Here is a 224,978-nt window from a genome sequence, read left to right on the forward strand (position 1 = left end):
TGGCGACATTCATGCGGTCTGACCGTGGGTGAGGGAAGGAGGGGACGGCGGCGTGAGCAGATCGCTGCCGCGTTCGTGCACGCGTTCGCCACTGAAGTGGATGGTGAAGGTACTGCCGTGGCCTACTTCGCTTTCAATCTCCAGCCGCGCCTGGTGCAGGTTGAGGACGTGCTTGACGATCGACAGGCCCAGGCCGGTGCCGCCGCTCTCGCGCGAGCGGCTGGTGGAGACGCGATAGAAACGTTCGGTGATGCGCGGCAGGTGGCTGGCGGGAATGCCATAGCCGCTGTCGGTGACACTGAGCAGGGCGCCGTCGCCTTCGCGCGCAAAGCGCACGCGGATGCTGCCGCCGGCCGGGGTGTAGCGCACCGCGTTGCTGACCAGGTTGGAGAAGGCGCTGTGCAGCTCCTTGTTGGAGCCCCACAGATCCACGCCGGCCTCGTCTTCCACCACCACGGTATGGCGCTTGTGGCTGAGCGCTTCGGCCTCGCGGCGCAGGGTGGCCAGCATCGGCGCCATCGCCACGCTTTCGTCGGGCAGGCTGTCCTGGGCTTCCAGTCGCGACAGGGTCAGCAGGTCTTCCACCAACTGCGTCATGCGCTGGGATTGCTTCTGCATCTCCGCCAGCATCGGCGCCCACTCGGGGAATTCCTGCGGCTCGAGCATGTCCAGGTAACCGTGCACCACGGTCAGCGGGGTGCGCAATTCATGCGAGACGTTGGCGACGAAGTCGCGGCGCATCTGTTCCAGCCGCAACATCTTGCTGACGTCGCGCGCGACCAGCAGCCAGTGCTGATCGGAGTAGGGGATCAGACGCAGGTTCAGGCGCAGCGCCGGATCCACCGGCGAACCGGCATCGAGCATGGGCTCGGCATTGCGGCCGGCGGCCAGCCAGTGCGACATCGGCAACGGCTGCAGGCGATCGCCGATGCTGGCGCCGATGTCGTTGGGATACTGCAGGCCCAGCAGACTGGTGGCGGCCTTGTTGAACCACTGCACGCGCTGGCTGTTGCGTTCGACCACCACCACCGCATCGGGCAGCGCGGCGGCGGCGGCGCGATAAGCGCGCAGCATGGCCAGCAGGCGGCGCTTGCGCGTGCGCATTTCGGCCTGGCCGCGATAGAGCAGGCGATCCAACTCGTTCCACACGCCCTGGCCGCGCGCCGGGGTGAGCCGCTGGCGGGCGGTCAGGCGCAGCAACACTTCCCGCAGTTTCCAGTAGTGCCAGGCCACCACGCCCAGCGCGGCCAGCGTGAGCACCGGCCAGGGATAGCCGATCAGCAGGCCGAGCAGGGCGGCCGCGATCAGGATTCCAGCCAGTTGACCCAGCGTCTTGAACCAGGCGGAGCGGATGTGATCAGGCATGGGGCGATTGTAGGCGCGGGGTTGTGACAGATGCAGCGTGCCCGGGCCTCACATCGCCGCCGAGAAGCGATAGCCCGAACCGCGCACGGTCTGCACCATGTTCTCGATGCCATGCGGCTCCAGGGTCTTGCGCAGGCGACGGATATGCACGTCCACCGTGCGCTCTTCCACGTAGACGCTGCCGCCCCAGACGTGATCCAGCAACTGCGTGCGCGAGTAGACGCGCTCGGGATGGGTCATGAAGAAGTGCAGCAGGCGGTACTCGGTGGGGCCAATCGGCACCGGGGTGTCGCCGGCGAAAACGCGGTGGGCGGCGCCATCGATGCGCAATGGACCGACGCTGACGCTGCCGTCCTCGTCGTCTTCGCGCGAGCGGCGCATCACCGCGCGGATCCGGGCCAGCAGTTCGCGCGCCGAGAATGGCTTGACCACGTAGTCGTCCACGCCGGCTTCCAGACCGCCGACCCGATCATTCTCTTCGCCGCGGGCGGTGAGCATGATGATCGGGATGTCGCGGGTCATGGCGTCCTTGCGCCAGCGGCGGGCCAGTTCCAGGCCGCTGGTGCCGGGCAGCATCCAGTCCAGCAGGATCAGATCCGGCACCCGGTCGGCAATGGCGTTCTGCGCCTCGCGGGCGTCACCGGCATGGATGGGCTCGTAGTCGCCCTTGCGCAGGGCAAAGGCGACCATGTCGCGGATGGCCGGTTCATCGTCAACGATCAGGATGTGCTTCTGCACGTAGCGTCCGTCGGCAGGGGGGGCGCTGCCAGTAGACGACAATTTTATGACCGAAACATGACAGCGCGTTCCGCTGTCATGTGGCGGGTCCCGCGCAGGATCTCAGCGCCGCTCGATATCCGGGTCGTTGATGCCCTGGCGGCGCAGTTCCAGCACCTGCGGGGTGATGGCGGCGATGCGCGCGTCGATGCGGGCACGGGCGTAGTAATCCAGGTCGCCGCGCTGCTTGAGGTTCTGCAACTGGATCAGCGCCTGCTCCGGCCGGCCATTGAGGAAGGCCGCCTCGGCAAAGGCCTCGCCGGCGCGGGCCGAATCGCCGGCCAGTTCGTTGGCGCGGCCAAACTCCTGCTGGAAGACCGGGTCGCTGCCGGCCCGGCCCAGCAGCGGACGCAGCACCGTCTGGGCATGCCGGCCGGCTTCCGCGCCGCCCTGCTCATTGAGGATGCGGGCGAAGGTCAGCGCCACCGGACGGCTGTTGGGCATCTGTTGCTGCAGCCGGGTCAGGCGCTGGTTGGCGGCGGCGACGCGGCCACCGCGCGACTCGGCTTCGGCCAGGCCCAGGTCCAGCCACAGGTTGCCGGGGTTGTCTTCCAGCAAGGGGGTGAGCTGGTCCACGGCCAGCGGCGCGCGACCGGCGTACAGGTTGGCCAGCGCCAGGCCATAGCGCTGCGCCGGCGTCAGCGGCTTGCCGGACTCGCGCTGGATGCGTTCGTAATCGCGGGCGGCGCCATCGGCGGTGTTGGCGCTGAGCACGCGCAGGCGCTCGCGCGCCCAGTCGAACTGGCCGGTCGGCCCGCCGTTGATCAACTCGCTGGGCAGGCGCACCGTGACCGGCAGCAAGGGGTTGTCGCTGTTCTTTTCCGGCGCGCTGACGATCTTGGGATTGAAGGTTTCGACCCGCTGGCCGCCACCCAGCACGCGGGTGGTGGTGGTGACGTAGTCCTTGCGCATCTGCTCGGCGCGCTGCTTGGCCTCGCTGATGCGGGTGGTGGTCACCGGGTGGGTCATCAGATAGTCGGGATAGGCGTCGCGACCGCCGCTGCGGCTGGCGCGGGTGGCCTGGGCCATGCGCGAGAAGAAGCCCGCCATCGCATCCACGTCGTAACCGGAGCGGGCCAGGGTGCGGATGCCCAGGCGATCGGCCTCGGACTCGTTGGAGCGGGTGTAGTCGATCTGGCGCTGCTGCATCAGGCCCATGCCGCTGGCCACCGCCGCCATCGAGGCATCGCCGCCGGAACTGCCGCCGGCGCTTTGCGCCAGCACGATCGCGCCGAGCATGCCGAGCAGGATGGGAATCTGATCGCGCTGCGCGCGTTCGACCCCGCGCAGCACATGCTGCTGGGTGACGTGGGCGATTTCGTGCGAGAGCACGGCCGCCACTTCGTCTTCCTGCTCTGCGGTCAGGATCAGGCCGGCGTTGGTGCCGATGAAACCGCCCAGCGTCGCAAACGCATTGATCTGCCGATCCTTGAGCAGGAAGAAGGTGAAGCTCTGGCTGGGCAGATCGCTCTGGGTGCCCAGCCGGCTGCCCATGCGCTGCAACCAGTCATCCAGCAGCGGGTCTTCCAGCAGGTAACCGTAGTTGCGCAGCTCGCGCAGCATCATCCCGCCGTACTCGGCCTGGCGCGCCGGCGACAGGACTTCACCGGCCGAGGAGCCCATGTCGGGCAGGCGCGCGTCCTGCGCCGATGCCAGCGGCACGGCCAGGGAAAGGGTCACAGCAGCGGCGAGCAGCAGGGGACGCAAATGAAGCTCCAGTGTCGGACAATACCGGGCGGACCGCAGGATGACGCCAAGCTGTCCGTTACGAGTGAACATGTAGTTAATTGACGGCCCGCAGTGTTCCATGGGGTTAGGGTGGAAACCGGCACCACCCGGCCCATATTGGCACCGAGCACCACTTTGACCTGCAACAGCCCGGAGAATTCCCTTGAGTGACACCCCCACCGGCGGTCCCACCATCACGATGTATACCACCGCCATCTGCCCGTACTGCGTGGCCGCCAAGAACTTCCTGAAGAGCAAGGGCCAGAGCTGGCAGGAAGTGCGCATCGATCTGGACCCGGCCGAGCGCGAGAAGATGATCAGCAAGGCGCGCCGTACCAGCGTGCCGCAGATTTTCGTCGGCGACACCCATGTGGGCGGCTACGACGACATGATCGCCCTGCACCGCGCCGGCAAGTTCGAGCCGCTGCTGGCCGGAGCCGGCGCATGAGCGGCGGCGATGACAGCACGAAGGATCGTCTGCGCGAGTTCACCGAATTCCGCCAGCGCATGAATGACCGCATCCTGGCCGAACCCAACCAGGTGGTGCGGCGCTTCTTCGCCCTGGATACGCAGACCTACCAGCCCGGCGCGCTGGATTTGAAGACCAAGGAATTGATGGGCCTGGTGGCCTCGATGGTGCTGCGTTGCGATGACTGCATCAGCTACCACGTGGCCCAGTGCAAGGACGCCGGGGTGAATCGCGACGAGTTCTTCGAAGCCTTTTCGGTGGGCCTGGTGGTGGGCGGCTCGATTGTCATCCCGCATCTGCGCCGGGCGGTGGATTTCCTGGACCAGTTGGAAGCCGGGCAGGCGGGCCAGCCGGCCGCGCACGAGCACTGAAGGCCACGGCCGGCAGCCAGGCCGGCTGGCTGAAGCAGCGGGTCCGCACGACGGGCGGGCCCGCGCCAAGGCCCATCCAGGGCGGGATACGGGCTCATCCGACCAAGGTCCATTTGGGGGCTACCGGCCCCTTCGGGCATAATTGCGCCACTCACCTCCCTCTGCGCCCCGCGTCCGGCTCCGGACCCACGGCGCCATCAGTTCGGAATTTCCAGCAATGACCCAGACGATTACGGTCATCCGCGGCGACGGTATCGGCCCGGAGATCATGGATGCGACCCTGTACGTGCTCGACGCCCTCAAAACGGGCCTGAGCTACGAAGACGCCGACGCCGGCATGGTGGCGCTCGAGAAGCATGGCGATCTGCTGCCGCAGGCCACGCTGGATTCGATCCGCAAGAACGGCGTGGCGCTCAAGAGCCCGCTGACCACGCCGGTGGGCGAGGGCTTCAGCTCGATCAACGTCGCCCTGCGTCGTCATTTCGATCTGTACGCCAACGTGCGTCCGGCCAAGTCCTTCCCCAACACCAAGTCGCGCTTCCCGGACGGCGTGGATCTGATCACCGTGCGCGAGAACACCGAAGGCGCCTACATCGGTGAAGGTCAGTCGATTTCCGACGATGGCGAGACCGCGCTGCTGACCCAGAAGATCACCCGCAAGGGTTCCGAGCGCATCGTGCGCTACGCCTTCGAGCTGGCCCGCAAGACCGGCCGCAAGAAGGTCACGGTGGTGCACAAGGCCAACATCCTGAAGTCCACCTCGGGTCTGTTCCTGAAGGTCGCGCGCGAAGTGGCCGCGCTGTATCCGGACATCCAGTGCAACGAAATGATCGTTGACAACACCTGCATGCAGTTGGTGATGCGTCCGGAGCAGTTCGACATCATCGTCACCACCAACCTGTTCGGCGACATCATCTCCGACCTCTGCGCCGGCCTGGTCGGCGGCCTGGGCCTGGCCCCGGGTGCCAACATCGGCGTGGACGCGGCGATCTTCGAAGCCGTGCATGGCTCGGCGCCGGACATCGCCGGCAAGGGCGTGGCCAATCCTTGCGCACTGCTGCTGGGCGCGGCGCAGATGCTGGATCACCTGGGCCAGCCGGACAAGGCCGAGCGCCTGCGTGCGGCGATCATCGCAACCCTGGAAGCCAAGGATTCGCTGACCCCGGACCTGGGCGGTAGCGGCAACACCATGAGCTTTGCCAAGGCCATTGCCAGCCGCGTCTGAGCCCATCGCCCAGCCGCGCACACAAGGACGGGACGCTCAGCGTCCCGTTTTTGTTGGGGTGCATCCCATGGATGAGCTTGGCCTGCGGGCCCGGGACGGCGAAAATCACGCCCGTTCTCCCTCCGCACGGCCCCCACGATGTCCGCCCGTCCCAGCGCGATTGCGCTGACTCCCTTGTTGCTGTTCCTGGCGATCTTCTTTGGCGCCGGCCTGTACTACACCGCCCAGGGCGACGCCATGGGCTTCTACCAGCTGCATGCACCGGTGGCGATCCTGCCCGCGCTGGCGCTGGGCCTGTGGATCGCCCACCGCCGCGGCGCGCGCGCGATGGACACGCTGCTGCACGGTATGGGCGACGCCAACATCATCCTGATGTGTTTGATCTTCCTGCTGGCCGGCGCGTTCGCCACGGTGACCAAGCAGATCGGCGCGGTGGATGCGGTGGTGGCGCTGGGTGTGGGCGCGTTGCCGCCGGCGTTGATCCTGCCGGGGTTGTTCCTGGTGGCGGGATTCCTGTCGCTGGCGGTGGGCACTTCGATGGGTACGATTGCCGCGGTGACGCCAATTGCGTTGGGCGTGTCCGATGCCGCCGGCATCGATCGCGCGCTGGTGGTGGGTGCGGTGATCGGCGGCGCCACCTTTGGCGACAACCTGTCGGTGATCTCCGACACCGCGATTGCCGCCGCACGCACGCAGGGTTGCAGCGTGCGCGAGAAATTCCGCGAGAACGTCAAGATTGCCTTGCCCGCCGCCTTGCTGACGCTGGTGGTGCTGGGCGTAGTGGGTGATGCCTCACCGGTGACGGCCAGCGAAGGCGCCTCGCCCTGGCTGGTGCTGCCCTATCTGTTGGTGCTGGTGTTGGCGGTGATGGGCCTGGATGTGCTGGTGGTGTTGAGCATCGGGCTGGTGGTGGCGGGGCTGTTCGGCTTTTTCCTCGGCGATCAGGACTACTCGCTGTCAGTCTTCACCAACGATGTGTACGCCGGTTTCGAGAGCGTGGTCGAAATTACCCTGCTGGCTTTGTTCATCGGCGGCCTGGGCGCGCTGATCAAGGCCAGCGGCGGCTTGAACTGGCTGGCCGCGCAGATTTCGCGCATCGCCCGTGGCAACACCGGCCGGCGCACCGGCGAGTGGAGCGTCGCGGCGCTCGCCGCCGTCACCGATGTGTTCACCGCCAACAACACCGTGGCGATCCTGATCAGCGGCAGCGTGGCGCGCGATATCGCCGAGCGCCATGACGTGCCGCCGGCACGTGCGGCGAGCCTGCTGGATATCTTCGTGTGCAGCGTGCAGAGCCTGTTGCCGTATGGCGCGCAGATTCTGCTGGCGGCCTCGCTGGCCGGTCTGTCGCCGCTGGCGCTGATTGGCAAGGCGCACTACTGCTGGCTGCTGGTGGCGGTGACGATCCTGTTCATGCTGTGGCCGTCGCGGCGGCGCGTCGCGCAAGTCGCAGCACGATAAAAAAAGGGGCGCCAGTGGCGCCCCTTTTTTGTTTTCGGTCCGAGCAGCGCTCAGTTGCGCGATTGCAACTTGGCCAGCAGGCGCAGGAACTCCAGGTACAGCCACACCAGCGTGACCATCAGGCCAAAGGCGCCGTACCACTCCATGTACTTGGGCGCGCCCTGTTCGACGCCGGACTCGATGAAGTCGAAATCCAGCACCAGGTTCAGCGCCGCAATCACCACCACGAACAGGCTGAAGCCGATGCCGATCAGGCCCGACTCGTGGATGTACGGGATGTTGATGTTGAAGAAGCCCAGCACGATCGTGGCCAGGTAGATCAGCGCGATGCCGCCGGTGGCTGCGGCCACGCCCAGCTTGAAGTTCTCGGTCGCCTTGATCCAGCCGCTGCGATAGGCCATCAGCAACGCGAACAGCGTGCCGAAGGTCAGCAGCACCGCCTGCATCACGATGCCCGGGAAGCGCGCGTTGAACATCGCCGAGATGCCGCCCAGGAACAGGCCTTCAGCCAGCGCGTACATCGGCGCCGTCACCGGCGACCAGGCCGGCTTGAAGGCCGTGACCATCGCCAGGATGAAGCCGACAATCAGGCCACCCCACAGGAAAATGGCGCCGCCGGGAGCCAGCGTGCCGTCCGCGGCCAACGCCGCGTTCCAGCTGTAGGTGGCGGTCATCACGCAGAGCAACAACAGGATGCCGGTCTTGTTGACCGTGCCGTTCAAGGTCATCGCACCCGCGTCGCGGGTGACGACCGAGCCGCTGCCCAAGTCGAGGAAAGTGGATTCTTTCAGTACCGGATTGCCGCTGCGCATGGGTCCCCCATAGTGAATGGACGTAATGTCCCGTCCGTCGAGCATAGCGGAAGCCGGGCCGCTACACGCGCCGCCGAAGCCGGCGATGCACGCGGCGTTTGACAGAAAGGCCGCAGATTCCGACAATACGCGGCCTTGTCGACGTGCAGTCAGGCGGCGACGCCGGGCCCTCGTCGGGGTATAGCGCAGTCTGGTAGCGCATCTGCTTTGGGAGCAGAGGGTCGGGGGTTCGAATCCCTCTACCCCGACCAGTCTGGTGAATCCCGACGAGCGGGATGCGAGAATCCGGTCCTGGGCGCCCGTAGCTCAACCGGATAGAGCACCGGCCTTCTAAGCCGGCGGTTACAGGTTCGAGTCCTGTCGGGCGCGCCAATCCCAACGGCGCACGCGTCAGGCAACAGGTTTCAGTGGTGGCTGTAGCTCAGCTGGTTAGAGTACTGGATTGTGATTCCAGATGTCGGGGGTTCGAGTCCCCTCAGCCACCCCACTGATTCAGACGTCGCGCCAGCGACCGTTTGTCAGAGCAAGAAGATGCGGGTACACTACGCATCCTGTTTTTCAGGGCCGTTAGCTCAGTTGGTAGAGCAGTTGACTCTTAATCAATAGGTCCAAGGTTCGAATCCTTGACGGCCCACCAAATCGAAAACACCCGGACTTGTCCGGGTGTTTTTTTTTGCGTCCGCTTGCAGGGCTCCCTCTGCGGCGTTGCTGCGTTGACGGTGTCGCCGACGTGCGCCCAGTATGGGCCCGGATCAGGGCGATGGGTTCGAGTGCACGGACCCGCCCACACCGTAGGAGGTACGATCATGGAACTCGGCGCTTTCTCCGTCAGCCTGGCCGTCAAGGACATCGCGGTGTCCCGCGCGTTCTATGAAAAGCTCGGCTTCATCGAGTTTGGAGGCAACCAGGCGCAGGGCTGGTTGATCCTCAAGAACGGATCCACGGTCATCGGCCTGTTCCAGGGCATGTTCGACAAGAACATCCTGACCTTCAATCCGGGCTGGGATCAGTCCGCCAGTCCGCTGGCTTCTTTCACCGATGTGCGTGACATCCAGCAGGCGTTGGAAGAGCAGGGCGTGGCGATTACCACCCGCGCCGATACGCAGACCTCGGGACCGGCGCATCTGATCCTGGCGGATCCGGATGGCAACGTGATCATGCTGGATCAGCACATCTGAGTTCAGCGGCAGGCCCGACAGGCAAAGTCTGCTGGGTCCCTCTCATCGTTCGGCGACGACAGCCGCTGGCCGCACCCGAGTCTCCAATACTTCCAACTGCGTCTTGACCATGATCGGATTGGGATCATGGCCGGTGCGCGGCATGCGGAAGAATTCCTTCTGCGGTGCGCTGATGCTGTCGAAGTAGGCCTGGGAAACATCCAGCGTGGTCACCGTGTCCTGCTCACCCTGCAGCAGATACACCGGCATGGCGAAGCGGGTGCCGAGGCGACGGATGTCCAGCTTCGGGCCCATGCCGTCGCCGGCCATGCCGACAAACTGCACGAACGAGAAATCCTCGCCGGCTTCGTAGTCCGCTTCGTATTGCGGCGTGTCGTAACCGGGCAGCGGCGACCACCACGATTTCGGCGCGGGTTCGATCAGCGTGGCTTCGAACTTGCGGCCAGCGCGGCGCAGGATGCCGAAGGCGCGGGGATTGGTCCACGGCGGCGGGCCGATCTTCTGCACACTCTCCACCGTTTCCGCATCGCCAGCCTGCTGCGCAAGACCGAGCACACGCTGGTAGCTGGTGGCCACGTTGTCGGCGTAGCTGACCAGCTGCGCGGTGCCGACGTAGGCATGGAACAGCTCCGGCTCGGTCTGTGCCATCTGCACGGCCAGCGCCGAACCCCAGGAGCCCCCCATCAGAATCAGCTTGTGCTTGCCCAGGTGCTGCTGGATATGGCGCGCGACTTCAATGCCATCGCTGGCCAGCAGCTCCAGGCTCAACGGCTGCTCACGAGTCTCCGGATTGGCGCCCCAGGTCTTGCCGCTGCCACGCTGATCCCATTGCACCAGGGTGAAATCTTTCGTCCAGTCGGCGTACACCGTGTGCGCGAACGGCGTATTCGGATTGCCCGGGCCGCCATGAACCATCAGCACCACCGGGTTGCGGCAATCCTGGCCTTCAATCGTCACCCACTGCCGGATGCCGCCGATGCTGACGAAGCCGGATTCGTCCACGGCGGCGCCGCTGTCCGGACACGCAAGGGGCGTTGCACCCCTGTCAGTGACGGTGGCGGCGTGCACCGCACCAGGCATAACGGCCAGCGACAACAGCGTGGCGAAGGCGAGCAGGCTTTTCTTCATGGTCATCCTGATGGCGGTGCAGGGCGTCGGTTCAGAGCGACGCGAATCCGCGCAGCGTAGGGTCTTTGCCGAACGGAGGATAGATGCAAGCCACCGTGACGCCACTGCGCGCGCAACGAGCGCTGGCCGCTTTCATGACGCAGGCGGCGCGCACACGCTCTTCACTGCTGTCGCACTGCCTTCACTACGGTGTGTGTCTTATCGACGCATGCCCATTCGCGAGAGGAGCTTGCCATGGCGCAAGTGCAACCACCGATCATCTATCGACCCGAGTACGAGCAAACGGAACTCGACGAGCAGCACGCCATTGACCAACTGATCGAGGTGTTCTCCGGGATGGCGCGCACCGTGGCCGATCACGAAGGCCACGCGCATCGCGCCGTGCATGCCAAGGGACAGGCGTTGCTGCGTGGCTGGCTGGAGGTGGAAGCGAACTTGCCGGAAGAACTGGCGCAGGGTTTGTTTGCGCAGGCGGGCGGTTACGAGACCCTGATTCGATTGTGGTCGCCGCCAGCCGAGCAATTGCCTGATAACGTCTCCACGCCGCGCGCCATCGCCCTGAAAGTCATCGGCGTACAGGGGGAGCGCGTGGCCGGCGATGACGAAGCGCACACGCAGGATTTCCTGATGGTCAACGGACCGGCGTTCTCCGCGCCAGGCCCCGCCGGATTCGTCCGCTCGGCCAAGTTGCTGGCTGCCACCACCGAGAAGATGCCGCGCACAAAACGCGTCATCTCGGCCACGCTGCGCGGCACCGAAGCGGCGCTGGAAGCACTGGGCGGCGAGAGCGGCAAACTCAAGGGCCTGGGCGGTGAGCCGCAGCATCATCCGCTGGGCGAGACGTTCTTCACCCAGGTACCGTTTCTCTACGGTCCCTATATGGCCAAGTTTTCCCTGGCGCCCCTGTCGCCCGCGCTGCTGGCGCTGCGCGATCAGCACCTGGCTTCCACGCCCGAAGCGCAGCGCGAAGCGATCACCGAATTTTTCTCGACCCTCGATGCGCCAGCCGAGTGGGAGCTGCGCGTGCAACTGTGCCGCAACCTGGAACGCATGCCGATTGAAGACGCCTCGGTGCCGTGGCCGGAACAGGACAGTCCGTGGCAGACGGTGGCGCGACTGTCGATTCCCACCCAGACCGGCTGGGACGGTCACGCCAGCGAAGTGCAGGAAGACAGCCTGGCCTTCGCCCCGTGGCATGCGCTGGCGGCGCATCGCCCGTTGGGTGCGGTCAATCGTGCACGTCGCCAGGTGATGGCCGCCTCGCGCGAATTCCGATCCGGCTTCAATGGCTGTCCGATTCGCGAGCCGGGACGCTGAGGCGTGCGTTGCCCGTCGCCTCAGTTCGTCGCTGAGGTATGCCGGTTGCGTCGCCCCAGGTAGGGCAGGGCGAACAGATACAGACCCGTCACCAGCAACAGGCCCAGTGGCAGCAGGGTGAACAGGCCCACGTACAGGGCGATCGACTCCCTGCCCATCACCACGAAGTTGGCGATCACGCAGACGGTGAAGGTGATCGACATCCAGCGGTGGAACTGGCGGATGGCCGACGGCGCGCTCATGCGCCGGCTCCGCCGCGGCGCGACTCGATCATCTTCCAGCCATTGCCCGACGGGTCGCGGAAATTGGCATCGACATTGCCGTAGCGCTCTTCCGGCGGTTGGGTGAACTCCACGCCGGCGGCCTGCATGCGCGCGTAGCTGGCGCGGCAGTCGTCCACGTTGAGGATCAGCGGCGGCATCGCGCCCTTGGCGACAATTTCGCGGACCGTCTGTGCGGTGGCTTCATCCAGCACCGGCGCCTGCGGCTTGAACAGGCCCAACTGGAACGAAGGTTGATCCGGATGCTGCACGGTCAGCCAGCGGTAGTCGCCGCCGCCGCTCACGTCGGTGTGCACGCGGAAGCCCAGCTTGTCCACGTAAAACGCCAGCGCTTCATCCTGATCGCGCACGTACAGACCCACTACGCCTACGCCCTGACTCATGTGATGTCCTCCGGTTCGAATGTGGGCGACTTTGTAGCATCGGCCTGGCGGCGCCGCTTCTCCGAAACTGCGATGGTCAGATCCGGGCGATGCGCGGCCTTGGCGAAACACGGCGGCATGCCGCGTTGCTGGCGGGCGATCTGTTCGCGCGCGCGCAGCTCGCCCGGGCTTTCTCCGGTGATATCGCGGAAGGTGCGGCCGAAGGTGCCCAGGCTGTTCCAGCCCGTTTGCAGGGCGATGTCCAGGATGGGCTGCTCGCTGTCGCGCAGCAGGGTCTTGGCCCGCTCGATCCGTCGGGTCAGCAGGTAGCGGTGGGGCGGCAGGCCGAAGGCGTCCTTGAACGAGCGCGCGAAGTGGGCCGCGGACACATGGCTGACCTGGGCCAGCCGTTGCACGGGCCAGTCCTCGTGGGAGGCGGCGTCCATCCGATCCTTGGCGCGCAGCAGGCGGCGCAGCAGCTCCGGGTCTTGCCGGGGGCCGGGCGTGCGCGCTGGCTTGCCGTCGTTGGCTGGCATCGGGGGAACGTGGATTCGGGGATCGGCCGCACGATACCGCAGGCGTCGGCCAATGCGCCCCCGCTGCGCCCGGGAGGCGCCGTCGGCGGGTTTGCCGCGTTAGAATGCGCGCGCCTTGCGAAAGTGGCGGAATTGGTAGACGCACTGGATTTAGGTTCCAGCGGGTAACCCCCGTGCGGGTTCGAGTCCCGCCTTTCGCACCAGCCGTTCCGGCGCCCGGGGAACGTCCCAAGCCCTATGGCTGGCGGGGCGGGGCGGAATCGGCGACACTATCGCGTTCAGCCGGTCGGCAGCCATTTTGGCCGCTCCGGCCTCGCGAATTCATCAACGTCATGCCGTGGCAGGTACCAAGGCAGCAGGAGCAGTGAGTATGCAAGTTTCGGTCGAATCGGTAGGTAATCTCGAACGCCGCATGACCTTCAGCCTGCCGGCTGAACGTCTGGACACCCACATCGGCGGCCGCCTGCGCGAGATCGCGCGGACCGCACGCATCAAGGGTTTCCGCCCTGGCAAGGTACCGACCAAGGTGATCGAGCAGCGCTTTGGCCCGCAGGTGCGCGCCGAGGCCCTGGACGGCCTGCTGCGCGAAACCTTCAACAACGCCGTGCGCGAGAACGAGCTGCAGATTGCCGGCAATCCGCGCATCGAGAAAAACGGCGAGAGCGAGCTGGATTTCATCGCCACCTTTGAAGTGGTGCCGGAATTCGGTGACGTGGACGTGGCCAAGCTCAATGTCATCCGCCATGTCGCGGAAGTGGCCGACGCCGACATCGACCAGATGGTCGACAACCTGCGCATGCAGCGCCGCACCTTCAATGTGGTCGAGCGCGGCGCCAAGGACGGGGATCGCGTCGAACTGGAGACCTGGTCGCAGGCCGGTGACGAGCGTTTGCCCGCCGAGGGCTTCGAGAAGGGCGCCACCCTGATCGGCTCGGGCGTGATGTACCCGGATATCGAAAAGGGCCTGGTGGGCGTGGCCCCCGGCGAGGAAAAGGTCATCGCCGTCGAGTTCCCGGCCGATTGGCGCGTGCCGCAGCTGGCCGGCAAGAAGGTCGACGTGCACGTCAAGGTCACCGAAGTGTCCGAATCGGTGCTGCCGGAAGTCGACCGCGAGTTCATCCGCAGCTTCGGCGTCAAGAGCGGCGACGTGGAGCAGTTCCGCAAGGACATCCGCAGCAACCTGGAACGCGAGCTCAAGGGCGCGCTGATGGGCCGCCTGCGCCGGGAAGTGGGCGAGCAGCTGATTGCCGCCTACTCGCACCTGGAAATGCCGCCGCGCCTGGTCGAGATGGAAGCCCGTTCGATGGTCCAGCAGACCGCCGAGCAGGCCAGCCGCAACGGCCAGCAGGTGCAGATCCCGCCCAACGCCCATGAAAACTTCCTCGATGCCGCGCGCAAGCGCGTGCTGGTGGGCCTGCTGGTGGGCGAAGTGGCCCGTCGCAACGAGCTGCGTCTGGACCCTAAGCGTCTGAACGAAACCATGCGCCTGATTGCCTCGACCTACGAGGAGCCGGAGCAGGTCATTGAGTTGTACCGCAATGATCCCCAGTTGATGGGTGGACTGCAGTCCCGCGTGATGGAAGAGCAGGTGATCGACTGGATCGCCGAGCGCGCCCAGCACACGGAGCAGTCGTTGAGCTTCCAGGAAGCCATCCGGAACTAACGGCGGTTCGCCGGGGTCAATGCTGGCCCCAGCCCGTCCCGGTCCGGCTATCCTTGGCCGGACCATCCACGAATCTAGGGCGCGAATAGCCGATGAGCATTGAAACCAAAGCCTTGAACCTGGTGCCCATGGTGGTCGAGCAGACCAGCCGTGGCGAGCGCGCGTACGACATCTACTCGCGCCTGCTCAAGGAACGCATGATTTTCCTGGTCGGCGGCGTGGACGACCAGGTGGCCAACGTGATCGTCGCGCAGATGCTGTTCCTCGAGGCGGAAAACCCCGAGAAGGACATCAGCCTGTACATCAATTCGCCCGGTGGCGTGGTCACCGCCGGCATGGCGATCTACGACACGATGCAGTACATCAAGCCGGACGTGAGCACGGTCTGCATTGGCCAGGCGGCCAGCATGGGCGCCTTGCTACTGGCGGCCGGCGCCAAGGGCAAGCGGTATGCGCTGCCCAACTCGCGCGTGATGATTCACCAGCCGCTGGGTGGCTTCCAGGGCCAGGCGACCGACATCGACATCCATGCACGCGAGATCCTGACCCTGCGTTCGCGCCTGAACGAGATTCTGGCCAAGCACACGGGACAGTCGCTGGAGACCATCGCGCGCGACACCGAGCGCGACAACTTCAAGAGCGCGCTGGATGCCCAGGCCTACGGTCTGGTTGACCAGGTGCTGGAGCGCCGCCCGGACGAGACCATCCAGGCTGGCTGAGAAACTTCAGACGCAGCAAGGGTTTGCTGCGTTTTTCCCCCCTTGCACGGGCCCGGCTGACAAGCCGGGGCCGTGTGCTATTCTCCGACCCAAACCCGCCTGGCGGGCGGGGTGACCGAGTAATCGAAGCATGAGCGAAGACCGTCAGGGCCGTACCAGCGACAGCAACAAGATTCTGTACTGCTCGTTTTGCGGCAAGAGTCAGCACGAAGTCCGCAAGCTGATCGCGGGACCGAGCGTGTTCATCTGTGATGAATGCGTGGAGCTTTGCAACGACATCATTCGCGAAGAGCTCGAAGAAAAGGCCCAGTCGGCCCGCAGCCACCTGCCCAAGCCGCGCGAGATCCTGGAAGTGCTGGATCAGTACGTGATCGGCCAGCAGCGCGCCAAGCGCACGCTCGCGGTGGCGGTGTACAACCATTACAAGCGCATCGAGAGCCGGCAGAAGAACGACGACGTCGAGCTGTCCAAGTCCAACATCCTGCTGGCCGGCCCGACTGGTTCGGGCAAGACCCTGCTGGCCGAGACGCTGGCGCGCCTGCTCAACGTGCCGTTCACCATTGCCGACGCCACCACGCTGACCGAAGCCGGTTATGTGGGCGAGGACGTGGAGAACATCATCCAGAAGCTGCTGCAGAAATGCGACTACGACGTCGAGAAGGCGCAGCAGGGCATCGTCTACATCGATGAAATCGACAAGATTTCGCGCAAGAGCGAAAACCCGTCGATTACCCGCGACGTGTCCGGCGAAGGCGTGCAGCAGGCGCTGCTGAAGCTGATCGAAGGCACCGTGGCCAGCGTGCCGCCGCAGGGCGGTCGCAAGCATCCGCAGCAGGAATTCCTGCAGGTGGACACCAAGAACATCCTGTTTGTCTGTGGCGGCGCGTTTGCCGGCCTGGACAAGATCATTCAGCAACGTTCGACCGAAGCCAGCGGCATCGGCTTTGGCGCCAAGGTCAAGAGCGCCGAGCGCAAGACCGAGATCGGCAAATTGCTGACCGAAGTCGAGCCGGAAGATTTGATCAAGTTCGGCCTGATTCCGGAATTCGTCGGTCGCCTGCCGGTGGTCGCGACCCTGGAAGAACTGGACGAGACCGCGCTGGTCAAGATCCTGACCGAGCCCAAGAACGCCATCACCAAGCAGTTCAAGAAGCTGTTTGACATGGAAGGCGTGGAACTGGAATTCCGCCCGGATGCGCTGGCGGCGATCGCCCGCAAGGCGCTCAAGCGCAAGACCGGTGCGCGCGGCCTGCGTACCATCGTGGAGTCGGTGCTGCTGGACACCATGTACGACCTGCCGTCGCTGGAAAATGTCAGCAAGGTGGTGGTGGATGAGTCCGTGATCGAGCACAAATCCGAGCCCTACCTGATCTACCAGAATCCCCCGGCTCCCAAGGTCGCCTCCGGCGACTGACAGCCCCGGCCGGCAGCGTTCAAGTCACTGATTAAGAACGCCTTTAACCGCCGCACTTGCAAGCTATCGGCAATGGCCCCATAACGGGGCCATTGGCATTTCATGCCTCCCGAATTCCGCTTTACCGCTGGAGCCCCCATGCCCCGTCGTACCCCCACTGAAACCCTGAACCTGCCGGTTCTGCCACTGCGCGATGTCGTGGTGTTCCCGCATATGGTCATTCCGCTGTTCGTCGGCCGCGACAAGTCTATGCGCGCGCTGGAGCAGGCCATGGAATCGGACAAGCGCATCCTGCTGCTGGCCCAGCGCTCGGCCGAGACGGATGATCCGGTGGCCGCGGATCTCTATCCGATTGGCACGCTGGCGCAGGTGCTCCAGTTGCTCAAGCTGCCCGACGGCACCATCAAGGTGCTGGTCGAAGGCGTGTCGCGCGTCAACGTCGGCAATGTCACCGAACGCGACGGGTCGCTGTATGGCGAAGGCGAAGAGCTGGAGTCCACCGACGGCCGCGAGTCGCGCGAGATCGAGGCCGTGGCGCGTTCGCTGATGAGCCTGTTCGAGCAGTACGTGAAGACCAACCGCAAGCTGCCGCCGGAGCTGCTGCAGACCCTGGCCGGCATCGACGAACCTGGTCGCCTGGCCGACACCATCGCCGCCCACCTGGGCGTGCGCCTGAGCGACAAGCAGCGGCTGCTGGAAACCATCGAGATCGGCGAGCGGCTGGAACTGCTGGTCGGTTTCGTCGATGGCGAAATCGATGTGCAGCAGCTGGAGAAGCGCATTCGCGGCCGGGTCAAGTCGCAGATGGAAAAGAGCCAGCGCGAGTACTACCTCAACGAGCAGATGAAGGCCATCCAGAAAGAACTGGGTGAGCTCGATGACGCGCCGAACGAGCAGGAAGAACTGGCGCGCAAGATTGCCGAAGCCGGCATGCCCAAGGCCGTGGAAACCAAGGCCAAGAACGAGCTCAACAAGCTCAAGCAGATGTCGCCGATGTCGGCTGAAGCCGCGGTGGTGCGAAACTACCTGGACTGGCTGCTGGGCGTGCCGTGGAAGAAGCGCAGCAAGGTCCGCAAGGATCTGAAGGCCGCGCAGGAAACCCTGGACGCCGATCACTACGGCCTGGACAAGGTGAAAGACCGCATCCTGGAATATCTGGCCGTGCAGTCGCGCGTGCAGAAGATGCGTGGACCGATTCTGTGCCTGGTCGGCCCGCCGGGCGTGGGCAAGACCTCGCTGGGGCAGAGCATCGCCAAGGCGACCAATCGCAAGTTCGTGCGCATGTCGCTGGGCGGCGTGCGCGACGAGGCCGAGATTCGTGGCCATCGCCGCACCTACGTGGGTTCCATGCCCGGTCGCATCGTGCAGAACCTCAACAAGGCCGGCAGCAAGAACCCGCTGTTCGTGCTGGATGAAATCGACAAGATGTCGATGGACTTCCGCGGCGATCCTTCTTCGGCGCTGCTGGAAGTGCTGGATCCGGAGCAGAACAACGCCTTCAACGATCACTACCTGGAAGTCGATCTGGACTTGTCGGAAGTGATGTTCGTGGCCACGTCCAATTCCCTGAACATTCCCGGTCCGCTGCTGGACCGCATGGAAGTGATCCGAATCCCCGGCTATACCGAGGACGAGAAACTCAACATCGCCCTGCGCTACCTGGTGCCCAAGCAACTCAAGGCCAACGGCCTGAAGCCCGAAGAGCTGAAGATTGCCGACACCGCCGTGCGCGATCTGGTGCGCTACTACACGCGCGAATCCGGCGTGCGCAACCTGGAGCGCGAAATCGCCAAGATCTGCCGCAAGGTGGTCAAGGAAATCGCGCTGGCCGGTCCCAGGCCGGTCAAGGCGAAGAAGTCGGCCAAGGGCGCACTGGTGCAGGTCACCTCGAAGAACCTCGACACCTATTCAGGCGTGCGTCGCTACGACTTCGGCCGCGCCGAAGAGCAGAACGAAATTGGCCTGGTCACCGGCCTGGCCTGGACCGAAGTGGGCGGCGATCTGCTGCAGATCGAAGTGGCGCTGGTGCCTGGCAAGGGCCTGATGACCCTGACTGGCCAACTGGGTGACGTGATGAAGGAATCGGCGGCTGCGGCCTTGTCGGTGGTGCGCGCGCGCGCCGTCGCCCTGGGCATCGATCCCGAGTACCTGCAGAAGCACGACGTGCATCTGCATGTGCCCGATGGCGCCACGCCGAAGGACGGCCCCAGCGCCGGCATCGCCATGGTCACCGCGCTGGTGTCCACGCTGACCCGTACTCCCGTGCGCGCGGATGTGGCGATGACCGGCGAGATCACCTTGCGTGGTCGCGTCTCGGCCATCGGTGGACTGAAGGAAAAACTGCTCGCCGCGCTGCGCGGTGGCATCACCACCGTGATCATTCCCGAAGAAAACCGCAAGGATTTGGCCGACATTCCAGCCAACGTCACTGCCGGCATGAAGATAGTGCCGGTCAAGTGGATCGACGAAGTGCTGGATCTGGCCCTTGAGCGTCCGCTGGCGCCCGCCAGTGCGCCGCCGACCGGTGGAAAGACTCGCCGCGTCCCGACGCGCGGCAAGACGCCCGTGCAGCCCGACGTCAAGCACTGATCGAAACTTGCAGATCGCCGGAAACCCGCGCCAGCATTAGGTTTCAGCTTGCGTGGGTGTATACCCGCTGGTATAACGGCGTCACCCGCGACGCTCGCGTGAACCATGCGAGCGGCTCGTGGAAATCGATCGGATGCCGGCAGGCACACCTGCTCGAAGCATCCGGTTACACATTCCGCGGTTGTTCCGCACAAGGAGTTTTTACATGAACAAAACCGAATTGATCGATGCCGTTGCCGACGAAGCCGAAATGTCCAAGGCTGAAGCTGGCCGCGCGGTCGACGCCGTGATCTCCAGCGTCACCAAGGCGCTCAAGAAGGGCGACACGGTTACTCTCGTCGGCTTTGGCACCTTCCAGGTCCGCAAGCGCGCTGCTCGCACCGGTCGCAACCCGAAGACCGGCGACACGATCAAGATCAAGGCTTCCAAGAACCCGGCCTTCAAGGCTGGCAAAGCCCTGAAGGATGCCGTAAACTAATCGACTCGCTGCCGACGCCCAGCGTCGGGAAACGGGTGCTTAGCTCAGCGGTAGAGCGTCGCCCTTACAAGGCGAGGGTCGGGGGTTCGAAACCCTCAGCACCCACCACCTCACAGGTGGCGATGCAAAGTTAAAAAAATTGTTCGGCAACTCTAGCGGAAACGCTCACAGTCACCGTACAATAGCTGTCTCAGCGCGGAGTGGTAGTTCAGTCGGTTAGAATGCTGGCCTGTCACGCCGGAGGTCGCGGGTTCGAGTCCCGTCCACTCCGCCATTTACAAGAAAAAGCCCGCGAAAGCGGGCTTTTTTCTTTTCCGTCCCGGCCTGCCCGGGAGTCGGACGTCGGTGCCGGCGAGCCCTGCGGCAAACCTGAGCGAAGCGCGGTAAACTTCGCGGCTAACGAAATCGGGCCGTGCATCGATGCTGCAGAAACTTCGCGACAAGACCTCTGGCTGGATTGCCACGCTGATCCTGGGCCTGTTGATTATTCCATTCGCCTTTTTCGGCGTGGAAGAGTACATGGGCGGCGGCTCGCGCAATGACGTGGCGACCGTGGAAGCACCGCCGAGCTGGTGGCAGTCCGCCCCGCATTGGTGGCCGGTGTCCAAGTTCTGGCAGGTCAAGGAAGTGACCATCGACGAGTTCCGCACCGCGTTCGAGAACGCACGCCAGGAAGCGCGCCAGCAGCAGGGCGAGAATTTCGACGCGCGTGGTTTCGAAACCGTCGAGAACAAACGCCGCGTGCTTGAGCGCCTGATCAACGAGCGCGTGTTGGCGCTGGCCTCCAATCGCGCCGGCGTGACCGTGGGCGCCGCCTCGGTGCGGCAGGCCATCGCCGGTGAGCAGGCGTTCCAGGTGGACGGCAAGTTCAACAACGAGCGTTACCTGCTGATGCTGCAGAGCCTGAATCCGCGCGTGACGCCAGCCCAGTTCGAGCAGCAGCAGCGTGATCGCCTGCAGATGATCGTGCTGCCGGAAGGCATCGCCAGCTCGGACTTCGTCACCACCGGTGAAATGGATCGCCTGCTCAAGCTGCTCGCGCAGACGCGCGATGTCGGCATCACCCTGTTGCCGCCGCCCGCCGCAGACACCACGCCGGTCAGCGATGCCGACATCCAGAAGTGGTACGACAGCCACAAGGCCGACTACCAGCAGCCGGAAAGCGTGTCGGTCGAATACGTCGACATCGACAGCGCCAACCTGCCGGCCAGCACGCCGGCCGATGAAGCCACGCTGCGCAAGCGCTACGAAGACGAGAAGAGCCGTTTCGTCACCGCCGAGCAGCGCGTGGTCTCGCACATCCTGATTGCCGCGCCGGCCGATGCCGACGCCGCCACCTTGAAGAAGGCCGAAGCCAAGGCGACCGCACTGACCGCGCAGGCCAAGCAGGGCGGCGACTTCGCCGCGCTGGCGCGTGCGAACTCCGAAGATCCGGGTTCCAAGGATGCCGGTGGCCAGCTGCCGGCGTTCGCCAAGGACGGATCGATGGTCAAGCCGTTTGAAGATGCCGCCTTCGCCATGCAGGCCGGCGAGGTGCGTGGTCCGGTCAAGTCCGACTTCGGCTATCACGTGTTGAAGCTGGACCAGATCCAGGCCGGTGGTGGCAAGTCGTTCGAGGAAGTGCGCGACGAACTGGCACGCGAGCAGGCCACCGCCGACGGTGAGCGCGCGTTTAACGACATTGCCGGTCGCCTGGTCAACGAAGTGGTCAAGAACCCGACCGAATTGGCGCCCGCCGCCAAGGCCGTGGGCCTGCCCGTGCAGCAGGCTGGCCCGTTCTCGCGCGAGCAAGCCGCTGGCGTGCTGGCCAATCCGGCAGTGTTGCGCGCGGCATTCTCCGAGTCGCTGGTTGAAGACGGTACGGCCAGTGACCCCATCGAGATTTCGCCGGGCCGCAGCGTGGTGATTCGGGTGACCGACCACAACCCGGCCGCACCGCGTCCGCTGGCGCAGGTGCGCGATGCCGTGATTGCCGCCGTGCGCGCGGATCGTCAGAACAAGGCGGCCGAAGTCGCGGCCGACGCCCTGGTGGCGCGCGTGGCCAAGGGCGAGTCGCTCAAGGACATCGCCACCGCTGCGCAACAGCCGTACAACGAGATGCCGGAAATGCAGCGTGGCATGCCGGGCCTGCCCCCCGCCGCCAACGAAGCCATCTTTGCCGTGCCGCGTCCGGTCGGTGACAAGCCGTCCGCCGGTCGCATCGCCCTGGGCAATGGCGCCTATGCGGTGTTTGCGGTGAGCAAGGTCAGCGACGGCGACTTGAGCAAGGTCACGCCGGAGCAGCGCGAAGGCTTGAAACAGCAGCTCAACCAGCTGGGCGGCGGCGTGGCCAGCGAGGCTTATATCGAAGCGGTGCGCAAGCAGTTCAAGGTCACGGTGTTCGAAGACCGCCTGTAAGCGGAGCGCTTCATCGAACGAAAAAGCCCGGCATCGCCGGGCTTTTTTTTGCGGAGCAATCCGGTCGCCTATCCATGCATCACTACAGGGACATCCGCGTTTGCCGCCTCAGCGTGCGTCGTCCAGCGCCAGCACCATGCCGGGCTTGAGCACGGCATTGGTCTTCAGGCCGTTGAGCGAGAGCAGCGCCTGCGGCTTGATGCCGTAGCGGCGGGCAATGGTCCAGGCGGATTCGCCGCTGCGCACCGTATGCGAGCGGCTGTTGCGCTTGGACTTGCCGGACTTCTTGTTGCTGGTCTGGGCCACAGGTGTCGGCTCGGTGGCCGCTTCGATCGCACTCTCGGTCTGGGCATCCACCGATGCCAGCAGTTCGCTGTCATCCATCGGTGCGGAGTCGGGCGTCAACGGCGCGAGCACGCGCACGGGTCTGTCCAGCTTCGGTACGTTGGCGGCCAGCGCCGGGTTGAGGCGTTTGACCAGGGCTTCATCATGGCCCTGGCTGCGCGCCCATTGCGCCAGTGAACCGGCCTTGGCAGGGATCGCCTGCGCGGCCAGGCGCGGCACCTGCCGATCCATCTTCTGCTGCCATTCGCCGCGGTCATCGGCCTGCTGGAAGATGCAGGCCAGCGCATGCAGTTTTTCCACGTAGGCGTAGGTGACCTTGGACAGGCCGGGCAGTTCGGCCGGGCGAGCGTTCTGCGCGTTCATGCCGGCGCGGCGCATCGACTGCAGCACGCGGTATTCGCCGGCGTTGTAAGCCATTACCGCCAGCCGCCAGTCGCCGCCAAACATGCCGTGCAGGGTCTTGAGATAGCGCACCGCCGCCTGGGTGGAATCCACCGGCGACAGGCGGCCGTCGTAGCCGCTGCGCATCGGTACGCCGTGGTTGCGCGCAGTCACGCCAATGAACTGCCACAAGCCGGCCGGTCCACGCGCATTGCGACTGCCGGGCTGGTAGCCGCTTTCCACAAACGGAATCAATGCGAACTCGGTCGGCAGGTCGGCTTCGCGCAGCGCTTCCACCACGTAACCGAACAACGGCAGCACGTCGGCATTGGAACGCGCCAGCTGTCCCGGTGCATGGGCGAACTGCTGTTTCCAGCGGCCACCTGTGGCGTCGGCATCGCAATCGGGTTCGGCCAGGCCTTCGCGGAAATCCTTGTAGATATCCAGGCCGTTGTAGACAGGCGGAACCGCGGGCTCGCCGGCGTCGCCCGTGGTCGCGGTTGGCGCCGGTTCGGCCTGCTGCGCCAACACAGGCAGGGCCAGGCCCAGCAGGCTGGCGAGCACGGCCGCACGCAGGCGGCCGCGGCCCCGGACACGCCGCGCGCTCATGCGCGGAAGCCGTCCTTCCAGCGCCGCAATTCGGCGAAGGCTTCCACCTGATTCGTGACCGGCCGGCCCAGGCGATGGGCGAGCGCGGCGCGCACGCCCTCGCTGTCCACGCGCAGGAAGGGATTGGCCTGGCATTCCTGCGCCAGCGTGCTGGGCAGGGTGGGACGTCCGGCTTGGCGCATGGCGTTGGCTTCCTCGTGACGTCGGCGCAGGGCCGGGTTGGTCGGGTCCACCGCCAGGGCAAAAGCCGCATTGGCGAGGGTGTATTCGTGCCCGCAGCAGACCAGGGTCTGGCCGGGGAGGGCCGCAAGGCGGTCCAGCGAGCCCAGCATCTGGACGGGCGTACCTTCGAACATCCGGCCACAGCCCAGGCTGAACAAGGTATCCCCGCAGAACAGCAGGGGCGGCCCGGGCTCCTGGCCGCCGCCATGGTAGGCGATATGGCTGCGGGTATGGCCGGGAACGGCCAGCACCTGGAAGCGCCATTGCTTGACCGTGACCGTGTCGCCGTCGCCCACTTGATGGGCGTCAAAGCCAATGCGCTCGTCCTGCGGGGCGTACACCGGCAGGGTCGGCCAGCGCTCGCGCAGGGCGGCCACGCCGCCGATATGGTCGTTGTGGTGGTGGGTCAGTAACACCGCCGCCGGCCACAGGCCCTGCTGGCTGGCGGCCAGCACCGGCGCGCCATCTCCCGGGTCCACGATCAAGGCGTCGCCCTCGTCATCGACCAGGGCCCAGATGTAGTTGTCTTCGAAGGCGGGCAGGGCGATCAGGCGCATATGACGGTCCAGGCCGGGACGGCCCAGGGCCGCCTCCACTACAATCCCGACCATGCCTGCCTTCGCATTCGATCGTCAACCCGATGCCCTGGCATGGTTTGGAAGTGAGCGCGGGCGGCACCTGCTGGCCCTGGAAGCCCTGGCCACCCAGCAGTGGCTGGAACGTCGTCCGGCCCAGCCCGCCCTCTGGCTGACCGTCGCCGCCGAACCGCCGCCGCCGCCCGCCGGCAATACGTTCAGTCGTCGCCTGTGGCTGTATCGCCAGGGCACGCAGCTGCGCGGTGACGTGCAGTGCGCGCTGCCACTGCCGCTGCCCAGCGAGACCTTCGGCAGCGTGGTGGTGCAGCACGCCTGCGACGATGGCAGCCAGGATTTGTTGTCCGAATGCGCGCGGATCCTGGCGCCAGGGGGGCGCCTCTGGCTGCTGACCCTGAATCCGATGAGCCCGTACCGCCTGCGTTGGCGCGGCAGCGATCTGCGCGTGCGTGACGGCGGCGCCTGGCACGAGCGTCTGCGCCAGGTGGGCCTGCACCCGCAGGACGACGAAGAAACCTATTTGGGGCCGCGCTGGCGTGGCCTTCGCCATACCGATGCCACCACGCGTTTGACCCACCAGCGACTGCGCGCCGTGCGCGTGCTGGAAGCGGAAAAACGCGTGGTCGCTCTGATTCCCCCCGCCAACGCCCGCCGCGCCTGGAACGCCGGCGCGGCGCCGGCCTGACCTTTGGACGCCCCTCTTGGCATGAAGCAAATCAGTATCCACACCGACGGTTCCTGCCTCGGCAATCCCGGCCCGGGCGGCTGGGCCGCGCTGCTGCGCTACCAGGATAAAGAGCGCGAGCTTTCCGGCGGTGAAGCCCAGACCACCAACAACCGCATGGAATTGATGGCCGCCATCGTGGCCCTGGAAACGCTCACCGAGCCGTGCCAGATCGATCTCTACATCGACTCGCAGTACGTCCGCCAGGGCATCACCGAATGGATGCCCAACTGGGTGCGTCGCAACTGGAAAACCGCCGGCGGCGATCCGGTCAAGAACCGCGACCTGTGGGAGCGGCTGCATGCCGCCGTGGGCCGGCACCGCATCGTCTGGCATTGGGTCAAGGGCCACAGCGGTGACCGCGACAACGAACGCGTGGACGTGCTCGCGCGCGACCAGGCGGTCCGCTTTCGCCACACGGCAGCGTAAAGTAGCGGCATGGATTCCACCTTCGTGCTCGAAACCGAGCGCCTGAGCCTGCACCGGCTCGACGACACCTCCGACGCGGATCGCGCCTTCGTCTATCGCCTGTTGAACGATGAGGCCTTTCTACGCTTCATCGGCGATCGCGGCGTGCATGAACCCGAACAGGCCGGCCCCTACCTGCGCAACGGACCCATGGCCAGCTATGCGGCCAACGGCTTCGGTTTGTATCGCGTGGATCGCAAGCGTGACGGCGTGCCGGTGGGCATGTGCGGCCTGGTCAAACGCGACGCCTTGCCGGGACCTGACCTGGGCTATGCGCTGCTGCCCGAGCATCGCAACCTGGGCTACGTGGCCGAAGCCGGCGCCGCCGTGTTGGCCGACGCGCACGCGCGGCTGGGCCTGGACACCGTGCTGGCGGTGGTGGACACCAGCAACGCCGCTTCCATCCGCACCCTGCGCGCGCTGGGCTATCGTTGGCGCGAGGATTTCCGCCTGCCCGGCGAAGACACCCTGCTGCATCTGTTCGCCTGGACTTCCGAGTCGAGCGAACCGGACCACGAGACCCCATGAGACAGATCATCCTCGATACCGAAACCACCGGCCTGGAATGGAAGAAGGGCAATCGCGTGGTGGAAATCGGCTGCGTGGAGCTGCTGGAGCGCCGCCCGACCGGACGCACCTACCACCAGTACATCCATCCGCAGCGCGAGTTCGAACAAGGCGCGGCGGAAGTCACCGGCCTGAGCCTGGACTTCCTCTCCGACAAGCCACTGTTCGCGCAGATTGCCGATGAGTTCCTGGCCTTCATCGACGGCGCCGAACTGATCATCCACAACGCCGCGTTCGACGTCGGCTTTCTCGACTACGAACTGTCGCTGCTGGGCGAGCGCTATGGTCGCCTGCAGGATCGGGTGACCGTGGAAGATTCACTGCTGATGGCGCGCCAGCGTTTTCCCGGTCAACGCAATTCACTGGATGCGCTGTGCAAACGCCTGGGCGTGGACAACACCCATCGGCAGTTGCATGGCGCGCTGCTCGATGCCCAACTGCTGTGTGATGTCTACTTGGCGCTGACTTCGGGCCAGAGCGAGATTGGCTTCGGCTCGCTGGACGAGCAGGGCACGGCCGCTGCCGCGGCGGCGTCGGTCAACCATTTCAGCCAGAGCCTGCCGACCGGGCCGCGCGTGCGCGTGCAGCCCAGCGATGAAGAACTGGCTGCGCATGCAGGGCGGCTGGAGAAGCTGCGCAAGAAGGCGGGTGGCAGCACGCTGTGGGATCAGATGGAGGCCGAGGCGCAGTTGGAATCGGCGGTGGCCTGAGAGCTGGGCACTTAAATGGCTCGGAGGCGAGAACAGAAAAAAGGCCCGCAATGCGCGGGCCTTTTTTTCGGGGCTGGCTTTCAACAGACGAATGTCTGGTCAACCCCTCCTACAAAGCCATCAAAGCTCAATGGCACCGCACCAGAATCGCGGTGACATTGTCCGAACCGCCGCCATCCAGCGCGGCCGCCACCAGGCAGTCCACACATTCCTGCGCACTGCATTCGGCCAGGCGCAGGGTGTCGGCGATGCTGCGGTCATCCACTTCCTCGGTCAGCCCGTCGCTGCACAACAGCAACTGCATGCCCGGGCGCAGTTCGCCGGTCAGGGTCTCGACGTTCAGATGGGTCGGATCGGTCACGCCCAAGGCCTGGGTGACCACATTGCGGTGCGGATGGCTGCGCGCCTGCTCGCTGGTCAGCGTGCCCTGGGCAATCAGCTCCTGCACATAGCTGTGGTCCTGGCTCAGCTGGGTCATGTTGCCATCGCGCCACAGATAGGCCCGGCTGTCGCCTACCCAGGCCACTTCGAAACGATTGCCCTGCACCCGCGCGGCCACCACGGTGGTGCCCATGGGCAGGGTGTCGTTGCGGCGCTTGGAGGTGCGGATGATTTCCTCATCGGCAATGCGGATGGCCTGGTGGAGCGGGGTGCCGTCGCGGATTTCGCGCACGATGGTTTCCCGCGCCAGCGCGCTGGCCACCTCGCCGCAGGCGTGTCCGCCCATGCCGTCAGCCACCAGCCACAGGCCCAGCTCGCTGTCGCCGTAGTAGGTGTCCTCGTTCAGTTCCCTGCGGAGGCCAACGTGGGTGATGTGCCCGAATTCGATCATGATGTCCTGTCTGCGGGAGCAGGAAGATTCCCCTGCCCGTTGATACGCAATGATCCGGTCGAAGCGGACATCCGGCAAGCAAACTTGTCCAAATCCGGCCCGCCCCGTATCATTCGCACCCCCGGCTCCGCGCCGGGGACCACCGGAGAGGTGGCAGAGTGGTTGAATGTACCTGACTCGAAATCAGGCATACGTTAATAGCGTATCGGGGGTTCGAATCCCCCCCTCTCCGCCAGATACGCAAAGGCCCCCGCAAGGGGGCTTTTGCGTATCTGGCGGAGAGGGAGGACGTGATTCGAACTCCCCCGGTTCGACAATCGGCGCAGCCGATTGCACGGCGAAGCCGCCCCGAAGGGGTGAGGAGCGCAGCGACGAATGACCAACCGCGCAGCGGTTTGCACGGCGAAGCCGCCCCGAAGGGGTGAGGAGCGCAGCGACGAATGAATCCCCCCGTCAACCAACAGGCACGCAACCGTCTCCGAAAGCTGCCGTCAAAGCGCTCACCCGAAACACACCGCCCCTGCCATAACGTCACCCACAACAGGAGACCACCATGGCCCGCACCCGCAAAGCCAGCCGCGCATTGACCCGCCAGATCACCGACCTGGCCTTCATCGCGCCGCGCGTCATCACCCGCCGCGTGGCCCAGGTCGCGGCATCGGGCGGTCAGTTGTCCGCGCGCGATCAACGCGAGCTTTCCCGTATGTCCTCGGAAAAGGTGATGGCCGCATGGGAATCGTGGGCCGCGATGGCCAGCTACTCGTTCTCGCTGGGCACCGACATTGCGCTGGCTGCGTCCACGATGTGGTTACCGGGTATCTCGTCCAAACGCCTGCCTTCGCCCGAGGATGCGGTGGCCCGGCTTGCCAGTGCGGGCGTGCGTCCCTACCGGCGCATCGCGGCCGCCAATGATCGGCGGCTGGGCAAGGCGAAGCGCTAGCGATCAGGCAAGGCACGAGCGGACTCGCGCCTTCGCTTACACCCGACCCGTCACCGGAATCAGCGCGCCCGTGATCGCCGCCGCCGGTTCCGACAGCAGGAACTGCACCACGCCGGCCAGCTGCGCCGGCGTCACCCAACGCGAGGCGTCGGCGTCGGGCATGTCCTTGCGGTTGGCCGGGGTGTCGATGATGCTCGGCAGCAATGCGTTGACGGTGATGCCGCGATCCTTGAACTCGTCGGCCAGCGCTTCGGTCAGGCGCGCCACGCCGGCCTTGGAAGCAGCGTAGGCACCCATGCCGGTCGCCGCCTTGCCCGCAGCGGCCGCGCCGATATTGACGATGCGTCCGCCACCGGCAGCGAGCAGATGGGGCAATGCGGCCTGGCTGGCCGCCAGCGCGGTGCGCAGGTTGAGCCGATACAGGCGGTCCCAGGTGTCCAGACTGCCGTCGGCAATGGTTTCCCAGCTGAAGCCGCCGGCGATGTTGACCAGGGCATCCAGTCCACCCAATGCCTGCGCGGCCTGTTCGATGGCCTGGCGCGCGGCGCCTTCGTCGGCCAGATCCACGCCGCCGAAGGCAGGCGCCGCCACATCGGCCGGCGCCGGCGCGTGATCCAGCACGGCCACGCGTGCGCCATTGGCGCGCAACTGCTCTACCACCTTGCGCCCGAGTGCGCCAAAGCCGCCGGTAACCACCACGCGCGGAGAAGAAAAGTCCATGCCTGCATCCCGTGTATGTGTGAATGAAGGCCATGTTACGGGATGCCGCGTCCGCGGGCCGGCCCTCACGAGCCCCAGCCGGCTTGGACTACACTGGCCGCCCCTGTATTACGCGGTAGCTGCCCATGTCCGAAATCCTCGTGCCCGTGTCCTTCGGCGAACTGCTCGACAAGATCGCCATCCTGCAGATCAAGTCCGAGCGCATGAGCGATGCGGCCAAACTGGCCAACGTGCGCAACGAATTGAGCGCGCTGGAAACCACCTGGATGGCGCATCCGGCCGCCGGCAACAACATCGCCGAACTGCGCGCCCAGCTCAAAGCCGTCAACGAGCGTCTGTGGGTGATCGAAGACGACATCCGCATCAAGGAAAAGGCGCAGGCCTTCGACGAGGAATTCGTGCGCCTGGCCCGCAGCGTCTACTTCGAGAACGACGAACGCGCGCGCATCAAGAAGGACATCAACCTGGCGCTGGGTTCGGCCTACGTGGAAGAAAAGTCCTACCAGGACTACAAGACCGGCGCCGCGCCCTGAGTCAGACCAGGCAGGGCGGCTCCTGCGAGCCCAGCCCCTGCGCCAGGGCCCAGGTCAGTTCCGCCGCGGAAGTCTCGCGGCAGCCGCTGGTGTTCTGCCCGGCCCAGAGCGGTGAGTAGTCGCTGCTGCCCTGCGCCTCGGCGGCCTTGCGCAGCGGCGCCACGAACTGCGCCGCCAACGGAAACGCCGGTGCATCCGGATTGATCGGGCCCCACGCGCGCATCGCGTGGTTGACGATGCCGCGTGCCGGTCGGCCGGTGAAGACATTGGTCACCGCGGTCTCGGCCGCCTGCGCGCCCTGCAGCGCCCCCCGATGCACCGCGCTGGTATCGGCTTCCGGGCAGAGCAGGTACGCCGTGCCGACCTGCACGCCGGCCGCGCCCAGGCGCATGGCCGCCGCCACGCCATCGGCATCGGCAATGCCGCCCGCCGCGATCACCGGTACGCGCAAGGCGTGGACCAGCTGCGGCAGCAGCGCAAACGTGCCCATCTGCGTGCCCAGGTCATCGCCCAGGAACATGCCGCGATGGCCCCCGGCCTCCCACCCTTGGGCGATCACCGCATCCACGCCCTGCTGTTGCAGCCAGCGACCTTCTTCCAGCGTGGTGGCCGAGGCCAGCACGCGGATGCCCAGCGCACGCAGCGGCTGCCACAGATCCGCTTCCGGCAGGCCGAAGTGGAAACTCACCACCGCCGGGCGCAACTCGCCGACCAGCGCCAGCATCTGCGCATCGAAGGGTCGCCGCGACGTCGCGCTCGATGCCGCGTCGAGTGAAACGCCCAGTCGCGCGTAATCCGGCGCCAGCCGCTGCCGCCACGCGGCTTCCCGCGCGGCATCTTCGGCCGGCGGCTGATGACAGAAGAAGTTGAGATTGAACGGATGCGCGGTCTGCGCGCGGATTGCTGTCACTTCCTCACGTATCCGCTCCACCCCGAGCATCGCGCAGGGCAGGGCGCCGAGCGCGCCGGCTTTGCTCACCGCCGCCGCCAGCCGCGAACCCTGCACGCCGGCCATCGGCGCCTGCAGCAACGGCAGTTCGGTTCCCAGCAGCTGGCTCAACGACATGATCAGGCTCCGACGGAAAACGCGTGCAGGCGACGGCTAGCGCGGATGATCGGCGCGGTAGCGTTCAAACGCGGCGATGGCGTCTTCAACGGTGATCAGGTGCATCACCTCGTCGAATTCGATCTTGGTGCCCCATTTGACCTCGGCCCCCGACTTGCCCAGGTACTTGCGCGCCGCATCGCCATAGCGATCCACGCAGTAGCGCAGATCCGAATAAGGTCCGCTGCGGCGCGGATTGCTGGCCGCGTGCAGGCCCAGCACCTTGGCGCCCACCGCGTTGCCGATATGCATGGGGCCGGAGTCGGGCGTGACCAGCAGGTCGGCACGCTCGAGCAGGGCGGGCAATTGCTTGAGCGTGTCCTTGCCGACCAGATCCAGCGCCGGCGCCTGCATCGCCGCCAGGATCGCATCGGTGGTGCTGCGTTCCAGATCGCTGCGGCCGCCGCACAGCACGATGCGCCAGCCTTGCGCGGCAGCGTGATCGGCCAGCGCGGCGTAACGGTCGGCCAGCCAGTTGCGCCGCACGTGGCTGGAGCAGGGCGAGATCATCAGCACCGGCTGGCCATCGTCCGGCCACTGTGAGGCGGCCCAGTCACGCGCGGCCTGCGGGTAGGGCAGATCCCAGACCACCTGTTCCTGGCGCAGGCCCAGCGGTTCGACAAAACTGCCCATCGCGTCGAGCACATGGATGCCCGGCCGATCCGGGATGCGCTCGTTGACGAACAGTCCATGCAGATCCTTGGAACGCGCGCGGTCATACCCCACGCGCCGCCGCGCCGGGATGAAGGCCGACAGCACGTTGGCCCGCAGCGCCACCTGCAGCTGCAGCAAAACGTCAAAGCCTTCGGCCGGGAGTTCGCGGCGCAGGGCGCGCATGCCGGCCAGGCCGGTGCTCTTGTCGTAGGTATGGAACTGCACGCCTTCCAGGCCATCGAGCAGCTTGAAGCCGGCCTTGTCGATCACCCAGTGCAGGCGCGCCTGCGGCAGATGCCGCTGCAATGTGCGGACCAGGGGCACCACATGGGTCACATCGCCGAGGGCGGAAAGACGCAGCAGGCAAATCGAAGTGGGTTGTGCGGACACGAGCCATCCAGTGGGAAAGATGTGACGCAGGCCGCGCTGCGGCCCGGATGGCGCCAGTGTAGTGGCTGCGCCGCCGCGCGCGCTTCGTGGCTTGCCCTACCACCCCGGAGAAACAGGCCCTAAACTCGCTGAATGGTCGGTTTCGATGCCAGCGAATCCCTAACGCCCTTCCGCGTCGGCAGCGGTTACGGGGCGATCCTGTTCGATCGCCAGCACATGCGCCAGGCCAATCCGGACTGGTTCGATCCGCAGGTCTGGGGCGAGCGCGCCCAGCCGGTGGATGAAGGGGGGCGCGGCGGCGCCTGGTTCATCGAAGCACCTTCCAGCCGCTGCGTGTTGCGGCGCTACCTGCGTGGCGGCATGGCCGCCCGCGTCAGCCGCGACCGCTACCTGTGGCATGGCCCCAACCGCACGCGCAGTTTCGTCGAGTTCCGCCTGATGCGCGCGCTGATCGCGCGTGGCCTGCCAGTGCCCCGGCCGGTGGCCGCGCAGTACATCCACGAGGGCATGTTCTATCGCGCCGCCATCCTGATGGAACGCCTGGAAAAGGTGACCTCGCTGGCCGGTCTGGCCGGCACCGGCGACGCGCCGTGGGAAGCCAGCGGGCGACTGATTGCGCGCTTTCATCGCGCCGGCCTGGACCACGCCGACCTCAATGCGCACAACATCCTGTTCGACGACACCGGGCGCGGCTGGTTGATTGATTTCGATCGCGGCAAGCTGCGCATCCCCGCCACCGCCTGGCGCGAGGAAAACCTGGCCCGGCTCAAGCGCTCGCTGCTCAAGCTGCGCGGCCAGCGCAGCGCCGACGACGTGCGCCACGATTTTGCCCAACTGCGCCGCGCCTACGATCAGGCGTGGGCGCGCGGAGTCTAGATGAGTCAGTGGGCGCTTCGCTTCCAGGGCGTCGGCAGCGCCAGTGCGGTCGCACTGGGCTCGGCCATGGCCACGCTGGAGCGTGACGGCCTGCCGTGGTTGAGCATTGACTGCGGCGGCGAAGGCCTCACCGCGTATCTCGAGCAGTACCAGGGCTGGCCTGACGCGCTGTTCCTGACCCATGTGCATCTGGATCATGTGGCCGGCTTCGAGCGCTGGTTTGTCGGCGAATACTTCAACGAGGCCCGGCGTGGCCGCGCACGCCTGTACGTGCCGGCACCGCTGGTGCCGCTGCTGCACCAGCGCGTGGGCGAATACCCGAACGTGCTGGCCGAGGGCGGCGCCAACTTCTGGGACGCCTTCCAGCTGATTCCGGTGGGCGGCGCGTTCTGGCATGACGGCCAGCGGCTGGAAGTCTTTCCCGTGCGCCACCACTGGCCGGACTCCGCCTTTGGCCTGCGCCTGCCCGGCAGCGTGGTCTGGACCGGGGATACCCGGCCCATTCCGGAAATGCTGGCGCGCTATGCCAACGACGATGAACTGATTGCCCATGACTGCGCCCTGCATGGCAATCCCTCACATAGCGGCATCGAGGATCTGGAACGGGAGTATCCTGCCGGCCTGCTGCAACGCTGCCTGCTGTACCACTACGCCAGCACCGCCGATGGTCAGGCCCTGCGGGCGCGTGGACACCGTGTTGCCGAGCCTGGTGACAAGATGGACCTGCGGCCACCCCGGCCACCCGCCCTCGATGTGTCATGAACGCCCCGCACCAGCCCGCTCCCGTCACTGATCGCCTGGACCGCCCGCTGCGGGATCTGCGGCTGTCGGTGATTGAAGCCTGCAATTTCCGCTGCGGCTACTGCATGCCGGCCGATCGGGTGCCGGATGACTACGGCCTGGATGCCAGCCAGCGGCTGGATTTCGATCAGATCGAGACCCTCGTGCGCGGCGTGGTGCGGCTGGGTGTGAGCAAGTTGCGCCTGACCGGCGGCGAACCGCTGCTGCGCAAGCGGCTGCCGGATTTGATCGCGCGGCTGGCGGCCATCGACGGCATCGACGACATGGCCTTGACCACCAATGGCTCGCTGCTGCGTGGCCAGGCCCGCGCGCTGCGCCAGGCCGGCCTGGGCCGACTCACCGTCAGCCTGGATGCGTTGGACCCGGCGGTGTTCTCCGCCATGTCCGGAGGCCGCGGCCAGGCGGCCGAGGTATTGGCCGGCATCGATGCGGCCAGCGACGCCGGCTTCGAACAGATCAAGATCAACTGCGTGGTCCAGCGTGGCAGCAACGAGCAGGAAGTGCTGCCGCTGCTCGCGCACTTCCGCGGCAGCGGCCACGTGGTGCGTTTCATCGAGTACATGGACGTGGGCAACAGCAACGACTGGCGGCGCGAACAGATGCTGCCCTCGGCCGAGCTGCGCGATCGCATCCACGCGCGCTGGCCACTGCGGCCGCTGCAGGCGCACTACCGTGGCGAAGTGGCCGAACGCTATGGCTTCGTCGACGGGCAGGGCGAAGTCGGCTTTGTCAGTTCGGTCAGCGCGCCGTTCTGCGGCGACTGCCATCGCGCGCGCGTCTCCGCCGATGGCCATCTCTACACCTGTCTGTTCGCCAGCGATGGCATTGATTTGAAGCCGGCGCTTGCGCAAGGCGAGCAGGCCCTGGCTGCCCACGTGGCGCAACTCTGGCAACGCCGGGCGGATCGCTACAGCGAGTTGCGCGGCCAGCCGGCGGTGAGCGCGCGCAAGCATGTCGAAATGTATTTGATTGGTGGCTGAAACCGATGACCTCACCTTCCACGCCCACGCTGACCCATCTGGATGAAGCAGGCCGCCCGGCCATGGTCGATGTATCGGCCAAGGTCGTGACCGCGCGCGAAGCCAGCGCCAGTTGCCGCGTGCAGTTTCCCGCCGACGTGGCGGCGCAGCTGCATGCCAATGGCCTGCGCAGCGCCAAGGGCGGCATCGTCGATACCGCCATCATCGCCGGCACCATGGCGGTCAAGCGCACCCACGAACTGATCCCGTTCTGCCATCCGCTGCCGATTGACGGCTGTCGTCTGGCCATGGCCTGGGAGGGCGATGACGCGTTGAACATCGAGTGCACCGTCAAGACCACCCACCGCACCGGCGTGGAGATGGAAGCGCTGACCGGCGCCACCGTCGCCGCTCTGACCGTCTACGACATGTGCAAGGCCTTGTCGCATGACATCGTGCTGGGTCCCGCGCGCCTGCTGGGCAAGCGCGGCGGCAAGCGCGATGTGGGAGCGCCGGCGTGACCGAACTGACCGTGCGCTACTTCGCCAGCCTGCGCGATGCCGCCGGCATCGAATCCGAGATCGTCGGCACCCAGGCCCGCGGCCTGCGCGAGCTGTACGAAGAACTGCGCGCCCGTCACGGGTTTGTCTGGACGCCGGCGCATCTGCGCGTGGCGGTGGACGGCGACTTCGCCGGCTGGGATGACGTCCCGCGCGCCGGCAGCGACGTGGCCTTCATTCCGCCGGTGAGCGGAGGCTGAGCATGGCGCGCTTTTCCATCAGCGACCGCGCCATCGAGATCGCGCCGTTGCGCGCGGCACTCATTGATCCGCGTGCCGGCGCCTTCGCCAGCTTTGAAGGCTGGGTACGTGACAACAACGACGGTCAGTCGGTCAACGGCCTGCGTTACGAAGCCTATGTCGCGCTCGCGGAAAAGGAAGGCGAACGCATTCTGGAAGAAGCACTCGAGCGCTTCCAGGCAATCGACGCGCGCTGCGTGCATCGGGTCGGCGACCTGGCGATTGGCGAGATGGCGGTGTGGGTGGGCGTGAGCGCCGGCCATCGCGATGGCGCCTTCGCCGCCTGCCGCTGGATCATCGACGAGGTCAAGGCGCGCGTGCCGATCTGGAAGCACGAGCACTACGCCAGCGGCGACGCCGGCTGGCTGCATCCCACACCACCACCTGCCTGAGGCATCCGCATGGGGACCGTCCGCCGACTGGGGAGTCTGCTGACATTGCTGGCCACGTTCGGCACGGCCTCGGCCGCCGATCTGCTGGTCAGCAACCAGGCCGGCGACAGCGTCTGGCGTTTGTCGGCACAGCACGGACGCCAACTCGGCGAGTTCCGCACCGGCGACTCACCGCACGAAATCGCCGTGTCGCCGGATGGCAAGCGCGCCGTGGTCAGCAACTACGGCGGTGTGCGCAGCGGCAATACGCTGTCGGTGCTGGACCTGCACGGCGGCAAGGCGACCACCACCATCGACCTGGGCTTGAACAGCGCGCCGCATGGGGTGCAGTTCATCGGCGACCACGAGGTGGCCGTCACCACCGAAGGCAGCGGCAACCTGGTGGTGGTCAACGTGGACGAAGGCCGGGTCGAGCGCGTCATCCCCATCGGCAACGGGGTCGGCCACATGCTCGTGCTGTCGGCCGATGATCGCTACGCCTACGTCACCAAGATCGCCAAGGGCACCGTCAGCCGCGTCGACCTCAAGCTGGGCACGGTGCTGCAGGAGCGCGTGGCGGGGAAGGGCGCCGAAGGCCTGGCGCTGCGTCCGGATGCGGCGGAACTGTGGGTGGCCAATCGCGACGAAGGCACGATCACCGTGCATGACCCGAACACCCTGGCGGTCAAGCGGCGCATGTCCAGTCGCGGGTTTCCGCTGCGCATCGCCTTTTCCGACGACGGCAAACTGGCCTTCGTGATCAACTCCGGTGTGTCCGAACTGCTGGTGCTCGATACCGGCACCCGCTTGCCGATCGCCCGCGTGCCGCTGGCGCGGGCGGGGCTGCCGATCCTGGATACCGCATTGGGCCGTGGCCCGCTGCCGATCGGCATTGCCATCGATCCGCGCCAACCGCGTGCCTACATCGCCGTCAGTGGGGTGGACCGCATCGCCGTGGTCGACACCGAAAAATGGCAAGTCATCGACTACTGGGTCACCGGCCGCGAGCCGGGTGGCGTGGTGCTGGTTCGCTAGCGCGCGCCTCGCGGTAACCACGCGCTCATGGCACGGATGCCGTCGCAACGGCAGGACCGAATGAATCGTGGGCTGTTTAGCGAACCCCAAAAAAGGTGATGACCCCGCCGGTTGACCTCGGCGCCTGCATCAGTCAATACCGTTGCTGCCTTCCGGCCCTGGCGGGATTTTCGACCTAGCATCGCGAGGGACCGACGGGGTCACCATAGACGCGGGCCGCAAACTGCGCGGCCCGGGTGCGCGCATTGTACCGCCTCCAGGCCGCCATCGCCTAGCGCCCGGCAAGCGGCCTGCGCCGTACAGGCTTCATGCCACCGCTAACCCGGATTGCGCGCCACCCAGCCGCGGAAGGTGAACCCGGCATAGAACAGCGCCACGTCCTCGAAGCCGGCCTCGTGCAGCAGGGCCTCGTCGTGCTCCGGCGAGAGCGCGGGCAATTTGCTGCCGATGGCGGCAATGGCGTTGGCGGCATTGGCAAACGGCACGCCCGAGGCGGCTGCGAAGGCCGCATAGCGTTGCAGCCAGCGGGTCTTTTCCGGCTCCGATTGCGGAAAGCTGTGGTGCGCCACCACCAGCGGCGCGCCCGGCCGCAACCGTCGGCGAATCTCGCGCAAGGTATGCAGCCGCTCCGGCGCCGGCAGGAAGTGCAGCGTAAGCAGACAGGTCGCCGCATCGAAGGGACCTTCCGGTGCGGTGTCCACATAGCCTTCGTGCAGATCGACGCGCGCCGCCAATTCGCCCAGGGTCGAACGCGCCAACGCCAACATCTCCGCCGACGGGTCGACGCCCACGAAGCGCCAGCCTGCGTGGCCCTCCGCGAATACTTTCAGCTCCAAGCCGCCACCCGCGCCGACCACCAGCACATTGCCATCGGCGGGAGCGTGTTCTGCCAGCAGCACGGTGGTCATCTGCTGCAGGCCGTGGAAGCCGGGCACCTGGCGCACGGGGCCTTCGGCGTAACGGGCGACCGCTTGTGGATCGGTGAAACCGGTCATGGCGTCGCCGCCGCGAAAATCGGGTTCGGGCCAAAGCGATTCATCCACGTCGTGTTGGCGTCCAACCTGGCTCCAGAGATGAGAGGAAACATCCGGCGATCAAATTTTCTGCTGGAGAGCAGGCAAAAGCCAGAGGCCCCGGTACGGGTGCTGCCACCATCCGTTCGGCGCCGACGTGCTGGAAGCTTACTGGTATGTGCAAGCCGGCAAGATGACGCCACCCGCACCGAAGTAACGGCGGTCAACGGCACTACTCCCAGTCCAGCGGCGGCTCCATCGACGACACGCACTACAACGCGCTGATGCGCAAGGTGAAGTGCGACCCGGCCACCTGCAGCGAACGCCCGCGTTTCGCGCGTGGCCGCACGCCGCACTATCCACGCAAGGCTTTCAAGAAGGGACGGTCCGGTGTGGTCAGGGTCCTGTGCGATGTCGCCACCAATGGAAGGGTCGTCAACCTGCGCATTCTCGAGTCGACGTCCGAAGATTTCACCGAGTCGGTCGAGAAAGCCCTGTCCGACTGGCAGTTCGTACCCGCCAAGTTCAATGGCCGGGCACCATCAAGCCCGGAACGGTCTACAACGCCCCGATTTCGTTGATCGACATGTTCCCCACCACGCTCAACGGCAAGAAGTTCAAGGTCAAACTGGACGGATACAACTTCGCGCCGTATTTCCAGGGCAAGGAAAAGAAGGGCCCGCGCGAGTCCGTGTTCTACTTCGACCAGGGCGGCAACCTCAACGCGGTGCGCTTCCAGGATTGGAAGCTGAGCTTTGCCGTGCAGGCGCACGGCAACATCGCCACCGGCTCGCGTACGGTGACCAACTGGGCACTGATTGCCAACCTGCGCATGGACCCCTACGAGCGCGGCATGGAAGACGGCGGCGGCGCGGTGGACTTCCTGGCCCGGCAGATGTGGCTGATCGTGCCGGTGATGGGCGCCATCAAATCGTTCTTCTCCGATTTCATGGACTACCCGTACCAGGCGGGCAGCTCGTTGAATGCAGGCAGCATCAACTACAGCCTGATTCGGCAGACCGATGCGTTGAAACGGCTCAAGGAGTTGGAGTCGTTGCATCCGAGCAGCTGAGTCGGTGCGGCACGAAGAGAACCCCGGCCTGGCCGGGGTTTTCTTTTTTCAAGGCACATGGCCAATCGGTGCACCCGCGGGAGTGAGCGGCTCGCGCTTGACGCTCTCCGCAAACTCGGCCATCAAGCGATTGAAGTGGCTGGCCGTCCAGGAGTGCAGATGCGGCAGGGCGAACGCCTCGCGCTCGTGCGGATCGGTCAGCAGATTGATGACGCGCGGGGTCGCCAGCCGTTGCGGCGGATCGGACAGGTGCAATTGCTGGACGAGCACGAGTTTGAAATCGCGCCACTTCACTCCGTAGAGTTCCGCACCCATCCAGTAGAGATAGCCCTCGCGTTGGGAATGCGCGGCTTCGCCGGTCAACCATGCCCGCTGATCGACTCCATCAATCACCCGGTCCGTGGGCACGTGGACGCCCGCGGCACCCAGTAAGGTGGTGAACCAATCGGTGATATGCATGATGTCGTTGCTGACCTGGCCCGACGGGATCTGTCCGGGCCACTGCACGATGCAGGGCGTGCGCAGGTTGCCTTCGCCTCCTGCGAAGTAGGAGCCGCGCCACGCACCGGGTGAACCCCGCCATGCGGTGACTTCCTCCGGACCGTTGTCGCCGGCAAAGACGACGATGGTGTTGTCGCGCACGCCAGTGGCCTCCAGCAACGCCAGCAGCTGGGCAAAATCCGCGTCCAGCTCGGCCAGGCTGTCAGCCCATGGACCGTTGCCGGTGCGGCCTTCGAACTCCTTGCGCGGCAACACCGGCATGTGCATGAGTGAGTGATTGAAGTAGACGAAGAAGGGCGCACCGTTGTCGACGCAGCGGGTAATGAAGTCGTTCGTCCTTTTGAGGTACTCGGCATCGCAGTCGCGCCTGACATCGAGGGTCAGTTGTTCGCGTTCGTCGGGAGCGGCCTGTCCCTTGCGTATTTCCAGCATGCGCGACACCGGATCGCGGGCAGGGTCGTACCAGGGATCGGCGGGCCAGAGTGCTTCGTCGTATGTGCGTGGCGGTCCATACCACTCGTCAAATCCCTTGTCGGTGGGCCAGCGTCCGGGGCCTTCGCCCACATGCCACTTGCCGTAGGCCGCGCAGGCGTAGCCTGCTTCGGACAAGGCGTCGGCCAAGGTGCGCTCCCAGCGCACCAATCCCCAGCCGGCCTCCGCTCCGATGGGTACGCTATGAGTGCCAGAACGGATGGCGTGCCGGCCGGTGAGCAGCGCCGAACGACTGGGCGTGCATTGCGCTTCGGGCGCGAAGTTGGTCAGCCGCGTGCCGCCCCGTGCGAATTCGTCGATGTGTGGCGTCCATGTGCCGCGAAACGGGCCGCCGGTGTAGCAGCTCAACTCGCCGCAGCCCAGGTTGTCGACCTGGAAATAGAGGATGTTGGGTTGGCTGGCCATGCGCGCACCTCCGGAGCTCCAGTCTGGACGGTGCGCGCGGCGGCGTTCCAGCGTGGTCCTGCTTAGCAGATGCCAGTAGAACTACTGATCTCAGCCGTTATAGTGGGCTTTGGATACCTGAGCCGGACCGAGGCATGAAACAAGCACTCGCCCTGCGTCATGTCGACTTCGAAGACCTCGGCACCCTGGCCGGAGTACTGGAGCAGCGCGGCTACCACATACGCCATGCCGACCCCGCGCGCGACGATCTGTCCGCGCTGCGCCGCGAGGAACCCGACCTGCTGATCGTGCTGGGCGGCCCCATGCGCGCCACCGACGTGGCGGGGTATCCGTTTCTTGGCGAGGAAGCACAGTGGCTGCGCGATCGCCGCGCGGCCGCGCGGCCCTCCATTGGCGTCTGCCTGGGCGCGCAGGTGATGGCCGTGGCGGCCGGCGGCGACGTGGCGCCGATGGGGCTGAATGAAATCGGCATGGGCACCGTCAGCATCACGCCGGCCGGGCAGGGGACCTTGCTGCGGCTGCTGGCCGATGCGCCGGTGCTGCATTGGCATGGGGATGGGATCGCGCTGCCGGCCGGTGAGGTGTCGCTGGCTTCGACCGGGCCATGCGCTGTGCAGGCGTTCGAGTTGTCGGGGCATCAGCTGGGGCTGCAGTTCCACCTGGAAGCGGATCTGGATCGGATCACCGAGTGGACGACGGGTCATGCAGAAGAGGTGGCGCAGGCGGGGCTGGATGGCAAAGTGATTGCGGCGGCTGCGAAGGCCCAGGCCCAGGCCATGAAGGCAGCGTCGGAGGCTTTCTTCGCCACCTGGCTGGATGGGTTGCCGGCATGAATATCTGGGTGATTCTCTGGCTGGCCGTGGGCTACGTTGCCAGCTTCTTCTTCCTGCCTGGTCTGCTGCGGGGCAGCGAGCGTGGCTGGGAGAAGTGGGGACTGGCGGTGATGTTGTTCGTGCCCTTCCTGGGGCTGCTGATCTACCTGTTCCTGCGCGAGGATGTGCCGCCGCAGGATCCGAACATGCGGGCCCCGGGATCGCGTGGGGTGTACACGGATCGGATGATTGCGATGCGGTCTTTCTACGAAGACGCGTTCAAGGAACTGGAGGAGAAGGTTGCCAGTAAGGCCGTTGCTGAAGAGACGACGGTGGATGACGATGAGCATGCAGCGGAAGGGGATGATTCGTCGCCGAAGCGGTAAAGGACAATGGCAGACATGGGAGTCTCAGCATGAGGAATTTCCTGTTTCTGATCGTCGTGGCTGTGATGGCGTGGTACGGCTGTTGAGCTTCGAGAAGGCGTAAGTGATGTATTACCGGCATGTGCAGTACACGTACTTCGCGCCGTGGCTATTCGCGGATGACTGCACGCAAGGGATTGGCGTCTGGTTTCTCCCCGACGGATCGCGCAGGCGGTGTATGCCGAAGCGGTGCAGTGTCCGAAGTGGAGGCGGTGAGCCTGGCGGGGATTTCTTGAACTGAGAGTGGGGGATTCATTCTTCGCTCCGCTCCTCACCCCTTCGGGGCGGCTTCGCCGTGCAATCGGCTGCGCCGATTGTCGAACCGAGGGGGTTCTCATCAAACTCCCCTCTCTCCGCCAGATACGAAAAAGGCCCCCTTTCGGGGGCCTTCGCTTTTCGTATCTGGCGGAGAGAGGGGGATTCGAACCCCCGAAGCGCGGTTTAGACGCTTACACACTTTCCAGGCGTGCTCCTTCAACCGCTCGGACACCTCTCCGGATCCTGCAGAGGGCCGTGTGGCCTTCTGCAGGGCCGCAGATTCTAGCCTCCGGCGCGCCGGCCCACAAGCAGAACCGCCGCGAACGCCTGCTGGCGCGGCCGGGCGCGGTGGGCTTGACCGGCCATGGCACAATGTCGGCATGTCCTATCTCGTCCTCGCCCGCAAGTGGCGTCCCAAGCGCTTCGCCGAGCTGGTGGGGCAGGAACACGTGGTCCGCGCGCTCACCAATGCGCTGGATACCGGCCGCGTCCACCATGCCTTCCTGTTCACCGGTACCCGCGGGGTCGGCAAGACCACCATCGCGCGCATCTTTGCCAAATCGCTGAACTGCGAGAAGGGCACCAGCGCCGATCCCTGTGGTGAATGCGGGGCCTGCCGCGATATCGACGCCGGCCGCTACATCGACCTGCTGGAAATCGACGCCGCCTCCAATACCGGCGTGGACGATGTCCGCGAGGTCATCGAGAACGCGCAGTACATGCCCTCGCGCGGCAAGTTCAAGGTCTACCTGATCGACGAAGTGCACATGCTGTCCAAGGCGGCGTTCAACGCGCTGCTGAAGACGCTGGAAGAGCCGCCGGAACACGTCAAGTTCCTGCTGGCCACCACTGATCCGCAGAAGCTGCCGGTGACCGTGCTCTCGCGCTGCCTGCAGTTCAACCTCAAGCGCCTGGACGAGCCGCAGATTGGCGGTCAGATCACCAGAATCCTCGCCGCCGAAGGCATCGAGGCCGACGAAGGCGCCGTGCGCCAGATCGCCCACGCCGCCGATGGCAGCCTGCGCGACGGCCTGTCGCTGCTGGACCAGGCCATTGCCTATGCCGGCGGCGCGCTGCGCGATGACGGCGTGCGCACCATGCTGGGCACGGTCGACCGCACCCAGGTCGGCGCCATGCTCGATGCGCTGGCCGAAGGCGATGGCGATCGCCTGTTGAAGGTCATCGCGGCGCTGGCCGACTTCTCGCCCGACTGGGACGGCGTACTCGATGCGCTGGCCGAAGCCCTGCACCGCGTGCAGGTGCGGCAGCTGGTGCCCGGTGCGGCCACCGAGCTGGAAGGCATTGATGCCGACAACTTCGCCGAGCGCCTGCGCCCGGAAGTGGTGCAGCTCTGGTACCAGATGGCCCTGGGTGGCCGTCGTGACTTGCCGCTGGCGCCGAGTGCGCGCGCCGGCTTTGAAATGACTGTGCTGCGCATGCTGGCCTTCCGTCCCGCCGCAGGCGGCGAGGGCAAGCGTGAGGCGGCGCCGGCGAATGCTGGCAGTGGTCGCGCAACTGCTTCAACGAGCACGGCGTCTGCCGCGCCGACTGCCAGCGCCAACACCGCATCGGCTCCAAAACCTGCAAGCCCGGCCACCGTCGCGCCCGCCAACGGCCATGACAGCCCGCCCTGGCCGGAACCGGAAGCCACGCACCAGCGCCAACCGATTGCGCCGTCGCAGGCCACTGCGCCGCCGCCGGTCGAACGCGCCGCGCCGGTTGCGCCGCGTCCTGCGCCCGTCGCGACGCCGGCGGCTACGGCCCCCACCAACGAACCCGCCGCGGTCGAAGCCAGCTTCTCCTCCGACATCGGCATCACCAACGCCGAAGTCTGGCTGCACTTCGCCAGCAGCAACGAGCTCAAGGGCGCGACCCGCCAGCTGGTGGAAAACGCGGCCTTCGCCGGCTACTCCCACGGCGTGCTGCAACTGTCGCTGGACGCGGGCTTCGACTACCTGCGTTCGGATCGCGCGGTGCGCGACCTGGGCGAAGCCATCGCGCAGCGTTACGGCGTAGCGCCGAAAATCAGCTTCCTGGGCGCGGCCCAGGGCAGCGAGACCTTGCGCCAGCGCAGCGACCGCGAGCGCGGCGAGCAGCAGGTCTCGGCCGAACAGGATTTCCTGCAACACCCGGACGTGCAGCGCCTGATGCAACAGCACGGCGCCAAGGTCGTCCCGGATTCCATCCGTCCTTACGAAGAGTAGAAAGTCATGCGTGGAAACATCGCTCAGCTCATGCAGCAGGCCCAGAAGATGCAGGAGAACCTGCAGCGTGCGCAGGAAGAACTGGCCAAGCTGGAAATCACCGGCAACGCCGGCGGCGGCATGGTCAGCGTGACCCTCACCGGCGCCAAGGAATGCCGCAAGGTGCGCATCGATCCGTCCGTGCTCGGTGACCAGGAAATGCTGGAAGATCTGGTGGCCGCTGCGTTCAATGATGCCAGCAACAAGATCGACGCCGAATCCAAGTCGCGCATGGGCGCCGCCACCGCCGGCATGCCGATGCCGCCGGGCATGAAGCTGCCGTTCTAAGGCGCGCATGAGCGCTTCGCTGCTGGAACAACTGATCGAGTCGTTACGCGTGCTGCCTGGCGTGGGCCAGAAGACCGCGCAGCGCATGGCCTACCATTTGCTGGAGCGAGAACGCGAGGGTGGCAGGCACTTGTCGGCGATCCTGGCCGAGTCGATCGAGAAGATCGGTCACTGCGCGCAATGCCGCGATTTTACCGAGGGCGAGCTCTGCGCCATCTGCGCCAGCGGCAGCCGCGATCGGCATCTGCTGTGCTGCGTGGAGTCGCCGGCCGATCGGCTGGCGATCGAGCAGGCCACCGGCTACCGCGGGGTGTATTACATCCTGCAAGGGCGGCTGTCGCCGCTCGATGGCATCGGCCCGCGCGAGCTCGGCCTGGACAAGCTGGGCGAGCGCTTGCAGCAGGGCGAGGTCAGCGAGCTCATCATCGCCACCAATCCCACCGTGGAAGGCGAGGCCACCGCGCACTACCTGGCGCAGCTGGCCCGCCAGCATGGCGTCACCCCGAGCCGGCTGGCACATGGCGTGCCGCTGGGCGGCGAACTGGAATACGTGGATCGCGGCACGCTCTCGCATGCCTTCGGTTCGCGCAGCGAAATGGTCTGATCACCCAGGACACCGACGATGGCTGACAACAACACCCTGTTCGGCAAGATCATCCGCCGCGAAATTCCAGCCACCATCGTCTACGAAGACGACGACGTGCTGGCCTTCAAGGACATCGCCCCGCAGGCGCCGGTGCACGTGCTGTTCGTGCCGAAGAACGAGCTGATCCCGACCATGGATGATCTGCAGCCCGCGCAGGCCGCGCTGGTCGGCAAGCTGGTCCTGGCCGCCGCCGAATACGCGCGCCGCGAAGGCTTTGCCCAGGACGGCTATCGCGTGGTGATCAATTGCCGCGAGCATGCCGGGCAGACGGTGTTCCACCTGCACCTGCATCTGCTGGCAGGCGGCCATCTGGGCCGCTTCGGTACCCCGCACTAGCAAAAAAAAGCCGCCCGAAGGCGGCTTTTTTCAATGCAGCTGGGCGATCACCACCAGCCCCAGTAACCCCAGCGCGGGCCCCAGTACGGGCCATACCACGGGTCATAGAAGGGCGAACCGATCACTTCCACTTCGCGCACTTCCGGCCACAGGTACACCACGTCGGCGTTCAACTTGGGCAGGCGGGCGTCGTACTCACCGATGCGGGTGACTTCGTAGCCATCCACGCGTCCAACGAAGGTCACGTCACGGCCTGGCGCGAACACCGCCGGATCGTAGAAGCCGGCGCGGCAGGCGAGGAAGCGGCCCTGGGTGGCGTCGGGCGAATCCGATGACGGCCGGCCGGTGCCGGTGAGCGGACGCGAGACCAACTGGAAGCAGGTGGCATCGGCGCGCGGCGTGGTCTCGATGATGCGACCGCCCCAGCGCACCTGCGCGCCGACCTGGGCATTGGCCACGGCATCCTGCGGCGTGACCTCGGTAAACGTCCCCTGCAACGGCTTGGGGGCAGTGGCACAGGCACCCAGCAGGGCGACGGTACCGGCAAGGCAGAGCAGTCGAAGCTTCATGGCGTAACTCCCGGGTCAGGGTCGGTGGCGGCGCAAGTCGCGCAGCAACACCGACATGTCGCTATGAGCCGCAGCGTAACGTGAATCGGCGAAACGTTGGCTGAGTGAAACCAGGTCTCCGGCCTCTTTTCCGCGCGTGCTCGCCACCCGCTGCGCCCAGGTCAGCGCGGGCTCATGCGCCAGCGGTGCCAGACCCAGCCGGGTGTAGCGACGGCCGAGTCGATGCCAGGCGCGCAGCAGCGGGTCGGGCTCGCGTTCGCCGCGCGCCAGCAGCCAGCCCATGCCGGCCAGTACCAGCGTGGTGACCACGGCGAACATCACCGCCAGCCGGCGCGTGTCCAGTTCGCGCAGGCCCCAGTCCTGCAACATCCGCGACTGCCGGCGCGCGTCAAAGCCCAGCACCATGTCGTTCCAGCCGCGGCGCATCCAGTCGCTCAGCTGCGCCCAGGTGCGGCCGTTGGCGAAGCCCTGGCCAGCGGCGCCCTGGCGGTCATCCACGGTGTCGTAGATGCGTTCGGGCGCCACCGCCGCAGTCGGGTCCACCCGTACCCAGCCGCGACCGGCCAGCCACACTTCGGTCCAGGCATGGGCGTCCTGGTTGCGCACCACCCAGTAGTCGCCAAAGGGATTGCGCACGCCGCCGGCGTAACCCACCACCACCCGTGCCGGCACCCCGGCCGAGCGCATCAATACAGTGAAGGCCGAGCTGAAGTGTTCGCAGTAGCCGGCCTGCTGGTCGAACAGGAATTCGTCGGCGCCGTCGCGGCCGGGCAGGGGCGTGTCGAGGGTGTAGGCGAAGTCGCGGCGTATCCACGCCAGTGCGCGGTTGACGATGGCCGTATCGGCGGCGACGCCGTTGCCGGCCTGCTGCCGCCACTGTTCGCCCAATGCGCGGGTGCGCGGGTTCAGTCCCACCGGCAGCAACAGGGCACGGGTATACAGCTCGCGCGGCAACCGGCTTTCAAACACCAGCGGCGGCGAGGACTGCACCCGCCACTGGGTCAGCGCGGTCATCGGCCGTGCGGCGATCAGCGCGTTGTCGTGATCCAGGCGTGCGCCCGGCGGCGCGGACGCGGGCAGATCCAGTGCCACCAGCCAGGGCTGCTCGTTGCCTTCCACCGCCATGCTGTAGTCCCAGCGCAGCGCGGCCGAACGCACCTCGGCCGGTTCGCGCGCCGCCACCGACGGCGCCCGCGTCCACTCGCGTCCGTCGAAATCCCAGAACACCATCCCGCGCCAGTACATCTGCTGCTGGCTCGGCGCAGGCCCGAAGAACTGCACGCGCAAGGCCGGCGTGTCATCCGACATCAGGTCCAGCCAACCGCCGGGCGACATGCGATCCGACAGCCCCGGCGTGGCCAGGGCTTTGCCGGGCACGCCCCAGAGCGGTTCGGCGAAGCGCGGGAACAACCAGAACGCGGCCAGCACCAGCGGCATGCCGATCAGGATCAAGCGCGCCACCGACCACAGCCGCTGCCGCAGCGCCACCTGCAGGCGTTGCCCGCGTGCTTCGAACTCGGCCAGCCGGCCCAGCGCCACCAGCGCACCCAGCACGCCCAGCGCCGAGAGCAGCAAGGTGGTCGGGCCCTGGTCCAGCAGGAAGGCGGCGAACGGGGCGAACAAGGCGAAGGCCAGCAAGCTGCGTGCATCACGCAGGCTGCCGGTCTCACTGGGTTTGATCGCCAGCATCGCCGCCAGCAGCGCGCAGCCGGTATCGCGACCAAACTTCCAGCCCATCGCGCTGGAAACGGTCAGCAGAATCGCGATGGCCAGGACGAAGCGCAGCAGTGCCGGCATCGGTCGCCGCCAGGACAAGGCGGCCGTAATCACGGCCAATGCAGCGCTGCCCAGCGCCACGCTCAGCGGCAGCTGCAACAGCAACGGCAACAGGCAGGCTGCGGCAGCGGCCAGCGTCCATGCGCGGCTGCCGGCGTCCAGCGAAGGGCGGGCGTCAGCGCTGGTGTTCATGCGGCATCAGCGCCAACGCGCGCAGGCAGAGGTGACGATGGCCCACCCCCTGGCCGGGTCCCAGAGGAGGCTGCCCGGGCAGGTGCAGCCGATAGCGGCGACCTTCGCGCTCGGCCTGCATCACCCAATGGGTCAGACGTGCGATGCGCTGCTCGTAGCCCAGTCCGGCGAGGTCGGCAAAACGCAGATCGACTTCGCGACCCACCGCCTGTTCGAACTCGCGCACCAGCAGTTGATCGCGGCGTGCCGATGCCTTCCAGGCAATCGCGCGCAGCGAGTCGCCGGGACGATAGCTGCGCAGATGGTGGACGTCATCGCCGCTGGCGCGCAGCCGCGCGCGCGCGCCGCCGCCTTCGCTGTCGGGCAGCGCCGGGCCCTGCACTTCGGCGGCCGGGTACACCAGCAGCTGCAGTTCCGGCCAGAACCAGGCCCAGGCGCGTGCCAGTCCCAACGGTTGCGTGGTGGCCACGCCGATGCGCCCCAGACTCAGCCAGCCACGCCGCTCGGTGGCGATGGCCAACACCGCCACGCCGGGTTCGGTGGCCGCGAGATCAAAGTGCGCGTGTGCGTCCAGCGCCTGCAGCTGCAGGCCCGGGCGGGCGCGGCGATCACGCGAAGAGAACGCCAGGCTCACCGGCAAGGGTTGGCCGGCCGCGACCGGCTCGGCCGCCACGGCGTCCAACTGCAGCCCGGATAGCTGCAGGTGCGCGGCAATCAGGCTGGCCAGGCCGGTGGCGCCCAGCAACAACGCCAGCAGCAGCGCCGGATTGTTGTTGTAGTTCAGCGCGCCCATCAGCATGGCCATCACCAGCACGGCGAAGAACAGGCCGAAGCGGGTGGGCAGTACATAGACGCGGCGCCGATCCAGGCGCACAGGCAAGGTTTCGCTCTGGCGCGGACGCGCCAACAGCTGCATGCGCTCCCGCCAGCGGCGGCGCGGCACCGGTTTCAATCAGTCCACCGACACCGCATGCAGGATCGCCTTGGCCAGCACCGCGGTGGAATCGGCCTCGGCTTCGGCCACCAGCCGATGCGCGGCCACCGCGGTAAACAAGGCCTGGATGTCTTCCGGCAGCACATGGCTGCGACCCAGCAGCAGGGCGTAGGCACGCGCGGCGCGCAGCAGGGCGATGCCGGCGCGCGGCGACAGCCCCACGCGCACGCCGGGATGCTGGCGGCTGCGATGCATCAGCGCCTGCACGTAGGTGATCAACGCATCGCTGGTGTGGATCTGATCCACCGCCGCGCGCAAGGCCAGCACGTCATCGGAGGAGAGCAATGGCATGGTCTGCGCAATCAGCGCACGCCGATCCGCACCGGCCAGCAGGGCGCGCTCGGCTTCGGCGCCCGGATAACCCAGGGCCAGCCGCAGCAGGAAGCGATCCAGCTGCGAATCCGGCAGCGGGTAGGTGCCGGACAGATCCACCGGGTTCTGCGTGGCGATGACGAAGAACGGTTCCGGCAGGCTGTGGGTGATGCCGTCCAGGGTCACCTGGTGTTCGGCCATGGCTTCGAGCAAGGCGCTTTGCGTACGCGGCGGCGCGCGATTGATTTCGTCGGCCAGCAGCACCTGGGTGAACACCGGCCCCGGATGGAACTGGAACTGCCGCGACGGACCGTCGTACACCGACACGCCCAGCACGTCGGCCGGTAGCAAATCCGAAGTGAACTGCACGCGCTGGAAACTCAATCCGAGGCTTGCGGCCAGCGCATGCGCCAAGGTGGTCTTGCCCAGCCCCGGCAGATCCTCGATCAGCAGATGCCCGCCCGAGAGCAGCGCGACAAAGGCCAGCCGCACTTCATAGGCCTTGCCCAACACCAGCGCATTGACTTGTTCCTGTGCGCGCTTCAGGGCGGCGCGCAGTTCATCGGATAGCATGGGCAGCGGTGGCGGCGTGGCGGACATCGATGAGCCTGGCGATGAGTTCAATGGAGTGTAGCGGGATGCAGGACGCAGAGCGTCACAAGCGATGGTTCCTGGCGATCTGGATCGCGGCAACCGTGATCAAGGTCGTGATCGCCGCGCGCCTGCCGTTGTTCGTCGACGAAGCCTTCTACTGGCAGGAAGGCCAACACCTGGCCTGGGCCTACTCGGATCTGCCCGGACTCAACGCCTGGCTGGCGCGCCTGGGCAGCGACATCGGTGGCACCCACGTGCTGGCGTTGCGCGCGCCGTTCCTGCTGCTGGCGGCCGGCCTGCCATGGCTGGTCATCGCTGCGGCCCGCGACGTCGGCCAGCGTGCGCTGGCCTGGCAGGCGGGAATGTTGACCGTGCTGATGCCGTTGTCGGGCATGTTGGGTCTGCTGGCGCTGCCGGATGTGCCGATGGCGGTGGCCAGCGCGTTGTGCCTGTGGGGCGGTGCGCGCCTGCTGGCGCGGGTGGATGCAGCCGGCCTTGCCTTGCTTGCAATGGGTCTGGTGATCGGCGCCCTGAGCCACTACCGCTTCGTCGGCGTCATCGGCGTCGGCCTGCTGGCGTTGCTGTGGTTGCCGCAGGGGCGGCGCCTGCTGCTCGACTGGCGCGTGTGGTGCGTGCTGGCGATAGGCGCGGCGGCGTGGTGGCCGTTGCTGTCGTGGAATCTGGCACATGCCGACGCCGGCCTGCGCTTCCAACTGGTGGATCGCCATCCCTGGTCATTCCAATGGACCGGCGCGTGGTTCGTGATCGTGCAGGCGCTGCTGGTCACGCCGCTGCTGTTCGCCGCGTTGCTGGCGCTGTCGGCACACGCGCTGCGCGGCGTTCCCGCGATGCCGCTGCAGCAACGCTATTTGGGTTTGCTGGGTGCGTTGTCGACGCTGGGGTTCTTCCTGCTCGGTTTTTTTGCCGACGTGGAGCGGGTGAGTTTCCATTGGCCGCTGCCCGGCTATCTGGCCCTGCTGGTGATCGCGCCGGCCTGGCTGCAACAGCGCAGCGCCGGCTGGCGACGGCTGTGCTGGGGCCTGGCTGCGCTGGGACTGGCGCTGGTGTTTGCCGGCTACGCGATCGCCGCCACCTCGTCGTTGCGTGAGCGTTTCGCCGCCGAGAAGTGGTATCCGTACAACTTCGCCGGCTGGTCGCAGCTGGCCGATGCCGTGCGCGAAGAACAGGCGCGTTTGCCCGCCGGCACGCCGCTGCTGGCCGGCAGCTTCAAGATCGGCGCGGAGTTGGGCTTCGCCCTGGATGATCCGCGCATCCGCGTGCTCGATCATCCGCTCAACCACAAGCATGGCCGCGCGCCACAACTGGCCTTGTGGGGTTTGCAGCAGGACGCAAGGTCAGCCGGGCCTGCGCTGCTGATCCTCGGCAGTGGCGAGGTGCAGTACAAACATCTGCTGGCCTACTACCACCAGGTCTGCGAACAGGTCGGGCCATTGCCGCCGCCGCGGGTAATCAACATCGATCACGGTGCGCAGCGCTTCCTGTTGTTCAAGCTGCCGGCGCAACGTGCACAGGGCGAGTGTGTGGCGCCGGCGATGGCGTATCTCGATCAGCCGCGCAGCCATGCGCAGGTGGGCGCGCAGTTCGAGGTGCGCGGCTGGGCCTTCAAGGAAGGCGTGGGCTTGCGCGCGGTGGAGGTGTTGCTGGATGGCAAGCCGGTGGCCAGCGCGCAGTACGGCCGCGAGGAACCGGGTGTGGCGGGCTATTGGAAGATATCCAATGATCCGCAGCACCCGCGCGTGGGGTTTTCGGCGCGGGTGGATGCATCAGCGCTGCCCGCTGGCCGGCATTGGCTGGGCCTGCGATTGCATGGCAACGATGGCAGCGTCGAAGAGTGGGAAGAGCTGCCCGTCGACCTCGACTAGGGCAACGCGAAGCCGGCTTCGCGCAGCAGGCGGGCCAGTTCGATCAGCGGCAGGCCGACCAGCGCGGTCGGGTCGCGCGATTCGATCGCTTCGAACAGGCTTATGCCCAGGCCCTCGCTCTTGAAGCTGCCGGCGCAGTCGAACGGCTGCTCCAGATCCACGTAGCGGGCGATTTCCTCCACGCCCAGAGCGCGGAAGCGCACCGTGGTCACGTCCTCGGCCAGCAGGATCGGGCCCTGCTCGCGCTGCAGGCAGATGCTGGTATGGAAGCGGATGGCCTGGCCGGACATCGCCGTCAGCTGCGCCAGGGCGGCATCGCGGTTGCCCGGCTTGCCGACGGGCTGGCCTGCCACTTCGGCTACCTGGTCGGCGCCAATCACCCAGGCTTCGGGATGCTGGGCGGCAATGGCGGCGGCCTTGGCCTGGGCCAGCCGACGCGCCAGCCCGGCCGGGTTTTCCCCGGGCAGCGGGGTTTCGTCCACTTCCGGGCGGGCCACCCGGAAAGGCACCCGCAGCCGGTCCAGCAGTTCGCGTCTGTACCGGGACGTGGAGGCAAGCAGGAGTGGCATCATGGCGGCGGCCCTGGGGGGCGGGCAGGGGAACCGACTCGGGTTCCGGGCCTCCAGTCTGACCAGCCGGACGGCCCGGCGGCAATCCCCATGTCCGCTCCGTGAAGGCGGCGTTTGACAGTGCCCGGCCGAGTCCTTAACATTCAGCGGCTTATGTCCGCGAATACGCCCGAGATGTTGGATGCTTGGCGCATGGTCGCGGCACGGCGCAGTTTCGAAGGTCGCCTGCCGCTGTCATCCATGACGCGCTTGCAGAGCCTGCTGAACGATACCGAAGGTGATGCACGCTACACGATCGAATTCGATCGCGACGCGCTGCAGGTGCCCTACGTGGAAGTGAGGATCGAAGCGCAGCTTCCGCTGGTTTGCCAGCGCAGCCTGCAGCGGTTCCTGCTTCCCGTCAGTGTCGTGCAGCGGTTGGGCCTGGTGCGCGACGAAGCCGATGAGGCCGGGTTGCCACCTGATTACGAAGCGCTGCTGGTGCCGGACGACGGCATGCTGCACCCCAGGGATCTGGTGGAGGACGAACTGGTCCTCGCCGTTCCCGCGGTCCCGCTGGAACCGGGATCCGAAGCGGTGGAGCGTGACTGGTCGCCGCAGCAGGAAGAACTCGCCAAGGTCAATCCGTTCGCCGGATTGGCCAAGTTGAAGAAAGACTGATCGCAGCCGCGGTCAGATGTCCAATCAGATCATCAGAGTTAGAGCTGGAGCAATCCCATGGCAGTGCAGAAATCCCGAGTCACCCCGTCCCGTCGTGGTCAGCGCCGTTCGCACGACGCCCTGACCGCCAAGCAGCTGTCGACCGACCCGACCAGCGGCGAGATCCACCTGCGCCACCACGTGACCGCCGACGGCTACTACCGTGGCAAGAAGGTCATCGCCACCAAGACCGCCTCGGCTGTCGAAGAAGATTGATGTCCGCCGGACGCGCCTGCCTGACGGCCGGCGCGTCTTTCGCCATCGTCGTGGTCACCAGGGCCCCGTTGCGGGCCAGCAACGGGAGCGGGCATGAGCCAGCCGCAGTCTAACGGGCGTATTTTTTCGCGCATCGCCGGTACCGGCAGCTACCTGCCCGAGAAATTGCTCACCAACGACGACCTGGCCAAGCTGGTCGATACCAGCGACGAATGGATCCAGAGCCGCACCGGCATCCGCGAGCGCCATATCGCCGCGCCGGGCCAGACCGCAGGCGATCTGGGTTACGAAGCCGCCCTGCGCGCGATTGAAGCCGCCGGCATCCAGGCTACCGACATCGACATGATCGTCGTGGGCACCACCACGCCGGATCTGATTTTCCCGTCCACCGCCTGCCTCATCCAGGCCCGCCTGGGCGCTGATGGCTGCGCCGCGATGGACGTCAATGCCGCCTGCTCGGGCTTTCTCTACGCCCTGAGCGTGGCTGACAAGTTCATCCGCTGCGGCGACGTCAAGACCGTGCTGGTCATCGGCACCGAAACCCTCAGCCGCATCGTCGACTGGACCGAGCGCACCACCTGCGTGCTGTTCGGCGATGGCGCCGGCGCCGCCGTGCTCAAGGCCGACAGCGAGACGGGCATCCTCAGCACCCACCTGCATGCCGATGGCAGCAAGAAGGAACTGCTGTGGAATCCGGTCGGCGTGTCCGCCGGTTTCAATCCGGATGCACCGCAGCAGGGCATGCGCATCAACATGAAGGGCAACGACGTGTTCAAGTACGCCGTCAAGGCGCTGGACTCGGTCGTGGACGAAGCGCTGGAAGCCAACGGCCTGGACAAGCACGAGCTGAACTGGCTGATTCCGCACCAGGCCAACCTGCGCATCATCGAAGCCACCGCCAAGCGTCTGGACATGTCGATGGACAACGTCATCGTCACCGTCGACAAGCATGGCAACACCTCGTCGGCTTCGGTGCCGCTGGCGCTGGATGCGGCGGTGCGTTCGGGTCGCATCGAGCGTGGCCAGCTGGTGCTGCTCGAGGCCTTTGGCGGCGGTTTCACCTGGGGCTCGGCGCTGCTGCGCTACTGAGCCAACGGTTACGCCGGCAACAAGAAAACGCACGCTGCCAAGCGTGCGTTTTTCGTTATGCGGGCCGCTTCTACACAGCCCGCATACGCCTGAGTACAGACAATCCGGCAGGTTCGCCCGTATCATCGCCGCTCGATTTTTCGACCAGGTACCTTCGTGGCTTCCAACGCACTGTCTTTCGTGTTCCCCGGCCAGGGCTCGCAGTCGCTCGGCATGCTGGCCGAACTGTCCGAACAGCATGCCCTGGTGCGCGAATCCTTTGCCGAAGCCTCCGATGGCGCCGGCGTGGATCTGTGGGCGCTCTCGCAGGGTGGCCCGGAAGAAATGCTCAACCGCACTGAGTACACCCAGCCGGCCCTGCTGGCCGCAGGCGTGTCGGTGTGGCGCGTGTGGCAGCAGCAGGGCGGCACAACGCCGGCCGTGCTGGCCGGCCACAGCCTGGGCGAGTACACCGCGCTGGTCGCCGCGGGCGCGCTGACGTTGCGTGACGGCGCCCACCTGGTGCGCCTGCGCGGCCAGCTGATGCAAGCCGCCGCGCCGGAAGGCGTGGGTGCGATGGCGGCCGTGCTCGGCGCCGAAGACGACATGGTCGCCGAAGTCTGCCAGCAGGCTTCCGACAGCCACACCGTGGTGCCGGCCAACTACAACTCGCCGGGCCAGATCGTGATCGGCGGCGACACCATCGCGGTCGATCGCGCCATTGCCTTGCTCGGCGAACGTGGCGTGCGCAAGGTGGTGAAGCTGGCCGTCAGCGTGCCCTCGCACACGCCGCTGATGCGCGAAGCCGCCAACCAGCTGGCCGAAGTAATGGCCGGCCTGGACTGGCGCGCGCCGTCGCTGCCGGTGGTGCAGAACGTCGATGCGCAGGTGCATGAAAGTGTCGACGCCATCCGCGATGCGCTGGTGCGCCAGTTGTACTTGCCGGTGCGCTGGACCCAATGCGTGCAGGCGCTGGCCGCGCGCGGCGTCACCCAGGTCGGCGAATGCGGTCCGGGCAAGGTGCTGAGTGGATTGATCAAGCGCATCGACAAGAGCCTGGATGCGCGCACACTGGGCAACGTGGGTGAGCTGCAGGCGGCACTGGCCGAATGGGCCTGATCGCCGCCCGCGCACACGCCGCATCCTTCTGACGCAACGCCCCACATTTTTCGAGGTCGCATCATGAGCAAACCCCTGCAAGGCGAAATCGCCCTGGTCACCGGCGCCAGCCGTGGCATTGGCGCGGCCATCGCCGATGAACTCGCCGCACAGGGCGCCATCGTGATCGGCACGGCCACCTCGGCCGGCGGCGCGCAGGCCATTGGCGAACGCCTGTCCGAACGCGGCGGCCATGGTCGCGAACTCAACGTCACCGATGCCGCTGCGCTGGAAGCGCTGATCGATGACATCAGCAAGCAGATCGGTCCGATCTCGATCCTGGTCAACAACGCCGGCATCACCCGCGACAATCTGCTGATGCGCATGAAGGACGAGGAATGGAATGACATCCTCGACACCAACCTCACCAGCGTCTACCGCACTTCCAAGGCAGTGATGCGCGGCATGATGAAGGCGCGCAAGGGCCGCATCATCAACATCGCCTCGGTGGTGGGCGTGACCGGTAATCCCGGCCAGACCAACTACGCCGCGGCCAAGGCCGGCATCATTGCCTTCAGCAAATCCTTGGCCAAGGAAATCGGCAGCCGCGGCGTCACCGTCAATGTGGTTGCGCCCGGTTTCATCGACACCGACATGACCAAGGCCCTGCCGGACGACGCCAAGAGCGCACTCATCGGACAGATCGCCCTGGGTCGCCTGGGCGAACCGGCCGACATCGCCCGCGCGGTGTCGTTCCTGGCTGGCCCGGCCGGCGCCTACATCACCGGCGAAACCCTGCACGTCAACGGCGGCATGTACATGCCCTGAGGTAAAAAATAGCGTTAAGTGGTTGATTCGGTGACAGTTGCCAAACCCTGCCAGCCGCCATCGGTTTCCACTACACTATCCCCCGGTTTGCCGCGCCCGCGTGGCAAAATCCAACTAGTCACCCAATCTCCGTCTGGAGCGATATCCAATGAGCAGCATCGAAGAACGCGTCAAGAAAATCGTCGTCGAACAACTCGGCGTTAAGGAAGAAGAAGTCACCAACAGCGCATCGTTCGTCGATGATCTGGGCGCCGACTCGCTGGACACCGTTGAACTGGTGATGGCGCTGGAAGAAGAATTCGAGTGCGAGATTCCGGACGAAGACGCCGAGAAGATCACTTCGGTGCAGCAGGCCATTGACTACGTCAAGGCGCACGTCAAGGCGTAATGATTTGCCCGCAAGGGAACGTGCCGGGGCCGCGAATGCGGCCCTGCGCATGTGTGGGGTAAGCAACACCGAACACCTTCAACCGCATCGAGGAAATTTCCATGAGCCAACGTCGCCGAGTCGTCATCACCGGTATGGGCCTGGTCTCGCCGCTGGGCAATGACATGGCCAGCAGCTGGGACGGCATCGTCAATGGCCGCTCCGGCATCGGGCATGTCACGTCCTTCGATGCATCGCAGTTCACCACCCAGATTGCCGGCGAGATCCGCAACTTCGATCCCACCACCTTCGTCTCGCCCAAAGACGCCAAGAAGATGGATCCGTTCATCCACTACGGCATCGCCGCGTCGTTCATGGCGCTGGATGATTCGGGCCTGGAGATCACCGAAGCCAATGCCGAGCGCATCGGCGCGATTGTCGGTTCCGGCATCGGCGGCATCCACGGCATCGAAGAGCAGACCATCAAGCTTCACGAAGGCGGCCCGCGCAAGGTCTCGCCGTTCTACGTGCCCAGCACCATCATCAACATGCTGCCCGGCCAGCTGTCGATCCTCAAAGGCCTGAAGGGTCCGAGCTTCTCGGTCGTCTCGGCCTGCGCCACCTCCAACCACTCCATTGGCGTGGCCATGCGCACCATCCAGTACGGCGATGCCGACGTGATGGTGGCCGGCGGTGCCGAACTCGGCTCCTCGCCGACCTCCATGGCCGGCTTCTGCACCATGAAGGCCATGTCCACCCGCAACGACGAGCCCACCAAGGCTTCTCGTCCCTGGGACAAGGACCGCGACGGCTTCGTGCTGGGCGACGGCGCCGGCGTGCTGATCCTGGAAGAGTACGAACACGCCAAGGCGCGCGGTGCGCGCATCTATGCCGAACTGGTCGGCTTCGGCTCCAGCTCCGACGCCCACCACATGACCGCACCCAGCGAAAACGGCGAAGGCCCGGCCCGCTGCCTGGTGGCCGCGCTCAAGGACTCGGGCCTCAATCCGGAGCAGGTGGAATACCTCAACGCGCACGGCACCTCCACGCCGCTGGGCGATCTGGCCGAAACCCTGGCCATCAAGCGCGCGCTGGGCGACCACGCCTACAAGATGATGGTCAGCTCGACCAAGTCGATGACCGGCCACCTCCTGGGCGCGGCGGGCGGTGCGGAAGCGATCTTCTCGGTGCTGGCGATCCACCACGGCATCATCCCGCCGACCATCAACCTGGACGAAGCCAGCGAAGGCTGCGATCTGGATTACGTGCCGCACACCGCGCGCGAGAAGAAGATCGACGTGGCCGTGTCCAATGGCTTTGGTTTTGGTGGCACCAACGGCACGTTGGTGTTCAAGCGCATCTAAAAAGCGGGCCCTCACCCCAGCCCTCTCCCGCACGCGGGAGAGGGGGCACGAAGCCGGCCCTCACCCTGGTCCTCTCCTGCAAGCGGGAGAGGGGGCACATGATGTTTCGGCTTTCCCCTTCTCCCGCTTGCGGGAGAAGGTGCCCGCAGGGCGGATGAGGGCAAGCCGCTCGCGCGATGAGGGCAAGCCACCCGCGCCACCCATCCGAAAGTCCCAAGCGCAAATGCGACAATCACCGCCATGATCCTGTCCCAAGCGCTCCCCCCCGACACCGACCTGCTCGCGCTGCATCGCCGCGATCCCCAGCGCTATCCCGTGCTGCTGGAATCGGTCGCCTCCGGCACCGTGCAAGGCCGCTGGGATCTGCTGCTGATGGCCGCACCCGGTGACGGCTTCGTCCTGCACCACGACGGCCTGCGCGACCTTGCCGGCAACACAATCGAACACGGCTTCCTCGACGAACTCGATGCCCGCTGGCAATCCCGGCGCATCGATCGCGAAGAACCGCGCTGGCCATTCCGCGGCGGCTGGGCGCTGCTGCTGAGCTACGAACTGGCGGGCGAAGTGGAACCCGTCCTGCAGCTGCCACCACGCACCGACCCCGATGCCATGCCCGTGGCCGTGGCGCTGCGTTGCCCCGCTGCGATCCTGCGCGACCGTGGCACCGGCGATTGCGTGGCCGTGGCCGAACCCGGCAACGAAGCGCTGCTGGAACAACTGCACGCCGATCTCGCCGCGCCCGCCATCGCGCCGCTACCGGCATGGCGCGCCCCCGATGCCATCGACGAAGACCCACCGCAGCGCTTCACCGATGGCGTCACCCGCATCCTCGACTACCTTGCCGCGGGCGACGTCTTCCAGGTCAACCTGTCGCGCGCCTGGAGCGCGAAGTACGCCGCACCGCTGGCACCGGCCGCGTTGTATGACCGCCTGCGCAGCGCCAATCCCGCACCGTTCGCCGGCCTGTTCGCCGGCGACAACTGGGCCGTGGTCAGCTCCTCACCCGAGCGTCTGGTCTCGGTGCGCGGCGAGGTGGTCGAGACGCGCCCGATCGCCGGCACCCGCCCGCGCTTCCCCGGCGATGACGATGCCGCGCGCATCCGCGAACTGGTCGGCCATCCCAAGGAACGCGCCGAACACGTGATGCTGATCGATCTGGAGCGCAACGACCTGGGCCGGGTCTGCACGCCCGGCAGCGTGCAGGTCGATGAGTTGATGACGGTCGAGAGCTACGCCCACGTCCACCACATCGTCAGCAACGTACGCGGCCACCTTCGCAGCGACGCCACTCCGGGCGATGTCATCCGCGCCACCTTTCCCGGCGGCACCATCACCGGCTGCCCCAAGGTCCGCTGCATGCAGATCATCGGCGAACTGGAACAGGTCGCCCGCGGCGCCTACACGGGTGCGTTCGGCTGGCTCAACCGCGACGGCGACCTCGACCTCAACATCCTGATCCGCAGCGCCGAAGTGTTGCCGGCCGGGCAGGGCAGCGAAGTGCGCTTCCGCACCGGCGCCGGCATCGTCGCCGACTCCGATCCGGACAAGGAGCTGGACGAAACCCGCGCCAAGGCCCGCGGCCTGTTGAAGGCGCTGGAACCCTGATCGAGCCACGACGAACCGAGAAGGGACTTCGCGCTGTCCCCTGAACGACGGGCTTCGCGCGATCCCCTTTGGGAGGGGCTTCAGCCCCGAACCACGCAGCAACCCAGCCCCCGATCAATCCGCTACCTGCAGCGGCATCCAAACAAGGGATGGCGTTTCCCATGCAGATGAAGCCCAACCTCTGAGAGCTTCGGGGCTGAAGCACCTCCTACAGAGGTGAAGCCCCTTCTACAGGGCTTTCGCTTCGTCCTGGCCTGTCAAGAATCGCGGCTGCCACCTCCAGCAGGTATCCTGCCCCCTTCTCCCTGATTACGAGACGCCCGTGGCTTCAGGCTGCAAGCGCGGTTGCCGCACCATCGCCCTCACCCTGTTGTTGCTGATCCTGGCCGGCGCTGCCGCAGGCGCGTGGTTCTGGCAGCGCTACAGCAGCTTCGCCGACCAGCCCCTGCAGCAGATCACCCAGCCCACCTCGGTGGAAGTGGCCAGCGGCGATTCTTTCGCCCGCGTGCTGCGCAAGATCCGCGCGCAGGGCGTCACCGCCGGCAATGATCTGGAATGGCAGGCGTTGGCGCGCCAGCTCGACGCCGCCGGCAAGCTCAAGGTCGGCGAATACGCCCTGGCTCCCGGCACCACCCCGCGCGATCTGCTGGTGCGCATGCGCGACGGCAAGACCCTGCAATTCCGCTTCACCATCGTCGAAGGCTGGAACATCCGCCAACTGCGCAACGCGCTCAAGGCCGCCACCCCGCTCAAGCAGCAGACCGCGGATCTGGACGACGCCGCGCTGATGAGCAAGCTCGGCTTCGCCGGCCAGCATCCGGAAGGCCGCTTCCTGCCCGAGACCTACGTCTACACCAGCAGCGAATCCGACTTCGACGTGCTCAAGCGCGCCCACGAGGCGATGGACAAGGCGCTGGCCGAGGCCTGGAAAGATCGCGACCCGCAAGCGCCGCTGTCCTCGCCGGAAGAAGCGCTGATCCTCGCTTCCATCGTCGAAAAGGAAACCGGCATCGCCGAAGAACGCCCGGCCATTGCCGGCGTGTTCGCACGCCGCCTGAAAATCGGCATGCGCCTGCAGACCGATCCCACCGTGATCTACGGCATTGGCTCGCGCTACGACGGCAACATCCGCAAGGCCGACCTGCTCACCGACACCCCGTACAACACCTACACCCGTGCCGGCCTGCCACCCACGCCGATCGCCATGCCCGGCGTGGACGCGCTGCAGGCGGCGGTGCAACCCCAGCCCGGCAACGCCCTGTATTTCGTGGCCGTGGGCGATGGTAGTGGCCGGCATGTATTCACCGGCTCGCTGCAGGAACACAATGCCGCCGTGGCGCGCTACCTGGTGACGCGCCGGCAGACTCTGGACAAGGCGAAGCAGCAATGAGCCCCGGCATCCTCCGCCACCCGCATTTCATCAGCCTGGAAGGCGGCGAGGGCGCGGGCAAGACCAGCGCCATCACCGCCCTGCGCGAACAACTGCAGGCACGCGGCCACGAGGTGGTGCTGACCCGCGAACCCGGCGGCACCCCGCTGGCCGAACGCATCCGCGAGCTCATCCTGCAACCGCAGGGCGAAGCGCTGGTGCCCGACACCGAACTGCTGCTGGTGTTCGCCGCGCGCGCCCAGCACGTGCAGCAGGTGATCCGCCCGGCGCTGCAGCGCGGCGCGTTCGTGGTGAGCGATCGCTTCACCGATTCCAGCTATGCCTACCAGGGCGAAGGCCGCGGCCTGGACCCGGCCTGGATTGCCGAACTGGAAAAGCGCGTGGTGGGCCTGCAACCCAGCCTGACCCTGCTGCTGGATCTGGACGTACGCGAAGGTCGCGCCCGCACCGCCGGCCGCGACCTGTGGCCGGACCGCATCGAGAGCGAGCAGGACGATTTCTTCGAACGCGTGCGCCAGGGTTACCGCAACCGCGCCGCCGCCGATCCGCAACGCTTCCGCCTGATTGACGCCAGCCAATCGCCGCAGCAGGTGGGCGAGTCCGTGCGCAACGCCATCTGGCAATGGCTGGAAACCCTGGACACGCTGGTATGAGCGAGACCAACAGCCACGACACCGAGTTCTCGCCCTGGCAACAGCGCGCCTACGATCACGCCGTGGCCGCGCTCGACGCCGGTCGCCTCGGCCATGGCCTGCTGATCTGCGGCCCGTCCGGACTGGGCAAGCGCGCGGTCGCCGAACGCCTCGCCCTGCACGTGCTTTCCGGCGGCGATCACAAGGTGGCCGTGCGCACCCGCCAGCTGATGACCGCCGGCACCCATCCGGATCTGCAGATCGTCAGCTTCATTCCCAACAAGGAAGGCACGCGCCTGCGCACCGAGATCGTGATCGATCAGGTCCGCGATCTCTCGCGCAAGCTTTCACTGACGCCGCAATACGGCGTGGCGCAGGTGGCGATCATGGATCCCGCCGACGCCATCAACCGCTCCGCCTACAACGCACTGCTCAAGACCCTGGAAGAACCGGCTCCTGGCCGCTACCTGTGGCTGATCAGTGCGCAACCCGCGCGCCTGCCGGCCACCATCCGCAGCCGTTGCCAGCGCCTGGAATTCCGCCTGCCGCCGCGCGCCGAATCACTGGCCTGGCTGCAAGCCCAGGGCCATGTGGCCGCCGCCGCCGAAGAAGCGCTCGACGCCGCCCGCGGCCATCCCGGCCTGGCCGATGAATGGCTGCGCGGCGACGGCCTGGCCCTGCGCCGCAAGGTCATGGCGGACCTGGAAGCACTGGCGCGCGGCAAGGCCGGCGTGGTCGAGACCGCCCAACGCTGGGCCGGCGACGAGCTCGCCGACGATCGCCTGCGCCATGCCGCCGACCTCGTGCTGGCCCAGGCCAGCGGCTTGACCGAACCGGCGCGATTGAACAAGCTGGCGGCGTGGTTTGACCTGGCGAACCGGACCCGGGATCTGCTCCGCACCACCGTGCGTGCCGACCTGGCCATCGCCGAACTGCTGCTGGCGTGGACGCGCCAGGCCAGCGAAGGGGCCGCTCGCCCGGCCCGCAACGGATAAAGGAAGGGAGCACGATGAGTACAGCAGCCAGTGGTCGTCAGGGCATCCTGTCGTTGGCGGTCAAGGACAAGGCGGCGCTGTACAACGCCTACATGCCGTACATGAAGAATGGCGGCATCTTCGTGCCCACGCCCAAGCGTTACTTCCTGGGCGATGAAGTCTTCCTGCTGCTCACCCTGCCCGAATCCAGCGAACGCCTGCCGGTCGCCGGCAAGGTGGTGTGGGTCACCCCCGTCGGCGCCCAGGGCGCGCGCGCGGCGGGCATCGGCGTGCAGTTTCCGGAGAGCAGCGATGGCGAAGCCATCAAAAATCGCATCGAGACCTTGTTGGCCGGCACGCTGAGTGCGGATAAGCCGACGCATACGATGTAAGCGCAAGACCCGCGTCTGGGGGGACGCAAGCGCTGTTGATCGCTAAGGAGGGGCGATGGCAGTGGGGAAGGGGAGCTACGAACTTACGAGGATTCTTGCCGCACTGGGGCTGATGGCTCTGGTGCCTTTGGTGTGGGCGACTGACTCTGCAAACGTCCCCTGCGCTTTTACGCACTTTCAGTGCCGATGCCGCATGTAAGGTGCGGCCGCCCTCAAGGATGAACGTCGAGCTCTCCGCTATTTATTCGAGCTAGATAGGCTGTCGGTTTGCGAAGTTGGGTCGCAGTACAAATCTCATCAAGCGAGGAGGCGGTATGTCAGCAGAAGAATCTCTCAAGAAGCATGCCGATTTATCGTCTCGCAAGGCGCTTGCATCCGCTCGTCTTGAAACTGTGAAACACGCTTTTCAATCCGATGAACTCCTGCGATCGTCTGATGTCATGACCTTCTGCGCAGGGTCGCTCAGCCGGTTGGAATCCGGAAAGAACTCAGATCTGGATATCTTCATTGTGTCGAACGGTTCGGATGTCCCTCCCCTGAAAACCGCGAGAATCCTTACCAGGGTGGCCGACCTCAATGAGAAGCTAGGATTTCCGCCATTCTCCGACGAACTGCGCTACATGAAGATTTATAGCAGAAAGGATATTGTGGAAGACACTGGGAAGCCCAGAGACGATTCCGAAAACTCATTCACGACTCGGATGTTGCTACTCCTTGAGGGATCCTCCCTATGCAATCAGGTGCTTCACGACGAAGTTGTGACCGAAATCTGCACAAATTATTTCAGGGATAACAAGGGGAAGGCTGACTTCAAGCCTTTGTTCTTGATCAATGACCTACTGAGATACTGGCGAACACTCTGCTTGAACTACGAACAATGCAGAGAAGACCCCGACAAGCCGTGGCGGAAAAAGAACGTCAATTTGAAATTCAGTCGCATGACAACCGTCTATTCGAGCGTAGCAGTTCTAATGGTTGATCGCCCTGTCAGTGCGCAAGACTTCATTCCGAAGATTTCTATGACACCATTGGAGCGCCTAGCATATGTTGTAGATCGAATTGGAGATCCGGAACTCGCATGCGGATTCGACGAATTCTTGAATCATTATTCAGCATTCCTAAGAATAAAAGATAGCGCCAATCCAGAGCGGTTCTTGAAAGTAAAAAACACGAAGGAAAACGTCAGAACGTCAGCAGTCTATGTTTCCGACTACTTTCAGAAAATTCTTCTCCACAAGTCGCTTGGCGAATACTCTCGCTACCTGCTGATATGAGCATTCAAAGACATTTTGTGTTCGTAGTTTTCAATGACCCAACAGTTGTGGGAGTCCTTGATTTCCTGCACTCGACGATGATGCATACGCGTTTGCCGTCTAAGCCGCACATCACTATTCAGGGACCCTTTGATGAGAAGGTTGGAGCCGATAGGATTCATAAAATATCCGAAGCTCTGAGCGGAGACAGCTTCTTCATCGGAAACTGTGGCTACTTTGAGAGCAATGGGCGTTGCTCCCTCTTTCTACGTGCCGCAAGTGAGAACTTGGAGAGAGTGTGGGTCAAGCCTGATTTCCCAAAGGAGAAATTTGGATTCAATCCGCACATTACTTTCTACGAAGGAGGGGATGTGGAGAGGGTCAAACGTGCTCACAAATTTCTGTCTAAGAACAGGGTTGAGCTCATGTGCAGTCAATTTGAGGTCGTTCAGTACGTTCCGCGCCAAATGGACATGTTTCCGAATGAGGGAGTTGCGGGCGACACGCACGCCATCTCAAGATTGATCGCACAAGGACGAATAGCCCCAACATTCCGAACCGGCTTCTTGTCTGCAACATCATGACAAAGCATGAATTGAAGGTCGCTTTCGCTCCTCGTGAATACCGACGATAGGTCGCTAAGCCAAGACCATGATTGTGCGTCCAGGATACTTGGTCTTGCACGCTGGACATTGACCCTCTTCGGACGAATGGCTTGGCCTAGCCACATGACGTAGCAAGTGGTCTACCTCGTAACAACGCATGCAATACGGTTCGCCATGGGGCTCGCCATTCTCGTCCACTTCGTAGTAGGCATTTCGCTCCTTCTTAACGGTCGCCTTGATCTCAAGAGCAGCCTTTAATCGTGCAATTTCCGAAAGCATCTCACGCAACTCCCGCTGCGCATCGTTTAGGCCAAACTCTGCGGCTGTTAATGACCGCACGACGGTGGCAAGTTGCAAATGCAGGTCAGTGTTCTCGGAAAGTTGCTTGACTGCATACAAGCCCTTTGCTGCCTCAATTCCTCCAGCAACAACGGCCATCGTGCCGGCGATATCCATAGCTTCCGTTCCTTAGTTGGAGCACGCACGCTACCCCCAGTGCGACTTCGTCGCAATAGTTCGGATTCGAGAGGAGGCGCATAGTGCTCTTCAACTGTGTTTTGTTTTCGACGCCTGCACCATTTCCTACCGGCTTAGACTTTGACGGCGCCTGCGCACCATCCAGGGTCGTGACGGTGCCGCCACGACCCTGGATGGCTGTGAGTTCGCACTCCTGTATTCGGACCCTCTGCGACGGCGACGAACGCCTTCGATTTTTGCTCAGGCCAGCGCCTTCTCCAAAAACACACTATTGGGATCCGGCTGGTACTGCCCAAACGGTCCCATCGAGCGGAAGCCTGCCTTCGTATACAAGGCAATCGCTTCGTGCTGGTGTACGCCGGTCTCCAGGCGCAGCAGGGCGGCGCCTTCTCCGACGGCATGCAAGGTCAGTCGCTCCAGTAGCGCACGCGCCACGCCGCGGCCGCGGAACTCGGGGCGCACGTACATGCGCTTGAGTTCTCCATAGCCATCGGCGTAGTGCTGCACGCCGCCGCAGCCCACGGGTTCGCCTTCCCAGCGTGCGACAAAGAAGGCCACGCCTTCGCGTATCAATTTCTCCACGCTGTAGCCGTGTCGGCTGGTGGCCGGGTACAAGGCGGCCAGGTGCGACTCCAGCTCATCGACCAGGCGGATGGCGTCGGGGGAGGAGGGGGATTCCAGTCGAATCAGCAGCGACATGTCCGTGATTCCGCGGGTGGGCGGTGCAGTCTAAGCGCACGACATTAGCGTTGCGTTAGCGCGCGAAAGCAGAATTTTCCTACAGCTGGTCAGACGCGCCTGACACGTTGACGCGGCGTTTCCTGATATTTCCGCCGTGTGGCGAAGCGCAGCATATGTCCATGCTTCGATTTCTCCACAACGGCGACAAGGTCGCCACTTCCACCAGCGTTTCCTGGTCCCTGGTGGGGACGTCGTCCGGGCGTGGGCCGGTTCCAGCCCGCGCCCGGACGGCACTTCTCCACCCAGCTCCCAGGTGTCGCCTTTGTTCAAGGCCCCCAGTTCCGCTCCTCCTCCCGCTTGCGGGCGGAGGCTGGGATGGGGGCAACCCTTTCACGCCCAGTCGCGTTAGTCTTGCCGCGAATCCGCACAGGAGCAGACGATGCGAATGGGATCGCGTGGGCGCCGTGGCGCCGCAACCGCTGCCTGGATTGCCGGCATGGCGCTGGCATGTCTGGCCACGTTCGCCAGTGCGTCCGTCCCGTTCTGGGGCGCGCGTCAATCCAGTTCCGTCGACACGGCGCCTGACCAACTCAAACCGGGCGAGTGGATCTGGGGAGGGGACATCAAGACGATGGGCCCGATGACCGTCATCGTCAGCCTGACCGAACAACGTGGCTATGTGTATCGCAACGGCGTGCTGATTGCGGTCACCACGGTCAGCACCGGCAAGAAGGGCCATGAGACACCCACGGGTGTGTTCACCATCCTGCAGAAGGACAAGGATCACCGCTCCAGCAAATACAACAGCGCGCCCATGCCGTATCAGGAGCGTCTGACCTGGGATGGCATCGCCTTGCATGCGGGTGGCTTGCCCGGTTATCCGGAATCGCATGGTTGCGTGCACATGCCCAGCGAGTTCGCGCGGCTGCTGTTCGACGCCACCACCATGGGCATGACCGTGGTGATTGCCGAAGACGGAGCCTCACCGATGGCGATGGTGCATCCTTCGCCGTTGTCACCCATCCGCGCCGACGGTGGCGCTGATGCGGTAGTGCCGCCGCTGGAAAATGGCGTGAGCTATCGCTGGCATCCCGAGCTCGCGCCCGAGGGTCCGCTGTCGCTGGTGCTGAGTCGCAGCGATCAGCGCTTGGTGGTGATGCGCAACGGCATCGAGATTGGCCGCAGCCGGGTGTTGGTGCGTGAGCCCGAAGCCATAACCGGCACGCATGCCTACGTGATGGGCAGCGGGTTCATGGAAGGCAGCTTCCCGCAGTTCCCTGGCGGCCACGCGCCGCAATGGCAAGCCATCGCCGTGCCCGGTCACGAAGCCGATGCCGGCAGCGCGGTCAAACGCGAAACCGTCGAAGGCCTGACCATCCCACCGGAGTTCATCGCCCTGGTGTACCCGCTGCTCGCGCCGGGCACCGTGTTGGTGGCCACCGATGCGCACATCATTTCGCAGACCAACTCCGGCAAGCAGCTGCAAATCCTCAATGCCGATCCGCCGGATGAAACGCGCTGACCGGCCCGCAAGCTGAACTGATGGCCCGCGCGGATTTGCCCACGCTTGCCCGTCGCTCTAGAATCCGCGTCCACCCCCCCTCACCGGAGTTTCGTGCAATGCGCCACTGATGCCGCCGTCTGACTGACGGCCACACTCCGCCCACCCTTCGCCTGAAGGGAGGAGTTATTGGCATCTCTAGAATACCGCATGACGAATCCGTCTCTCACGCTGCAAGGCGTGTCCTATGTTCTGCCCGATGGCAGGACGCTTTTCTCCGAACTCAACGAGTCATTCGACAGCACGCCCACGGCCTTGGTCGGACGCAATGGTGTGGGCAAGACGGTGCTCGCGCGATTGCTGGCCGGGCAATTGCAGCCGAGCGGCGGGCGTTGCCTGTCCTCTGGCAGCGTCCACTATCTGGCGCAACAGACTTTCCTCCCGCAGGGCGGCACGGTGGCCCATTTGGCCGGCGTCGAATCCGTCTTCGCGGCGCTCGCGCGAATCGAAGCCGGCAGCACGGCGCAGGAGGACTTCGGCGCCGTCGGTGATCGCTGGGATATCCACGCGCGCCTGCACTTGGAACTGCAGCGCGGCGGCCTGGCCCATTTGGATGCCGCCACACCTGCCGCCACCCTGAGCGGCGGCGAGGCCATGCGCGTGGCCTTGCTGGGGGCGATGTTGTCCGACGCAGACTTCCTGATCCTGGACGAACCCAGCAACCATCTGGACCGACCCAACCGTCTTGCGCTGTACGAACAATTGCGACGCTGGCCGCGCGGCCTGTTGGTGGTCAGCCATGATCGTCTGCTGCTGGAGCAGATGCAGCGCACGGTGGAGTTGTCCTCGCTCGGCCTGCGCAGCTATGGCGGCAACTACAGCTTCTATGCGCAGGCCAAAGCCAGCGAGCGTGCGAAGGCGGAGCAGGATCTGGAGCAAGCCAAGCTCGAACGCCAACGCGAAGAGCGCAGCATGCAGCAGCAACGCGAACGCCAGGAGCGACGCCAGTCGCGCGGCGACAAGCATGGCAAGGAAGGCAATCAGGCCAAGATCATCCTGGACCGGCAGAAGGAGTGGAGTGAGGCGGCCGGCGGCAAGTTGCGCCGGCAACACTACGCGACGCGTGAAGCCTTGTCCGATGCGGTGCGCGAAGCCGCGCGCGTGGTAGAGGAGCAGACGCCGGTCAGCCTGCTGGCACTGCCGGTGACGGCGGCCGCGCAGAAGCGCGTGGTCGATATCGACTTGGCGCTGCCCCACGTCACCGGCGCGACGCGGCAAGTGACGCTGATGCTCACGGGTCAGCAGCGTGTCGGTGTGGTCGGGCCCAATGGTTGCGGCAAGTCGACCTTGCTGAAGGTCTTGGCCGGGCAGCTGCAACCGCACTCCGGCCAATGCAAGGTGCTGGTGGAAGCGGTGTATCTGGATCAGCAACTGGGCAATCTGGATGCCTCCCGCAGCGTGCTGGAGCAACTGCTGGACGCAAACCCCGGCGGCAATGAAGCCGACCTGCGCATGCGCCTGGCCCAGTTGGGGTTGGACGCGCAGAAGATCGCCGCGCCCAGCGGGGTACTCAGCGGCGGCGAGCGATTGAAAGCCGCACTGGCCTGCGTGCTCTACGCCGAACCGCCACCGCAGCTCTTGCTGCTGGACGAGCCCAGCAATCACCTCGACCTGGCTTCAACGCAGGCGCTGGAAGCCATGCTGTCCAGCTATCGCGGCGCGCTGGTGGTGGTGTCGCATGACGATGCGTTCCTGCAGGCGCTGGGATTGACGCATCGCTTGGAGGCGACCCAAACAGGTTGGCGACTGGAGCCCTGTTGATCGGATTCTGTAGGAGGGGCTTCAGCCCCGAAGCTCTCGATGCATGCGCGCATGCATATCTTGATTGCATGGATCTGCGACGTCTGAAAACTCGATGGCTTCGGGGCTGAAGCCCCTCCTACAGAAGCCTGTCCCACAAATGTCTCAATCTTCTTCGCAACATTGAAAAAGGGACTGCTTTCGCAGTCCCTTCGTCTTCCCGCATGTTGGCGACGCGTTCGGCTTTACGCCACGGGCTCGCGCAACACCTGCGCATCCCAGCCCGGTCGCGGCGCGAAGCGGTCGCCATGCCGCGCCTGCAGGCTCTTCAACTTCTCCACCAGCACATCCGGACCCACCGTACGCACGTACTGGATCGGGCCGCCGCGGAACGGTGCGAATCCGGTGCCGAAGATCACGCCGGCATCCAGCAGGTCGGCATCGCTGACCACGCCATCGTGCAGACAGGCCACGGCTTCGTTGAGCAGCGGCAGGATCAAACGGTCTTCCAGATCGTCCGGCGCGCGATAGTCCTTCGGCACGTCCGGCTTCACCGCGCGGCCGTTCTCCCACTTGTACAGGCCCTGGCCATCCTTCTTGCCGCGCTTGCCCTGCTCGACATTGCCCAGCGCGGCCGGCACGGTCAGGCCCAGGAACGGCGCCAGTTCCTGGCCCACGCCCGCGGCCACGTCCAGGCCGACGGTGTCGATCAATTCGATCGGCCCCATCGGCATGCCGAACTTCACCGCCGCCTTGTCAATCACCGCACCCGGCACGCCTTCGGCATGGATCGTCGCGGCTTCCAGCATGTAGGGGAACAGCACGCGGTTGACCAGGAAGCCCGGCGTACCCGCCACCGGCACCGGGAACTTGTCCAGCGCCTTGCAGAACGCGGCCAGACGTTGCTGCGTTTCGGGCGCCATGCCGTCGTGGTGGATGATTTCCACCAGCGGCATCAGCGCTACCGGATTGAAGTAGTGCAGGCCGGCGAACTGCGCCGGGCGATCGATGTGCTCGCGCAGTTCCACCAGCGGAATCGAAGAGGTGTTGGTGGTCAGCAGGGCGGTCGGCTTCAATCGCGGTTCGATGGTTTCGTACAACTCGCGCTTGGCCTGCGGGTTCTCGATGATGGCTTCAATCACCAGGTCCGCTTCGGCCACGCCGGCGCCGGCCAGGTCGCCCTTCAGGCGCGCGGCCACGCCGGCGCGCTTGGCTTCGTCCTTCACCTTCTTGGCGAACAGATCCTGCGAACGGGTCAGCGCGCCATCGATGAAGCGCTGCTCGCGATCCTGCAGGGTCACCTGGAAGCCCTTGTAGGCCGACCATGCGGCAATGTCGCCACCCATCACGCCGGCGCCCACCACGTGCACGTGCTGGATGCCGTGGTCTTTGCCACCCAGACCCTTGAGCCGTTCGGTCAGGAAGAAAATCCGCACCAGGTTGCGCGCGGTCGGGGTGGAGGCCAGCTTGACCACCGCCCGGCGCTCGGCCTCCAGGCGGCCCTGGATGCCCTTGCCGCCAAAGCGTTCCCACGTATCTATGAGCGCATGCGGCGCGGGATAGTGCGCCTTGGGCGCCTTGCGCGCGACCTGCTTGCGGATCTGCGGCGCCAGCAGCTGGCGCGCGATCCAGGTGTTGCTGATCCAGCCCAGGAAGCGCTGTGAAAACGGACGCTGCACGCCGTTCTGCAGCAGGCTCACGGCGGTATCCACCAGCACCGCCGGCTCCACTACCTTGTCGACCAGGCCCATGGCCCGCGCGGCGCTGGCCGAGAGAGTGCGGCCGGTCAGCATCATGTCCATCGCCTTGGGCGCGCCGACCAGGCGCGGCAGGCGGGCGCTGCCGCCCCAGCCCGGGAAGATGCCCAGCTTCACCTCAGGCAAACCTATGCGAGTGGACGGATCGCTACTGGCAACCCGATAGCGGCATGCCAATGAAATCTCGGTGCCGCCGCCCATGCAGAAGCCATGGATGGCGCTGACCGTGGGGCAGGGCAGCTCGGCCAGTTTCTGGAATACGGTCTGGCCGCGGCGGATGGCGTCGTTGACGGTGCCGCGGCGGTCGAACTCCTGGAATTCCTTGAGATCGGCGCCGGCAATGAAGCCCGAGGCCTTGGCCGAGCGCAGCACCAGCCCCTTGGGCGGGTCGATGGCCAGGCGTTCGAGCAGGTCGCTCAGCTCGATCAAGGCGTCCTGGGAGAACGCGTTGACGCTGGCGCCCTGGCGATCGAAGCTCAGGACGACAATGCCGTCGCCCCGCAGCTCGGTCTGCCAATGACTGAATCGCAGGCCATCAAAGTTTGCGGCCATCTGGGACCATCCGTTTACGTATGGACAAGACCGCTATCATCCCGAGGTTGTTTCGCCCGCGTCAAATCCGCATATCAGGGGCAGGGTATGACCAGCGGCCGATGAGATCATCGTCGGCCCCCAGTTAAATTCTTGATAGGCCATTGAACTTTCCTCCGCGGATGCGGTCACAGAGCCCGGCTGCCCAGCCGCGCTGACAGGAGTGCGGCCCGGCATGGCCGGTATTGAATCGACACAGGAGTTGGACCTTGAGCTGGTCAAGCGCGTGCAGCGCGGAGACAGTGCGGCATTCGATCTGCTGGTACGCAAGTACCAGCACCGGATCGTCGCCCTCATCGGGCGCTACATCCACGACTGGAGCGAGTGCCAGGACGTGGCGCAGGAGACCTTCCTGCGCGCCTACCGGGCGCTCGGGAACTTTCGCGGCGATGCCCAGTTCTATACATGGCTTCACCGGATTGCAGTGAACACCGCCAAGAACCATCTCGTCGCCAACAACCGCCGGCCGCCGACCGATGACGTCGACGCCGCCGATGCCGAGCAGTACGACGCCGGCACCCGCCTGCGCGACACGGACACGCCCGAGCGTGAGCTGATGCGCCAGGAGTTGGAACGCAGCGTGATGAAGGCCGTGGACGCCCTGCCGGAAGAATTACGGACCGCCATCACCCTGCGCGAGGTGGAAGGCCTGAGTTACGAGGAAATCGCGCAGAAGATGGATTGCCCCATCGGCACCGTGCGATCGCGCATCTTCAGGGCGCGCGAAGCGATTGATGCCGAGCTGCGACCCTTGCTCGATACCGATAGCGCCACCCGGGAGCGGACCCGCCCATGACTGTAGAACTCGACAAACTGGACATCCACAATCGCCAACAGCTGTCGGCGTTGATGGACGGTGAGTTGGCCCCGGACGAAGCACGCTTTTTGCTGCGCCGTCTGCAACACGATGACGAACTGGGTTCGGCCTGGGAACGCTGGCAGCTGTGCGGCGACGTGCTGCGTGGCCAGGCCCGGGCGCCGGCTCCGGCGGGCTTTGCCCAACGCGTTGCGCTGGCCGTGGCCGCCGAGCCGCATCGCCATGCCACCAATGAAAATGCCGCAGCCACCCCACGCGGTCGGCTGATGCGCTGGGGCGGCGGTGCACTGGCGGCATCGGTGGCCTTGATGGCCTTCCTGATCGCACGCCCGCAGTTGCCCGAAGACACCTCCACCAGCAGCGCGCCGGCGATTGCCGCGACCACGCCGGCCCCGGCCGTTGACGAAGACGCCACGCTGGCCGATGCCGGCGGCACCTTGGCCGATGCCGGCAGTGCCGAAGTGCTGGCCTCGGCCGCAGCCACCGTGGCGGTGGCCAGCGTGCCGCGTCGTGATGCCACTACCCGCCGCAGCGCCACCCGTACCCAGCAGGCCGCACGCAGTTCGATGGCCCGCGCCGCGCGCGAGCCGCAGCGGGCCGTGGCCAGCGCCGCCCCGGTGGCTCCGCCGGTGAATGCAGTGGCGGGCCCCGGCACGACGGCCGTGGCGGCCGCTCGGGTCAACAACCCGTTCTCCTCGTCCACGCCTGTCAGCGCGCCACAGGCGCGTCCGTGGCCGCGTTCGACTCTGCCTTATGCCAGCAACGCTGCGGGTAGCCTGAGCACCGGCTATTCGTCGGATTCGGGTGCGCGCACGTTCTATCCGTTTGATCCGGCGCAGTCCACGCCTGCCGCGCAGCCGTAACCGGCCACCTGCATTTGCCGGCGCGGAGCGTCCGCGCCGGCGCCATTCCCACTTTCGCAACGACCAATCGAGGCCTGCATTCGATGAGCTTGAGTGCCCGCAACAGCGTCCTTTCCCTGCTGATCCTCACCGCGCCGCTGGCCGCATGCGCGCGTCCGGCTGATCCGGCGCCTGCCGCCGCGTCGTCGGCGGCCGCCGCACCCGTCATCGCCCAATCCACGGCGCCGCAGCTGGTCAGCGGCCTGCCGGACTTCACCCAGCTGGTCGATCAAGTCGGCCCGGGCGTGGTCAACATCGAGGCGCGCATCAGCGGCCGCCAGAGCACCGATCAAGAGGAATACAGCGAAGACGACATCCCGGAAATCTTCCGCCGGATGTTGCCGCCCGGCTTCCAGATGCCCGGCCCCGGCGATCGCGGCGGTGATCGCGGTCCGTCACGTCGCGGCATCTCGATGGGTTCGGGTTTCATCATTTCGCAGGACGGTTACGTGCTGACCAACCACCACGTGGTGGACGGCGCCGACGAAGTGAAGGTCAAGCTGCCGGATCGTCGCGAGCTCACCGCCAAGGTGGTCGGCAGCGATCAGCAGTACGACGTGGCCTTGTTGAAAATCGACGCCAAGGGCCTGCCGACCGCGCGCCTGGGCGACTCGCGTTCGCTCAAGCCGGGCCAGTGGGTGGTGGCGATTGGTTCGCCGTTCGGGCTGGATCATTCGGTCACCGCCGGCATCGTCAGCGCGGTGGGCCGCAGTGCCTCGGCCGAGCAGCGCTACGTGCCCTTCATCCAGACCGACGTGGCGATCAACCAGGGCAACTCCGGTGGCCCGCTGCTCAATACGCGCGGTGAAGTGGTCGGCATCAATTCGCAGATCTTCTCCGCCTCCGGCGGCTACATGGGCATCAGCTTTGCCATCCCGATCGACCTGGCAATGAGCGCGGTGGATCAGCTCAAGGCCACCGGCAAGGTCAGCCGCGGCCAGCTGGGCGTGGTGGTGCAGCCGATCAACACCGACGAGGCCAAGGGCTTCGGCCTGGCCGACACCCGCGGCGCGCTGGTCAACCAGGTGCTGGAAGGCAGCCCGGCGCAGAAGGCCGGGGTGGTGCCGGGCGACATCATCAAGGCGTTCAACGGCACGCCAATCAACGACTCCAGCGATCTGCCGCCGCTGGTGGGCGCGCTGGTGCCGGGCACCAAGGCGACCATCTCGGTCATCCGCGACGGCAAGCCGCGTGATCTGTCGGTGACCCTGACCGAACTGGACGAGAGCGCCGCCGTCGGCGGACGCGCCCCGGTGACGCCGGGCAAGCCGGCCCCGGCAGCCGGTACCAATCCGCTCGGCCTGGTCGGCCAGGATCTGGGCGCCGATGCGCGCAAGCAGATGGGCCTGAAGGCAGGCGAGGGCGTGCTGGTCAGCCGGGTCAATGGCGCCGCCGCACGTGAAGCCGGGCTGGCCCCGGGCATGGTGGTGATGCAGGTCGGGCGCAGCCCGGTGGGCAGCCCCGCCGAGCTCAACGACCAGCTCAAGGACGTGAAGCCCGGCCAGACGGTGATGCTGCTGGTCCGTACCCAGAATGGTGCAACCCGTTTCGTGGCCATCACCGCGGAAGCCAGCAAGGGCTGATCGGGCGGGTCGAAACGGCCTTTCACCCGTCAGCGCACGCTGCCGCAACGCCCGCCCTCCCGGCGGGCGTTTGCGTTGGGGCGGTCGGGCATGGCCCGGCCATGCGATAATTCCGCGTTACCCTGACGACGGCCGTAGCCGCCGCCCACCTCATGTCTTCTGATTCCATGCGGAATATCCGCAACTTCTCCATCATCGCGCACGTCGACCACGGCAAGTCGACGCTGGCCGATCGCATCATCCAACTCTGCGGCGGCCTGGAGGCGCGGGAGATGGAAGCGCAGGTGCTCGATTCCAATCCGATCGAGCGCGAGCGCGGCATCACCATCAAGGCCCAGTCCGTGTCCCTGCCTTACAAGGCCAAGGACGGGCAGGTCTACCAGCTCAACTTCATCGATACCCCCGGCCACGTGGACTTCAGCTACGAAGTCTCGCGCTCGCTGGCCGCCTGCGAAGGCGCGCTGCTGGTGGTGGACGCGGCGCAAGGTGTGGAAGCCCAGTCCGTGGCCAACTGCTACACCGCGGTGGAGCAGGGCCTGGAAGTGGTGCCGGTGCTCAACAAGATCGACCTGCCCACCGCCGACATCGAGCGCGCCAAGACCGAGATTGAAGCGGTCATCGGCATCGACGCCGAGGACGCGGTGCCGGTCAGCGCCAAGACCGGCCTGAACGTGGATCTGGTGCTGGAAGCGATCGTCCAGCGCATTCCGCCGCCCAAGCCGCGCGATACCGACAAGCTGCAGGCGCTGATCATCGACTCCTGGTTCGACAATTACCTGGGCGTGGTCTCGCTGGTGCGGGTGATGCAGGGCGAGATTGGTCCCAAGAGCAAGATCCTGGTGATGTCCACCGGCCGCACCCACGAAGTGGACAAGGTCGGCGTGTTCACCCCCAAGCGCAAGGAGCTCAAGAAGCTCGGCGCCGGCGAGGTAGGCTGGATTACCGCCTCGATCAAGGACGTGCATGGCGCGCCCGTGGGCGACACCCTGACCCTGGCCAGCGACCCGGCGTCCAAGCCGCTGCCCGGTTTCCAGGAAATGCAGCCGCGCGTGTTCGCCGGCCTGTTTCCGGTCAATGCCGAGGATTACCCGGCGCTGCGCGAGGCGCTGGAAAAGCTGCGCCTGAACGACGCGGCGCTGCGTTTCGAGCCGGAAAGCTCCGAGGCCATGGGCTTTGGTTTCCGCTGCGGCTTCCTGGGCATGCTGCACATGGAGATCGTGCAGGAGCGGCTGGAGCGCGAATACGACCTGGACCTGATCAGCACCGCGCCGACGGTGGTGTATGAAGTCCTCAAGACCGATGGCACGGTCATGGCGCTGGACAATCCAGCCAAACTGCCGCAGTCCAACCTGATCGAAGAGGTGCGCGAACCCATCATCCGCGCCAACATCCTCACCCCCGAGGAATACATCGGCAACATCATCAAGCTGTGCGAGGAAAAGCGCGGCTCGCAGATCGGCATCCAGTACCTGGCCAGCCAGGTGCAGATCAGCTACGAACTGCCGATGGCCGAGGTGGTGCTGGATTTCTTCGACAAGCTCAAGTCGGTCAGCCGTGGCTACGCTTCGCTCGACTACTCGTTCCTGCGTTTCCAGGCCGGCCCGTTCGTGCGCCTGGACACGCTGATCAACGGCGACAAGGTCGACGCCCTGAGCCTGATCGTGCACCGCAGTCACGCCGATCGACGCGGCCGCGAACTGTGCGAAAAGATGAAGGACCTGATTCCGCGGCAGATGTTCGACGTCGCCATCCAGGCCGCCGTGGGCGCGCAGATCATTGCCCGCAGCACGGTCAAGGCGATGCGCAAGAACGTCTTGGCCAAATGTTATGGTGGCGACATCAGCCGCAAGAAGAAGCTCCTCGAGAAGCAGAAAGAGGGCAAGAAGCGGATGAAGCAGGTGGGCCGGGTGGAAATTCCACAAGAGGCGTTCCTGGCCGTCCTGCAGGTGGACAGCAAGTAATAGGCTTCACCCGGGCCACCGCGAGGAGGGCCCCCCTGGTTCACCGTTACCCTTCACCCTTTCACCCGTTCCAAAGGCATATCCATGGTCTGGTTTGAAACCATCCTCGTCGTGCTGACGCTGTTCACGGGCGCCGTCTGGCTGCTGGACAAGCTCTTCCTGGCCAAGCGCCGCGCCGCCCGCAGCGGTCTGCTCGATGAAGAGCCGGTGGTGGTGGATTACTCGCGCGCCTTCTTCCCGGTGCTGGCGATCGTCTTGATCCTGCGCAGCTTCGTCGGCGAGCCGTTCAAGATTCCGTCCAGCTCGATGATGCCCAACCTGCTGATTGGCGATTTCATCCTGGTCAACAAGTTCGCCTACGGTCTGCGCCTGCCCATCACCAACCAGAAGTTCGTCGACATCGGCGAGCCCAAGCGCGGCGACGTGGTGGTGTTCAAGCCGCCGCACGATCCGGAGAACAACTGGATCAAGCGGGTCATCGGCCTGCCGGGCGACCGCATTTCCTTCGAGGGCAATACGGTCTCGATCAATGGCCAGCCGCTGGCCTACCAGACCCTGGGCACCTACACCGGCCGCGGCCTGCCGATGGGCGTGGACAGCGCGGCGCTGCTGGAAGAGCAGCTGCCGGGCCGCCCGCACAAGGTGCTGGAAGTGCTGGACCGGGTCACCGGTGAGGGCGACTGGGTGGTGCCGCAGGGCCACTATTTCGTCATGGGCGACAATCGTGATAATAGCGAGGACGGCCGGCTGTGGACGCAGACCCACTTCCTGCCGGAGCAAAACCTGCGCGGCAAGGCCTTCCTGATCTGGCTGAACTGCGAGGACTGGTTCTGCAAGGGGAGTTTCCAGCCGTCCCGGATTGGCGACAGCATCCAGTGACGGATTGGGTCCAGACAACGTGATGTTCGCAAACGGGGGAGTGGCAATGAATCGCAAGCATCAAAGTGGCCTCACCTTGATCAGTTTCCTGGTGGTGCTGGGCGTGGTGGGTTTTGCCGCCTTCATCGGCATGAAGCTGTTCCCGATGTACCAGGAGTACTACTCGGTCCGCTCGTCGATGAAGGGTCTGGAAAGCGAGCCCGGCGTGGCCGACATGGATCCCTCGCGCATCCAGGATCTGTTCTTCCGCCGCCTGTACATCAACTACTCCGAAAACGTGAAGCCCAAGAACGTCAAGTTCGAGCGCACCGACGGTGGTTGGCTGATGAGCGTCAAGTACGAAGTGCGCCGTCCGCTGGTGGGCAACCTGGACGTGGTGGGCAATTTCGACACCAGCCAGAAGCTCACGCGCCACGGCACCCCGGACTGAGGTTTGACCGCGCTCCGGCTCACGCACACGTTCAATCATCAGGGTTTGCTGGGGCAGGCCCTGACCCATCGCAGTGCAGGCTCGCCGCATAACGAGCGGCTGGAATTCCTCGGCGACGGCATCGTCAACCTGCTGATCGCCGAGGCGCTGTTCAACCGCTGGCCCAAGGCCGACGAAGGCGCAATGACCCGCGCCCGCGCCGAACTGGTGCGCGAAGGTTCGCTGGCCGCCATCGCCCGCCGCCTGGATCTGGGCGCGCAGCTGACCATGGGGCCGGGCGAAATGAAGTCCGGTGGCCATCGCCGCGATTCGATTCTGGCCGATGCATTGGAAGCGGTGGTGGCGGCGATCTACCTGGATGCCGGCTTCGAGACCTGCCGCGCGGTGGTGCTGCCGTGGTTCGAGGATTTGCTGGCCGCATTGCCCGAAGGCAAGGCGGAAAAGGATGCCAAGACCCGCCTGCAGGAATGGTTGCAGGCACGCCAGCGGCCGCTGCCGCTGTACGAACTCGTCTCCGAAAGCGGCGACGATCACGCCAAGATGTTCCTGGCCCGTTGCAGCCTGCAGGAGCCGTCGGTGGCGGCCGAAGGCGAAGGCACCTCGCGGCGCATCGCCGAGCAGGCCGCCGCCGCCGCGGTGCTGGAACAGCTGGCCGAACCCAAACGCAGTCACGCACGATGAATACAAATTCCCCCCACCGCAGCGGCAGCGTTGCGGTCATCGGCCGACCCAATGTCGGCAAGTCCACGCTGACCAACGCCCTGGTGGGCGCCAAGATCAGCATCACTTCCAACCGGCCGCAGACCACCCGTCATCGGCTGCTCGGCATCGCCACGTTTCCGGCCGGGCAGATCGTGCTGGTGGACACGCCCGGCTTGCACAAGCAGCAGGGCAAGTTTTCCGCCTCGGCGATGAGCCGGGTGATGAACCGCGCCGCACGCGGCGCGCTGGAGGGCGTGGATGCGGGCCTGCTGGTGATCGAGGCCGGGCGCTGGGATGAAGAGGACACGCTGGCTTACAACGTGTTGAGCGACGCCGGCATTCCGGTGGTGCTGGTGATCAACAAGGTGGATCGTCTGCGCGACAAGAGCGCGCTGCTGCCGTTCCTGGCGCAGGTGAGTGATGGCCGCGAGTTTGCGGCGATCCATCCGGTGTCCGCGCTGAAGAAAAATGGCCTGGAGTCGCTGACCAAGGACGTGCTGGCGCTGTTGCCGGAAGCACCGCCGATGTTTGGCGAGGACGAGATTACCGATCGCAGCGAGCGGTTCCTGGCCGGCGAGTTGATTCGCGAGCAGCTGATGCGCCAGCTGGGCGCGGAGTTGCCGTATGCCACCACCACCGAGATTGAGCGCTTCACCGAAGACGGCGAGATGCTGCGCATCGGTGCGGTGATCTGGGTCGAGCGCGAGAGCCAGAAGGCGATCGTGATCGGCAAGGGCGGCACGCGGCTGAAGGAAATCGGCAGCAAGGCGCGGATGCAGATGGAGCATCTGTTTGGCCGCAAGGTCTTCCTGGAAACCTGGGTGCGGGTGCGCGAGGGCTGGTCGGATGACGAGACCGCGCTCAAGGCCTTCGGGTACGAATAAGCACTTCCTGATTCGTGGCGGGCGAGCTTCTGCTCCTTCCCCCGCTTGCGGGGGAAGGCTGGGATGGGGGCACGCCGAAGTCATTTACTTTGGCCGCTGAGCACCGCCTCCGATGCGCATTGCCCAAGAACCCGCCTACGTGCTCCACGCCCGCCCATGGCGGGAAACCAGCCTGCTGCTGGAAGTCCTGACCGAGCAGCACGGCCGCCTGGGCCTGGTCGCACGCGGCGTCACCGGCCCGAAGAAGCACGTCCAGCGCGCTGCGCTGCAGCCGCTCCAGTTCATTCGCCTCGAAGCCGACTTGCGCGGTGAGTTGGCGCGTCTGGTTTCTGCGGAAGCGGTGGACACCGCGCCACGCTTGCAGGGCGATGCGATGTTGGCCGCGTTCTATCTCAACGAAGTGGTGCTGCGGTTGGCGCCACGGCATGACCCGTTGCCAGAACTGTTCGCCGCGTATGGCGATGCGCGTGCGCGTTTGGCTTCGACCGAGTCGTTGGCGTGGACGTTGCGGCGGTTCGAGCGGGATTTGTTGGAGGCGCTGGGGTTTGGCTTCGCACTGGATGTGGATGCCGATGGTCAGCCGATCGATGCGGCTGCGCGCTATGTGCTGGAGCCGGAGCAGGGGCCGCGGCGCTTGTTTCTGGATCGTGGCCGCAGTGAGCGTGCCAGTGCCGCGACCGGGCGTGCGCTGTTGTGCCTGGCCGAGGACGCGCAGCCTCCTGCGGAAGATCTGGCCAGCCTGCGCTTGGCGCTGCGCCAGCTGCTGGTGCACTACCTTGGCGCACGCGGTTTGAAGTCGTGGGACATGCTCGGCGATTTGCGGCAGTTGCGCGCTGACACTTAGCGCAAGAGAACAACGGTTCACCGAAAGCCGCCTCGTTGGCCGACTGAGCGGCTCCCACCTCATGAGAGGAAGCGTGAGCCACAATCAATTCCGTGCTCCTCGTCGCGAAGAACGTCACCAGTGCCCTGCCGGTCTGGACAATGGGCGAACGCCAGGCCAATGATGCCCGCGACGGACCCCCACCGCTGACACGCCTGAAAGCAGGCAAGCGGTCGTACGACTCTTCTCGTACTTGCATGGAGCAATCAATGCGCAGTTACCTGACGTCGATCCTGCTCGTCCTCAGCCTCTGCGCGCCGCGCGGAGCGTTCGCCCAGGTCTGGTCGTTCGAGACTTACGGCAAGGAGATTGAACGAGGCTCTTCGATCCCTGCGATACCCGATGGCTTTGGCCAGTTCGGCGAAATCATCGACCTCAACTCCGGATCGGTGGTTTTCAAGAAGACCGTGGTTGAACTTCGCGGCAGCAATTCCCTGCGCGTGGCGGCGGACTTCGAGTTCAAGATGTGGGACAGGCTCGGCTATCCACCTGCTTACCAGTGGCAGTTGGCCACGCCCTATATCGCAGGCATCCATTCCGCTGAGCATGGCTGGGTGGTGGGACAACTCAACAGTCTCAACAACCAGCGATGCTCCGACCCATTGGGATTGGGCGTGGCCTACACCGTCCGGTCGAGCAAGCCGCCCAAAGACAACTACATGTCGGACGAGTATTGGGATGGAAACTCCTTGGTGGGCATCGAGGGCGGCGGTACCGTTCGACGCTTGAACCCCACCGAGCCAACTTTGTCGGGCGCGAACATCAAGTGGTCTACCAGCCGCGGGTGGCGTTTCAGCTGCTACACCCTTGCCGACGGTAGCGAGGGCTTCATCGGACATCGACCCAATGGGGAAAAATACTACTTTGGGATTCCTGAAGCCGGTGATGAGATTCTGCCCATCACCAGTAGCCACTTTCCGAATGCCAATACATGGCTCGAGGTTTCGCTGTACAAGATGCACCTCAAGCGGGTCGAGGACCGCTTCGGCAACTGGGTCACCTATGAGCCCAACCGAATTACCAGCAGCGATGGTCGCGTCATTGATTTTCAATGGTCAACAACAGGAACGGCCATCATCAAAGTGACCGCCGATGGCCGCGAATGGAATCTTAGTGCTCAATCGAGTGGCTTTACTTCCGGCACCACAGTGACTAATCCGGATGGATCGCAATGGTCCATTTCCAAGTCGGGAGCAATCAACCAAAGCTACTACAGTGGTAGTCAGTGCACTGAGCAGCAGAACATCCCCCTCGGCTATTCCGGCCAACTTGCGGTAACCGTGAAACTGGAGTCTGGTGTATCGGGTACGTTTACCATGAAGCCGCGACGCCAGGGGTATTCCTACGTGACCTACGATTGTCGAAACATTGGCCCGGGCGCGCCGTCCTTTGTGGAGAATCCCGGTTTTTTCGATGTGATCTCCATCTTCGACCGGTCAGTCCAAGGTCCAGGCATCTTGCCGCTCCAACATACGTTCAATTACGGGCCGTATGCTGGCTGCTACTCGCCCATGACCGGGCAAACGGCACCACCCAATGCGTGCACCAGCAGTTCGCCTACATCCCGCACTGTCACGGTGACTGCATCCACTGGTGACGTCGAAACTCATACGTTTGGCAACAGGGTTTACCAGAATGCAGGTCTGCTTCTCGCCGAGACCGTTGGGAATCTGCAGACCACCACGTTTGAATATGATGTGTCCTACATCAATAGCGGGGGGACCGGGAAGAGAAAGGTCTACGACATGGACGAAACCCGTGTCCCCGTCGTGAAGCGCCGTGCGACCACGTTGGGGGGTAGAACCTTCGTCTGGGCAATTGCCAGCACCTGTGGAACGGGGGGAACCCAACTCTGTATCGACGAGTTCTTCAGGCCAACCAAAGTAACGCGATCCAGCGGGCCGTAAACGTAGTGCTGCGTCTACTTCATTCCAATGGCTCACGAGGTTCGTGGGTTCATGGGTCAATGCCTTGAACAGGGAAGTCCGACGATGACAAAAAAATGCCAGCTCTCCGTCCTGTGCGCCGTTGCGTTAGCGTTGCCGCTGAATGCATATGCTCAGACCTACACCAAGACCGAGACCATCGAGTACCACGATGACACGGCGCTGTGGGTGCTGGGCCAGGTCAAGCGCACCACCACCGACGGCACCGAGACCTCGCGTACCGAGTACGCCTGGAAGGCCATGCCGACCAAGGTTTACGGCTTTGCCGACCAGGTGCAGCAGACCCTCGACTACGACCGCACCTCGGCGGTGAGCAGCGGCCAGCTCGGCACGCTCAAGACCGTGGCCGACGGCCGCAACAACACCACGACACTGAGCAACTGGAAGCGTGGCATCCCGCAGAACATTGCCTTTGCCGATGGCAAGAGCGTGCAGGCCGAAGTCGACAACCGCGGCTGGATTACCTGGGTGGAAGACGAGCTCGATGCACGCACCTGCTACACGTATGACGCGATGGGCCGATTGGCCAGCACAACGTACCCGTCTGAAGCCGCCAGCACCCCGGGTGGCCCACACGTGTGCAACACCGACAAGTGGACCGCCACCACCTACAGCTGGGAGTGGATCACCATTGCCGAGCACGGTCTGCCGGCTGGCCATTGGCTGCGTCGCGTGCACACCGGCAACCACCGCCGCAATACGTTCTACGATGTGCTGTACCGGCCGGTGCTGGTGCACTACTACGATGGCGCCAACGTGGATGCCACGTTGCAGACCACCGGCACCACCTATGATGCTCAAGGCCGGCCGACCTTTGCGTCCTACCCGGTGGGCACCCGCGAGAAGGGCACAACCGGTATCTGGACTGAGTACGACGCGCTGGGCCGGGTGACCTCCACCACCCAGGACAGCGAGTTGGGACCATTGACCACGCTGACCCAGTACCTCACCGGCTTCAAGACCCAAGTGACCAGTCCTAAGCTGCTGGTCACCACCACTAGCTACCAGACCTTCGACGAGCCCAGCACCAACGCCCCGGTGCTCATCGAGCATCCGCTGACCACCTATACCCACATCACCCGTGACAAGTACGGCAAGCCCACCAAAATCCGCCGCAGCAACAGCGCCAGCCCCACTGGCGGTACGCTGGCGGTGGACCGCGACTACAGCTACAACGCCAAGCAGGAACTGTGTGCCTCGCGCGAACCGGAGACTGGCGCCACCCTGATGGGTTATGACGCGGCCGGCAACCTGAGCTGGTCGGCGGCGGGTCTGCCCATTGCCACGGCCTGCGATGACGCCGGCACTTCCAGTGCCGTGGTGGCGCGCAAAGTCGCGCGGACCTATGACACTCGCAATCGTTTGAGCACCTTAAGTTTCCCCGACGGTCGTGGCAACCAGGCTTGGACCTACACCAACACCGGCAAGCCCAACACCATCACCACCTACAACGGCGTCAGTAACACGGAACCGGTGGTCAACGTCTATGGCTACAACCGCCGTGGCCTGATGACTACCGAGACCTCCGGCCAGACCGGCTGGTACACCTGGGGCCTCGGTTATGGCTATGACCCTTACGCCAACCTGTTCAACGTCAACTACGCCGATGGCCTGAGCATCATCTACGCGCCCAATGCCATCGGCCAACCCAGCCAGGCAGGTACGTACGCCACCAACATCAGCTATCACCGCAATGGGGCGCTGAAGCAGTTCACCTACGGCAATGGCATCGTCCACACCATGACCCAGAACGCGCGCCAACTGCCGGCGCGCAGCACCGACACCGGCGGTACTCTGGACCTGGGCTACACGTATGACAAGCATGCCAATGTGGCCAGCATCACCGACTACACGGCCGGTGCCAAACAAAGCCGCACCCTGAGCTACGACAATCTGGACCGCCTCACGCAGGCAGTGGGCAGCAGCTTCGGCACAGCCACCTACGGCTACAACGTGCTCGATGACATCACCACACTCAAGGTCACCGGTGGCAATAAACCCCGCGACCACGTCTATCACTACGACACCAACAGCCAGCGATTGCTGGGCGTGTCCAATGCTGCCGACCCGAGTCCCACGCCGCCCATGGTCATCGGCTTCGGCTTTGACGACCAAGGCAATCTCAACAACAAGAACGGCCAGGCCTACAACTTCGACTACGGCAACCGCCTGCGCAGCGTACCGGGCAAGGAAAGCTACCGCTACGATGGTCATGGCCGCCGCGTGTACAGCGTCACCAACGCCAACACCCACGCGGTTTGGCAGTACAGCAACGCCGGCCAGTTGATGTACACGCACGACTTCCGCAACAGCCGCGTCGGCCACTACATGTATCTGCAAGGCAGCTTGCTGGCCACGCGGGAGTACCCGACAGGTGGCAGTAGCACCGTTACGGTCAAGTACCAGCACACAGACGCCCTCGGCACTCCCATCAAGGTCACAGACGCAGCGGGCGTGACGGTGGAGACAAGCGAGTACGAACCCTATGGCCACCTTGCCAATCGGGCATTGACCGATGGCCCGGGGTTCACCGGGCATGTGCAGGATGCCAGTACCGGTATGACCTATATGCAGCAGCGCTATTACGATCCGCAGGTTGGACGGTTCTTGTCACGCGATCCCGTGACGGCGAACGCGAACACTGGTGCGAACTTCAACGCATATTGGTACGCTGCAAACAACCCGTATAGCTTCACCGACCCGGATGGACGCTATGCAAGAGGTTCGGGATGGACCGATGACCAATGGAATGCATTTGATTCAGCTCAACAAGCTGCTGCAAACCAAGTTGATCAGGCAGCTGTTCAGCTCGCAGCTGCACTTGCGGACAATAACCTTCAATCTCTGTCCCCCGAATGGCAAGCTGTGTTCGGCGATTCACTGACAAGCGAGAACGTAAGCACCATGCATTCGCAACTTTCAGGAATATCGGACGCCCTCCGCGCGACTGATGCTTCAACAGGTTTTGTTGCGAACGCAATGACTACAGAACAAGCGGTTGCGCAGTATGGAAGTTCTGCAAGCGGCGGCTTTTTTATGTTTACACCGAACGAATCTGCATTTCCTGGGCAAGGCAGCAGCCTGGTGGTGAATGCAACATCCAACGCGATGGGGAACAGCTCCGTCCTCAGGTGGGCGGTCACGCATGACGCAGGACACGGCGGCGCTGGGTTGGCTGATATGGGTATCAACAACGTGACTGGCTACACGATGGGAAATCGTGCCAGTCAAGAGGTTTATCAACGCATGCTTGGGAACCCCGCGACGATAAGGAATGCTGAAAGTGTGACTGACTTCGTCAATAGGATCTCACCGCCATGAAGAGGACATTCGTCTCTTTCTTTGCGACGGCACTTCTTGTAAGTTGCGCCGGCCGCCAGACGCCTACGAATATAGAAGATCTTTTTGCTTTAGAAATCGAAGACCGCGCAAGCGACTCCTCTTTTTCAATCTCGCTTGATTCACATGTTGGAGTTCCACTCTGTATTTCCAGAGAAGGGTGGCCGGACGACAGGGGGCGTGTTTCTGAAGTGTTTGATGTAACGCTATCTCACGATGATGGCGTGCTTAGAGCGGATGGTTACCATCCGCCGCAATGTGTTGGGGGTTGTGAGCCTATTGTTGTCGCGCCATTTGGTCGTATAGACGCCATGATTTCCTACAGTAATTTTGGCGAGCCTTCAGCGATTGCCAAGTTGCATGGGCGAAAGCTAAACGCTGCTGTCTTTGCGGACACGTGTGAGATTGCCAAATAGCGTCAATCGAGTAGCGGCAATTAACGGGATCATGTTCACTTCCTGATTGCCCGTGACGCACAAGGCCCACAGTTGCGGACCTTGTCACTTCTGGTGCTTCGCTGGCGGCGCGAAGAACGCCCGCTCGCGGATGGCAATATGCGTCCAACACGAACTCTGGTTGGTGAGTTCGCACAGTTTGCGGATCGCCGGCCCGAAGCAGCGTTCGGTCTTGGCCAGGTTGTCCATGGTGTACTACGCGGCCGGTGCGCGGTAACCGCCGCTATGGAGTCGGCTAAATTCAGGCGTTGGTCGATGTCCGCTTCTGTCCGATAGCGGTCCTTTGCCCTATCGGTTCGCAATCACCTGGCCGGCTCTCTTCGCCAGCCTGGGCTTGGCATTGCGCAACCTGTTGTTGCATTACCTCGGCGTACGCGGCTTGAAGTCTTGCGACATGCTCGGTAATTTGCGGCAGTTGCTCACTGAGACTTAGCGCAAGAGCACGAGATTGGCCTGCGGGGACCTGCACTCGGCGATCTGAGGGAAAAGGTCGGCTCAAGTTACTCATCCGGAATGCAGGAAGACTACAACGATCACAACGCCGCGAGAGCTGCTGTCGGTGCTGACAATGCGGGCGCGGCAGCTGCTAAGTACATTCAAACCCTTGGGCCGCTCAGTGAGCGTGAGGCCTTGAAAGGAATGCAACCATGAAGTCATCGAAAATCTTCGGCCTGCTCGGCCTGATTCTTCTCATGGGATGTGTCCACGAAGAAGAAGGCGAGGTGGCGACAAACATCTCGAAATCCTTGACGTCGTCGAAAGGTGTTGTCAAGTTCGATATCAGCAAGCCTTATCTGGACGCTCGAACAAAGCACAAATTTCAGATAGTGGCGCTCGTAGTAGCCCGAGATGATTTGGGTGCACTATCTTGCACCATTCCTCAATCATCCCAAGAGCAGGCGAAAGTCTGGGTTGATCTATCGGGCTACAAGTGGGTGAAATTGAAGGATGCGACCGAGATATCGTATACGCGTGACGAAGAGAAGATTGCCATTCGAGTCAACGGCTTGAGTACATCCTTATGTGAAACGCGCGGCAAGAGGCAAGTGAATCTCGGCGTCATTTTTGATGCCAAACCAAGGCCGAATGGCTGGAGTGGCGAAGGCATGCATGGCTTCAATTTTGCTATACCGCCACTAGTGGTCGAAGAGAAGTGAAACGTTTGCGCACAGGCCTTGTTAGGCTGTTGGAGCTTCTTGATCCAATGATCCTGTACCACTCGGTGTCCACGTTTTACTGCCTGCGGCTACGACTGCCGCACCTGTCTGCTCGAGAAGGGGCAACAGCCAGCCACGCAGCCGGGATGCCACTACAGAAAAAAACCCGGGACTAGGCTGCTTCTACCCCTGCATGACCCAGGTTGTCGCTTGCCGCCAGGAATTCCGCCATCGCGCTGCCAGACTCAGGTTCCCGTTGCAGGCGGGAAACGGCCTGCGCCAGTTGGTGTGCGCCGACGAATCCGCAACTGGCGCGCAGGCGATGCAGGGTGCCGCGCAATTTCTCGCTGTCGCCTTTGCTTTGTGCCTGGCGCACGCTGTCGACGGCAACTGGTAGTTCGTCAAGGAACAAGGCGCGCAGGCGCGCAACATGTTCGGCATTGCCATTGAGCGCACGCAAGGCACCGGCTTCGTCCCACACTGGATTCTTCGTCAGCGGCAGCTGGGCGTGGGCCACTTCCTGCAGTTCGACCGCACTCAGGGGTTTCACCACGACACGGGCAAATCCAGCGGCAAGCAAGGCGTCCCGTTTGCTGGCGGAGGCGTCGGCGGTATGGGCAAGGGCGGGGACGCCGGGATGGCGACGGCGCAGTTCGGCGAGCAGGTCAGCACCGCTGCCATCCGGCAGGTGGGCATCAATCAACCACAGGTCGTACGGGCCGGGCAGCGCCAGCGCCTGGGCCGCGGTTTCCACCGCATCCACCTGGGCGGGCAGGGCCTCGAGCGCCGCCTGCATGAACTGGCGGCTGATGGCGTCGTCCTCGATCAGCAGGAGGCGGGGCGGGCTTCCGATGTCGGTGGTCATGAGGGTTCCTCCCTGTTCCGGCGGATGGTAACGCCTGGATCGTGCAGGCGTTGACAAGACCGGACAGGACGCGCGGGCCGGCGCCGGGGCGGGCCATGCGACAATGCCGCCCCCCGTTTTCACGCAGCTTCCGCCACGTGGCCCGTTCCCGTTCCCCCCGTATCGATAAAACCCCGTTTGAAGCCGAGATCCTGGATCTGACCCACGATGGTCGCGGCGTGGCCCGCCGTGATGGCAAGGCCGTGTTCGTGTCCGGCGCGCTGCCGGGTGAGAAGGTCATGGCGGAGCAGACCGCCAAGAATCGCCATTTCGACGAGGCGCGCACCGTGGAGGTGCTGCAGGCGTCGGCGCATCGGGTGACGCCGCGCTGCCCGCATTTCGGTGTCTGTGGCGGCTGCGTGTTGCAGCATCTGGACGAGGAGCAGCAGATCCTGGCCAAGCAGCGGGTGCTGGCCGAGAACCTGGAGCGGATCGGCCATGTCACGCCCAAGGCGTGGCTGCCGCCGTTGACCGGCGCCAACTGGGGCTATCGGCGCAAGGGCCGGTTCTCGGTGCGGCGGGTCAACAAGAAGGACAAGACGCTGGTCGGTTTCCGCGAGCAGGACCCGCGCTTCGTCGCCGACCTGTCCGAGTGCCATACGGTGTTGCCGGCCATTGGCGCGGCCATTCCCGGACTGGCGGCATTGGTCGAGAGCCTGCAGGCCAAGGCCGACATCCCGCAGATCGAATTCATTGCCGGTGATGCCACCGCGGAGTTCGACGGCATCGCGCTGGTGTTCCGCCATCTGCAGCCGTTGAGCGAGTCCGATCGGGCGGCGCTGTCCGCGTTCGGCCAGGCGCAGCGGATGGCGATTTACCTGCAGCCGGGTGGCATCGATACCGTGGCGCCGTTGTGGCCCGAGGCGCCGTCGCTGTCGTTCCATCTGCAGTCGTGGGACATCTCGCTGGCGTTCCGGCCGCTGGACTTCATCCAGGTCAACGCGCCGCTCAACGAGAAGATGATCGCCAGCGCGTTTGCGCTGCTGGATCCGCAGCCGGGCGAGCGCATCCTGGATCTGTTTTGCGGGCTGGGAAATTTCACCCTGCCGCTGGCGCGGCTGGTGGGCGAGGTGGTGGGCGTGGAAGGTGAGGCCGGGCTGGTGGCGCGGGCGCGCGAGAACGCCGAACGCAATGGCCTGGGCAATGCGCATTTCCATGCCGCCGACCTGACCCAGGATCAGCGCGGCACGCCGTGGATGCGCCAAGGCTTCGACAAACTGCTGCTGGATCCGCCGCGTTCCGGCGCCATTGACGTGTTGCAGCAGCTGCCTCTGAAACAATTCAAGCGCATCGTCTACGTCAGCTGCCATCCGGCCTCGCTGGCGCGCGATGCGGGTTACCTGGTCAATGAGCAGGGCTTTACGCTGGTGTCGGCGGGGGTGATGGACATGTTCCCGCAGACCGCGCACGTGGAGTCGATTGCGTTGTTCGAGAATCGATAAGGGTGGGTGATGGGCACCGAGATTGAACGCAAATTCCTGATCACCGGCAACGATTGGCGCGATGCCGCGCACGAGGTCGTGCCGATGGCGCAGGGTTACATCAACGACATGGCCGCGCTCGACGAGGGCCGGCAGAAGGCGTCGGTGCGGGTGCGCATCGAGGGCGATTCGGCTTATCTCAACCTGAAGTCGCTGCGGCTGGGGCATACCCGCCAGGAGTTCGACTATCCGATCCCGGTCGAGGACGCGCGCGCGCTGTTGGCGCTGTGCGTGGGCGGGCTGATCGACAAGCGCCGGCACTACATCCGCCACGCGGGGCATCTGTGGGAAGTGGATGAGTTCCTCGGCGAGAACGCCGGTCTGGTGGTGGCCGAAATCGAGCTGGAGCATGCCGATGAGGTGTTCCAGGCGCCGTCGTGGCTGGCCAAACAGGTCACAGACAGCAGCCGCTATTACAATCTGGCTTTGGCCTCGCGCCCGTATTCGCAATGGACGGATGGCGAGCGCGAAGGCCGCGATATTCCCTGAGGATTCTCCATGCTTGTCATCGGCATCGCCGGTACCGAACTTTCCGCGCAGGAGCGCGACTGGCTGCAGCACGACGCTGTGGCTGGCGTGATCCTGTTCACCCGCAACTTCGCCTCGCGCGCGCAGGTGACCGAGTTGTCGGCCGCCATCCGCGCCGCCGCGCCGCGTCCGCAGTTGATCTGCGTGGACCAGGAAGGCGGCCGCGTGCAGCGCTTCCGTGAGGGCTACAGTGCGCTGCCGCCGCTGGAAGGCTTCGGCAAGCGTTACGCACAGGCACCCGAAGCCGCGCTGGAACTGGCGCGCGAACACGCCTGGCTGATGGCCAGCGAGATCAAGGCCAGTGGCATCGACCTGAGCTTCGCGCCGGTGGTGGATCTGGCGCGCGGCAACCGCGCCATCGGCGATCGCGCGTTCCACGCCGATCCGCAGGTGGTGGCGGCGTTCACCCGCGCCTATGTGGCCGGCATGCACAGCGTGGGCATGCCTGCCACGCTCAAGCACTTCCCCGGCCATGGCACGGTGCTGGAAGACACCCATTTCGATGACGCGGTGGATCCGCGCACGCTGGAAGAACTGCAGCAGCACGATCTGCTGCCGTTCGTGGCCGGCATCGATGCCGGCGCCGATGCGGTGATGATGGCGCACGTGGCCTATCCGGCGGTCGCGCCGGAACCGGCCGGCTATTCGCCGCGCTGGATCCAGCAGATCCTGCGCCAGGCCATGGGCTTCAAGGGTGTGGTGTTTTCCGATGACATCGGCATGGCCGCGGCGTTCTCCGCCGGCGGGGTCAAGGCGCGCATCGATCTGCATCTGGATGCCGGTTGTGACGTGGTGCTGGTGTGCTCGCCCAAGCTGGTCGAGGAATCGCTGAAGGCGGTGCAAGGGCGTCCGCTCAATACCGCGGCGCTGCTGGGCCTGATTGGCCGCGGTGCGCTGGGCTGGGACGGCCTGTTGGCCGATGGACGCTACGGGCAGGCGCAGACGCGCGTGCTCGGTAACGGTGCGGAGGTGGCGTGATGACTGTACAGAGCCAACGTCCTTCACTGGCCGATGCGCTGGCCAATTCGGATCTGCTGGTGGATCGCGCCACCCTGGATCGCGCCATCGCGCAGATGGCCGAGCCCATCGCCCGCGACTATGCCGGCGAGGTGCCGGTCTACCTGACCATCATGCACGGCGCGCTGCCCTTCGCCGGCCAGCTGTCGCTCGAACTGGGCGCGCGCGGGCTGGATCTGGAATTCGATTATTTGCACGCCACCCGTTATCGCGGCGCCACCTCTGGTGGCGAGCTGGTGTGGAAGCATCGCCCGGCCACCTCGTTGTATGGCCGTCGCGTGCTGCTGGTCGATGACATCCTCGACGAGGGCCACACGCTGTTGGCGGTCAAGCAGTGGTGCCTGGAGCAGGGCGCAACCGACGTGCGCATCGCGGCGATGACGGTCAAGCAGCACGACCGCTGCGTGGCCGGCATCTGCGCCGAGTACGTGGGCCTGGAAGTGGCGGATCGCTACGTGTTCGGCTTCGGCATGGACTACCACGAGCAGGGCCGCAACCTGCCGGGCATCTACGCTTTGAAGGAAATCCCATGAGCCATATCGCGCTGGGCGTGATCGGCGGCACCGGCGTGTACAAGCTGGCGCAGCTGGCCGACGTGGAGACCCGCGAGGTCGACACGCGCTATGGCAAGCCTTCGGGCCCGGTGCGCATCGGCCATCTGCTGGGACAGCGGGTGGCATTCCTGGCGCGGCATGGTGAAGGTCACTCGGTGCCGCCGCATCAAGTGAACTACCGCGCCAACCTGGCCGCCTTGCAGGCGGTGGGCGTGCAGCGCGTATTGGCGCTCAATACGGTGGGCGGCATAACCGAACGGTTTGGTCCGCGCGTGCTGGCCTGCCCGGATCAGATCATCGACTACACCTGGGGCCGTATCTCGACGATCTGCGAAGAGCCGGGCACCGATGTGCTGCATGTGGACTTCGGTGATCCCTACACGCCGCTGCTGCGACACAAGATCCTGGCGGCTGCGCGCGTGACCGGCGTCAAGCTTGTCGATGGCGGCTGCTATGGCGCCACCCAGGGCCCGCGCCTGGAAACCAAGGCGGAAATCGCGCGCATGCGCCGTGATGGCTGCGATCTGGTGGGCATGACCGGCATGCCCGAAGCCGCGCTCGCGCGCGAGCTGGGGCTGGACTACGCCTGCCTGGCGATCATCGCCAACTGGGCCGCTGGCTGCGGCACGGGCGAGGAGATCACCATGGCCGAAGTGCTGGCCAACGTCGATGCCGCCTCGAGCGGCTTGCCGGAATTGATAGGCGAACTGGCAAGAGGGTGATTGTCAACGGGCCTCAGGCTTTGCATACTCCGCGGGTGCGGCAACGTTCAGATATAGCCGCACGCCTCCACCCGCTCTCAATAAGGAAGTGCAAGCGTCATGCCGAACGGTACCGTCAAATGGTTCAACGATGCCAAGGGCTTCGGATTCATCGCGCCGGAAGATGGCAGCGCCGATGTCTTTGTCCATCACACCGCGATCAACTCCAATGGTTTTCGCAGCCTCAAGGAAGGCCAGGCCGTCACCTATGAAGTGACCCAGGGCCCCAAGGGCGCGCAGGCGGGCAACGTCACGCCTTCCGCCTGATTCGATACCCACGAATTTTGCGACCCCGCTTCGGCGGGGTTTTTTATGCGCGCAAGGGGAGCGCTACCAGTGAAGGACAAGCGCAAGGACGTTGCCGTCATCGGCTATGGCACGGCGGGACAGGCGTTGGCGTTGCTGCTCGCGCGCGATGGGCATCGCGTGCAGGTGTTCGAACAGGCTGCGCAACTGGGTCCGGTGGGAGCCGGGTTCCTGCTGCAGCCCACCGGCCTGCAGGTGCTGTGGGAACTGGGCCTGCTGGAGCCTGCCCTCAAGCACGGCCGGCGCATCCAGCGCCTGTATGGCGAAACCCCGCACGGACGCGCGGTGATGGACATGCGCTATGCCGGACTCGGCGGTGGTCTGTTCGGCCTGGGCATGCAGCGTGGCGCACTGTTCCAGTTGCTGGCGCAGGCGCGCCCGGCGCAGGTGACGGTGCATGAGGGACGACGCATCGTCCAGGTCGACAGCGAACAAGGCCGCCTGCGCGATGCGCAGGGGCGCGAAGAGGGGCCGTTTGATCTGGTGATCGCTGCCGACGGTGCGGCCTCGCAGCTGCGCGGCGGCCTGGGCTCGGTGCGGCGCGACCAACCGTATCCCTGGGGCGCGCTATGGTGCCTGGTGGCGCAGGGGGAATGGGCGTGGCCGGATGAGTTGCGCCAGCGCTACGTGGCCGCGCGCAAGATGATTGGCATGCTGCCGGTGGGCACGCGACCGGATGATCCGGTGCCGCGGCTGAGTTTCTTCTGGAGCCTGCCCGCCGACGGCTACGAGCGCTTCCGCAGCGGCGGTATGGGTGCATGGCAAGCCGAAGTGGCGCAGATCTGGCCGGCCGCTTCGGAGCGGGTCGCCCATCTGGACGATGCTCATGCGCTGGCGCGAGCGGCCTATCGCGATGCCACCGTGCAGCGTTGGGCATGCGGAAAGCTCGTGCTGGCCGGCGATGCCGCGCATGCGATGAGCCCGCAGCTGGGGCAGGGCGTGAACATGGCGCTGATGGATGCGCTGGCCCTGCGCGATGCCCTGCGTCTGCACCTGCCGCTGGAGGCTGCCTTGGATCAGTACCAGCGCGGACGCGCCGCGCACGTGGCCATCTACCAGTTCTGGAGCCGCTGGTTGACTCCGGTGTTCCAGTCCGAACGGGATCTGCTGGCGCGCGTCCGCGACCTGGCCTTTCTTCCGTTGGGCCAGTTACCGGGTGGGCGGGGCCATATGCTGCGCGTGCTCAGTGGAACCCAGCATGGCGCGCTCGGCAGGCTGGCGTTGGCGCCGCGTTTCCTGCAGGCGCTGCGCTCGGCGGCACCCTGACCACGGCGATTCGCGCCAGAATCACCGACGCGCCACCGGGAGTTCGCGATGACACCCACACCGCCCTACGAAACGCACGAGGTCGACAACCAGCCGCCGCCGTTCGAGCCGCGCGACCTGTGGGCCGACGATGTGGTGCTGCGCGAGTCGGTGGCGCACGAGGGCGGCGCCGGTTTCGTCGACCGGCTGGCGGTGTACGGCGCGATGGCCGGCGATGAGTTGTATCGACTCGGCTTTGACGCGAACCGCGATCGCCCGCGCCTGCGCACCCACGATCGCTTTGGCCATCGCATCGACAGCGTGGAATTCCATCCCGCCTATCACCGGCTGATGGAAGCGGCCAAGACCCATGGCGTGGCCGGCCTGTCCTGGCACGAACCGCACGCGGGCGCGCATGTCGCCCGTGCGGCCTTGAGTTATCTGCATCACCAGGCCGATGCAGGTACCAGTTGCCCGCTGACGATGACGCACGCGGCGGTGCCGGTGCTGCGGCAGGAGCCGGCATTGCGGCACTGGGCCGAGCGCGCGTTTGCCCCGCATTACGACCCGCGTGATCTGCCGATGGAGCAGAAAGCCGGCGTGACCCTGGGCATGGGCATGACCGAGAAGCAGGGCGGTTCGGACGTGCGCAGCAATCGCACGGCGGCCAGTTCCAACGATGACGGCACCTACAGCGTGGTCGGGCACAAGTGGTTCTTCTCCGCGCCGATGTGCGATGCGTTCCTGGTGCTGGCGCAGGCCGCCGGTGGCCTGACCTGTTTCCTGTTGCCGCGCCATCTGCCGGATGGGCGCAAGAACGATTTCCGCCTGATCCGCCTGAAGGACAAGCTGGGCGACTGGTCCAACGCCTCCAGCGAAGTGGAGTTCTGCGAGGCGCGCGCCTGGAGCGTGGGCCAGGAAGGTCGCGGCATAGCGACCATCATCGAGATGGTGATGCTGACCCGGCTGGATTGCATGATTGGCTCGGCCGCGGAAATGCGCATGGCGCTGGCGCAGGCGCTGCACCATTGCCGGCATCGCCAGGCCTTCGGTCATCGGCTGGTCGAGCACGCGCTGATGGCCAACGTGCTGGCCGACCTGGCGCTTGAGTCCGAAGCCGCGACCGCATTCGCCATGCGGGTGGCGCGTGCGGTCGATCACGCGCCGCACAGCGCGAACGAAGCTGCCTTCGCGCGCATCGCCACCGCCCTGGGCAAGTACTGGATCTGCAAGCGCGCGCCGGCCTTCGTCAACGAAGCGCAGGAATGCCTGGGCGGCGCCGGCTATGTGGAAGAGTCGATTCTGCCGCGCCTGTATCGGCAGGCGCCACTCAATTCGATCTGGGAAGGCAGCGGCAACATCCAGTGCCTGGATGTGCTGCGCTCACTCTCGCGCGAATCGCAATGCGATGTGGCCTTGCTGGCGGAACTGGACAGCGCGGGCGGGCGCGATGCGCGCTATGACACTTACGTGGAGCGCCTGCTGACCGATCTGCCCAATGGCAACGAAGCCAGCGCTCGCCATCTGGTCGAACGCCTGGCGTTGGCGCTGCAGGCTTCGGTATTGCTGCGCGCGCACAGTCCGGCGGCGGACGCGTTCATCGCCAGCCGCCTGCTCGGCCAGCATGGCTTGGCCTTCGGCACCCTGGCGCGGGACGTGGACTTCAGCGGCTTGATGGCCCGCGCGTTACCGTAAGACGGCGTTACTTTTCGGCGGGATAGCGACCAGCGGCAATCGCCCGTGAGCCGGTGATGATCATCCGCACCATCTGCGAGAGTTGATTGATCAACTCGGCATCTTTTTCCGGTGGCAGATCCAGGCCGGTGGCGCCCACCGCAAACACCAGGCGGGTGATCGCCTTGGACACCAGCGCCGGTTCGTGCAGGGGCGCGTTGTCGCGGGTGGCCAGGCGGATCAGGTCGATGCGCAGTTCTTCTTCGAAGAAATACAGTTCACGATCCACCGCCTGCTTGAACGCATCCGAGCCTACGGTGCCTTCGCGCAACAGCACGTGCAGCAGTTTGTCGTCGGCGCGCAGCTGTTCGATGAAGGCTTCCACCGAACTGCGCACCACGCTGCGCTCGCCGCCGGTAGCGCGCTGGCGCGCTTCACCGATTATCTTGCGCAGCGAACGGCCGGCCACGTCGATCAGGGCCACGGCCAGTTCGTCCATGTCGCGGAACTGGCGGTAAAAACTGTTGGGTGCGATACCGGCTTCGCGTGCGACTTCGCGCAGGCTCAACGTCGACAGGCTGCGGTGCGGACCAATCAGGCTCAGCGCCGCCGCGAGCAGATCCTCGCGGGAAATGCTCGCCTTGCGGCCAGGACCGTGTTCTTCGGCGGTGGGCAGGGCGGTTTGCGACATGGCGTCCGTACGGGCAGGGATGGCGGGCAGGCTGGACGGCATCATAGCCCCATCCGTTAATGTACAAGTGTATACACACCTGTGAGGACGACGGTATAGTGCCCCCCATGAAATCTCAGCTTCGTCCGTCACCCCGCCCCGGTCACCTGCGCCGTCTGGTCAGCCCGTTCGTGGCCCCGGATGTTTTCGACTTCTGGGCGGGCCGCGTCAACCGCAGCTGGACCTGGGAACGGCCGCGCGCACGGCTGCTGTCGCGCGAAACCGCCGCCCGCGATGCCGTGACCCTGGTGCTCAAGCCCAACCGCCATTGGCAGGGCTATCGGGCCGGCCAGCACATCACCCTGGGCGTGGACATCGAGGGCGTCCGCTATCAGCGCAGCTACAGCCTGGTGGAGAGTCCGCGTGCGGATCGCCGCCTCGTCATCACCGTCAAGGCAGTCGATGGCGGCAAGGTCAGCCGCTATCTGCTCGAGCAGGCGCGTGCCGGCGAAGTCTTTGAATTGAGCCAGGCCTATGGCGATCTCGCTGCCGCACCTGCGCAGGCGGCCAGCCTGCTGCTGGCCGCCGGTAGCGGCATCACGCCCTTGATCGCGCTTTTGCGTGAACAGGCTGCCGAGGGCTTACAGGCGCCGATGGATCTGATCTATTGGGTGCGCGAACGCGAGCAGGCCTGTTTCCTCGACGAGCTGCGCGCCCTGGCCGCACGCCAGCCGCTGTTCCGCCTGCATCTGGCGCTGACCGGCGATGCCGCCGTGGCTTCCGATGAAGTGGCCGGTCGCATCGGCACGTTCGACGTGAATGCGTACGTGGCCGGCTTCGAACAACGCCATGTGATCGCCTGCGGTCCGGGTGGCTTCGTCGAGACGGCGCGCGCGCTGGCTGCACACGTCGCGTCGTTCCAGGCCGAAGCCTTCAGCCCGGCGCCGGCCGCCGTCACCGACGAAGGCGAAGTTGACGTCATCCTGCAACGCAGCGGCCGTAGCCTGCGCGTAGCGCGCGGAACCTCCTTGCTGGTGGCGCTGGAAGCGGCCGGCCTCAAGCCCAGGCACGGCTGCCGCATGGGCATCTGCAATACCTGCTCCTGCGGCAAGTCCGCCGGCAGCACCCGTCACCTGCCCAGCGGAGACCTGGCGCACGAACCCACCCAGGCCCTGAAGCTGTGCATCCACAGCGCCGCCACCGATCTCGAACTGGATCTCTGATGACCGCTCCCCGCAACCGCGCCCTCACGCCTGCCGAACTCAACGCCTTCGGCGAAGAACTCGACGCGCTGCGTGCCCGCACCGTCGCCAGCCTGGGTGAGCGCGATGCGCGCTACATCCGCACCATCATCAAGACCGTGCGCTACAGCCAGGTCGCCGGGCGGGTGCTGCTGATGGCCGCAGCGCTGCTGGGCGGTCTGCTGGTCGCCGGCCAGCCGTGGGCGTGGCTGTTCTGGCCCGTGTGGATTGTCGGCACGCTGACCCTGGCCTTCGCCAAGATCCTGGAGAACATGGAGCTGGGCCACAACGTGATCCACGGCCAGTACGACTGGCTGGGCGATCCGCAGATCAACGGACAGACCTACGATTGGGACATCGTCGGCACCGCCGACAACTGGCGGCATACGCACAACTTCCGCCACCACACCTACACCAACATCCGCGGTCTGGATGACGACGTCGGCTATGGCCTGCTGCGGATCTTTCCGGAGCAGAAGTGGCGGCCGTTCTACCTGCTGCAGCCGCCGATCGCGGTGATCTTCGCACTGCTGTTCCAGTGGGGCATCGCCATCCAGGATCTCAAGCTGGGCCGCTGGTGGGCCGGCAAGATGACCAGCGCGCAGCTGCGCCGCAAGTCCGCGCCGGTGCTGCGCAAGGTGGGTCGCCAGCTGGCCAAGGATTACCTGATCTTCCCGGCGCTGGCTGGTCCGTTCTTCCTGAGCGTGCTGCTCGGCAACCTGGTCGCCAATGGCATCCGCAATGTGTGGACCTACGTGATCATCTTCTGCGGCCACTTCACCGCCAATGCCGAAACCTTTTCCAAGGACTGCCTGAAGAACGAGTCACGCGGCCACTGGTACCTGCGCCAGCTGCGCGGATCGTCCAACCTCACTGGCGGCGGCTGGATGAATCTGCTCTCGGGCAACCTGAGCCACCAGATCGAACATCACTTCTATCCGGACATCCCGGCCAACCGCTACGCCGCGATTGCCGTGGAAGTGCGCGAGATCTGCGTGCGCTACGGCCAGCACTACAACACCGGCTCGCTGCCGCGCCAGTTCGGCCAGGTGATGTGGCGCATCCTGCGCCATGCCTTCCCCAGCCGCGTGCGCAAGACCGTGCCATTGATCGCCGAAGCCGAACCGGCACCGGAAGCAGCGTAAGCCAAAGGTTCCTTCCCCCGCTTGCGGGGGAAGCGCCCCGAAGGGGCGATGGGGGCAAAGCTAACAGTGCTTCAGCGGAGTCAGCCCCGCGGCACTCCTTCCTCCACAACACTCGCGCGCCGGACTTCCACACGCCGCAATCGCGACTCGACAAAGAACGAGCCCGCAATCAATCCCGTGCCCAGCAGGCTCAGCCACTGGAACCACGGATTCTCGAACACCTCATCGGCCAGCGCGTCCTGCTCCACGTGCAGGTGCAAGCGCTGCAGTTGTTCCAGCAGAACTTCGCGTTCGGCCGGCGCCATCGCCGCCAACGCCACCTGCACATCCCCCCGCATGTCCTGGCGCTCGTACCACACCGTCAGCGCCGCAGAGAGCAGGATCAGGCTGGTGCCGAGCCCGCGCAGCAGCGGGGGCAGGGAAGGGCTGGGCATGATCGACCTCGCACGCGGGTGGATGGCCGGAGTATGCCGCAGCCCGCGCGGCTTCAGCCCAGGAACTGCAACCGCGCCAGCTCCGCATACAGGCCGCCCTGCGCGAGCAACTGCTCATGCGTGCCCTGGGCGACGATGCGGCCGCGGTCCATCACCACGATGCGGTCGGCCTTGAGCACAGTGGCCAGGCGATGCGCGATGACCAGGGTGGTGCGGCCCTGCATCAGCCGTTCCAGTGCGTGCTGTACGGCGCGTTCGCTGTGCGCATCGAGCGCGCTGGTGGCTTCATCCAGCAGCAGCAGCGGCGCGTCCTTGAGCAGGGCGCGGGCAATGGCGATGCGTTGCTGCTGGCCGCCGGACAGGCGCGCTCCGCGCTCGCCCACCTGGCTGTCGTAGCCTTCGGGCAAGTCGCGCAGGAAGTCATCGGCCTCGGCCGCTTCGGCCGCGGCCTGCACCTGCGCGTCGCTGGCTTCGAGCTTGCCGTAGCGGATGTTGTCGCGCGCGCTGGCGGCAAACAGGGTGGGCTGCTGCGGCACCAGCGCGATGTGTTCGCGCAGCGCGGCCGGATCCAGCTGGCGCAGATCCACGCCGTCCACGGTGATCCGGCCCGACTGCGGATCATGAAAGCGCAGCAGCATCGAAAAGACCGTGCTCTTGCCGGCACCGGACGGGCCCACCAGCGCCACCGTCTCGCCCGGCTTGACCTGCAGGTCGAAGCCGTCGAGCGCCGGAAGATCCGGGCGTCCCGGGTAGTGGAAGACCACGTTGTCGAAACGCACGTCGCCGCGCAGCGGCAGCGGCAACGCCTGTGCCTGCGCCGGGGCAGTGATCACCTGCGCCTCGTCGAACAGTTCACTGATGCGACCCATGCCGCCGGCCGCGCGCTGGATTTCATTCCAGGTTTCAGCCAGCGCACCGACCGAGCCGCCGCCAATCACCGCGTACAGCAGGAACTGCACGAGCGTGCCGGCGCTCATTTCGCCACCGGCCACGTCACGCGCGCCGGTCCACAGCACCAGCACGATGGCGCCGAAGATCAGCGCAATCGCCACGGCCGTCACCGCTGCTTGCGCACGCACGCGCTTGCGCGAGGTTTCGACCGCCACGGCCAGCGCGGCATCGAAGCGCTTGCGCTCGTAAGGTTCGCGCGCGTGCGCCTGCACGGTGCGCACCGCGCCCAGCACCTCGGCAGCCAGCGTGTTGGCGTCCGCCACGCGGTCCTGGCTGGCGCGCGAGGCTTTGCCCAGTCGGCGCGAGCCGATGATGATCGGCAAAACCGCCAAAGGAATGCCCAGCACCGCAAACGCCGCCAGGCGCGGACTGGTCACGAACATCATCACCAGGCTGCCGATCACGGTGACACTGCTGCGCAAGGCCACCGACATGCTGGTGGCCACCACGCCGCGCAGCAGTTCGCTGTCGGCGGTCAGGCGCGAGATCAGTTCGCCGCTGCGGGTGCGGTCATGGAACTCGGCGTCCAGTCCAATCAGATGCGCGTACAGCCGCTGGCGCAGATCGGCCACCACCTTCTCGCCGAGCAGCGACACGAAGTAGAAACGCGCCGCGCTGGCCACGGCCAGCACGATCACCACCACGAACATGCCGCCAAACGCCTGGTTGATGCCGGCACCACCGCTCTGGAAGCCATCGTCGATGACATGGCGCAAGGCGGCCGGCAGGCTCAGGGTGGCGGCCGAAGCCACGGCCAGGGCCAGCATCCAGGCGAAGAACAAGCCGCGATGGCGGCGGATGAAGGGCCACAGGCCGCGCAGGGAACCCAGCCTGGCGCGCGCGGGCTTGCTGGTCTGGGCGTCCTGATCGGCGCCTTCGGATTCGTTGCTCATGCTCGGGGGGGTCCTCATCGTGCCAGCGCACCCGATCACGGGTGGCGTCCCGCAGGTGGGTTTTCAAGGCGGCGACGCGATCCAGAGGCAGCCGCAGGCGCAGCAGGGCGCCGGTTTCCAGGAAGCTCTCTTCCAGCTTCTCCGCGCCATGCATGGCCAGGGCTGCATGCAGCGCGCCCAGATCGTCAAAGCCCACCTGCGCCTGCAGCTCCGCATGGGCCACCAGTTCCCGGCGTTCGGCCAGGCGCAGGCATTCGGCCGCGGCGCCGCCATAGGCACGCACCAGCCCGCCGGCGCCCAGCTTGATGCCGCCGTACCAGCGGGTCACCACCACCATCACCCGGTCATAGCCCTGACCATCGATGGCGGCCAGGATCGGCCGACCTGCGGTGCCGGCGGGTTCGCCGTCGTCGCTGGAGCGGTACTCCGCGCCCACCCGATAGGCCCAGCAGTTGTGGGTGGCGGCGGCATCGCCGACCTGGGCCAGGTACGCCAGCGCCTGGCTGGCGCTCTCGATGGGTGCGGCCTGCGCCAGGAAACGGCTGTGCTTGACCTCGATGACATGCGAGGCCAGCGCGGTCAGCGTGTGGCTCATTCGGCCAGCAGTTCCTGCAGGTCTTCGGGAGTTTTCTGGAACGGATGGGCCTGGCGGAAACGCAGCAGGCTCTCCACCGCGCTGGCGCGATCACCCAGGTCACGACGCAGGCGGATCCGCTCCAACCAGTCATCGGCATCGAGTTTGGTGTCTTCGGCCACCGGCAATTGCAGATCGGTGCGCTTGAGGCTGTTGCGGGTGACGCCGGGAGAGAACAGGCCCGCGCCGCCATTGACGGCCTTGGCCGCAGTGCCACCCGTGTTGCGTCCGTATTCCGGGCCGTACGCGTTGCCAGGCGCGTCAGCGGCCGATGCGTCGGCGGGCGTTGCCGCAATGGCGCGCTGCATCTGGCTGGACGCCTCGCTGGCGCGACGCGCGCGCGCGTCCACCCGCTCGGCGCTGGCGGCGGCGTTGCGCGCATGTTCGGCGCGCGCCTGCTCGCGCTGGGCGGCGATTTCGGCGTAAGTCTCGGGGTCAGCCACCACGCCGCCCAACGTGCGCGCATTGCGATCCGCGCTGGCGACCGAGGCGGCGGGCGCAGGGGGCGGCGGCGGCGGCGCGGACGCTGGCGCGGCATAGCGCAATGATGGCGCGCTGACGGTGTCCAGCGTGCTGGCATCCGACTCCGCCGCACTCGCCAGCGGCGGCGCCTCGGCGATGCGGGCGTCGGCAGCCGCGGCCGTGCTCCGCCGGGACACGGCCGGCGACCGCCGCTGCAGTTCCTGGGCGGGCTGGCGCAGCGCCGGCTTGGCCAGGGGCGGGTTGTAGACGGCCGACGGCGCGGCGTTAGCGGGCAACTCCGGCTCCTGCAACACCATCGACGCCGGCGCCGGCGGCGCCACGGCGACCGCGGCGGTGTCGGCGGCTTCAGCACTGGCGTTGGCGGCGGCCGCGTCTGAATCAGCGGCAGCTGCGCCGGACGCAGCCACGTCAGCCGCGGCAAATTCGCGATCCAGCGGAGATTCGTGCACGGGCCGCAGTTGCCAGGCGATACCCACCGCCAGCAGCGCGCTCGCGGCCACGCCCAGGCCCAGAGGCCAGCGCGAGCGGCGGCGCGGGCGCGCCTGCTCGCTGACCGCGTCGTGCGCCGCCGCCAGGATGCGTGCGTCCAGCCGCGGCGACGGCTCGCCATGCGGACCCAGCCGCGCCAACTGCTCGGCCAGCGCGGCTTCTTCGGCATCCAGCGGTTGCAGGGGACGGCGGTTCATTCGGTCAGTCTCGCGCGCAACTTGTCCATCGCGTAGCGCAGCCGCGATTTGACGGTTTCCCGGCCCACGCCGGTGATGTCGCCGATTTCCTCAAGACTCAGTTCCTGCTCCAGGCGCAGTTGCACCACCTGGCGCTGCTCCTCGGGGAGCTCGGCCAGCGCCAGCTGCAGGCGTCGGCGTTGCTCGAATTCGCTGAGTTGGCGATCCGGCGTGTCCGGGTCGGGCACCCGCGCGGCGCGTTCATCGGCGTCCGCAGGCGCGGGTGGCCGGTGCTTGAGGGCGCGCCAGTGGTCGTTGAGGCGATTGTGGGCGATCCGGTAGAGCCAGGTGGTGAAGGCGGCATCCGGCTTCCAGGCTGTGCGCGCGGAGATCACCCGCTGCCAGGTGTCCTGGAAGACCTCGTCGGCCAGCGCACCGTCACGCAGATTACGCAACAGAAAGCGGTACAAAGGGGTGCGGTGACGCGCATACAGACGCTCGAACGCCGACGCATCGCCCGCCGCATAGGCAAGCATCAGCGTTTCGTCGGCGGGTTCGGCGGCGTCGTTCACTGCGATCAGCGTAAGGTCTCCTTGCGTCGCCGGGAAGCGGGCAAAGCCACGATTGCTGAACGGATGCGTGCGCCGCGCAGTCGCGACACACGGTAAGTGGGGGGTCAAAAGCAATTGCATACTGCCGATAACGTCCGGGAGCGGGTGACGGGGTCGGCGGGCCTGTCGCCGACGCCACATCGCGCTATGCTCGCTCCGGGGAATTTCTTGACTTACACCCAATGCTCTCTGGAACCGGGATGTCCAGCCAATCCGCGAGCGCCGGCATGATGCCCGGCGACCCTGCCACCACGCCCACCGAACGGGTGCTCCAGGTATTGCTGGAGATGCTGCCGGCCGGCAGCGCGCTGGCGGTGAGCTGGCGCGACTGGGCCCTGGGTACCGGCGGGCTGGCCACGGACCAGGCGAGTACGGCCCTGCGCCGACGCGCCGAACAGATCCTGGCCGATGGCGACGCGGTGCTGCGGCCGATGCCCGGCGAAATCGCCCTGACCTGGGAAAACAACGACGGCAACGCCCGCATGGCGCTGGCCGCGGTTCCCGGCGAGCCGCTGGATGCCGCGGCCAGCGCCTCGTTCTCGCTGCTGGCGCGGACCCTGGTGGGCGCCACCCTCGACACCGCGCGTGCGCATGCACGCATCGTCTCGCTGGAAAAATCCAAGCGCCTGCAGCAGGCGCTGTACGAAATCGCCGACCTGGCCGGTACCGATCTGGAAATGAGCGAAATGCTCCGCCGCATCCATGCGGTGGTGAACTCGCTGATGTACGCCGAGAACTGCTACATCGTGCTGTACGACGATCAGCGCCGCAGCGTGCGCTTCCTGTACTTCGCCGACCAGAAGGATCCGTACATCGCCGAGCCGGACCGGGACTTCTCCGAAGAGGAGATGGCCAACAGCATGACCTTCGCCCTGCTCCGGCATGGCCAACCGCTGCGCGGGCCTTCCACGGTCATCCGGCAGAAGCTGGGCGTGATCCGCGATCCCAGCCACGGCCCGGACAGCCAGGACTGGCTGGGCGTACCGATGCGCCGCGATGACCGGGTCTGCGGTGCGATCGTGGTGCAGAGCTACGACACCCCCGCCAGCTACGCCGATGAAGACCGCGCTCTGCTCGGTTACGTGGCCCAGCACATCCTGACCGCGCTGGACCGCAAGCACGCGCATGTGGACCTGGAACGGCGGGTCGAGGACCGCACCCACGAACTGCAGCGCGCCAACCGCGAACTGCAGGCCGAAATCATCGAACGCAAGCGCGCCGAGAAATTACAGAGCGCGCTGTTCCGCATCACCGACCTGGCCATCACCTCCGAGTCGCTGGAGCGCTTCTACGCCGATGTGCATGCGGTGGTGGACGAACTGATTGACGCGCGCAATTTCTACATCGCGCTGCTTGGTGAGAACAAGCAGACCCTGCAATTTCCCTACACCATCGACGAGCGCGATCCGATGCGCAAGTCGCGCCGGATCGGCAACGGCCTGACCGAGTTCGTGATCGAAACCGGCAAGGCGCTGCTGGCCGACCGCACGGTCATCAGTGGCTTGGCCGAAGGCGGCAAGGTCATCCAGCACGGACCGCCGGCCTACAGCTGGCTGGGCGTGCCCTTGTTCCAGGGCGATGAAGTGCTGGGCGCGGTGGTGGTGCAGAGCTACTCACCGGAAGTGAAGTTCACCGCGCACGATCAGAGCCTGCTGAACTTCGTCGCCCACAACATCGGCAACGGCCTGGCCCGCCAGCGCGCCCAGGAAAGCCTGCGCGTGGCCCATGCCGAACTGGAACGACGGGTCGATGAACGCACGCGCGAACTGGCCGAAGCCAATACCCAGCTGCGTGCGCAGATCAGCGAGCGCCTGCGCGCCGAGCAACGCCTGACCCACCAGGCCACGCACGATGCGCTGACCGGCCTGCCGAATCGTCCGCACCTGCTGGACCGGCTGTCGGCGGCCATCGAGCGCGCCCGCCATGGCGATGGCCAGGCCTTTGCCGTGCTGTTCCTGGATCTGGATCGCTTCAAGCTGGTCAATGACAGCATCGGCCACGCCGCGGGTGATGAGCTGCTGATCGAAGTCGCGCGCCGCATCACCATGACGGTGCGCGGCAACGACGTGGTCTCGCGTCTGGGCGGCGATGAATTCGCCGTGCTGATGGAATACGCCGACGACGAAGAGAACATCCGCGAACTCTGCCAGCGCCTGCTCAGCGTGCTGGCGCGACCGATGTGGGTGGCCGGGCGCGAACTGTATCCTTCGGCCAGCCTGGGCATTGCGGTCTGGCATCCGCGCTATCGCAACGGCGAAGAACTGCTGCGCGACGCCGACGCCGCCATGTACCGCGCCAAGGAGCAGGGCCGCGATCGCTGCGCCATGTTCGACGAGGCCATGCGCGAAGCCGCCATGCACAGCCTGGACCTGCAGGCGGATCTGCGTCGGGCCATCAACAACCGCGACTTCCTGCCGTTCTACCAACCCATCCTGCGGCTGGATGACGGCGAGGTGGTGGGCTACGAAGCGCTGCTGCGCTGGCAGCACGAGCGCCGCGGCCTGCTGACCCCGCCGGACTTCATCGATCTGGGCGAAGACAGCGGTTTGATCGAACAGGTCGACTGGCTGATCTACGAACAGGTGGTCAGGCAGATTGCCCGCGGCGGCGATGGCTATGTGTCGGTGAACGTGTCACCGCGACACTTCCGATCGCCCGACTTCGCGGATCGTCTGCTGGCCATGTTCGAGGCCCAGGGAGCGGATCCCTCGCGTCTGCGGGTGGAAATCACCGAGGTGGCGCTGCTCGATGACGCGCCGCGCACCTTGCGCACGCTGAGCACCTTGCGCGAGCACGGCATCCTGGCGCAGCTGGACGACTTCGGCACCGGCTTCTCGGCCTTGTCGTACCTGCACCGGTTCCCGATTTCGGTGCTCAAGATTGATCGCAGCTTCATCGCCGGCATCGGCGATGAAGGGCGACCCGAAAGCCTGGGCCTGGTCCGCGCCATTCTGGCCCTGGCCCGCACCCTGGGCATCGACACCATCGCCGAAGGCATTGAAACCGACGAGCAGCGCCAGGCGCTGCTGGAGCTGGGTTGCAGTTTCGGCCAGGGCTATCTGCTGGGCAGGCCGACGGCGGAAATGGGTGGCGTGGCGTTGGTGTGATGGCGGCGCCTGCCTGAAAGTCTGCTGAGGGCGCTGGAACCGGGTGATTGAGTCCGGCCGCCGGCTGTATGTACACTGTGCACACAGGGCCCGCCCGCAGCTACCCGCGCACGGCCCACCCACTCAGGAGGACGCCATGTGTCCTGTCGCCAGCAAAGTCATCAATCTGCGCGTGCCCGAGGCCAAACAGGTGCTGATCGATCGCGCCGTGGCGGTCACCGGCAAGAACCGCACAGAGTTTATTCTCGATGCCGTTACCGAGAAGGCGCGCGAAGTCTTGGCCGATCAAACCCAATTTGCCCTGGGCAAGCAGGCGATGCAGCGATTCAATGCGCTGATCGAAGCCCCGCTTGAAAATCCGGACGCACTCAAGCGCCTGCTGGCCAAACCGTCGCCCTGGGAGCGTTGATTGTTGCAACTGGATGCACCCAGCCCGCTCACGGACGCGCACTGGCTGGAAGACTTTGAATGTTCCGTACCCGATTTGACCTATTGGCTGCAGGAGCGGGCACGCCAAAACCAGGCAGGTGGCGCTTGCCGGTGCTTCGTGGTGTGCGGCAAGGACAACAAGGTCATTGCTTACTACGCCCTGGCGGCAGGCGCGGTCAGCCACGAGATTGCACCGGGCCGGCTGCGTCGGAACATGCCCGATCCCATTCCGGTAGTCGTGCTGGCGCGCCTGGCGGTTCATCGTGACTGGGTGCGCAAGGGGATTGGGCAGGCCTTGTTGAAAGATGCCGTGTTGCGCTCACTGCGCGCCGCCGAACACCTGGGTGTCCGCGCGATGCTCTGCCATGCGGTGGACGAGCGGGCCAAGGCCTTCTATCTCCAGCATGGCTTTGTTTCGTCGAACATCCATCCGATGACCGTCATGTTGAGCATGGATCGGGTCAAGGCGTTGCTGGTCGCTTGAATCCATGTGGGCGTGCACCCTCTCCCGTGCGGAAGAGGGTGGCCCGATGCGTAGTCGCCATCTGGCACGGCGGGCAGGAGTCTCAGCGGACTTCCGCGATCTGGGGATCCGATGATGCTGCCGCGGTGATCTGCCGGGCGCTATCCACCAACTGCACGAACTCGCGACGCAGGCCGAAACGATCCTCGCCCATGCTGCCTTCGGCGGCGCGACGCACGTCGTCCCATTGCCAGCTGTCAATGTTCTTTCCGCCACGCAACAGGTCGGCGTACGCGGCTACGGCGCTGGCAAACCGGAAGCGCGCACTGGGATGGCGGGCGATGTCAGCGGCGGCGATCGGCGCTTCGATCAACTGGCTGCGATCCTGAGCCGGCAGCTTGTAGCGCAAGCGCAGATGGGCCAGTTCGTTGCGGTCGACACCTGCCTTGTTGGAAATAGCTGCGGGCTCCCCGTAACGCAGGGCTGGCAAACGGGGGGCGTGGCTGCCCACGGGCGTGATCTCGTACAGCGCGGTCACTTCATGTCCGGCGCCGATATCGCCTGCATCCACCTTGTCGTTGGCGAAGTCCTGGTCCTTCAGCACGCGGTTCTCGTAGCCGATCAAGCGATACTCGGCCACCATCGCCGGATTGAACTCGATCTGGATTTTCACATCGCGGGCAATGGTGAGCAGAGTGGACTGCATTTCGTCCACCAGCACCTTGCGTGCTTCCTGCAGCGTATCGATATAGGCGTGATTGCCATCGCCGACATCGGCCAGCTCTTCGGCCATCGCATCGTTGTAGTTACCCGCGCCAAAGCCCAGCGTGCTCAGGGCGATACCGCTCTTGCGCTGATCCGCCACCAGCGTCTTGAGCGCTTCGCGATCGATGATGCCGACATTGAAGTCGCCATCGGTGGCCAGGATGACGCGATTGACGCCCTCCTTGGCGAACGCTTGCCTGGCCATCGAATAGGCCAGGCGGATGCCATCGCCGCCGTTGGTGCTGCCGCCGGCCTGCAGGCGATCCAGTGCGGCGAGAATCGTGTCCTGGCGATCCCCCGGCGTGGGCGGCAAGACCAGACCCGCCGAGCCGGCATAGACCACGATGGACACGCGATCCTGTGCGCGCAGTTGCCGGGTCAGTTGGGCGAAGGCCTGCTTGAGCAGGGGCAGCTTGTCTTCGGACTCCATCGAGCCGGAGGTGTCGATCAGGAACACCAGGTTGGCCGGTGGCAGCGTCGCTTTCGGCACGTCATAGCCCTTGATGCCGATCATCAGCAATTGGCGTTGCGCATTCCACGGCGCTGGCGCGAGTTCCGTGCTCACCCGGAATGGCTGCTCGCGGTTGCCCGGGCCGGGATGGCCGTAGTCGAAGTAGTTGATCAGTTCCTCGGCGCGCACCGAGTCCGCCGGCGGACGAACGCCTTGGCGCAGCATGCGCCGCACATTGCTGTAGCTGCCGGTGTCCACGTCCACCGAGAACGTGGACACGGCTTGTTCGCGGGTGCGGTGGACCGGGTTGTCGTCATGGCCGGCGTAGTTCTCGGTATTGGCGATGCCGGGCGCGGGCGGTGCGGGTGGCGGCGGCGCATAGGCCAACAGGGTGCGGCTCTCGTTCTGGCTGCGCGCACGCCTGGCGGCCATGTCGGCGCTGGAGCGGGCGTAAGCCTCTGCGCGGGCATCGACGGATTCCAGCGTGGTCGCAGCTTGGCTGGCGGCGGCGGCGGCGTCGGCGGATGGTGCATCGGCCGGCCGCGGTTGCGACTGGCAAGCGACCAGCAAGGCGCAGGCAAGCAGGGCAAGGCAGGGTTGAGTCAGGCGCATGGCGGTTCTCCCGTTGGGTCGGGAGGATGAACGTGCCTGCGGTCGGGGTGGGGTTAAGCGATGCCGCGCGGCTTGCTCAACGCTCCACGCGCAACTTCAAATGGCCGTCGCTGAGCTGCGCGCTGACGGCATCGCCGGCCTGTACCTGCTCGACCGACCGCACCAGCTGGCCATTTTCGCGGGTGACGATGGCATAACCACGCGCCACCGTGGCCAGCGGGCTGACCGCGGTCAGCGAACGCGCCAGGCCGCGCAGTTTGAGTGAGTCGCGCTGGAGCTGGCGGGCGATGCTGGCCTGCGGTCGCAAACTCAGCGCCTGCAGGCGATCGCGCAGCTGCGCCAGGCGACGGCTGGGCTGGGTGGCACGCAGCACGGCGTCGGCATGGCGCAGGCGGGCCTGTCGCGATTGCAACTGCTCCCGCCACAGCGCCTGCAATCGGCGCAGGGCTTCGTCCTGGCGCCGCCGGATAAACTCGAGGCGCGCTTGTGGACGCAGCGCATTCAAACGCAGGGCGGCGCGATCACTGCGTTGTATCGCATCGCGCAGGTGCCGGCGCTGGATCTCGGTGGCGTGGCGTTGCAGCGCGCGCAGGTGGCTGGCCAGGTCGCGATGATCCGGCACCAGCAGCTCGGCGGCCACGGACGGCGTGGGCGCGCGCAGATCCGCGGCAAAGTCGGCCAGAGTGAAGTCGGTTTCGTGGCCGACGGCCGATACCACCGGCACCGGCGAAGCGGCAATCGTGCGCGCCAGTTGTTCGTCGTTGAAGGCCCACAGGTCCTCCAGCGAACCGCCGCCGCGGGTGAGCAGCAGCACGTCGTAGCGCTCGCTCCGTGCCGCGCGTTGCAGCATCGAGACGATCTGGGCGGGGGCGGCTTCGCCCTGCACCTGCACGGGCAGCACATCCACTTCCAGCAAGGGGTAGCGTCGCGCCAGCACGCTGAGCACATCACGCACCGCCGCGCCGCTGGGCGAGGTGATCACGCCCAGTCGCTGCACGTGCGCGGGCAGGGCGCGCTTGCGGCCTTCATCGAACAGGCCCTCGGCAGCCAGCTTGGCGCGCAGTTGTTCGAACGCGCGGCGCAACGCGCCTTCACCGGCTTCTTCCATGTGGTCGATGACCAGCTGGTAGTCGCCGCGCGCTTCATACAGCGTGAGCCGGCCGCGCACCAGCACGCGCAGGCCTTCGCGCGGGACGAATTTCAGCCACTGGCTCTTGGGCTTGAACATCGCGCTGCGTATCTGCGCGCGCGCGTCCTTGAGGGTGAAGTACAGATGGCCCGAGGCGGGGCGGGTCACGTTGCCCAGTTCGCCTTCCACCCAGATCAATGGGAACGCGCCTTCCAGCAGATCGCGCGCCAGCGTGTTGAGCTGGGTGGGAGTGAGGATGTCGCGGGCCGGAGATTCCATCCGACTAAGTTAACCGATCCGCGCGCCCGGCCTGGTGGTTCAGTCGATGTTCCTGCGCTCGGGCCCCGGCCGCTTGAGCAACTTGCGTTGCAGCGAGCGCCGGTGCATGCCCAGCAGGCGCGCTGCCGCGGAAATGTTGCCGTCGGTTTCGGCCAATGCCTGCTGGATGTGTTCCCACTCCAGGCGATGCAGCGGCGTCATGGTGTCTTCGGGCTCGGCCGCTTCGGATTTCTCCACGCCCAGTGCACGCAGGATCGAGGTCAGCGAGGCCGGTTTGGGCAGGTAGTCGTCGGCGCCACGCTTGATCGACTCCACCGCGGTGGCCACGCTGGCGTAACCGGTGACCAGCAGGATGCGCATGTCCTCGCGCAGCTCGCGCAGCGGTTCAATCAGCTGCAGGCCGGAGGATTCGCCCAGCTTCAGATCCACCAGTGCGAAATCCGGCGGCTGCTGGCGCGCCAGCTCCAGCGCCTCGCTGGCGTTCAAGGCGATGCGGGTGTCGATGCCGCGCCGCGCCAGGCTGCGCTGGAGGGTGCGGGCGTACAGCTCATCGTCGTCAATCAACAGGCCATTCATGGAAACTCCTTGCGACCAAAACGCACCGGCAAGCGGAAGGTGACGCACACGCCTCGCGGCTGCACGGTGTGGATGCTCAACGAACCGCCCAGGCGCTCGACGGTGGCATGTGACAGGGCCAGGCCCACGCCCATGCCTTCGGGTTTGCTGCTGCGGAACAGGCCTTCGGAGCTGAAGGGCAGGTTTTCATGGAAACCCTTGCCCTCGTCACGCACGTCGCCGATCAGTTCGTCCTGTTCGCAGCGCAGACGCAGGAACACGCGCTGCGAGCCAGCCTGGGTGCTGGCATCGGCGGCGTTGTTGAGCAGCGCCTGCAGCAGGTGGCCAATCGAAGGTTCCACCCGCAGGTTGGGCGGCAGCACGCCTTCGCGCCGCAAATCGATGGTGGGCCGCACCAGTTGCCAGCGATCAATCACGCGGTCCAGATCGACGCTGGCGCGGAATCCCATCTCCGCCGACGCCGCCAGTTCGCGCACGCGATCGCGGCACAGGTCGACCAGCTGGCGCAGGGTGTGGGCGTCCTCGCGGATGCCGTCATCGTCGGTCTGCTCGCTGATTTCTTCACTGAGCAGGGTCATTGTGGCCAGCGGGGTATTCAGTTCATGTGCCACGGCGGCGGCATGCGTGGCCAGGGCCACGATGCCTTCATTGCGGGCGAAGCGCTCGCGCAACGTGGACACCTCGCGCTCGCGCAGGCGCAAGGCGGAGACCAGGCGGGTGGAGAAGTACAGCACCACACCGACCGACAGCAGGAAGTTCACCGCCATGCCCCACAGATGCAGGCGGGTGCTGTGCAGCTCCGGCAATGGCTGGCCGAACACCGACATCAGCCCGTAACCGAGCAACGAGGCCGCCGCGGTGGCCAGCACCCAGCGCAATGGCAGGGCCAGCGCCGCCACCACGTTGAGCAGCAGGAACATCGGGCTGAAGGGATTGGTGATGCCGCCGCTGCAGGCCAGCAGCCAGGACAGCACGGCCACGTCCACCAACATGTGCAGGAAGGCCGTGCGCGAGGAGTCCGGCCCCGGGTGGCGGCTGCGCCAGGTGGCGTAGATGTTGAAAGCCGCCAGCACCGCGATTCCGCCCCACAACGGCCCGCGTGGCAGCGGGATGTCCATCCATTCGGTGGCGACCAGGACCGTCACGGCCTGGCCGGTGATGGCGACCCAGCGCAGGTTGCACAGGGTGCGCAGGAAACTCGGAGACGACATGGGCATGCGCACATGCTAGTCGAAGCGGCCGGACCTCACCCGTGACGGGCGGTCGCAGCGGCCCTGCCGGGCGCTCAGGCCACGGTAGGCCGGGGGATGCGGTACACGATCTAGAATAGGCGCATGCACGACGCCGTCACCCGCCCCACGCCCCCCGCCGACGCCACCGCCTGGCCCCGCCGCATCACCCATGCTGTCGATATCGGCGGGGTCAAAGTGGGCGGCGGCCAGCCCGTGGTGGTGCAGTCAATGACCAACACCGACACTGCCGATGTCGCCAGCAGCGTCAAGCAGGTCGCCGACCTGTGGCGGGCTGGTTCGGAACTGGTACGGCTGACCGTCAACAATCCCGAGTCCGCAGCCGCCATCCCGCGCATCCGCGAGAAGCTGGACATGATGGGCGTGCCGGTGCCGCTGATTGGCGACTTCCACTACAACGGTCACACCTTGCTGAGCGGCGAGCCGGCCTGCGCCGAGGCGCTGGCCAAGTACCGCATCAACCCGGGCAATGTGGGCTTCGGCAAGAAGAAGGACACCCAGTTCGCCCAGCTCATCGAGTTCGCCATCCGCTACAACAAGCCGGTGCGCATCGGCGCCAACTGGGGCTCGCTGGACCAGTCGCTGGCGGCGCAGCTGATGGACGAGAACCATGCCCGCGAACAACCCTGGGACGCCGGCCGCGTGCTGCGCGAGGCGTTGATCCGCTCGGCGGTGGATTCGGCCGAGCGCGCGGTGGAGCTGGGCCTGGCGCGCGATCGCATCGTGCTGTCGGCCAAGGTCAGTGGCGTGCAGGAATTGATCGCGGTCTATCGCGACATGGCCCAGCGTTCGGAGTTCGCCCTGCACCTGGGCCTGACCGAAGCGGGTATCGGCAGCAAAGGCATCGTCGCCTCGGCGGCCGCGCTGTCGGTGCTGCTGCAGGAAGGCATCGGCGACACCATCCGCATCTCGCTGACGCCCGAGCCGGGCCAGTCGCGCACGCAGGAAGTGATTGTCGCGCAGGAACTGCTGCAGACCACCGGCCAGCGCGCCTTCACCCCGATGGTCACCGCCTGTCCCGGTTGCGGCCGCACGACCTCCGAGTTCTTCCAGGAACTGGCCAAGGTGGTGCAGAACCACGTGCGCGGGCAGATGCCGGTGTGGAAGATCAGTCACCCCGGTGCGGAGAACATGACCCTGGCGGTGATGGGCTGCATCGTCAACGGCCCGGGCGAGTCACGCCACGCCAACATCGGCATCTCTCTGCCGGGCACCGGCGAGGCGCCGGCGGCGCCGGTCTTCATCGATGGCGAGAAGAAGCTGACCCTGCGCGGCGAGAACATCGCACAGGAGTTCGTGGCGGTGATCGACGAATATGTCGAGCAGAAATACCGCCGTGTCGCCGGTTGAGGCGGTCCGGCAGGGCCTGACTTACCTGTTTGACCTGCTGCGCCAGCGCGCGTGGCGGTTGGCGTTGCTGTTCGTGGGCCTGCTGCTGCCGTTGTGGGTATTCGCGGAGCTCGCCGAGGAAGTGCACGAGCTGGAAGAGTTCGTGTTCGACGCCCCCTTGCTGATGCATCTGCATGCGGTCGCCACGCCGGCGCTGGATCGCTTCTTCATCCATGTATCGGCGGCTGGCTACCACTACGGCGTGGTGCCGATCGATATTGCGCTGGTCTTGCTGCTGCTGGTGATCCGGCGCTGGCGCGAGGCCTTGTTCACCGGTTGCGCGTTTGCCGGCTCGGCCCTGCTCAACCTGGCCACCAAGCACGCGTTCCAGCGCGATCGGCCCAGCCTGTGGGAATCGGTGTCGCCGGAATCCACCTTCAGTTTTCCCAGCGGTCACGCCATGGGCTCGATGACCCTGGCAATGACGGTGTTCCTGCTGGCGTGGCACACACGCTGGCGCTGGCCGGTGGCGGTCGCCGCGCTGGTGTTCGTCCTGTTGGTGGGCCTGTCGCGCATTTACCTGGGCGTGCATTACCCCTCGGACATCATCGGCGGCTGGGCCGCCGGCATGGCCTGGGTGGTGGGCGTGTACCTGGTGATCTATCGCGGTGGGCGGCCGTGGCGGCGCGAGCCAGCTCAGTCCAGTTCGTAGAACTGGAAACACACGCCCGAAGGTGCGATGAGGTGGAACTCGCGCCGGCCCCAGGATTTCATTTCCAGCGGCCCGACCTGGGCGGGCAGGGTCGCGTATTCGACATACAACGCGTCCAGTCCCGTCACGCCGATGCTGAAGCTGGCGTTGTCGGCCCAGAGACGTTCGCCATTCCGGACCAGGTGGAAGGCCACGCCATCGCGCTCGATGCCGGCCATGTCGCCTTCCTGCCAGATGGCGCGGAAGCCCATGCCGTCGATGTAGAAGTCCAATGCCTCAAGCAAGCATGGCCCCGCCGGCAGCATCGGCGTGACCATCCCGAATCGTGTTGCCATGTGGTGATCTCCCCCCGGAGACGTACAGCGTAGGAGAGCGTCTGGCGTGCCGCAACGGCGTTGCGTGCGAGCGTAAGCAAAGTAACGCAATGTTTCCTGGATGGCGCTTGTGGCGATGCGTGCGTGGCCCGAACATACGCCCACAGCGTCGTCGTCGGCGCGAAGCAGCGGAAGCACGACATGCAGCAACTGGTCGAAGTCTTTGGCGTGTGGCTGGTCTTCGTCAATGTCCTGGCGTTGTCGCTGGGTCTGCCGGTGCCGGCGCTGCCCACGTTGATCCTGGTCGGCGCGGGCATCCAGCTGCATGCCGATCCGGCCTGGCCGGCACTGCTCGGCGTATTGGCCGTGTCGATCAGCGCCAGCCTGCTGGGCGATGCCGCCTGGTATTACGCCGGTCGCCGTTACGGCATGCGCACGCTGCAATCGCTGTGCCGGTTGTCGCTCTCGCGCGACAGCTGCATGAAGCAGACCGAGCGCTTCTACAGCCGCTTCGGCGTGCGCGTGCTGACCGTGGCCAAATTCGTGCCGGGCCTGTCGATGGTGTCGGTGCCGCTGGCCGGCGCCATGCAGGCCAGCCTGCCGCGTTTCCTGCGCTATGACGGCATCGGCGCCGCATTGTGGGCCAGCCTGGGCCTGGCGTTGGGGGCGATCTTTGCGCGCCAGGTGGAGCAGGTGATCGACATCCTCTCGCAGTTGGGCGGTGGCACCGTCGCCGTGCTGCTGATCGGTCTGACCGCCTACATCGGCTATCGCTGGTGGCGGCGCCGCAGCCTGTTCAAGATGCTGGAAACGCAGCGGGTGGAGGTGGCGGAACTGCAGTCGCATCTGCAGACGTCGCCACTGCCGCTGCTGCTGGATATCCGCGCGCCCGGCCTGCGCGATGTCGATCCTTTCATTATCCCCGGCGCCGAGTTTGCCGATGAGCGCAAGCTGGAACCGATCCTGGCCGCGCATCCGCGCGATACCCGGATCGTGATCTACTGCGCCTGCCCGAACGAGGTCTCTGCCGCCTGGATGGCGGCGCAGTTGCGTCGGCATGGCTTCACCAACGTCCTGCCTTTGCGGGGTGGTATCGATGCCTGGCGTGCCGCCGGCTTTCCCGTGGTCGCCATCCCGCCCGGCAATGCCTCGTTGCCAGCCAACGCCGAGGCCAGCGCCGACGCCTGAGCCTCAGGGCTGGATGCAGACCCGGTTGCGACCTTCGCTCTTGGCGCGATACAGGCCGGCGTCGGCCGCCGCCATCATCCGGCTGCAGGTATCGCGATGCGGATTGAGCGCAGCGATTCCGATGCTCACGGTGATGTGTTGATCTTCTCCGCCCGGCTTGAACACCGAATCGGCGATGGCCTGGCGCAGGCGCTCGGCGAAACCGAACGCCGCTTCGCTGTCGCACTCCGGCAGCAACACCGCGAACTCCTCGCCGCCGATGCGCGCGGCGGCATCGTCATTGCGCACGTGGCGACGCAGGATTGCCGCAATCTGGCGCAGCACATGGTCGCCGGAAATGTGGCCGTAGCGATCATTGATCGGCTTGAACAGATCCACGTCGATGATGCACATCGCCAACGGCCGCTGGTGCCGCATGGCGCGGGCGATTTCGCGATCGACCGTGTCGATGAAGTGACGGCGGTTGTACAGCTCGGTCAGCGCGTCATGCGTGGCGAGCTGGTAGATCTCTTCGTGGTAGTGCGCTTCCAGGCTGGCATGGCTGATGAACTTCAGGATGCTTTCGCCCAGGGTCAGGTGATCACCGTCCTGCAGTTCGGCCTCGCTGATCGGCGCTTCGTTCAGGCGGGTGGGATTGGTGGCCTGCAGATCGCGCACGCGGTAACGGTCGCCTTCGCGCCAGATTTCGCAGTGTCGGCGCGAGACGCTGGCATGCGGGATGTGCAGGTCTGCCTCGCGTGAGCGACCCACCACCACCGGCTGCTCATCGATGTCGGCGCGCCGGCCCAGGCCTTCGCCCTGGATGACCACCACGCACGCCGAACGCGTGCCGCGCGGCGTCGGGCCGTCGCTGCAGATCGTGCGCTGGGTGGTGTCGTGGTCGGGGGCCATGCGCCGTGGGAGGTCAGTGCGGCAGGGCGTCGAGTGTAGCCGGTCCGGGCGGACACTGCCGCCGCATCTGGGTACCATGCAGGCCTCCAGGGGGATTGACCATGTCTGCAGCGCCGCCGCCGGCGGAAGATCCGGAAGCCACCGAGCTTCTGGTGACCCAGTTGTCCGATGCCGCGCCGGAAGGCGCGTCCGGCTTCGCGCCGGGCATGCGGCTGGGCGCCTATCGGCTGGATGCGTTGCTGGGGCAGGGTGGCATGGGTGAGGTCTACCGGGCCGAACAACTGGAGCCGGTGCGGCGCACAGTGGCGCTCAAGCTGTTGCGTGGTCGCCGGCTGGACGCGCGCCATCTGGCTTATTTCGAGATCGAGCGGCAATTGCTGGCACAGATGCGCCACCCCGCCATCGCCCAGATCTACGACGCCGGCACCACCGCCGATGGCGTGCCGTACTTCGCCATGGAATTCAGCGAAGGTGTCACGGTCACCCGTTTCTGCGCCGAGCAGGCGTTGTCGCTGCGCGAGCGTCTGGCGCTGTTCCTGCGTATCTGCGAAGGCGTGCAGCACGCGCATCACAAAGGTGTCATCCACCGTGATCTGAAGCCGGGGAACCTGCTGGTGGATCGCGTCGATGGCCGCCCCATGCCCAAGATCATCGACTTCGGCATCGCCATGGTCGCTTCGCGCTCGTTCGATGGGCCGCAGGAGCGCGCCGGCACGCCGGTCTACATGAGTCCGGAACAGGCGGCGGGTGACCTGGCTGCCATCGATACCCGCAGCGATGTCTACGCGCTGGGCGTACTGCTGCACGAGTTGCTCGCAGGTGCGCGGCCCGGCGCCGACAGCGACGGCATGACTGAGCTGGCCTCGCAGACCCTGGAGACGCTGCCGCCGGACAACCCGCGACTGGCCGGCATGGCGCGCGCGCCGCTGCGCCGCGCGCTGCGCGCTGAACTGGATTGGGTGGTGGCCAAGGCCATGCGCCATGAGCGCGAGGATCGCTACGCTTCGGTCGGCGAACTGGCTGCCGACGTGCGCCGCTTCCTGCAGGGTGAGCCGCTGCTGGCCGTGCCTTCCAGCCGGCGCTACCGCGCCGGCAAGTTCATCGGCCGTCATCGGACTGCCATGCTGGCGGCGTCGGTCGTGCTGTGCGCGCTGGTGGCCGGCTTGGGCCTGTCCGTGTACGGCCTGATGCAGGCGCGCGAGCAACGCGCATTGGCGGAATTGCGCAGCCGCGAACTGGAGCGCGTCGCCGGTTTCCAGCAAGCCATGCTGCAGGACATCGACATCGAGGCCATGGGCGCCGGGTTGTCGACCGCCTTGCGTGATCAGTGGCTGCAGCGATCAGTGGAAGAGCGTGCCGCCCTGGATCGCATCCTGGCGCAGGCCAGCAGCGCCGATGTGGCGCGGCGGATGATTGATCGCAACCTGCTGGTGCATGCCGACGCGGCGATTACCCGCGACTTTGCCGACCAGCCGGCGCTGGCCGCGGACCTGCGCGAATCCATCGCGCGCGTGCACAGCGCTCTGGGCATGCCCAACGAGGCGGCGGCCGGCTTTGCGCGGGTTGCCGAGTTCCGCACCACCGCGTTCGGCGAAGCCGACCCGCGCACGCTGGCGGCGCGTCGCGGCCAGGCCGATGCCCTGCTCAGTGCCGGCCATGTCGATGCCGGCGCGGTGATCATCACGCGCGCGCGGCCGCTGGCCGAACGCCTGCCTTTGAACGATGCCACCCGCGTCGGTTTTGCGCTGGCGCAGGCCGACGTGCTCTCGGCGCGCGGCGAGCGTGAGCGCGCGCGCCGGCAATTGCAGGCATTGCACGATGCGCTGGTCGCCGTGCATGGCGAACGCGATCTCGCCAGCATGGATGTGCTCAATGCGCTGGCCAACCAGCAGCGCGCGGTCGGCGACCTCGCACAGGCGCGCGCCAACATGGAAAAACTGGTGCCGTTGCGGGTGGCCGTGCAGGGCGCCGAGCACAAGGATAGCCTGGCAGCGCAGGGCAACCTGGCAGTGATGCGCATGTTGAGCGGCGAGAAGGAGGGTGCGGTCGCCCTGCAACGCGAACTGGTGGCCATCCAGACTCGCCGCCTGGGCGCCGAGCATCCCATCACCCTGCATGCGCGCAGCACGCTCGGCAGCATGTTGTCCGATTCCGGGCAGGCGGAAGAAGCGCTGCCGCTCATGACCGCCGTGCTTGCCGCCCGCGAACGCGTGTTGGGCGCCGAACATCCGCTGACCCTGCGCACTCGACTCAACCTGGCCACCACCTACGCGCGGCTGGAAGACTTCAAGGCGGCATTACCGTTGGAACAGCAGGTGCTGGAAGCGCGCACGCGCCTGCTGGGCGCCAGTCATCCGGATACCTTGTCGGTGGTCATCAATCATGCCGGCACCTTGCTGCACGATGATCAGCCCCAGGCCAGCCTGGACTTGCTGGACAAGGCGATTCCACTGGGTCGCGAGGTGATGGGGGTCAAGCATCCGCAATGGCAGCGCGCGTTGTTGATTCGCGCAGACGCCAACATGGAAGTGGGCCAGCAGGCGCGCGCCATCGCGGCGTACCGCGAACTGCTGGACGTACGCCAACACCTGTTGGGCGACCAGCATCCGGAGACCGTGCACGCCGCCTGGAACCTGGTGGATGCCTACGAGTCACTGAACCAAACGGCGCAAGCGCGCGCCGTGGATGATCGTTATCTGCAGCCGCTGCTGAAATCCGACCCCGCCCTACTGAGCGAGCCGTTGGCGGCGCTGGCGACGGCGATGCGCCGCGAAGGCCGCATCACCCATTGAAGCCATGGCTCAGGGCGGGAGCAGTTTGGCTGCTTGCCGACAGCGTTCCAGGCCCAATGCCTGCTGATCCAGCAGTTGCCGCAAGGCAGTCAGCCGGCGCTGCTGGCGCCCGGTCAGCATGCCGTGGAGCGCGTGCATCCGGAGCATCGTACGCAACTCGACCAGCCAAAGGCGGTACTTGGTTTCCTTGTAGAACCACAGTGGCGAAGGCACGCCGAGGAAACTCAGCACAGGGCCGAGGATGGTCAGCGGCAGCACCAGCAGGAACAGCTGGAAGATTCCATTGGCGGCCGCAAATGGCAGGTGGCGATACAGGAAGGGTAGGCCCGCGCGATGAAAGGACTCGGCAATCGGATGCAGCGGCAACTGGCCACCGACCGAGCGTGGGTAGCTTCCCGCCTCGCGATCCAGGTTGGACACGCCATGGACTTGCTGCATCACCTCCAGGAGGTGATGAAGAACGCCCGGATCCATATTCGCTTTGACCACGACGGACACGGCTTCAGTGGGCAAGGTCAGATCGGTGGCAGGCAAATTGCGGCGCAAGTCGAAGATACCTTGCGGTATCCGCACAACGCCCATGTTGCGGCCGGCACCCAGCACGCGAGAGGTGGCGCGGGCGTCGATGACGTCCACCAACTCCAGGCCGGGCGTCGTGGCCAGTTCTGCCACGATGGGCTGCTCCAGCGGCTGCAGGATGAAGGCAACGTCCACCTCGCCCTTGCGCAGCGCCTCCACTGACTCACCCAACCCGCGGGTGTGGAAGACAGCGTTGTCTTCGGTCACGCCATAGGCGCGCAGCACTTCTGTGGCCAACTGGTAGGAGCCGCTGTCGCGCGGGCCGAGCGCAATGCGCATGCCCTTGATGTCGGCCAAGCGACTGAAACGGGGCGTCTGCGTGCGGCGAAACACGAACAATGGCTCGTCGGTGATGACGCCGAGCGAGCGTACGTTGGGATAGGTGTGTGCGTCTGCGCGCTGGGCGACAAAGGCCATATCCACGTGGGAGTCGAGCTTGTTCACTTCCACCAGGCCCAGCAGTGTGTTCTCTTCCGGCAGCACGCGCGCCTTGATTCCGCGTTCGGCCAACAGCGCACGGTAGCGAAGGGCGGTGGTGTGGAAATAGCCACCCTCCGGTCCAGATGCAATCACCAACTCCTGCGGTGCCATCGAGTGCCAGGCCGCGATGGCGATAATCAACAGGCCGATGCCAATCAGGGGATAGCCCAGCAAGCGCTGGGCGAAGTGGGCCAAGGTGGCGGTAAAACGCATGCGGGCAGGAACGACGGAACGAACTCCGACGCCATCAACGATTGGGAAGGCGCAGATTCTATTGAGCGCGGGGAGGTGCGGTTTTGCCGTCATCGCGCAAAGCCACGGCTGCGTGACCGCCGGTCGAATGCAGAACAACTAACATTCTGCCCGGCCCTGATCCCACGGATTGTGCCGGCGCTCGCCTGCCGGGCTTACTCGCCGGGTTTGGCGGCCGAGGTGACCGCTCCGGAGGCCGCCTTGCGCGACAGGACGGCTTCGCGGTGGGCGATGTAAGCGTTGGCGGTGAAGATGATGCCGGCGCCCACCAGGGTCCACACATCCAGTTTTTCGCTGAACAACCACCAGCCGAAGACCGCCACCACCGGCAACTGCATGAAGCTGATCGGTGTGAGCGCCGACACCTCACCCAGCTTGAGCGCCCGCGTCCACAGCATGTGTCCGCCAGTCCCCATGAAACCGGCGGCGATTACCCACAGCCAGGTGATGCCTTGCGGCCATTGCCAGACACTGAGCGCGGGCAACAACGACATCGGCACCCACAGCAGGGTGGTGTAGATGACGATGCGATCGGCGGGTTCCACCGCCGACAGCTGCTTGATCTGGATCGCCACCAGCGCGCTCATCACCGCCGCCAGCACGGCAATCAAGGCATCGATGCTGAACTCGGAACTGCCCGGACGCACGATGATCAACACGCCGATGAAGCCCAGCACCACCGCGGTCCAGCGACGCGCGCGGACCTTCTCGTTGAGCATGGCCGCCGCGGCCAGGGTGACGAACAACGGGGTGGAATAGGACAGCGACACCGCCTGCGCGAGCGGCAGATGGCCAATGGCCCAGAACCCGCACAGCATGGAGACGATGCCAATCAGGCAGCGGAACAGGTAACGCGGAAAGTACTGGGTGCGCAGGATGCCCGGGCCATGCTTGATCAGCTGGGGCAGGGTGGCGATCAGGCCGAAGAAGTTGCGGAAGAAGGCAATCTCGAACGTGTGCAGGTCCGCCGAGGCCAGCCGGATCGCCACCACCATCAGCGCGAAGAACATCGTGCTGGCCAGCATCAGCGCGGCGGCGCGGAAATGGACGGGGATGGCTGGCATCAGTGGGCGCCCTGCCGTTTCATCGGTCTACCAGCGCGCTCCGATGATGCGCGGCTCGGGCTCAATCGCCACGCCAAAGCGCGCCTGCACGGATTCGGCGATGCGTCGCGCCAACGCCAGCAACTGCGGGCCGGTGGCCTGGCCATGGTTGACCAGCACCAATGCATGCGCGGCCGACACGCCGGTATCGCCATCGCGATGGCCTTTCCAGCCGCAGGTCTCGATCAGCCAGGCCGCGGAAATCTTGCGCGTCTGCGCACTGTCGCCGCGGAACGCGGGCAGGCCGGGATGCGCGGCCTGCAGCGCTTCGACCTGCGCCAGCGGAAGGATGGGATTCTTGAAGAAACTACCGGCATTGCCGACCACCACCGGGTCAGGCAGCTTGCGCTGGCGGATATGGATGACCGCGCTGGCCACGTCCAGCGCAGTGGGCCTGTCCACGTTCATCGCCTGCAATTCCTCGCCGATGCCGGCATAGTCCAGACGCAGGGCCGGCTGGCGCAGCAGATCCATCTCCACCGCCGTGACCACGTAGCGGTCGGGCTCGTGCTTGAACACGCTGTCGCGATAGCCGAACGCACAGTCCTCGCGCGACAGCCGACGCCACTGCTGGCCGCGCCGATCCCAGGCCTCGACGGCATGGACGAATTCGCCCACTTCCACGCCATAGGCGCCAATGTTCTGGATGGGGGCGGCGCCAGTGGTGCCGGGGATCAGCGCCAGGTTTTCCAGCCCGCACAGACCACGCTCCAGCGACCACATCACCAATGCATGCCAGGGTGTACCGGCGTCGACACGGATGCGCGCGTGGTCGGCGTCCTGTTCCAGGATCAGTTGCTGGCGGGATACGAAAGACAGCACCGGGCCTTCGGCATCGCCGGCGAACAACAGGTTGCTGCCGCCGCCCAGCACCATCAACGGACCGGAAGCCATCTCCGGCAGCGCCAGGACCTCGGGCAGGTAATGGCTGTCGTGCACTTCCGCCAGCCAGTGGGCGTGGGCTTCCACGCCAAAGGTGTTGCGTGTGCGCAGGGAGGCATGCCCGAGCAGGCGATAGGGTCGGGTCATTCGGGCGCCACCGCTCCGCGGCTGGGCGCTTCGCGGCGGCGGCGGATGGCATCCACGCATTCACCGATCAGTTCCGGCCCGCGGTAGACCAGGCCGCTGTAGCACTGCACCAGCGATGCACCCGCGGCCATCTTGGCCACGGCGTCGGCGCCGGAGAGGATGCCACCCACGCCAATCAACGGAATCGTGTCCGGCAGGCGCGTGCGCAGTCGACGCAGCACCAAGGTGGATTGACCCATCAAGGGCGCGCCGGACAGGCCACCGGTTTCCCGCGCCAGACGATGATCCTGCACGCTGATCCGCGAGACCGTGGTGTTGGTAGCGACCACGCCATCGACCGACAGATCGCCCAGCACACGGGCGACCGCGTCGATGTCTTCATCAGAGAGATCCGGTGCCACCTTGACCAGCATCGGCACGCGCCTGCCGTGTTGGGCGGCCAGATCTTCCTGGGCCTCACGCAGCGTGCCAATCAGTTGCCGCAGGGCCTGTTCTTCCTGCAGCTCGCGCAAGCCTGCGGTGTTGGGCGAGGAAATGTTGACGGTGATGTAGTCCGCCAGCGGGTAGACCCGCTCCAGGCAGAACAGGTAATCGGATGCGGCACGCTCGTTGGAGGTGTCCTTGTTCTTGCCGATGTTGATGCCCAGGATGCCGGCCCGCTTCTGCACGCGCTCGACGTTGCGCACCAGCGCGTCCACCCCTTCGTTGTTGAAGCCGAGCCGGTTGATCACCGCCTGGTGTTGCGGCAGGCGGAACATCCGCGGCTTGGGGTTGCCGGCCTGCGGGCGCGGCGTGACCGTGCCGACTTCGACAAAGCCGAAGCCCATCGCGAACAGCGCCTCGATGTGCGCGCCGTTCTTGTCCATGCCGGCGGCCAGGCCCACCGGATTGGGAAAGGTCAGGCCCCAGACCTTGGTCGGCATGGGCGCCACCGGCCGACCGAGCATCGGCAGGCTGCCGCTGCGGTAGGCCAGTTCGAGCGCGCGCAGGCCCAGGCCGTGCGCGGTCTCGGCATCGAAGCCAAACAGGAGGGGACGGGCAAATTTGTACATGGATCAGCGTTGACGACGGGAGCGGGGGATCATCGGGACAGGGTGCCGACGAAGGCGCGGGTGAGATAGTCAAACCTGACCCGGCCCTGTTGCGCATTGTCGTCGAAGAGCCGCTGCAATGCTTCCCGCATTTTGGCGTGGTCCGGATGATCCGGTGGCGGGGCCGAGGAGGAGGAGCGCACGCGCCCGTACAAGCCTGCGAAATCCAACCAGTGCGGATTGGGAAATTCGGCCATGCCGCGATAGCCGGCGCCAAACCAGGCCTGCATGGCCGGGTCGTCGGGGCGGCGCTCGGCCACCTGGCTGTAGTCGGTGCCGTAGCGATGCAACAGGTCTTCGTAGCCCTGCAGGAAGGCCGACAACGCCGGCACGCGCGCATTCCAGTACACGCAGGCCAGGCCGCCCGGGCGCAGGATGCGCGCCCATTCCACCCGGGTCGGTCCCGGTTCCAGCCAATGGAAGGCGGTGGCGCAGGAAATCAGGTCAATGTTGGCATCGGCCAGCCCGGTGGCCTCGCCGCGGCCCGCGGCCACCTGCAAGCCGGGCCGGGCCGCCAAATCCCGGCTCAGGGCCTGGCGCATCTCGTCGTTGGGTTCGACCGCGATGACCGGATGGCCATGGTCCAGGAACAGCCGGGTCGACAAGCCGGTACCGGCGCCGATGTCGGCCACTGTGGCCCGGGCCTCCACGCCCTGGCTGACCTGCAGCCAATCGACCAGGGCGTCGGGGTAACCCGGCCGGTAACGCAGGTAATCCTCTACGCGGGGACTGAAGCGTTGGGTCGGGTCGGCCTCCATGACCGCGCGCCGGTTACTGGCTGCCCAACCAGAACAGGCCACCGAAGAAGGCGAACAGCACGATCAGGCCGAGCACCCAGAACGCCACCGCGACCCAACCCAGGATCAGCCCGGCCACGGCCAGGCCATCCCCCTCCAGCCGATCCGGCATGCGGCGGATTTCGCCGCGTGCCATGTGCCCGCTGATGATCGCCGCAATCGTGCCCAGCAGTGGCAGCAGGGTCCAGCCCAGGATGCCGCTGACCAGACTGACGATGGCGAGGGTGCTGGTCTGGCGAACAGTGCTCATGCGGCGGAACTCCTAGTGGGGCAGGGTGGGGATCAGAAGTCGAACTTGATGCCCTGGGCCAGCGGCAACGCGTCGGAGTAGTTGATGGTATTGGTCTGGCGGCGCATGTAAACCTTCCAGGCATCCGAGCCGGACTCGCGACCGCCGCCGGTTTCCTTCTCGCCGCCGAACGCGCCGCCGATTTCCGCACCGCTGGTGCCGATGTTGACGTTGGCGATGCCGCAGTCCGAACCGGCCGCCGACAGGAACAACTCGGCTGACTTGAGGTTCTGGGTGAAGATCGACGAGGACAGGCCCTGCGGCACGCCGTTCTGCATGTCGATGGCTTCTTCCAGGGTCTTGAACTTCATCACGTACAGGATCGGCGCGAAGGTCTCGTGCTGCACCACTTCATCGGAATTCTTCAGGCCGGTGACAATCGCCGGCAGGACGAAGTTGCCAGCGCGATCGATCGCGGTGCCGCCGGTTTCCACGGTGCCGCCGCTGGCCTTGGCCTTTTCGATCGAGGCCAGGAACTGCTGCACCGCGCCCTGGCTGTTGAGCGGGCCCATCAGGTTGGCCGGGTCGGTGGGATCGCCAATCTTGCCTTCCACCTGCTTGTAGGCCTTGACCAGCGTGGCGAGCACGTTGTCGTAGATCGATTCGTGCACCAGCAGCCGGCGGGTGGTGGTGCAGCGCTGGCCGGCGGTGCCGACCGCACCGAACACGATGCCCGGCACGGCCAGCTTCAGGTCGGCGCTTTCATCCAGGATGATCGCGTTGTTGCCGCCCAGCTCCAGCAGGCTGCGGCCCATGCGGCGCGCCACGCGCTCGCCGACCGTGCGGCCGACCTGGGTCGAACCGGTGAAGCTGATCAGCGGGATGCGCTTGTCATCCACGAAATGCTGGGCCAGCTCGACGCCGGCGTCGTTGATCAGGAAGAAGATATCCGGGAAGCCACCCGCCTTCAGCGCTTCGTTGCAGATCTTCATCGAGGCGATCGCGGTCAGCGGCGTCTTGTTGGACGGCTTCCAGATGCAGATGTCGCCGCAGATGCCGGCCAGGAACGAATTCCACGCCCACACCGCGACCGGGAAATTGAACGCGCTGATGATGCCGACCAGGCCCAGCGGCTGGTACTGCTCATACATGCGGTGGCCCGGACGCTCCGAGTGCATGGTGTAGCCATACAGCATGCGGCTCTGGCCGACCGCGAAGTCGGCGATGTCGATCATCTCCTGCACTTCACCGTCGCCTTCGGGCTTGCTCTTGCCCATTTCCAGCGCGACCAGCGAACCCAGCGCATCCTTGTGCTTGCGCAGCGCATCGCCACACAGGCGGATGGCTTCGCCGCGGCGCGGGGCCGGGGTGGTGCGCCAGATCTTGAAGGCTTCCTGCGCGCGGGCGACGATGGTTTCGTAGTCGGCCTGGCTGCTGGCATGGACCTCGGCGATGACTTCGTTGGTGGTCGGGTTGACCGACTGCAGCAGGCCGGCATCGGTGGTGGTCGACCACTCGCCGCGGCCCAGGTAAGTGCCGGAATTGGTCTGACCAAGGCCGAGCGCCTTGAGGATGTCGGTGGGCATGCGAAGCTCCAGGAAGTCGGATGAAGGCGCGACGCCAAGGCGTGCGCGGGAACGGTGATATTAACAGAGCGGGCCGCCGGCCGCTGCTTCGATGTTGCCGCAAGTGCCCGTAATTGCTGGATTTTTGCGTAGTGCTGCGAGGCAGCCAACGTATCAATGCGGACAGTTGCTTGCGCGGCTCGGGCGTGGATTCGACGCATGCGCCCACGCACTTCGACGAAGCTTCGTCGCCGCCTCGACACGGCGGATCTGCAAAGCCGCGATGCAGATGATCATGCGAGAATGCCGACACTGGCCCCGTAGCTCAGCTGGATAGAGCGTCCCCCTCCTAAGGGGAAGGTCGTGCGTTCGAATCGCGCCGGGGCCGCCATTTTTTCCTGCATCCGCGCATGCAACGCGATCCCGGCGGACTCGGTTGCCATTGCAACTTTCGTGATGTCGCAGCGCAGCACTTGACAGCCCACCGAGTCATCGTGTCCTCTACGGTGATGCGCTCTCCCGCAACCACTATCACGACCACCATTACCACCCCCATTAGCAGGGTGCGGCTGGTTGTGTTCGCGTAATTCGCAAACCACGGCCCCGCACCCGAATCAGGATGCGGGGGAACCCAAAGTCCTGATGCGCGTAACGGGTCTCAACGAGGCTCCGTCGATGTCCAGCAATGCCGCCGTTCCACCCGCGCAGTCCCCCGCAGCACTGTCGCGTACCATCGTCCACAAGTTCGGTGGTACCTCGGTAGCCGACGCCGAACGCTATCGCCATGTCGCCCAGTTGCTGCTGGCGCGCGAAGAGAGCGAGCAGATCACCGTGGTCTCGGCCATGAAGGGCGTGACCGACGGCTTGATCCAGCTGGCCGAGATGGCTTCCGGCAACCTGGCCGAATGGCGCGAGCGTTGGCATGACCTGCGCGCACGTCATCGCGGCGCGGCCGTGGCCTTGTTGTCGGAGAACGCCGGCCCGACCCTGGAGTGGATGGATCAGCGCTTTGAGCAGCTGGCCGAAGTGCTGGCGGCGCTGGCGGTCATCGGCGAGTTGCCGAAAGAAGTGCTGGACCGGGTGCAGGGCATGGGCGAAGTGTTCTCCGCGCGCCTGCTGGGCGACTACCTGAGCGCCTGCGGCGAAGACTGTGCGGTGCTGGATGCACGCGACATCCTCATCGTGGATCGCGGTGATCTGGGCGTGGACGTGGACTGGCTGCAGAGCGCGCAGCGCCTGGCCGACTGGCGCAAGGCCCATCAGCAACAGCGCGTGGTGGTCACCGGCTTCGTCGCCCGTGATCGCAGCGGTCGCATCACCACCTTGGGACGCAACGGCAGCGACTACAGCGGCGCCATTTTCGCCGCGCTGTTCAATGCCGACGAACTGCATATCTGGACCGATGTCGATGGCGTGCTGTCCGCCGACCCGCGGGTGGTGCCCGAAGCGGTGCAGCTGAGCGCATTGAGCTATGACGAAGCCTGCGAGCTGGCGTACTTCGGCGCCAAGGTGGTGCACCCGCAGACCATGTCGCCGGCGATCGAGCGTGGACTGCCGATCATCATCCGCAACACCTTCCATCCCGAACATCCGGGTACCCGCATCACTGCCGAGCGTGACGGCAGCGGACCGGTCAAGGGCCTGACCCTGAGCCCGGATCTGGCCATCATCAATCTGGAAGGAACCGGTCTGATTGGCGTGCCCGGCACGGCCGAGCGCGTGTTCGCCGCGCTGCGCGATGCGCGCGTGTCGGTGGTGATGATCTCGCAGGGCTCGTCGGAGCATTCGATCTGCTGCGTGGTCAAGAGTGCCGAAGCCCAACGCGCTCAAGCCGCCCTGCTCAATGCCTTTGCGCATGAGTTGACGATTGGCCAGGTGCAGCGCGTGCAACGCACCGATGGCGTCAGCGTGCTGGCCGCCGTCGGCGATGGCATGGCCGGCCAACCGGGCGTGGCGGCGCGCCTGTTCGAATCATTGGGCCGGGCGCAGGTCAACATCCTGGCGATTGCGCAGGGTTCTTCCGAACGCAACATTTCGGTGGCCATCGGCGGCGCCGACGCCACCAAGGCGCTGCGCGCGGCGCATGCCGGCTTCTGGCTGTCGCCGCAGACCTTTTCGGTTGGCGTGATTGGACCGGGCAATGTCGGCGCCACGCTGATTGACCAACTGCGCGCGGCGCAGCCGCAGCTGTTGGGCAAGGCCAACCTGGATCTGCGCCTGCGCGCGATCGCGTCCAGCCGCAGCATGTTGCTGGATGAGCGCGGCATCGGCGATGACTGGCGGGAGCGCTTCGCACAGAACGGCCAGGCCGCCGATTTGGATGCGTTCACCGCACACCTGTTGTCGGCACATTTGCCGCACGCGGTGATCGTCGACTGCAGCGCCAGCGCCGAGGTGGCCGATCGCTACGCGGGCTGGCTGGCGGCAGGCATCCACGTGGTGACGCCGAACAAGCAGGCCGGCGCGGGTGGCTGGGATCGCTATCGCGACATCCACGACGCGGCATCCGGCAGCGGCGCACGCTTCCGCTATGAAGCCACGGTGGGCGCGGGACTGCCGGTCATTTCGACGCTGCGGGATCTGCTGGATACCGGCGATGCGGTGGTGTCGGTGGAAGGCATCCTGTCCGGCACGCTGGCCTGGCTGTTCAACCGCTACGACGGCAGCGTGCCGTTTTCGCAACTGGTCACCGAAGCGCGTGGCCTGGGCTACACCGAACCGGATCCGCGCGACGATCTTTCCGGCACGGACGTTGCGCGCAAACTGGTGATCCTGGCGCGTGAAGCCGGACGCACCCTGGCCCTGGAGGACGTGCAGGTGGAAAGCCTAGTGCCCGAGTCCCTGCGTGGCGCCAGCGTGGAGGATTTCCTCGGCCGGCTGGAGGAAGTCGACGCCGGCTTTGCCGAACGACTGTCGAGTGCGCGCGCCGCCGGCCAGGTGCTGCGTTACGTGGCGCGCCTGGACGGCGAAGGCCGCGCCAGCGTGGGCCTGGTGGCGTTGCCGGAAGCGCATGCCTTCGCCAACCTGCGTCTGACCGACAACATCGTGCAGTTCCGCACCCGTCGCTACTGCGACAATCCTTTGATCGTGCAGGGTCCGGGCGCGGGCCCGGAAGTGACCGCGGCCGGTGTGTTCGCCGACCTGTTGCGGGTGGCCGCTGGCCAGGGAGCCAAGTTGTGACGGAGGCAGGCAGGGTGGAAGCACGCGCGTTTTCGCCGGCCTCGGTCGGCAACGTCGGAGTCGGTTTCGACATCCTGGGCCACGTCATCGAAGGCGTCGGCGATACGGTGACGGTGCGCCGCATCGACACGCCGGAGGTACGCATCGCCGCCATCCGCGGCACCACCGTCGACTTGCCCTTGGATGCGCCCGGCAACACGGCCGGTGCCGCACTGCTGTCATTGCGTGAGGCGTTGCAGGCGCCGATTGGTTTCGAGATCGAAATCGAGAAAGGCATTGCCCTGGGTTCCGGCATGGGCGGCTCGGCGGCGTCATGCGTGGCGGCACTGGTCGCGGCCAATGCGCTGCTGCCGCAGCCACTGACGCCGGCGGAACTGTATCCGCATGCGCTGGTGGGCGAGGCGGTGGCCAGTGGCGGCAAGCACGGCGACAACCTCGGGCCGATGTTGTTGGGCGGGCTGGTGCTCTCCACCGCGGACCGGCTGGTGCCGATTCCGGTGCCGGCTGCCTGGCATAGCGTTTTGGTGCATCCCGAGGCGATCCTGGAGACACGCCGCGCGCGCGCCGCCCTGGCCGGTGATTACGCGCTGTCTGATTTCGTGGCACAGAGCGCCAACCTGGCCTTGGTGTTGGCCGGCTGCCATGCCGGTGATGCGGAGTTGGTGCGTGCGGGCTTGCGTGACGTGCTGGTGGAGCCGCGGCGGGCGCCGTTGATCGTCGGCTTTGCCGAGGCCAAGCGAGCGGCAATGGAAGCCGGCGCGATGGGCGCCAGCATCTCCGGCGCAGGGCCGAGTGTGTTCGCGTGGTTCGAATCGCGCGAGCAGGCGGCGCTGGCGGCACCCGCCATCCAGGCCGCCTTTATCGACGCGGGCTTTGAAAGCCAGGCCTGGGTATCGCCGATTGCCGCGGCCCCGGCGCGCTTGTTGTAGCGCGATAGCGCCGTTCGCCAATGTTGGCGGCAACGGCGCCGATTCCGCTTTCTCTCACTTCTTGAGTCGAACTTTCCAGATGAACTTCATCTCCACCCGACACGCGGCTCCGGCCGCTTCCCTGAGCCAGGCCATCGCGGCGGGCTTGGCGCCTGATGGCGGCCTGTACGTGCCGGAAACCCTGCCCGCAGCGCAAACACTTGCGGCAGGCGCTGACCTGGCCGGTTCCGCCAGCGCCGCCTTGCAGCCTTTCTTTGCCGGCGATCCATTGGGCAACGAGCTGCCGGCCATTTGCCGCGAGGCATTCGACTTCGATGTGCCGCTGCTGCCGTTGGCGACGGCCGGCGATTACGTGCTCGAACTCTTCCATGGCCCCACCGCGGCATTCAAGGATGTGGGCGCACGCTTCCTCGCGGCCTGCCTGGCGCGCCTGCGTCGCGACAGCGACACCCCGCTGACGATCCTGGTGGCCACCTCCGGCGACACCGGCGCGGCCGTGGCCGCTGCCTTCCACAAACAGCCGGGATTGCGTGTGGTGGTGCTGTATCCGGATGGCCGCGTTTCGCCGCGACAGGCGCACCAGTTGGGATGCTTCGGCGACAACATCACCGCCCTGCGCGTGGCCGGCACCTTTGACGACTGCCAGGCCATGGTCAAACAGGCGCTCAACGACGAAGCGCTGCAACAGCAGGTGCCGATGAGTTCGGCCAACAGCATCAGCCTGGGTCGGCTGCTGCCCCAGATGACCTACTACGTGCATGCCGCCGGCCAACATCATGCGCAGACGGGCAGGGTGCTGAACTTCGTCATTCCCACCGGCAACCTGGGCAATGCCATGGCGGCGATTCTGGCGCGCGAGCTGGGTGCGCCGATTGGCCGCATCGTGCTGGCCACCAATGCCAATCGTGTATTGCCCGATTACTTCGCCGGCGGCGAGTACACGCCGCGCACCAGCGTGGCCACCATCGCCAATGCGATGGACGTGGGCGCGCCGAGCAACTTCGAACGCCTGCGCTGGCTCTATCGCGGCGATGACAAGGCATTGCGAGCGGCGTTCACCGCGGTCACCGTGGACGACGCCACGATTCGCGCCACCATCGCGCAGCGTCATGCCGACTACGGCGAGACGTTCTGCCCGCATACCGCCACCGCCGTGCATGTACTGGCGACATTGCGCGATCAGGGCGAAGGCGGCGACTGGGCCGTGGCGGCGACGGCGCACCCGGCCAAGTTCGAAAGCATCGTCGAGCCGTTGATTGGCAGCGGCGTGGAGGTGCCGCCGGCGCTGGCGCACCTGCTGGGACGGCCCGCGCACGCTGAACCGCTGGCGGCCGACTACCAGGCCTTGCGGGCGCGCCTGCTGGCGTTATCCTGAGCCGATGAACCTTGCTACTGCGCTCGCGTGTCTGTTGATCCCGGCCGGACTTGTTCCGGCCGGGATCGTCATGGCGCAGGCGCAGGTGTCCAGTGGCCTGAACGCGCTCGATGTCCGCGATCTGAAGCCGGGGCAGTTCATCTGGGCGCCGCAGGTGGCGCCCGAGGGTCCGGTGGTGCTGGTGGTCAGCCTGGACGAACAACGGGCCTACGCGTACCGCAACGGCATGGCGATTGGCGTGAGCACCATCAGTTCCGGCAAGCCGGGCAAGGACACGCCCACCGGCGTGTTCACGATTCTGCAGAAGAACAAGGACCACCGCTCCAACCTCTACAACAATGCGCCGATGCCCTACATGCAGCGGCTCACCTGGGACGGTATCGCACTGCACGGTGGCAGCCTGCCGGGTTATCCGGCCTCGCATGGCTGCGTGCGTCTGCCGCAGGCGTTTGCCGAAAAGCTGTTCGCCATCACCCGCCATGGCGACACCGTGGTGGTGGCCAACGCCAAGGCCGCGCCGGCCAGCGTCGTGCACCCGGCGGTGCTGGCCCCGGTCACCCAGACCGGCCAGGTGCACGGCCGGACGTTCGATGAGTACGAAGTGTTCTGGGACGAGGCGGCGCCTGCCACGGGCCCATTGAGCATTCTGGTGAGCCTGTACGACAACCGTGTCTCGGTGTTGCGCAATGGCGTGCTGATTGGCTCGGCGCCGCTGCAGAAGGTCAATGACGTGGCGCTGCATGGCAGCGTGCTGCTGGTGATGACCACCGAGATGGAAGACATCCCGAGCTTCCTGGACAAGGGCCAGCGCCAGCATCGCTGGGTGGCCCATCGGGTGTTGGGCGAGGAAGGCGTGGAGATGCCGTCGCTGGCGCAATTGAGCAGCGCCTACTGGGTCCCCGACGCGTTTTCGCGCAAGCTGTATGCCATACTGCAACCCGGCACGACCGTATTGATTTCGGATTTGCCCGGGGTTCGCGGAACCACAGCCGAACGCGCGACCGAACCGGTCTTGGAATCCGCGCCGTAAGGCCCCATCCTCGTCTTCGCGACCGCCAGCGGAATGGCACCCGCAGCCCCTGTCACTGCCGTTCCGACTCATGTCTCTAGTACGCGTCCTGCTGATTCCAGCCACCCTGGCGTTGACCGCCACCCTGATTCCCTCGCTTCGCGCTCAGTCGCTGGTCGACACGCCGCTGGTCGATCGACTGGCGCGCACGGCGCCCAAACTGGATCGCAAGGTGCTTGGCCTGGCCACGCAGGCGCTGTCGTGCAGCCTGCGCCGTGGTGATCGCCTGCCACCGACCTTGAGCGTGATTGATTACTCGCGTCCTTCCACCCAGCCGCGGCTGTGGGTCTTCGATCTGGCGCAGTCACGCCTGCTGTTTGAAGAATGGGTGGCGCATGGCCGCAATACCGGCGAAAACCTCGCCAGCAAGTTTTCCAATCGCAACGGCAGTTTCATGTCCAGCCTGGGCGCATTCCGCACCCAGGAATCCTATGTGGGCAACAACGGTTACTCGCTACGCCTGGAAGGTCTGGAGCCGGGGTACAACGACCAGGCGCGTTCGCGCGCCATCGTCATGCACGGCGCGCCCTATGTGAGCGAAGTGCTGATCCGCCAGCAAGGACGCCTCGGCCGCAGCCTGGGCTGTCCGGCCGTGCGCCAGTCCGTGGCCAAGCCGCTGATTGACACCATCCGGGGCGGCTCGTTCGTGTTCGCCTACTATCCGGATCAGGACTGGCTGCGCCATTCACGCCTGCTGACCACCGATTGCGGTGGCGCCGGAGTGACCGCGGCCAGCACCGCCAGCGTTCATTCCAGCCCCTAGAAGGCCCGCAGCCATGTCCGAGAATCCGCGCCTGACCGTCACCTTGCAGCAGGAACAGGATTTCCAGTTCCGCGTCCACTTCGACGGCACGGCGATCACGGATTTGCTGACCGACGAAAGCGAGCCGCTGGGGCAGGGCCTGGGCCCCAGTCCCAGCCTGATGTTGACCACGGCGATCGCCAATTGCCTGTCGGCCAGCCTGTTGTTCGCCCTGCGCAAGTTCAAGAACCAGCCCGGGCCGCTGGTCACCACGGCCACCACGGAACTGGTCCGCAACGAGCAGGGACGCCTGCGGATCGGGCATGTCCAGGTCGACATCCAGTTGGCGGAAGCCGCTGCCGCACACGCATCGCTGGAGCGCATCCTGGCCCAGTTCGAGAACTTCTGTACGGTCACCGAAAGCGTTCGCCATGGCGTGGATGTCGCGGTCAGCATCCGCGATGCCGAAGGCGTGCAGCTGCATGGCGTGGCCCGCCTGGGTGAGGCCGCGGGCGCCGCGGGCTGAAAACGCTTCCGCCAGCGTAATGCAGAGCCATGCGCCTTGCCGCATGGCATGATCGGCCCTTCCTTCTTCCACGCCACGGTTGCCGTGACAGCACCGATCAAAGGCAAGGCCACTTCGCTGGATATCGCCCACCTGGCGGGCGTCTCCCAGCCGACGGTATCGCGCGCGTTGCGTGGCAGCCCGATGGTCAACGAAGAGACGCGTCGACGCATCCAGGCCATTGCGGCGCAGCTGAATTACAAGGTCGACAAGAACGCCTCCAATCTGCGGCGCCAGCATTCGGGCACGATCGCGCTGCTGTTCTTCGAAGATCCGACCCCGGATGACTCGCAGATCAATCCGTTCTTCCTGTCGATGCTGGGCTCGATCACCCGCGCCTGCGCCATGCAGTCCTACGACCTGCTGATCTCGTTCCAACAGCTGTCGACCAACTGGCAGGCTGACTATGAAGACAGCAACAAAGCCGACGGCCTGATCCTGCTGGGCTATGGCGATTACCTGGAAGCGCAGTCGCGGCTGGAGCAACTGGTGCAGCAGGGCACGCATTTCGTGCGCTGGGGCGCCGTGCTGCCGGGGCAGCCCGGCATCTCCATTGGTTGCGACAATTTCCAGGGCGGCCACGACATCACCACGCATCTGATTGGGCAGGGGCGTTGCGACATCGCTTTCCTCGGACACGCCTCGAACCACTATCCCGAGTTCTTCGAACGCTATCGCGGCTACGCGCAGGCCTTGCAGCAGGCCGGCAGTCCGGCGCAGCCATCTTTGCAGGTGGACGCGGTGACCAGCGAGCAATCCGGATACGAGGCGGTGCAGGAACTACTGCGGCGCAAAGTGCGTTTCAACGCCATCTTCGCTGCCAGTGACCTGATCGCCATTGGCGCGATGAAGGCCTTGCACGAGCAGGGCAGGCGCGTCCCGGAGGACGTGGCCGTCGCCGGATTCGATGACATCCCGCTGGCGGCGTTCGTCAATCCCGGCCTGTCCACGGTCCAGCAGGACACCAAGCTGGCCGGCCAGATCCTGGTCCAGAGCCTGCTGCAGCTGATCGATGGCGAGCCGGTGGAAAGCCGCACCATCCCGGTCAAGCTGACCTTGCGCGGGTCTACGGGCGCGAGCTGAGCCGCGTCACTTGGGACGTGGCCGACTGACGCCGTGCAAGCCGGCGGCGCGCTGGCGGGAGCCCTGCCAGGCGACGTCGTGGCAGCGCTGCCTGCGACGCAACGTCACATCAAAGTGCATTGCCTGAACAGGCATGCACGTCTAAGATAGGAATCGTTCTTATTTGAGAGCCGGCCGCATTGGCCGGTTCCCGCGGCCAAACCCCTGGGTGCGCCGTCAACTTTTCCATCTCAAGGCCCATGCCATGTCGCTGATTGCTTCCGGACGTCGCCCCGCTGCCCGTCCGCTGTTCCTTGCCGTGCACGCCGCCCTCGCGGCTTCGCTTTTCGTCTCCAGCGTGCAGGCGGCGGAAGGGCCGGTCGATGACGCCAAGAACCTGGACGCGGTGCAGGTGCTGGCGCCGATCGCGCGCAGCACCGGTACCGCGACCAAGACCGATACGCCGATTCGCGAGATTCCGCAGTCGGTGTCGGTCATCACCAGCCGGCAGATGAGCGACCGTGGCATCAGCGGCGTCGAGCAGGCGGTGTGGTACACGGCCGGCGCGCAGGGGGGCGGCTACGGTTTCGATACCCGCAGCGACTGGATGCTGGTGCGCGGCTTTGCCCCGGCGCGCTATCTGGACGGCCTGGCGCTGTCGGAAGGCTCCGGCACCAGCATTACCCGCACCGAACCCTATGGTCTGGAGCAGGTCGAAGTGCTGAAGGGGCCTGCCTCGGTCAACTACGGCGCGATGCCCCCGGGCGGCATGGTCAATTACGTCAGCAAGCGTCCGACCGAGGACACCCTGCGCGAAATCGAAGCCACCGTCGGCAGCGACGATCTGCGCCAGCTGGCGTTCGACTTCGGCGGCAAGCTCAATGACAGCGGCACGCTGCTGTATCGCCTCACCGGCCTGGCACGCAATAGCGACAGCCCGGTCGAGTTCATCCATGACGATCGCTACTACTTCGCACCGGCGCTGACCTGGAAGCCGGATGACGCCAACGAGCTGACCGTGCTGGCGCGCTACCAGAAGGCCGATACCAAGGCCGGCGCCGGCTTCCTGCCCATCGATGGCACGCTGCGCCCCAATCCCAACGGCAAGATCCGCGCCGACCTGTATACCGGCGAGCCCAACGCCAATGACTACGTCAAGACGATGAAGTCGATCGGCTACGACTTCCGCCACGACTTTGGTGGCGGCACCGCGTTCAACCAGAACGTGCGGGTGGGGCAGAGCGAGATTGATCCGAACGTGGTGGTGGGCGCCTTCGGCCTGCTCGCGGATCAGCGTTCGCTCTATCGCTACCTGTGGTCGACCAGCGAAGAAGAAAAGAACATCGGCATCGACAACAACCTGCAGTGGAACTTCAGCAGTGGTCGCCTGACCCACAGCGTGTTGGCCGGCATCGATTTCCGCCGTTACGAGAACACCTACTTCACCAACTTCGATTTTGGTGGCGGCACCACGCTGGATGTGTTCAATCCGGTTTACGGCAGCCTGCCCAACCTGCGTCCGACCCTGCGTCCGCAGGACGGCACCACCCAGACCCAGCGCCTGGTGGGCCTGTACGCGCAGGATCAGATCAAGATCGACAAGTGGGTGGTCACCTTCGGCGCGCGCCAGGACTTCGTCGGCACCGACACGCGCAACGCCGCCGGCCGTCGCCACCAGAGCGATGAAGAGTTGTCCGGCCGCGTCGGCGTGAACTATCTGTTGGACAACGGCCTGGCGCCGTACATCGGTTATTCGCAGTCGTTCCAGCCCACCGTGGGTACCGACGCGCAGGGTCGCGCCTTCGTTCCCACCACCGGTGATCAGATCGAAGCAGGTCTGAAGTTCCAGCCCGCCAACGGCAAGGTGCTGGCGACCATCGCCGTGTACGAGTTGACCCAGCAGAACAATCCGGTGGTTGATCCCAACAACACGCTGTTCACCTTCCAGGTCGGCGAGACCAAAGTGCGCGGCGCCGAACTGGAAGGGCGCTGGAATGTCGGCCAGGGCCTGAGCGTGTATGGCGCCTATGCCTACCTCGATTCGGAAGTGACCGAGACGCTGGATCCGCAGGCGCTCGGCAAGCAGGTGCCGTTGCAGCCCAAGCATTCGGCCTCGCTGGGCGGCGATTACACGCTGACCACCGGTGCGCTGGCCGGCCTGGGCTTCGCTGCGGGCGTGCGCTACACCGGCGACCACTACGGTGATGCCTACAACCTGTGGCAGACGCCTTCCTACACCTTGTTCGACGCCTCGGTGCATTACGACTTCGGCAACTGGCGCCTGCAGGTGAATGCGCAGAATCTGGGTGACAAGGAGTACATCAGCGCCTGCAACAGCGCCGCCTGGTGCTATTACGGCTATCCGCGCACGGTGACCGCGACGGCGCGCTTCGCCTGGTAAGTCCATTCGCCAGGAGCTAGCTGACGCCATGCCCCCCTTGTTGATCTGGTTCGCGATTGCGACAGCGTGGCTGTCCGCCTTCGCCCTGTATCGTGCTTCGCCGCATTACCGCGGCGAAGCACGTCGCTGGCGCGCCGGGAATCCCGTCGGGCTGGCCTTGGCGGTGCTGTCGTTGGCGGCATGGATCGTCGGATTGGGAACCGGCGCCGGCATCAGCGTGATGCTGGCGACCTGGATGCTGGGCCTGGTCGGCTTGCCCTATCTGGATTACTGGCGCAGTCCATCTAAGTCCGAGGCGAATCGTTGATGTGGGCGCGCGCATCGGCAGGCATCGTGGCGGGCTTTTTTCTGGCAGCGGGCGTGGTCGGACTGATTGCCTGGTCGTGGCCGGGCCCGTGGCAATCCACCCTGGTCGCCAGCGCGCTGGCGTTCTTTCCGGCGTGGATGCTGGCGGCCACCAGCAGTTTCCTGTTTGCCGATGGCAAGCGCGCGTGGCTGTGGCTGGGCGCCAGCGCGGCCGCATCGTTCGCCCTGCTGTGGCTGCTGCGCAGCCTGCAGTGGGTGGCGTGAGGAGCCGCGATGAAGATTGAATCCACCACGCTGCGCACGTTCACCACCGTGCATACCTGGGTCGGCCTGGTGGCCGGGTTCGCCTTGTTTGTGGCGTTCTATGCCGGCGCCATCACCGTCTTCCACCACGAGTTGATGCTCTGGCAAGCGCCGCACGCAGCCAGCAAGCCGGCGGGCACGCTCGATGATGCGCAACGCCTGCTCGATGAAACCCTGGAGCGACATCCGGCCTCGCGGCAGTGGGTCGGCATGCTGTTCCCCGGCGCGGAATCACCGCAACCCGTGATCTACTGGCCTGACGAGAAGGCCGTCTGGCATTACGCCACCCTGGACAACCTGCAGGGTAGCGACAAGCCGCCGCAAGCCGGCCTGTCAGAGCTGGTCAATGCATTGCACTTCTCGTTGGGTATCCCGGTGGCCGGCACCTACCTGATGGGTGTCGTGAGCCTGTTGTACGGCGTGGCGTTGTTGTCAGGCTTGCTGATCCATTTGCCCAGCCTGCTCAAGGATCTGTTTGCACTGCGTCCGGGCCGCAACCTGAAGCGCTTCTGGCAGGACGCGCACAATGTCATCGGCGTACTGAGTCTGCCGATGCATCTGATGTTCGCCATTACCGGGGCGATGCTGTGCCTGGTGATGGTGGCGGCAGTGGCGCTCAATCCGCTGATCTACGACGGCAAGGTGATGGAGGCCATCGGCCCTGCCATGGATACCGCGCCCGTCATCGCGCCTGCTGGCGAACCTGCGCCCCAGGGCACGCTGGCCTTCTGGCAGCAACGCGCACAGTCCGCTGCGCAGGCACAGGGCATCAGCGAGTTCGAACCGGCCTACCTGAAACTGCTGCACGCCGGCGACCGCAATGCGACGGTGGAAATCACCGGCGAGTCACCGCGATCACTCGGTCCGCTGGGGTCGGTGGCCTTGAATGCCGGCACCGGCGAGATTCTCGCCACCCAGTTGCCGGGCCATCGTGATGCCAACCACGCCACGCTGGCATCGGCCTACGCGCTGCACTTCGGTGAGTACGCCAATGTGTGGGTGCGCTGGCTGTACTTCGTGCTGGGAGTGGGCGGCGCTTTCCTGTTCTATTCGGGCAACCTGCTGTGGATCGAGTCGCGTCGCAAGCGTCGCCAGGTGCAGCAGGGTCGCGCCCAGATCGGCATGGCCAAGGCGACGGTGGGCGTCTGCCTGGGCGTGTGCGTGGCGATCTCGTTGGCCTTCGTCGCCGCCACGCTGCTGGAAGCGCGGGCGCTCAGCCAGGTTGGTTTGAATGTGGACGCCGGCATCCAGTGGGTGTGCTTCCTGTCCTGGACGCTATGCGCGTTGTGGGCGGTGATTCGACCGGTTGCAAAAGCCACGCGCGAATTGCTCTGGGCGGCGGCGCTGGCCACGGCGGCTGTGCCGATTGCGCACGGTGCGGCCACCGGCTGGTGGTGGTGGACGAGTGCGATGAACGGGCAGTGGGTGCTATTCGGTATCGACGCCACCGCGTTGGCGATGGCTTTCGGCTTTGCCTTGCTGGCCAGGGCGAGCCGGCGGCGCGCGCTGCATGGCGATCCACACAGCGTCTGGGCCGAACCCGCGCGGGCCTGACAACTCGACGCGCGCTGCGCGCCGTCGCACAGTCAGAGTCTCGGCGAGGGTCGCCGGTTCGATTGATCAGCGCAGCCGCCGGGGATCACTCGTTGAAAGGCGACTTGCGCTGCATCAACGATTGCAGACGTTGCAGCGTGTCCTTGCGGCGCAGCTCGCCATCGAAGAAGTACACCCGCACGCCGTGCGCGGGCACGTCCGCCTGCATCTGCCGGCGCACGCGCTGGGTCTTGCCGGTGAATGCATCGCGCCAGATCCCGGACTCCAGGTAATCGCTCACGCGCATCCGGGTGGGGTGGTCGCCCTTGTTGAGCAGCACCAGCGCGGTCTGGCGCTGGCCATCGTGATCGTAGACGCGGTAGAACGCCGCCTCGTTGCCCTTGAGTTCCACATTGAGCTGCAGGCCGCGTTGCAGCGCGACCGAATCGCGTCGTAGCCGGGCGATCGCCTGCAACGGCGCAAAGATGGGGCTGCGCGGCGCCTGTGCGATGCGTTCCTGGCCGAAGTAATTGCGGTTGCCGGCATGCTCGGCGGTGCCGCGCATGAAGCCGGTTTCCGAACCGTAGTAGATCACCGGAATGCCGCGCGCGGTGAACAACCAGTTGTGCGCGTCGATGAAGCCGTTGTCGCTGGCCTTCATCCGCGCCATGTCGTGATTGTCGTAGAAGGTCATCAGTTCGTACGGATTGGCGTACGGACCATCCTCCAGATACAGCGCAGGCGCCAGCTGGCCAAAGTCGCTGTCGGGTTTCTCGAACACTTCGACCAGCCTGGCCTTGAGCGGGAAATCGAGCAGGCTGTAGCCGCCGTTGCGCGGCCAGGTGTGCGCGGCAATGCTGGCGGCGTCGTAGTTGAAGTTCTCGCCGAACATGAAGAAGCCCGGGCGCTTGGCGCGGATGCGATCGGCAAAGGCCTTCCAGAAATCGTGCGGCATCCAGGCAATGGTGTCGACGCGGAACGCGCTGGCGCCCTGGTCGATCCATTGCTCGTACGCGCCCACCAGGTAATCGAGCACCTGCGGATTGCGTTCGTTGAAATCCGACAGCTGGGCCAGGCCGCCGTTGCGGTTGTAGAAGGCGTGCAGCGGCTTGTGCTCGGGATCCAGCTGGGCCGGCGGCAGATTCTGGTGGTCGGCCACCAGCTTGCCCTGTGCATCCCACAGCTTGCCGTACTGCGCCTGCGCGGCCGGCATGGTGTAGGCGGGTGAGCCGTGGTTGGCGACGATGTCCAGCACCACGTCCAGCTGCTGCTGCTTCATGCCGGCGGTGAAACCGGCAAAGTCCAGGCCCGCGCTGGGCAGGTGCTCGTCGAGCTTGTAGAAGTTGATGCCCCAGTATCCGTGGTAACCGGTCTTGCCGCGGTCGGTGAACGCGCCGTTCCAGGCCACGGGCTCGCCGCCGGTGAAGGCCTCATCCGGATTGTCGACGATCGGCGTGACCCAGACCGAAGTGAAGCCCATATCGCGGATGTAGCGGGCATTGTCCAGCACGCCTTTGAAGTCGCCCCCGAGGTAGCCGACGTTGTCGGACTGGCCGGCGGGCGCGCCGGGCGTGGGGCGATCAAAGCTGTGCTGCGCGCCACCTTGATCGCGATGATCATTGCCGGGGTCGCCATTGACGAAGCGATCCGTCAGCAGGAAGTAGACGGACTCGCGCGCGAAAGGCTCGGTGGTGCCATACCAGTCGCCGGCGTGGGCTTTGCAGGTCGCGCCACCGGCCAACACCAGCGTGACGGCGACAGCGAGCAGCGAAGACTGTCTCATGCCGGAACCTCGTCGGTGGCGACCTGGTTGCTCACGCGCAGCACCGCGACCGCCGCCAGCAGCAGGCTGACGCCGCTCAACACCAGCGCATGAATGGACTGGTTGTCGAACAGGCCGCGCATCAACGGGCCGAGCAGGGTGGCGGCCACGATCTGCGGGATCACGATGAACATGTTGAAGATGCCCATGTAGATGCCCATGCGATCGGCCGGCACATGGCTGGACAGCAGCGCATACGGCATCGACAGGATGCTGGCCCAGGCCACGCCCACCAAGGCGAAGGACAGGATCAACCACGCCGGCTGTGGCACGAAGTACATCGAGATGAAGCCCAGCCCGCCCAGGGTGAGCGATGCCAGGTGCACCGCCTTGCGATTCAGCCCGCGCCGCGCGGCGTACAGCGTCAGCAACAAGGCCACCAGCATCGAGGACAAGCCATACCAGCCCATGTACGAGCCGACCAGGTCGGCCGCGTTCTGGTACGCCGCATTGGCCGCGCGGAACGCCTCGGCCTGTGCGGGGATGCTCATGTCGTAGGCGCCTGCCAGCGGTGCGGGCGCGTGGAAGACGTGCTCGGTCAGTCCGGGCGTGGCCAGACTCCACATGGCGAAGAAAGCGAACCAGCTGAAGAACTGCACCCAGCCGAGGCGGCGCATTTGCGCCGGCATGTGCGCCACGTGATGGAGGATTTCGCCGAGGAAGTTGCCTTCGCGTTGGTGTTGTTGGCGGAACGCCTGCAGATCATCGGGCGGATATTCGCGGGTGGTGAACACGGTCACCAGGATGCTGGCCATGAACACGAACGCGCCAATCGCAAAGGCAATCTGCACCGAGGGCGGCACCACCCCGGGACCAGCTTCGTTCGGCACGCCCAGGCGGGTGATGAACCACGGCAGGTTGCTCGCCACCCAGGTACCGATACCGATGATCAGCGTCTGCAGGACAAAGCCGTAGGAACGTTGGCTCTCCGGCAACTTGTCGGCGACCAGCGCACGGAACGGTTCCATGCTGATGTTGATCGAGGCGTCCAGCACCCACAGCAGGCCAGCGGCCATCCACAGCGTGGGCGAGTGCGGCATGAAGATCAGCGCGATGGAACTGAGAACCGCGCCGGCAAGGAAGAACGGGCGGCGTCGACCCAGCCAGGGATGCCAGGTGCGATCACTGAAGTAGCCGACGATGGGTTGAACCAGCAGGCCGGTCAGTGGCGCGGCGATCCAGAGGAACGGCAGTGAATCCTTCTCCGCGCCCAGGGTCTGGAAGATGCGCGAGACGAAGCCGCCTTGCAGGGCGAAGCCGAACTGGATGCCCAGGAAGCCAAACGACATGTTCCAGATCTGCCAGAAGGACAGGCGCGGTTTGACGGGCATTCAAGGGTTCCGGCAGGAAGGACGGCGCAGCCATGCTGCGGGCGGTGACGCATCTTGCAGGCTATCCGCGCCGATTCCATGCTGCACCGCAAACAGGAATGCCACCCTCGGCATGCAGTCGACGGCCTGATCCCGGCCTGCGCCGAACTCGCGAAAAGCGCTTGTTTTGCGGGCCCGCAGCGTAAACCCTTGCGCCAATTCCGAGCGCTCGGGCGCGCGCTCGATGGGGCCGCGCGGCCACATCCTGCATACGTATTCATGCCATGCAGGGCAGGGCGGACGCCACGACACGATGGCGGCGTGGCAAGGTGGCGCCCGTTGCGCGACCACCATGGGCGCGCGCGGTGGTCCGGCATTCGGGGAAGCGATGAACGACAAGCATTGGTGGCGCGGCGCGGTGATCTACCAGATCTACCCGCGCAGCTTCCTCGACAGCGATGGCGATGGCGTCGGCGATCTGCCGGGCATCGTGGACAAACTGGATTACATCGCCAGCCTGGGCGTGGACGCGATCTGGATCTCGCCGTTCTTCAAGTCGCCGATGGCCGACTTTGGCTACGACATCGCCGACTACCGCGATGTCGATCCGCTGTTCGGCAGCTTGTCCGATTTCGATCGCCTGCTGGCCAAGGCGCACGCGCTCGGCATCAAGGTGATGATCGATCAGGTGCTGAGCCATTGTTCGGTGGAGCACGCCTGGTTCAAGGAAAGCCGCGAGAGCCGCGACAATCCCAAGGCCGACTGGTACGTCTGGGCCGACCCGAAAGAGGACGGCACCGCGCCGAACAACTGGATGTCGCTGTTCGGTGGCGTCGCCTGGCGCTGGGAGCCGCGCCGCGAGCAGTACTATCTGCACAACTTCCTGTCCTCGCAACCGGATCTGAACTTCCACAATCCGGAAGTACAGGCCGCCACGCTGGACAACGTCAAGTTCTGGCTGGACAAGGGCGTGGACGGCTTGCGCCTGGATGCGATCAACTTCTGCTTCCATGACGCGCAGCTGCGTGACAATCCGCCCAAGCCGAAGGACAAGCGGGTCGGGCGTGGATTCAGTCCCGACAATCCCTACGCCTATCAGTACCACTGGTACAACAACACCCAGCCCGAGAACCTGCCGTTCCTGGAGCGGTTGCGCGCACTGCTGGACCGCTATCCCGATGCGGCCGCTTTGGGCGAAATCTCCTCGGAGGATTCGCTGGCCACGACCGCCGAATACGTCAGCGACAAACGCCTGCACATGGGCTACAGCTTCGAGCTGCTGACGGACGACAGCAGTGCCGCCTACATCCGTGGCACGGTCGAACGTCTGGAAACGACCATGACCGAAGGCTGGCCCTGCTGGGCGGTCTCCAATCACGACGTACAGCGCGCAGTGAGCCGGTGGGGTGGAGACGCCTCTTCGCCAGAACTCGCCGCGCAGCTGGTCGCTCTGGTGTGTTCGTTGCGCGGCTCGGTGTGCCTTTACCAGGGCGAGGAGCTTGGCCTGCCGGAAGCCGACGTGCCCTATGCGGATCTGCAGGATCCTTATGGCAAAGCGTTCTGGCCGAACTTCAAGGGGCGCGACGGTTGCCGTACGCCGATGCCGTGGAATGACGATACCCAGGCGGGATTCAGCGCCGGCAAGCCGTGGCTGCCGATTCCGCAGACGCATCGCGCCATCAATGTGGCCGCGCAGGAACGCGATCCGCAGTCGGTGCTGCAGCAGGTCCGTCGCTTCCTGGCCTGGCGCCGGCAGCAGCCGGCGCTGCAGCGCGGCAGCATTGCCTTCCATGACGCGCCCGAACCAATCCTGGCGTTCCAGCGCGATGCCGACGCGCAGAGCCTGCTCGCGGTGTTCAATCTTTCGCCACAGGCGCAACGCTGGCCGCTGCCGGAAGCACTGCGCCAGCGTGTGCAGGACGCGCCCGAATTCGGCGCCGGTGTCCTGCGCGACGGCGAACTGGAGCTGCCAGCACGCGGCGTCTGGATCGCACGACTGCGCTGACCGACCCGCGCTGACGATACTGCTCGACCACGCTCGCCGACACGGCGAAGCGTGGCGGGCGCCGTTGTCGCCAGCGCAAATCGTGATTTGCGGAACCCGCGTTACAGGCGTCAAAAAGCCCTGATGAATACGTATGCAGCGGCCATTGTGCGACTGCGCTCGCTACTACCATGGCCGCACGTTCCAGGGAGAGGGTCCCTGGCGTCGAAGGCCCGGGCGATCGCATGCGACGCACCCGGGTCACTGCATACAACACTCCTGGGAGAGGGGAAAATGCTGCAACACAAGCGCAACCTGCTGAGTGCGGCGCTGGCATCCGCCATCGCGCTGACCGCAACGGGCGTCCATGCCCAAACGGCCACGCCGGCCGCGGGCACGCAGGCGCCGACCGAACAGAACGCCACCGAACTGGAAACCGTCACGGTGACCGGCATCCGCGCCGGTATCGAGAGCGCCATCTCGACCAAGCGCGAATCCACCTCCATCGTCGAAGCGATCTCGGCCGAGGACATCGGCAAGCTCCCGGACGTCAGCATCGCTGAATCGATTGCACGCCTGCCTGGCGTCACCGCGCAACGCGTGGGTGGCCGTGCCCAGGTGATCAGCGTGCGTGGCCTGTCGCCTGACTTCGCCACGACCTTGCTCAACGGGCGTGAAGTCGTCAGCACCGGTGACAACCGCAGCGTCGAGTTCGATCAGTATCCGTCGGAACTGATGAGCGGCGTGACCCTGTACAAGACGCCGGACGCCGGCCTGATTGGCCAGGGCCTGTCTGGCACCATCGACATGCAGACCGTGCGTCCGCTCAGCTACGACGAACCCGTGGTCGCCTTCAGCGGTCGCTACCAGCGCAATTCGCTGGGTTCGGCGGCGGAAATCGACGCGCACGGCAATCGCTTCAATGCCGCCTTCATCACCCAGTTCGCCGACAACACCGTCGGCCTGTCGGTGGGCTACTCGCATTCCGACACGCCCATCCAGGAAAACCAGGTGGGCCTGTACGAGCCGTGGCGATTCCTGGAAGAGGACAGCTGGCGTCCCGGCGTGCCGGGCGGCACCTACTACTCTGATGGCATCAAGGCGCTGCGCCGCACCGGCAACCTGGAACGCGACGGCGTGATGGCCACCTTGCAGTATCGCCCGTCCAACAACTGGACCAGCATCCTGGACGTGTTCCACTCCGAGGCGACGCAGATCACCACCGCCAACCAGTTCGAAGTGAATCTGGGTGGTTACAACGGCAATTACCAGCCCGGCCTGAGCATCACCGGCGCGCAGGTCAACGGCAACCACAGCTTTACCGGCGGCGTGGCCAGCGGCGTGTATCCGCTGGTGCGCGGCATGTACAACAAGCGCCTGGACAAGATCGACGCGTTCGGCTGGAGCAACGAATTCAACGCCGGTACCGCCCGCATCTACACCGACCTGAGCTACTCCAAGGCCAAGCGCGATGAGCTGAGCCTGGAGAACAACACCCAGCTCACGCCGATGCCGCAGCTGGACACCGTTACCCTGAGCTATCGCCAGAACGGGTTCTCGCAGTTGTCGCCGGGCATGGACTACTCCAATCCCAATGCGCTGTTCCTGACCAACACCATCTACGGCTCCGGCTACGGCAAGGTGCCGCAGGTGGAAGACGAACTGAAGAGCGTCAAGATCGGCGCCACGCTGCAACTGCCGGAATCGTGGAGCTGGTTCTCCGGTCTTGATGTGGGTGTCAACTACGCGGATCGCCAGAAGTCCAAGATCCAGCCGGAAGGCAACATCCTGCTCGGGCCGCAAGGCGACACCGCCATTGCCTCGGATCTGCAGCGTGGCCTGGTCAACCTCAACTTCGCGGGCGTGGGCTACATTCCCGCCTGGAACGTGGAAGACGCGGTCAGCCGCTACATGATCTTCGCGCCGGTCACGAACCTGGACTACCTGGTGCCCAAGACCTGGCGTGTGGACGAAGACATCACCACTGCGTTCGCGCGCTTCAACATCGACACCGAATGGGGCTCGGTGGGCGTGCGCGGCAATGTCGGCGTGCAGTTCATGCGCACCGAGCAGTCGTCCAACTCGTTCTACTGGGATGACATCGCGCCGGCCGGCGAGCAGGTCAAGCCGATTGAGGAAGGCAAGAGCTACAACGACGTGCTGCCGAGCATGAACCTGGCCTTCCAGTTTGCCGATGACCAGACCGTGCGCGTCGCCCTGGCGAAGCAAGTGGCGCGCCCGCGCGTGGACCAGCTGCGTTCCTCGCTGGATTTCGGCATCGACACCAGCACCGGTATCCCCGGCGCCAGCGGTGGCAACCCGCTGCTGGATCCGTGGGAGGCCTACGCCTTCGATCTGTCGTACGAAAAGTACTTCGGCAACAAGGCCTACGTGGCGGCCGCGGTGTTCTACAAGGATCTGCGCACGTACATCTTCACCCAGACCCGCGATGGCTATGACTTCTCCAGCTACGTGGCCAGCTACGTTCCGGGCCCGAACCAGCCGGAAGCGCAGACCACCGGCAACTTCACCGCGCCGTACAACGGCAGGGGCGGCAAGCTCAAGGGTCTGGAACTGACCGCGTCGCTGCCGCTGGATCTGCTGTGGCAGCCGCTGGAAGGTTTCGGCATCGTCGCCACGGCCAGCTTCAACGACAGCGACATCACCATCGTCGATCCGGACAGCGCCAACAGCGTGGGCGATGGTCCGATCTCGCTGCCGGGCCTGTCCGACGAGGTGTACAACCTCACCGCCTACTACGAACGCTCGGGTTTCGAGGCGCGCATCAGCCAGCGCAAGCGTTCGGACTTCATTGGTGAGATCGGCAACTTCGACGGCAACCGGACGCTGCGTTACGTGGTAGGCGAGGACCAGGTGGATGCACAGCTGGGCTACACCTTCGGCGCCGGCAGCAGCCTCGACGGCCTGAGCCTGTTGCTGCAGGTCACCAACATGACCAACTCGCCGTACAAGACCTACGCCGGCAGCAAGGATCGTCCGCTGGAGTACATCGAGTGGGGCCGTACCTACCTGGTGGGTTTCAACTACCGTTTCTAAGGTCGAGCCTGCTGCAAACTTCATTGCTTCACTTGCACAACCAGCCCGCCGAAATACGGCGGGCTTTTTTTTTGCGTGCGTGCTGCACGCATCGCGGGAGTTTCCTGAACAGGAACATCAAGCGATCGGGATAGCGGCCGATACCTGTGGGGCACTCCTCTCGCAGTACCTCTCAATGTCCCCCGTAGCTTCGAAAAAATTCCTCAGCCTGCAGTTCAAACTGTTGGGCGCACTGACTGTTGGCCTGTCTTTCATCCTGATCTGCGCGTTGGCTGGGCTTGCCTCGGCCTGGCTCAGTCTCTCCACCCAGGTGCCCGAGCAGGTCCAGCAGGCCACCGACAGCGAATTGATGAGTCGCGAATTCCGCCTGCAGGTGCAGGAATGGAAGAACGTGCTGATTCGCGGCAATGATGCCGAACAGCTCAGCAAGCACCTGTCCGCTTTCAACGAGGGAGCGGCCACCGTGAGCCGGCTCGCCGGGCAACTGGCCAGCAGCATGGATGATGCTCAAGCCGCCGCATTTGCGGCGCAGTTCCGCAAGGAACACCAGACCTTGACCGACAACTACCGCGCGGCGCTCACCGGTTTCGAGGCGGCGCAGTTCGACCCGCACGCAGGCGACGCGCTGGTCCGCGGCATGGATCGTGAGCCGACGCAGACGCTGGAGAAGTTGAACCAGCGGGCCAAGGCGGTGGCCGACGCTGCCGTCGTCAAGAAGTCCGAAGACGCGCGTCGCACCTTGATGTGGTCCGGGGTGGTTTCGCTGCTGGCTGCCGTCGTGTTGGTGGTAGCGCTGGCCTGGTGGATCCGCCGCTCGGTGATCGCGCCGGTGGTGAGTGCAGGGCAGGCCGCCCGCGCAGTGGCCTCGGGCAACCTGGATCATGTGATCAAGGTGCAGAGCCGCGATGAAGTGGGTCAGCTGGCTACCGCCATGCAGTCCATGACCACGACCTTGAAAGCGGTCATCGCCGCGCAACTGGACATGGCGCATCGCCATGACCTGGGCCAGATCAGTCACCGCATCGACGATGCGCAGTTTCCGGGCGAATACGGACGCATGGTGCGCGAATCCAATGCGCTGGTGGCCCAGCATATCGGCGTCAAATTGAAGGTGGTGGAAGTCATGCGCCGCTACTCGGTCGGCGATCTGTCGGTGGACATGGATCGCCTGCCCGGCGAGAAGGCCGTGATCACCGAAGCGATGGACGCCACCAAGGCCAGCCTGGCGGCCATCAACAACGAGATCAAACAACTGGCCGCAGCGGCTGCCGCAGGCGATTTCAGCCATCGCGGCGATGAGGAACGCTACCAGCATGACTTCCGCGCGATGGTTGCCGGCCTCAATGGCTTGATGACCACCACCGACGCCAACCTGTCGGAAGTCTCGGCGCTGCTGCAGGCCATCGCACGCGGCGATCTGACCGCGCGCATGCACGGAGACTTCCGCGGCGTGTTTGCACGGATGCGCGATGACGCCAATGCCACGGTGTCGCAGCTCACCGACATCGTGTCCCGTATCCAGGAAGCCTCGGGCACGATCAACCTGGCGGCCGGCGAAATCGCCACCGGCAATGACGACCTGGCCCATCGCACCGAGCAGCAGGCAGCCAACCTGGAAGAAACCGCCGCGTCGATGGAGGAGCTGACCTCCACCGTGCGCCAGAACGCCGACTCGGCGCGCCAGGCCAACCAGCTGGCGATCAGCGCGGCCGCGGTGGCCTCCAGCGGCGGTGAAGTGGTGGGGCAGGTGGTGGACACCATGCGCGATATCGAAACCTCGTCGCGCAAGATCTCCGACATCATCTCGGTCATCGATGGCATCGCCTTCCAGACCAACATCCTGGCGCTGAATGCGGCGGTGGAAGCCGCACGTGCCGGCGAGCAGGGTCGTGGCTTTGCCGTGGTGGCCTCGGAAGTGCGCACGTTGGCCCAGCGCTCGGCGCAGGCGGCCAAGGAGATCAAGGGGCTGATCGAAGCGTCGGTGGATCGCGTGGCCGATGGCTCGATGCTCGTGCATCAAGCCGGCGCCACCATGGGCGACATCGTCGCCTCGGTGCAGCGCGTGACCGACATCATGGCCGAGATCTCCGCGGCTTCGCAGGAGCAGTCGGCGGGCATCGAGCAGGTCAACCTGACCATCACCCAGATGGATGAAGCCACCCAGCAGAATGCAGCGCTGGTGGAAGAAGCCACCGCGGCGGCACGCAGCATGGAAGAACAGGCGCAGACCCTGGCGGCGTCGGTGGGGGCGTTCAAGCTCCAGCGTGCCGGCGTGGCTGCGGTGGAGCGCCGGCCTGTCGCCCTGATGCATTGATACGTCGGCCAACAAAAAAGCCGGAGTCCTTGCGGATTCCGGCTTTCTGCGACTCTCGAGAGTCTTTGTAGTGGTGGAGAGGATGGGGATCGAACCCACGACCTCGTCATTGCGAACGACGCGCTCTCCCAGCTGAGCTACCCCCCCACGAGGGTGACCTAGTTTAGCGCCGGTGCTCCGGTGGCGCTAGTCCGCGCCCACCAGCAGCGGCGCGAGGCTGGATTCCAGTGCATTACGCCGCCAGCCGGCCAGTCCGGCGGGCCAGCCACCGGGTGCGTCGCGCTGGAATTCCAGCAAGGCTTCCAGCGCCCGGCGCGAGGCCAGCACGCCTTCCGGCAGGCCGAGTTCACGCGTGCGCACGGCCACGGCGTCCTGCAGTTTTTTCAGCTGGCTCTTGTCGCGATCGGTGGCGCTGCGCGCCAGCGGCGCCTGGTCTTCGTCTTCAAGCGGGGTGTCCAGTGCGGTCCACAAGGCATCGGCCAGTTTGCGCGGCGACTTGGGCTGGCCGTCCAGCCAGCGCAGCAGGGCGGCGCGATCCAGCGGCGGAGTGCGCGCCAGCGCCACCGCCATCTCGTTGTCGAGGATCCAGCTGCGCGGCCGGTCGCTGCGACGCGCCTGCGTTTCGCGCCAGCGCAGCAGGCGCAACAAGCGGCGTTGCGCCGGTGGTTCCAGGAACTGTGCGCTGCGCAAGGCCAGATGAGGCCAGCGCTCGCCTTCGTCCTGCTGCGAGTTTTCGATCAGGCGCTGGCTGTCTTCGTGCAGCCAGGCCAGGCGATCACCGGCCTGCAAGCGCGCGCTCAGATCATCGTGGAGTACGAACAAATACTGCACATCGTCGGCCGCGTAGGTCAGTTGCGAATCACTGAGCGGGCGGCGTAGCCAGTCCGAGCGGGTCTCACCCTTGGGCAGGGTGACGCCGGTGATCTGTTCCACCAGCTTCTGATAGCCCATTCCGGCGCCCACCCCGGCCAGCGCGGCGGCAATCTGGGTGTCGAACAACGGTTGCGGCGCCACGCCACAGGCATATTTCAGCGCCACCACATCCTCGCTGGCGCTGTGCATGACCTTGAGGATGTCCGGATCGCCCAACAACCCGGCCAGCGCCCGGGTCATGCCGGGGCGTAGCGGATCCACCAGCAGGATCTCGTCACCGATCGCCAGTTGCACCAGCGCCAGTTGCGGCCAGAACGTGCGCTCGCGGACAAATTCGGTGTCCAGGCCGACCCGCGCGGGCTTGCGCGTGAGGAAGGAGGCCAGGGCGTCGGGCGTTTCAATCCAATGGGGCACGAAATCTCCGCTGAATGCATCGGTTGCCTGTGGGGGAGACAATAGCCTAACGTCGCTCGCGGCATACCGCGACCTCGGGAGTAAGGATTGCGTCCAATCGGCTTGCTGCTGCTGACTGCATTGGCACTTTGCGCCTGCTCGCGCGAGCAGGCGGCATCGCGTGATGCGCGTGGCGAGGCCGCCGAAGTACGGATGCCGCAGATTACCGTCACCGGCGATGACAGCATCAATGCGGCACTGAACTGGCAGCCGCCGGCGGTGACGCTCAGCGCCGAACAACTGCCCGAGGCGCGCAAGCGTGCCGCCCAGGCGCTGCAGGAAGAGCGGCTGTACGCCGGCGCCGATGACGCCATCCCCTTGTTCCTGGCCATACGCCGGCTGGCGCCGGAGGATGCCGGCGCCCGCGCCGGACTGGACCGTGCACTGGACAGCCTGCTGCGACAGGGCGAGCGCGCCCTCAAGCGCGCCGAGGATCGCGATGACGCCGCGCGCGAGGCCGCGCAGATCGCCGCCGTGGCGCGCGCCATCGATCCCAACGACGATGCGGTGGTGGCCTATCTGGGGCGGGTCGACGAAGTCGAACAGCTCAGTCGCCTGAACCAGGCCAGCGAACGCGCGCTCCGCGAGGGACGGCTGGGCGAGAACGGCGGCGGCGCGCTGGCCGGCTTCCGCGAAGTGCTGAAATGGAAACCCGGCCAGCCGCGTGCGCGCCAGGGCGTGGCCGCCGTGGAAAGTGACTTGATACGCCGGGCCGAAGACGCTGCGCTGGCCGGCGATTTCGATACCGCCCAGATCTGGTTGAACCATGCCGCGCGCGTGCGCGAACAGGCGCCCACGGTGGCTGACGCACGCCAGCGGGTGGACGGCATCCGCATTGGTCGCATCGCCGCGCTGCGCGAGAGTGGCGTGCGCGATCTGGCCTCGCCGCTGGGGCTGAAGGGGGCGCGCGAAAAACTCGCCGAAGTGTTGCGGATTGCCGAGCCCGGAGACCCGGTGGCGGCGGATTTCCGCCTGCGTATCGAACTGGCCACCCACTACGGCCTGTTCCGGCCGGGCCAGGCGTTCACCGACGCGATGACCGGCGGTGGGCGTGGACCCGAGATGATGGTGGTGCCGCACGGCGCCTTCCAGATGGGCGCGGGCGAAGACGAACTGGGCGCCGGCGATGCGGAGAAGCCGGCGCATTACGTGCGCTTTGACCGCGGCTTCGCGATGTCGCGCACACCGGTGACGGTGGGCCAGTACCGCCGCTTCGTGCAGGCCACCGGCTATCGGCCGCGTGCGACCCGGCGCGGTCATTCCATCGTCTACGACGAGCGCAGCGGCAACTTCGTGCGCCGCAGCGGGGTGGACTGGCAGTCCGACTACAGCGGCGCGCCCGCGCGCGCCGACATGCCGGTGCTGCACGTGAGCGTCTACGACGCCGAAGCCTATGCCGAGTGGCTGGCCCAGCAGACCGGCCACGGCTATCGCCTGCCCAGCGAAGCCGAGTTCGAGTACAGCGTGCGTGCCGGTACGCAGGGTCGCTATCCCTGGGGCAATGGCCAGCCGCCGGACGATTTCGGCAACCTCACCGGCGGCAATGATGTCTCGCCCAGCGGACGCCACTGGAACAACGCCTTTGTCGGCTACGGCGACGGTTACTGGGGCGCGGCGCCAGTGGCCAACTTCCGCGCCAATCGCTGGGGTCTTCACGACCTCGGTGGCAATGTCAGCGAATGGGTGGCCGATTGCTGGCACGCCTCGTACCGGCGGGCGCCGGCCGATGGTGCGGCCTGGTTCAATCCGGGCTGCCGCGCACGGGTGGTGCGAGGCGCCTCCTGGGCCAGCGCGCCGGTGCAGGCGCGGGCGGCATGGCGCTCGTCCTCGGATTCGGATATGACTAATGCGCGCGTGGGTTTCCGGGTGGTACGTGGTATCTAGCGCGGCCCGACCGCGTCCTTCGACAGCAGGCAAGGAGTAGGCGATGCGCAACGATCCCTTCGGCCAGGGCAATTACCAGCAAGGCGGCACGCGTCGACGCGGCGGTGGTTTCAACCTGCGCTGGATCATCCTGCTGGGATTCGCCGGCTATGCGGCGTTCTACTGGTTTTCCAATCGCGTCGTGGATCCCTACAGCGGTGAAAAGGTGTTGATCGACAACTCGATCAGCGTCGAGGAAGAAAAGGCCATGGGCCTGCAGGCGTATCAGGAAATCCTGCAGCAGGAACGTCCGGTGGATCCCAACACGCCGTTCGCGCGCGACGTGCGTGAGATCGCCCGTCGCCTGGTCAGCAAGATTCCGCAGGTGGAAGCCGCCATCGCGCAGGAACGCGGCACCCAGCCCACCGGCAACTGGAAGACCTTCGAGTGGGAGGTCAACGTGATCCAGTCCGACCAGGCCAATGCCTTCTGCCTGCCCGGCGGCAAGATGGCCGTCTACACCGGCCTGCAACCGGTCGCGCAGAATGCCGACGCGATGGCGGTGGTGATGGGCCACGAAATCGCCCACGCCTTGCTGCGCCACGGCGCGCAGCGCATGTCGCAGCAGAAGCTCACCCAGATCGGGCAGATGGCGGGGGCCATGAGCGGCATGGATCCGCAGCAACAGCAGATGGTGATGGCGGCGATGGGCTACGGCTACCTGTTGCCCTATGCGCGCAGCCACGAAACCCAGGCCGACGAAGTGGGCCTGATGCTGGCGGCCGCGGCCTGCTTTGATCCGCAGGAGGCGGTGCCGCTGTGGGAACGCATGAGCCAGGCCAGCGGCGGTGAAGCGCCGCCGGAGTTTTCCTCCACCCATCCCAATCCCGGCACGCGCATCCAGAACCTGACCGCGCTGATGCCCAAGGCGATGGAATATCGCCAGCGCTTCTGCCAGGCGGGCAGCGCCGGGGCCGGGCAGTGAAAGCGCGCCTGTCCGGCGTGCTGCTGGGCGTGCTGTTGATCAGCCCCGGCGTGCACGCCGAAATCAAGGATCAAGCCGCCAACGGATTCACTGTGGAGAACTCGCAGTGGGTGCCGGTGGCGCCCGCACAAGCCTGGCGCGGTCTGGTCCAGGACGTCGGCCAATGGTGGCCGGCGGATCACACCTGGTGGGGCGATGCTTCGAAGTTGCACATCGATGCGCGCGCCGGTGGTTGCTTCTGCGAAATCGACGGGGACCGACAGGCGTGGCATATGAGCGTGGTCTTCGTCGAGCCGGACCAACTGCTGCGCATGAGCGGTGGCCTGGGCCCGTTGCAGGGCATGGGCCTGAGTGGTGCGCTCGAGTGGCGGCTGGTCGAGGAGAACCAGGGCACGCGCATCACCCTGTGGTACCGGGCGGGTGGCTACACGCCGGATGACCTGCGCGCGTTTGCCACGGTGGTGGACAAGGTCCAGGCCCAACAACTGGCGGGCCTGGCCGAGCATCTGCGCAAATCGCGCTGAGCCACCGCCTTACAGGCGGGCGAACACCGTGGCCGCCACCAGCAGCACGAAACCGGACACCACCAGCCAGAACGCATGCGCGGCCAGCACCGGCACATAGCCCAGGCGCGCGGCGATGCCGGCGCCGCCCAGCAGCAGGGCGATCAGCCAGACGCCAAAGGTGGGAGGGGTCAGTTTCATTCAAAGTCCTGTGATGTCGAAAGGCGAGGCATCAGCATAGCCGCCGATCAGAAACTCATGAAGAGCCCGCCATTGACCGGCAGGTTGGCGCCCGTGATGTAACCGGTGGCGTCGTCGGTCAGGAAGGCCACCGCGCGGGCGATGTCTTCCGGCGCACCGATGCGGCCGACCGGGACTGAAGCCACCGTGCGTTCGCGCACCTCGGGCGGCATCGCGCGTGTCATCGGCGTTTCGATGTAACCCGGCGAGACGCTGTTGACGGTGATGCCCTTGGCCGCCACTTCGCGCGCCAGCGCCATGGTGAAGCCGTGCAGGCCGGCCTTGGCGGCGGCATAGTTGGTCTGGCCGAAGTTGCCGGTCTGCCCGCTGATTGAACTGATGTTGACCACGCGGCCAAAGCCGCGCGCCTGCATGCCGTCGATGGCGTGGCGGCACAGGTGGAAGGCGCTGCCCAGGTTGACGTCCAGCACCGCCTCCCATTGCGCCGGATCCATCTTGCGCAGGGTGGCATCGCGGGTGATGCCGGCGTTGTTGACCAGGATGTCGAGCGAACCGGCGTCGGCCTGCAGCGTGCGCACCAGTTCGCCGCAGGCCTGGTGATCGGCCACGTCCAGTTCGGCGACCTGGATGTCCAAGCCCGCGGTGGCCTGCTGGAACAGCGCCAGGCGCTCAGGCGTTACCGCCACATCGGCCGCGACCACGCTGCGCCCGGCCTGGGCCAACGCGATGCAAATCGCCGTACCCAGACCGCCCATGCCACCGGTCACCAACGCAACACGCTTGCTCATCGAAGCCTTCCCAAATATTCGTGGACATGAAAAAGCCCGCGCCAGTCGGCGCGGGCTGTCATCACTTGCAGGAATCAGCGGGCGCGGGTCTTGGGCGTTTCGCGCGGTGTCTCGCGCGGCGCTTCCCGCGGCGCATCCTTGGGCTTGACCGTGGTCGGGCGACCCAGGCCACCGCCACTGAGATTACGCTGGAATTCCTGCCAGATTTCCAGGTTGCGCTCGGTCAGCTGGTTCATCATGGTCCAGGGCGTCTGCCCCAGCAGGTTGCCCATCTGGCTGCGGAACTGCTGCTGCTGCTCCATGAAGACCTGCATGCTGCGTTCCAGATAGTTGCCCATGAAACCCTGCATCGAGTCGCCGTAAAAACGGATGATCTGGCTCAGCAACTGGGTGGACAGCACCGGGTCGCCATCCTGTTCCTGCTCGCTGATGATCTGCAGCAGGACCGTGCGGGTCAGGTCATCGCCGCTCTTGGCGTCACGGACTTCAAAGTCTTCGCCATCGACGATCAACTGGCGAACGTCTTCGATCGTGATGTAACTGGAAATTTCGGTGTCGTAGAGACGGCGGTTCGGATACTTCTTGATGATGCGGATCGCAGCCATGGAGCAAGCACTCTAACGACGTGATGCTGCGCAGCATGACGCAGCGCAGCAGCCCTTGCAACAGGGCCAATGGCAGGGTGCCCTGTTCAGGAAAACTCACCAGCCCATATGGTGGCCACCGTTGATGTCGAGGTTGGAGCCGGTGATCCAGCCGGCTTCCTCGGCGACCAGGAAGGCCACGGCATAGGCGATTTCCTCGGGGTGGCCGAGCCGGCCGGTGGGGATGTCGGCGGCAATCTTGGCGCGCACTTCCTCGGGCACGGCCATCACCATGTCGGTGGCCACATAGCCGGGCGAGACGGTATTGACGGTGATGCCGAGCTTGGCGTTTTCGCGCGCCAGCGAAATGGTGAAGCCGTGCATGCCGGCCTTGGCGGCGGCGTAGTTGGCCTGGCCGTACTGGCCCTTGAGACCGTTGATGGAACTGATCTGGATGATCCGGCCCCACTTGCGATCCCGCATGCCCTCGATTACCGGCCGGGTCATGTTGAACACCGAATTGAGGTTGGTGTTGATCACCTCGTTCCACTGCAACGCGCTCATGCGATGGAAGGTGGTGTCGCGGGTGATGCCGGCGTTGTTGATCAAGACCTCGATGGGACCGACGTCGGCTTCCACGCGGCGGACCAGCGCTTCGGCTTCCTCGGCGGAGGTGACGTCGCCGGGAAAGATCGCGATGTCGAATCCCTGCTCGCGCATCTGCTGCTGCCAGGCCCTGGCTTTGTCCTCGCTGCGGTAGTTGGTGGCGACCTGATGGCCGAGGCTGGCCAGCTTCTTGCAAATGGCGGTACCGATACCGCCGGTGCCACCAGTAACCAACGCAACGCGGGTAGTCATGAAAGTGTCTCCAGGTGGGGGGACGCGGGGCGACACGATCGATCCCGCGTTGTTTCGGATTCTAGACAGCCGTGGAGTCAGTTTTGTTGTGCAACGCAGAAACCGGCAACCGGCCTTGTTTTGGTATGCGTGCCGGGTCGAAGGCGGGCACGGCCGCGGACATCAGGGAAGCCAGCGGCGCCTGCCACGGCAAGCGCCGCGGATCCTGCCCGAGGGCCTCCCAGACCAGCCGCAGGGCGGGCTTGGGATCGGCGCCATCCACCGGTGCGGCAGCCAGCGACTTGGACAGCTTCTGGCCATCGGCGCCGATAAGCAACGGCAGATGCAGATAGCGCGGCGTGCTCCAGCCCAGCGCATGCTGCAACAGGATTTGCCGGGGCGTGGAATCGAGCAGGTCGGCGCCGCGGACAATATCGGTCATGCCCTGGTCGGCATCGTCCACCACCACGGCCAATTGGTAGGCCCACTGCCCGTCGGCGCGGCGCAGCACGACATCGCCCACCTGCGCGTGCACATCTTGCTGGTACTGACCCTGCAGACCGTCGTGGAAACCGATGACTGCGCCGGGCGCCACCCGCAATCGCCAGGCCGGATGCGCACGCTCGCGCCGGGCCACACAGGCGTGGTGGATGCCACCGGTAGCGGCCAGCTCGGTGCGGCTGCAATGGCAGGCGAAGGCCAGGTCGCGGTTCACCAGCGACTGCAGCACCTGCGCGTAACGCTCACCGCGCTGGCTCTGCCAGACCACCGGCCCATCCGGCGCCAGTCCGAACGCGGCCAGGGTATCCATCTGCTGCTGCGCCGCCCCGGCCACCGTGCGCGGGCCATCCACGTCCTCGATGCGCAGCCACCATTGGCCGCCCGCCTGCCGTGCCAGCAGCCAACTGCCGACCGCCGCCAGCAACGAGCCCAGATGCAGCGGGCCGGTGGGCGAGGGCGCAAAGCGGCCACGATAAGTGGAGGGTGGCGACATGGGAGAGCGTGCGACCATCGCGTTCAAAGCTGAATCCTCGGTCAGCTACGTGCTTGAATTCAAGCCACCTGATCCGCAGATTCGCCGGGACTCTCCTTATTCCCCCGCGTGGAGCGCACCGTGTTCAATCGTATCGCCCTGTTCCTTGCCACCAACCTGGCCGTGCTGGTGCTGGCCAGCGTCGTGATGTCGCTGCTGGGCGTGAACCCGAACCAGATGTCCGGGCTGTTGGTGATGGCGGCCATCTTTGGGTTTGGCGGCTCGCTGATTTCGTTGCTGCTGTCCAAGACCATGGCGCTGCGGGCCACCGGTGCGCACGTCATCGAACAGCCGCGCAATGACGCCGAGCAATGGCTGGTGACCACCGTGCAGCGCCAGGCGCAGGCGGCGGGCATCGGCATGCCGCAGGTGGCGATTTACGACGCGCCGGAGATCAACGCCTTTGCCACCGGCGCCAATCGCAACAATGCGTTGGTGGCCGTTTCCACCGGCCTGTTGCGGGCTATGGACCGGGACGAGGCCGAGGCCGTGCTGGGCCACGAGGTCAGCCATGTCGCCAACGGTGACATGGTCACGATGGCCTTGTTGCAGGGCGTGCTGAATACCTTCGTGATCGTGCTGGCGCGCGTGGTGGGCGGGATCATCGATGGCTATCTGTCGGGCAACCGCAGCGAGAACAGTGGGCGCGGTTTTGCGTACTACATCATCGTGATGGTGCTGGAAGTGGTGTTCGGCCTGTTCGCGACCATGATCGCGATGTGGTTCTCGCGTCGTCGCGAGTTCCGCGCCGATGCGGGTGGTGCGTCGTTGGCGGGCCGCCACAAGATGATTGCGGCGCTGGAGCGTCTGAATGCCCAGCATGCGCAGAGCACGCTGCCGGCGCAGGTGGAGGCGTTTGGTATCGCCGGTGGCGTGGGTCAGGGTTTGAAGCGCCTGTTCCTCAGCCATCCGCCGCTGGAAGTTCGCATTGCCGCTTTGCGTAATTCGCAGTCGACGGTGGTTTGAATCTGTTGGACAAATCGCTGCAGTTCTACGAGAAGTCGTAGTTCATCAACGGCCCGGGCGGCGCCAGGAAGTTGCCTTCCACGTAATCCACCATTGCCGTGAACAGGAAGCTCATCGTGCCCGCATCCTGCACGTGATCGGCAATGGTCAGGATCCCCAACGCCTGCGCACGCTCGGCGATTTCGCGGATCTTCTGCTGGCTCTCCGGCGAACGCACCAGATCCTCGGTGAAGCCGCGATCGATCTTGAGGAAGCCGGGCTGGAAATGCGCCAGCAACTGGAACGAATCCAGCCCCGCGCCGAAATGCTCCAGCCCCAGCTGGCAACCCAGCTTCGAAGCACCCGCCTGAAACGCCTGCGCCTGCCGCAGATGCGTGAACACCTTGGCTTCCGAGGTTTCCAGCCACAGGCAATCGCCCGACACGTCATGCGCCGCCAGTCCCTTGGCGATCACCTGCAGCAGGCGATCGTCGCCGAATGACGACGGGCTGACCTTCACCAGCAACCGGCTCATGTGGCCACTGCGCTTGCGCTCGGCCAGCACCTCGATGGCACGGTTGACCACCCAGCGATCGATGGCATCCAGCAACCCGTGGTCCTCGGCGATGCTCATGAACGCCGGCGGCATCACCAGCTCGCCGTTGGAATCCAGCCGCAGCAAGGCCTCGTAGACCTCGCCGGTCTCGCCCTGCAGGCTGACCACCGGCTGGAAGTGCAGCAGGAAATGATCGTTGGCCAGCGCATCCTTGAGCCGCTCGATCCAGTTCTGCACGCGCTCTTCCTCGGCGCGGTCGACGGCGCCGGGATCGAAAATCTCGCTGCGGTTGCCACCCAGGCTAGTGGCGGTCTGCAGGCTGTCGGTGGCGCGGGTCAGCACCTGGCCGACGCTGGCGATCTTCTCGCCGATCTGCACGCCGCCGATGCTGGCGGTCACCGAGGCCGAGCGTTCGCCCACGTTGAACACGTGCGAGGCGAAGGCCGCGCGCAGTTTTTCCGACAGGGCGGCGGTCTGCGCGTGGTTGCCCTTGAGCAGCACCGCGAACGTGCGCTCGCCAAAGCGGGCGGCGGTGGCCGAGCTGTCCAGCTTTTCGCTCAGGCGCTGGCCGAGGGCGGCCACCAGGGCGTCGGCCGAGTCGATGCCGATGTCCTGCAGCAGCCGCTGGTAGTGATCCGGCTCGATCAGCATCAGCGAGTAGAGTTCGCCGCGGGCGACCTGGCTGACCGCTTCTTCCAGCGCCTGCAGGAAAGTGGGGCGGTTGAGCAGGCCGGTGACCTGATCGCGCTGGCGCAGGTCTTCCACCTCGCGCGCCAGCTCGGGATCGAATTCCTCGCGACGGCGGAACACCACCTGCACGCAGGGCTCGCCCTCGTAGGTGGCGGTGGCGAATTCCAGGGTGGCCGGGAACTGATCGCCGTCCAGACTGCGCGCTTCCAGTTCAAAGCGCGGCGGCGGCGGTTCGCCCTTGCTCAGGCTCTTGAGCAGCTGCTTGAAGTCGTTGACGTACTGCGGCGCCACCAGATCCAGCAGCGACAGGCCTTCGACTTCGTCGAACGACTCGAAGCCGAGCATGTCCAGGTACGCCTCGTTGGCGCGGATGTGCATGCCTTCGTGGATGTAGGCGATGGGGTCGCGCGAGGAGGAAATCAGCGCATCGCAACGGCGTTCGGTCTCGCGCAGTTGCACATCCAGACGGCGCACCGCGCGGCGAGTCTCCAGATCGGACCATTCACCCCGCACCACCTGCAGCAGATGGTCGGGACGTCCGCGCAGGATCACCGCGCGCGCGCCCGCGGCCTGATCGGCCAGCAGTTCGCTTTCGACGATGGCGTCCGCCAGCACGATCACCGGGATGTCCTTGCCGCTGGCATCCACCGTGGACAGCACCTGCTGCAGCGCCAGGCCCTTGGCCGATCGCGAGGCGAGTACCAGGTCCATGGGCTGGGAGGCGACCATCTGCGCCAGTTCGTCGCTGTCCAGCGGCCGCAACGGGCGCACGGCGATGCCTCCGTTCCGCAGCGCGCTGACGATGCTCTCGGCGTCCTCGCCACTGTCTTCGACGATGGTCAAACGGAGGGTGGTGTCTTTGCCGACGTGCATGCAGCGCTTCCCACAGGAGAGCGGGTTTAATACACGATGGCGCAGGCAGCGTCCATGGCATCAGTCAATTAGCTGACGCAGTTCCCACGTTGGATGAGGGACGGGGCGGGCCCGGGCGAATCCCGGCCAGGGTCAAACCGGTGACGCGATGGAGGCCAGGCCGGCGCTGTCGTCGGTGTCCCACAGCGGCCGCTTGCCGCTATCCCCGGCGACTTCACGCACCAGGCGTGGCACCAGGTAGCCCGACAGGCGGGCCCGCAGCTGGGCGTGCAGATCCAGCGCCCGCACGTCGTCCACCTCGAAGTGGGCCACGCCGGCCACGCGATCCAACTGGTGCAGGTAGTAGGGCAACACGCCGGCGGCAAAGCCGCGCTCGCTGAGGGCGACCAGGCTGTCGACATCGTCGTTGACGCCGCGCAGCAGCACGGCCTGGTTGAGCAGGGTGACGCCGGCGCCACGCAAATCGGCCAGGGCCGCGTCGACGGAGGCGTCGAACTCGTTGGCGTGGTTGGCGTGGATGACCAGGGTGACCGGCCAGGGCAGGGCCGAAAGCCAACGCAGCAGGCCGGCGTCCACGCGTTCGGGCAGCACCACCGGCAGCCGGCTGTGGATGCGCAGGCGCTTGAGGTGGGGAATGCCGGCCAGGGCCTGAGTCAGCTCCTCCAGCTTGGAGGTGGCCAGGGACAGCGGATCGCCGCCGGACAGCAGGACTTCCTCGATGCTGTCGTCGGCGGCGATAGTCGCCACCGCTTCGCGCCAACCCTCGCGTGCGGCGGTCTCTTCGGCATACGGGTAGTGCCGGCGGAAGCAGTAGCGGCAATTGATCGCGCAGCTGCCGGTGGCGATCAGCAGGGCGCGGCCTCGGTACTTCTGCAGTACGCCGGTGGCCGTGCGGGCGGCGGCATCGCCGACCGCGTCCAGGGAGAAGCCGGGCGCGGGCCGCATTTCGTCGTCCAGAGGCAGGACCTGGCGCAGCAACGGGTCATGGGCGTCACCCACGCGCATGCGCGCGACAAACCCACGCGGCACCCGCAGCGGGAACTGCGCGGCCGCTTCCGGCGACAGCCGTGCGGCCAGCGATTCCAGGCCCAGCAGGGCCAGCAATTCGTGCGGATCGCGCACCGCCTGCCGCCAGGCGTCCTGCCAGCGGGGCTGGGCCAGGATGGCGGGCTGCATCGGGCGGGGGGCTGCGGTTATCATGGGCGGGTCTGCAAAAACGAAAGCCCGCCATGCATGGCGGGTTCCCCATTCTATCCGGCCGGCCGCCTTTCGCGGCGGGCCTGCCTTACCCCAAGGAGTGCCCCATGGCCAGTTACGGCATGAACGACGTCAAGAACGGGATGAAGATCCTGGTGAACAACGAGCCGTCCATCATCAGCGATACCGAATACGTCAAGCCGGGCAAGGGCCAGGCCTTCACCCGCGTGAAGTACCGCCAGATCCGCACCGGTCGCGTGCAGGAAATCACCATGAAGAGCACCGACTCGGTCGAGGCCGCCGACGTGGTGGATACCGACATGCAGTACCTGTATTCGGATGGCGAGTACTGGCACTTCATGCAGCAGGAAACCTTCGAGCAGGTGCAGGCCGACAAGGCCGGCATGGCCGGCGCCGAGAAGTGGCTGAAGGGTGAGGAAGACTGCGTGGTCACCCTCTACAACGGCACGCCGATCCAGGTGACCCCGCCGAACTTCGTCGAGCTCAAGATCGTCGAGACCGACCCGGGCGTGCGCGGCGACACCTCCGGCGGCGGCGGCAAGCCGGCCACGCTGGAAACCGGCGCGGTGGTGCGCGTGCCGCTGTTCGTCAACCAGGACGAAATCGTCAAGGTCGACACCCGCTCGGGCGAGTACGTCAGCCGCGTCAAGTAATTGGTGAAGGCGCGTCCCGGCGTGGATGCGCTTGCCGAAGCGCCATGTGCGGCTTGCGCCGCTCCTACCGGGGATGCCGGCATACGGCCCGGATTCACCGGGCCGTTGCTGTTTTCAAGGAAACCGAATGAGCCACGACGTTCTTCCCGAAACTTGCGACCTGCTGATTGAAGCCGGCTTCGTCATTCCGGTGGTCCCGCACGCGGTGGTGCTGGAAGATCACGCCGTGGCCGTGCGTGGCAGCGAGATCGTGGCGATTCTGCCCATCGCCGAAGCTCGCCAGCGCTACGCCGCCGCACAGACCATTTCGCGGCCCGAGGCGGCGTTGCTGCCGGGCATGGTCAACGCGCACACACACAACCCGATGACCCTGCTGCGTGGCGTGGCCGATGACCTGCCGCTGATGGAATGGCTGCAGAACCATATCTGGCCAGTGGAGGCGGCGGTGATCGGGCCGGAGTTTGTCGCCGACGGCATGGCGCTGGCGATTGCCGAGATGATTCGTGGTGGCACCACCTGCGCCAACGAAAACTACTTTTTCCCCGACGTGCAGGCCGCGGTCTACAAGCGCCATGGTTTCCGCGCGCGGGTGGGCCTGCCGGTGATCGATTTCCCCACCGCCTGGGCCAAGACTTCGGACGAATACTTTGATCGCGCCGGTGAAGTGCATGACCAATGGCGTGGCGACGCGCTGATTGGAACCACCTTTGCGCCGCACGCGCCGTACACGGTCAATGACGCCAATTTCGAGCGCGTACGCATGCTCTCGGATCAACTCGACGTGCCGGTGCACCTGCACACCCACGAGACCGCGCAGGAAATCGCCGATTCACTGCAGCAGCACGGTCAGCGGCCGCTGGCGCGGTTGGATCGTCTGGGCCTGGTCAACGATCGGCTGATCGCCGTGCACATGACCCAGCTCACCGAGGCCGAGATTCATCTGTGCGCCGAGCGTGGCGTGTCGGTGGTGCATTGTCCGGAATCCAACCTCAAGCTGGCCTCCGGCTTCTGCCCGGCCTGCGCCTTGCAGCGCGCCGGGGTCAACCTGGCGATCGGCACCGACGGCTGCGCCAGCAACAACGACCTGGACATGTTCAGCGAAACCCGCACCGCCGCGCAGCTGGCCAAGGCGGTGGCCAACGACGCCACCGCGCTCGACGCGGCCAGCGCGCTGCACGCGGCCACGCTGGGCGGCGCGCGCGCGCTGGGTTTTGGCGATCTGATTGGTTCCATCGAAGCCGGCAAGCAGGCCGACCTGATCTGCGTGGATCTGGGCGCGCTGGAAACCCAGCCGCTGCATCACGTGGTCTCGCAGCTGATCTACGCCACCGGCCGCCACCAGGTCAGCGATGTCTGGATTGCCGGCAAGGCACGCATGCAACAGCGCGTGCTGGTGGATATCGACACCGCCGCGTTGATCGCCAACGCGCGCCAATGGCGCGAACGCATCCGCACGCTGCACGGCTGACCTTGCTGTAGCGAACCGTATTGCTTGCGCTGGCCCGGCCAGCGCGGAGAATGAGCGCATGAACGAATCTACCGCGGCATCCGAGAATTTCAGCCAGGCCGAACTGGACAAGTTCGGCGCCCTGGCCAATCGCTGGTGGGACGAGCAGGGACCGCAGAAGGCGCTGCATGCGCTCAATCCGGTGCGGCTGGAGTACGTGCGCCAGCGCGTCTCCCTCACTGGCGCGCGCGTACTGGACGTGGGCTGCGGTGGTGGCCTGTTGAGTGAGGCACTGGCGCGTGCTGGCGCGCAGGTGACGGCCATCGACCTGGCGCCGGAGCTGATCAAGGTGGCGCGCCTGCACCGCTTGGAATCGGGCGTGCAGGTCGACTACCAACTACGTCCGGTGGAATCACTGGCCGAAGAAATGCCCGGCCAGTTCGACGCCGTGACCTGCATGGAAATGCTCGAGCATGTGCCGGATCCAGCGGCAATCATTGCCGCCTGCGCGCAGCTGCTCAAGCCGGGCGGCCGCCTGTTCCTGTCCACCTTGAACCGCACGCCGGCCGCGTTTGCGCTGGCGATTGTCGGCGCCGAGTACATCGCCCGCCTGCTGCCCACCGGCACCCATCACTACCAGGATTTCATCAAGCCGGCTGAACTGGCCGCCTGGCTGCGCGCCGCCGGTTTGCAGTTGGAGGATGTCAGCGGCCTGGCGTACGAGCCCTGGCGCGAACGCGCGCGCTTGAGTTCGCGCACCGACGTCAACTACCTGGCCTGTGCGGTGAAGGCGTGAGCGCTGCCGCCTCGGCGCGCTTCCCGCGCGCGGTGTTGTTCGATCTGGATGGCACGCTGCTCGACAGCGCGCCTGACTTTGTCGCCTGCGTCAATCGCATGCGCGCCGCGCGCGAACTGGCGCCGATCAGCCTGGAGCAACTTCGCCCACAAGTGTCCAAGGGCTCGCGGGCGATGCTGTCGGTGGCCTTTCCCGAATGGGCGCCGGCTGATCGCGAAGCGCTGGTGCCGGAGTTCCTCGACTTGTATCTGCAGGAACTGGGCCGGCATAGCCAGTTGTTCGACGGCGTGGACCAGATGCTGGCGGCGCTGGAAGCCGACGGTGCGGTCTGGGGCATCGTCACCAACAAGCCCGAGTACCTGGCGCGCGAGATCCTGCCGCAGCTGGGGTGGCAGGAGCGCTGCGCGGTGCTGATCGGCGGCGACACCCTGGCCGAGAAGAAGCCGCATCCCTTGCCCTTGCTGGTGGCCGCCGAGCGGATCGGTTTCGATCCCGGCGCCTGCGTGTATGTCGGCGATGACGAGCGCGACATCGTCGCCGCCCGTGCGGCCGGCATGCCCTCGGTGGCCGCGCTGTGGGGCTACCGTTTGCACGATGACAATCCCGCCAGCTGGCAGGCCGAGGTCATGCTCGACAGCGCGGACGCCCTGTGCCAGGCCGAAGCCTGGCCCGCCACGGCGATCTAGACCGTGGCCGACAGCAGCGCCCTCGACAGCTTCCTGGACAAGTGGCGGACGCGCTGGCCGGAATGGAGCGTGGGTGAAACCTTTGTTGCGCCGGAACGCCGCGCCCTTGCCGTGGCCTGGTTCGCCCTGCAGCAGGAGTTCGAAGATGCCATGAACATTGCCGGCGAGACCCTGCCGGCCGATGCCAAGCTGGCCTGGTGGGGCGAGGAATTGCACGGCTGGGCCCAGCAACGTTCGCGGCATCCGCTGGGGCGGGTGCTGGAGCCCGTGCGTGCTGACTGGACGGGCCTGGCCAACGGGTTGCCCTTGCTGATCCAGGCGCGCGAGCCGGCCGCCAGCAGCGCCGACGCCTTCGCCCAGTTGCTGCCCTGGGGCGAGGCGATGGCGCGCGTGGAAAGCGTGGTGCTGGGCGGACAACCTTCGCCGCAGCTGTTCGTCGTGCAGGCCCTGGCGCAGCGGATGATCGAGGCGCACGTGGCGGCGCCGCCGCAGGATCAGTCCGGCACGGAGACGGGGGCGCGCCAGCTTGGCTGGGCCACGACCTTGCTGCGTGCGTGGCCGGCGTTTCGCCTGGCTGCGCCAGAACGTCGGTTGTGGGCGAGCTACTCGCGTGCTCGCTTGCAGCGGTTCGTGCAGGCTGGCGGGAAGGAAGTGGCATTGCCTTCGCGGCTGCGCCTGCTGATCGGTTCGTGGCGGCAGGTGATTGGCGGATAGCGTTGGTGCTTACGTCGTCCGGGCTCGCCGGTTTCGGGCCTGAAGGCCCTCCTACCCAGGGCTGGCGGGGACTTCTGCATTGGCATTGCCAATTGCGCCCATAGCCGCTCGAATCGGCTGTAACTCACTGTTCTGCCAAGGGGCGCGGGGCAGGGGGTACAATGCGCGCCACGTTTTCCTCCCCCTGTTGATCATGGCCACTGTTCCTCCCGCGGCGCCCCGCGCCGACCTGCCCGACGTCGCCCACCAGAGCGTGCCGTTGGCGCGTGCGCTGGACTGGGTGGGCATGGAAGGCATCGCCTTGCCGATTCGCATCGCCGATGGCGAAGGCGGTCAGTTGCAGGTGCCGGCCAACATCGATGTCTTCGTCAACCTGACCAATCCCGATGCGCGCGGCATCCACATGTCGCGGCTCTACCTGCACCTGCAGGATGGCCTGGCGCGTGAGGTGATCACCCCGGCCGGGCTGCGCCATCTGCTGCAGGAAGGCGTCGCATCACAACAGGGTCTGGCAGACCAGGCGCGCATCGTCCTGCGCTATGAGGCGCTGTTGCGTCGCAAGGCGCTGGAAAGCGACTACTCGGGCTGGAAGCGCTATCCGGTGGAAATTGAAGCCACCCTGGTGGAAGGTCACCTGCACCTGGCCCTGAGCGTGGCGGTGGAATATTCCAGCACTTGCCCGGCGTCGGCAGCGCTGTCGCGCCAGGCCAATGCCGAGCGTTTCGCCGGCGACTTCGCCGCCGCGCATCCGCTGTCGGTGGGCGTGGTCCGCGATTGGCTGGCATCCGAGCGCGGCCTCGCCGCGACACCGCATGCGCAGCGCAGCCGCGCCAGCGTGCGGGTGGAGCTGCGTCCGCAGTTCGATGAGCTGCCGTTGGTGGCGCTGATCGACGGCATCGAAGCCGCGCTCGGCACGCCGGTGCAGACTGCGGTCAAACGTGTGGACGAGCAGGCCTTCGCCCGCCTCAATGCGGAGAACCTGATGTTCTGCGAAGACGCGGCCCGTCGTGTCGCCGGAGCGCTCTCGCAGGATCCGCGCGTGGCCCGCTTCGAAGCGACCGTCGCCCACTTCGAAAGCCTGCATCCGCATGACGCGGTGGCGCGGGTCAGCGGTACCAACGCCTGAGTGGGAAGCGGCACGGCTACCTGTAGGAGGGGCTTCAGCCCCGAACCAAGCAGCACTTGAGTCGCCTACGCATTAGGTCCCAAGCGGGATGCACGCCGGCGAGTCATCGCCTTCGCTTTCTGCGGGTCCACCGGCTTCGGGGCTTAAGCCCCTCCTACCTTTTGCGCTCCAGCACCAGCAGCGGATCGATCCGCACATCGAACCAGTTCATTCCCCAATGCAGGTGCGGCCCAGTCGCGCGGCCAGTCGCGCCGACCGCACCGATCACCTGTCCTTGCTGCACCCGGTCGCCGACCTTCACGTCGATGCGCGACAGATGCAGGAAATTGGAGCTCACGCCGTAGCCGTGATCCAGCAGCAGCGTGCCGCCGGTGAGGTATAGATCGGGTCCGGCGAATGTCACCACACCAGCGGCTGGCGCCACTACCGGCGTGCCATTGGGCGCCGCGATATCCATGCCTGAGTGACCACTGCCCGGTTGCCCGTTGTAGACGCGCGCATTGCCGAAGCGCCCGCTGATGCGGCCCTGCACCGGCCAGATGAAGGTCTGCGCGAAGTCGGTGCGATCCTCGTCGCGCAGGCGGGCCGCGGTGACCTGCGCCTGTTCGCGCTCGATGCGCGCGGCAATCTCCGGCGGTGGATTGACCGTCTTCGGCGGCACGCCGTTGACCCGTTCCGCTGGCCAGTCGCGCGGGGTGACGGTCAGGGTGGCGGTTTCGCTGCGTCCAGTCGGCGTGACCACGTCCACCTGCAAAGGGCCTGTTTCATCGCGGCCGACGCCAAACACCACGGTGCCGTAGCCGCTGACGCGCAGCGTGCGCTGGCCATAACGGACCTGGCTGCCGGCGGGCACCTTGCCGAACACCAGCCCCCCTTGCGAAATCGCAGCGGGGAAAATCACGCGCTCATCGCTGGCAGGCGAAGCCGGCGTTGCCACAGCGGGGGCGGTGGTAGACACCGTTTGCGGCGACGCCGGCAGGGAAACCGACATGACCAGCGCAGCGAGCAAGGGCAGCGCAGGCCGGCGCGAAACCGCGGCCGCACGCTTATTGACGACGCGCCACGACCTCAACGATTCAGTTCCATCCGTTGCCCTGCCGGCGTGCCGACCAGGTGTTCGCCGTTCCAGACCAGCCGGCCATTGACCCAGGTCGCGCCGATGCGCGAGCGGAACGTATAGCCTTCGAACGGCGACCACGCGCACTTGGACAGCACGTCTTCGCGGCGCACGGTCAGTTCGGCGTCGTCGATCAGCACCAGGTCGGCCCAGTAGCCTTCGCGCAGGTAGCCGCGTTCCTTGACGTCGAACAGCTGTGCCGGCGCGTGCGCGAACTTCTGCACGATGCGGGCGATGTCGCTCTTGCCTTCGTGCACCAGCTCCAGCGCGGCCAGCAGCGCGTACTGCACCAGCGGCAGGCCGGACGGCGCCTGCACGTAGGGCTTTTCCTTCTCTTCCAGCGTATGCGGCGCGTGGTCGGTGGCCAGCACGTCGATCACGTCGTCGGCCAGCGCCTTGATCAGCGCCTCGCGATCGCTGGCTTCCTTGATCGAAGGATTGCACTTGATCAGGTTGCCCAGCCGCGCGTAGTCGCTGCGATCGAAGCGCAGGAAATGGATGCAGGTCTCGGCGGTGATGCGCTTACGCTTGCCCTGCGCATCGATCAACGGGCCGGGGGTGAACAGCGCCAGCTCATCGGCGGTGGAGATGTGCAGCACATGCAGGCGGGTGTCGTGCTTGCGAGCGAGTGAGAGCGCCAGCCGGGTCGACTTGATGCAGGCTTCGCGGCTGCGGATGTCCGGATGGAACGAGGCATCCAGCTTGTCGCCGTACCGGGCCTGAAAGGCGGCCATGTTGGCGTCGATGGTCGGGGTGTCTTCGCAGTGAGTGATGATCGGCGTGGGCGCCTCGCGGAAGATCGCGTCCAGCGTGTCCGGGTTGTCGACCAGCATGTTGCCGGTGGACGCGCCCATGAACACCTTGATGCCCGGCGCGGTCTTCGGATCCAGCGAGCGGATGGCTTCCAGATTGTCGTTGCTGGCGCCCATGTAGAAGCCATAGTTGCCCCAGGCGCGACCGGCCGCACGCTGGTACTTGTCTTCCAGCGCGGCCGCGTCCAGGGTCGGCGGGCTGGTGTTGGGCATGTCCATGAAGGTGGTCAGGCCACCGGCCACGGCCGCGGCGGATTCGGTCGCGATGTCGCCCTTGTGCGGCATGCCCGGCTCGCGGAAGTGCACCTGGTCGTCGATCATGCCGGGCAGCAGCCAGCGCCCGGCGGCGTCGACGACCTTGTCATCGAGGCCGGCCGACAGGCCGCTGCCTATCCGCGCGATGCGGCCGTTCTCGATGCGCAGGTCGCCTTCGAATTCGCGACCTTCGTTGACCATGCGGGCATTGACGATAAGGGTGGAGGGCATCAGCGCTTTCCTGGGAGTCGGGACGGACGGGTGTGCAGGGGACCGGCGAGGGCGATCAGCCTACCGGATCGGGCCGGTGGATCATGTGGGGGGAACCGGGTCGTGACCGCCGGGATGCAGCGGATGGCAGCGGCCGACGCGGCGCGCGGCCAGCCAGCAGCCCTTGAGCGGCCCGAAGCGGGCCACGGCCTCCATCGCGTACTCCGAGCAGGTGGGCGCGAAGCGGCAGCGTGGACCCAGCAGAGGGCTGATGAAACGTTTGTAAAACCGCAGCAGCGCGATGATTGCCTGGCCGACCATGACCGGCATGATAACCCTTCGGCTTGCCGCTGCCGGCTGGGTGAGCTATAAAGTCGCGCTTTCCCGCTGCTCGGGAAGAACGAGGATGCGCTGTTCGTGGCTGCTAAGAAACCTGCGAAGAAGGCCGCCAAGGCCGCCAAGAAAACCGCCAAGCCCGTCGCCAAGAAGCCTGTCGTGAAGAAGGCTGTTGCCGCCAAGAAACCGGCTGCCAAGCCGGCGGCAAAGAAGGCGTCTCCCAAACCCGCACCCAAGCCCGCTGCCAAGAAGGTGGTCGCCAAGAAGGCGCCTGCCAAGCCGGTGGCGAAGAAGGCTGCGGCCAAACCCGCCAAGCCGGTCAAGCCAGCGCCGAAGAGGTCGGCGCCGGTAGCCAAGCCCGCGGCCAAGCCCGTCGCCAAGGCGGCGGCCAAACCCGTCGCGGCCAAGAAGCCCGCGCCGGCTCCTGCGGCCAAGACCAAGTCCGTACCGACACCGGCTGCCAAGCCGGCGCCGGCCAAATCTGCTCCGAAGGCCACCGCTCCGGCGCCTGCTGCTCCGCCCGTGTCCCCACGGCCGGCTGCCGCAGCTCCGGCTGCGCCAGCCAAGGCTCCATCCCCCGCAAAGAATTCAGTGCCCGTCTCGAAATCCAATACAAAATCCAAAGAAACCGCTCCGGCTCCCGTGGTCAGCAAGCCCGCCATCACTCCCCGCTCCACCGGCAAGGTCGCCGTGGCTGTGGCCGCCAAGCCGCAGGCTCCGGTGGTCCGCGAGAAGTTCAAGGTAGTGCCTTACAAGACTGACGAAGCCACCGGTCGCCCGCTCCTCCCGTCCGGTTACAAGCCGGCCTCGGACGAGGAATACATGAGCCCGCTGCAACTGGAGTACTTCCGCCAGCGCCTGCTGCAATGGCGGGGTGATCTGGTGGAAGAGTCCAAGCAGACCATCGAAAACCTCAAGGACGAAGTGCGCGACATCGGCGACGAAGCCGAACGCGCCACCCGCGAAACCGAAAACTCGCTGGAACTGCGTACCCGTGATCGCTACCGCAAGCTGATCGGCAAGATCGACAGCACGCTCAAGCGGCTGGACGCCGGCGACTACGGCTACTGCGTGGACACCGGTGAGGAAATCGGCCTGGATCGCCTGGAAGCGCGCCTGACCGCCGAGCGCACGATTGACGCGCAGGAACGCTGGGAACACCTGCAGAAGCAGCAGGGCGACTGAGCCCGCTGCCATGCAGCCGGGCTGACCAAATCCGCCCGAAAGAAAAAGCCCCGCTCGATGCGGGGCTTTTTTTTTCCCTTCTCCCCCCGGGAGAAGGGGGCGCGCAGCGCCGGATGAGGGTACGCCCGCAAGCCTGCCCTAATGCAGATCCTTCAAATCCAACCGCCGCAATGCCGGCGCGCGCTTGGCCGTCACCCCCACCACCATCAGAATGGCCGCGCCCCCCAGCAGCACCGCCGGCACCAGGCCCAGCAGCCGCGCCATGGTTCCGGCATAGAACGCGCCCAGCTCGTTGGACGAACTGATGAAGATGCCGTTGATCGAGGACACCCGCCCGCGCATGTCATCGGGGGTGGCCAGCTGCAGGATGGTCGATCGCACGATCATCGACACGCCATCGCAGATGCCGTAGGCCACCAGGATCGCCGCCGACAGCCAGAAGCTGCGCGACAGACCGAAGGCGATCACGCACAGGCCGAAGCCGGCCACCGCCCACAACAGGATCCGGCCGGCATTCTTGTGCAGCGGATGCCGCGCCAGCCACAGGCCGACGCCCACCGCGCCCAGCGCGGGCGCCGAGCGCAGGATGCCCAGGCCTTCGGGACCGTGTTGCAGGATGTCCTGGATGAAGGCCGGCAGCATGGCCACCACGCCGCCCAGCAGCACCGAGAACATGTCCAGCGCCATGGCGCCCAGCATGATCGGATGGTTCCAGACGAAGCGCCCGCCCTGGGCGATGCTCGCGAAGATAGGCAGCGACTCCTTGGGCGGGCCGGGTTCGTCGACACGCAGCTTGAACAGCACCGCGCCCGCGCCCAGCGCCAGCACCATGGCCACGCCATAAGCCAGGGCTTCGCCGCCGACGCCGACCAGCACGCCACCCAACGCCGGACCGCAGACCAGCGCCGTCTGGAAGATCACGCTGCCCAGGCTGGCGCCGCGCACGAACTGTTCGCGCGGCAGCACGCGCGCGAACAGGGCGTTGTAGATCGGGCTCAGGAAGCTGCGCGCCATGCCGGTCAAGGCGATGGCCGCATAGATGGGCCACAGCGGCGTGCCCGGCCACCAGTGTCGGGCCGCGCCGACCAGCACCAGTGCGGTCAATGCCAGTGCCGTGCACGCGGCCATGCCCAGGCGTCGCCGTGGCAGGTGATCCACCAGGTAGCCGGCGAACGGCGCCACGCAGAAGAACGGCAGCACCTCCGCCAGGCCGACCAGGCCCAGCGAGAACGTATTGCCGGTCAGCTGGTAGATGTGCCAGCCGACCGAAACGGCCACCACCTGGTAGGAGAGCAGGGCCAGGATGCGGTAACCGAGCACCATGGCAAAACCACGGTTGCGCAGCAGGGTCCAGGCCGATTCCGTTGCGGAGGTGCTCACTGGGCGTTCGCGGCGGTCTCGCGGATAAACGCCAGCAGCGCGGCCAGGCCGTTGCTGCGCGTGGGCGAGAGATGCTTGGCCAGGCCGATGTCGGCGATGTAGTCGGCCTGCGTGGCCAGGATCTCCTGCGCCGAACGACCCGAGTACACGCGCAACGCAAGGAAGATCAGACCCGAAACGATCGCCGAGTCGCTGACGGCATGGAAGTCCAGGCGCTGCGCATTGCCCTGCGGCACGATCCACACCAGCGACTGGCAGCCGAGCAGGCGATGCTCTTCGCTCTTCCACTCCTCCGGAAAAGCCGGCAGCTTGCGCCCCAGATCGATCAGGTACTGGTAACGCTCGGCCCAGTCGCCGAAAAACGCGAACTCGTCCTTGATCGCCTGCTGCGCTTCAACAGGCGTGGGCTCCAGCGGAAAAATCGATTCGCTCACGGCTTCACCACCTCACGCACGCTTCCACCGTACACCTTGCGGCGTGTCTTCCAAGAGTATGCCTTCGCTGGCCAGCTGATCGCGGATGGCGTCGGAGCGGGCGAAGTCGCGCGATTTCTTGGCTTCGGCGCGCTCATCAATCAATGCCTGGATGCGCGCATCGTCATCGCCGGAGGCGCCGCGGGCGAACCATTCGCCCGGTGACTGCTGCAGCAGGCCCAACGCCAGGCCGGCCCCGAGCAGTTCGCTCTTGAGCCGCTGCTTGTCGGCGGTGCTGTCGGCCTTGCGTGCCTCGGCGGCGATGCGCGCGACCTCGGACAGCGCCAGCGGGGTGTTCAGATCGTCGTCCAGTGCCGCTTCCACCACCGCCGGAATCGCGGCTGCGGCCGGCACGTCGACCAGATCGCGCAGCGTGCCGTACAGGCGATCCAGCGTGCGTACCGACTGCTCGATCAAGCCATCGGACCAGTCCAGTGGCTGGCGGTAGTGCGCCGACAGCAGGGCCAGGCGCAGGGCTTCGGGCGGATGCTGGTCGAGCAGATCATGCACGCGCTCGATATTGCCTAGCGACTTGCTCATCTTGGTGCCGGCGAAATTGAGCATGCCGTTGTGCAGCCAGAAACGCGCGAACACCTTGCCGCCATGCGCGCACTCGCTCTGCGCGATCTCGTTTTCGTGGTGCGGGAACTGCAGGTCCACGCCGCCGGCGTGGATGTCGATGGTCTCGCCCAGGTGGGCGGCGGCCATCGCCGAGCATTCGATATGCCAACCCGGACGGCCACGGCCCCAGGGCGATTCCCAACCCGGCAGGTCGTCGCTGGAGGGTTTCCACAGCACGAAGTCGCCGGCATCGCGCTTGTACGGCGCCACCTCCACCCGCGCACCGGCCAGCATTTCGTCCGGGTCACGGCGCGACAGCTTGCCGTAGTCCGGATACGAGGCCACCGAGAACAGCACGTGGCCTTCGGCCGCATAGGCATGTCCGCTTGCGATCAACTGCTCGATCATCGCGATCATCTGCGGGATATGCGCGGTGGCCTCGGGCTGCAGGTCCTGAGGGACCACGCCCAGACGGGCCATTTCGTCGCGGTAGGCCGCGGCGAACTTTTCGGTGATGACGCTGATCGGCACCCCTTGTTCCAGGGCGGCGGCATTGATCTTGTCGTCCACGTCGGTGATGTTGCGTGCATAGCGCAGCTGGCCGTAGCGCCGGCGCAGCAGCGCGGCCAGCACGTCGAAGACCACCGGCCCGCGGGCGTTGCCGATGTGGACGTAGTTGTAGACGGTCGGCCCGCACAGATAGAGCGTGGGGCAGGTGGGATCGAGCGGCGCGAACGGTTCGACCCGCCGCGTCAGGTTGTTGTGCAGGCGCAGGCTCATCAGGCAAAGGCGTGGGGAAGCTCAGGAATTCTAGCCTGTACCGGTGGTCCGGCGCTGAGGGCCGGGGACGGTACAGACCCGAGGGCAGGTCATCGGGGGGCGCAGCGGCCAGCCGCCGGCACGGTACCGCACCGAATGGTTCAGCCCCTCGCAAGGCGCATCCCCTAAACTAGCCGCACAAAACTCACACTTTGAGCGCATGCCTCGACTTGCTGTTCGGCTGATTCCTCTGTTTTTGCTGCTGTTAGCGCTCTCCGCGCCAGCGCAAGAGCGCGTGGTCCAGATGGAGAACGTGCGTTTGGACTACGCCCAGGTGCTCAACGTGGAGCCGGTTTACCAGACCCTGCGCGCCAATCGCACCGAAGAAGTCTGCGACGAACTGCCGACCCTGCCCACCACCACCGTGCATCCCACCAAGGAGCAAAGCCGCTGGGCGCGCTTCCTGGACTCGGTCAAGGGGGTGTTTACCAGCGACGACGACGAGGCCAAGGCGAGCAACAAGCCGTCCGGATCCGCCGAGCCGGCGTTGATCAACTGCCGGGTGGTGCCGGTGGAGCGCGAGTTCCGTCGCCCCATCGCCTACGACGTGGACTACGTCTACAAGGGCACCAAGTACCGCTCGCGCCTGGCCGAAGACCCGGGCAATCGCCTGCGCATCCGCATTTCGGTGATGCCCTACGTGCCCGGCGCCATGCCGGCCGAGACCACCGCCGAGACGCCCTGAGGCGGCAGGCGGCAAAGCCTCCTGGCTTGTCTTGCGCTGCGCCGCAGCACATGCGAGGATTGCGAACCATGAAGATGAACGCACACGCCCATGCTGACAGCGCGGCCCGCCAGGCCTCGGGCATGACGTCGCGTGCTCGCCGACCGGAATCCTGCACCTAGCTGGGTACCCCGGACGTCTTCGCCTGTCTTACCGGAAACCCAGCCAAGTGCTGGGTTTTTTCGTTTCTCTTACTTGAATTTTTCTTTTCCGAGATTTTCCCCCCTCCCCACATCGAGTTCCGAACAGGACTTTCAATGAAGCACTTCTTGAATACGCAGGACTGGAGCCGCGCCGAGCTGGACGCCTTGTTGACCCAGGCAGCGCTGTACAAGCAGCACAAGCTGGGTGATGCGCTGAAGGGCAAGTCGATTGCGCTGGTGTTCTTCAACCCGTCCATGCGCACGCGGACGAGCTTCGAGCTGGGCGCGTTCCAGTTGGGCGGGCATGCGGTGGTGCTGCAGCCGGGCAAGGATGCGTGGCCGATCGAATTCAACCTGGGCACGGTGATGGACGGCGACACCGAGGAGCACATCGCCGAAGTGGCGCGGGTGCTGGGTCGCTATGTGGACCTGATTGGCGTGCGCGCGTTCCCGAAGTTCGTCGACTGGCAGTACGACCGCCAGGACATCGTGCTGAAGAGCTTCGCCAAGTATTCGCCGGTGCCGGTGATCAACATGGAGACCATCACCCATCCCTGCCAGGAGCTGGCGCATGCGCTGGCCTTGCAGGAGCACTTCGGCACCCAGGATCTGCGCGGCAAGAAGTACGTGCTGACCTGGACCTACCACCCCAAGCCGCTCAACACCGCCGTGGCCAATTCGGCGCTGACCATCGCCACCCGCCTGGGCATGGACGTGACCCTGCTGTGTCCCACCCCGGACTACGTGCTGGATGAGCGCTACATGGGCTGGGCCGAGCAGAACGTCGCCGAGAGCGGCGGCTCGCTGCAGGTCAGTCACGACATCGAAAGCGCCTACCGCGGCGCCGACGTGGTCTACGCCAAGAGCTGGGGCGCATTGCCGTTCTTCGGCAACTGGGAGCCGGAAAAGCCGATCCGCGATCAGTACAAGCACTTCATTGTCGACGAAGCCAAGATGGCGCTGACCAACAACGGCGTATTCAGTCATTGCCTGCCGTTGCGGCGCAACGTCAAGGCCACCGATGCGGTGATGGATTCGCCGCAATGCATCGCGATCGACGAAGCCGAGAACCGCCTGCATGTGCAGAAGGCGATCATGGCGGCGTTGATCAAATAGCTCGGGGCCGCTCCCTTCCCGGCGCGCCAACACCCCAACCCTCCCCCGCAAGCGGGGGAGGGAGCAGATAACCACCCTCCCCCGCACGCGGGGGAGGGAGCCAATTTCAAAGCACCTCACACCTTACCGAGAACTTCCATGAGCCAGACCAAAGACATCGTCCTCGCCTTTTCCGGCGGACTGGATACCAGCTTCTGCATTCCCTATCTGCAGGAGCGCGGCTGGGCCGTGCATACCGTGTTTGCCGACACCGGCGGCGTGGATGCCGAGGAGCGCGCCTACATCGAACAGCGCGCCGCCGAGCTGGGCGCGGCCAGCCATGTCACCGTCGATGGCGGTCCTGCCATCTGGAATGGCTTCGTCAAGCCGTTCGTGTGGGCGGGCGAGGGCTATCAGGGCCAGTATCCGTTGCTGGTGTCGGATCGCTATCTGATTGTCGACGCCGCGCTCAAGCGCGCCGCCGAGCTGGGCACCAACGCCATCGCCCACGGCTGTACCGGCATGGGCAATGACCAGGTCCGCTTCGATCTGGCGGTGAAGGCCTCGGGTGACTACCAGATCGTCGCGCCGATCCGCGAAATCCAGAAGGAACACACCCAGACCCGCGCCTACGAGCAGGCCTACCTGGAAGAGCGCGGCTTCGACGTGCGCGCCAAGCAGAAGAGCTACACCATCAACGAGAACCTGCTGGGCGTGACCCTGTCCGGCGGCGAGATCGACAAATGGGAAGCGCCCGGTGAGGGCGCGCGTGGCTGGTGCGCGCCGCGCAGCGAGTGGCCCGAGCAGGCCCTGCGGGTGAGCATCGGCTTCAAGAATGGCGAGGCGGTGAGCGTCGATGGCGAAGCGCTCGACGGCGCCAAGCTGCTGGCCAAATTGAACGCCTTGTTTGCGCCGTATGGCGTGGGTCGCGGCATGTACACCGGTGACACCACGATCGGCCTGAAAGGCCGCATCGTCTATGAAGCACCGGGCCTGATCGCCCTGCTGGCCGCGCATCGCGCGTTGGAGGAAGCCGTGCTGACCAAGCAGCAGAATCGCTTCAAGCCGGACGTGGCGCGCAAGTGGGTGGAAGTGGTGTACGAAGGCTTCTACCACGACCCGATCAAGACCGATCTGGAAGCCTACCTCGCCTCGTCGCAGGCCACCGTCAATGGCGAAGTGCTGCTGCAGACCAGCGGTGCGCGGGTGGACGCGGTCGCGGTCAAGTCGCCGCACCTGCTCAACGCCAAGGGCGCCACCTATGCGCAGTCGGCGGACTGGGGCGTGGAAGAGGCCGAAGGCTTCATCAAGCTGTTCGGCATGAGTTCGACCCTGTGGGCGGAAATCAACCGCGGATGATCCTTCTCCAGACCACGCTGATCGGGACCGCCACATGAGCGACTTGCTTGCCAGCACCCTGCGCCATCTCGAAGCCCTGGTGTCGTTCGATACCCGCAATCCACCGCGGGAGATCGGTACCGGCGGCATCTTCGACTACCTGCGCGCGCAGCTGCCGGACTTCCGTATCGAGGTGACCGATCACGGCGCGGGCGCGGTGTCGTTCTTCGCGGTGCGTGGTGCGCCCAAGCGGGTGTTCAACGTGCATCTGGATACGGTGCCCTCGTCGCCGGCATGGACGGCGGATCCGCATGTGCTGCGGGTGACCGCGGATCGCGCGATTGGCCTGGGCGCCTGCGACATCAAGGGTGCGGCGGCGGCGCTGGTGGCGGCGGCACAGGTGACACAAGGCGATGCGGCGTTCCTCTTCAGCACGGATGAAGAGGCCAACGACCCACGCTGCATCGCCGCCTTCCTGGCCCGTGATCATGGATTCCACGAAGCGATCATCGCCGAGCCCACCCAGGGTCAGGCGGTGCTGGCGCATCGCGGCATCAGCGCAGTGCGGATGGCCTTCAAAGGGCAGGCAGGGCATGCCTCGGCCGAGAACGCGCTGTCCTTGAGCGCGCTGCACAATGCGATGCGCTGGGGCACGAACGCGCTGGATTACGTGCAGGCCCAGCATCACCTGCGCTTTGGCGGACTGACCGGTCTGCGTTTCAACATCGGTCGGGTCGAGGGTGGCATCAAAGCCAACATGATTGCGCCGAGTGCGGAAGTGCGGTTTGGCTTCCGCCCGCTGCCTTCGCAGGATCCGGATGCCTTGCACGCGCAGTTCCGCGAGTTCGCCAACCCGGATGCACTGGCCGAATACGAAGAAACCTTCCGCGGTCCGTCCTTGCCCTCGGGCGACGTGGCGCGTGCCGAGGAGCGCCGGCTGGCTGCGCGGGATCTGGCCGATGAGCTGGGTCTGCCGATTGGGAACGCGGTGGATTTCTGGACCGAGGCGTCGTTGTTCTCGCAAGCCGGTCTGACCGCCTTCGTCTACGGCCCGGGCGATATCGCCCAGGCGCATACCGCTGATGAGTGGGTGTCGCTGGAACAATTGCAAAGTTATGCGGATACGGTGGTCCGGATTTTCAACAGCACCGATTGACCTCCTACAAGAAGAAACACCAGCCCCATCACACCAGCCCCACCACAATCGTTTCTTAGAGCACCAATGGAATCCAACACGCAAACCCGCCAGACCATCATCCGCCTGCTGTCCAGCATGGCCAGCGCCAAGGAGATCTCGCAGTACGTCAAGCGCTTCTCGCAGCTGGACGCCAAGCGCTTCGCCGTGGTCAAGGTCGGTGGCGCGGTGCTGCGCGATGACCTGGAAGCGCTGACCTCTTCGCTGACCTTCCTGCAGGAAGTCGGGCTGACCCCGATCGTGGTACACGGCGCCGGCCCGCAGCTGGACGAGCAAATGAATGCCGCCGGCATCGCCAAGGAAACCATCAACGGCCTGCGCGTGACCACGCCGGAAGTGCTGGCGATCGTGCGCAAGGTGTTCCTGCAGCAGAACCTGGCGCTGGTCGAGGCCTTGCAGCAGTCCGGTGCGCGCGCGACCTCGATTGTCTCGGGCGTGTTCGAAGCCTCGTTCAAGGATCAGGCCACCTACGGTCTGGTCGGCGATGTCACCCGCATCAACCTGGCGCCGATCGAGGCCAGCCTGAAGGCCGGCTCCATTCCGGTCATCGCCAGCATGGGCGAAACCCTGGGCGGGCAGATCCTCAACATCAACGCCGACTTCGCCGCCAATGAGCTGGTGCAGGTGTTGCAGCCGTACAAGATCATCTTCCTCACCGGCACCGGCGGCCTGCTCGATGCCGAGGGCAGGGTGATCGACTCGATCAACCTGTCCACCGAGTACGACGAGTTGATGGCGCAGCCGTGGATCAATGGCGGCATGCGGGTGAAGATCGAACAGATCAAGGATCTGCTGGATCGCCTGCCGCTGACTTCGTCGGTGTCGATCACCAAGCCGGCGGAACTGGCCAAGGAACTGTTCACCCATCGCGGCTCAGGCACGCTGGTGCGCAAGGGCGAGCGGGTGCTGCGCTTCGACTCCTGGCAGGGCGTGGACACCGCGCGCCTGCGCGAGCTGATCGAATCCAGCTTCGGCCGCAAGCTGCTGCCGGATTACTTCCAGCGGACCACGCCGTACCGCATCTACGTCAGCGAGAACTACCGCACCGCGCTGATCCTGACCCAGGAAGAGGGCTTCGCCTACCTGGACAAGTTCGCCGTGCTCGACGACGCGCAGGGCGAGGGCCTGGGCCGTGCGGTCTGGCATGTGATGCGCGAAGAGAATCCGCAGCTGTTCTGGCGTTCGCGCCACAACAACCAGGTCAACATCTTCTACTACGCCGAGTCCGACGGCTGCTTCAAGCAGGAGAAATGGAAGGTGTTCTGGTACGGCATCGAGAACTTCGCCGACATCGAACGCTGCGTCGCCCACTGCCGCACGCGCACGCCCACCCTGGTGGACTGAACCCATGAGCCTGATGCCCGATGCCTGGCGCCAAGCGCCCACCTTGCAAGGCCGGCACGTGCGGCTGGAGCCGCTGCTGGCCGAGCATGCCGAAGGGCTGCGCGCGGCGCTGGCCGGCGATGAGCTGGCCGAGCTCTGGTACACCAATGTGCCGCGGGTGGCGGACGTCGATCGCTGGCTGGCCGATGTGCTGGAACAGCAGGCGCAGGGCAAGTGGCTGGCCTTCGTCGTCCGCGACGGCGCCGGCGAGATCGTCGGCAGCACGCGTTTCTACGATCTGGATGCGGGCGTGCCGCGCATCAGCATCGGCTACACCTGGTACGCGCCGCGCGTGCAGCGCACCGGCTTGAACAGCGAGGCCAAGTTGCTGCTGCTGGGCCATTGCTTCGACACCCTGGGCTGCATCAGCGTGGTGCTGGAAACCAGCTGGTTCAACCACCGCTCGCGCACCGCGATCGCCCGCCTCGGCGCGCACCAGGACGGCGTGCTGCGCAACCATCGCCGGCATGCCGATGGCACGGTGCGCGACACCGTCATCTTCTCCATCCTCGACAACGAATGGCCGGCCGTGCGCAGCAATCTGCTCGCGCGTCTGGCGCAACATGAGCCGCAGACGTGACTACTCCCACTGACAACAAGAAGACCGTCGGCATCGTCGGCGCGCGCGGTCATACCGGCGCCGAACTGATCCGCCTGATTGCCCGCCACCCGCAGCTTGAGCTGACGTTTGTCTCGTCGCGGGAACTGGCCGGGCAGCCGGTCAGCGCGCATATCGAAGGCTTCGCCGGCGATCTGCATTACGAAAGCCTCAGCCATGAAGACGTGGGTGCGCGCGGCGCCGATGCGGTGATCCTGGCGCTGCCCAATGGCAAGGCTGCCGAGCTGGTGGCCGCCATCGACGCCGGCAAGCCGGACACGGTGATCGTGGATCTCTCGGCCGACTACCGCTTCAACAGCGACTGGTATTACGGCCTGCCGGAACTGACCCGCGATGCATACAACGGCCAGCGCCGCATCAGCAATCCCGGTTGCTACGCCACCGCCATGCAACTGGCCATCGCGCCGCTGCTGGACCAGCTGGCGGGTCCGCCGCAGTGCTTTGGCGTGTCCGGCTATTCCGGTGCCGGCACTACGCCTTCGGACAAGAACAACACCGAGTTGCTGCGCGACAACCTGATGCCGTACGGGCTGACCGACCACATGCACGAGCGCGAAGTCAGCCGGCATCTGGGCGTGCCGGTGGAATTCATGCCGCACGTGGCGCAGCATTTCCGCGGCATCACACTGACCGCCAATCTATACCTGCAGCAGGCGATGCCGCTGGACGCCATCCGTGCCCGCTACCGCGATCGCTATGCCGACGAGCCCTTGGTTCGCGTGCTCGACGAGGCGCCCTGGGTCAGTCGCATCGCTGGCAGGCACGGCGTGGAAATCGGCGGCTTCAGCCTGGCCCCCGGCGGCAAGCGGGTGGTGGTGGTGGCCACGCTGGACAACCTGTTGAAAGGCGCGGCCACCCAGGCCATGCAGAACTTGAACAACGCGTTCGGCTTCGCCGAACTGACGAGCATCCCGCTCGACCAACTCCATGCAAAGGACGGTGCGGCATGAGCGACCTGTTGTGGCAGAAGCCGGGCGTCACCGTTGACGCGGCAATCCAGACGTTCCTGGCCGGCGATGACGTCGTGCTGGATCGCGAATTCTTCCTGCATGACATCCAGGCCAGCCAGGCGCATGCCGAAGGCCTGCAGCGGATCGGCATCCTGTCGACCGACGAGCTGGAAGGGATTGGTCGCGAACTCAAACAACTGGCCGCGGATTTCCGCGCCTGCACCTTCGTGCTGGACGAGCGCTACGAGGATGGCCACTCCGCCATCGAGGCGCGCCTGACCGAGCGTCTGGGTGATGCCGGTCGCCGCATCCACACCGGGCGCAGCCGCAATGATCAGATCCTGGTCGCCACCCGCCTGTGGCTGAAGGACAAGCTCGTGCGCCTGGCCGACCTGAGCATCGAGATTGCCCAGGTCACCTTGGCGCGCGCGACTGCCGAAGCCGCCTTGCCGCTGCCCGGGTATACGCATATCCAGCGCGCCGTGGTGTCGTCAGCCGGCATGTGGTGGGCCGGCTGGACCGAGGCGTTCATCGACAATGCCCAGCGTGCGCGCGACACCCTGCGTCTCGTCGACGCCAACCCGCTCGGTACCGCGGCCGGCTATGGGGTCAACCTGCCGCTGGATCGCGAGCACACCACTCAGGCATTGGGCTTCGCCCGCCTGCAGATCAGTCCGATCTACGCGCAGCTGTCGCGCGGCAAGTTCGAGATGGCGGCGCTGGAAGCGTTGGGTGCGGCCACGCTGGATCTGCGTCGTATTGCCTGGGATTTGTCTCTGTTCACCAGCGCAGAATTCGGCTTCGTCGCGCTGCCGGCGCAGTACACCACCGGCAGTTCGATCATGCCCAACAAGCGCAATCCCGATGTCATCGAATTGATGCGCGCCACCCACGCCAGCGTGGCCGCGGCGCGTACCGAAATCGAACAGCTGCTGTCGCTGCCTTCCGGTTACCACCGCGATCTGCAGGCCAGCAAGGGCGCAATCTTCCACGGGTTCGGCCGCGGCCTGCCGGCGCTGGAACTGTTGCCGGCGCTGCTGGGCAATCTGGAATGGCGCGAGGATCGGCTGCGCGCCGGCATTGACTCGGGCATGTATGCGACCGACGTGGCGGTGGAAGCCGCGCTGGCCGGCGTGCCGTTCCGAGAGGCCTACAAGGCCGCGGCGGCAGCGGCGGATTCGGCCGGGCAGGGGCGCACGCCCGAAGCCAGCCTGGCCGCGCGCACCTCGCCGGGGGCGGCCGCAGATCTGCGCCTGTCGGCACTGCAGGACCGCTTGCAGGCACTGACATGAGCCACGCCCTGCCTGCCTTCGCCGCGCAGGACCTGCCCACGTGGAAGCGCGCGGTGCTCAAGGTCGGCAGCAGCCTGCTGGCCGGTGAGGGCGAGGGCCTGAGCCCGAAGCATGCACTCAATCTGGCGCAGTTCGTGTCCGCGCAGATCGCCGCGGGCAGGGAAGTGGTGATCGTGTCTTCCGGTGCTGTGGCGGCCGGGCGCGGCATCCTGCATCGACAGCCTGCCGCTGGCGTGGCGATGGCCGAACGACAAGCGCTGGCCGCCTTGGGTCAGGCGCCGCTGATCGCGCTGTGGCAACGCTTCTTCGATCGTCCGGTGGCGCAGGTGTTGCTGACCCACGATGACTTGCGCAACCGTCGTCGCTACCTCAACGCACGCGCCACCTTGCAGGCGCTGCTGAATTTGAACGCAGTGCCGGTGATCAACGAGAACGACACCGTCTCGGTGGACGAGCTCAAGCTGGGCGACAACGACAATCTGGCGGCCGTGGTGGCCGCGCTGGTCGATGCCGATGCGTTGTTCATCGCCACCGATATCGATGGTTTCTACTCGGCCAATCCGCGCCGCCATGCCGATGCCCAGCCGATCCTCGACGTGGAAGCACTGACGCCGGAGTTCTACGCGATGGCCGGCGAGGCGGGCAGCGGCGTCGGCACGGGCGGCATGCGCACCAAGCTGGAAGCCGCCGCGAAAGCCGCAGCGGCCGGGATCGAAACCTTCCTCTTCAACGGCAGTCGCGCCGATACCGTGGCCGCGCTGGGACGTGGCCAGCTGCACGGCACGCGCTTCCGCCCCGCGCAAAACCGCATGGCGGCGCGCAAGTACTGGCTGCGCAACGTGCCGCTGGAAGCCGGCGCGATCCTGATTGACGCGGGCGCCGCCGGCGCCGTGCGCGAGCGCGGCGCTTCGCTGTTGCCCGGCGGCGTGCTGAGCGCCGAGGGCGACTTCCGTCGTGGCGACATGATCGAAATCAGGCAAGCCAGCGATGGCAACACCATCGCCCGCGGCGTCAGCCAGTACTCGGCCGCCGATGTGCGCCGGCTGGCGCGCCGGCATTCGCGCGATATCGAAGGCATACTCGGCTACAGCTACGGCGAGAACATCATCCACCGCGACGATCTGGTCGTGATCTGAACCGCGGAATGGTGCTCTGACCCCCTTTTCTTCTTTTTTCTCCGACGGCTCCCCCATGTCCGACATCCAGCAACATGCCTTGCAATGCCGAGACGCCGCCCAGGTGCTGGCGCAGCTGTCGACCCAGGCCAAGAACGATCTGCTGCGCGGCATGGCCGATGCACTGCTCGCCGACGCCGACGCCATCCTGGCGGCCAATGCGCGTGACCTGGCTGCTGCGCAGGAAAAGGGCATCAGCGGCGCGATGCTGGATCGCCTGCGCCTGGATGACAAACGCCTGGCTGGCATCGCCCAGGCGGTGCGCGAGGTGGCGGAACTGCCGGACCCGGTGGGTCTGGTGACGCGCGAGGAAACCCGCCCCAATGGCATCCGCATCCAACGCGTGCGCGTGCCGCTGGGCGTGGTGGCGATGATCTACGAGGCCCGGCCCAACGTCACCGCCGATGCGGCGGCGCTGTGCCTGAAAGCCGGCAATGGCGTGATCCTGCGTGGCGGATCCGAGGCGCTGCATTCCAATACCGCTATTGCCGGCGCGCTCAAGCGCGCACTGCGCGAGCACGACGTCCCCGAGGCCGCGCTGACGCTGGTCGAAGATCTGCGCCGCGAAACGATGGTGGAGTTGCTGCAGCTCACCGACATCGTCGACCTGGCCATCCCGCGCGGCGGTGAAGGCCTGATCCGCTTTGTCGCCGAACACGCGCGCGTGCCGGTGATCAAGCATTACAAGGGCGTGTGCCATCTGTTCGTCGATGCCAGCGCCGATCCCGAGCTGTCCCTGCGCCTGCTGCTGGACGGCAAGGCCTCGCGCCCGGGCGTCTGCAATGCGCTGGAAACGCTGCTGGTCCATCGCGATATTGCGCCCAGCTTCCTGCCGCAGGCGGCCGCTGCCCTGCGTGCGCGCGGCGTGGAGCTGCGCGTGGACGATGCCGGTCGCGCCTTCGTGCCACATGCCGGCGCGGCCACCGACGAAGACTTCGCCGCCGAATTCCTCGACCTGATTCTGGCCGTGCGGGTAGTAGGCGATCTGCAGGAAGCCATCGATCACATTCGCCACTACGGCTCCGACCACACCGAGGTGATCACCACCCGCGACAGCAACAACGCCGAACGCTTCGTGCAGGCGCTGCGCTCGGCGGTGGTGATGGTCAACGCCTCCTCGCGTTTCAGCGATGGCGGCGAGCTCGGCCTGGGTGCGGAGATCGGCATTTCCACCACTCGTCTGCATGCCTACGGGCCGATGGGCGCGGAGTCGCTGACGGTCGAGCGTTTCGTGGTCCGCGGCGAAGGGCAGGTCAGGCATCCTGACCTGCTCTAGGCAGCAACGCGACCGGATCAGCTGCGGATGAAGGCCAGCAGGTCCGGATTGATCACGTCGGCGTGGGTGGTGCACATGCCATGCGGGAAGCCCGGATAGACCTTGAGCGTGGCATTGCGCAGCAGCTTGGCCGACAGCAGGGCGGAGTCGGCAATCGGCACGATCTGATCATCGTCACCATGCATCACCAGCGTCGGCACGCTGATCTTCTTCAAGTCTTCGGTGAAGTCGGTCGCCGAGAACGCGGCGACACACTCGTAATGCGCATTGGCCGCGCCCATCATGCCCTGCCGCCACCAGTTGGCACGCACGGACTCGGACACTTTCACGCCCGGCCGGTTGAAGCCGTAGAACGGCAGCGGGAATTCCCAGTAGGTGCCGGCGCGGTCATTGGCCACACCCGCGCGGATGCCGTCGAACACTTCGATCGGCAGGCCGCCCGGATTGGTTTCGGTCTTGAGCATCAGCGGCGGCACCGCGCCGATCAGCACGAGCTTGGCCACCCGGCCTTCGCCATGCTGGGCCACATAGCGTGCGGCTTCGCCGCCACCGGTGGAGTGACCGATATGCACGGCATCGCGCAGATCCAGGTGCTTGGCCAGCGCGGCCACATCGGCGGCGTAGGTATCCATCTCGTGACCGCCCGCGGGTTGGCTGGAACGGCCATGGCCACGGCGGTCATGGGCGATGACGCGATAGCCCTGCTGCAGGAAGTACAGCATCTGCGTATCCCAGTCGTCGCCCGACAGCGGCCAACCGTGATGGAACACAATTGGTTGCCCGCTGCCCCAATCCTTGTAGTGGATATCGGTGTTGTCTTGCGTCTTGATGAAAGGCATGTGCTAGTCCTCGTTGGCCGGATAACTGGATCGCCCCTCCCCGCAGACACCATAGGCTGCGACTGCGTCGCTGGCTAGGGCGGGGAACGGCCACATGCCGTTGCAGCCTGCGCACCAATGCGGTGCTTCAACTCAATGCAGCGGCAAAGATTGCAGGCTGATGACACGCTGCAGTTTGTTCGGGTTGCGCTGCACCTTGATGCCAACGATGTGCTCGCCATCGATCTCGTAGCTTTGCGCGGACTCCAGCTGTTCGCCAAAGTAGCGCAGCAGGCCCAACTCGCCGTTGATCATGGCCAGCTCGATGCGCATGCCGCGTTGCGGCCGCAACGTGCTGGCGAACAGCAGCTGGGCAATGCGCAGGCCACCCACCATAGGCTTGGGGAAACTGGTGACGATGCCGCCGCCGTCGCCGACCAGGGTGGCCTCGTCGGCCATCAAGGCTTTCATCGCCTGGAAGTCGCTGTTGGACCAGGCCTGCGCGAACTGGCGCAGCACCCGCTGGTGCGCCTGCGCGGAGACTGCGTAGCGCGGCCGCTCCTCGCGGAGCTGGTTGCGCGCACGGTGCACGATCTGCCGTACCGCGGCTTCACTCTTGTCCAGGGTGGCGGCAATCACCGGGTAGTCCACATCCAGCACATCGCGCAGCAGAAACGCCGCGCGCGCTTCCGGCGCCAGCCGCTCCAGTACGGTCAGGAAGGCGATGGACAGATCGCTGGCCGATTCCTGCAATTCTTCCGGCGTGGGTGGCCCGTCGGTCAGCACCGGCTCGGGCAACCAGATTCCCACGTACTGTTCGCGATCCACGCGCGCTTTGCGCAGGCGATCAATCGAACGGCGGGTAGTGGTGGTGACCAGCCAGGCAGTGGCATCGGCAATCTGCGACTGCGCCGCCTCGTTCCAACCCAACCATACGTCCTGCACCACGTCTTCGGCCTCGGCCATGGAGCCGAGCATGCGATAAGCCACCCCGAGCAGGCGGGGTCGGAGCTGGCTGAAGGTGTCGATGGCGTCTTCCATATCCACTAGGTCGTGGCAGAAGGACCGATTGTGACGCAGAAACGCCAAGGTCGGCGCCGACGTCGGACCCACCGACCTGCCGCCCATCCGCGCGGAGCGGATCGGGCGGCAGCACGGCGATGGCCTCACGGCACCGGAATCACCGCCGGCGTGTCGATGTCCCGCCACTCAGCTGAGCTGCGCCTTGTCCAGGCCCCAGGCCTTGTCCATGCTGCCTGGCTCGCCACGGAAGGCGACGTTGATACGGTTCCAGCCATTGATGGCCATGATCAGGAAGCTTAGGTCGGAGATTTCCTTTTCCGACAGCTGGCCGCGCACGCGCTCGTACAGGTCATCCGGCACGCCTTGCGGTGGCAACTGGGTCAGCACTTCCGTCCAGGCCAGGCACGCGCGCTCCCGCGGTGCGAACAGGCCCGAATCGCGCCACGCCGCCACGTGATGCAGGCGCAGGGGACGCTCGCCGTGGATGGTGGCTTCCTTGACGTGCATGTCCACGCAGAACGTGCAGCCATTGAGCTGCGAGGCGCGCAGCACGACCAGGTCACGGATGGACTGTTCGATGGCCGAGTCTTTCATCTTCATGTTGAACTCGACGAATTTCTTGAACAGCTCGGGGGATTGCTGCTGGTAGTCCAGGCGTTGGCTCATGGCGATGCTCCGATGTGTGGATGGCAGGGGAAGGCCAGCGCCGGCTGGCTGGCCATCAATCTAGGAGCGCACCCTTATCGCCGGTAGGTCCGTGCGCGGCCGCGCGGTGTTGCGCGGCAGGCATCAATCCAGCGGCCCGGCGCTGTCACAACCGCGCCCCGTGCCGCGACCTGGATACATGACGAGTCGCCATCACCCGCCCGATCCTCCCGCCGACGCATCAGCGCCCGAACGGGTGTGGATTGAATTCAGGGCCGCCCTGGATGCGCTGCCCATGGATACGCGTGCCGCCTTCGTGCTGCATCAGTTCTTCGGCCTGGCGTACGCCGACATCGCCATGGTCATCGGCCAGTCGCCCGATGCCTGCCACCAGCACGTCCAACTCGCCCGCCAGGCAGCGCTGCAGCGCCTGTCGCTGTCGGGCGGCCACACAGGACTTCCGTCGCCATGAACGCCATCGCCGCCTTGCCCAGCCAGCACCAACAGCAGTTGCCCAGCAGCTTCTCCGCCAGTTATGCCGGCGTGGTCGCCTTCATCACGGTAGCTACCGAGGGCAGCTTCGCCCGCGCGGCTGATCGCCTGGGCGTGGGTCGCTCGGCGGTCAGTCGCAGCGTGCAGAAGCTGGAAGCACAACTGGGGGCGCGCCTGTTTTCGCGCACTACGCGCTCCACCAGCCTGACCAGTGAAGGCGAGCTGTTCTTCGAGAATTTTCGCCCGGGCGTCGAGCGGATCCTGCAGGCGCTGGAGGAGATGCGCGATCTGCGTGAAGGCCCGCCACGCGGTCAGTTGCGCATCCGCGCCAGCCATGGCTTTGGTCGCAAGGTGCTGGCGCCGTTGATGATCGAGTTCCGCCGCCAGTACCCGCAGGTGGCCATCGAGTTGATGCTCGATGAGCGCAGTGACGATCTGGCGATGGATCGGGTGGACCTGGCATTTCTGGATGGTCGCCTGGATGACAGTCAGATCATCGCCAAGCAGATCATTCCCATGCAGTTGCTGGTGTGCGCCTCGCCTGAATACGCCCAGGCGAATGGCCTGCCGCGTACGTTGGAAGAACTGCAGACGCATGCCTGCATCAATCGCCGTCAGTCGAATGGGCGCTTGCAGCCCTGGGAATTCCGCAGCCAGGGGCGCGCGCAGACGCTGCCGCTGCCGGGCGATATCGTGCTCAACGACGACGAACTGGCCTTGCGTGCGGTGCTGGACGGACAGGGGTTGGCGCAATTGCCGGCCTATCAGGTCTGCGATGCGCTGCGTGAGGGAACCTTGGTGAGTTGCCTGGGGCAGTTTGCTCCCGATGACCGCGGTCATTACCTGTGTTATCTGAGCCGCCGCCAGCAGCCCAAGCGCATTCGCGTGTTCATCGATTTCATTACCCAGCGCGTGCGTGCGCTGGATCTGGATTGGTGCCTGCAAGGCAACAGCCTGCGTCCGGTCGCAGGGCTACTGGCAGGCGCTGTGCATCCCTAGCATGTCCACTTCCCCACGGGCGCAGGAGATCGATCATGAGATTTGTCGTTATCGGTGGTACCGGATTGATTGGCAGCAAGGTGGTGGCGCGCCTGCGCGAGCAGGGCCATGAGGCGATTGCCGCCGCGCCTTCCACGGGCGTGGACATCCTGAGTGGCGAAGGCCTGGATGCGGCCATGACCGGCACCGACGTGGTGGTGGACCTGGCCAACTCCCCGTCGTTCGAAGATGCGGCGGTGCTGGATTTCTTTACCCGCGCCGGTCGCAATGTGCTGGCGGCGGAGGCCAAGGCCGGCGTACGCCATCATGTGGCGCTGTCGGTCGTCGGTACCGAGAAGCTGGCCGAGAGTGGCTACTTCCGCGGCAAGATTGCGCAGGAGCAGTTGATCCGCGATTCCGGCGTGCCGTACACGATCATCCACTCCACCCAGTTCTTCGAGTTCCTGCCCGGCATCATCAAGGCCAGCGCCGAGGGTTCGACCGTGCGCCTGCCGACGGCGCTGGTGCAGCCGATTGCGTCCGAAGACGTGGCCGAGGCGGTGGCGGCGGTGGCGCTGAAGGCGCCGGCCAACGGCATCGTCGAAATCGCCGGGCCCGAGCGCGAGCCGCTGTCGGATCTGGCGCAGCGCTTCATGAGCATCATCCAGGATCCGCGCGAAGTGGTCAGCGATGCGCATGCGCGCTACTTCGGCGCGATTTTGCAGAGCGACACCCTGGTGCCGGCGCAGGCGCCGAATTGGCAGGGCGGGCTGAATTTCGAACACTGGCTGCAGCAGTCCGAGTTCGCCCGTTACGCGCCGCGCGATCAGGCGTGATTCGTGACTGCCTTGCTGCCACCGCCGCGCGAATGGCTGGACAAGTACTTTGGCGATGAAACCAAGGCGCTCTACACAGGCCGCGTGCGGGTGACCGGCGGCGAGGCGGGGCATGGGCGTGCGTCCGGTGTGGTGCGTTCCGACGACGGCGCCCTGGATGTGTGCCTGCGCCTGCCCGTGGAAATGGGCGGGCCCGGCGGTGGCAGCAATCCGGAGCAGTTGCTGGCCGCGGCCTACGCGGCCTGCTTCCATGGCGCGCTCAATCTGTATGCCAGCCGGATGGGTGTGGCCACCCGTGATGTCAGTGTCGATGCGGCGGTGACCTTCGCCCGCGATCCTGTCGACGGTTTGTTCCTGCTCTCGGCCGAGATACGCGTGACCATCCCGGGCCTGAATCGCGGCGTGGCCGCGGAACTGATCCGCAACACCGAGCGCATCTGCCCCTACGCCAAGATGTTCCGCCATGGCGTGGAGCACGTGGTCATCCTGGTCGACGAAGCCGCATAAGGAGTCAGTTCATGCATACCGGAAAATCCTACAAGCTTCCCGAGTTCCTGCTGTGGACGCGCAGGTCGATCTACGTGCTGGTGGTGCTGAGCGTGGTGCCGGTGGTGCTGTACCAGGTGGTGGGCTGGAAATGGCTGGCGATTCCCTGGGGCGTGGTCTTCCTGCTCGGCGCAACGGTGGCGCTGTCGGCCGGCTTCAAGAATTCGCAGTGCTACGTGCGCATGCAGGAAGCCCAGCAGGTCTGGACCTCGATCGTCAGCAGCAGCCGCGCATGGTCGGCGATGAGCCGCGACTACCTGGCCGATCCGCGCCGCGCCGAACGGCTGGTGTACCGCCATCTGGCCTGGCTGGCGGCGCTGCGCCACCAGATGCGCCAGGCCAAGCCTTGGGAAAACCAGAACAAGGCCTACAACGTCGAATACCGCAAGCACTATCACGTGCCTGAGCGTGAACAGACGCTGGAGTCGGAGCTGCAACGCTACCTGCCACGTCAGGAGGCCGCGCTGGTGCTGGCTTCGGACAACCACGCGGTGCAGGTGCTGAACCTGCAGGGACAGGATCTGCGCGAGTTGCAGGCGCAGGGCAGCATCACCCCGGCGCAGTTCAGCGAACTGCACAAGATGGTGCGCGAGCTGATTGACCTGCAGGGACGCAGCGAGCGGATCAAGAACTTCCCGATCCCGCGCCAGCATGCCTTCATCAACTCGCTATTCGTGAAGATCATGGTGTTCCTGCTGCCGTTCGGGATGATCGGCGAATTCGAGCGGCTGAACGAGGTGGTGGCCGGCAGTTGGGCGCAGGGCAACATGGTCTGGCTGGGCATTCCGTTGAGCCTGCTGATTTCGTGGATGTACACCTCGCTGGATCAGGTGGGGGAGAGCACCGAGAACCCCTTCGAGGGGGGAGCCAACGACGTACCCATCTCGCAGCTGTGCGAAACCATCGAGCGCGAATCGCGCGAGGCGCTGGGCGAAACCCGGGTGCCGGGCGCCAGCCGGCTGGCCAGCGATATCGCGGTATGACGTCCACGGGCTAGTCACGCGTTACTGACGGCCGCTGGCCTAGAACTGTCGCGACGGCTGCCCGTCGCGACGGGAGAACCAGGTGACGCTGACGCAAGCACGGCCGGTGCTTCCCGTGTCGATGGCGGCACAGGTCGCCGCGTACGACTGGAGCGCCACGCCGCTGGGCCCCATGGCGGAGTGGCCGGCAGAACTGGCTTCGTCGGTGTCGCTGGTGCTGGATTGCGGGTTCTCCGCCGCGCTGGTCTGGGGTCCGCACCTGATCACCCTCTACAACGATGGCTTTGCCAAGATCCTCGGCAGCAAGGCCCATGCCCTGGGGCAGCCGTTTTCCAGCATATGGGGCGAAGTCTGGCCCGACATTGGTCCGCTGGTGGCGCAGGTGCATGCCGGGCAGACGATCTTCCAGGAAAACTATCCGTTGCTGATTGAGCGCGGCAGCAGCCTGGAACAAACCTACTTCACCTTTTCCTACAGCCCCGTGCGTGATGCCGACGGGCGCGTGCTGGGCCTGATTGATCTGGTGGTGGAAACCACCGAAGCGGTGAACGCCAGCATGCGCCTGCGCGAGAGCGAAGCAAGGGCGCGCAGGCTGGTGGACGGCATGGCCCAGGCCAACTGGGAGACCGACGCCGCCGGCATGATCGTCACCGACAGCCCCAGCTGGCGTGCATACACCGGGCAGAGCCTGGACCAGTGGCTGGGCGCGGGCTGGCTGGACGCCATCCACCCCGATGACAAGGCCTACGCCGAACGCCAATGGCACGAGGCAGTGGCCAGGCCGCGCCAGGTGGATGCCGAGTTCCGCCTGCGCGACGCCCAGGGCAACTGGCGCTGGACCAACGTGCGCGCAGTGCCCTTGCTGGACGAGCAGGGGGCGGTGATCAAGTGGGTGGGCATGAACATCGACATCACCGCGCGCAAGGATGCCGAGCTTGCGCTGCGCCAGAGTGAAGAGCGGCATGCCTTCCTGCTGCAACTCAGCGACGCCCTGCGGCCGCTGACCGATGCCGATGAGATCCAGCGCAAGGCCGCCGAATTGTTGAGCCGGCAACTGCGGGTGGACCGTGCGTTCTATTACGACACCAACCTTGAGGCGGATGCGGCTACGCCGACCCAGGGACATGTCGGCGACGAGCAGCCGCCGCCTTCGACCACGCTGTCGGAATTCGGCGATGAGGTGATTGCCGCCTTCGCCGCCGGCAGGACGCTGGTCTATGCCGATACCCAGCGCGATCGCAAATTGAATGCGGCGCAGAAGGCGGCATTCGCCTCCATCGGCGCCCGCTCGGCCGTGGGCGTGCCCCTGCTCAAGGCCGGTCGGCCGGTAGCGGCACTGGGCGTGCACCATTCGCAGCCACGCGCGTGGAGCGAGGACGAGTTGCGCCTGATCGATGACGTGGCCGATCGCACCTGGTCGGCGGTGGAGCGCGCGCGCGCCGAGGCGTCGCTGCAGCTGAGCGAAGCGCGTTACCGCACCTTGTTCGAACAGGTGCAGGAGGGCTTCTGCATCATCGAAAAATGTTCCGCGGCGGATGAGCCCGTCGACTTCTGCTGGGTGGAAGGAAATCCCGCGTTCATTTCGATCGCCAAGCGCACGGACCTCATCGGCTTGACCATGCGCGCAACCTTCCCGGAGGAAGCCGAACGCGCAATCGACATCTACGAACGCGTGCTGCGCACGGGTGAGCCGGCGCAGTTCGAATACGCGATGCCGAGTCTGGAATTGATCCTCGAGTTGCACGTGTTTCGTCCCGGCGAAGAGCAGTCGGGGCAGGTGGCGGTGCTGTTCCAGGACATCACCCAGCGCAAGCGCGCCGAGGTGGCGTTGGCCGAGGCCGAGCAACGCCAGCGCGCCTTGCTGGAAGGTATCCCGCAACTGGTCTGGCGTGCCGATGGCGAGGGCCAGTGGACCTGGGCCAGCCCGCAATGGACGGGCTATACCGGCCAACGCGAGGGCGACAGCCTGGGCGAGGGCTGGCTGGAGACCGTGCATCCGGATGATCGCGACGCCGTCCGCACCGCCTGGAACAGCGCGCAGGAAACGGGTGTGTTCGAGGTGGACTATCGGGTGCGCGGCGCCAACGGCCATCGCTTCCGCTGGTTCCACACGCGCGCCACGCCGGTGCTGGACCACTACGGCAGCATCATCGAATGGCTCGGTACATCGACCGATGTCGACGAGATGCGCAAACTGCAGGAGCGCCAGCATGTCCTGGTGGCCGAGCTGCAGCACCGTACCCGCAACCTGATGGGCGTCATCAACGCCGTGGTGGAAAAGACCGGGCGTGCCAGCCGGAACATGGCCGATTTCCATGCACGCCTGCGCGATCGTCTGCAGGCGTTGGCACGCGTGCAGAGTCTGCTGTCACGGCTGGACGAACATGACCGCGTCACCTTCGACGAGCTGATCCATACCGAGCTCAGTGCGATGAACGGGGGATTGGAACGGATCTCGCTGGATGGGCCTACCGGCGTGCGATTGCGTTCTTCGACGGTGCAGACCCTGGCGATGGCGTTGCACGAACTGGCGACCAACGCGGTCAAATACGGCGCGCTCGGTCAGCCGCATGCCCGTCTGTCCATTACCTGGCGCTTGATACCCGCTTCGGAGGGCACGGCACCCAACCTTCATATCGACTGGCGCGAGAGCGGGGTGGTCATGCCGGACGGGGAAGCCGAGGGACGCTCGGGCCAGGGACGCGAACTGATCGAACGCGCGCTGCCTTACCAGCTCAGTGCGCAGACCACCTATGAGCTCGGCCAGGATGGCGTGCATTGCACGATCCTGCTGCCTGTATCCGCCCGCACCCACGAATGACGACCTGGCCAGGCCAGGCTGTCGGCGTCAGTGCCGGGTCGGTTTTGCGGCCGGGGTTTCCATTTCCCCGCCGATGCCCATCTGCGCCAATGCCGCCAGCATCGCCGCCAGGTTGACCGGCTTCTGCAGGCAGGGCAGTTCACGGTACTGGGCGGGCAGGGCGGAACTGTCGTAGCCGGTCAGCAGCAGCGTGGGAACACCCAACTGGCCCAGCGCATCGGCGACCGGAAACGACTGCTCGTTGCCCAGGTTGATGTCGAGCAGGCCGGCATCCACGTGTTTGGCCTGCTGGATGCCCAGCAAAGCCGGTGCAACATGGGCATACGGGCCCAGGACTTCCGCGCCCAGCTGTTCCATCGCATCCTGCAACGCCGATGCGAGCAGGTAATTGTCTTCCACCAGCAAGACGCACTTTCCGGTCAAGGGCCCCATGGTGAATCTACTCCTGGACGGAAGCCCGAGTGTGCCGTTGCTGGCGTGAAAGCCGTGGTAAGGCGGGAAGCGCGTTCTGACGGTCGATCGGCGTGCTGATGGCCGGGCATTCCGGGCTGCCGGCAACTCGAAGGCTGCATGAATCACACTCGACGGAACGTTGAAAACCTCGCTGCCGCTCCTTCACCATCGCGCCATGGACAGTCGAGTCATCAAGTTGGAAGCGGACGTAGGGCATATCCAGTCGGACATTGCCGCGATCAAGGTCGAAGCACGCGAGAACAGGCAGGCGTTGCTGGGCATGAGCCTTGACGTCAAGAACGAGTTCAAGGAAGTCCGCAACGAGTTCAAGGAAGTCCGGAAGGAGATGAAAGACGACTTCCGCAACCTTTTCGGTGCCCTGGTCGTGGTTGCACTTGGCCTGGCTACGTTGATGGCCAAGGGCTTTGGCTGGATAGGCGGCTGACTGGCTGACCGGCTGACCAGCTGACCCGCTGGCGGCAGCGTGAGGCAGGCGATCGCGCATTCTGCCCGGCGTGGCCAGCGACGCTTCCGGGGAGCGGTGGCCAGTCGCCCCACGACGCGCAACATGATTACCCACAAAAAAACCGGCTTGCGGCCGGCTTGTTTGTAACCAATTGATTTAATTGGTCGGGGAGACAGGATTCGAACCTGCGACCTCTACGTCCCGAACGGCTCTGGCCGGGATTGTGCCGACTGCGTTTCAGCGTAAGTCACTGGTTTGAAAGGCTGGCTCAGGTTCGTTCTGTGTGGTTATAGAATCCCCGTTGCTGGCATGGTGCTGGCACGGGGAAGAAATGGCGCGCGTTGCACTGACGGTCCAGATGGTCGAATCGGCGAAGCCGCAGGCGTCGGCATACCGTCTCCACGACACGAAGGTGCCCGGACTGTCGCTCCGCGTCCTGCCTTCCGGGGTCAAGTCCTGGAACGTCACATGGGCGCGCAATCGTGACCTCGCAATCGGCAAATACCCCACCGTCACCCTGGAGTCTGCACGCACCCGCGCGCGCCGGAAGCTGGCCGAGGCCGACGAGCACGGCGCACCGCTGGCGCTGCTGAAGTCCAAGCCCAAGGATCTGACCTGGGGCGTGTACCTGGCCGATCACTACAAGCCGCATGTGCTGGCCACTGCGAAGGCCGGCGCAGCCACCGTGGCGAATCTGGAAGCGCAGTTCGCCCATCTCGACGACACGCCGCTCACTGGTATCAGCAGGGCCGAGTTCGACGCTTTCAAGGCAGCCAGGCTGAAGGCGAAGATCAAGCCGGCGACGGTGAACCGCGACCTGGACCGCATCAAGGCCGCACTGCAGCAGGCGGTGAACTGGGAACTGCTGGCGGTCAACCCGCTGGCTGGCGTGAAGCGAATCAAGCGCGACATCGAGCAACGCATCCGCTACCTGACCAAGGACGAGGAGAAAGCTCTCAGGAAAGCGCTGGCGGCGCGCGAGACCTTGGCCGCTACCAGACGCGAGTCAGGGGATGCGTGGCGCGTGGAGCGCGGCTACGAGCCCATGGGGCCCATCGTCGGATATTCCGACCACCTGATGCCGATCACCTTGCTGGCATTGAACACCGGGTTGCGCCGCGGCGAGATTACCCAGCTGAAGTGGGCGGACATCGACCTGGCCGGCCGGCGGCTCACCGTGCGTGCCGGCTACGCGAAGTCGGGCAAGGCCAGGCACGTGCCGCTCAACTCGGAAGCGCTGCAGGTGCTCACCGACTACCGGAAGCAACACACCGGGAAGGGCGAGCTATTCGGTATCGCCTCGGTGAAGACCGCCTGGGCCGGCCTGATGCGCGAGGCCAAGATCACCGGCTTCCGCTTCCACGACCTGCGCCACAGCTTCGCCTCGAAGTTGGTGACGCGAGGCATCGACCTCAACACCGTGCGCGAGCTGCTGGGCCACGGAGATATCGCGATGACGCTGCGCTACGCACACCTGGCGCCAGAGCACAAAGCAGCCGCGGTGGAAGCGCTGATCGACTGATCAGCTTCGCTTCTTGCCCTTCTTGGGGCCATGCAAAACAAATTCCTCAATCTTGCGAACGCGTCCGTTGAGCAGGTCGATTTCGGCCTGGATGGAGGTCTTACGCTCTGTGAGCAGTTCGATGCGACTTCTGGTTTCTTCCACGAGAGCCGCCTTCGCTCCGGTGCGTAGAAGTGTGTCCAAAAAAACGAGCTCTGCATCGATGTCACGTTGAGCAACTATCAGTTCCTCGCCCCGGTTCTGGAGCATCACCGATGCGAGCGATGCAGGGAAACTGGCTTGGAGCCGAGCAACGATTTCAGCGTTCATAGAACGTCCGGATCTCTTTGCGGCGTCCTCGATTTGATCCCGCATTCCTGCAGGCAATCGGACTATGAACTTCTCTTGGGAACGGGAGGGAGGAGCGTCGGTCATGGGCTGATTCTAGGGCCAATGATGGCCAGTTGACATGTAATGGCCAATTGCCATATGGTGGCATTGTGCCAGTACGGGCCTGAACGGCACACAGGCCACGGGAGCCAGAGATGCAACAGAAGAAGCTGAGTTACACCGTTGAGGAGGCGGTTGCCGTCTCCGGCATCACCAAGACGAATCTGTATCGCCACATGCACGAAGGAGATCTTGCGACCTTCAAATCCGGCCGGCGACGCATGGTGTCGCAAGCAGCGATCGAGAACCTGATCAAGAAGCTGGAGAAGAGGGCACAGGTAGCGGCCTGAAACGAAAAGCGGCCCGCCCGGCTGTAACCGAACGGACCGCATGACCACCACCGTCTGTAGAGGAGACGAGCAATGGCACGCGAAACTTTACATCACGACAGCAACACCGGCGGCGATACCGCCGAACTCTTCCACGCAGCAACCACCGTCGAAGCAGCGATGCGCTTTGGCCATTGGTGCGACCAGCAACGGCACCTAACGGCCCAAGCGGCAATCGAGTACTTCGGTCTGCAGAAGGCCACGGCCTACCGCTGGATCAACGCTTACCGCGCAGCCAGGGGGATCTCGCCATGAGCACTGTCCAAACCCTGCTCAACAACGACGACCTGGCCGAAGCGTTCACCCGCCTTGAAGAGGCCGCAGCACTGCAGGAGATGGCCTCCCGCGTGGAGCGATGGAATGCAGAGGACGTGGAGATGCTGACACGCTGCAGCGCGGTGTCCTGGCGCCTGCTCGAGCAAGCGAAAGCCGCCCTCAGCCGCACTGCGGGGTGCCTGCCATGAGCACTGTGACGCTATCGAGGGGCGACAAGCTCTGGCGCGCCAAGAGCATCTGCTACGCGCTTGCATCCGCCTTGGAGGGAGAGGGCGAGCCTGGTCACGCAGTGGTTGCCATACAGGCCGCCGAGTTCATCGGCGAAGTGATCGACGAGGAGAAAAAGAAGCGGGAGGAGAAGGCATGAGCCTCGACCTCAATCTCCCGATGCTCGCTTCGCAGGCCCGTTGCGTTGTGCAAGCGGCCGAACGAGTGATCGACGAAACCAACCTGCACGAGGACGACGCCAGAGAGAACCTGGACAACGTGTCCTGGCTGCTGCTCACTGCGAAGAACATCATCCAGCAGCTCGAACAAGGCTTGGATGATGCCGCCATTCCCAAGGAGACCCAATGAATCTGTTTCTGACCCTCACGGCCATGAAGCAAGTGGCCAAGACCGAGAAAGGGCGTGCCCAGCTGCGCGAGTCTCGGAAGCAAGCGATGGCGTTCCGTGACAAGGACGCCGCTGACTTCGAACAGCGAACGAAGAAGGTGAACACCGTCATCCACAACATCGGAATTGCGCTTGGGGAGATCGAGGCATGAACGAAGCTGCGGAGAACATCGTGGTCGCGCACATACGCACCCAACTGCCAGACGTTGGCGAAGGCCTGGCTGGCCAGCTTGCCGACCTTGCACGCGACGCTACACCCGAGCGGTGCGAAAGGTTGCTGGTCAACTTGCGTGGCGTCCAGGCGCAGGTGCTTCGGCTTCGCGAGGGGTTGATGCGCGAGGGAAGGGAGCAGGCCTGACGCCATGCCACGTCGGAAGAAAGATAGTCGCTGGAACGACATCGATGGCGGCAGCGCGTTCGTGATTCCGTACACGCTGCTCCGGCACGAGAACTTCCGGCGGATGAGCCCCTTCGCAGTCAAGCTGCTGACCGACCTGGCTAGGCAGTACTCCGGCTTCAACAACGGCTATCTCTGCTGCGCGTGGACCCTGATGAAAGATGAGGGATGGCGGTCGGAGACGACGGTGCGCGCCGCGATGCTCGAACTGGAGCACTACCGCCTGATCATCAGGACCCGGCAAGGGGGCAAGAACCTGGCCAACCTGCACGCGCTCACATGGCGCCGCATCGATGACAAGGTCGACGCCCCGTTGGAGATTCAGCCGACCGTGAAGCCGCTGGACAGCTGGAAGGAGAAGGTGCCCGATTTCGAACGCAGCAGCGGCGAAAGGCGGGCAGGGAAGGCAGGGCGAAAGCCGTTGAAGGCGGCGGCATGAAAAACAAATCCTTACACCGCCCCGTGGTGCCACTTACACCGCCCCGTGGTGCTATTGGACCGGAGTTACACCGCCCCGTGGTGCCACAAAGCCAGACAACACCGCCCCGTGGTGCTGTGATGTACCTTTTTGGGGGGGAGTGGCACCGCCCCGTGGTGTGCTTAAAACTATTACCACATGGGTACCGGGTTTCCAGGTGCTGTTCCGCTGGTGCTCCTGCTGGTGATCCACAGCTTCCAGAGCAATTCGGCCAACAGCGTGACGACTCACTGAGGGCTCACTGCAAGCCCCTTCCGAGCCCCTTCCTGCTACTAGCAGCCCAAAGCCTGCTACTAGCAGTGCTGCCAGCATGCGAACGCAATGCCATCGCAATGCGACCGCATCGCGAAACGGTTTCGAAACGGTTACTCGAACCATCGTCGAACGATCGCCGAACTCAATCCACGCGTGACGCACGCGTGACGTCACGCGTTACGGGAGGCATCGCCAATGTCCTGGCCAAATTCTCCGGACACCGCCACCCCTCAAAACTTCGCGCACCGCCAATTCGCGGGACGGGGGTCACCAGAGCGTGACCACACACCCACACCAGGCCCTCGCCGAAGCAACAGCGCTGGTGCTGCTCCAAGCTGCGCAAGAGGCGGGCTATTGGATCTCGGCGGACCTGCGAATCGGCATTGACGACGCCGCGGCCCTCGTTGGAATGACGCCGGCCAGCTTCAAGAACCGGATTGCAGGTACTGCCTTCCCGGTCTACAACTTGGGCGGTCGCGGCCATAAGCGCTCGGTCCGCATCGCTGACCTGGCCAATTGGCTGGAGTCCCAGGCGAAGGCTGCCTGACGATCACTCCATCGTTCCACACCCTTCCACACCCTTCCACTATCGTTTTTGGCAGACCGGTCGCACATGCTGGTCGCATGAGCAAAGACCCCTTCGCCGACCGCTTGGCCAAGCAGATGCGCTACGCGCAACCCATGGATCCATGCGAGCGCGCCGATGCGGAACGCGCGGCCTACTACGCTGCATTCGACCGTACGGTTGCCACCTTGCCCCAGGAGAAGGCGCAGCAGGTTGACCTACTGGCGAGCGGCATTGACAAGGATGACACCTGGGTTTTGCGTAACGGCGCCGGCTTCGTCATCGCGAAGGTGCGAGATCCGGAAGCGGCGCCATTAGCGCCAGCGGAAACGAAGCCCGACGGAGCAGATCGGCGGTCCGCAAAGCCGGCAACAAAGAGCGGCCTGACAGCCCGCGAGAAGAGCATCGTCCAGTACATTTTCAAGAAGATCAAAGAGCTTTCAGGGAAGACGTCAGAGCGCGTGCAATCGCTCGATGGCCGGATCAAGGCGCTCGAGACGACCAACACCATCGATGCCGAAGTCATGAAAACGCTGGAAGAGATGTCCGGCCGTCTCGAAGCAATCGAACAGCGCGGATTCCGATTCGTTGGAAAGTACCAGGCACCGGCCTCGTACAGCCGCGGCGATGTCGTGAACTACAAAGGCGCCCTCTGGAACTGTGTTGTAGACGCAAAGGTCGGTGATCGCCCCAACACGGCATCGCACAAGTGGGCGCTGATGATTGCGGGGGTGCAGGAGTGAAGTAACCGAGCTTGGGGCGGAACCTCAGAGCGAAGAGCTACCCAAGGCTGTCGAGTCGATAGCCACACGCGACGCGGCGACGCGGCGCAGCTACCAAGGAAATCGAACAGATGAACAGCATCATTTCGAGGCAGTTGGAATCTCTGCAGCGCACCCGCGACGAGTACGCCGCGAGCCGGCAGAAGATGCTCGAAACTGCCGAAGGGAATCAGACGAGTTTGAACGACGCCCAGGCCAGTGAATTCGACGGCTTGTCGAAGACGATCAAGCGCTTGGATGACGACATCGAACGCTGCAAATCGACTTTGGAAGATATGGCCACGGCTCGGCCCGTGGTGCCCAGCAGCTTCGGAAATCAACCCGTGGAGTACAACGGCATGAAGAACTTCGCCACGGCTCGCGACACGCAGAGCCACGACAACGGCATCGGTTTCGCCCGTGTGGCCCGATGCATGGCCATCGGCTTCTTGAAGCATCAGGATCCGGTGCAGGTCGCTCGCTCGATCTATCCGGGTGACGACCGGGTCAATGCGGCTGTCACCAAGGCCGCAGTGCCGGCCGCCAGCACGCTCAGCACGACCTGGGCAAGCAACCTGATCAACGAAGGCGGCACCCCGTTTGCAGACTTCGTGGAGTACATGACGCCGCGAACCGTTTTCGGCCAGGTCGCCTCCAGCTTCCGCAAACTGCCGTTCGACACGCCGGTGCTGGTGCAAGGCTCCGGTGGTACGGCCCAATGGGTGAAGGAAGGCGAGGCGAAGCCGCTGACGCAGTGGACCTACACCCGATCCAAACTGGGACCGTTGAAGGTTGCCGCCATCGCGGTGGCCACGAACGAACTGCTGATGCGCGCTTCGGTGGCCGGCGATGAGTACCTGCGCGACGAGCTGGCCCGATCAGTGGGCCGTCGGTTCGACCAGACCCTGGTCAGCACTGACGCGGCTGTGGCTGACGAATCTCCGGCCGGTCTGCTGAATGGCACGACCCCAATCGTGCTGGAAGGCGATGGGACGGTGCAGGGCGTTCGCTGCGACATAGCTCAGTTCATGAAGGAACTGGTCGGTGACAACCTCACGGTACGCGGCGCCTTCTGGATCATGCCGGAGACCGTGGCCATCGACCTGTCACTGATTGCCAACGAGAGCGGCAACCCCGCCTTCCCGGGCATCACGGCGATGGGCGGCACCCTGGCCGGCCTGCCGGTCTTCACTTCGCAGTACGTGCCCACGAACAGTGACGGTTCGGTGGTCGCACTGGTGAAGGGCGACGAGATCTTCCTCGGCGACGAGGGTGGCATCCAGGTGGCGGTGTCGACCGAGGCCACGCTGCAGATGGACAACGCGCCCACGCAGAACAGCATCACGCCCACGGCAACCCAAGGCGTCTCCATGTTCCAGACCAACTCGGTCGCCATCCGCGTCGAGCGGTTCGTGAACTGGCAGAAGCGCCAGGCCGGCTCGGTGGTGTGGGGTTACGTCAACTGGAGCGCCTGCGGTTCCTAAGCAAGAACAGGAGGGCCAGACCATCGGCCCTCCTCCCTGGAGAGGACATGCGAGAACAAACCCAAATCCCGGTCGACGTCTTCAACGCCAACATGCAGCGGTTGGGTCGCAGCTTCAACGATGCGGTCAGCACCCAGCAAGGCTGGCAGGGCGAAGAATACGGACTGCACTGCACCTGGCCCGATGGGTTCCGCGCCTTCGTCGGATTCGGCGAAGAAGCCAGCGCCATCGTCGAAGGCTTGGGGCAGATGAGGCATTGACCGGGGGGGGGATGAGAAAACGGCGAAGGCACCCCAACCGGACACCGCGCCCCCTCTCATTCGTAGGTTTTTTTCTCCGCCCGGAATTTTTCGACAAAAACCGAATTTCTGCGCAAAAACTCGATTTCGCGATTTGGGCCAAACCAGGCGCTGATCGCCCTGTAAATCCAGAGGTATCTGCATGGCAAACCGTAGCCTCGGCACATTGACGCTGGACCTGGTCCTGAAGCTCGGGGGCTTTACCCAAGGCTGGGACAAGGCCGCGCGCGACAGCGACAAGCGCATGACCCAGATCGAGGCCCGGGCCAAGGCGTTCGGGAAGACTTTGGGAACAGCAATCAGCGTCGGCATCGGCGCAGCGGCGGCAGGTCTTGGGGTCTACATCAAGAACTCCGTCGAGGCCGAGCGTGTCCAGGCGCAGCTGCTGGCCCGTATCCGCGACACCGGCGGCGCCGCGAATCGCTCCCTGCAGCAGCTCAATGCTCAGGCGGAGAAGCTGGCCAGCCAGACCATCTTCGACGACGAATCCATCGGCGAAGCGCAGGCGATGCTGCTGACCTTCAAGCAGATCGAGGGACTCAACTTCGACCGCACCATCGAGGCGGCGCTGGACCTGGCCACGGTGATGGGGACGGATGCATCCAGCGCGGCCAAGCTGCTGGGCAAGGCAATGAACGACCCGGAGCGCGGTCTGGCGGCTCTGACCAAAGCCGGCGTGACTTTCACCGACGCCGAGCGTGATCGCATCGACACGATGCTGGAATCCGGACGCGTCACCGACGCTCAGACGGCCATCCTGGACAAGCTGGCCGGCACGATGGGGACCGCGGCGGAAGCGGCCAGGAACACGCTGGGCGGCGCGCTGCAGGGCCTGAAGAACGACTTCAGCAATCTCCTGGAAGGCGACGCCGGCAGCGGCGGTCTGAAGGCCACCACGGAAGCGATCAACAACCTGGCCCAGGCGGTGAACGACCCGAGCATCAAACGCGGCATCGACACGATCGCCAGCGCCATCACCGGCCTGGTCGCCGACAGCATCGAAGGCGTCGCGGCCATCGCGAACCTCATCTCCAAGCAGCGCGAACTGGCAGCTCTGGGCGACGGCAGCCTCTCCCGAGGCGATGCCACGCTCGACGCGCTGAACGCGCGACTGGGGGAGGTGACCCAGCTTCGCAACATGACCAAGAACCAGCGCACATCCTTCCTGGGCTTCGACATCGACTCCCTGAAGAAGGAGCGCGCCGAAGCGCTGACGGCGCTCGACAACGAAAGCATCGCCCTGCAACGCGAAATCACGAAGCGCATCCAGGGTGACCGGTGGGGTGACGTGACCGCCCAGGTCCTGCGTGCGCCGGCCATCGAATCAGGTGGTGAAGACGGCGCCGGTGGCCGCACGAACAAGGGCAGCGACGCGGCCAAACGCACCGCTGACGAACTGCGCCGGCAGCAGGAGCAAGCTGAGGCCGCGCGTGAGGCGATGATGCGCCTGGCCGAAGCCCAGAACGGCTGGCACGACCGTGTGCTGGACATGGAGGCCTCTCTCGGCGGTCCGGTGGCCGAGGTCAACCGCGAGTACCAGAAGCAGCTTCAGGACATCGAGGGCGACTTCCACAAGGGCGAGATCACCCTGACCGACTACGCCAAGGCGATCGACTTCGTCACGCAGATGCGCGATGCGGACCTCAAGAAGATCGAGGAAACCAAGACGCCCGCGCAGGAAGTCCTGGCCGACATGCAGAAGGAGCTGGAGCTGCTTGCCCTCAGCAACAAGGAGCGCCGCCAGCGCATCCTGCTGGACCGCGCCGGCGTCAGCGCCGACAGCCCGGAAGGGCAGCAGATCATCTCGACCGATGCGCAGCTGGAGAAAGCGCACGAGTACCAAGCCACCATGGACAGTTTCAAGTACGCCACCGAGGACGCCTTCGCCAGCTTCCTGGACGGCAGCAAGTCGGCCAAGGAGGCGTTCGCGGACTTCACCGCCAGCATCCTGCGCGACATGGCCAGGATCGCCGCACAGAAGGCCGTGTCCGCAATCTTCGATTCCTTCTCGTCCTGGGGCAGCAGCGGGGCAGGCGCATCAGCCGGCGGTGGCGGCGGCGATCAAGGCTGGACGGGGACGTTCGCTTCACTCTTCAGCAGCAGCGGCTGGGGCTTCGGTACCGGCGGCTACGCGGCGGCGGGCTCAGTCCACCGGGTGAACGAGAACGGTCCTGAGCTGTTCCGCGTCGGCGACAAGGACTACCTGCTGGCTGGCAATCAGGGTGGCACCGTGGTTCCGAATCACATGCTCTCCGACGGCAGCGGTGGCACCACGATCATCCAGAACTTCCCGAATGCGGTCCTGGCGGATCGCCGTTCTGATTCGCAGCGCCAGATCGACGCCGGCCGGCAGCTGCAGCGCGCACAGCGGAACAGATAGCGCGCGAATCCGGAACTGCTGGCACCCTGCTGGCACGAAAAAGCCGGCACTGGGCCGGCTTCGTCGTAACTTCCTGTTTTTATTGGTCGGGGAGACAGGATTCGAACCTGCGACCTCTACGTCCCGAACGTAGCGCTCTACCAGACTGAGCTACACCCCGTGGTGAGCCCGCTATTCTATTCAGGGCTCCACGGCTCGGCAACTCCTTTTTTGCGGGCGCTGCGGCGCATGCGGGTTCAGCCTTAGAATGGCGGACCGTTTTTCGTCCGGAGTTTTCGCTTGATCAAGCCGCGTACGCCGCCTGGAATCATGGAACTGCTGCCACGCGAGCAGATCGCCTTCCAGCGCATGCTGGATACCATCCGCCGCAACTACGAGCGCTTTGGCTTCCTGCCGGTCGAGACCCCCGTTTTCGAGCTCTCCGAGACGCTGCTGACCAAGTCGGGCGGCGAAACCGAGCGCCAGGTGTACTTCGTGCAATCCACCGGCGCCCTGGCCAATGCCAAGGCCGCCGAGGCCGAAGCCCCGGCCGAAGGCCTGCCCGAACTGGCGCTGCGCTTCGACCTGACTGTGCCGCTGGCGCGCTACGTGGCCGAGCACGAACACGAGCTGACCTTCCCGTTCCGTCGCTACCAGATCCAGCGCGTCTACCGTGGCGAGCGCGCCCAGCGCGGCCGTTTCCGCGAGTTCTACCAGTGCGACATCGACGTGATCGGCAAGGACGGGCTGAGTACGCGTTTCGACGCCGAGATCCTGGCGGTGATCCACGCGGTCTTCAGCGACCTGGGCATTGGCGAGTTCACCATCCAGCTCAACAACCGCAAGCTGATGCGCGGCTTCTTCGAGGCCCAGGGCGTCAGCGACAGCGAGCAACAAGCGCTGGTGCTGCGCGAAGTGGACAAGCTGGACAAGCGCGGCGCCGATTACGTGCGCGAGACCCTGCAGGGCCCGGACTTCGGCCTGCCGGCCGACGCCGTACAGCGCATCCTGGACTTTGTTGAAGTGCGTTCGACCGGCCATGCCGATGCGATCGCCAAGCTCGACACCCTGGGGCAGGGCAATCCCACCCTCGCCGAAGGCGTGGCCGAGCTGCGCGAAGTGCTGCAGCTGGTGCAGGCGCTGGGCGTTCCCGAGAGCGCGTATTGCCTGAACTTCTCGATTGCGCGCGGCCTGGATTACTACACCGGCACCGTCTACGAGACCCAGCTGGATGCCTATCCGCAGATCGGTTCGATCTGTTCAGGGGGCCGCTACGACAACCTGGCCAGCCACTACACCAAGTCCAAGCTGCCGGGCGTGGGCATTTCCATTGGCCTGACTCGCTTGTTCTGGCAGTTGCGCGAAGCCGGCCTGATCGCCGGCAGCGACGAGAGCAGCGTGCAGGCGCTGGTGGCGCTGATGGACGATGCCTCGCTGGCCGATTCGCTGGATATCGCCCGTCGCCTGCGCGCGGCCGGCATCAACACCGAAGTTCAGATGGAACCGCGCAAGCTGGCCAAGCAGTTCCAGTACGCCTCGCGTGCCGGCATCCGCTTCGTGGTGCTGGCCGGCGAAGACGAGCGCGCACGTGGTGCGGTCACGGTGAAGGACCTGAGCCGCGAGCAGCAGTTCGAGGTGAAGCGCGAAGAACTGGCGAGCAGCCTGAAAGTCGAACTTGAACAAGCACGCGCATTGGCGGGACGTTGAACCATGAAACCCATCCTGCTGGACGGTCAGTCGCTCAGTCGCGACAAGCTGGTTGAAATCGCCTACGGCGCCCCGGTGGCGCTGGACGACAGCGCCCTGAAAGCGGTGGCCCGCGCTGCCGACTTCCTGGCCGAACAGGTGCGTCGCGAAGAACCGATTTACGGCGTCTCCACCGGCTTCGGCAGCAATGCCGACAAGCTGCTCGGCGCGCATCCGCTGCGCGACAGCCTGCCTGGCGCCGCCAAGTCGGGGCGTTCGCTGCACGAGGAACTTCAGCACAACCTGATCATCACCCATGCCGTGTGCGTGGGTGAGCCGATGGCGCCCGAAGTGGTGCGCGCCATGCTCGGCATCCGCATCAATACTCTGCTCAAGGGTCATTCCGGCATCCGCGTGGAGACCCTGCGCGCGCTGGCGGCGCTGCTCAATGCCGGCATCGTGCCGGTGGTGCCGTCGCTGGGTTCGGTGGGCGCGTCCGGCGATCTGGCGCCGCTGTCGCATCTGGCGATCGTGCTGCTGGGCGGTGGTGAAGCGTTCCACCAGGGCGAGCGCATCAGCGGCGCCGAAGCGCTGCAACGCGCCGGCCTGCAGCCGGTATCGCTCTCGTACAAGGAAGGCCTGGCGCTGAACAACGGCACCGCGCAGATGCTGGCGATGGGCGTGCTGGCGGTGTACCGCCTGGAGCACCTGCTGGATACCGCGGATCTGGCCGCGGCGATGACCATCGACGCCTTTGCCGGGCGGCTGGGTGCGTTCGCCGAGGAAGTGCATGCGCTGCGTCCGCATCCGGGCCAGGTGCACGTGGCCACGCGCCTGCGTGAACTGCTGGCCGGCTCCACCCTGGCCGATATTCCCTATCACCTGGTGCCGAAGTTCCGCTCGTGGATGCCGCACAGCTGGGACACGCCGGAAGCACAGGCGCTGCGGTTCGACATCGGCTGGGACTGGGTGCCGACCGATCAGCGCCACGGGCGTGAAAAGTTCTACCAGCGCTTCCGCCCGTTCCGTGGCGGCAAGAAGCACCAGCCGCAGGACAGCTATTCATTGCGCTGCATCCCGCAGGTGCACGGCGCCGTGCGCGATGCGGTGGCGCAGGCGCGACGCGTGCTGGAAGTCGAATTGAACGCGGTCACCGACAACCCGCTGGTGTTCCCGGACAAGCAGGCTGATCACGTGGAAGAGCAGGTGATCTCGGCCGGCCATTTCCATGGCATGCCGCTGGCGCTGGCGATGAGTTACGTCAAGGCCGCCATTCCGGTGCTGGCCTCGATCTCCGAGCGCCGCCTCAACAAGCTGGTGGACCCGGCGACCAACGACGGATTGCCGGCCTTCCTGATCGGCAATGAAGACGGCACCGAATCCGGCCACATGATCGTGCAGTACACCGCCGCGGCGATCGTCAACGACCTGACCAGCCGCGCGCACCCGGCCTCGGTGTTCTCGATTCCCACCAGCGCCAATGCCGAAGACCATGTGTCGATGGGTGCCAACGAAGCCCGTCACGTGCTGGCGATGGCGCAGGATCTGGGCAAGGTGCTGGCGCTGGAAATTTATACCGCCGCACAGGCGCTGGATTTGCGTCGCGACATGATCAATGCCGCCCGCGACCTGTCACGTCGTGCCGATGCCGAAGCGCTGGCGGCGAAAGTGCAGGGCGGTCCGCTGCCTTCGGCGCAGGGTCGCGCCGACTTCCTCGACGAAGTGGAAGCCCTGCGCGCCGAACTGGCCGCCACCGAGGAGTTCCATCCCGGTGAAGCCGTTGCCGCGGCACACGCACGCCTGCGCCAGGCCATCCCGTTCCTCGATCGCGACCGCGCACTCGATGGTGAAGTGGCTACGGCCGTGAAGCTGGTGGAGTCCGGTGTGTTGCTGGATGCCGTGCGCGGACGCTGACGCAGCCCCTCCTACAGGTTTCTGCGTCGCTGCATTGATCGTCACAACGTCCTGACGCAATCCCGCCCTTCGGCCTTGGCCGTATACAGCGCCTGATCCGCCACCTGCAGCGCCGAGTCCAGGCTGTCCTTGGCGTGCGTATCCACGCAGTGCACGCCGATGCTGGCGGAGATGGCGATATCCAGATCCCCGCTGCGGCACGGTCGCTCGCGCAGCCGCTGGCGCAGTTCCTCGGCCACCAGGCTGGCCTCGGCCAGGCCCATGTCGGGCAGGGCGGCGATGAACTCCTCGCCGCCAAAGCGCGCCACCAGCGCACCATGCGGGCGCAGGGTCTCGGCCATGGTGTTGGAGGTCCAGCGCAGGCAGTCATCACCGACCAGATGACCGTAGGTGTCATTGATGCGCTTGAAGTGATCCAGATCGATCATCAGCAGCGAAATCGGCCGGCGTGAGTTGCGTGCCTGCGACATCAGGTGCTCGAAGGCTTCGCGGAAATGGGCGCGGTTGTACAGTTCGGTGAGGCCGTCCAGGCGGCTGAACTCGCGCAAGCGCAGATGCGCGGTTTCCAGCTGCTCCAGCGCCTGGCGCAGTTCGCCAGTGCGCTGGGCGACTTTCAGTTCCAGCTGGTCGCGCGATTCGCGCACGATGCGCTCGTTCTGATTGCGCAGCGACGCGTAGCGATAGCCCAATGCCACGGACAGCAGCAACATCTCCAGCGCCGAGCCAATCTGCACGCTGTACTCGGTGACGAAATTCTTTGGCAGCACGCCAAAGGCGACCATCGCCACCATCGCGATGCCCGCCAGGAACATCGACCAGGCCAGCAGGAACAACCGCGCCGGCTTGTAACCACGGCGCACCGCAACGATGGCTTCCACCGCAATCCACGCCACGCTGAAGATCACCGCCACCACCGCCAACTGGGTGGACAGGCGGATGGCCATCTGCGTGGACGCGATGGCCAGCAACACGAACAGCGCGATCATTCCCAGTCCGACGCGATCACCGGCAGGCCAGCGCTGACGCAGGCCGAGGAAATTGCGCGCGAACTGTTGCATGCCGATCTGCGCCAGGCAGATCGACAGCGGCACCGAGCGATCCGCCAACCACGACGAGCGCGGCCACAGGTATTCGAAACCCAGTCCGTACAGGGTGAACAGGACCAGGCCGAACGCACCGATATGGAACAGGTACCAGAAATAGCTGGCATCGCGCAGGGTCAGCCACAACACCAGGTTGTAGGTGAACAAGGCCAGCAGGATGCCGAAGTAGAGTCCCATCGCGAATTGCGCATCGCGCGAGAGCTCGGTGAAGGAGGTCGGCGTATACAGCGCCAACGGCACCTGCATGGAACTCTGGCTTTCCACGCGTACGAACAGATCCACGCTCTGGCCCACCGGCAGGTCGAGCTGGAAGTTCGGATGCCGGTAGCGCACGCTGCGTTGGTCGAACGGCACATGGTCGCCACCGGCATGGTGGATGACACGTCCGTCGGGATAGCGCAGGTAGACGTCCAACCGATCACTGAGCGCGTACTGCTGCACCAGCAGCCAACGCGGCTCATGCGGGTTGTCGTTGCGCAGCTGCGCATGGAACCAGTAGGCGCCGGGTTGGAAACCGAACGATGCGCCCGCTGGCGGCAGCGGCTGGAATCTTCCCTGTGCGGCTTGCGCACGCATCGCGTCGACGCTGGCGCGGCCGTCCACGTCATGCGCATACGCGATATGCGGGGCCAGGCTCTGGATCGACGTGCCGGGACGCAGTTGCAGCTCTTCCTGCGCCTGCGCCGGGGCTACCAGCAGCCAGCAGGCGAGCAGGCCCAGCAGCAGCCAGGCGGCTCGCCCGGTCCCGATCCGGTCCCATCCTTGTTGTCGCTGGAATCCTTCCTGTGCCACCACCGCCCCCGTCGACCCGATGTGCTGCACCCGCGGTGAGCCAGTCTAGAGGCTGCCAACGCCTCCGCATGACCGGCCAGCGGCCGCAGCCACTCTTCCGGAAGAACGTAAGGGCGATATCACAGGGGACAGGGGAGGCCGGCACGGGGCAGGTGGGTGGTCCACAGCGGGCGAGTGCCCCGTCGGCTTGCCATCGCCTGCTTGTTTGCGTTAATGTATTAACGCGTTAGTACATTGGAACGCGCCAGCCTGGCCACATCCGGACCAGACCGCTTCCCCAATCCCTTCAGTCCCCGCCGACCCGTCCCCCATGAAACGCCGCGCCGCCAACGACGAACAGACCGAAAACGCCTCGCTGCAGGCCCTGGCCGAAGCCTTGGCGGCCCTGCAGCGGCCCGAAGACGTGCGCGCTTTCCTGGAAGACCTGTGCACGCCGGCCGAGTTGGAATCCATGTCGGATCGCTGGCGGGTGGTGCCCCTGCTGCTCAAGGGTGTGCCGTACCGGGAAATCCACGACCTGACCCAGGTCAGCGTGACCACCATCGGCCGCGTCGCCCGCACCCTGGAGCGTGGCACCGGCGGTTACGCCACGGCCGTCCAGCAACAACCGCGCGCCACCAGCGCCTCCCACTGAGTTCCCCCTTATGAGCCCCCGGGTTGCCCCCGCGACGCGCGATCGCTTGCGCATCGCCATCCAGAAAAGTGGTCGCCTCGCCGAACCGGCGCGTGCCTTGCTCACCGCCTGCGGCCTCAGCTGGCGCGAGAGTCGCGACAAGTTGTTCTGCTACGGCGAGTCCCTGCCGATAGACCTGTTGCTGGTGCGCGATGACGACATCCCCGGCCTGATTGCCGATGGCGTCTGCGACTTTGGCGTGGTCGGCCGCAATGAACTGGACGAGCAGGCCGGCGAGCGTGCGCGCATCGGCCTGCCGCAGGCATTCCGCGAATTCCGCGCGCTCGGATTCGGCCAGTGCCGGCTGATGCTGGCGGTGCCGGACAGCTGGGACTGGCAGGGTCCGCAACAGTTGCAAGGCCAGCGTATCGCCACCAGCTATCCGGCGATCCTGGCGCAGTGGCTGCAGGACCAGGCGATCGACGCCAGCGTGGTGGAACTGTCCGGTTCGGTGGAAATCGCACCGCGCCTGGGCACCGCCGATGCGATCTGCGATCTGGTCTCCAGCGGCGCCACGCTGGCGGCCAACCAGCTCAAGCCGGTGGAAACGTTGCTCGACAGCGAAGCCGTGCTGGCGGGTCCGTCGCGCGAATTCGAAGACGAACGCGCCGGCCTGGCCGCGATGTTGCTGCGGCGCATCGACGGCGTGCTCAAGCTCAAGGACAGCAAGCTGCTGATGTTCCGCGCCCACCGCGACATGGTGGCCGAATTGTCGCGCCTGCTGCCCGATGCCGATCCGCTGGTGCAGTTGCCGGCCAGCGGCGATGGTCCCTTGTCGCTGCAGACCATGTGTCACGGCGCGATCACCTGGCAGCGCCTGGAAGAACTGGAACGCGCCGGCGCGCAGGGATTGATGGTGCTGAAGGTCGAGAGGTCGCTGGCATGAACCGGCTGATCTGGAAGGATCTGGACCGCGACGCGCGCGCCGCCGCCCTGCGTCGCCCCGTGCAGGAGGTGGCCCAGCGCACCCGCGATGCCGTGGCCCTGTTGCTCAATGACGTGGCGGCACGTGGCGATGACGCGCTGCGTGAGCTGACCGCGCGCTTCGATGGCGTGGTGCTCGATGCCCTGGAAGTGGACGCCGCGGAATTCTCCGCCGCCGAAGCCGCCGTGGCCCCGGCGTTGAAGCAGGCCATGCGCGATGCCGCCGGCCGCATCGAAGCCTTTCACCGCGCCGGCATGGCCCAGCCCTATGCCGTGGAAACAGCACCGGGCGTCGTCTGCGAGCGCATGATCCGGCCCATCCCCCGGGTTGGCCTGTACGTGCCGGCCGGCAGCGCCCCGCTGCCGTCCACCGCGCTGATGCTGGGCGTGCCCGCGCGCCTGGCCGGTTGCCGCGAAGTGGTGTTGTGCACGCCGCCGCGCGCCGATGGCAGCGCCGATCCGGCGGTGCTGGTGGCGGCGCAGATGACCGGCGTGGCACGGGTGTTCAAACTCGGCGGTGCGCAGGCGATTGCCGCGATGGCCTATGGCAGTGACAGCGTGCCGCGTTGCGACAAGTTGTTCGGACCGGGCAACAGCTATGTCACCGAGGCCAAGCAGCAGGTCGCGCAGGGCGGTCGCGTCGCCATCGACATGCCGGCCGGCCCTTCGGAAGTGCTGGTGATTGCCGATGACGGCGCCGATGCCGCCTTCGTCGCGGCGGATCTGCTGTCGCAGGCCGAACATGGGCCGGATTCGCAGGTGCTGCTGCTGTCCGATTCGGCGGACCTGTTGACCCGCGTCGAGCAGGCGTTGTCCGAACAACTGCGGCAATTGTCGCGGTCGGAGATTGCCGCACAGGCGCTTGAGAAATCGCGGCTGATCCAGGTCGCCGCGCTCGATGACGCCTTTGCAATCAGCAATACCTACGCGCCCGAGCACCTGATTCTGGCGCTGCGCGAGCCGCGCAACTGGCTGGAAAAAGTGGAAGCAGCAGGCTCGGTGTTCCTGGGCGATTACACGCCCGAGGCGCTGGGTGACTACTGCAGCGGCACCAACCATGTCCTGCCCACGGCAGGCGCCGCGCGCGCCTACAGCGGTGTGAGTGTGGCGAGCTTCCAGAACTTCGTCAGCGTGCAGGCCGCCAGTCGGGCCGGCATCGCGGCGATCGGCGAATGCGCGCTGACCCTGGCGCGCGCCGAAGGTCTGGACGCGCACGCCAACGCCGTGGCTTTGCGGCTGGAGGCAGCGGCATGAGCAGCCTCGAAGCGAATCCATTGGATCTGGTACGCCCCGACCTGCGTGGCTTTGGCGGCTACAAGTCGGCGCGCACAGAGAGCCTGCGCGGTGATGTCTGGTTGAACGCCAACGAATCGGCGTGGGGCAACCCCGCCGACCCGCAGGCGCGCTGCCGGCGCTATCCGGATCCGCAGCCGCCGGCGCTGCGCCAGGCGCTGGCCAATCTCTACGCGTGCGCACCGGAGCAATTGCTGGTCGGCCGCGGCAGTGACGAAGCCATCGACCTGCTGGTGCGCGCCCTGTGCGTGCCCGGCCGCGATGGCGTGGTGATCAGTTCGCCGGTGTTCGGCATGTACGCGGTGTCGGCGCGGCTGCAGGACGCTCGCGTGATTGACGTGCCGCTGGTGGATGCAGCGGCCGGCTTCCTGCCCGACCTGCCCACACTGGCCAGGGCGGCGCGCGAGCAGGGCGCGAAAATCGTCTTCCTGTGCTCGCCCGGCAATCCGACCGGCCATGCCTGCTGCCTGCAGGAGATTGCCGCACTTGCCGATGCCTTGGCCGGCCAGGCCTTGCTGGTGGTCGACGAGGCATACGTGGAGTTTTCCGATGTGCCATCGGCCACCGCATTGCTGGGCCAGCACCGCAACCTGGCCGTGCTGCGCACGCTGTCGAAAGCACATGCGCTGGCGGCGGCGCGCATCGGCGTGGTGATCGCCGATCCCGAACTGATCAGCGTGCTGCGCGCCTGCCAGGCGCCGTATCCGATTCCCGCGCCGTGCTCGGATCTGGCCCTGGCCGGCTTGGGCGCCGAGGCGCTGGCGCAGACGGCGCGTCGTGTCGAAGTGGTGCGGCGCGAACGCGAGCGCATGCTGTACGGCCTGTCCACCCTGAGCGGCGTGCGCCGCGTGTATCCCTCGCAAGGCAATTACCTGTTGGTGCGCTTTGCCGATGCCGATGCCGCGTTCGCCGCCTTGCTGGCCACCGGCGTGGTGGTGCGGGATCAACGGGCCGCGCCGCAACTGGGCGACGCGTTGCGGATCAGCATCGGCAGCCCGGAACAGAACGACCGTGTCCTTGACGCTTTGCGCCTGCAGGAGGCCGCGGCATGACCCCCATCCTTTTCATCGATCGCGACGGCACCCTGATTGAGGAACCGTCGGATTTCCAGATCGATGCCTACGACAAGATCCGCTTCGTGCGCGACTGCATCCCGGCATTGCTCAAGCTGCGTGATGCCGGCTACCAGTTCGTGATCGTCAGCAACCAGGACGGCCTGGGCAGCGAGGCCTATCCGCGCGCTTCCTTCGATGGCCCGAATGACTTGATGCTGCAGATATTCGAGAGCCAGGGCATCCGCTTCCGCGAGGTGCTGGTCGATTGCAGCTGGCCGCAGGAAAACGCGCCCACGCGCAAGCCCGGCATTGGCCTGGTGCTGCCGTACCTGCAGGATCGCAGCATCGACTGGTCGCGTTCGGCGATGGTCGGGGATCGGCCCACCGATGTGCAATTCGCCGACAACCTGCGCATCCGCGGCTTCCAGCTCAAGACCGAACAATTTGGCGGCGAGTGGGACTGGAACGGCATCGCCCACGAACTGGCCGATGCACCGCGTCGCGCGCAGGTGCGACGCGACACCAAGGAAACGCGGATCCAGGTGGACGTGGATCTGGATCGGGTCGCCGAGCCGGTCATCCATACCGGTCTGCCGTTCTTCGATCACATGCTCGAACAAATCGGCAAGCACGGCGGCTTCGCCCTGAAAATCGACACCCAGGGCGACCTGCACATCGACGAGCACCACACGGTGGAAGACACCGGCCTGGCGTTGGGGCAGGCCTTGCGGCAGGCGTTGGGCGACAAGCGCGGCATTGGCCGCTATGGCTTCACCTTGCCGATGGATGAAACCCTGGCCAGCGCGGCGCTGGATTTCAGCGGGCGGCCGTACTTCGTGTTCGAAGGCGAGTTCCGCCGGGAGCGCGTGGGCGACCTGCCGACCGAGCTGGTGCCGCACTTCTTCCGTTCGCTCTGCGACGCCGCCGGCCTGAACCTCAATCTGCGCGTGCACGGTGACAACGACCACCACAAGATCGAGGCGTCGTTCAAGGCGCTGGCGCGCGCGTTGCGTCAGGCCATTCGTCGCGAGGGTGCGGAACTGCCTTCGACCAAGGGAGCGCTGTGATGCAGGTGGCCCTGGTCGATGCCGGTGGCGCCAACCTGGGCTCGGTGCGTTATGCGCTGGAGCGCCTGGGTATCCAGGCGCAGCTGGTGCAGCGTGCCGAGCAGTTGGAGTCGGCCGAGCGCGTGATCCTGCCCGGTGTCAGCACCGCCGCCACCGTGATGGCGCGCCTGCACGAGCTGGATCTGGTGCGGCCTTTGCGCCACCTGCGCGCGCCCTTGCTGGGCGTATGCGTGGGCATGCAGTTGTTGTTCGAGCATTCCGAGGAAGACGACACGCCCTGCCTGGGCCTGTTGCCGGGGCGCGTGCGCAAGCTGTCCGACACCATCGGCGTGCGCGTGCCGCACATGGGCTGGAACCAGTTGCAGCGGCTGCGCGAAAGTCCGCTGCTGCGCGGCATCGAGGCCGGTGATCATGCCTACTTCGTGCACAGCTACGCGGCCCCGGTCACCGAAGCCTGCGTGGCCAGCACCGAACACGGCTGCCAGTTCGCAGCGGTGGTCCAGCATGGGTCGATTGGCGGTGCGCAGTTCCATCCCGAGCGTTCGGCCGGCGTCGGCGCGCGCCTGCTGCAGAATTTCATTGAAACAGGATTGACTTGATGTCCGTAGATGCATCCACGCTCGCGCCGACTGCCGTGCCGGCGCCGTCGCCTGCTTTCCAGCGGTACCCGGCCATCGACGTGCGCGGTGGCAGGGTCGTGCGGCTGGCGCAGGGCGACTACGCCCGCGAGACCCGCTACGGCGATGACCCGCAGGCGATCATCCGTGGCTATGCGGCGCAAGGCGCGAACTGGCTGCACCTGGTGGATCTGGATGCGGCGCGCGAAGGCGGTTACACGCTGGCCGCGCTGGTCGGCGACATCGTCGCCACCACCTCCCTGCGTGTGCAGACAGGTGGCGGTGTGCGCTCACGCGATGACGTTGCGAAAATCCTGGATGCCGGCGCCGCGCGCGTGGTGATTGGCTCGTTGGCGGTGCGCGAGCCGGCCACCGTCTTGGCCTGGCTGCATGAGTTTGGCGGCGAACGCATCACCGTGGCGCTGGACACGCGCCGCGACGAGGCCGGCATCTGGCAGTTGCCCGTGCATGGCTGGACCGAAAGCGCCGGCGAGGAATTGACGGCCATGGCGCGGCGCTATGCCGACGCGGGCCTGATCCATCTGCTGTGCACCGACATCGCCCGCGACGGCATGCTCGCCGGCCCCAACCTGGACCTCTATGCGCTGCTGCGCGACATCGCGCCGGGCCTGCAGGTGCAGGCTTCCGGCGGCGTGCGGGCGCTGGAGGACGTGCCCGCCGCGCGTGCGGCCGGCTGCGCCGGCATCGTACTCGGCCGCGCCTTGCTGGAAGGCCGCTTCAGCCTGCCGGAGGCGCTGGCATGTTGAGCCGGCGCATCATTCCCTGCCTGGACGTACGCGAAGGCCGCGTAGTCAAGGGCGTGCGTTTCCGCGATCACGTCGACATGGGCGACATCGTCGAACTGGCGCTGCGTTACCGCGATGCCGGCGCCGATGAGCTGGTGTTCTACGACATCAGCGCCAGCCCCGAAGGCCGCTCGGTGGACTACGCTTGGGTTGAGCGGGTGTCGCGCCTGCTCGACATCCCGTTCTGCGTGGCCGGCGGCATCCGCAATGTCGAGACCGCGCGTGCCGTGCTGCATGCCGGCGCGGACAAGATTTCGGTGAATACGCCCGCGCTGGAACGCCCCGCCTTGATTGGCGAACTGGCGCGCGAGTTTGGCGTGCAATGCGTGGTGGTCGGCATCGACTCGGTGCGCGAGGCCGACGGCGAATGGCGGGTGCGCCAATACACCGGCGACCCCGACAAGACCCGGGCGCTGCCAGTGCGGACGCTGGACTGGGTAGCCGAAGTGCAGCGACTGGGCGCTGGCGAAATCGTGCTCAACTGCATGGACAACGATGGCGTGCGCCGCGGCTATGATCTGGAGCAGCTGGGCGCGGTGCGCGCGATCTGCCGGGTGCCGCTGATTGCATCGGGCGGCGCGGGCGAACCGGAACACTTTGCCGACGCGTTCCAGCAGGCCGATGTCGATGGCGCGCTGGCGGCGACGGTCTTCCACAGCGGACGCATCGCCATCGCCGATTTGAAGAACTATCTGCAAGGGCAGGGCATCGAGGTGCGACGTGTCGATTGATCCGGCCAGCATCGATTGGGATAAAGCCGACGGCCTGGTGCCGGCGATCATCCAGGACGCCGGCAACGGGCGCGTGCTGATGCTGGGCTACATGAATCGGCCAGCGCTAGAGCAGACCCTGGCCAGCGGCAGCGTGACGTTCTACAGCCGCAGCAAGCAGCGCCTGTGGACCAAAGGTGAGACCTCGGGGCATGTGCTGGAGCTGGTGTCGGTGGAAACCGACTGCGACAACGACGCCTTGCTGGTGCGCGCGGTGCCGCATGGGCCCACCTGTCACCTGCAACGTGCCAGTTGTTTCCCGCACGCGCGTGGCGATTTCCTGGCCGAACTGGATGCGCTGATTGCCACCCGCGAGCAGGAACGTCCGGCCGGCAGTTACACCACCCGCTTGTTTGAAGGCGGCGTTCGTCGTATCGCGCAGAAGGTGGGCGAAGAAGGCGTGGAAACCGCGCTGGCGGCCGTGGCCCAGGACGAAGACGCGCTGCTCGGCGAGAGCGCCGACCTGCTGTACCACCTGCTGGTGCTGCTGCGCAGCCGCGGGCTGTCGCTGGCGCAGGTGGTGGACGTGTTGGCGTTACGGCATAAGCCGGAGTAAAGCAGTAGGCGGGCGGACGACTTGGTTGGCGCAAGGCAGGCCGGCACGTGCGTCGTCGGAATGGGCGCATTCTTGGATCCAATGCAGGTCGGCTTGGTCACCGGCTTGGCTTAGAATCCAGGCTCCTTGCCGGAGAGCCGCGCATGCGCCAATTGCCCCTGTTGATTCTCCTGTCCGCGTTGGCCAGCCAAGCGTATGCACAGACCCCGCGTTGCCCGACCGGATTTGTCTTCGAGGATCGCAATGGCAACGGCGAGCGAGACCCAGGCGAACGAGGTCTGCCCGGCATCGTGGTGTCAGACGGCCAGCGCATCGTCCGCAGCGATGCACAGGGGCGTTGGCAGTTGGAACCGGTGGATGGCCGCACGGTCTTCCTGATCAAACCCGCAGGCTACGACGTCGCCAACCGCCGCGATGGCCTGCCGGACATCTGGGTGCACCAGCAGCGCGAACAGGCTTTGCCGGCGCTGAAGTACGGCGGCATCACGCCGAGTGGGGCCGGTTGCCATGACTTCGCCCTGCGCCGCGTGAAGAAGGCCGGCAAGACGCTGGACGTGCTGGTGTTCTCCGACAGCCAGACCAAGTCGGTGCAGGACATCGACTACTACTGGCGCGACATCGTCCAGCCGCTGGTGGGCAAGCATGGCGCGCGCTTCGGCATGACCCTGGGCGATATCGTCCACGACGATCTGTCGCTGTATCCCGAGATCCTGCGCACCACCATGTCGCTGGGCATTCCGTGGATGCATGTGCCGGGCAACCACGATCTGGACTTCGACGCGAGCAGCGACGAGGACTCATTGCGCACCTTCCGCCAGCATCTGGGGCCGGATACGTATGCGTGGGAAGAGGAGCAGATGGTCTTCGTCGGCCTGGACGATGTGATCTACCAGCCGGGCCAGAAGCCGGCCTACGTCGGCGGCCTGCGCGAAGATCAGTTCGAATTCCTGCAGGCGTATCTGCCGACCGTACCGCAGGACCGTCTGCTGGTGCTGGGCGTGCACATCCCGTTCTTCTGGCCCGATGCTTCGCGGCCGACCTTCCGCGCCGCAGACCGCGAGCGCCTGTTCGCCCTGCTCAAGGACTTCCCCCATGTCCTGCTGCTGAGCGGGCATAGCCACACCCAGCGGCATTGGTATCACACCGCCGATACCGGCTGGCACGGTGCCAAACCATTGCACGAGTACAACGTGGGCGCGGCCTGTGGCGCGTTCTGGTCCGGCGCCAAAGATGCCGAGGGCATTCCGGATACGACGATGGCTGATGGCACGCCGAACGGCTACGCGCGGCTGCGGGTCAGCGGCAAGGGCAACCATCAAGTGAGCTGGCATGCCGCGCGTGACGCGACCGACAGCGGTATCGGCCTGCACGCGCCCAAGGTGCTGCGCCAAGGCGCGTATCCGGCGTTCGGCGTCTACGCCAATGTCTATATGGGCCAGGACGACAGCCGCGTGGAGTACCGCGTCGATGGCGGCGAGTGGAAGCCGATGCGCCAAGTCGGCCAACCGGATCCGCGCCTGCAGGTGGAAAACCTGCGCGATGATCTGGCGGACCACTTGCGCGGATACGACCGCTCGCCGGAAGCAGAACCGTCAGCGCATCTGTGGCGTGGTGCGTTGCCGACGGATCTGAGCGTGGGCGAGCATCGGGTGGAGGTGCGCACGCAGGATCCATGGCGGGGCGAGCTTACTTCCTCCGTGATGTATCGGTTGGAAGAGGCTGTGCCTTAAGAGAGGCCGTTTGATGGGGCTTGCAGCCGCATCCGACCTTGATTCTTGTGGTACTGGCGCGGCGGGTTTGCAACGTCCGCTTTCGACCTTTGGCGGACTTATGGTAGCTAGGCGCATGAAAGAACTCCGCAGATTTCTTCTCGGCATTGCAATGATCGCACTGGCCGCTTGCGCATCTGGCCCTGGCATCCGCGGCCACCTATCGGCTCAGCAGGTAGAAGAATTCATGGAGCGCGGGCTTGTCGCGCGGATATTTGCGGGTCATGACAGGATTGTCGTCACGATGGATAGCGGCGACATGTACACCGCCAGACTTCCAGACATGGATAAGCTTGCGACGTACGCCAGGCACCGCGAGTCCATTGGCAAGCCTATCATCTATGAGATGGAGTAGATGCAGGACTTCTGGCGTGGACCTAACAACACCATAGGGCATCGGATTGTCAGCGGACATCCCACCGATGTCTCACGTAACCCATGACAAACACGAGCAAGGCTTCGATGGAATCTAAGTTGACCCTCATCCTGGAAGAGATGCGGATGCAGCCCGAAGCGGGTGGAGGACTGCCTGTTCATATGCAATTGCTGAGCGAACAGTTGCGCGACATCGAAGAATGGATCGACGTGAGGGAGTTTGGTGTAGCGTACGAATCGATGGTTGCACTATTGGAGGCCTGCCCATTCCGAGTTTCAGGAAAAGCTGCGGTATGTCTCTTGGAGGCTGGTCTCGTCTTTGGGTTCAAGAGCAGTAGAGACTAGGTCGAGTCGGAATTCCGGCAACTCTGCTTGCGGTTTCGGGGCGGGCCGTCTAACAAATCACTCAGGCCGACGCCGCTTCGCGTCGCGGCTAAATTCAGGCGTTAGGTGCCGCAGATGCAATGGTCGCAACTGAAAAAGAGACTTGAGACTGAGTTCGCCGAGGAGCTACGCGGCCGTGTGGCTGTGCATGTAACTCGGCACCATGAGCGCTCTCGCTCGGGACGCGGTTGGATCACTGTCGATGGACACGAGATGGCCAACTTCCTGCGACTGGTCTGTCTACTACCCAAATCCCGACCATCGTCCATCGTATAAGGACGCCTTGGCGGCCTACGGCGAGTTGCGAGCCTGGGACTTCAAGGAGGCATGTTGGTCCTTGGTACACGACGGTGTTGCTCCAGCGCTTGCTTCGGGAGAGCCGCTGCGTATGACGCTGGCGGTCATGCACCGCAATGTCGGCAAGCGGCGACTGGTGCAACTGGCGTCGGATGAGCAGTTGCACCCGTTGGTACGTCACTTTGTGCAGCTTCGGCTCGACTCATATGGGGCGACACTTGACCACTCATTCAAGCCGAACCCGCTTTGCGGGTCGGATTGATTCGGGCGTTGGTAGATGCAGGGTCTTGGGGAGCCAGTACGACATCTCGGAGCCTTTGGAGAATGGAGGCCCCAGCATGGGTACGAGGAAGGGAAGATTCGTCCGATTCGTCGGAGTCGTACTTAAAAATGTAGGCGGCGCCGAGATATGCGGGGTGTGCATGTCCGCTTCCGACCCAAGGCGGACATTGCGTAGACCCACGCACCGCGCTGTGCCGTTGACGGGTCGCGATGTGGTGTGCCCTAATTCCTCCTGATCGACAGCCCACAGGGCGTCCAGAAGAGGCTTTCATGTTGGAGCTTGTAACCATCCGATAACCGCACTCCGATCGCTTTTGGTTGGGCGGTTACTAGTATGCGAATCCGTAGGTGGGCACGACGTGTCCGCCGGTTTTTGTCTATTCCGGATGATTCCAACAAATGAACATCTCCAGATCGGAGCAGCGGGCACTTCATGTGCTCGCCAAGGGCGGGGCTATTGTCCACGGTCGAAATGAGTCAGGTCGCATCGCAGCGGTCGAATGCCGCACGGTCGATGGCTATGTACTCGCAGACTGCACGCTCGAGGTCTTCAAGAAGCTCAAGTCCAAGCGCCTCATAAGCTCAATGTCCGGCAAGCCCTATCGCATTAATGCGGCGGGGCTTAAAGCGGTTCGACCGCAGCTCGACAACCGTTAGCCATCACCTCCGGCCATATGTCGGCGTGAGGATGCGCGATCAGCGCAGGCGCCGCGGCCACTTTCGGGAAACATTTCCATGACATCAAATAATGCCGCCGGCACCCAGCCGCAGGTCGTTCTGAATCCTGACGTTATCATTCGGGCGGAGGTGGCGACGGATACCGAAGCCATCGGCCTCTTGACCCAACTGGCCTTCGCGCCCCTGGTGCATTCGAGCGGCACGGAGCAGTTTATTGTCGCCGCACTGCGGCGTGCGGACCGTCTGGCGATCTCGCTCGTCGCAACCTCTGGCCTTGAGCTGATCGGCCATGTCGCGGTATCTCCCGTCAGCCTCTCGACGAAGGAGTCGGGCTGGCATGGCTTGGGCCCCTTGTCTGTGCACCCGCGCTGGCAGAAGCAGGGTGTCGGGTCCGCACTGGTTCGCGCTGCACTCGCCCGAATGCGGGAGTTGCAAAGCAGAGGCTGCGTCGTACTTGGCGATCCCGCCTACTACGCGCGCTTCGGTTTCAAGACTTGGCCAGGTTTTTCCTTGCCTGATGTGCCCGCAGAATACTTCCAGGCGCTACCGTTCGGGTTCGATGTCCCGCGCGCCGAAGTGTCGTATCACGCTGCATTCTTGGCATCGGAGTAGTCGAGAGCCAACCCGGTGCGGGCCGCAAGGCGCGGCCCGCACTGACCTGGGCGGAAATGGGATGATGTCTGCTACTGGCCGGAAGCGGCCATGGGGTGGCCGGATCGCGTGGTCGGGTCCTAACGTCCGGTTTCGACCCATAGCGGACACTCGTTACCTACGCGTCAGCCCTCCAATTCCAGTTAAGCTTTGAGCAAAGACTGAACCCTGGGAGGAAGAAATGAAGTCGATCGATGCTGTGCAAAGAGCGTT

The 224,978-nt window shown here is 65.5% G+C and carries 222 protein-coding genes, 12 tRNA genes, 1 other RNA gene and 1 pseudogene (2 of these 236 cut by a window edge); 164 read left to right on the forward strand and 72 right to left on the reverse strand.

Annotation, left to right across the window (positions count from 1 at the left end):
- The 4 genes from ppk1 to B5X78_RS15030 form a co-directional block, all read right to left on the reverse strand.
- A protein-coding gene (gene ppk1, locus B5X78_RS15015; protein ID WP_079725334.1) for a polyphosphate kinase 1 crosses the window boundary here: on the reverse strand, positions 1–13 show its start. Its footprint begins 2,078 nt before the window's first position; 13 of the gene's 2,091 nt are visible here — the first part of the coding sequence; its start codon is at positions 11–13; its stop codon lies off the left edge, out of view.
- The gene (gene phoR, locus B5X78_RS15020; RefSeq protein ID WP_079725336.1) at positions 10–1,365 is read right to left on the reverse strand and encodes a phosphate regulon sensor histidine kinase PhoR; all 1,356 of its coding nucleotides are present in this window, start codon (positions 1,363–1,365) and stop codon (positions 10–12) included. The genes ppk1 and phoR overlap by 4 nt, the downstream gene beginning before the upstream one ends.
- A gap of 48 nt (positions 1,366–1,413) precedes the next feature.
- Entirely contained in the window at positions 1,414–2,103 is a 690-nt protein-coding gene (phoB, locus tag B5X78_RS15025; RefSeq protein ID WP_079725338.1) for a phosphate regulon transcriptional regulator PhoB, read from the reverse strand.
- Between the two features lie 102 nt (positions 2,104–2,205).
- Positions 2,206–3,849 (reverse strand): M48 family metalloprotease, encoded by a 1,644-nt coding sequence (locus B5X78_RS15030; RefSeq protein WP_079725339.1) that lies wholly within the window; start codon positions 3,847–3,849, stop codon positions 2,206–2,208.
- Positions 3,850–4,069: 220 nt separating this feature from the next.
- Here B5X78_RS15030 and grxC point away from each other — a divergent pair, with 220 nt between their 5' ends.
- The 4 genes from grxC (at position 4,070) to B5X78_RS15050 (ending at position 7,396) form a co-directional block, all read left to right on the forward strand.
- Positions 4,070–4,318 (forward strand): glutaredoxin 3, encoded by a 249-nt coding sequence (grxC, locus tag B5X78_RS15035; RefSeq protein WP_079726219.1) that lies wholly within the window; start codon positions 4,070–4,072, stop codon positions 4,316–4,318.
- Entirely contained in the window at positions 4,315–4,710 is a 396-nt protein-coding gene (locus B5X78_RS15040) for a carboxymuconolactone decarboxylase family protein (RefSeq protein ID WP_079725341.1), read from the forward strand. The genes grxC and B5X78_RS15040 overlap by 4 nt, the downstream gene beginning before the upstream one ends.
- 217 nt (positions 4,711–4,927) lie before the next feature.
- Complete coding sequence (locus B5X78_RS15045) at positions 4,928–5,935, forward strand: isocitrate dehydrogenase (protein WP_079725343.1); 1,008 nt, start codon at positions 4,928–4,930, stop codon at positions 5,933–5,935.
- Between the two features lie 138 nt (positions 5,936–6,073).
- Positions 6,074–7,396, forward strand: a complete 1,323-nt coding sequence (locus B5X78_RS15050) for a Na+/H+ antiporter NhaC family protein (protein ID WP_079725344.1) — start codon at positions 6,074–6,076, stop codon at positions 7,394–7,396.
- A 50-nt stretch (positions 7,397–7,446) separates the two neighbouring features.
- On the opposite strand, the gene B5X78_RS15055 is transcribed toward B5X78_RS15050, so the two are convergent.
- Complete coding sequence (locus B5X78_RS15055) at positions 7,447–8,208, reverse strand: Bax inhibitor-1/YccA family protein (RefSeq protein WP_176140883.1); 762 nt, start codon at positions 8,206–8,208, stop codon at positions 7,447–7,449.
- Positions 8,209–8,382: 174 nt separating this feature from the next.
- Between B5X78_RS15055 and B5X78_RS15060 the strand changes: the two genes are divergently transcribed.
- From B5X78_RS15060 to B5X78_RS15080, 5 genes are all read left to right on the forward strand, one after another.
- Positions 8,383–8,459, forward strand: a tRNA-Pro gene (locus B5X78_RS15060).
- 44 nt (positions 8,460–8,503) lie between these two features.
- Positions 8,504–8,580 (forward strand) — tRNA-Arg (locus B5X78_RS15065).
- 38 nt (positions 8,581–8,618) lie between these two features.
- Positions 8,619–8,695 (forward strand) — tRNA-His (locus B5X78_RS15070).
- Between the two features lie 74 nt (positions 8,696–8,769).
- Positions 8,770–8,845: transfer RNA gene (locus tag B5X78_RS15075), tRNA-Lys, on the forward strand.
- 169 nt (positions 8,846–9,014) lie between these two features.
- Entirely contained in the window at positions 9,015–9,386 is a 372-nt protein-coding gene (locus B5X78_RS15080) for a VOC family protein (RefSeq protein WP_079725348.1), read from the forward strand.
- A gap of 42 nt (positions 9,387–9,428) precedes the next feature.
- On the opposite strand, the gene B5X78_RS15085 is transcribed toward B5X78_RS15080, so the two are convergent.
- A complete protein-coding gene (locus tag B5X78_RS15085; protein ID WP_079726220.1) occupies positions 9,429–10,514 on the reverse strand; it encodes an alpha/beta fold hydrolase in 1,086 nt (361 codons plus the stop codon).
- 234 nt (positions 10,515–10,748) lie between these two features.
- On the opposite strand from B5X78_RS15085, the gene B5X78_RS15090 reads away from it, so the two are divergent.
- Complete coding sequence (locus B5X78_RS15090) at positions 10,749–11,831, forward strand: catalase family protein (RefSeq protein ID WP_079725349.1); 1,083 nt, start codon at positions 10,749–10,751, stop codon at positions 11,829–11,831.
- Between the two features lie 20 nt (positions 11,832–11,851).
- On the opposite strand, the gene B5X78_RS15095 is transcribed toward B5X78_RS15090, so the two are convergent.
- From B5X78_RS15095 to B5X78_RS15105, 3 genes are read right to left on the reverse strand one after another with little or no spacing between them, the layout of a single operon-like run.
- Positions 11,852–12,073, reverse strand: coding sequence for a hypothetical protein (locus B5X78_RS15095; protein WP_079725352.1), 222 nt, complete (start codon positions 12,071–12,073; stop codon positions 11,852–11,854).
- Entirely contained in the window at positions 12,070–12,495 is a 426-nt protein-coding gene (locus tag B5X78_RS15100) for a VOC family protein (protein WP_079725354.1), read from the reverse strand. Before B5X78_RS15100 ends, B5X78_RS15095 begins: the two co-directional genes overlap by 4 nt.
- Complete coding sequence (locus B5X78_RS15105; protein ID WP_079725356.1) at positions 12,492–13,010, reverse strand: helix-turn-helix transcriptional regulator; 519 nt, start codon at positions 13,008–13,010, stop codon at positions 12,492–12,494. Before B5X78_RS15105 ends, B5X78_RS15100 begins: the two co-directional genes overlap by 4 nt.
- Before the next feature lie 117 nt (positions 13,011–13,127).
- On the opposite strand from B5X78_RS15105, the gene B5X78_RS15110 reads away from it, so the two are divergent.
- The 9 genes from B5X78_RS15110 (at position 13,128) to B5X78_RS15150 (ending at position 22,270) form a co-directional block, all read left to right on the forward strand.
- Positions 13,128–13,213 (forward strand) — tRNA-Leu (locus B5X78_RS15110).
- A 167-nt stretch (positions 13,214–13,380) separates the two neighbouring features.
- Positions 13,381–14,673 carry a trigger factor gene (tig, locus tag B5X78_RS15115; protein ID WP_079725358.1) on the forward strand — a complete coding sequence of 431 codons (1,293 nt, stop codon included), beginning with the start codon at positions 13,381–13,383 and terminating at the stop codon, positions 14,671–14,673.
- A 92-nt stretch (positions 14,674–14,765) separates the two neighbouring features.
- Positions 14,766–15,392, forward strand: a complete 627-nt coding sequence (clpP, locus tag B5X78_RS15120) for an ATP-dependent Clp endopeptidase proteolytic subunit ClpP (RefSeq protein ID WP_079725359.1) — start codon at positions 14,766–14,768, stop codon at positions 15,390–15,392.
- A gap of 130 nt (positions 15,393–15,522) precedes the next feature.
- The gene (gene clpX / locus B5X78_RS15125) at positions 15,523–16,806 is read left to right on the forward strand and encodes an ATP-dependent Clp protease ATP-binding subunit ClpX (RefSeq protein WP_079725361.1); all 1,284 of its coding nucleotides are present in this window, start codon (positions 15,523–15,525) and stop codon (positions 16,804–16,806) included.
- Between the two features lie 138 nt (positions 16,807–16,944).
- Positions 16,945–19,395 (forward strand): endopeptidase La, encoded by a 2,451-nt coding sequence (lon, locus tag B5X78_RS15130; protein ID WP_079725363.1) that lies wholly within the window; start codon positions 16,945–16,947, stop codon positions 19,393–19,395.
- 205 nt (positions 19,396–19,600) lie between these two features.
- The gene (locus B5X78_RS15135; protein ID WP_079725365.1) at positions 19,601–19,873 is read left to right on the forward strand and encodes an HU family DNA-binding protein; all 273 of its coding nucleotides are present in this window, start codon (positions 19,601–19,603) and stop codon (positions 19,871–19,873) included.
- A gap of 33 nt (positions 19,874–19,906) precedes the next feature.
- Positions 19,907–19,981: transfer RNA gene (locus B5X78_RS15140), tRNA-Val, on the forward strand.
- Positions 19,982–20,070: 89 nt separating this feature from the next.
- A tRNA-Asp gene (locus tag B5X78_RS15145) sits at positions 20,071–20,147 on the forward strand.
- 146 nt (positions 20,148–20,293) lie between these two features.
- The gene (locus tag B5X78_RS15150) at positions 20,294–22,270 is read left to right on the forward strand and encodes a SurA N-terminal domain-containing protein (protein ID WP_079725366.1); all 1,977 of its coding nucleotides are present in this window, start codon (positions 20,294–20,296) and stop codon (positions 22,268–22,270) included.
- 108 nt (positions 22,271–22,378) lie between these two features.
- On the opposite strand, the gene B5X78_RS15155 is transcribed toward B5X78_RS15150, so the two are convergent.
- Positions 22,379–23,605 carry a lytic transglycosylase domain-containing protein gene (locus B5X78_RS15155; RefSeq protein ID WP_079725368.1) on the reverse strand — a complete coding sequence of 409 codons (1,227 nt, stop codon included), beginning with the start codon at positions 23,603–23,605 and terminating at the stop codon, positions 22,379–22,381.
- Positions 23,602–24,384 (reverse strand): hydroxyacylglutathione hydrolase, encoded by a 783-nt coding sequence (gene gloB / locus B5X78_RS15160; protein WP_079726221.1) that lies wholly within the window; start codon positions 24,382–24,384, stop codon positions 23,602–23,604. The genes B5X78_RS15155 and gloB overlap by 4 nt, the downstream gene beginning before the upstream one ends.
- A gap of 52 nt (positions 24,385–24,436) precedes the next feature.
- Here gloB and B5X78_RS15165 point away from each other — a divergent pair, with 52 nt between their 5' ends.
- Genes B5X78_RS15165 through dnaQ form a run of 4 tightly spaced genes read left to right on the forward strand, consistent with a single transcriptional unit; the run spans position 24,437 to position 26,889 of the window.
- Positions 24,437–25,105 carry a class I SAM-dependent methyltransferase gene (locus B5X78_RS15165; RefSeq protein ID WP_079725370.1) on the forward strand — a complete coding sequence of 223 codons (669 nt, stop codon included), beginning with the start codon at positions 24,437–24,439 and terminating at the stop codon, positions 25,103–25,105.
- Between the two features lie 21 nt (positions 25,106–25,126).
- Positions 25,127–25,573: a ribonuclease HI gene (gene rnhA / locus B5X78_RS15170; protein WP_079725371.1), complete on the forward strand. Its 447-nt coding sequence runs from the start codon at positions 25,127–25,129 to the stop codon at positions 25,571–25,573.
- Positions 25,574–25,582: 9 nt separating this feature from the next.
- The gene (locus tag B5X78_RS15175; RefSeq protein ID WP_079725373.1) at positions 25,583–26,140 is read left to right on the forward strand and encodes a GNAT family N-acetyltransferase; all 558 of its coding nucleotides are present in this window, start codon (positions 25,583–25,585) and stop codon (positions 26,138–26,140) included.
- Entirely contained in the window at positions 26,137–26,889 is a 753-nt protein-coding gene (dnaQ, locus tag B5X78_RS15180; protein WP_079725375.1) for a DNA polymerase III subunit epsilon, read from the forward strand. Before B5X78_RS15175 ends, dnaQ begins: the two co-directional genes overlap by 4 nt.
- A gap of 127 nt (positions 26,890–27,016) precedes the next feature.
- Here the strand turns inward: dnaQ and B5X78_RS15185 are convergent, their stop codons facing one another.
- Positions 27,017–27,721 carry a PP2C family protein-serine/threonine phosphatase gene (locus B5X78_RS15185; protein ID WP_079725377.1) on the reverse strand — a complete coding sequence of 235 codons (705 nt, stop codon included), beginning with the start codon at positions 27,719–27,721 and terminating at the stop codon, positions 27,017–27,019.
- A gap of 144 nt (positions 27,722–27,865) precedes the next feature.
- Between B5X78_RS15185 and B5X78_RS15190 the strand changes: the two genes are divergently transcribed.
- Both B5X78_RS15190 and B5X78_RS15195 read left to right on the forward strand, forming a co-directional pair.
- A tRNA-Ser gene (locus B5X78_RS15190) sits at positions 27,866–27,956 on the forward strand.
- Between the two features lie 318 nt (positions 27,957–28,274).
- Positions 28,275–28,661 (forward strand): hypothetical protein, encoded by a 387-nt coding sequence (locus tag B5X78_RS15195; RefSeq protein ID WP_079725379.1) that lies wholly within the window; start codon positions 28,275–28,277, stop codon positions 28,659–28,661.
- 36 nt (positions 28,662–28,697) lie between these two features.
- Here B5X78_RS15195 and B5X78_RS15200 read toward each other — a convergent pair whose 3' ends face one another.
- The gene (locus B5X78_RS15200; RefSeq protein WP_079725380.1) at positions 28,698–29,381 is read right to left on the reverse strand and encodes an SDR family NAD(P)-dependent oxidoreductase; all 684 of its coding nucleotides are present in this window, start codon (positions 29,379–29,381) and stop codon (positions 28,698–28,700) included.
- A gap of 125 nt (positions 29,382–29,506) precedes the next feature.
- On the opposite strand from B5X78_RS15200, the gene B5X78_RS15205 reads away from it, so the two are divergent.
- Positions 29,507–29,914, forward strand: coding sequence for a DUF6165 family protein (locus tag B5X78_RS15205; protein WP_079725382.1), 408 nt, complete (start codon positions 29,507–29,509; stop codon positions 29,912–29,914).
- 1 nt (position 29,915) lies between these two features.
- Here the strand turns inward: B5X78_RS15205 and B5X78_RS15210 are convergent, their stop codons facing one another.
- Positions 29,916–30,980 carry an NAD(P)H-dependent flavin oxidoreductase gene (locus tag B5X78_RS15210; RefSeq protein WP_079725384.1) on the reverse strand — a complete coding sequence of 355 codons (1,065 nt, stop codon included), beginning with the start codon at positions 30,978–30,980 and terminating at the stop codon, positions 29,916–29,918.
- 36 nt (positions 30,981–31,016) lie between these two features.
- Positions 31,017–32,063 carry a glycosyltransferase family 9 protein gene (locus B5X78_RS15215; RefSeq protein WP_079725386.1) on the reverse strand — a complete coding sequence of 349 codons (1,047 nt, stop codon included), beginning with the start codon at positions 32,061–32,063 and terminating at the stop codon, positions 31,017–31,019.
- A 132-nt stretch (positions 32,064–32,195) separates the two neighbouring features.
- On the opposite strand from B5X78_RS15215, the gene B5X78_RS15220 reads away from it, so the two are divergent.
- From B5X78_RS15220 to B5X78_RS15250, 7 genes are read left to right on the forward strand one after another with little or no spacing between them, the layout of a single operon-like run.
- Entirely contained in the window at positions 32,196–32,939 is a 744-nt protein-coding gene (locus B5X78_RS15220) for a 3-deoxy-D-manno-octulosonic acid kinase (protein ID WP_079725388.1), read from the forward strand.
- Complete coding sequence (locus tag B5X78_RS15225) at positions 32,940–33,701, forward strand: MBL fold metallo-hydrolase (RefSeq protein WP_079725389.1); 762 nt, start codon at positions 32,940–32,942, stop codon at positions 33,699–33,701.
- The gene (moaA, locus tag B5X78_RS15230; RefSeq protein ID WP_079725391.1) at positions 33,698–34,720 is read left to right on the forward strand and encodes a GTP 3',8-cyclase MoaA; all 1,023 of its coding nucleotides are present in this window, start codon (positions 33,698–33,700) and stop codon (positions 34,718–34,720) included. Before B5X78_RS15225 ends, moaA begins: the two co-directional genes overlap by 4 nt.
- Before the next feature lie 5 nt (positions 34,721–34,725).
- A complete protein-coding gene (gene moaC / locus B5X78_RS15235) occupies positions 34,726–35,220 on the forward strand; it encodes a cyclic pyranopterin monophosphate synthase MoaC (RefSeq protein ID WP_079725392.1) in 495 nt (164 codons plus the stop codon).
- A complete protein-coding gene (locus tag B5X78_RS15240) occupies positions 35,217–35,459 on the forward strand; it encodes a MoaD/ThiS family protein (RefSeq protein WP_176140884.1) in 243 nt (80 codons plus the stop codon). Before moaC ends, B5X78_RS15240 begins: the two co-directional genes overlap by 4 nt.
- A 2-nt stretch (positions 35,460–35,461) precedes the next feature.
- Positions 35,462–35,890: a molybdenum cofactor biosynthesis protein MoaE gene (locus tag B5X78_RS15245; protein ID WP_079725394.1), complete on the forward strand. Its 429-nt coding sequence runs from the start codon at positions 35,462–35,464 to the stop codon at positions 35,888–35,890.
- 9 nt (positions 35,891–35,899) lie between these two features.
- Positions 35,900–36,904: a beta-propeller fold lactonase family protein gene (locus tag B5X78_RS15250; RefSeq protein ID WP_079725396.1), complete on the forward strand. Its 1,005-nt coding sequence runs from the start codon at positions 35,900–35,902 to the stop codon at positions 36,902–36,904.
- A 101-nt stretch (positions 36,905–37,005) separates the two neighbouring features.
- On the opposite strand, the gene ffs is transcribed toward B5X78_RS15250, so the two are convergent.
- Positions 37,006–37,102, reverse strand: an RNA gene (gene ffs / locus B5X78_RS15255) — signal recognition particle sRNA small type.
- Between the two features lie 119 nt (positions 37,103–37,221).
- Positions 37,222–37,899, reverse strand: a complete 678-nt coding sequence (locus B5X78_RS15260) for a class I SAM-dependent methyltransferase (protein ID WP_079726223.1) — start codon at positions 37,897–37,899, stop codon at positions 37,222–37,224.
- A 302-nt stretch (positions 37,900–38,201) separates the two neighbouring features.
- Between B5X78_RS15260 and B5X78_RS15265 the strand changes: the two genes are divergently transcribed.
- Both B5X78_RS15265 and B5X78_RS18650 read left to right on the forward strand, forming a co-directional pair.
- Complete coding sequence (locus tag B5X78_RS15265) at positions 38,202–38,498, forward strand: energy transducer TonB (RefSeq protein ID WP_079725397.1); 297 nt, start codon at positions 38,202–38,204, stop codon at positions 38,496–38,498.
- Positions 38,499–38,503: 5 nt separating this feature from the next.
- Positions 38,504–38,989, forward strand: coding sequence for an alkaline phosphatase family protein (locus B5X78_RS18650; protein WP_188444681.1), 486 nt, complete (start codon positions 38,504–38,506; stop codon positions 38,987–38,989).
- Positions 38,990–39,037: 48 nt separating this feature from the next.
- Here B5X78_RS18650 and B5X78_RS15275 read toward each other — a convergent pair whose 3' ends face one another.
- Complete coding sequence (locus tag B5X78_RS15275; RefSeq protein ID WP_079725401.1) at positions 39,038–40,387, reverse strand: sulfatase-like hydrolase/transferase; 1,350 nt, start codon at positions 40,385–40,387, stop codon at positions 39,038–39,040.
- Positions 40,388–40,521: 134 nt separating this feature from the next.
- Here B5X78_RS15275 and B5X78_RS15280 point away from each other — a divergent pair, with 134 nt between their 5' ends.
- Both B5X78_RS15280 and B5X78_RS15285 read left to right on the forward strand, forming a co-directional pair.
- On the forward strand, positions 40,522–41,220 hold the full coding sequence (locus B5X78_RS15280; protein ID WP_079725403.1) for a glutamine amidotransferase-related protein: 699 nt from the start codon (positions 40,522–40,524) through the stop codon (positions 41,218–41,220).
- Complete coding sequence (locus B5X78_RS15285; RefSeq protein ID WP_079725405.1) at positions 41,217–41,585, forward strand: hypothetical protein; 369 nt, start codon at positions 41,217–41,219, stop codon at positions 41,583–41,585. The genes B5X78_RS15280 and B5X78_RS15285 overlap by 4 nt, the downstream gene beginning before the upstream one ends.
- A 442-nt stretch (positions 41,586–42,027) precedes the next feature.
- On the opposite strand, the gene B5X78_RS15290 is transcribed toward B5X78_RS15285, so the two are convergent.
- Positions 42,028–42,120, reverse strand: a tRNA-Ser gene (locus B5X78_RS15290).
- 142 nt (positions 42,121–42,262) lie between these two features.
- On the opposite strand from B5X78_RS15290, the gene dnaX reads away from it, so the two are divergent.
- Genes dnaX through B5X78_RS15310 form a run of 4 tightly spaced genes read left to right on the forward strand, consistent with a single transcriptional unit; the run spans position 42,263 to position 45,395 of the window.
- Positions 42,263–44,086: a DNA polymerase III subunit gamma/tau gene (gene dnaX / locus B5X78_RS15295; protein WP_079725407.1), complete on the forward strand. Its 1,824-nt coding sequence runs from the start codon at positions 42,263–42,265 to the stop codon at positions 44,084–44,086.
- A 6-nt stretch (positions 44,087–44,092) separates the two neighbouring features.
- Complete coding sequence (locus B5X78_RS15300; protein ID WP_079725409.1) at positions 44,093–44,413, forward strand: YbaB/EbfC family nucleoid-associated protein; 321 nt, start codon at positions 44,093–44,095, stop codon at positions 44,411–44,413.
- A 7-nt stretch (positions 44,414–44,420) separates the two neighbouring features.
- Positions 44,421–45,017: a recombination mediator RecR gene (gene recR / locus B5X78_RS15305; protein WP_079725411.1), complete on the forward strand. Its 597-nt coding sequence runs from the start codon at positions 44,421–44,423 to the stop codon at positions 45,015–45,017.
- 18 nt (positions 45,018–45,035) lie between these two features.
- Entirely contained in the window at positions 45,036–45,395 is a 360-nt protein-coding gene (locus B5X78_RS15310; protein ID WP_079725413.1) for a histidine triad nucleotide-binding protein, read from the forward strand.
- A gap of 47 nt (positions 45,396–45,442) precedes the next feature.
- On the opposite strand, the gene B5X78_RS15315 is transcribed toward B5X78_RS15310, so the two are convergent.
- The 4 genes from B5X78_RS15315 to B5X78_RS15330 are packed head-to-tail and all read right to left on the reverse strand — an operon-like array spanning position 45,443 to position 49,838.
- Positions 45,443–45,964 (reverse strand): Slp family lipoprotein, encoded by a 522-nt coding sequence (locus tag B5X78_RS15315; protein WP_079725415.1) that lies wholly within the window; start codon positions 45,962–45,964, stop codon positions 45,443–45,445.
- Between the two features lie 15 nt (positions 45,965–45,979).
- Positions 45,980–47,932, reverse strand: coding sequence for a transglutaminase TgpA family protein (locus tag B5X78_RS15320; RefSeq protein WP_079725417.1), 1,953 nt, complete (start codon positions 47,930–47,932; stop codon positions 45,980–45,982).
- Positions 47,916–48,848: a DUF58 domain-containing protein gene (locus tag B5X78_RS15325; protein ID WP_079726224.1), complete on the reverse strand. Its 933-nt coding sequence runs from the start codon at positions 48,846–48,848 to the stop codon at positions 47,916–47,918. Before B5X78_RS15325 ends, B5X78_RS15320 begins: the two co-directional genes overlap by 17 nt.
- Before the next feature lie 36 nt (positions 48,849–48,884).
- Positions 48,885–49,838 (reverse strand): AAA family ATPase, encoded by a 954-nt coding sequence (locus B5X78_RS15330; RefSeq protein WP_079725419.1) that lies wholly within the window; start codon positions 49,836–49,838, stop codon positions 48,885–48,887.
- A 38-nt stretch (positions 49,839–49,876) separates the two neighbouring features.
- Between B5X78_RS15330 and B5X78_RS15335 the strand changes: the two genes are divergently transcribed.
- Positions 49,877–51,715 (forward strand): ArnT family glycosyltransferase, encoded by a 1,839-nt coding sequence (locus B5X78_RS15335; protein WP_079725421.1) that lies wholly within the window; start codon positions 49,877–49,879, stop codon positions 51,713–51,715.
- Here B5X78_RS15335 and B5X78_RS15340 read toward each other — a convergent pair.
- Positions 51,712–52,284 carry a Maf family protein gene (locus tag B5X78_RS15340; protein ID WP_176140922.1) on the reverse strand — a complete coding sequence of 191 codons (573 nt, stop codon included), beginning with the start codon at positions 52,282–52,284 and terminating at the stop codon, positions 51,712–51,714. The two genes, B5X78_RS15335 and B5X78_RS15340, sit on opposite strands and share 4 nt — an antisense overlap.
- 153 nt (positions 52,285–52,437) lie before the next feature.
- Here B5X78_RS15340 and B5X78_RS15345 point away from each other — a divergent pair, with 153 nt between their 5' ends.
- The 14 genes from B5X78_RS15345 (at position 52,438) to B5X78_RS18745 (ending at position 64,754) form a co-directional block, all read left to right on the forward strand.
- Entirely contained in the window at positions 52,438–52,944 is a 507-nt protein-coding gene (locus B5X78_RS15345) for a YceD family protein (RefSeq protein ID WP_079725425.1), read from the forward strand.
- 57 nt (positions 52,945–53,001) lie between these two features.
- Positions 53,002–53,199 (forward strand): 50S ribosomal protein L32, encoded by a 198-nt coding sequence (gene rpmF, locus B5X78_RS15350; RefSeq protein WP_079725426.1) that lies wholly within the window; start codon positions 53,002–53,004, stop codon positions 53,197–53,199.
- 93 nt (positions 53,200–53,292) lie between these two features.
- The gene (locus B5X78_RS15355) at positions 53,293–54,288 is read left to right on the forward strand and encodes a beta-ketoacyl-ACP synthase III (protein ID WP_079725428.1); all 996 of its coding nucleotides are present in this window, start codon (positions 53,293–53,295) and stop codon (positions 54,286–54,288) included.
- Positions 54,289–54,444: 156 nt separating this feature from the next.
- Complete coding sequence (gene fabD, locus B5X78_RS15360) at positions 54,445–55,386, forward strand: ACP S-malonyltransferase (protein WP_139381586.1); 942 nt, start codon at positions 54,445–54,447, stop codon at positions 55,384–55,386.
- Between the two features lie 63 nt (positions 55,387–55,449).
- A complete protein-coding gene (gene fabG / locus B5X78_RS15365; RefSeq protein ID WP_079725430.1) occupies positions 55,450–56,193 on the forward strand; it encodes a 3-oxoacyl-ACP reductase FabG in 744 nt (247 codons plus the stop codon).
- A 148-nt stretch (positions 56,194–56,341) separates the two neighbouring features.
- On the forward strand, positions 56,342–56,581 hold the full coding sequence (acpP, locus tag B5X78_RS15370; RefSeq protein WP_079725431.1) for an acyl carrier protein: 240 nt from the start codon (positions 56,342–56,344) through the stop codon (positions 56,579–56,581).
- A gap of 101 nt (positions 56,582–56,682) precedes the next feature.
- A complete protein-coding gene (gene fabF / locus B5X78_RS15375) occupies positions 56,683–57,924 on the forward strand; it encodes a beta-ketoacyl-ACP synthase II (RefSeq protein WP_079725433.1) in 1,242 nt (413 codons plus the stop codon).
- A gap of 240 nt (positions 57,925–58,164) precedes the next feature.
- A complete protein-coding gene (locus tag B5X78_RS15380; RefSeq protein ID WP_079725435.1) occupies positions 58,165–59,529 on the forward strand; it encodes an aminodeoxychorismate synthase component I in 1,365 nt (454 codons plus the stop codon).
- A 322-nt stretch (positions 59,530–59,851) separates the two neighbouring features.
- Positions 59,852–60,919, forward strand: a complete 1,068-nt coding sequence (gene mltG / locus B5X78_RS15385; RefSeq protein WP_229730744.1) for an endolytic transglycosylase MltG — start codon at positions 59,852–59,854, stop codon at positions 60,917–60,919.
- Complete coding sequence (tmk, locus tag B5X78_RS15390; protein WP_079725436.1) at positions 60,916–61,572, forward strand: dTMP kinase; 657 nt, start codon at positions 60,916–60,918, stop codon at positions 61,570–61,572. Before mltG ends, tmk begins: the two co-directional genes overlap by 4 nt.
- A complete protein-coding gene (locus tag B5X78_RS15395; RefSeq protein WP_079725438.1) occupies positions 61,569–62,546 on the forward strand; it encodes a DNA polymerase III subunit delta' in 978 nt (325 codons plus the stop codon). Before tmk ends, B5X78_RS15395 begins: the two co-directional genes overlap by 4 nt.
- A gap of 14 nt (positions 62,547–62,560) precedes the next feature.
- Positions 62,561–62,917 (forward strand): PilZ domain-containing protein, encoded by a 357-nt coding sequence (locus tag B5X78_RS15400; RefSeq protein WP_079725439.1) that lies wholly within the window; start codon positions 62,561–62,563, stop codon positions 62,915–62,917.
- Between the two features lie 314 nt (positions 62,918–63,231).
- The gene (locus tag B5X78_RS15405; protein WP_139381587.1) at positions 63,232–64,191 is read left to right on the forward strand and encodes a hypothetical protein; all 960 of its coding nucleotides are present in this window, start codon (positions 63,232–63,234) and stop codon (positions 64,189–64,191) included.
- The gene (locus tag B5X78_RS18745; protein ID WP_079725443.1) at positions 64,188–64,754 is read left to right on the forward strand and encodes a 2'-5' RNA ligase family protein; all 567 of its coding nucleotides are present in this window, start codon (positions 64,188–64,190) and stop codon (positions 64,752–64,754) included. Before B5X78_RS15405 ends, B5X78_RS18745 begins: the two co-directional genes overlap by 4 nt.
- 54 nt (positions 64,755–64,808) lie before the next feature.
- Here the strand turns inward: B5X78_RS18745 and B5X78_RS18505 are convergent, their stop codons facing one another.
- Together B5X78_RS18505 and B5X78_RS15415 are read right to left on the reverse strand one after the other, a co-directional pair.
- Positions 64,809–65,231: a hypothetical protein gene (locus B5X78_RS18505; RefSeq protein ID WP_139381588.1), complete on the reverse strand. Its 423-nt coding sequence runs from the start codon at positions 65,229–65,231 to the stop codon at positions 64,809–64,811.
- Between the two features lie 261 nt (positions 65,232–65,492).
- Positions 65,493–65,951: a GNAT family N-acetyltransferase gene (locus B5X78_RS15415; RefSeq protein WP_079725444.1), complete on the reverse strand. Its 459-nt coding sequence runs from the start codon at positions 65,949–65,951 to the stop codon at positions 65,493–65,495.
- 421 nt (positions 65,952–66,372) lie between these two features.
- Here B5X78_RS15415 and B5X78_RS15420 point away from each other — a divergent pair, with 421 nt between their 5' ends.
- Complete coding sequence (locus B5X78_RS15420; RefSeq protein WP_229730745.1) at positions 66,373–67,455, forward strand: L,D-transpeptidase; 1,083 nt, start codon at positions 66,373–66,375, stop codon at positions 67,453–67,455.
- A 189-nt stretch (positions 67,456–67,644) separates the two neighbouring features.
- Entirely contained in the window at positions 67,645–69,255 is a 1,611-nt protein-coding gene (locus tag B5X78_RS15425; RefSeq protein ID WP_079725446.1) for an ABC-F family ATP-binding cassette domain-containing protein, read from the forward strand.
- 224 nt (positions 69,256–69,479) lie between these two features.
- Here B5X78_RS15425 and B5X78_RS15430 read toward each other — a convergent pair whose 3' ends face one another.
- Positions 69,480–71,543 carry a 3-hydroxyacyl-CoA dehydrogenase NAD-binding domain-containing protein gene (locus B5X78_RS15430; protein WP_079725447.1) on the reverse strand — a complete coding sequence of 688 codons (2,064 nt, stop codon included), beginning with the start codon at positions 71,541–71,543 and terminating at the stop codon, positions 69,480–69,482.
- A gap of 214 nt (positions 71,544–71,757) precedes the next feature.
- Here B5X78_RS15430 and rpoE point away from each other — a divergent pair, with 214 nt between their 5' ends.
- The 12 genes from rpoE to B5X78_RS18510 all read left to right on the forward strand — a co-directional run bounded on the left by rpoE (position 71,758) and on the right by B5X78_RS18510 (position 86,324).
- Positions 71,758–72,378, forward strand: coding sequence for an RNA polymerase sigma factor RpoE (rpoE, locus tag B5X78_RS15435; protein ID WP_079725449.1), 621 nt, complete (start codon positions 71,758–71,760; stop codon positions 72,376–72,378).
- Complete coding sequence (locus tag B5X78_RS15440; RefSeq protein ID WP_079725451.1) at positions 72,375–73,262, forward strand: sigma-E factor negative regulatory protein; 888 nt, start codon at positions 72,375–72,377, stop codon at positions 73,260–73,262. Before rpoE ends, B5X78_RS15440 begins: the two co-directional genes overlap by 4 nt.
- An 83-nt stretch (positions 73,263–73,345) precedes the next feature.
- Entirely contained in the window at positions 73,346–74,884 is a 1,539-nt protein-coding gene (locus B5X78_RS15445; protein WP_079725452.1) for a DegQ family serine endoprotease, read from the forward strand.
- A gap of 167 nt (positions 74,885–75,051) precedes the next feature.
- The gene (lepA, locus tag B5X78_RS15450) at positions 75,052–76,845 is read left to right on the forward strand and encodes a translation elongation factor 4 (RefSeq protein WP_079725454.1); all 1,794 of its coding nucleotides are present in this window, start codon (positions 75,052–75,054) and stop codon (positions 76,843–76,845) included.
- Between the two features lie 84 nt (positions 76,846–76,929).
- Entirely contained in the window at positions 76,930–77,724 is a 795-nt protein-coding gene (gene lepB, locus B5X78_RS15455) for a signal peptidase I (protein ID WP_079725455.1), read from the forward strand.
- Between the two features lie 46 nt (positions 77,725–77,770).
- On the forward strand, positions 77,771–78,154 hold the full coding sequence (locus B5X78_RS15460) for a DUF4845 domain-containing protein (protein WP_079725457.1): 384 nt from the start codon (positions 77,771–77,773) through the stop codon (positions 78,152–78,154).
- A gap of 3 nt (positions 78,155–78,157) precedes the next feature.
- A complete protein-coding gene (gene rnc, locus B5X78_RS15465; protein WP_079725459.1) occupies positions 78,158–78,835 on the forward strand; it encodes a ribonuclease III in 678 nt (225 codons plus the stop codon).
- Complete coding sequence (era, locus tag B5X78_RS15470; RefSeq protein WP_079725460.1) at positions 78,832–79,740, forward strand: GTPase Era; 909 nt, start codon at positions 78,832–78,834, stop codon at positions 79,738–79,740. The genes rnc and era overlap by 4 nt, the downstream gene beginning before the upstream one ends.
- A 112-nt stretch (positions 79,741–79,852) precedes the next feature.
- Positions 79,853–80,584 (forward strand): DNA repair protein RecO, encoded by a 732-nt coding sequence (gene recO, locus B5X78_RS15475; protein WP_079725462.1) that lies wholly within the window; start codon positions 79,853–79,855, stop codon positions 80,582–80,584.
- 92 nt (positions 80,585–80,676) lie between these two features.
- Positions 80,677–82,530: a hypothetical protein gene (locus B5X78_RS15480; RefSeq protein WP_139381590.1), complete on the forward strand. Its 1,854-nt coding sequence runs from the start codon at positions 80,677–80,679 to the stop codon at positions 82,528–82,530.
- Between the two features lie 84 nt (positions 82,531–82,614).
- A complete protein-coding gene (locus tag B5X78_RS18810) occupies positions 82,615–85,890 on the forward strand; it encodes an RHS repeat-associated core domain-containing protein (RefSeq protein WP_188444682.1) in 3,276 nt (1,091 codons plus the stop codon).
- Positions 85,887–86,324 (forward strand): hypothetical protein, encoded by a 438-nt coding sequence (locus B5X78_RS18510; RefSeq protein ID WP_139381591.1) that lies wholly within the window; start codon positions 85,887–85,889, stop codon positions 86,322–86,324. The genes B5X78_RS18810 and B5X78_RS18510 overlap by 4 nt, the downstream gene beginning before the upstream one ends.
- An 84-nt stretch (positions 86,325–86,408) precedes the next feature.
- On the opposite strand, the gene B5X78_RS18660 is transcribed toward B5X78_RS18510, so the two are convergent.
- Positions 86,409–86,552, reverse strand: coding sequence for a hypothetical protein (locus B5X78_RS18660; protein ID WP_176140885.1), 144 nt, complete (start codon positions 86,550–86,552; stop codon positions 86,409–86,411).
- 458 nt (positions 86,553–87,010) lie between these two features.
- Between B5X78_RS18660 and B5X78_RS15490 the strand changes: the two genes are divergently transcribed.
- Entirely contained in the window at positions 87,011–87,520 is a 510-nt protein-coding gene (locus B5X78_RS15490; RefSeq protein WP_079725467.1) for a hypothetical protein, read from the forward strand.
- Positions 87,521–87,692: 172 nt separating this feature from the next.
- On the opposite strand, the gene B5X78_RS15495 is transcribed toward B5X78_RS15490, so the two are convergent.
- Entirely contained in the window at positions 87,693–88,385 is a 693-nt protein-coding gene (locus B5X78_RS15495; RefSeq protein WP_079725468.1) for an Hpt domain-containing response regulator, read from the reverse strand.
- A gap of 137 nt (positions 88,386–88,522) precedes the next feature.
- Between B5X78_RS15495 and rlmD the strand changes: the two genes are divergently transcribed.
- The 8 genes from rlmD (at position 88,523) to B5X78_RS15535 (ending at position 96,011) form a co-directional block, all read left to right on the forward strand.
- Positions 88,523–89,866, forward strand: a complete 1,344-nt coding sequence (gene rlmD, locus B5X78_RS15500; RefSeq protein WP_079725470.1) for a 23S rRNA (uracil(1939)-C(5))-methyltransferase RlmD — start codon at positions 88,523–88,525, stop codon at positions 89,864–89,866.
- A gap of 9 nt (positions 89,867–89,875) precedes the next feature.
- Positions 89,876–90,394: a CYTH domain-containing protein gene (locus B5X78_RS15505; protein WP_079725472.1), complete on the forward strand. Its 519-nt coding sequence runs from the start codon at positions 89,876–89,878 to the stop codon at positions 90,392–90,394.
- Between the two features lie 9 nt (positions 90,395–90,403).
- Entirely contained in the window at positions 90,404–91,411 is a 1,008-nt protein-coding gene (gene nagZ / locus B5X78_RS15510) for a beta-N-acetylhexosaminidase (RefSeq protein ID WP_079725473.1), read from the forward strand.
- A complete protein-coding gene (locus B5X78_RS15515; RefSeq protein WP_079725475.1) occupies positions 91,411–91,983 on the forward strand; it encodes a hypoxanthine-guanine phosphoribosyltransferase in 573 nt (190 codons plus the stop codon). The genes nagZ and B5X78_RS15515 overlap by 1 nt, the downstream gene beginning before the upstream one ends.
- A complete protein-coding gene (locus tag B5X78_RS15520; RefSeq protein ID WP_079725477.1) occupies positions 91,980–92,726 on the forward strand; it encodes an S-methyl-5'-thioinosine phosphorylase in 747 nt (248 codons plus the stop codon). The genes B5X78_RS15515 and B5X78_RS15520 overlap by 4 nt, the downstream gene beginning before the upstream one ends.
- 99 nt (positions 92,727–92,825) lie before the next feature.
- The gene (locus B5X78_RS15525; protein ID WP_079725479.1) at positions 92,826–93,032 is read left to right on the forward strand and encodes a cold-shock protein; all 207 of its coding nucleotides are present in this window, start codon (positions 92,826–92,828) and stop codon (positions 93,030–93,032) included.
- 69 nt (positions 93,033–93,101) lie between these two features.
- On the forward strand, positions 93,102–94,337 hold the full coding sequence (locus B5X78_RS15530; RefSeq protein ID WP_229730746.1) for an FAD-dependent oxidoreductase: 1,236 nt from the start codon (positions 93,102–93,104) through the stop codon (positions 94,335–94,337).
- 48 nt (positions 94,338–94,385) lie between these two features.
- Positions 94,386–96,011 (forward strand): acyl-CoA dehydrogenase family protein, encoded by a 1,626-nt coding sequence (locus B5X78_RS15535; RefSeq protein WP_079725483.1) that lies wholly within the window; start codon positions 94,386–94,388, stop codon positions 96,009–96,011.
- Positions 96,012–96,018: 7 nt separating this feature from the next.
- On the opposite strand, the gene fabR is transcribed toward B5X78_RS15535, so the two are convergent.
- Positions 96,019–96,681, reverse strand: coding sequence for an HTH-type transcriptional repressor FabR (fabR, locus tag B5X78_RS15540; protein ID WP_079725485.1), 663 nt, complete (start codon positions 96,679–96,681; stop codon positions 96,019–96,021).
- A 107-nt stretch (positions 96,682–96,788) separates the two neighbouring features.
- On the opposite strand from fabR, the gene B5X78_RS15545 reads away from it, so the two are divergent.
- Entirely contained in the window at positions 96,789–97,883 is a 1,095-nt protein-coding gene (locus B5X78_RS15545; RefSeq protein ID WP_079725486.1) for a flavin reductase family protein, read from the forward strand.
- On the forward strand, positions 97,883–99,046 hold the full coding sequence (locus tag B5X78_RS15550; protein ID WP_079725487.1) for a fatty acid desaturase family protein: 1,164 nt from the start codon (positions 97,883–97,885) through the stop codon (positions 99,044–99,046). Before B5X78_RS15545 ends, B5X78_RS15550 begins: the two co-directional genes overlap by 1 nt.
- Before the next feature lie 80 nt (positions 99,047–99,126).
- Here the strand turns inward: B5X78_RS15550 and B5X78_RS15555 are convergent, their stop codons facing one another.
- The 5 genes and pseudogenes from B5X78_RS15555 to B5X78_RS15575 all read right to left on the reverse strand — a co-directional run bounded on the left by B5X78_RS15555 (position 99,127) and on the right by B5X78_RS15575 (position 103,642).
- Positions 99,127–99,480 (reverse strand): hypothetical protein, encoded by a 354-nt coding sequence (locus tag B5X78_RS15555; RefSeq protein WP_079725488.1) that lies wholly within the window; start codon positions 99,478–99,480, stop codon positions 99,127–99,129.
- A 53-nt stretch (positions 99,481–99,533) separates the two neighbouring features.
- Positions 99,534–101,324 (reverse strand): ABC transporter transmembrane domain-containing protein, encoded by a 1,791-nt coding sequence (locus B5X78_RS15560; RefSeq protein ID WP_079725489.1) that lies wholly within the window; start codon positions 101,322–101,324, stop codon positions 99,534–99,536.
- 10 nt (positions 101,325–101,334) lie between these two features.
- A pseudogene (locus B5X78_RS15565) lies at positions 101,335–101,919 on the reverse strand (IMPACT family protein); the annotation flags it as partial.
- Complete coding sequence (locus tag B5X78_RS15570; RefSeq protein ID WP_079725490.1) at positions 101,916–103,127, reverse strand: hypothetical protein; 1,212 nt, start codon at positions 103,125–103,127, stop codon at positions 101,916–101,918. The pseudogene B5X78_RS15565 and the gene B5X78_RS15570, both read right to left, overlap by 4 nt.
- Positions 103,124–103,642, reverse strand: a complete 519-nt coding sequence (locus B5X78_RS15575; protein ID WP_425478748.1) for an RNA polymerase sigma factor — start codon at positions 103,640–103,642, stop codon at positions 103,124–103,126. Before B5X78_RS15575 ends, B5X78_RS15570 begins: the two co-directional genes overlap by 4 nt.
- Before the next feature lie 275 nt (positions 103,643–103,917).
- On the opposite strand from B5X78_RS15575, the gene B5X78_RS15580 reads away from it, so the two are divergent.
- From B5X78_RS15580 to B5X78_RS15590, 3 genes are all read left to right on the forward strand, one after another.
- A complete protein-coding gene (locus tag B5X78_RS15580; RefSeq protein WP_079725492.1) occupies positions 103,918–106,824 on the forward strand; it encodes a bifunctional diguanylate cyclase/phosphodiesterase in 2,907 nt (968 codons plus the stop codon).
- Between the two features lie 136 nt (positions 106,825–106,960).
- Positions 106,961–107,233, forward strand: coding sequence for a type II toxin-antitoxin system TacA family antitoxin (locus tag B5X78_RS15585; protein WP_079725493.1), 273 nt, complete (start codon positions 106,961–106,963; stop codon positions 107,231–107,233).
- On the forward strand, positions 107,234–107,737 hold the full coding sequence (locus B5X78_RS15590) for a GNAT family N-acetyltransferase (RefSeq protein WP_217698681.1): 504 nt from the start codon (positions 107,234–107,236) through the stop codon (positions 107,735–107,737).
- A gap of 82 nt (positions 107,738–107,819) precedes the next feature.
- On the opposite strand, the gene B5X78_RS15595 is transcribed toward B5X78_RS15590, so the two are convergent.
- From B5X78_RS15595 to B5X78_RS15610, 4 genes are all read right to left on the reverse strand, one after another.
- Positions 107,820–109,544 (reverse strand): vWA domain-containing protein, encoded by a 1,725-nt coding sequence (locus tag B5X78_RS15595; RefSeq protein ID WP_079725494.1) that lies wholly within the window; start codon positions 109,542–109,544, stop codon positions 107,820–107,822.
- Positions 109,545–109,620: 76 nt separating this feature from the next.
- Positions 109,621–110,952, reverse strand: a complete 1,332-nt coding sequence (gene xseA, locus B5X78_RS15600) for an exodeoxyribonuclease VII large subunit (protein ID WP_079725495.1) — start codon at positions 110,950–110,952, stop codon at positions 109,621–109,623.
- A 39-nt stretch (positions 110,953–110,991) separates the two neighbouring features.
- Positions 110,992–111,528 (reverse strand): response regulator transcription factor, encoded by a 537-nt coding sequence (locus tag B5X78_RS15605; protein WP_079725497.1) that lies wholly within the window; start codon positions 111,526–111,528, stop codon positions 110,992–110,994.
- Positions 111,525–112,745, reverse strand: coding sequence for an ATP-binding protein (locus B5X78_RS15610; RefSeq protein WP_139381592.1), 1,221 nt, complete (start codon positions 112,743–112,745; stop codon positions 111,525–111,527). Before B5X78_RS15610 ends, B5X78_RS15605 begins: the two co-directional genes overlap by 4 nt.
- Before the next feature lie 117 nt (positions 112,746–112,862).
- On the opposite strand from B5X78_RS15610, the gene ispG reads away from it, so the two are divergent.
- Together ispG and B5X78_RS15620 are read left to right on the forward strand one after the other, a co-directional pair.
- Positions 112,863–114,128 (forward strand): flavodoxin-dependent (E)-4-hydroxy-3-methylbut-2-enyl-diphosphate synthase, encoded by a 1,266-nt coding sequence (gene ispG, locus B5X78_RS15615; RefSeq protein WP_079725500.1) that lies wholly within the window; start codon positions 112,863–112,865, stop codon positions 114,126–114,128.
- Positions 114,115–114,819, forward strand: a complete 705-nt coding sequence (locus B5X78_RS15620; protein ID WP_229730747.1) for a phosphatase PAP2 family protein — start codon at positions 114,115–114,117, stop codon at positions 114,817–114,819. The genes ispG and B5X78_RS15620 overlap by 14 nt, the downstream gene beginning before the upstream one ends.
- Here B5X78_RS15620 and B5X78_RS15625 read toward each other — a convergent pair.
- The gene (locus B5X78_RS15625) at positions 114,804–115,154 is read right to left on the reverse strand and encodes a VOC family protein (RefSeq protein ID WP_139381593.1); all 351 of its coding nucleotides are present in this window, start codon (positions 115,152–115,154) and stop codon (positions 114,804–114,806) included. The two genes, B5X78_RS15620 and B5X78_RS15625, sit on opposite strands and share 16 nt — an antisense overlap.
- A gap of 180 nt (positions 115,155–115,334) precedes the next feature.
- Here B5X78_RS15625 and B5X78_RS15630 point away from each other — a divergent pair, with 180 nt between their 5' ends.
- On the forward strand, positions 115,335–116,321 hold the full coding sequence (locus B5X78_RS15630; RefSeq protein WP_079725505.1) for a DedA family protein/thiosulfate sulfurtransferase GlpE: 987 nt from the start codon (positions 115,335–115,337) through the stop codon (positions 116,319–116,321).
- A gap of 3 nt (positions 116,322–116,324) precedes the next feature.
- Here the strand turns inward: B5X78_RS15630 and B5X78_RS15635 are convergent, their stop codons facing one another.
- The gene (locus tag B5X78_RS15635) at positions 116,325–117,212 is read right to left on the reverse strand and encodes a GGDEF domain-containing protein (RefSeq protein ID WP_176140887.1); all 888 of its coding nucleotides are present in this window, start codon (positions 117,210–117,212) and stop codon (positions 116,325–116,327) included.
- Positions 117,213–117,313: 101 nt separating this feature from the next.
- On the opposite strand from B5X78_RS15635, the gene B5X78_RS15640 reads away from it, so the two are divergent.
- Positions 117,314–120,004 (forward strand): serine/threonine-protein kinase, encoded by a 2,691-nt coding sequence (locus tag B5X78_RS15640; RefSeq protein ID WP_079725508.1) that lies wholly within the window; start codon positions 117,314–117,316, stop codon positions 120,002–120,004.
- A 9-nt stretch (positions 120,005–120,013) separates the two neighbouring features.
- Here B5X78_RS15640 and B5X78_RS15645 read toward each other — a convergent pair whose 3' ends face one another.
- From B5X78_RS15645 to amaB, 7 genes are read right to left on the reverse strand one after another with little or no spacing between them, the layout of a single operon-like run.
- Positions 120,014–121,414 (reverse strand): TAXI family TRAP transporter solute-binding subunit, encoded by a 1,401-nt coding sequence (locus B5X78_RS15645; RefSeq protein ID WP_217698682.1) that lies wholly within the window; start codon positions 121,412–121,414, stop codon positions 120,014–120,016.
- Positions 121,415–121,470: 56 nt separating this feature from the next.
- Positions 121,471–122,379, reverse strand: a complete 909-nt coding sequence (locus B5X78_RS15650) for a DMT family transporter (protein WP_079725512.1) — start codon at positions 122,377–122,379, stop codon at positions 121,471–121,473.
- A gap of 27 nt (positions 122,380–122,406) precedes the next feature.
- Entirely contained in the window at positions 122,407–123,447 is a 1,041-nt protein-coding gene (gene murB / locus B5X78_RS15655) for a UDP-N-acetylmuramate dehydrogenase (protein ID WP_079725514.1), read from the reverse strand.
- Positions 123,444–124,499 (reverse strand): quinone-dependent dihydroorotate dehydrogenase, encoded by a 1,056-nt coding sequence (locus tag B5X78_RS15660; protein WP_079725516.1) that lies wholly within the window; start codon positions 124,497–124,499, stop codon positions 123,444–123,446. The genes murB and B5X78_RS15660 overlap by 4 nt, the downstream gene beginning before the upstream one ends.
- Before the next feature lie 29 nt (positions 124,500–124,528).
- Positions 124,529–125,296 carry a class I SAM-dependent methyltransferase gene (locus tag B5X78_RS15665; protein ID WP_079725518.1) on the reverse strand — a complete coding sequence of 256 codons (768 nt, stop codon included), beginning with the start codon at positions 125,294–125,296 and terminating at the stop codon, positions 124,529–124,531.
- 13 nt (positions 125,297–125,309) lie between these two features.
- Complete coding sequence (locus tag B5X78_RS15670; RefSeq protein ID WP_079725520.1) at positions 125,310–125,585, reverse strand: DUF4190 domain-containing protein; 276 nt, start codon at positions 125,583–125,585, stop codon at positions 125,310–125,312.
- A 32-nt stretch (positions 125,586–125,617) separates the two neighbouring features.
- Entirely contained in the window at positions 125,618–127,150 is a 1,533-nt protein-coding gene (amaB, locus tag B5X78_RS15675; RefSeq protein ID WP_079725521.1) for an L-piperidine-6-carboxylate dehydrogenase, read from the reverse strand.
- 293 nt (positions 127,151–127,443) lie between these two features.
- Here amaB and B5X78_RS15680 point away from each other — a divergent pair.
- The 12 genes from B5X78_RS15680 (at position 127,444) to B5X78_RS15735 (ending at position 140,615) form a co-directional block, all read left to right on the forward strand.
- Positions 127,444–127,520 (forward strand) — tRNA-Arg (locus B5X78_RS15680).
- Positions 127,521–127,804: 284 nt separating this feature from the next.
- On the forward strand, positions 127,805–130,309 hold the full coding sequence (gene thrA / locus B5X78_RS15685; protein ID WP_079725523.1) for a bifunctional aspartate kinase/homoserine dehydrogenase I: 2,505 nt from the start codon (positions 127,805–127,807) through the stop codon (positions 130,307–130,309).
- Complete coding sequence (locus tag B5X78_RS15690) at positions 130,306–131,238, forward strand: homoserine kinase (RefSeq protein WP_079725525.1); 933 nt, start codon at positions 130,306–130,308, stop codon at positions 131,236–131,238. The genes thrA and B5X78_RS15690 overlap by 4 nt, the downstream gene beginning before the upstream one ends.
- 79 nt (positions 131,239–131,317) lie before the next feature.
- Entirely contained in the window at positions 131,318–132,613 is a 1,296-nt protein-coding gene (gene thrC / locus B5X78_RS15695; protein WP_079725527.1) for a threonine synthase, read from the forward strand.
- 4 nt (positions 132,614–132,617) lie between these two features.
- Positions 132,618–133,643 carry a L,D-transpeptidase gene (locus B5X78_RS15700; protein ID WP_079725529.1) on the forward strand — a complete coding sequence of 342 codons (1,026 nt, stop codon included), beginning with the start codon at positions 132,618–132,620 and terminating at the stop codon, positions 133,641–133,643.
- A 70-nt stretch (positions 133,644–133,713) separates the two neighbouring features.
- The gene (locus B5X78_RS15705) at positions 133,714–134,445 is read left to right on the forward strand and encodes a murein L,D-transpeptidase catalytic domain family protein (RefSeq protein WP_079725531.1); all 732 of its coding nucleotides are present in this window, start codon (positions 133,714–133,716) and stop codon (positions 134,443–134,445) included.
- A gap of 13 nt (positions 134,446–134,458) precedes the next feature.
- Positions 134,459–134,950, forward strand: a complete 492-nt coding sequence (locus B5X78_RS15710) for an OsmC family protein (protein ID WP_079725532.1) — start codon at positions 134,459–134,461, stop codon at positions 134,948–134,950.
- 48 nt (positions 134,951–134,998) lie between these two features.
- The gene (locus B5X78_RS15715) at positions 134,999–136,072 is read left to right on the forward strand and encodes a LacI family DNA-binding transcriptional regulator (protein WP_079725533.1); all 1,074 of its coding nucleotides are present in this window, start codon (positions 134,999–135,001) and stop codon (positions 136,070–136,072) included.
- Between the two features lie 244 nt (positions 136,073–136,316).
- The gene (locus B5X78_RS15720) at positions 136,317–138,452 is read left to right on the forward strand and encodes a TonB-dependent siderophore receptor (protein ID WP_079725534.1); all 2,136 of its coding nucleotides are present in this window, start codon (positions 136,317–136,319) and stop codon (positions 138,450–138,452) included.
- A 28-nt stretch (positions 138,453–138,480) separates the two neighbouring features.
- Positions 138,481–138,759, forward strand: coding sequence for a hypothetical protein (locus B5X78_RS15725; protein ID WP_079725536.1), 279 nt, complete (start codon positions 138,481–138,483; stop codon positions 138,757–138,759).
- Positions 138,759–139,022 carry a hypothetical protein gene (locus B5X78_RS15730; RefSeq protein ID WP_079725538.1) on the forward strand — a complete coding sequence of 88 codons (264 nt, stop codon included), beginning with the start codon at positions 138,759–138,761 and terminating at the stop codon, positions 139,020–139,022. The genes B5X78_RS15725 and B5X78_RS15730 overlap by 1 nt, the downstream gene beginning before the upstream one ends.
- Positions 139,023–139,031: 9 nt before the next feature.
- A complete protein-coding gene (locus B5X78_RS15735) occupies positions 139,032–140,615 on the forward strand; it encodes a PepSY-associated TM helix domain-containing protein (protein ID WP_079725539.1) in 1,584 nt (527 codons plus the stop codon).
- 85 nt (positions 140,616–140,700) lie between these two features.
- Here B5X78_RS15735 and B5X78_RS15740 read toward each other — a convergent pair whose 3' ends face one another.
- The gene (locus B5X78_RS15740; protein WP_079725541.1) at positions 140,701–142,377 is read right to left on the reverse strand and encodes an alpha-amylase family glycosyl hydrolase; all 1,677 of its coding nucleotides are present in this window, start codon (positions 142,375–142,377) and stop codon (positions 140,701–140,703) included.
- Entirely contained in the window at positions 142,374–143,747 is a 1,374-nt protein-coding gene (locus tag B5X78_RS15745) for an MFS transporter (RefSeq protein ID WP_079725542.1), read from the reverse strand. The genes B5X78_RS15740 and B5X78_RS15745 overlap by 4 nt, the downstream gene beginning before the upstream one ends.
- 367 nt (positions 143,748–144,114) lie before the next feature.
- Between B5X78_RS15745 and B5X78_RS15750 the strand changes: the two genes are divergently transcribed.
- From B5X78_RS15750 to B5X78_RS15760, 3 genes are all read left to right on the forward strand, one after another.
- Positions 144,115–145,731: an alpha-glucosidase gene (locus B5X78_RS15750; RefSeq protein ID WP_079726229.1), complete on the forward strand. Its 1,617-nt coding sequence runs from the start codon at positions 144,115–144,117 to the stop codon at positions 145,729–145,731.
- Between the two features lie 273 nt (positions 145,732–146,004).
- Complete coding sequence (locus B5X78_RS15755; protein ID WP_079725544.1) at positions 146,005–148,767, forward strand: TonB-dependent receptor; 2,763 nt, start codon at positions 146,005–146,007, stop codon at positions 148,765–148,767.
- A 175-nt stretch (positions 148,768–148,942) separates the two neighbouring features.
- Entirely contained in the window at positions 148,943–151,081 is a 2,139-nt protein-coding gene (locus B5X78_RS15760; RefSeq protein ID WP_079725545.1) for a methyl-accepting chemotaxis protein, read from the forward strand.
- Positions 151,082–151,152: 71 nt separating this feature from the next.
- On the opposite strand, the gene B5X78_RS15765 is transcribed toward B5X78_RS15760, so the two are convergent.
- Together B5X78_RS15765 and rnd are read right to left on the reverse strand one after the other, a co-directional pair.
- Positions 151,153–151,228, reverse strand: a tRNA-Ala gene (locus tag B5X78_RS15765).
- A gap of 39 nt (positions 151,229–151,267) precedes the next feature.
- A complete protein-coding gene (gene rnd / locus B5X78_RS15770) occupies positions 151,268–152,368 on the reverse strand; it encodes a ribonuclease D (protein ID WP_079725547.1) in 1,101 nt (366 codons plus the stop codon).
- A gap of 87 nt (positions 152,369–152,455) precedes the next feature.
- On the opposite strand from rnd, the gene B5X78_RS15775 reads away from it, so the two are divergent.
- From B5X78_RS15775 to B5X78_RS15785, 3 genes are read left to right on the forward strand one after another with little or no spacing between them, the layout of a single operon-like run.
- Positions 152,456–154,291: a formylglycine-generating enzyme family protein gene (locus tag B5X78_RS15775; RefSeq protein ID WP_425478739.1), complete on the forward strand. Its 1,836-nt coding sequence runs from the start codon at positions 152,456–152,458 to the stop codon at positions 154,289–154,291.
- Positions 154,292–154,334: 43 nt separating this feature from the next.
- Entirely contained in the window at positions 154,335–155,255 is a 921-nt protein-coding gene (locus tag B5X78_RS15780) for a M48 family metallopeptidase (RefSeq protein ID WP_079725548.1), read from the forward strand.
- The gene (locus B5X78_RS15785; RefSeq protein ID WP_079725550.1) at positions 155,252–155,779 is read left to right on the forward strand and encodes an SRPBCC family protein; all 528 of its coding nucleotides are present in this window, start codon (positions 155,252–155,254) and stop codon (positions 155,777–155,779) included. The genes B5X78_RS15780 and B5X78_RS15785 overlap by 4 nt, the downstream gene beginning before the upstream one ends.
- A gap of 9 nt (positions 155,780–155,788) precedes the next feature.
- Here B5X78_RS15785 and B5X78_RS18665 read toward each other — a convergent pair whose 3' ends face one another.
- The 5 genes from B5X78_RS18665 to gluQRS form a co-directional block, all read right to left on the reverse strand.
- Positions 155,789–155,959: a hypothetical protein gene (locus B5X78_RS18665; RefSeq protein ID WP_176140888.1), complete on the reverse strand. Its 171-nt coding sequence runs from the start codon at positions 155,957–155,959 to the stop codon at positions 155,789–155,791.
- Positions 155,960–156,006: 47 nt separating this feature from the next.
- Positions 156,007–156,747 (reverse strand): acetoacetyl-CoA reductase, encoded by a 741-nt coding sequence (gene phbB / locus B5X78_RS15790; RefSeq protein WP_079725551.1) that lies wholly within the window; start codon positions 156,745–156,747, stop codon positions 156,007–156,009.
- A gap of 74 nt (positions 156,748–156,821) precedes the next feature.
- Entirely contained in the window at positions 156,822–157,352 is a 531-nt protein-coding gene (phaR, locus tag B5X78_RS15795) for a polyhydroxyalkanoate synthesis repressor PhaR (RefSeq protein ID WP_079725553.1), read from the reverse strand.
- Positions 157,353–157,448: 96 nt separating this feature from the next.
- Complete coding sequence (gene phbB / locus B5X78_RS15800; protein ID WP_079725554.1) at positions 157,449–158,189, reverse strand: acetoacetyl-CoA reductase; 741 nt, start codon at positions 158,187–158,189, stop codon at positions 157,449–157,451.
- A 61-nt stretch (positions 158,190–158,250) separates the two neighbouring features.
- Complete coding sequence (gene gluQRS / locus B5X78_RS15805) at positions 158,251–159,162, reverse strand: tRNA glutamyl-Q(34) synthetase GluQRS (RefSeq protein WP_079725556.1); 912 nt, start codon at positions 159,160–159,162, stop codon at positions 158,251–158,253.
- A 120-nt stretch (positions 159,163–159,282) separates the two neighbouring features.
- Between gluQRS and htpX the strand changes: the two genes are divergently transcribed.
- Entirely contained in the window at positions 159,283–160,167 is an 885-nt protein-coding gene (gene htpX, locus B5X78_RS15810) for a protease HtpX (RefSeq protein WP_079726231.1), read from the forward strand.
- Positions 160,168–160,192: 25 nt separating this feature from the next.
- Here the strand turns inward: htpX and B5X78_RS15815 are convergent, their stop codons facing one another.
- Positions 160,193–162,265: a GGDEF/EAL domain-containing response regulator gene (locus B5X78_RS15815; protein ID WP_079725557.1), complete on the reverse strand. Its 2,073-nt coding sequence runs from the start codon at positions 162,263–162,265 to the stop codon at positions 160,193–160,195.
- A 132-nt stretch (positions 162,266–162,397) separates the two neighbouring features.
- Positions 162,398–163,465 carry an EF-P beta-lysylation protein EpmB gene (epmB, locus tag B5X78_RS15820; RefSeq protein ID WP_079725559.1) on the reverse strand — a complete coding sequence of 356 codons (1,068 nt, stop codon included), beginning with the start codon at positions 163,463–163,465 and terminating at the stop codon, positions 162,398–162,400.
- A gap of 104 nt (positions 163,466–163,569) precedes the next feature.
- Here epmB and efp point away from each other — a divergent pair, with 104 nt between their 5' ends.
- The 6 genes from efp (at position 163,570) to folE2 (ending at position 168,905) form a co-directional block, all read left to right on the forward strand.
- Positions 163,570–164,136 (forward strand): elongation factor P, encoded by a 567-nt coding sequence (gene efp / locus B5X78_RS15825; protein WP_079725560.1) that lies wholly within the window; start codon positions 163,570–163,572, stop codon positions 164,134–164,136.
- A 127-nt stretch (positions 164,137–164,263) separates the two neighbouring features.
- A complete protein-coding gene (locus B5X78_RS15830) occupies positions 164,264–165,604 on the forward strand; it encodes a TRZ/ATZ family hydrolase (RefSeq protein WP_079725562.1) in 1,341 nt (446 codons plus the stop codon).
- 58 nt (positions 165,605–165,662) lie between these two features.
- Positions 165,663–166,379: a bifunctional 2-polyprenyl-6-hydroxyphenol methylase/3-demethylubiquinol 3-O-methyltransferase UbiG gene (ubiG, locus tag B5X78_RS15835; RefSeq protein WP_079725564.1), complete on the forward strand. Its 717-nt coding sequence runs from the start codon at positions 165,663–165,665 to the stop codon at positions 166,377–166,379.
- The gene (locus B5X78_RS15840) at positions 166,376–167,065 is read left to right on the forward strand and encodes a phosphoglycolate phosphatase (RefSeq protein WP_079725565.1); all 690 of its coding nucleotides are present in this window, start codon (positions 166,376–166,378) and stop codon (positions 167,063–167,065) included. The genes ubiG and B5X78_RS15840 overlap by 4 nt, the downstream gene beginning before the upstream one ends.
- A 3-nt stretch (positions 167,066–167,068) precedes the next feature.
- Positions 167,069–167,779, forward strand: coding sequence for an isoprenoid biosynthesis enzyme family protein (locus B5X78_RS15845; RefSeq protein ID WP_079725567.1), 711 nt, complete (start codon positions 167,069–167,071; stop codon positions 167,777–167,779).
- A 193-nt stretch (positions 167,780–167,972) separates the two neighbouring features.
- Positions 167,973–168,905 (forward strand): GTP cyclohydrolase FolE2, encoded by a 933-nt coding sequence (gene folE2, locus B5X78_RS15850; protein ID WP_079726232.1) that lies wholly within the window; start codon positions 167,973–167,975, stop codon positions 168,903–168,905.
- A gap of 154 nt (positions 168,906–169,059) precedes the next feature.
- Here folE2 and B5X78_RS15855 read toward each other — a convergent pair whose 3' ends face one another.
- The 3 genes from B5X78_RS15855 to yidD all read right to left on the reverse strand — a co-directional run bounded on the left by B5X78_RS15855 (position 169,060) and on the right by yidD (position 171,620).
- A complete protein-coding gene (locus tag B5X78_RS15855) occupies positions 169,060–169,896 on the reverse strand; it encodes a M23 family metallopeptidase (RefSeq protein ID WP_079726233.1) in 837 nt (278 codons plus the stop codon).
- A 77-nt stretch (positions 169,897–169,973) separates the two neighbouring features.
- Positions 169,974–171,320, reverse strand: a complete 1,347-nt coding sequence (locus tag B5X78_RS15860; protein WP_079725568.1) for a dihydroorotase — start codon at positions 171,318–171,320, stop codon at positions 169,974–169,976.
- Between the two features lie 81 nt (positions 171,321–171,401).
- Positions 171,402–171,620: a membrane protein insertion efficiency factor YidD gene (gene yidD / locus B5X78_RS15865; protein ID WP_079725570.1), complete on the reverse strand. Its 219-nt coding sequence runs from the start codon at positions 171,618–171,620 to the stop codon at positions 171,402–171,404.
- 96 nt (positions 171,621–171,716) lie between these two features.
- Between yidD and dksA the strand changes: the two genes are divergently transcribed.
- Complete coding sequence (gene dksA / locus B5X78_RS15870; RefSeq protein ID WP_079725571.1) at positions 171,717–172,820, forward strand: RNA polymerase-binding protein DksA; 1,104 nt, start codon at positions 171,717–171,719, stop codon at positions 172,818–172,820.
- Positions 172,821–172,958: 138 nt separating this feature from the next.
- Here dksA and B5X78_RS15875 read toward each other — a convergent pair whose 3' ends face one another.
- The 3 genes from B5X78_RS15875 to cysS are packed head-to-tail and all read right to left on the reverse strand — an operon-like array spanning position 172,959 to position 176,014.
- Positions 172,959–174,200, reverse strand: a complete 1,242-nt coding sequence (locus B5X78_RS15875) for an MFS transporter (RefSeq protein WP_079725573.1) — start codon at positions 174,198–174,200, stop codon at positions 172,959–172,961.
- On the reverse strand, positions 174,197–174,634 hold the full coding sequence (locus B5X78_RS15880; RefSeq protein ID WP_079725575.1) for a SufE family protein: 438 nt from the start codon (positions 174,632–174,634) through the stop codon (positions 174,197–174,199). Before B5X78_RS15880 ends, B5X78_RS15875 begins: the two co-directional genes overlap by 4 nt.
- A gap of 12 nt (positions 174,635–174,646) precedes the next feature.
- On the reverse strand, positions 174,647–176,014 hold the full coding sequence (cysS, locus tag B5X78_RS15885; protein ID WP_079725577.1) for a cysteine--tRNA ligase: 1,368 nt from the start codon (positions 176,012–176,014) through the stop codon (positions 174,647–174,649).
- A gap of 199 nt (positions 176,015–176,213) precedes the next feature.
- Here cysS and B5X78_RS15890 point away from each other — a divergent pair, with 199 nt between their 5' ends.
- The 10 genes from B5X78_RS15890 to B5X78_RS15935 all read left to right on the forward strand — a co-directional run bounded on the left by B5X78_RS15890 (position 176,214) and on the right by B5X78_RS15935 (position 187,243).
- The gene (locus B5X78_RS15890; protein WP_079725579.1) at positions 176,214–176,738 is read left to right on the forward strand and encodes a hypothetical protein; all 525 of its coding nucleotides are present in this window, start codon (positions 176,214–176,216) and stop codon (positions 176,736–176,738) included.
- Positions 176,739–177,034: 296 nt separating this feature from the next.
- Positions 177,035–178,036 (forward strand): N-acetylornithine carbamoyltransferase, encoded by a 1,002-nt coding sequence (locus B5X78_RS15895; RefSeq protein WP_079725581.1) that lies wholly within the window; start codon positions 177,035–177,037, stop codon positions 178,034–178,036.
- 138 nt (positions 178,037–178,174) lie between these two features.
- Complete coding sequence (locus tag B5X78_RS15900; RefSeq protein WP_079725583.1) at positions 178,175–179,374, forward strand: argininosuccinate synthase; 1,200 nt, start codon at positions 178,175–178,177, stop codon at positions 179,372–179,374.
- Between the two features lie 34 nt (positions 179,375–179,408).
- Positions 179,409–180,509 carry an acetylornithine deacetylase gene (locus B5X78_RS15905; protein WP_079725585.1) on the forward strand — a complete coding sequence of 367 codons (1,101 nt, stop codon included), beginning with the start codon at positions 179,409–179,411 and terminating at the stop codon, positions 180,507–180,509.
- Positions 180,510–180,575: 66 nt separating this feature from the next.
- Complete coding sequence (locus B5X78_RS15910) at positions 180,576–181,892, forward strand: acetylglutamate kinase (protein ID WP_079725587.1); 1,317 nt, start codon at positions 180,576–180,578, stop codon at positions 181,890–181,892.
- A 4-nt stretch (positions 181,893–181,896) separates the two neighbouring features.
- Positions 181,897–182,511 carry a GNAT family N-acetyltransferase gene (locus tag B5X78_RS15915; RefSeq protein WP_079725589.1) on the forward strand — a complete coding sequence of 205 codons (615 nt, stop codon included), beginning with the start codon at positions 181,897–181,899 and terminating at the stop codon, positions 182,509–182,511.
- Positions 182,508–183,500 carry an N-acetyl-gamma-glutamyl-phosphate reductase gene (gene argC / locus B5X78_RS15920; RefSeq protein ID WP_079725590.1) on the forward strand — a complete coding sequence of 331 codons (993 nt, stop codon included), beginning with the start codon at positions 182,508–182,510 and terminating at the stop codon, positions 183,498–183,500. The genes B5X78_RS15915 and argC overlap by 4 nt, the downstream gene beginning before the upstream one ends.
- On the forward strand, positions 183,497–184,792 hold the full coding sequence (locus B5X78_RS15925) for an argininosuccinate lyase (RefSeq protein ID WP_079725591.1): 1,296 nt from the start codon (positions 183,497–183,499) through the stop codon (positions 184,790–184,792). Before argC ends, B5X78_RS15925 begins: the two co-directional genes overlap by 4 nt.
- Positions 184,789–185,928 carry a glutamate 5-kinase gene (proB, locus tag B5X78_RS15930; protein ID WP_079725593.1) on the forward strand — a complete coding sequence of 380 codons (1,140 nt, stop codon included), beginning with the start codon at positions 184,789–184,791 and terminating at the stop codon, positions 185,926–185,928. The genes B5X78_RS15925 and proB overlap by 4 nt, the downstream gene beginning before the upstream one ends.
- A 55-nt stretch (positions 185,929–185,983) precedes the next feature.
- Entirely contained in the window at positions 185,984–187,243 is a 1,260-nt protein-coding gene (locus tag B5X78_RS15935; protein WP_079725595.1) for a glutamate-5-semialdehyde dehydrogenase, read from the forward strand.
- 17 nt (positions 187,244–187,260) lie between these two features.
- On the opposite strand, the gene B5X78_RS15940 is transcribed toward B5X78_RS15935, so the two are convergent.
- The 3 genes from B5X78_RS15940 to B5X78_RS15950 form a co-directional block, all read right to left on the reverse strand.
- Positions 187,261–188,082: an alpha/beta fold hydrolase gene (locus B5X78_RS15940; protein ID WP_079725597.1), complete on the reverse strand. Its 822-nt coding sequence runs from the start codon at positions 188,080–188,082 to the stop codon at positions 187,261–187,263.
- Positions 188,083–188,214: 132 nt separating this feature from the next.
- Positions 188,215–189,102, reverse strand: coding sequence for an RNA polymerase sigma-70 factor (locus B5X78_RS15945; protein WP_079725599.1), 888 nt, complete (start codon positions 189,100–189,102; stop codon positions 188,215–188,217).
- A gap of 168 nt (positions 189,103–189,270) precedes the next feature.
- Positions 189,271–189,750, reverse strand: a complete 480-nt coding sequence (locus B5X78_RS15950; RefSeq protein WP_079725600.1) for a carboxymuconolactone decarboxylase family protein — start codon at positions 189,748–189,750, stop codon at positions 189,271–189,273.
- A gap of 274 nt (positions 189,751–190,024) precedes the next feature.
- Here B5X78_RS15950 and B5X78_RS18925 point away from each other — a divergent pair, with 274 nt between their 5' ends.
- The 6 genes from B5X78_RS18925 to B5X78_RS15980 all read left to right on the forward strand — a co-directional run bounded on the left by B5X78_RS18925 (position 190,025) and on the right by B5X78_RS15980 (position 196,385).
- Entirely contained in the window at positions 190,025–190,201 is a 177-nt protein-coding gene (locus tag B5X78_RS18925; RefSeq protein ID WP_176140889.1) for a sigma factor-like helix-turn-helix DNA-binding protein, read from the forward strand.
- Positions 190,198–191,220: a LysR family transcriptional regulator gene (locus B5X78_RS15960; RefSeq protein WP_079725604.1), complete on the forward strand. Its 1,023-nt coding sequence runs from the start codon at positions 190,198–190,200 to the stop codon at positions 191,218–191,220. The genes B5X78_RS18925 and B5X78_RS15960 overlap by 4 nt, the downstream gene beginning before the upstream one ends.
- Before the next feature lie 35 nt (positions 191,221–191,255).
- Positions 191,256–192,035: an SDR family oxidoreductase gene (locus B5X78_RS15965; protein ID WP_079725606.1), complete on the forward strand. Its 780-nt coding sequence runs from the start codon at positions 191,256–191,258 to the stop codon at positions 192,033–192,035.
- A 3-nt stretch (positions 192,036–192,038) separates the two neighbouring features.
- Positions 192,039–192,542 carry an Ohr family peroxiredoxin gene (locus B5X78_RS15970; protein WP_079725608.1) on the forward strand — a complete coding sequence of 168 codons (504 nt, stop codon included), beginning with the start codon at positions 192,039–192,041 and terminating at the stop codon, positions 192,540–192,542.
- A gap of 11 nt (positions 192,543–192,553) precedes the next feature.
- Positions 192,554–193,564 carry a bestrophin family protein gene (locus tag B5X78_RS15975; protein ID WP_079725610.1) on the forward strand — a complete coding sequence of 337 codons (1,011 nt, stop codon included), beginning with the start codon at positions 192,554–192,556 and terminating at the stop codon, positions 193,562–193,564.
- Positions 193,565–193,646: 82 nt separating this feature from the next.
- Complete coding sequence (locus B5X78_RS15980) at positions 193,647–196,385, forward strand: PAS domain-containing protein (RefSeq protein ID WP_139381594.1); 2,739 nt, start codon at positions 193,647–193,649, stop codon at positions 196,383–196,385.
- 27 nt (positions 196,386–196,412) lie between these two features.
- On the opposite strand, the gene B5X78_RS15985 is transcribed toward B5X78_RS15980, so the two are convergent.
- A complete protein-coding gene (locus B5X78_RS15985) occupies positions 196,413–196,817 on the reverse strand; it encodes a response regulator (protein WP_079725614.1) in 405 nt (134 codons plus the stop codon).
- 196 nt (positions 196,818–197,013) lie between these two features.
- On the opposite strand from B5X78_RS15985, the gene B5X78_RS15990 reads away from it, so the two are divergent.
- On the forward strand, positions 197,014–197,283 hold the full coding sequence (locus tag B5X78_RS15990) for a hypothetical protein (RefSeq protein WP_079725616.1): 270 nt from the start codon (positions 197,014–197,016) through the stop codon (positions 197,281–197,283).
- Positions 197,284–197,635: 352 nt separating this feature from the next.
- On the forward strand, positions 197,636–198,826 hold the full coding sequence (locus B5X78_RS15995; RefSeq protein WP_079725618.1) for a site-specific integrase: 1,191 nt from the start codon (positions 197,636–197,638) through the stop codon (positions 198,824–198,826).
- On the opposite strand, the gene B5X78_RS16000 is transcribed toward B5X78_RS15995, so the two are convergent.
- A complete protein-coding gene (locus tag B5X78_RS16000; protein ID WP_079725620.1) occupies positions 198,827–199,240 on the reverse strand; it encodes an Arc family DNA-binding protein in 414 nt (137 codons plus the stop codon).
- Positions 199,241–199,350: 110 nt separating this feature from the next.
- Here B5X78_RS16000 and B5X78_RS16005 point away from each other — a divergent pair, with 110 nt between their 5' ends.
- The 13 genes from B5X78_RS16005 (at position 199,351) to B5X78_RS16065 (ending at position 207,094) form a co-directional block, all read left to right on the forward strand.
- Positions 199,351–199,545: a helix-turn-helix domain-containing protein gene (locus B5X78_RS16005; protein ID WP_079725622.1), complete on the forward strand. Its 195-nt coding sequence runs from the start codon at positions 199,351–199,353 to the stop codon at positions 199,543–199,545.
- Positions 199,546–199,617: 72 nt separating this feature from the next.
- Positions 199,618–199,839 (forward strand): hypothetical protein, encoded by a 222-nt coding sequence (locus B5X78_RS16010; RefSeq protein WP_079725624.1) that lies wholly within the window; start codon positions 199,618–199,620, stop codon positions 199,837–199,839.
- Entirely contained in the window at positions 199,836–200,048 is a 213-nt protein-coding gene (locus tag B5X78_RS16015) for a hypothetical protein (protein WP_079725626.1), read from the forward strand. The genes B5X78_RS16010 and B5X78_RS16015 overlap by 4 nt, the downstream gene beginning before the upstream one ends.
- Complete coding sequence (locus tag B5X78_RS16020; protein WP_079725627.1) at positions 200,045–200,227, forward strand: hypothetical protein; 183 nt, start codon at positions 200,045–200,047, stop codon at positions 200,225–200,227. The genes B5X78_RS16015 and B5X78_RS16020 overlap by 4 nt, the downstream gene beginning before the upstream one ends.
- On the forward strand, positions 200,224–200,436 hold the full coding sequence (locus B5X78_RS16025) for a hypothetical protein (RefSeq protein ID WP_079725629.1): 213 nt from the start codon (positions 200,224–200,226) through the stop codon (positions 200,434–200,436). The genes B5X78_RS16020 and B5X78_RS16025 overlap by 4 nt, the downstream gene beginning before the upstream one ends.
- Positions 200,433–200,627 carry a hypothetical protein gene (locus B5X78_RS16030; RefSeq protein WP_079725631.1) on the forward strand — a complete coding sequence of 65 codons (195 nt, stop codon included), beginning with the start codon at positions 200,433–200,435 and terminating at the stop codon, positions 200,625–200,627. The genes B5X78_RS16025 and B5X78_RS16030 overlap by 4 nt, the downstream gene beginning before the upstream one ends.
- Positions 200,624–200,833 (forward strand): hypothetical protein, encoded by a 210-nt coding sequence (locus B5X78_RS16035; protein WP_079725633.1) that lies wholly within the window; start codon positions 200,624–200,626, stop codon positions 200,831–200,833. The genes B5X78_RS16030 and B5X78_RS16035 overlap by 4 nt, the downstream gene beginning before the upstream one ends.
- A 4-nt stretch (positions 200,834–200,837) precedes the next feature.
- Positions 200,838–201,311 (forward strand): hypothetical protein, encoded by a 474-nt coding sequence (locus B5X78_RS16040; RefSeq protein ID WP_079725634.1) that lies wholly within the window; start codon positions 200,838–200,840, stop codon positions 201,309–201,311.
- 571 nt (positions 201,312–201,882) lie between these two features.
- Positions 201,883–202,152 (forward strand): hypothetical protein, encoded by a 270-nt coding sequence (locus B5X78_RS16045; RefSeq protein ID WP_079725636.1) that lies wholly within the window; start codon positions 201,883–201,885, stop codon positions 202,150–202,152.
- Positions 202,153–202,229: 77 nt separating this feature from the next.
- A complete protein-coding gene (locus tag B5X78_RS16050) occupies positions 202,230–202,913 on the forward strand; it encodes a hypothetical protein (RefSeq protein WP_079725637.1) in 684 nt (227 codons plus the stop codon).
- Between the two features lie 110 nt (positions 202,914–203,023).
- Positions 203,024–204,415 carry a phage major capsid protein gene (locus tag B5X78_RS16055; protein ID WP_079725639.1) on the forward strand — a complete coding sequence of 464 codons (1,392 nt, stop codon included), beginning with the start codon at positions 203,024–203,026 and terminating at the stop codon, positions 204,413–204,415.
- A gap of 47 nt (positions 204,416–204,462) precedes the next feature.
- Complete coding sequence (locus B5X78_RS16060) at positions 204,463–204,675, forward strand: hypothetical protein (RefSeq protein WP_079725641.1); 213 nt, start codon at positions 204,463–204,465, stop codon at positions 204,673–204,675.
- A gap of 181 nt (positions 204,676–204,856) precedes the next feature.
- Complete coding sequence (locus B5X78_RS16065) at positions 204,857–207,094, forward strand: phage tail length tape measure family protein (RefSeq protein ID WP_079725642.1); 2,238 nt, start codon at positions 204,857–204,859, stop codon at positions 207,092–207,094.
- Positions 207,095–207,177: 83 nt separating this feature from the next.
- Here B5X78_RS16065 and B5X78_RS16070 read toward each other — a convergent pair.
- Positions 207,178–207,254: transfer RNA gene (locus B5X78_RS16070), tRNA-Pro, on the reverse strand.
- A gap of 119 nt (positions 207,255–207,373) precedes the next feature.
- On the opposite strand from B5X78_RS16070, the gene hisS reads away from it, so the two are divergent.
- Positions 207,374–208,780, forward strand: a complete 1,407-nt coding sequence (hisS, locus tag B5X78_RS16075; protein WP_079725644.1) for a histidine--tRNA ligase — start codon at positions 207,374–207,376, stop codon at positions 208,778–208,780.
- A gap of 3 nt (positions 208,781–208,783) precedes the next feature.
- Positions 208,784–210,673 carry an HAL/PAL/TAL family ammonia-lyase gene (locus B5X78_RS16080; protein WP_079725646.1) on the forward strand — a complete coding sequence of 630 codons (1,890 nt, stop codon included), beginning with the start codon at positions 208,784–208,786 and terminating at the stop codon, positions 210,671–210,673.
- Positions 210,674–210,714: 41 nt separating this feature from the next.
- Here B5X78_RS16080 and B5X78_RS16085 read toward each other — a convergent pair whose 3' ends face one another.
- A complete protein-coding gene (locus B5X78_RS16085; RefSeq protein WP_139381595.1) occupies positions 210,715–212,568 on the reverse strand; it encodes a sensor domain-containing diguanylate cyclase in 1,854 nt (617 codons plus the stop codon).
- A 310-nt stretch (positions 212,569–212,878) separates the two neighbouring features.
- Between B5X78_RS16085 and B5X78_RS16090 the strand changes: the two genes are divergently transcribed.
- The 17 genes from B5X78_RS16090 to B5X78_RS16165 all read left to right on the forward strand — a co-directional run.
- The gene (locus B5X78_RS16090) at positions 212,879–213,202 is read left to right on the forward strand and encodes a YerC/YecD family TrpR-related protein (RefSeq protein WP_079725649.1); all 324 of its coding nucleotides are present in this window, start codon (positions 212,879–212,881) and stop codon (positions 213,200–213,202) included.
- A gap of 10 nt (positions 213,203–213,212) precedes the next feature.
- A complete protein-coding gene (hisG, locus tag B5X78_RS16095) occupies positions 213,213–214,127 on the forward strand; it encodes an ATP phosphoribosyltransferase (protein ID WP_079725651.1) in 915 nt (304 codons plus the stop codon).
- Complete coding sequence (hisD, locus tag B5X78_RS16100; RefSeq protein ID WP_079725652.1) at positions 214,124–215,419, forward strand: histidinol dehydrogenase; 1,296 nt, start codon at positions 214,124–214,126, stop codon at positions 215,417–215,419. Before hisG ends, hisD begins: the two co-directional genes overlap by 4 nt.
- On the forward strand, positions 215,416–216,510 hold the full coding sequence (gene hisC, locus B5X78_RS16105) for a histidinol-phosphate transaminase (RefSeq protein ID WP_079725654.1): 1,095 nt from the start codon (positions 215,416–215,418) through the stop codon (positions 216,508–216,510). Before hisD ends, hisC begins: the two co-directional genes overlap by 4 nt.
- The gene (hisB, locus tag B5X78_RS16110; RefSeq protein WP_079725656.1) at positions 216,507–217,580 is read left to right on the forward strand and encodes a bifunctional histidinol-phosphatase/imidazoleglycerol-phosphate dehydratase HisB; all 1,074 of its coding nucleotides are present in this window, start codon (positions 216,507–216,509) and stop codon (positions 217,578–217,580) included. Before hisC ends, hisB begins: the two co-directional genes overlap by 4 nt.
- Positions 217,577–218,179 carry an imidazole glycerol phosphate synthase subunit HisH gene (gene hisH / locus B5X78_RS16115; RefSeq protein WP_139381596.1) on the forward strand — a complete coding sequence of 201 codons (603 nt, stop codon included), beginning with the start codon at positions 217,577–217,579 and terminating at the stop codon, positions 218,177–218,179. The genes hisB and hisH overlap by 4 nt, the downstream gene beginning before the upstream one ends.
- The gene (gene hisA / locus B5X78_RS16120; RefSeq protein WP_079725660.1) at positions 218,179–218,964 is read left to right on the forward strand and encodes a 1-(5-phosphoribosyl)-5-[(5-phosphoribosylamino)methylideneamino]imidazole-4-carboxamide isomerase; all 786 of its coding nucleotides are present in this window, start codon (positions 218,179–218,181) and stop codon (positions 218,962–218,964) included. The genes hisH and hisA overlap by 1 nt, the downstream gene beginning before the upstream one ends.
- A complete protein-coding gene (gene hisF / locus B5X78_RS16125; RefSeq protein ID WP_079725662.1) occupies positions 218,958–219,734 on the forward strand; it encodes an imidazole glycerol phosphate synthase subunit HisF in 777 nt (258 codons plus the stop codon). The genes hisA and hisF overlap by 7 nt, the downstream gene beginning before the upstream one ends.
- The gene (gene hisIE / locus B5X78_RS16130; RefSeq protein WP_079725664.1) at positions 219,724–220,329 is read left to right on the forward strand and encodes a bifunctional phosphoribosyl-AMP cyclohydrolase/phosphoribosyl-ATP diphosphatase HisIE; all 606 of its coding nucleotides are present in this window, start codon (positions 219,724–219,726) and stop codon (positions 220,327–220,329) included. The genes hisF and hisIE overlap by 11 nt, the downstream gene beginning before the upstream one ends.
- A 143-nt stretch (positions 220,330–220,472) precedes the next feature.
- Positions 220,473–222,059 (forward strand): calcineurin-like phosphoesterase C-terminal domain-containing protein, encoded by a 1,587-nt coding sequence (locus tag B5X78_RS16135; RefSeq protein ID WP_079725665.1) that lies wholly within the window; start codon positions 220,473–220,475, stop codon positions 222,057–222,059.
- Positions 222,060–222,174: 115 nt separating this feature from the next.
- Positions 222,175–222,453 carry a hypothetical protein gene (locus B5X78_RS16140; RefSeq protein ID WP_139381597.1) on the forward strand — a complete coding sequence of 93 codons (279 nt, stop codon included), beginning with the start codon at positions 222,175–222,177 and terminating at the stop codon, positions 222,451–222,453.
- A gap of 119 nt (positions 222,454–222,572) precedes the next feature.
- On the forward strand, positions 222,573–222,818 hold the full coding sequence (locus B5X78_RS16145; RefSeq protein WP_139381598.1) for a hypothetical protein: 246 nt from the start codon (positions 222,573–222,575) through the stop codon (positions 222,816–222,818).
- 114 nt (positions 222,819–222,932) lie between these two features.
- Positions 222,933–223,133 (forward strand): hypothetical protein, encoded by a 201-nt coding sequence (locus B5X78_RS18940; protein ID WP_484564404.1) that lies wholly within the window; start codon positions 222,933–222,935, stop codon positions 223,131–223,133.
- Positions 223,060–223,416 (forward strand): hypothetical protein, encoded by a 357-nt coding sequence (locus B5X78_RS18945; protein ID WP_484564405.1) that lies wholly within the window; start codon positions 223,060–223,062, stop codon positions 223,414–223,416. Before B5X78_RS18940 ends, B5X78_RS18945 begins: the two co-directional genes overlap by 74 nt.
- Positions 223,417–223,835: 419 nt before the next feature.
- Positions 223,836–224,093: a YjhX family toxin gene (locus tag B5X78_RS16155; protein WP_079725672.1), complete on the forward strand. Its 258-nt coding sequence runs from the start codon at positions 223,836–223,838 to the stop codon at positions 224,091–224,093.
- A gap of 78 nt (positions 224,094–224,171) precedes the next feature.
- A complete protein-coding gene (locus B5X78_RS16160; protein ID WP_079725674.1) occupies positions 224,172–224,726 on the forward strand; it encodes a GNAT family N-acetyltransferase in 555 nt (184 codons plus the stop codon).
- 220 nt (positions 224,727–224,946) lie between these two features.
- Positions 224,947–224,978: the 5' portion of an immunity protein Tsi6 family protein gene (locus tag B5X78_RS16165; RefSeq protein WP_079725676.1), read on the forward strand. Its footprint extends 250 nt past the window's final position; 32 of the gene's 282 nt are visible here — the first part of the coding sequence; its start codon is at positions 224,947–224,949; its stop codon lies beyond the right edge, outside the window.

The organism is Pseudoxanthomonas indica (assembly GCF_900167565.1).
GTDB lineage: Bacteria > Pseudomonadota > Gammaproteobacteria > Xanthomonadales > Xanthomonadaceae > Pseudoxanthomonas_A > Pseudoxanthomonas_A indica.

Bases quoted from the DNA above. Each gene is read 5' to 3' on its own strand.
- B5X78_RS15945 (WP_079725599.1), bottom strand. From the start codon at position 189,102: ATGGAAGACGCCATCGACACCTTCAGCCAGCTCCGACCCCGCCTGCTC.
- B5X78_RS15205 (WP_079725382.1), top strand. From the start codon at position 29,507: ATGTCCGAAATCCTCGTGCCCGTGTCCTTCGGCGAACTGCTCGACAAG.
- B5X78_RS15895 (WP_079725581.1), top strand. From the start codon at position 177,035: ATGAAGCACTTCTTGAATACGCAGGACTGGAGCCGCGCCGAGCTGGAC.
- gloB (WP_079726221.1), bottom strand. From the start codon at position 24,384: ATGCGCCTGATCGCCCTGCCCGCCTTCGAAGACAACTACATCTGGGCC.
- B5X78_RS15860 (WP_079725568.1), bottom strand. From the start codon at position 171,320: ATGCCCTCCACCCTTATCGTCAATGCCCGCATGGTCAACGAAGGTCGC.
- B5X78_RS15085 (WP_079726220.1), bottom strand. From the start codon at position 10,514: ATGAAGAAAAGCCTGCTCGCCTTCGCCACGCTGTTGTCGCTGGCCGTT.
- B5X78_RS15550 (WP_079725487.1), top strand. From the start codon at position 97,883: ATGACCGCTCCCCGCAACCGCGCCCTCACGCCTGCCGAACTCAACGCC.
- ispG (WP_079725500.1), top strand. From the start codon at position 112,863: ATGCACGACGCCGTCACCCGCCCCACGCCCCCCGCCGACGCCACCGCC.
- B5X78_RS15965 (WP_079725606.1), top strand. From the start codon at position 191,256: ATGAGATTTGTCGTTATCGGTGGTACCGGATTGATTGGCAGCAAGGTG.
- xseA (WP_079725495.1), bottom strand. From the start codon at position 110,952: ATGGAATCTCCGGCCCGCGACATCCTCACTCCCACCCAGCTCAACACG.
- phbB (WP_079725551.1), bottom strand. From the start codon at position 156,747: ATGAGCAAGCGTGTTGCGTTGGTGACCGGTGGCATGGGCGGTCTGGGT.
- B5X78_RS15250 (WP_079725396.1), top strand. From the start codon at position 35,900: ATGGGGACCGTCCGCCGACTGGGGAGTCTGCTGACATTGCTGGCCACG.
- yidD (WP_079725570.1), bottom strand. From the start codon at position 171,620: ATGGTCGGCCAGGCAATCATCGCGCTGCTGCGGTTTTACAAACGTTTC.
- B5X78_RS15595 (WP_079725494.1), bottom strand. From the start codon at position 109,544: ATGCGCCTGACTCAACCCTGCCTTGCCCTGCTTGCCTGCGCCTTGCTG.
- B5X78_RS15055 (WP_176140883.1), bottom strand. From the start codon at position 8,208: ATGCGCAGCGGCAATCCGGTACTGAAAGAATCCACTTTCCTCGACTTG.
- B5X78_RS15425 (WP_079725446.1), top strand. From the start codon at position 67,645: ATGACGAATCCGTCTCTCACGCTGCAAGGCGTGTCCTATGTTCTGCCC.
- B5X78_RS15285 (WP_079725405.1), top strand. From the start codon at position 41,217: ATGAATATCTGGGTGATTCTCTGGCTGGCCGTGGGCTACGTTGCCAGC.
- B5X78_RS18650 (WP_188444681.1), top strand. From the start codon at position 38,504: ATGTTCCCCACCACGCTCAACGGCAAGAAGTTCAAGGTCAAACTGGAC.
- B5X78_RS15515 (WP_079725475.1), top strand. From the start codon at position 91,411: ATGACTGTACAGAGCCAACGTCCTTCACTGGCCGATGCGCTGGCCAAT.
- B5X78_RS15715 (WP_079725533.1), top strand. From the start codon at position 134,999: ATGATCGGCCCTTCCTTCTTCCACGCCACGGTTGCCGTGACAGCACCG.
- B5X78_RS15705 (WP_079725531.1), top strand. From the start codon at position 133,714: ATGTCTCTAGTACGCGTCCTGCTGATTCCAGCCACCCTGGCGTTGACC.
- B5X78_RS15100 (WP_079725354.1), bottom strand. From the start codon at position 12,495: ATGAGTCAGGGCGTAGGCGTAGTGGGTCTGTACGTGCGCGATCAGGAT.
- B5X78_RS15220 (WP_079725388.1), top strand. From the start codon at position 32,196: ATGGTCGGTTTCGATGCCAGCGAATCCCTAACGCCCTTCCGCGTCGGC.
- B5X78_RS16020 (WP_079725627.1), top strand. From the start codon at position 200,045: ATGAGCACTGTGACGCTATCGAGGGGCGACAAGCTCTGGCGCGCCAAG.
- tig (WP_079725358.1), top strand. From the start codon at position 13,381: ATGCAAGTTTCGGTCGAATCGGTAGGTAATCTCGAACGCCGCATGACC.
- B5X78_RS15505 (WP_079725472.1), top strand. From the start codon at position 89,876: ATGGGCACCGAGATTGAACGCAAATTCCTGATCACCGGCAACGATTGG.
- efp (WP_079725560.1), top strand. From the start codon at position 163,570: ATGGCCAGTTACGGCATGAACGACGTCAAGAACGGGATGAAGATCCTG.
- grxC (WP_079726219.1), top strand. From the start codon at position 4,070: ATGTATACCACCGCCATCTGCCCGTACTGCGTGGCCGCCAAGAACTTC.
- B5X78_RS18745 (WP_079725443.1), top strand. From the start codon at position 64,188: ATGAGCATTCAAAGACATTTTGTGTTCGTAGTTTTCAATGACCCAACA.
- B5X78_RS15155 (WP_079725368.1), bottom strand. From the start codon at position 23,605: ATGAGCGCGCGGCGTGTCCGGGGCCGCGGCCGCCTGCGTGCGGCCGTG.
- B5X78_RS15650 (WP_079725512.1), bottom strand. From the start codon at position 122,379: ATGCCAGCCATCCCCGTCCATTTCCGCGCCGCCGCGCTGATGCTGGCC.
- rpmF (WP_079725426.1), top strand. From the start codon at position 53,002: ATGGCAGTGCAGAAATCCCGAGTCACCCCGTCCCGTCGTGGTCAGCGC.
- B5X78_RS15380 (WP_079725435.1), top strand. From the start codon at position 58,165: ATGATCCTGTCCCAAGCGCTCCCCCCCGACACCGACCTGCTCGCGCTG.
- B5X78_RS15265 (WP_079725397.1), top strand. From the start codon at position 38,202: ATGCGCAAGGTGAAGTGCGACCCGGCCACCTGCAGCGAACGCCCGCGT.
- B5X78_RS16050 (WP_079725637.1), top strand. From the start codon at position 202,230: ATGAGCAAAGACCCCTTCGCCGACCGCTTGGCCAAGCAGATGCGCTAC.
- rpoE (WP_079725449.1), top strand. From the start codon at position 71,758: ATGGCCGGTATTGAATCGACACAGGAGTTGGACCTTGAGCTGGTCAAG.
- B5X78_RS15325 (WP_079726224.1), bottom strand. From the start codon at position 48,848: ATGCAGCTGTTGGCGCGTCCGCGCCAGAGCGAAACCTTGCCTGTGCGC.
- B5X78_RS15175 (WP_079725373.1), top strand. From the start codon at position 25,583: ATGGATTCCACCTTCGTGCTCGAAACCGAGCGCCTGAGCCTGCACCGG.
- phaR (WP_079725553.1), bottom strand. From the start codon at position 157,352: ATGGCTGCGATCCGCATCATCAAGAAGTATCCGAACCGCCGTCTCTAC.
- B5X78_RS16135 (WP_079725665.1), top strand. From the start codon at position 220,473: ATGCGCCAATTGCCCCTGTTGATTCTCCTGTCCGCGTTGGCCAGCCAA.
- B5X78_RS15420 (WP_229730745.1), top strand. From the start codon at position 66,373: ATGCGAATGGGATCGCGTGGGCGCCGTGGCGCCGCAACCGCTGCCTGG.
- recR (WP_079725411.1), top strand. From the start codon at position 44,421: ATGAGCGCTTCGCTGCTGGAACAACTGATCGAGTCGTTACGCGTGCTG.
- B5X78_RS15490 (WP_079725467.1), top strand. From the start codon at position 87,011: ATGAAGTCATCGAAAATCTTCGGCCTGCTCGGCCTGATTCTTCTCATG.
- B5X78_RS15720 (WP_079725534.1), top strand. From the start codon at position 136,317: ATGTCGCTGATTGCTTCCGGACGTCGCCCCGCTGCCCGTCCGCTGTTC.
- B5X78_RS15330 (WP_079725419.1), bottom strand. From the start codon at position 49,838: ATGTCCGCCACGCCGCCACCGCTGCCCATGCTATCCGATGAACTGCGC.
- B5X78_RS16155 (WP_079725672.1), top strand. From the start codon at position 223,836: ATGAACATCTCCAGATCGGAGCAGCGGGCACTTCATGTGCTCGCCAAG.
- dnaX (WP_079725407.1), top strand. From the start codon at position 42,263: ATGTCCTATCTCGTCCTCGCCCGCAAGTGGCGTCCCAAGCGCTTCGCC.
- acpP (WP_079725431.1), top strand. From the start codon at position 56,342: ATGAGCAGCATCGAAGAACGCGTCAAGAAAATCGTCGTCGAACAACTC.
- B5X78_RS16025 (WP_079725629.1), top strand. From the start codon at position 200,224: ATGAGCCTCGACCTCAATCTCCCGATGCTCGCTTCGCAGGCCCGTTGC.
- B5X78_RS15195 (WP_079725379.1), top strand. From the start codon at position 28,275: ATGGCCCGCACCCGCAAAGCCAGCCGCGCATTGACCCGCCAGATCACC.
- B5X78_RS16160 (WP_079725674.1), top strand. From the start codon at position 224,172: ATGACATCAAATAATGCCGCCGGCACCCAGCCGCAGGTCGTTCTGAAT.
- B5X78_RS15640 (WP_079725508.1), top strand. From the start codon at position 117,314: ATGTCTGCAGCGCCGCCGCCGGCGGAAGATCCGGAAGCCACCGAGCTT.
- B5X78_RS15045 (WP_079725343.1), top strand. From the start codon at position 4,928: ATGACCCAGACGATTACGGTCATCCGCGGCGACGGTATCGGCCCGGAG.
- B5X78_RS15165 (WP_079725370.1), top strand. From the start codon at position 24,437: ATGCCTGCCTTCGCATTCGATCGTCAACCCGATGCCCTGGCATGGTTT.
- B5X78_RS16000 (WP_079725620.1), bottom strand. From the start codon at position 199,240: ATGACCGACGCTCCTCCCTCCCGTTCCCAAGAGAAGTTCATAGTCCGA.
- B5X78_RS15925 (WP_079725591.1), top strand. From the start codon at position 183,497: ATGAGCGACCTGTTGTGGCAGAAGCCGGGCGTCACCGTTGACGCGGCA.
- B5X78_RS15535 (WP_079725483.1), top strand. From the start codon at position 94,386: ATGACACCCACACCGCCCTACGAAACGCACGAGGTCGACAACCAGCCG.
- B5X78_RS18505 (WP_139381588.1), bottom strand. From the start codon at position 65,231: ATGGATATCGCCGGCACGATGGCCGTTGTTGCTGGAGGAATTGAGGCA.
- B5X78_RS16060 (WP_079725641.1), top strand. From the start codon at position 204,463: ATGCGAGAACAAACCCAAATCCCGGTCGACGTCTTCAACGCCAACATG.
- B5X78_RS15050 (WP_079725344.1), top strand. From the start codon at position 6,074: ATGTCCGCCCGTCCCAGCGCGATTGCGCTGACTCCCTTGTTGCTGTTC.
- B5X78_RS16040 (WP_079725634.1), top strand. From the start codon at position 200,838: ATGCCACGTCGGAAGAAAGATAGTCGCTGGAACGACATCGATGGCGGC.
- fabG (WP_079725430.1), top strand. From the start codon at position 55,450: ATGAGCAAACCCCTGCAAGGCGAAATCGCCCTGGTCACCGGCGCCAGC.
- rnhA (WP_079725371.1), top strand. From the start codon at position 25,127: ATGAAGCAAATCAGTATCCACACCGACGGTTCCTGCCTCGGCAATCCC.
- B5X78_RS15445 (WP_079725452.1), top strand. From the start codon at position 73,346: ATGAGCTTGAGTGCCCGCAACAGCGTCCTTTCCCTGCTGATCCTCACC.
- B5X78_RS15395 (WP_079725438.1), top strand. From the start codon at position 61,569: ATGAGCGAGACCAACAGCCACGACACCGAGTTCTCGCCCTGGCAACAG.
- hisB (WP_079725656.1), top strand. From the start codon at position 216,507: ATGACCCCCATCCTTTTCATCGATCGCGACGGCACCCTGATTGAGGAA.
- B5X78_RS16005 (WP_079725622.1), top strand. From the start codon at position 199,351: ATGCAACAGAAGAAGCTGAGTTACACCGTTGAGGAGGCGGTTGCCGTC.
- B5X78_RS15400 (WP_079725439.1), top strand. From the start codon at position 62,561: ATGAGTACAGCAGCCAGTGGTCGTCAGGGCATCCTGTCGTTGGCGGTC.
- B5X78_RS18660 (WP_176140885.1), bottom strand. From the start codon at position 86,552: ATGGACAACCTGGCCAAGACCGAACGCTGCTTCGGGCCGGCGATCCGC.
- B5X78_RS15910 (WP_079725587.1), top strand. From the start codon at position 180,576: ATGGAATCCAACACGCAAACCCGCCAGACCATCATCCGCCTGCTGTCC.
- B5X78_RS15440 (WP_079725451.1), top strand. From the start codon at position 72,375: ATGACTGTAGAACTCGACAAACTGGACATCCACAATCGCCAACAGCTG.
- B5X78_RS15750 (WP_079726229.1), top strand. From the start codon at position 144,115: ATGAACGACAAGCATTGGTGGCGCGGCGCGGTGATCTACCAGATCTAC.
- B5X78_RS15760 (WP_079725545.1), top strand. From the start codon at position 148,943: ATGTCCCCCGTAGCTTCGAAAAAATTCCTCAGCCTGCAGTTCAAACTG.
- B5X78_RS15735 (WP_079725539.1), top strand. From the start codon at position 139,032: ATGAAGATTGAATCCACCACGCTGCGCACGTTCACCACCGTGCATACC.
- thrC (WP_079725527.1), top strand. From the start codon at position 131,318: ATGAACTTCATCTCCACCCGACACGCGGCTCCGGCCGCTTCCCTGAGC.
- hisG (WP_079725651.1), top strand. From the start codon at position 213,213: ATGAGCCCCCGGGTTGCCCCCGCGACGCGCGATCGCTTGCGCATCGCC.
- thrA (WP_079725523.1), top strand. From the start codon at position 127,805: ATGTCCAGCAATGCCGCCGTTCCACCCGCGCAGTCCCCCGCAGCACTG.
- B5X78_RS16035 (WP_079725633.1), top strand. From the start codon at position 200,624: ATGAACGAAGCTGCGGAGAACATCGTGGTCGCGCACATACGCACCCAA.
- B5X78_RS15460 (WP_079725457.1), top strand. From the start codon at position 77,771: ATGAATCGCAAGCATCAAAGTGGCCTCACCTTGATCAGTTTCCTGGTG.
- B5X78_RS18810 (WP_188444682.1), top strand. From the start codon at position 82,615: ATGACAAAAAAATGCCAGCTCTCCGTCCTGTGCGCCGTTGCGTTAGCG.
- B5X78_RS15990 (WP_079725616.1), top strand. From the start codon at position 197,014: ATGGACAGTCGAGTCATCAAGTTGGAAGCGGACGTAGGGCATATCCAG.
- B5X78_RS15755 (WP_079725544.1), top strand. From the start codon at position 146,005: ATGCTGCAACACAAGCGCAACCTGCTGAGTGCGGCGCTGGCATCCGCC.
- ubiG (WP_079725564.1), top strand. From the start codon at position 165,663: ATGAACGAATCTACCGCGGCATCCGAGAATTTCAGCCAGGCCGAACTG.
- B5X78_RS15900 (WP_079725583.1), top strand. From the start codon at position 178,175: ATGAGCCAGACCAAAGACATCGTCCTCGCCTTTTCCGGCGGACTGGAT.
- B5X78_RS16030 (WP_079725631.1), top strand. From the start codon at position 200,433: ATGAATCTGTTTCTGACCCTCACGGCCATGAAGCAAGTGGCCAAGACC.
- B5X78_RS15335 (WP_079725421.1), top strand. From the start codon at position 49,877: ATGCAGGACGCAGAGCGTCACAAGCGATGGTTCCTGGCGATCTGGATC.
- B5X78_RS15225 (WP_079725389.1), top strand. From the start codon at position 32,940: ATGAGTCAGTGGGCGCTTCGCTTCCAGGGCGTCGGCAGCGCCAGTGCG.
- proB (WP_079725593.1), top strand. From the start codon at position 184,789: ATGAGCCACGCCCTGCCTGCCTTCGCCGCGCAGGACCTGCCCACGTGG.
- B5X78_RS15345 (WP_079725425.1), top strand. From the start codon at position 52,438: ATGTCCGCGAATACGCCCGAGATGTTGGATGCTTGGCGCATGGTCGCG.
- B5X78_RS15585 (WP_079725493.1), top strand. From the start codon at position 106,961: ATGTGTCCTGTCGCCAGCAAAGTCATCAATCTGCGCGTGCCCGAGGCC.
- moaA (WP_079725391.1), top strand. From the start codon at position 33,698: ATGAACGCCCCGCACCAGCCCGCTCCCGTCACTGATCGCCTGGACCGC.
- B5X78_RS15415 (WP_079725444.1), bottom strand. From the start codon at position 65,951: ATGTCGCTGCTGATTCGACTGGAATCCCCCTCCTCCCCCGACGCCATC.
- recO (WP_079725462.1), top strand. From the start codon at position 79,853: ATGCGCATTGCCCAAGAACCCGCCTACGTGCTCCACGCCCGCCCATGG.
- epmB (WP_079725559.1), bottom strand. From the start codon at position 163,465: ATGATAACCGCAGCCCCCCGCCCGATGCAGCCCGCCATCCTGGCCCAG.
- B5X78_RS15985 (WP_079725614.1), bottom strand. From the start codon at position 196,817: ATGGGGCCCTTGACCGGAAAGTGCGTCTTGCTGGTGGAAGACAATTAC.
- B5X78_RS16055 (WP_079725639.1), top strand. From the start codon at position 203,024: ATGAACAGCATCATTTCGAGGCAGTTGGAATCTCTGCAGCGCACCCGC.
- B5X78_RS15830 (WP_079725562.1), top strand. From the start codon at position 164,264: ATGAGCCACGACGTTCTTCCCGAAACTTGCGACCTGCTGATTGAAGCC.
- B5X78_RS15300 (WP_079725409.1), top strand. From the start codon at position 44,093: ATGCGTGGAAACATCGCTCAGCTCATGCAGCAGGCCCAGAAGATGCAG.
- gluQRS (WP_079725556.1), bottom strand. From the start codon at position 159,162: ATGTCGCCACCCTCCACTTATCGTGGCCGCTTTGCGCCCTCGCCCACC.
- lepA (WP_079725454.1), top strand. From the start codon at position 75,052: ATGCGGAATATCCGCAACTTCTCCATCATCGCGCACGTCGACCACGGC.
- B5X78_RS15575 (WP_425478748.1), bottom strand. From the start codon at position 103,642: ATGCTTGCCTATGCGGCGGGCGATGCGTCGGCGTTCGAGCGTCTGTAT.
- B5X78_RS15525 (WP_079725479.1), top strand. From the start codon at position 92,826: ATGCCGAACGGTACCGTCAAATGGTTCAACGATGCCAAGGGCTTCGGA.
- lepB (WP_079725455.1), top strand. From the start codon at position 76,930: ATGGTCTGGTTTGAAACCATCCTCGTCGTGCTGACGCTGTTCACGGGC.
- B5X78_RS15405 (WP_139381587.1), top strand. From the start codon at position 63,232: ATGTCAGCAGAAGAATCTCTCAAGAAGCATGCCGATTTATCGTCTCGC.
- B5X78_RS15555 (WP_079725488.1), bottom strand. From the start codon at position 99,480: ATGCCCAGCCCTTCCCTGCCCCCGCTGCTGCGCGGGCTCGGCACCAGC.
- B5X78_RS16065 (WP_079725642.1), top strand. From the start codon at position 204,857: ATGGCAAACCGTAGCCTCGGCACATTGACGCTGGACCTGGTCCTGAAG.
- B5X78_RS15040 (WP_079725341.1), top strand. From the start codon at position 4,315: ATGAGCGGCGGCGATGACAGCACGAAGGATCGTCTGCGCGAGTTCACC.
- B5X78_RS15495 (WP_079725468.1), bottom strand. From the start codon at position 88,385: ATGACCACCGACATCGGAAGCCCGCCCCGCCTCCTGCTGATCGAGGAC.
- phbB (WP_079725554.1), bottom strand. From the start codon at position 158,189: ATGACTACCCGCGTTGCGTTGGTTACTGGTGGCACCGGCGGTATCGGT.
- B5X78_RS15355 (WP_079725428.1), top strand. From the start codon at position 53,293: ATGAGCCAGCCGCAGTCTAACGGGCGTATTTTTTCGCGCATCGCCGGT.
- B5X78_RS15610 (WP_139381592.1), bottom strand. From the start codon at position 112,745: ATGCCCATGTCGTCTCCGAGTTTCCTGCGCACCCTGTGCAACCTGCGC.
- B5X78_RS15560 (WP_079725489.1), bottom strand. From the start codon at position 101,324: ATGAGCAACGAATCCGAAGGCGCCGATCAGGACGCCCAGACCAGCAAG.
- B5X78_RS15635 (WP_176140887.1), bottom strand. From the start codon at position 117,212: ATGGCCCCCGACCACGACACCACCCAGCGCACGATCTGCAGCGACGGC.
- B5X78_RS18925 (WP_176140889.1), top strand. From the start codon at position 190,025: ATGGATACGCGTGCCGCCTTCGTGCTGCATCAGTTCTTCGGCCTGGCG.
- B5X78_RS15780 (WP_079725548.1), top strand. From the start codon at position 154,335: ATGCGCAACGATCCCTTCGGCCAGGGCAATTACCAGCAAGGCGGCACG.
- B5X78_RS15135 (WP_079725365.1), top strand. From the start codon at position 19,601: ATGAACAAAACCGAATTGATCGATGCCGTTGCCGACGAAGCCGAAATG.
- B5X78_RS15080 (WP_079725348.1), top strand. From the start codon at position 9,015: ATGGAACTCGGCGCTTTCTCCGTCAGCCTGGCCGTCAAGGACATCGCG.
- B5X78_RS15740 (WP_079725541.1), bottom strand. From the start codon at position 142,377: ATGAGACAGTCTTCGCTGCTCGCTGTCGCCGTCACGCTGGTGTTGGCC.
- B5X78_RS15545 (WP_079725486.1), top strand. From the start codon at position 96,789: ATGAAATCTCAGCTTCGTCCGTCACCCCGCCCCGGTCACCTGCGCCGT.
- B5X78_RS16140 (WP_139381597.1), top strand. From the start codon at position 222,175: ATGAAAGAACTCCGCAGATTTCTTCTCGGCATTGCAATGATCGCACTG.
- folE2 (WP_079726232.1), top strand. From the start codon at position 167,973: ATGGCCACTGTTCCTCCCGCGGCGCCCCGCGCCGACCTGCCCGACGTC.
- B5X78_RS15315 (WP_079725415.1), bottom strand. From the start codon at position 45,964: ATGAAGCTTCGACTGCTCTGCCTTGCCGGTACCGTCGCCCTGCTGGGT.
- moaC (WP_079725392.1), top strand. From the start codon at position 34,726: ATGACCTCACCTTCCACGCCCACGCTGACCCATCTGGATGAAGCAGGC.
- B5X78_RS15745 (WP_079725542.1), bottom strand. From the start codon at position 143,747: ATGCCCGTCAAACCGCGCCTGTCCTTCTGGCAGATCTGGAACATGTCG.
- B5X78_RS15200 (WP_079725380.1), bottom strand. From the start codon at position 29,381: ATGGACTTTTCTTCTCCGCGCGTGGTGGTTACCGGCGGCTTTGGCGCA.
- hisC (WP_079725654.1), top strand. From the start codon at position 215,416: ATGAGCAGCCTCGAAGCGAATCCATTGGATCTGGTACGCCCCGACCTG.
- clpP (WP_079725359.1), top strand. From the start codon at position 14,766: ATGAGCATTGAAACCAAAGCCTTGAACCTGGTGCCCATGGTGGTCGAG.
- B5X78_RS15950 (WP_079725600.1), bottom strand. From the start codon at position 189,750: ATGAGCCAACGCCTGGACTACCAGCAGCAATCCCCCGAGCTGTTCAAG.
- B5X78_RS15090 (WP_079725349.1), top strand. From the start codon at position 10,749: ATGGCGCAAGTGCAACCACCGATCATCTATCGACCCGAGTACGAGCAA.
- murB (WP_079725514.1), bottom strand. From the start codon at position 123,447: ATGACCCGACCCTATCGCCTGCTCGGGCATGCCTCCCTGCGCACACGC.
- nagZ (WP_079725473.1), top strand. From the start codon at position 90,404: ATGCTTGTCATCGGCATCGCCGGTACCGAACTTTCCGCGCAGGAGCGC.
- hisA (WP_079725660.1), top strand. From the start codon at position 218,179: ATGTCCGTAGATGCATCCACGCTCGCGCCGACTGCCGTGCCGGCGCCG.
- B5X78_RS15260 (WP_079726223.1), bottom strand. From the start codon at position 37,899: ATGACCGGTTTCACCGATCCACAAGCGGTCGCCCGTTACGCCGAAGGC.
- hisD (WP_079725652.1), top strand. From the start codon at position 214,124: ATGAACCGGCTGATCTGGAAGGATCTGGACCGCGACGCGCGCGCCGCC.
- lon (WP_079725363.1), top strand. From the start codon at position 16,945: ATGCCCCGTCGTACCCCCACTGAAACCCTGAACCTGCCGGTTCTGCCA.
- B5X78_RS15105 (WP_079725356.1), bottom strand. From the start codon at position 13,010: ATGCCAGCCAACGACGGCAAGCCAGCGCGCACGCCCGGCCCCCGGCAA.
- B5X78_RS15940 (WP_079725597.1), bottom strand. From the start codon at position 188,082: ATGCCTTTCATCAAGACGCAAGACAACACCGATATCCACTACAAGGAT.
- B5X78_RS15960 (WP_079725604.1), top strand. From the start codon at position 190,198: ATGAACGCCATCGCCGCCTTGCCCAGCCAGCACCAACAGCAGTTGCCC.
- B5X78_RS16015 (WP_079725626.1), top strand. From the start codon at position 199,836: ATGAGCACTGTCCAAACCCTGCTCAACAACGACGACCTGGCCGAAGCG.
- B5X78_RS15210 (WP_079725384.1), bottom strand. From the start codon at position 30,980: ATGTCGTTGAGCCAGCTGCTGGGAACCGAACTGCCGTTGCTGCAGGCG.
- B5X78_RS15340 (WP_176140922.1), bottom strand. From the start codon at position 52,284: ATGCCACTCCTGCTTGCCTCCACGTCCCGGTACAGACGCGAACTGCTG.
- cysS (WP_079725577.1), bottom strand. From the start codon at position 176,014: ATGAGCCTGCGCCTGCACAACAACCTGACGCGGCGGGTCGAACCGTTC.
- B5X78_RS15630 (WP_079725505.1), top strand. From the start codon at position 115,335: ATGCAGCAACTGGTCGAAGTCTTTGGCGTGTGGCTGGTCTTCGTCAAT.
- B5X78_RS18510 (WP_139381591.1), top strand. From the start codon at position 85,887: ATGAAGAGGACATTCGTCTCTTTCTTTGCGACGGCACTTCTTGTAAGT.
- phoR (WP_079725336.1), bottom strand. From the start codon at position 1,365: ATGCCTGATCACATCCGCTCCGCCTGGTTCAAGACGCTGGGTCAACTG.
- tmk (WP_079725436.1), top strand. From the start codon at position 60,916: ATGAGCCCCGGCATCCTCCGCCACCCGCATTTCATCAGCCTGGAAGGC.
- B5X78_RS18665 (WP_176140888.1), bottom strand. From the start codon at position 155,959: ATGAAACTGACCCCTCCCACCTTTGGCGTCTGGCTGATCGCCCTGCTG.
- B5X78_RS15725 (WP_079725536.1), top strand. From the start codon at position 138,481: ATGCCCCCCTTGTTGATCTGGTTCGCGATTGCGACAGCGTGGCTGTCC.
- B5X78_RS18945 (WP_484564405.1), top strand. From the start codon at position 223,060: ATGGACACGAGATGGCCAACTTCCTGCGACTGGTCTGTCTACTACCCA.
- B5X78_RS15700 (WP_079725529.1), top strand. From the start codon at position 132,618: ATGAACCTTGCTACTGCGCTCGCGTGTCTGTTGATCCCGGCCGGACTT.
- B5X78_RS15995 (WP_079725618.1), top strand. From the start codon at position 197,636: ATGGCGCGCGTTGCACTGACGGTCCAGATGGTCGAATCGGCGAAGCCG.
- B5X78_RS15320 (WP_079725417.1), bottom strand. From the start codon at position 47,932: ATGAACACCAGCGCTGACGCCCGCCCTTCGCTGGACGCCGGCAGCCGC.
- B5X78_RS15280 (WP_079725403.1), top strand. From the start codon at position 40,522: ATGAAACAAGCACTCGCCCTGCGTCATGTCGACTTCGAAGACCTCGGC.
- fabR (WP_079725485.1), bottom strand. From the start codon at position 96,681: ATGTCGCAAACCGCCCTGCCCACCGCCGAAGAACACGGTCCTGGCCGC.
- B5X78_RS15935 (WP_079725595.1), top strand. From the start codon at position 185,984: ATGTCCGACATCCAGCAACATGCCTTGCAATGCCGAGACGCCGCCCAG.
- B5X78_RS15580 (WP_079725492.1), top strand. From the start codon at position 103,918: ATGTCCAGCCAATCCGCGAGCGCCGGCATGATGCCCGGCGACCCTGCC.
- hisF (WP_079725662.1), top strand. From the start codon at position 218,958: ATGTTGAGCCGGCGCATCATTCCCTGCCTGGACGTACGCGAAGGCCGC.
- B5X78_RS16010 (WP_079725624.1), top strand. From the start codon at position 199,618: ATGGCACGCGAAACTTTACATCACGACAGCAACACCGGCGGCGATACC.
- fabF (WP_079725433.1), top strand. From the start codon at position 56,683: ATGAGCCAACGTCGCCGAGTCGTCATCACCGGTATGGGCCTGGTCTCG.
- amaB (WP_079725521.1), bottom strand. From the start codon at position 127,150: ATGCCCACCGACATCCTCAAGGCGCTCGGCCTTGGTCAGACCAATTCC.
- B5X78_RS15730 (WP_079725538.1), top strand. From the start codon at position 138,759: ATGTGGGCGCGCGCATCGGCAGGCATCGTGGCGGGCTTTTTTCTGGCA.
- B5X78_RS15665 (WP_079725518.1), bottom strand. From the start codon at position 125,296: ATGGAGGCCGACCCGACCCAACGCTTCAGTCCCCGCGTAGAGGATTAC.
- clpX (WP_079725361.1), top strand. From the start codon at position 15,523: ATGAGCGAAGACCGTCAGGGCCGTACCAGCGACAGCAACAAGATTCTG.
- B5X78_RS15975 (WP_079725610.1), top strand. From the start codon at position 192,554: ATGCATACCGGAAAATCCTACAAGCTTCCCGAGTTCCTGCTGTGGACG.
- B5X78_RS15670 (WP_079725520.1), bottom strand. From the start codon at position 125,585: ATGAGCACTGTTCGCCAGACCAGCACCCTCGCCATCGTCAGTCTGGTC.
- B5X78_RS15275 (WP_079725401.1), bottom strand. From the start codon at position 40,387: ATGGCCAGCCAACCCAACATCCTCTATTTCCAGGTCGACAACCTGGGC.
- B5X78_RS15245 (WP_079725394.1), top strand. From the start codon at position 35,462: ATGGCGCGCTTTTCCATCAGCGACCGCGCCATCGAGATCGCGCCGTTG.
- era (WP_079725460.1), top strand. From the start codon at position 78,832: ATGAATACAAATTCCCCCCACCGCAGCGGCAGCGTTGCGGTCATCGGC.
- B5X78_RS15710 (WP_079725532.1), top strand. From the start codon at position 134,459: ATGTCCGAGAATCCGCGCCTGACCGTCACCTTGCAGCAGGAACAGGAT.
- B5X78_RS15310 (WP_079725413.1), top strand. From the start codon at position 45,036: ATGGCTGACAACAACACCCTGTTCGGCAAGATCATCCGCCGCGAAATT.
- B5X78_RS15855 (WP_079726233.1), bottom strand. From the start codon at position 169,896: ATGTCGGTTTCCCTGCCGGCGTCGCCGCAAACGGTGTCTACCACCGCC.
- B5X78_RS15605 (WP_079725497.1), bottom strand. From the start codon at position 111,528: ATGAATGGCCTGTTGATTGACGACGATGAGCTGTACGCCCGCACCCTC.
- B5X78_RS15890 (WP_079725579.1), top strand. From the start codon at position 176,214: ATGCCTCGACTTGCTGTTCGGCTGATTCCTCTGTTTTTGCTGCTGTTA.
- B5X78_RS15625 (WP_139381593.1), bottom strand. From the start codon at position 115,154: ATGGCAACACGATTCGGGATGGTCACGCCGATGCTGCCGGCGGGGCCA.
- B5X78_RS15660 (WP_079725516.1), bottom strand. From the start codon at position 124,499: ATGTACAAATTTGCCCGTCCCCTCCTGTTTGGCTTCGATGCCGAGACC.
- B5X78_RS15570 (WP_079725490.1), bottom strand. From the start codon at position 103,127: ATGAACCGCCGTCCCCTGCAACCGCTGGATGCCGAAGAAGCCGCGCTG.
- B5X78_RS15905 (WP_079725585.1), top strand. From the start codon at position 179,409: ATGAGCGACTTGCTTGCCAGCACCCTGCGCCATCTCGAAGCCCTGGTG.
- B5X78_RS15095 (WP_079725352.1), bottom strand. From the start codon at position 12,073: ATGAGCGCGCCGTCGGCCATCCGCCAGTTCCACCGCTGGATGTCGATC.
- B5X78_RS15520 (WP_079725477.1), top strand. From the start codon at position 91,980: ATGAGCCATATCGCGCTGGGCGTGATCGGCGGCACCGGCGTGTACAAG.
- B5X78_RS15815 (WP_079725557.1), bottom strand. From the start codon at position 162,265: ATGCACGTCGGCAAAGACACCACCCTCCGTTTGACCATCGTCGAAGAC.
- B5X78_RS15915 (WP_079725589.1), top strand. From the start codon at position 181,897: ATGAGCCTGATGCCCGATGCCTGGCGCCAAGCGCCCACCTTGCAAGGC.
- B5X78_RS15150 (WP_079725366.1), top strand. From the start codon at position 20,294: ATGCTGCAGAAACTTCGCGACAAGACCTCTGGCTGGATTGCCACGCTG.
- B5X78_RS15185 (WP_079725377.1), bottom strand. From the start codon at position 27,721: ATGATCGAATTCGGGCACATCACCCACGTTGGCCTCCGCAGGGAACTG.
- dnaQ (WP_079725375.1), top strand. From the start codon at position 26,137: ATGAGACAGATCATCCTCGATACCGAAACCACCGGCCTGGAATGGAAG.
- B5X78_RS16080 (WP_079725646.1), top strand. From the start codon at position 208,784: ATGAAACCCATCCTGCTGGACGGTCAGTCGCTCAGTCGCGACAAGCTG.
- B5X78_RS15430 (WP_079725447.1), bottom strand. From the start codon at position 71,543: ATGGCCGCAAACTTTGATGGCCTGCGATTCAGTCATTGGCAGACCGAG.
- B5X78_RS18940 (WP_484564404.1), top strand. From the start codon at position 222,933: ATGCAATGGTCGCAACTGAAAAAGAGACTTGAGACTGAGTTCGCCGAG.
- B5X78_RS16090 (WP_079725649.1), top strand. From the start codon at position 212,879: ATGAAACGCCGCGCCGCCAACGACGAACAGACCGAAAACGCCTCGCTG.